Source organism: Caballeronia zhejiangensis, from assembly GCF_022879815.1.
Lineage (GTDB): Bacteria > Pseudomonadota > Gammaproteobacteria > Burkholderiales > Burkholderiaceae > Caballeronia > Caballeronia zhejiangensis.
Genome location: NZ_CP084283.1, coordinates 2,766,660 through 2,994,036, shown reverse-complemented (window position 1 = coordinate 2,994,036; position 227,377 = coordinate 2,766,660). Strand labels below are relative to the sequence as shown.

Here is a 227,377-nt window from a genome sequence, read left to right as displayed (position 1 = left end):
GGAAAACCTTCCAACCGGAAATCGAACTATAGCAATAATCGGCTTCTCCGCCCTTACCTGACGACGTGAACGCTTCCTTGAGCTTGGCCTCGTGATGGCCTTCACCCAAAGAAATCCATTTCTCACCAAAATAAGGACCATCGAAGAATAGGGACTCCTTGGCAAAGACGAAATCACCATCAACGGTCGGCTCCAGCACGAACTTGTATCCATTCAAGCCGAACTTAACAAACGATTCGAGCCGCTCGGTCTCCTTTACGCCGAAGGTCAATATGCGCTCGGCCGAGCCCTGCTGAGACACCCAACGCTGAAGGCGCAGCTCCACCATCTCGCTGAGCATTCGGAAGTATGAGACGAAGCTACTCTTCCCCGCACCGTTAGCGCCAATGAGCACGTTCAGGCTTCCTAGCCGAAGACGGTCTAAGCTCCGTATTGACTTGAATCCTTTGATCGTCAACTGATCAATGGGTTTTTTCTTACTCATGGCGCTTGCCTAGGGTATTTATCCAATTTAACGCACTTCCGACCCGAAACGGGTATTGTGGTTGCGGTATCGACGACCTGTGAGTCACCCCGGAGGCCAGTACGTCTCCGAAAGACCTTCTCGCTGCAACCATGTCCTTCCAGTTCTCTGTCATCTCGCATCTCACGCCTGCACGTCATGCGGCCGGAAGTACGGGTTTTTGTGTATCTGAGCGGCCTGAACTTTCTGCTTGAGGAAACCCGCGAGGTCATCCTGCCGCTCAAGCAGCTGCACGATCTCTTCCAGAGTCGAGAGGACAAGAACCTTGTGCTGCAAGAACTCACGCACAGTGTGAATCGCTGGTTCCGTGTATTCACTCGCGGAAATAAAGATGCCTCGAACCTCGGCACGCGACATGAGACGCACAAGATGCTCCGAAATCTCGGGCTTACCGACCGGATTGCGGTACCACTTCATCTCAACGAAATAGAGAACTCCGCCAAGTTCGATTACGCCATCGATTTGCTCGACGATTCCTTCCCCGGCTTCGCCGACCAGATGAAAGGCTTTATGAACAAGAACACCGTACGCTAGGAAGAGGTTATTGAGCGCTGTTTCCAGTTTTTTACCGCGCTCCTGCGCACTGGCAACCGCACCGAAGAGCGAGTAAAGATCGTGCCTGGCAGTCTCGATCTTCGAAGCGCGTTCTCGCTTCTCAGTGACAACACGTTGCATGTCGGCGAGACGGGCACGACGCTCCTCCTCTCGGGCATTGTTGATGCGCGTAAAGGCATCCTTTTGATTGACAACCTCCCTGATACTGGCAACGAGCCCTTTGGCCTTGAGTTGGTCGTCTGGCCAGCATGTATCGAAGTTGGTAAAGTCCACCACGCGCCGCAATACCTCGCGACGTTCGCGCAGAGTCGATTCGCCCTTTGCATTCAAGCGCTCAAGCACCGTGCGAACCATCTCATATTTGTTCACTTCCTTCGGTGCAGCTTTAAGGCGACCGGCAATATCCACAGTCATACCGTCAGGGACACCAGCACCACGAAAGAATATCAGCACATCCTTCTTTGAGCGGTTGAGGAGCGGCACTACGTCAACCAGCAAGCTAAACAGCTCTGGTGGATAGTGGAATGTGATGTCCGCCGATGACGCAATCATGCCCCCCCCTGCTAAACCCGCGCGACACCGAAGCTAATGCGCAGGAAAGTTACTTTCGATTCTGTCATGGTGCGTCCCTAGGCATCTTGCGCGTGATTGTTGGCCTTGCGGCTGCAATTGCACCTAGGAAGCGCCCTGATGGCCGATCCCGATTCTGCTTCAGCAAGCTCAAGGTCATATTGAGCCTGCAAGCCCATCCAGAAGTGCGGCTCGTTGCCGAACCAATGGGCAAGCCGAAGTGCGGAGTCGCCCGTGATTCCCCGCTTGCCCTTGACGATCTGGCTAATTCGGTTGGCCGGAACTCCCAATTGGCGTGCCAATTCAGTCGGAGTCACGCCTAAGGCAGCGAGCCGTTTCGCGAGAACTACGCCTGGGTGATGGGCCATAGCGGCCATATGAGCCTCGCAATTGGCAAGCCGCTTGCGTCCGCGCCGCCACTTCGTATCTCGGCACGTAGCCTAGACGTTGTACGTCAATCGTACATCGCTTTGGTCTGGCAGTCGAATGCCGTGGCAGACTTTTACTCGTCTGGCACAAGTCCCTGCGGCAACTCGGCCCGCGCTACGAATCAAGCCCATAGGCCAGGGACGCGCAGCCATCTCATCTCGGCCTGGGAAGCTGACTGGCACCGAACATGTGCCGGTAGCGATTGGTACGCGTCGCCGGGTAACTACAGGCCTTCGTCAAGTACTCGAGGTTTTTCCTCAGCGCATCTCGTCTGACCATGTCGTTACGGTCGATCTGGCCGACACCGATCCCATGTCCACGCTCTTCATAACGCTCCTTTCGATGGTTGCTATTCCAGCCATCGCCCATACCTCGCGTGATCCGCTCAGACCAGTAGTCGATCAAGCTACGAGCGATCAGGACATCCTGTCGGTACTTTCCGTCGTAAAAGAAAATCCAGTGAATATGTAAGCCACCGGAGATATCCCCCTCCTCTATTTTCCACGCATAACCGTTAATCTTTCCCAAGAGACCATTCATCTTCATGTTGCTGATGAATTTATCTCGATGATGACAAACATCATCAAACGTCATTCGATGCCGATATTCAGGCTTGTAGTTAAAAGTCACGCTGATGATGAGATGGCGTGAACGCCACTCAAACATCCCTTCCTCAAGCTCAAGCACCTTCTTTTTTTGTCGTTCGTTGTAGCGAATCTTCATGATCGATCCTGTTGAGTGGTTATCACCAATCGATCAACATGAACGATACTTTATTATCTCAGCCTATCGGCTTCTTGCTTATTACCTTTGCGATTAGTCACCACTTATGCCTTTTGTGTGTTTCGACATCTTATTATTCAATAGATCGACATTTTCTTTTATTAAACGCATACTTATTACAAAGAAAGCATCGGAAGGTTTCAATAAAAAAGAAAAAAAAAGCACACTTTTCCATGATACCCATCGAGTGACTACGACGAAAAATCCCTTGGCTACAATGGTTTTCTATGCATATACCGACTTATGCATAAAAGCGCCCTATTCTTTTCAACAACCGTAGATACGACTGGAAATGGGGGATTCCCCATCTCCAGCGAATTAGTGGCTGTTATCTCGGCGTGTCGATTGCGTCGCTTTTCCCCGGGGATTTACTCCTTGGTCTCCTGCCTCGCCAAAGTTATTACGTAGTCACCGTACGGGGACGGGCTCCGGGAAAGCTCTTTCAACGCCCGATTTATAGGCCGCGGATCGGCGCATGGTGTGGCGACGGCGGCAAGGCGCACGGATTTGCTCCTGACGACTGCACCAAGCCATCCCAAGCGCGATGACGGTCTACAGCGATCGAGGCTATGCCGAGTGTCACAGCGTAGATGCCAACGACACTCGGCGCGGAAGACAGCTATAAGTTTTTGTCTGTCGCACCCAACCGCCCTACACAACGGCATCTCAGCACCACGAACGAGCATATTTGCGATGTATTTCCATGCAATTTCTAGCATACTTCTCGTATAGTTCAGATGTATTTGCAATGTATTTCTGTTGCATTTCCTATGTGTATTTTCCCCGCGCGAAATAGCTGGGCCATCAATTAACATTGACTATCAAATATAAATGGCAATAGATTTTCGGAAACTCAGATGGCCGCAGCACATTGCGTGCTGTACTCCCGAAAACTCATTGGACGCTAGATGACCGGACGGTAGCCTGGCTGTGGATGTCCTTGCGCGACAGACGCAGCGTAGAGGATTTGAAATTAAACGGATTGAACATAGACCTGTACGGCACTGGAGCCATGTTTAGGGACATGACCCGCGTTATTCACGAACTCGACCTTGAGGGCGCACTTTACGATGAAAAGGAAAGGTTCGTTTTACCGATGGATGACCTTAGATGGTTTATAAAAGATTCCAGAAAGATTAATTGGATCTTTTTCATACTAAAGAGCAAGGATGGCTGGCGGAATATCATATATCCAGCAAAATTGAATCAGGAGGACGCCCTGATTGCGTTATTCGATTCGTGGCAAGCAGCTATTTCCGAAAAAAAACGGCTACTGGATCACTTGAAGGAAGATTGGATTCGGCACACTGACCTCGATCACTATTACTCATGGTTCGGAGAGCGCGACGAGAAGAAGCGCTGTGAGGCAGCGTGGGCGTGGTATCGAAAAGAACATGGGCGCCATTTGAAAGCGACATCAAAATTCGTAAATATCAATGATATTTTGTTTTTTCTTGACACATTAGATTTCAGCCTCGATGCAAAGCTGCTTCACATAGAGAAAATCAAGAAGGAGATCAAGCGACAGCAGGTAAGAGCAAATCTCAAAGGCAAGAAGCAAAGTAATTTCGCATTGCATGAAGAAGTTCGCGATCAATTGGAGGCGTTAGTCGAACGGTATGGCCTTACGAGGCGACAGATAATCGAACGATTAATCCGGAATGCTGTCATTAAAGGTCTCGATGGCGAGAACGCGCCGGTCGGTTCAGATTGAGCGAATTTGATGGCGTATTCGGACGCTGTGGGTATGCGACGCAGCGATCTCTGTGCGGACCCATTGTTGACCTCGACGGCGCAGAACGGGCCGGGAAGGGACGTTCGCGCTTTAAAAGACAGCGCAATTCGAAGGCCGCTTTCGTCACTGACACTGGACATCGGGACCTGCAATGCGTTGATCCAGTCGTCGCCCCTGCGTAAAACGAGGGCTGCTCGACCGCTCAATCGCCAAAATAGTTCGCGTGCGTTCCGAGACACCCCGGGCGCCCTTGTCCCTTATACTTATTGAGCTTCGCTTATTGCAATCTGGACCGACCCAATAGAACGATATGACGACTATTCTGAGCGACGACCAACTGCGGGAAATATGGCAGACCGGATTTAAGAGTTACGCTGCCCAGCAATGGGCCACAGAATGGCGTCATCGCTACACCGAGCAACTCCGCCTCGTAAAAGGCGCGTCCAGCGACACATGGCTAACACCAGACTTTCAAGCAAAGCTCTGGAATGACAATCCGATTGCCAACATCGGCTCTGGTAATTCTGTCACGGTGACTGGCGCGCTCACCGATATAGAACTTGCATCCGACCTGCTTAACGAGCGCGACGCTGTGCTGCCGGGCGATGCCGAGGCGCGTGGCGAGTATCTTGATGCTCTCTATAAGCGGATTCTTGCGTGGATCGCTACAAAACAATATGCGAAGCGCCGCCCCAAAGCACGACTGATCCGTCTTTTCGCCGCCATATTTCCAGACGACATGGTATGTCTGATGAATGCCCGTCGCATCTGGCAAGTGCAGCGACTTCTTGGACTGCGGCCGATTCACGGCGATTTCGTCGCTCAACATGCAGTTATCCGTGATCATCTGCGCCAAGTCCTTGGGCAACCCGCTACGGTAGAAGAATCTGTCGATCAATCGGTCCTGACATGGTACCTCTGGCAGACCTACATCGATCATCCAGATGAAGGTGCTGTCGAACAACCGAAGGTGACACGCGAAGCCGTCGACATTCCTGAAATCTCATTTTTGCCCGCGGAGGCTCAACGTAGGAGTCTTACGTGCGTAAGCGACAACGTCAGCCTCCTCGTGGCGGTGGTTCGTGAGACGGAGCAAGGGCTGAGCCGTGACGACCTTATCTCGGTCATCATGCAGGAGGCCCCGCAGTTGCAAAAGAGCACGAGCGCTGTCAACGTCATTTCGCAGGCGCAGGGAGGTCTCGGACTGATCACGTTGACGGATGGTGCGTATCGTCCTACCACACGCGGTATAGACATACTCACAGCGCCCGACCCAGCTGATGCCCTGCGCGGGCCGTTGATTGGTCGCGTCTTCGGCATGGGGCATTTGCTGCTTTGGCTGTCACAGACGCCGGATGGTATCGCACATCAAGAGCTCGCCAGCAGACTGCAGGAACTGGTGCCCACTTGGACAACCACTCAGCCGGGCTCATACATCATCGCCTGGGCCAGAATGGTGGGTCTAGTTCGCTCCGATAGCTCGACGGGGCACGTACGACTCGTACTGACCGAAGACGGGGAGGACTACGCGGCTGCACTCCCGGAGGATTTTGAGGCTCGCTGGCAAATCCACGCCAAGAAGGCTGAGACGGACGCCGAAACTTTCAGTGGTCCGCAGGTGGTGGGCGACAACGGGCTAATCGTCGCACCTAATTACAGCATACAGGCCATTGTCGACGATGGGTGCTTTGTTCCTGAGGACGAACTCAAGGCGATGCTTGAGTTGCTCAAGCGCAAGCACAATCTCATCCTTCAAGGTCCTCCGGGAACTGGCAAGACATGGCTGGCCAAGCGACTGGGCTATGCCCTGCTGGGTGCACGAAGCACCAGTCGATTGGTTTCCTTGCAGTTTCAACCATCATTGTCCTATGAAGACTTTGTTCGCGGCTGGCGCCCCGGTGCAGATGGCCGGCTGGACCTCATCGATGGCGTCTTTCTCGAAGCAATCAGTGAAGCACAAGCGGATCCCTCGCCATTCGTTGTGGTGATAGAGGAGATTAATCGCGGCAATCCTGCACAGGTTTTCGGTGAGATGCTAACCCTCCTCGAACATGACAAGCGACGTACGGATGAAGCGCTCAGGCCTGCTTACGCTCGCTCGCCGGATGAGCGGATTTACATCCCTCCGAATCTGTATGTAATCGGGACAATGAATATCGCAGACCGCTCGCTGGCGCTGATTGACTTGGCGCTGCGCCGTCGATTTGCGTTTGCGACTCTGAGACCGGCACTTGGCTCGCCGTGGCGTGACTGGTGTAGAACCCACGCCGGTTTTTCGGAGGCTGCAGTTGTCGATATTGCCGAACGTATGGAACGTCTGAATCAGCGTATTGCGAGCGACCAGTCGCTTGGCGACCAGTTCTGCATCGGGCACAGCTTCGTCACACCACCGAGGGACAAGCCGATTGAGGAAGTTGGCGCATGGTTTGGTGAAATCGTGAAGAGTGAGCTTGAGCCGCTTCTGCGGGAGTACTGGTACGACAATCCGCCAAAGGTCAAAGAGGCCATCGACGAGCTGCTAACCAATCTTTAATGGAATCGGGAGCACGGACATGTCGCACCCGATCCCCATTAAGAATCTCTGGTTTCTGCTCTCCTACGCGCACAACCTGGCCGAGTTCTCGAGCCAGCTCCCCGTAGCGATAGCCGATGAGGACGATATCCCCGAACTGCTCGGGCGCCTGCTGGTCTGGCTTGTGGAGCGTCGAATTAGACGTAATCTGACACGCGCCTATCAGACCCGTGAGGCACGACTAACACGAGTACGAGGGCGCATCGATCTCGTCCAGACCCTGTGCTCGGATGAGCTTCGACAGGGGCGAATTATTTGTCGCTTCGAAGAGCCAACAGCGGACACGCCGAGAAACCAACTGGTCCGCTATGCGCTCACTTACGCAGCATCAATCGTGGGGGAAACCAAGCTATCCCACCGTTGCGTCCAGTTGGCATCGGAGCTTGGTCGGCTCGGGGTCTCGTACCGCCGTCCAGCCAGGTCGGAAATGGCGCGAGAGCAAATCGGGAGAAATGATGCCGAGGACCGTGCATTGCTGGCGGTTTCGGGTTTGGTATTGGATCCCCGACTTCCTACCGAAGAGGCCGGAAACTCATACATTGCGCGCCTTCGCCGGGACGATCGCATGCTGCCTTACATATTTGAGAAAGCCGTCGCCGGTTTTTATGCTCATCAGCTCCCTGCACGAGAGTGGTGGGTCCGGCCGCAGAAGCAGCTGGACTGGCCAATCCATGCACCAACGTCAGGTTTGCGTCCCTTGCTTCCCGGCATGCAAGCTGATCTTGTAATCGATAGCCGGTTGACCGATCGACGTATTGTGATCGATACGAAGTTCAAAACGATTCTGCGCTCCAACCAATTTGGCAGCGAGAAGTTTCGTAGTGGTGACATCTATCAGGTCTTTACCTACCTGCGAAGCCAGACGGGCGGCGGCGACAGGCATGCCGAGCATGCTGAAGGGACGCTCCTTCATCCATCAGTGGGTGAGCACGTGGACGAATCATGCACCGTTCAGGGACACCGTCTCCGATTTACGACGGTTGATCTCGGTGGCGAGATCGCGACAATTTGCGCAACCCTAAGGTCGCTGGTAGAGCCCCAGCCAATTTAGGCATGTTGACGCGCAACGCTATACCCTCCCTCTTGCGTTGGAAGAGGCTTGCCTTAATCGGAATAGCGAACTCAGCGTCGCCAAGATTCACTTGGCCGGGATGGGTCGAAAAGGGCGGATGCCCGGGGTGTACAAGGCGCTTGATATTCGCAATGCAGCATAAAAGACGAATCCCCCTGCAGGGGACTATCCCTCGTCGACAACGCCGCCGTTGCGCAACTGCCTCACAGCTTCAACCGGCCACAGCACGCGACGGTTCGCCAGCTTGACGGGCCGAACTCCGTGATAGCTTCCATCGCTGGAGTAACGCTTGCGAATTGATTGTGGACCAACGGCCATCACCGCCGCAAACTCGTCGGTGGACAGGTAATCGCGATTCTCAGGAATCGGCATGGGTACACGTGGTGCCGCCTTTCGAGTGGTGGCAGACACCTCTGGCGAGCTTGAGGGCAACGCCCCCAGAGACGCCTCACTGAGCACCTGGCGCATCGAGTCGACTATCGCCATCGACTTTGCGGCGTATTCGGCAACCTGTGATGGAATATAGTCAATCTGCTCTGGCGCAGGTTTTCCAACAATGACATCGATGAACAATGCCAACCAGGGTGTATCGATCTCTTCGCGCTCAAACCAGTCGATGAACTGGTGCGGCGTCATCCTCGTTGGTACAGTCCCGTTCTCCTCCTCGCTAGCCCACTCATGCCATTCGCGCATGATTAGGCGCGCGCAGTGAAAGCGTCGATGGCCGCCGTTAGGGAGGTTCTCGCCATCAAGCCCTACCCCGCCATCCGGCATCTCTTCGCAGCCCTCTGGCGCGAGAACACCCGACATGATGAGTGCGCCTTCGACGGGTGTCCAAGTCTTACGGCCAAGACATCCTTTCAATGTCGCATAAAGCTGCAATGAAGCGGCAATGCGCTCGCGTGGTGAGTAAAGATCGCCCATAAACCCGTTGCAGCCCTTGCAATAGGTAGATCCTGTAAGCGCGCCGCAACACGTCGGGGGCTTTCCGATGCATCGTGAGCCACGCCCGTTCGCGCAGCACCCCATTCCAGTCGGCCAATTGAACCTGTTGATTTGCATGGAACGACTACGACGAAATCCGGTTACACCACGGTTACACAGACTCAGTAAAGAGAAAAGGGTTACAGGCAAAACGCCTGTAACCCTTTGATTTTATTGGTGGAGAGGAGGAGGATCGAACTCCCGACCTTCGCATTGCGAACGCGACGCTCTCCCAGCTGAGCTACCCCCCCAACGAATCAAAATTGTACCACAGCAAAATCGCCGTCAGGCAAGCCTTCAGACGACTTCAATCAACGCTCACTTCTGCGGCGCCCCCGCCAGAATCCAAGACACGACCGTCTTGATATCCGCGTCGTTCATCTTCGGGTGCGAAGGCATCGGAATCGAGCCCCACACCCCCGCGCCGCCGTTCTTCACCTTCTTTTCAAGCATCGTGCTCGCCTGCGGATCGCCCTTGTACTTCTCGGCGACCTGTTGAAACGACGGCCCCACAAGCTTGCGATCGATCGCATGACAACCCATGCACGCGTTGCTGCGCGCGATCGCCATCGCATTCGCGGATGAACCCGTCTGCTCCGCAGCAGACACACCAAAAGACGCGGCAACGATCACCGCGCCGACAATCGAACGCATCATGTTCATTTCACCGTCGAAGCCGGATTGGCATTCCCCGGACGCACATCCGAGTTCTTCACGGGCGCGGGCGATTGCGTATCGAGCGGACGCGACGTCACGCCCGAATCAGGCACCGTCCCAACCGTCGCCTCAGCCGGCGCGCTTGCCGCCGGCGCCACGCTCGTGCCCGACGCGGCCGCCGCTTCCAACGCTTGCGCCTCTTCAGGCTTGATGTACTGGAACACCTTCACGACCTGCTCGACGCCCGGCACGCGCGCGGCGACATCCGCGCCATGCGCGCCTTCGTCCGGCGTGACGAGCCCCATCAGATAAACGACACTGCGCTCGCACACCACCTTGTAGTCGTTCGCGTGCAAGTCCTTCTCGCCGACCATCGCAGTCTTCACGCGTCCTTCAAGGTAGGAATCGTTCGCGCGCGATGAGTACGAACTCGCGCCCTGCACCGACAGCTCGTTGACGATGCTGCCGACGTTATTGATGTCGCGCACCACCGCCTCGGCCTTCGCCTTCGATGCATCGTCCGGCACTTCGCCCGTCAGCAGCACGCGCCGGTTGAACACGGTCACGTTGACATGCGACGTATCGGGCACGTTCTCGTTGATTCGCGAAAGCGCCTTCACCTGAATCTCGCGATCTTCGGTCTGCGCGCCGAGCGTGCGGCGATCCGTGGCGATCAACGTGCCGCCGGCCGCCGCACCGACGACCGCGAGCGCGCAGCCCTGCAACGTCAATGCAACTCCCGACAACATGCCCACCATCAGCGTGGCCTGGGCCAGCGTCGCCTTGACGCGTGTCTTGTTCATCAACTCCGTTCCCCCTTTCAGTTTCAGTCGTCGCCGAGCAGCATCGCATCGATGCCGTCGCACAGACAATGAATGGTCAGCAGATGGACTTCCTTGATGCGCGCCGTTCGTTCGGCCGGCACGCAGATATGAATATCGGTTTCGGCGAGCACGTCGGACATCGCGCCGCCGCCCTTGCCCGACAACGCGATCACGATCATCTCGCGCTCGTGCGCTTCCTGAATCGCAGCGAGCACGTTCACCGAGTTGCCCGACGTGCTGATCGCAAGCAACACGTCGCCCGACTGGCCGAGCGCGCGGACCTGGTTCGAGAAGATCTGCTCGAACGCATAGTCGTTGCCGATGGCCGTGAGTATCGACGTGTCCGTGGTCAGCGCAATCGCCGGCAAGCCCGGACGCTCGCGTTCGAAGCGGCCGATGAGTTGCGCGGCGAAGCGCTGCGCATCGGCAGCCGAGCCGCCATTGCCGCAAACGAGAATCTTGTTGCCGTTCGCGAGCGCGCCAAAAAGCGTATCGACGGCGGCCGCGATCGGAACCGCCAGCGCGTCGAGTGCTTCGAGTTGAAGTGCCGCGCTGTCGCGGAATTGCTGTTGAATGCGTTCGACTGACATCGACTCTCGATCATCGGCCGCGACATGCGCGGTGTGTGGCTTGAACGCTCAAGGCGTCGGTTGTTGCGCAGTTTACCGCATGCATCATGCGATGAACCGCAGTCACGCCTCGTCGGCGCGAAACGCATCGGGCAGCCAATGGATGCGGCCCGCATCGAACGCGACGACGTCGAAACGGCACGCAGGCAACGCGCCGCGCCATGTCGTCAGGAAATGCTGCGCGGCATGTACGAGGCGCGCGCGCTTCTTCGCATCGACGCTTTCGACCGCATTCGCGTAACGCCTGCTTCTTCTCGCGCGGACTTCGACGAACACGAGCGCGCCGCGTTCATCGAGCATCACGAGATCGATCTCGCCGCCGCGACACGTCACGTTGCGCGCGACAAGACGCATGCGCTGCCGCTGCAGGAACGCGAGCGCGTGCGACTCGAAAGCGTCGCCGAGCGTTTTGGACACGGCTCCTCCGTAAAAGTTGTCGGCGGGCCACCGAATCGCGCATGGCAAAATGACGACCTTTCCTTCGACGCCCGCGCTCATGCTTCAGATCTCCGAACTCGCCGCTGGGCAGCACTATCCGACAGGCGCGCTGTATATCGTCGCAACGCCGATCGGCAACGCGGCGGACATCACCGTGCGCGCGCTCCACGTGCTCGGACTCGCGGATCGCATCGCCGCCGAAGACACGCGCAACACCGCGCAACTGCTCGCGCGCTATGGCATTTCGAAGCCGTCGATCGCCGTGCACGAGCACAACGAGCGCAGCGCCGCCGAACGCGTGATCGAGCATCTCAGGAACGGCGAGCGCATCGCGTGCGTATCCGACGCGGGCACGCCCGGTATCTCCGATCCCGGCGCGCGTCTCGTCGATGCCGTGCGCGAGGCCGGCCTGCCGGTCATCCCGCTGCCGGGCGCGAGCGCGCTCACGACCGCATTGAGCGCGGCGGGCGCGTTCGTCGGCGGCTTCTCGTTCATCGGCTTCCTGCCGACGAAGGCGAAGCAACGTGCGTCGGAGCTGAAGAAGCTCGCAAGTCATCCGATGGCGCTGGTGTTCTACGAGGCGCCGCATCGCATCGTCGAAACCGTGCGCGCGCTCGGCGACGCGTTCGGCGGCGAACGGCAACTGCTGATCGCCCGTGAGCTGACGAAGTTACATGAGAGCCTGCATCGCTGCACCCTGGCCGAAGGGCCAACGTGGCTCGAAGCCGATGCGAATCGTCAACGCGGGGAATTCGTCCTGGTCGTCGAAGGCGCGCCCGAAGCGCACGACGCCGACGACGCCCACGACGCGCTGCTGTCGACGCTGCTGGAAGAGTTGTCGGTGAAAAGCGCGGCGCGCATCGCGGCGACATTGACGGGCGCGTCGCGCAATGCGCTGTATGAACGCGCGCTGAAGCTCGCCAAACGCGACGAGAAATAAAAACGGGCCGTTGCGATAACGGCCCGTCGGGTTCTGCGAAGCTGTCGGCGAGATCAGTTCACGCTGTCGTCGGCCAGCGCCTGAGCCTGCTCTTCGCGCGCCGCACGCGCTTCCTGCTGCGTGAGACCTTCGATCTTCACCTTCTGCGTGCCGGCGCCGCGCATGCCGAGCACCGCCGCCGCTGCATACGACAGATCGATCACGCGTCCGTGCACATAAGGGCCGCGATCGTTGATCTTCACGACGACGGTCTTGTGATTCGCTTCGTTCGTCACGCGCACCCACGACGCGAGCGGCAGCGTGCGATGCGCTGCGGTCATCGCGTTCATGTTGAACTTCTCGCCGCTCGCGGTCTTGCGACCGTGGAACATGCGTCCGTACCACGACGCCTTGCCCTTCTGCTCGAAGTTGCTGGCGTCGGGACCGGTCGTGATCGGCTCGGCGTCGGAAAGCGACTGCGCCGGTTGCGCCGGCTTCTCGGCGGGCAGCGCGGAAAGGTGCGAATCGAAGGCGAGCGGCGCCGTCGAGCGGGCACTGCTCGTGCTGAAGGAGTTTGTGTTCTGAGGATTGGATGCGACATCGCCCGAACCCGGCGCGGCGCAACCCGCCAGCACGCCAACTGCTAGCAGGCTCCCGACATGTCGAATAAATCGAGCATTCATAGACGTGTTTTCAACGATAAAGGAGCGGCCGCGCTGCGCTGGTCGGCGCGCGCAAGGCTGCTCGAGGCTTTGCCGTGCAAAGCAGAACGCCGCTCGCTGAAGCGAACGGTGAACTGTGCTCGGATGCGGCGCACTCGTGCCGCAAACGCCCGGTTATTGTTCACGTCTGGCGCAACCTGTCCCCGGCAGCCTGACCAGACCCCACAAGCCGCCATCGAACGTGGCATCACGTTCGTGCGCTGGTGAAGCCAAGTGAGCGCAGGAACGGCGGCGTAGGCCCCATCCGGCGTGACGGCGGCAAAGGCCATCTGACAGACGCGCGGCGTCTGGCCGGACAAGACGTGTGCACCTACTGAAGGTGCGTGAGTTGCAATTGCGAGGCTTTTGGCCCCCAACAGCGTACTGACAGCGATTGTAAAAACGCACTAGCGTTTTGGCATTCGCCCAATGACGGCATGGTTCGATCCATGCACAAGTAGTGCCATTATACAAAAAAACCGTGGTCCGGCTCATCGGACCCATCGAATTGTCATTGATTTTCGCTATGAGCGTAAGAATTGCCGCTTTTTTGAGCAACGCCGCAGCGGCGCGCGCTGCCGTCGGACCCGTGGTCGCACCGGTACAATGAACGTTTTTACAGGCCCGCGCGCATCGACGTCAGTCATATGAAAGTCATTCTCGTTCCCGTAACGCCCTTTCAGCAGAACTGTTCGATCGTGATCTGCGAAGCGACCCAGCGCGCCGCCATCGTCGATCCGGGTGGCGACATCGAACGCATCATCGCGGAAGTCGAACGCCAGGGCGTGACCGTCGACAAGATTCTTCTCACGCACGGCCATCTCGATCATTGCGGCGGCGCCAAGGCGCTCGCGGACCATTACGGTATACAAATAGAGGGACCGCATCGCGAAGATGCGTTCTGGATCGATCAGTTGCCCGCGCAGACTCAGCGCTTCGGTTTTTCGAACGCCGAAGCCTTTACGCCGGAACGCTGGCTCGACGACGGCGACGCCGTGCAGTTCGGCAACGAGTCGATGGAAGTCTATTTCTGCCCAGGCCACACGCCGGGTCACGTCGTATTTTTCAGTCGGGAGCACAATCTGGCGTTCGTCGGCGACGTCCTGTTCGCCGGTTCGATCGGCCGGACCGATTTCCCGCGCGGCAATCAGGCGGAACTCATCCGCTCGATCCGCGAAAAGCTCTGGCCGCTCGGCGACGATGTCACCTTCGTTCCCGGACACGGCCCGGCATCGACGTTCGGCGAGGAACGGCGCAGCAATCCTTTCGTGCGCGACGGCGCGGCAACGGGTGCGACAGCGTGAACGCAATCCCCGAAATCTACGTCAGCACCGATGTCGAGGCCGATGGCCCGATTCCCGGACCGCATTCGATGCTGAGCTTCGCGTCCGCGGCCTACACCGCGGACAAGCAGCTCATCGGCACCTTCTCCGCGAATCTCGAAACGCTCGAAGGCGCGACGCCGCATCCGGTTCAGGCGGCTTGGTGGAAGACGCAGCCCGACGCGTGGGCCGCATGCCGCAAGGATCTGCAAAAGCCGGAAATCGCCTTGCCGGCCTATGTCGAATGGGTGGAAGCGCTGCCCGGCAAGCCCGTGTTCGTCGCGTATCCGGCGGGCTTCGACTTCACGCATATGTTCTGGTACATGATGCGCTTTGCCGAGCGCTGCCCGTTTTCGTGGTCGGCGCTCGACATCAAGACGCTCGCCTTTGCGATGACCGGCCTGCCGTATCGCAAGGCCATCAAGCCGCGTCTGCCGAAACACTGGTTCGACGAGCTGCCGCATACGCACGTCGCGCTGGACGACGCAATCGAGCAAGGCGCACTCTTTTGCAACATGCTGGCCGACCTGCGGATCTCGCAGGAGAAGCTGGCCAGGTTTGCGAAGGAATCCGGCGACGACACTGAAGGTAAAACCGCGCCCTGAGGCGGGGGAGTTAGGGAAACTCCCTCAGTGCGGGCGCGTTTGCATTGCGTTTCTTTTTCGACGCCTCTACTATGAGAGTCAAATCGCGACCGAACGGAGGCGCAGTTGACTCTCGATACATTCTCACAAAAAATCTTGCGTCTCCTGCAGCTGGACGCACGCCGCTCCGTTCAGGAAATCTCCGACCAGGTCGGCTTGTCGAGCACGCCGTGCTGGCGTCGCATCAAGGACATGGAGCAATCGGGCGTCATTCAGCGCTATACCGCGCTGCTCGATCGCGAAAAGCTCGGTCTGCATGTCTGCGCGCTCGCGCATATTCATTTGACACGGCATACGGAAGGCGGCGTCGAGCAATTCGAACGCGAAATCGCCACTTGCCCGGAAGTCACCGAGTGCTATAGCACGACCGGCGAATCCGATTACATCCTCAAGATCGTCGCGCCCGATATCAAGGCTTACGACGCCTTTCTCCACGATCGCATCTTCAAGATTCCTGCCGTCGCTCAGGTGCGAACGAGCGTTGTGCTCCGAGAGATCAAGTTCGACACGCAATTGCCGCTCTGACGGATTGCGTTTAGCGCCGCGTTTCTAATGCGCGCTTGGACCGTTGGTTCCAGCGCGCGGAATCGGTGCGTCCGTTGGAAGAGCCTTGTAATGCAATGGGCGAACGCGCATCCAATTCCCTTTCAGCCAGTCGATAAAAATCAAACTACCCAGCACGCCCGGCCTGATACGGGCGAAATATCCTGATGGTTGGCGATCCAGGTTCGCTCGCGAGCCAGCATTGCGGCGCGAACCGTGAACAGCAATCCGCCGAGGAAATTAATGCCGAAATTCGACGGCAGAACACGATGATCCGAGTTGCCGCAAGTCCGCTATCTGGCGCAATATTCCTTCAGGAGACGTCCCGGTTTTTCGGCCTGCGCGCTGTTGACGCAAGCGCGGTGTAATGTGTCTCCGGTCTTCGAACTTCGGCAAATGACGAAACACCGATCATCTGATCGCACAAATGAAAAAGCCGCGTCACGTAACGCGGCTCTTCGAATGCATCGTTTGATGCTTTGCAATTACTTGCCGATCAGAAAATTATCCCGATCCTGCCCGGCGATCCACTTCGGCGGCTTGCCGCGACCCGACCACGTGCTGCCACTTTCGGGATCGCGATATTTCGGCGCCACGCCCGAGCGGCTGCGTGCGGCCTTCGCGCCTTTTGCGCCACGGCCGCCAGCCAGTTCCTGAAGCGTGATGCCATAATCCGACATTTTCTGCTTGATCTCATTAAGCACTTCCGCGTATTCGCGCGACTTCGCTTCTTCAATCTGACGTTCGAGAGACTCGCGTTGTGCGAGGAGTTCCTTGTATGAAGGCATGGCAATTCCCTAAGTGGTTTGCTGACTTGCGAATCGGCGCGCTCGCTTTCAGTTATCAGTATAGCCTCGGACTGGCACGCAGATTAACACAGTTCCCAATAACGCGGCATGTGCGAATCGCCACTTATTAAAAGTTTAGCAATTTTCTTCGTAACAATTGCCGAAAGCTCAGAAGGTTCGCTTGTTCGCTCTTCGGACTTAAAAGCTCTGCCAGTCGCGACGACGACTCGACGATGGCATCGGATGAAAACAAAGAGAAACGAGTCAGTCGCAAAAGTTTCATGAGATGGCAACTTGCCACGAAAAAGCCGCTCTGCAGCGCGTTCCATGCGGTTGAAATCGGTCGCAACGTCTCGGATTTATCTCGTTCAAATATTACGTTGACGCTCAAAACAATCGATAACCGCGGCCTTCAAATCCTCGTTCGTCAGTTTCGGGTAATCGAATGTAAAACGATTGCGGATGTCGGCGAGCAGCAAATCGCAGCCGTACCGGTCTATCCCCAATAATCCGCGATTCTCCGGACGGCCGCTGTAAGCATCGAAATATTTGCATAACGACGATTCGTCGTCCGCCGAAAGCGGCGGCAGCGAATCCAGTTCTTCTCCGCCGAGCCATCCCATCGCGCCGAATCCGCCTATATAACGCATGCGCTCGAGCGACATCACCCAGAAGGAAAAATCGCCGAGTTCCAGATAGCGTGCCGCATCCGGGTGATAGCGCAAATAGCGCCGCGCGAGCTCTCCGCGATCTTCGGGCGCGGCGGGCGCGAAACTGCCGAGCATCGTCAGGCGCTGGCCTTCCAGCACGCCGCCATCCGCCGCGTGGGAAACCAGAAACCCCGCGCGCGCATCGGCCTGAAGATTGCGCGTATGCTCGGCGAGATGGCTGATGAGCACCATCGGCACATGGCGCTCGGTCGGCGCGAACGGCAGCGCCGTCGGATAGGGAAAGCCGCGCGGCTCGCGGGTAAGCGTGGCGAGCGTGCCTTCGGAGACGCGATGCAGCAGATGCAGCGGCGCTTGCGACGGGATGTTCATCCGGGCCTCGTGCGTGGGTGAATGGTCGGACGATGGTAATGCAGCAGGTCCGAGCGTGTCACCTGGCCGTTCGATAGAATCGAAAGCCTTCGCGTTCGATGGCAACATGTCCGGTTGTCATCGCATCCCGCGCAACTTCAAAGAACGATTTCATTCGTGTCCGATTCGACCACTGCCTCCGCCGCCTGCGAATCCAATCCGACGCTCGCGCTACATCGCACTCTTCCGCATGCCACACGCGTACGCGCGCGCTACGCGACGATGGCCGTCTTCTTCATCGCGGGCATGATGTACGCCTCCTGGGGCGTGCACGTTCCCACCGTGCGCGACAAGTTCGCACTCAGTCCCGGCATGCTCTCGTTCGCGTTGCTGGCGGTCGCGGGCGGCTCGATCTTCGCGATGCTCACCGCTGGATCGTGGATCGCGCGCGCCGGCACGCGCACCGCGTGCATGGCGGGCGGCATCACGATGATGATCTGCGGCTCGCTGATCCTCGTGACGCCTTCTTACTGGATGCTGCTCGTCGTGCTCGCGATTTTCGGCTTCGGCATGGCGACGCTCGATGTCGCGATGAACGCCGAGGCCAGCGCGGTCGAGCAGGCTCTGGCGCAGCCGATCATGTCGTCGCTGCATGGCATGTTCAGCATCGGCGGGATGGCGGGCGCGGCCGCGGGCGGCGCACTGCTCGCGCACGGACTCGCGCCGGCGGCGCATCTCGCGCTCGCTTCCGGTGTGAGCCTGCTCGTACTGCTCGTATCGATGCCCGCCGTGCTGCCGCACGTTCCGCATCACGACGAGCACGCGAAGGCGTCGTCATCGAATCGCTGGCGCTCGGGCGCGCTGTGGGCGCTCGGCGGCCTCGCGCTCGTCGCGCTGATCGCGGAAGGCGCGATGTACGACTGGGCCACTGTATATATGCGCGATGTCGTCGAAGCCACGCCGTCGGTGTCGAGCGCCGCTTACGCCGCGTTCTCGGGCGGCATGGCGGCAGGCCGCTTCGGCGGCGACGCGGTGCGCGCGCGTTTCGGCGCGCCGCAACTGATCTTCGGCAGCGCGGGGCTTGCGTTCATCGGCATGGTGATGGCGCTCTTGCTGCCGAACACCATCGTCACGATGACCGGCTTCACGCTGATGGGCTTGGGCCTCGCGAACATGATGCCGGTGCTGTTCGCAGCAGCGGCGCGCGTCGAGGGCGTGACGCCCGCGGAAGGGCTCGCGCAGGTCGCGGGCCTCGCGTATTTCGGGCTGCTGCTCGGGCCGGTGTTGATCGGCGGCGTTGCACAGATCAGCAATCTGCCGATCGGGCTGTGCGTCGTCGCGGCGTGCTGCTTCGTCATCACGCTCATCGGACCGCGCATTCTCAGGCGCTGGAAGATATGAAAAAGCGCGCGGTCCTTTCGGAACCGCGCGCTTCTCTGGACTTCGAGAAGTCCGAAGGAAATTACATCTTCACGACGTCGAGCAGCGTCTTCTTGCCGCCCTTGTAGTTGTACAGCGAGATCACGCCGTGCTTCAGATCGCCCTTCGAATCGAAGGTCGTCTCGCCGATCACGCCCTTGTAGTCCGTGTTCGGCATCGCGGCGACGATCTTCGCCGGATCGGTCGAGTTGGCGCGCTTCATCGCGTCGACGATGATGTACACCGCGTCATACGTGAACGGCGCGTAGATCTGGATCGGCTGGCCGAAGCGCTTCTGGAACTTCTCCGCGAACTGCTTGCCGCCGTCCATCTTCTCGAGCGCCATGCCCGCTTCCGAGCACACGACGTTGTCGGTCGCATCGCCTGCGAGATCCGACAGCTTTTCCGTGCAGACGCCGTCGCCCGCGAGAACCTTGGCGCGCAGGCCGAGCTGCTTGGCTTGCTTGGCGAACGGGCCGCCGGTTGCGTCCATGCCGCCGTACATCACGGCGTCGGGGTTCTCACCCTTGATCTTCGTCAGAATCGCGCGGAAGTCGACGGCCTTGTCGTTGGTCGCGTCGTGCGAGATCACCTTCAGGCCGAGCGACTTGGCGGTCTTTTCGAACTCGTTTGCGAGACCCTGGCCGTATGCCGTCGAGTCGTCCACCACGGCGACGCTCTTCACCTTCAGGTTCTTCGCGGCGTAGTTGGCGAGCGCCGGACCTTGCTGCGCATCGGTCGCGACGACGCGGTACGTCGTCTTGAAGCCTTGCTGCGTGTAGGTCGGGTTCGTCGCCGACGGGGAAATCTGCACGATGCCCGCGTCGCTATAAATCTTCGACGCCGGGATCGACGTGCCGGAGTTCAGGTGACCGACGACGCCCACGACCTTGTCGTCGACCAGCTTCTGCGCGACTTGCGTCGCCGTGCGCGGGTCGGCCGCGTCGTCTTGCGCGTCGAGTTCGAGCGTGACCTTCTGGCCGTTGATCGTCAGGCCCTTGGCGTTGATCTCTTCGACTGCGAGCCGCGCGCCGTTTTCGTTATCCTTGCCCAGGTGAGCAATGCCGCCGGTCAGCGGAGCGACGTGACCGATCTTGACGACCTGGTCGGCTGCTGCGGACGTTGCCAACGTCGCGAAGAGCACGGCTGCGGCGCTGATCGGCAACAGTTTGTGAAGCTTGGTGTTCATGTAAGTCTCCAGTTTCGGTCCCAAAAACAACGTAATCGCCCTGTGCCCCGTCTTTCATCACGATCGCTCAGTCCCGTGGACGACCACGCCGGATGCATCGTCATGCACTTGGCAAGTCCTTCCGGCAGGCCGTTCGTGGCAGCCGCCATCCGCACTGCGCGCAAGTGTAGGGTTGTCAAATTAATTTAGGGAAGTTTTTTAAGATAGTGGTGTCACTACCAATTAACGGCCAGTTGTGATGCGCCGCCGTTTGTGGTGGCGTTCGCGTGAAGAAGCCCTGTGCATGCGGGTTTGCGCGACATCGGCGCGCAAAGGTTTGGCCGTCATTCGAGTCCGGCAGACGCGCGCCGATAATCGCTGCCCATCGGCACCATTAGCCTGTTTTTTAATGACTGTTTTTAGCTGGCGTTTAGATCGGCGCCTCTAAAAACCGGCTGCGCGTCAAAGCGCGTGCCAGAGGGCGCGCGGACGTTCAGGGCGACTGAAAGGGAAAGCTGGCAAACTCACACGCCTGCATTCCCACACACAAGGAGTTTGACGTGACCGTTTCCACGACTTCACGCTGGATCGACATTCCGGCCGATGGCGGCAGCTTCCAAGGCTATCTCGCGCTGCCGAAGACAGGCACCGGACCCGCCGTGATCATCCTGCAGGAGATCTTCGGCGTGAACGGCCACATTCGCAGCGTCGCGGATCAATACGCCGCCGATGGCTACGTCGCCCTCGCACCCGATGTTTTCTGGCGCACGCAGCCGCGCGTCGAGCTGGGTTACGAAGGCGCGGATCGCGAAAAGGCGATGGAACTGCTGCAAAAGACCAAGCTCGATGCCGCTGTCGCGGACGTCGGCGCGGCTGCGAAAGCGCTGCGCGCGCTGCCCGAAGTGACGGGCAAGATTGCGGCGATCGGCTATTGCTTCGGCGGCCGGCTCGCGTATCTCGCGGCGGCCGAGGGTTCGGTGGATACGGCGGTGGCCTATTACGGCGGCGGCATTCAGAACGCGCTCGACAAGGCCGATCAGGTCAAGGTGCCGATGCAGTTCCATTACGGCGAACTCGACGCGCACATTCCCGCCGATGCCGTCGATGCCGTCCGTCAGAAGTTCGCGGGCCGCGAGGATTCGGAACTGTATGTCTACGCGCAAGCCGACCACGGCTTCAACTGCGGCGATCGCGCGTCGTATAACGGGAAGGCGTCGGCGCTCGCGCACGGACGCACGCTGACCTTCCTCGGCGCTCATCTGTAATAGAAGCACCTTTCGCAAGCGCGCCCTGAACGGCGCGCTTGCTATATCAGCGCGGGCAATCCTTCGACGAGCAGAAAGGCGGCGAGCACACCGAGCAATGCGCCGAACACGCGCAGTACGTTGTTTCTCAGATGCGTCGCGCAGGGAATGGCCCCGAGGAACAGCGCGCCAGCGAGCGCCATCGGGATGATCAGAATGAAGTCGCCGATCGTGAAATACGTCGTCATGGTGCGTCTCCCATCGTCCTGCTTCTGGCTTTATCGTCGCGTGTGAAAAGCTGCATCGACGATTCGAGTATAGGCCGCGCCAACGAAGGCGTTAGCCCAACTTCGTACGACGGCAAACCACGAAAACGTACGAAAGCCTTGCGCGACAAGGACTTGCAGGCACCTATTTTTAAGCGGACGCGGAAAAACCCTTAGCTTCGGCTTATTTCAATCGGCTTTCGATTGTTCAGACGACAGCGTGCTCGCGCCGGTTCAGATGCACCGCGCCCGCAATCCCGACGAGCAGCAGCGCGCCGATCAGCCCGGCGACGCCCTTCCATCCGAATGCGGTCCAGAAGTGCCCTCCGTACGATCCGATCAGACTCGACCCTATGTAATACGCGAGCAGATAGAGCGCGGCCGCCTGGCCTTTCGCTTGTATCGCGAGCCGTCCGACCCAGCCGCTCGCGACCGAGTGCCCTGCGAAGAAGCCGAACGTCAGGCACGCGATACCCGCAATGATCACCGGCAGCGCGTTCGACAAGGTCAACGCGATGCCGAGCATCATCAGCACCAGGCTTGCGATCAGCACGCGGCCGCGCCCGAAGACATCGGCCATCTTGCCGGACCACGGCGACGCGACCACGCCCGTCAAATACACGGTGAAGATCGCGCCGATCTGCGTCTGATTCAGGTCGAACGGCGCGCCCAGCAACCGATATCCGACGTAGTTGTAGAGCGTGACGAAACTGCCCATCAGCACGAAGCCGATGAGAAACAGAAACGGCAAACCGCGATGCCGCAGATGCCCGCCGAGCGAGCGCCGATGATGCGCGAACCCGACGCCGCGCCGCGGCTTGAAGCGTCGCGACGGCGGCAGCAGCGAGCGGAACGCGAGCGTGGCGAGCAGACCCAGCAGCCCGATTCCGCCGATAGCGACGCGCCAGCCGAAAAGATCCGCGAGGATGCCGCTGATCACGCGCCCGGCCATGCCGCCGATGGCCGTCCCGCCGACGTAGAGTCCCATCGCGAGACCGAGGCCTTCGGGATGCACTTCCTCCGCGAGATACGCCATCGCGACCGCGGGCACGCCGCCGAGCGCGAAGCCTTCGAGCGCGCGCACGACGAGCAGCGCGTGCCAGTCCGGTAGCACGGCGGCGATCACCGTCAGCACCGACGACGCGAGCAGCGAAAGCGTCATCAGCCGATGACGGCTCCAGCTTTCCGAGACGAATCCCGCGATGAAGATGGCGATCGCCAACGCCGCCGTGCTCACCGACACCGCGAGCGCGCTGACCGCCGGACTGACGCCGAACGCCTTCGTGAACTCGGGAAGCAACGGCTGCACGCAGTAGAGCAGCGAAAAAGTCGCGTAACCGGCGAACAGCAACGCGAGCGAAGCACGCCAATAGGCGCGCGAGCCGCGTTCGAGATACGGAGCGGCATCGGCGGCCCGGTTTGCGTTAGCATCCACGAATGAAGTCTCTGCTGAAAAAACTCTCGACGATACGCCGATCCTCAGGGTTTTGCCTGATAAGCAAGCCGCGATCCGGCCACGTAGCCCATTAATTGCTGCTATTCGTCTGCGATCGGCAACATAACGAAGCGAATGGCGTCGCGCCGACGCGCCGCCATGCGCTAAAGTTAGAGCACAATCGTTCATGAAAGCCGCGCGTGTCGCGCTTCCCGCAACAGCGACGCGGCGATTGTCTGGTGCACGAGCCGTGAAAAGCCTGTGCTTGGTGAAAACATATGACCGGCGCTTCAATCCCAGCCGGCGTTGAAACGGGGATTCATCATGCAAATCGGTTCGATTGTCCGCTCCGTGCATATTGCCGTGCCTCAGGGCGCGCGCGGCATCGTGATGCGCATTCTCGGCGACATGGCCATGGTCGCCTGGTACGCGGGCGAGCCTGGCGTAACCAAACTGCTCAATACCGAGCCGTTCTTTCTCGAAGACCTGATCGATACGGGCGATGTCGTGCGCCCGTCGAACACGGTCGTGCACTAAGAAGCGACGCGCCGCATTGCGGCACAATGCCGGGATGAACTCGATCCATCCCGACTCCCAGGGCGCGCCCGCCGACGACGCGCCGCCCTTCTCCGGCCTCACGCCCGATTGCGTACTCGATGCAGTCGACCGCGTGCTGATGCCCGCAGGCGCGCGCACCGATGGCCGCCTGTTGCCGCTCAACAGCTACGAAAACCGCGTCTATCAGGTGGGCGTCGAGGACGGCGCACCGATCGTCGCGAAGTTCTATCGGCCGAAACGATGGTCGAATGCGGCGATTCTCGAAGAGCACGCGTTCGTCGCGAGTCTCGTCGCGCGCGAGATTCCGGCCGTGCCCGCGCGCGCGCTCGATGGCACGACGCTGCACGAATTCGACGGCTTTCGCTTCTCCATCTTCGAGCGGCGCGGCGGACGCGCGCCCGACCTCGATCGCAGCGACACGCTCGAATGGCTCGGGCGCTTCATCGGGCGGATTCACGCGGTGGGCGCGGTCGAGCCGTATCGCGAGCGGCCGACGCTCGATATCGACACTTTCGGCTATGAACCGCGCGAGTTCCTGCTGACGCACGGCTTCGTTCCCGCCGATGTGCGCGAAGCGTGGGAAGCCGTCGTGTCGATGGCGCTCGAAGGCGTCGCGCGATGTTTCGAGCGCGCGGGCGATGTGCGGCACGTGCGTCTGCACGGCGACTGTCATCCGAGCAACGTGCTGTGGACCGACGCGGGCCCGCATTTCGTCGATTTCGACGACAGCCGCATGGGCCCGGCCATTCAGGACTTGTGGCTGCTCTTGCCCGCCGGACGCGCGGATGCATCGCGCGCGCTCACCGATCTGCTCGCCGGTTACGAAGATTTTTGCGAGTTCGATCCGCGCGAACTGCATCTGATCGAAGCGCTGCGCACGCTGCGGCTGATTCATTATTCGGCGTGGCTCGCGCGCCGCTGGAACGATCCGGCGTTCCCCGCCGCCTTCCCGTGGTTCAACACGCAACGTTACTGGGAAGACCGAATCCTCGAATTGCGCGAGCAAGTCGGCGCGATGCAGGAAGGCCCGCTTTGGCCCGTTTGAAATTTTTTGTGACATTCACGGACTGTCAGGCGATCGCAAAGCGTTGAAAAGCGCTTTTCGGCATGTAATGATAACAATTCTCATTTGCCCGCCTGACATCGATCGCCGCGCGCGCGTGCGCGTTTAGCCGATCGGGGCGCGGCTTTGCCTGCCAACGCCCGAATTCTGGAGAGACGCGTGAACGCGCCTGAAACCCTCAATACGCCGCCGTCCGCGACGGGCGGCTCGACGTATTACCGTCCGCATGGGCGTCTCATCGACGATGCCGAGCAGATCGTCCGCAAGAATCGCTCGCGCCGCTCGACCTTCCTGAAGTGGCTGCGCAAGGTGCATGGTTGGGTCGGCTTGTGGGGCGCGCTGCTGGGCCTGCTGTTCGGCGCGACGGGTTTTCTGCTGAATCACCGCGCGCCGCCGCTGCGCATTTCGACCGGCGAGCCGCAGGTTTCGCAGATGCAGATGCCGCTGCCCGCCGAAGGCTTCAAGTCGCCGCGCGACATGGGCGCGTGGCTGAAGAAGGAACTGGAGATCGACGGCAATCTCGGACGCGCGCGCAAGGAACCGGCGCATCCGGTCGGCTGGGGCGACAAGAGCACGATGCAGCCGGAACAATGGTCGGTGATGGTGGCATCGCCGGGCGGCAGCGTGATGGCGGAGTACTGGGTCGGCAACAATTTCGTGTCGGTGAAGCGCACCGAAAACACCTTCCTCGCGATGATGACCAACCTGCACAAGGGCGTTGGCCTAAGCGTGGGCTGGGTGCTGCTCATCGATACGTTCGCGGGCAGCATCATCCTGCTGTCGCTTACCGGCGTGCTGCTGTGGACCGAGCTGAACAAGAAGCGCACAGCGGGCGTGGTGATCGTGGCGGCGTCGCTGATTGCGGCGATTGTTTGCGGGTTGATTTGAGGGATTCGGGACGTCGACCACGCGGCCGACGTCCCCTTCCCCTTCCGCGGGTTATGCCGCGTCAGCCACAAATAAAGCCCGCTCCCGAGCACGACGATCGTCAGCACATCGAAGGCGGCCCAGAAAATCTTCAGCGGCATGCCGCCGAAATCGCCGAAATGCAGCGGCTGCGAGCCGAGCAGCACCTTCAGATACCACGGCAACTCGCGTGAATCGGTGAGCGCGCCCGTCGATGCATCGACGAGCACAGGTCGCATGATCCGCGTCGTCAGAATGCCGTCGCCGCGCATCCACACGGCATAGTGATGCGGGCTCGCGAAGCGCGTCCCCGGAAACGCGACGAACGACGGAATCATCTCGGGCGCGACGCGTTGCGCTGTCTTCACGGCATCGTCGATGGAAGCGCGCACGACGACCGGCGGCTTGTCACGATACGGCGCGACCATCTGCGCGAGCTGATCGTTGCGCCATGCTTCGAGCATGAGATCGGCGAGCGTGTTGATCGAACCCGTCGCGCCGACGAGCAACGCCCACCCGAGCGTCAACATGCCGATGGCGTTATGCCAGTCGAGCCACACGATCCGCCGCTTCTTCTTCAGGCGCACGCGCCCGAGCCCGACCTTTCGCCAGAACGGCAGATACACGACGATGCCCGACACGATCGCCGCGAGAAACACCACGCCCATCGCGCCGAGAAAGAGCTTGCCGAAGAGGCCGGCGAACATGTCGACGTGCAACTTCAGCAGCACGAACTTGAGCGAGCCTTTGCCGGGCGGCATGCCGAGGGGCTGGGCGGTGCGCGCATCGACGGTCGTACTGAGCGTATCGTCGGGCGGCGTGTCGGCTTTCGGCGCGGTGACGACGACCGGCAAAAGCGGATCGTCCGGCTCCCAGATCATGTATTGCGGCACATGGCCCGGATGCTCGCTCAGCGCCGCGCGCAACACCGCGTCGTAGCTCGCGCGCGCATTCGCCTGCGATGCAGGTAGCGCCGGCGCTTCGATCGCATCGCCGGTGAGGATGTCGAGTTCGTGGCCGAACACGAGCGGCAAGCCGGTCAGACACAGCAGCAACATGAACGCCGTGCAGACGAGACTCGTCCACCGATGCACGATCGACCATACGCGCAGCGCGCGCTGGCTGATGTGGCGCTTGTTCGCGGACGAGCGCGAGTCGGGCGATGCATCGGCGCGGGCGGGTGCGCGCTGGTCATCGCCGGTCAAAAACTTGCCGGGCATTCGACTAAATCGTTGAGCTGAAAGGGAAACGGCTGCGCGTCAGCCGAAGCTTGCCACGCAAATGAGAATGATTATTATATAGCCGTCGCGCCCGTCCGGGCCGCGTTTCGTCAGGATTTTGTAATAATCAGATGCCGCAGACTTCGCCTTTTCCGGCAACCTCGCGCGCCGCTTTCGCGCCTTCCACCTGCAACAGTTCGGGCAACGACACGCCGTTCTTCGCCGCCGTGACTTCCGCGAGAATCGACACCGCGATTTCCGGCGGCGTCCGGCTGCCGATATAAATGCCTACCGGCCCATGCAACCGCGCCAGTTCGGCCTCGCTGAGATCGAACTCCTTCAGACGCTCGCGCCGCGCCGCGTTGTTGCGCCGCGAACCGAGCGCGCCGACGTAGAACGCGGGCGTCTTCAGCGCTTCCATCAGCGCGAGATCGTCGAGCTTCGGATCGTGCGTGAGGGCGATGACCGCGCAGCGTTCGTCGAGCTTCATCTCCATGACCGTGTCGTCGGGCATGGTTCGCACGATCGTCGTGCCGGGCACATTCCACTCTTCCGTGTATTCCTCGCGCGGATCGCACACGGTCACCTGATAATCCAGCCCGACCGCGATACTGCACAGATAGCGCGACAACTGCCCCGCGCCGATCACGAGCATCCGGTAACGCGGGCCGTGAATCGTCAGCAGATGCGCGTCGTCGAAGAGCACGCCGTCGGTGGCCTGCGCCGGTTCGAGGCGCGCCGCGCCCGTGGCCATGTCGAGCGTGCGCGCGACGAGCCTGCCGCTTTCCACCGCCGCGCACAATTCCGAGATGCCGCTTTCCATCGTCAGCGGCTCCAGCACGAGCTGGATCGTGCCGCCGCACGGCAAGCCGAAGCGATGCGCCTCTTCCGCGCTGATGCCGTACTTCACCGCTTCCGGCTTCGTCTGCTCGATGCCCCGCTGCCGCACGCGATCGATGAGATCGTCCTCGATGCATCCTCCCGACACCGAACCGACGACGTGGCCATCGTCACGCACGGCGAGCATCGCGCCTTCGGGTCTCGGCGACGAGCCCCATGTCTTCACGACCGTCACGAGCAGCACGCGATGTCCCTCTTCGAGCCATCGCGCGCTGTTCTTCAGGACTTCGAGATCCACGCTGTCCATGATTTCTTTCCCTTTTCCTTCTCTTCTGCGCCGCTTTCGTCTTGGTCGGCGGCTGCATCTTGCGATTCCTGGCCGCCTTGCAGCTGCGCGCTGAATCGCTTGAAGAATTCTCCCGCGATCTTGCGCGCCGCGCCGTCGACGAGCCGCGAGCCGATCTGCGCAAGCTTGCCGCCGACCTGCGCGTTTGCACTGTAACTGAGCTTCGTCGTGTCGGCTTCGTCGCCGGGTTCGAGGTTCACGGTCGCGCTGCCCTTGCTGAAGCCGGCCGCGCCGCCCTGCCCTTCGAAGACGATCGTGTAAGTATGCGGGGCGTCGATATTCGTCAGCTCCATTCTTCCCTTGAAGCGCGCTTTCACCGGACCGACCGCCGCCGTCATCGCGACGTTGTAGGCGTTCTCGCCATCGGCGTCGATGCTGTCGCAGCCCGGAATGCAGACCTTCAGGATCGACGTGTCGTTCAGCGCTTCCCACGCGCGCGCCTGCGGCACCGGCAACGTGTGTGTTTCGGTCAGTTCCATCTCGTGTCTCCAGTGTGCCGTGACAGCGCGGCCAGTTCGGCTCCGACCGCGCCGAGGCTGTCGAGGTTATGTGCCGCGAGCATTGCATCGACGTGTGGCAGGATCGCGCGCACGCCTCGCGCGCGCGGCGTGAAATCGGCGAAACGCAGCAGCGGATTGAGCCACACCAGCCGATGCGCGAAACGCCTGAGTCTTTGCATCTCGGCATCGAGCACGTCGATGGCTTCGTGATCGAGGCCATCGGTGACGAGCAGCACCGTGGCCCGACCGGCCAGCACACGCCGCGCCCAGCGCCGATTGAACTCCGCGAGCGTCGCGCCGATGCGCGTGCCGCCGGACCAGTCCGCGACGTTCTGTCCGAGCGCGGCAATGGCGACATCGGGATCGCGTTCGCGCAAGGCGCGCGTGGCGTTCGTGAGCCGCGTGCCGAACAGGAACACTTGCAGACGCTCGCGCGATTGCAATAGCGCGTGACAGAAGTAGAGCACGGCGCGCGAATACGCGCTCATCGAGCCGGAAATGTCGAGCAGCAACACGAGCGGCGGTCTGCGCTCGACCGCCGCGCGATATTTCCACACGGTCCAGTCGCCGCCCGAGCGCACGGCGTGTCGCGCGCTCGCTTTGAGATCGGCATGCGTGCCGCGCGAGCCCGCCTTCAGCCTGCGCGTCGGTTCCGTCGCGAGCGGCATCCGATGCGCGCGAATCTGATGCCGCAGCGTGCGCCATTCGTCGGCGCTGAGCGTGTCGAAATCGCGATGGCTCAAGCGTTCCTGCGCGCTGAACGTGATGCGCGCGTGCGCCTCTTCCGGCTTCGATTCCGGCGGCGGCGTTGTCGACGATGCCGCCGCGCGCGTCGCCAACGCATCGGCGAGACGGTTGTTGCGCTTCGGCGGCGGCATGCCGCTCTTCACCTTCGGCAGCAACAGCGCGCGCAGCTTGCCTTCCCAGTCGGGATCGCGCCAGAAAAGATCGAACGCCGCATCGAAGATGTCGCGTTCGTCGCTCGCGTGGACGAGCAAACACGCGAGCGTCGCGCGCACATCGTCGCGGCGATTCAGATCGACGAAGCGCAACGCGTCGAGCGCATCGACCGCGTGCGCCGGCGACATGCCGAGCCCCGCGCCGCGCAGAAGCCTCACGAAATGGACGACATTGCGCGCGAACGGTTCCATCGTGGTCGTCATGGCGTGGCCGCGAGGCATTGCGCGAGCGTATCGGCGTCCATGCGCGCGAGATCGTCCTGATACTTCAGCAGCACGCCGAGCGTGTTCTGCACCGATTGCGGATCCAGTTCCGTCACCGACAACGCCGCGAGCGCGCGGCACCAGTCGATCGTTTCCGCGACGCCCGGCGCCTTGAAGAGATCGAGCGTGCGCAGCTCGTGCACGAACGCGACGGCGCGCTGCTGCAACGCCTGCCCCGCTTCGGGCGCGCGCGCCGCGACGATCGCCAGTTCGACATCGCGCTGCGGATAGCCGATCCACTGATAGAGGCATCGCCGCTTCAACGCATCGTGGACTTCGCGCGTGCGGTTCGACGTCATCACGACGAGCGGCGGTTGCGCCGCGCGCACCGTGCCGTACTCCGGAATCGACACCTGAAAGTCCGACAGCAATTCGAGCAGAAACGCTTCGAACGGCTCGTCGGCGCGGTCGATTTCATCGATGAGCAGAACGCGGCGCGCGTCGGGATTCGACGCATCGGGCAGCAAGGCCTGAAGCAGCGGACGCTTCAGCAGAAACTCGCTGCGATACAGCGAATCGTTCGACGGCGTTTCGCCCGACGCCTCCGCGAGCCGCAGCGCCATGATCTGCCGCGGATAGTCCCACTCGTATAGCGCGCTCGCGGTATCGAGCCCTTCGTAGCATTGCAGGCGCAGCAGCGTCGTGCCGCACAAGCCCGCCGCCGCCTTCGCGAGTTCGGTCTTGCCGACGCCCGGCTCGCCTTCGAGAAAGAGCGGCCGCTGCATCTTCAGCGCGAGAAAAAGCGCCGTCGCGAGCTCGCGGTTCGCGAAGTAGCGATGCTCGCGCAAGCGCGCGAGCGTCTCGTCGATGGATTGCGGCGCCTGTTCCGTCATCGCGGACTAGAACGACATCGCGCGCTCGATCGCGCGGCCCGCGAGCACCGGAATCAGATGCGCGCGATATTCGGCGCTCGCGTGCATGTCCGCGTTCAGCTCGTTGGGCGAGATCGTCACGCCGCGCGCCGATGCCACCGAAAAGTCCTTCGACAACGCCGCTTCCAGCTCCGCCGGACGAAACACCGAAGACGCCGCGCCCGTCACGCCGACGCGCACGCCGTCCTTGAACTTCGCGACGAACACGCCGACGAGCGCGAAGTGCGACGCGGGATTGCGAAACTTCTCGTAGCCCGCGCGCTCGGCCAGCGGAAACTCGACGGCCGTGATGAGCTCGTCGGGTTCGAGCGCGGTCGTGTACATGTCGATGAAGAAATCGTCCGCGGCGATGCGCCTTCTGTCGGTCACGACCGTCGCGTTTAGCGCGAGCACGGCTGACGGATAGCACGCCGCCGGATCGTCGTTGGCGAGCGAGCCGCCGATCGTGCCGCGCTCGCGAACCTGTCGATCACCGATGCGTCCCGCGAGATCCGCGAGCCCCGGCAGCGCGCGCTGCACATCCGCGTTCGATGCGACCGCCGCATGAGACACCGCGCCGCCGATCGTGAGCTTGTCGCCGTCGAGCGTGACGTTTTTCATCGACGCGATGCGCGTCACGTCGACGAGCGCCGAGGGCTGTGCGAGCCGCAGGCGCATCGTCGGCAAGAGGCTTTGGCCGCCCGCGAGGAACTTGGCGTCGCCGTTGGCGGAAAGCACCGCGACCGCCGCCTTCGCTTCGTCCGCTTTCTGATAGTCGAATGAGTACATTTGCCGGTCTCCTCAGGCGCGTTGAGCGTTATGCATCGCGGTCCACACGCGATGCGGCGTCGCGGGCATCTGCAAGTCCTTCACGCCGAGCGGCGCGAGCGCATCGAGAATCGCGTTGATGACCGCCGGCGGCGAACCGATTGCGCCCGCTTCGCCGCAGCCCTTCACGCCGAGCGGATTGTGCGTGCACGGCGTGCCCTTCGCGGTCTCGACGGTGAAGTTCGGCAGATCGCTAGCGTGCGGCATCGCGTAATCCATGAACGAGCCGGAGAGCAACTGGCCGGTGCTGTCATCGTAGACGCAGCGTTCGAGCATCGCCTGGCCGATGCCCTGCCCCAGCCCGCCATGCACTTGCCCTTCGACGATCATCGGATTGATGACGTTGCCGAAGTCATCGACGGCCGTGAACTGTTCGATGCGCGTTTCGCCGGTGTCCTGATCGACCTCGACTTCGCACACATACGCGCCCGACGGATACGTGAAGTTGGTCGGATCGTAGAACGCGTTTTCGTTGAGGCCCGGCTCCATGGTTTCGAGCGGGAAGTTGTGCGGCACGTACGCGGCGAGCGAGACGTCGACGAACGATTTCGTGCGATCGGTGCCCTTCACGCGGAACACGCCGTTGGTGAACTCGATATCTTCCGCCGACGCTTCCAGCAGATGCGCCGCGATCTTCTTCGCCTTCGCTTCGACTTTATCGAGCGCTTTCATGATCGCGGAGCCGCCCACCGAAATCGAACGCGAGCCGTACGTGCCCATGCCGAACGGGATGCGCCCCGTATCGCCGTGAATGATCTCGACGTTCTCGATCGCGATGCCGAGCCGGTCCGCGACCACTTGCGCGAACGTCGTTTCGTGGCCCTGTCCGTGACTGTGCGAACCGGTGAAGACGGTGACGGAGCCGGTCGGGTGCACGCGCACTTCGCCCGCTTCGAAGAGACCCGCACGCGCACCGAGCGCGCCCGCCACGTTCGACGGCGCGAGCCCGCACGCTTCGATGTAGCACGAATAGCCGATGCCGCGCAGCTTGCCCTTCTGCTTCGATTCGTCGCGCCGTTTTGCGAAACCCGCGACATCCGCGAGTTCCAGCGCGCGATTCAGGCACGCGTCGTAATCGCCGATGTCGTACGTGAGACCGACCGGCGTCGCGTACGGAAACTCGCGGATGAAATTGCGCCGCCTCAATTCGACGGGATCGATATTCAGCTCGCGCGCCGCCGTCTCGACGAGCCGCTCGACGACATACGTCGCTTCCGGCCGGCCCGCGCCGCGATAGGCATCGACGGGCACCGTGTTCGTGAAGACCGCTTTCACTTCGGCGTAGATCGCGGGCGTCGTGTACTGGCCCGCGAGCAGCGTCGCGTAAAGCACGGTCGGAATCGACGATGCGAACGTCGACAGGTACGCGCCCATGTTCGCCGTCGTATGCACGCGCATGCCGATGAACTTGTTGTCCTTGTCGAGCGCGAGTTCGGCCTTGGTCACATGATCGCGGCCGTGCGCGTCGGAGAGGAAGGCTTCGGAGCGCTCGGCCACCCACTTGATCGGACGCCCGACTTTCTTCGATGCCCACGTCAGCGCGACATCTTCCGGATACAGGAAAATCTTCGAGCCGAAGCCGCCGCCGACATCCGGCGCGATCACGCGCAGCTTCGATTCCGGCAGCGACAGCACGAACGCCGCCATCAGCAAGCGCTCGACGTGCGGGTTCTGATTCGCGACGTAGACCGTGTAGCTGTCGTCGTGCTTCGAATAGCTCGCGTTGACCGCGCGCGGCTCGATCGCGTTCGGCACGAGCCGCTGATTCACGATATCGAGCGTCGTGACGTGCGCGGCTTTCGCGAACGCGGCGTCGGTCGCGGCCTTGTCGCCGTGGCCCCAGTTGTAGCAGACGTTGTTCGGCACGCTGTCGTGCACGAGCGGCTGGCCCGCGTCCGATGCGCTCGCCGTATCGACCGTCGCGGGCAGTTCGTCGTAATCGACCTCGATGAGTTCGAGCGCGTCCTTCGCCTCCTTCACCGATTCGGCGACGACGAGCGCGACCTGATCGCCGACGTGCAACACCTTGTCGTGCGCGATGACGGGATGCGGCGGCTCGTGCATCGGCGAGCCGTCGGTGCTGTGGATGAGCCAGCCGCACGGCAGTCCGCCGACGTTTTCGCCCGCCATGTCCTTGCCGGTGAAGATGCCGATCACGCCCGGCGACTTCAGCGCCGCTTCGATATCGATGCGCGCGATCTTCGCGTGCGCGTGCGGCGAACGCAGGAACACGCCGTAGCTTTGCTGCGGCATGACGACGTCGTCGGTGTACTGGCCCGCGCCCGTCAGGAATCGATAGTCTTCCTTGCGCTTCACGCCAGCGCCGATCAGTTTCTGTTTCTCAGGGGCATTCATCGCGATCTCCTTGGTCAAAGGCGCGATACATCGTGTGAAATGTGGATTGACGCGGGATCAGGCGCCCGCTTTCATGTTTTGCGCGCCCTGCAAGACCGCCTTGACGATGTTGTGATAGCCCGTGCAGCGACACAGATTGCCGTCGAGCTGCTCGCGCACTTCTTCTTCGGAGAGATTCGGCGATTGCGCAGCCAGCGCGCTCGCGCTCATCACCATGCCCGGCGTGCAGAAGCCGCACTGAAGGCCGTGACATTCCCTGAACGCCGCCTGCATCGGATGAAGCTGGCCGTCTTTCGCCATGCCTTCGATGGTCGTGACTTCCATGCCGTCCGCCTGCGCGGCGAGGATGTTGCACGACTTGATCGCGCGGCCATCGAGATGGACGGTGCACGCGCCGCACTGCGCCGTGTCGCAGCCGATATGCGTGCCGGTGAGCCTGAGTTGATCGCGGAGAAACTGGACGAGCAGAACGTGCGGTTCGACGGTGGCGGTCACCGGTTTCCCATTGACCGTCAGGCTGATGCTGAGCGCCATTTTCACTGTCTCCTAAGTGAGGACGATCCAGCTTCACGCCACGCACCTGCCATCTGCCGCCGTGAGCGTTCAGCCGGAATTGGTGTTATGTGTTTGTGACAATGAGTAAAACACAAATCGGCGGGCGTCGCTATCGGCGCGAACGTCCGTCCCAAACTCAAGGTTTTGCCGCTGCAAATGCAAAGCGCCGCCTCGAGGGCGGCGCTTTTGTGTCGAGCAAAGACGCTCAGTGCGTCACGGTCTCTCGCTGCTCGTGCGTTCGACGTCCGAGCACCGAATGGCGTCGCGAGTACAGGAAATAGATCGCGAGGCCGATCACGAGCCACAGCACGAACGCGATCCACGTCATCGCCTGAAGATTGACCATCAGGAACAGACACGACGCCACCGCCAGAATCGGCACGACCGGCACGCCGGGGCAGCGGAACGCGCGCGGCAAGTCAGGATGCGTGCGGCGCAGGATCAGCACGGCGATGGAGACCATCGAGAACGCGGCGAGCGTGCCGATGTTGATGAGCTCGGCGAGCACGTTGAGCGGCACGAGCGCGCCGATCAGACCGAAGAAAATGCCGACGATCCACGTCGTGAGGAACGGCGTCGCGTAGCGCGGATGCACCTTCGAAAGCCGCGCGGGCAAGAGGCCGTCGCGCGACATCGCGTAGATGATGCGCGTCTGGCCGTAGCTCATCACGAGAATCACGGTGAGCATGCCGAGCACCGCGCCGAGATCGATGAAGCCCGCGACCCAGTTCTGACCCGCGACTTGCAGCGCGAACGACACCGGATGCGGATTGTTCGCGAACTGCGGCGCGGGCACGATGCCGGTCACGACGGCCGCGACCGCCACGTACAGCACGGCGCACACCGCGAGCGACGAGATGATGCCGATCGGCAGATCGCGCTTCGGATTCTTCACTTCCTCGGCCGCCGACGACACCGAATCGAAGCCGATGAACGCGAAGAACATGACGGCCGCCGCGCCGAACACGCCGGACCAGCCGTTCGGCATGAACGGCTGCCAGTTTGCCGGCTTCACATGGAACACGCCGACCGCGATCACGAGCAGCACGATGGTCACTTTGATCGCGACCATGATGTTGTTCAGGCGCGTCGATTCCTTCACGCCGACCGAAAGCAGCCAGGTGATCGCCATCATCACGAGGAACGCGGGCAGGTTGAAGAACGTGACCTCGCCGGGCAACGCGCCGGGCGCGGCGGTGAGGGCGGTCGGCAGCGAGATGCCGAAGCCGGCGAGCAGCGACTGCAAGTAGCCCGACCAGCCGACCGAAACGGCGGACGTCGCGAGCCCGTATTCGAGCATCAGATCCCAGCCGATGATCCACGCGGCGAGTTCGCCGAGCGTCGCATACGAATACGTGTAGATGGAACCGGCGACCGGAATCGTCGACGAAAATTCCGCGTAGGCGAGGGCGGCGAAGCAGCACGCGATCGCCGCGATGATGAACGAAATCATGAGCGCCGGGCCGGCCTGGACGGCGCCGGTGCCGGTCAGCACGAAAATGCCCGTGCCGATGATCGCGCCGATTCCGAGGAACGTCAGATCCAGGGCGCCGAGCGTCTTTTTGAGCGATGTGCTGTGCGCGCCGGCCAGCATGTGCTCGATGTTTTTCTTGCGGAACAACGACATTGCGATGAGTCTCCTTCTGGCGCGCGCGAGCGGCCGTTACCTCGGGAAAACCCGATATTTTATCGGAGACTCAGAGATTGCCTATCCATTGAGCATGCAACGCAGAATTGCGGCAATTTGTTACGATCCACCCGTTTTATCTAGCACGAGATAAAACCTACCCGGCGATGGCGGGATTCATGTCGACGAGACGGTTGCTCATCACATAGAACGTAAGCTCTGCATTGTTCGCGAGCTTCATTTTCTCCAGCAACCGCGCGCGATAAACACTTACGGTCTTAACCGAAAGCGATAAGGCGTTCGCGATATCAGTGAGCCGTTTTCCCGAAGCAAGCATGCACAGCGTCTGATATTCGCGGTCCGATAGTTTCTCGTGCGGCAACCGGTCCGTATCGAGCGAAACGTAGGTTGCGAGGGCTTCGGCCATTTCAGGGCTCACGTATTTTCGGCCTGCGGCGACTTGCTGAATCGCGCCGATCATCAGCGCGGGGTCCGCCGTCTTCGACAGATAGCCCGCCGCGCCCGCCTTCAACGCGCGCACCGCATATTGATCTTCGCGATACATCGAAAACATCAGCACCGGCAGACGCGGGCTTTCGCGCTTGAGACGCTTCAACACGTCGATGCCGTTGATGTCCGGCAGCGAGATGTCGAGCATCGCGACATCGAGCGGGCGACGCGCGGCGAGCGCGAGCGCCTGCATGCCGGTCTCGGCCTCCAGCACTTCGGATGCGACGCCGCGTTCCAGCAGCAATTGCGCGACGCCGCGGCGCACGATGCCGTGATCGTCGGCGAGCAGGATTCTGAGCATCGCGGCGGCCTCAGGCGTTGACCACGCTGAGCGTGAAGAGGCCCGGACCCGCCGCAGCCCACGGAAAACGCGCGCGCACGCAAGTGCCGGCAGGCTTCGCCGCCGCGACGCGCAGATTGCCGCCGAGCGCCTCGCAGCGCGCGCGCATCCCGGAAAGGCCGAAGCGTCCGCTCTTGCGACGCGCCGCCGCGCTGATGCCGACGCCATCGTCTTCGACGAGCAGGATCACGCCTTGTCCGTCGAGCGCGACGGACACGCGCGCATGCCCGGCGTGCGCGTGACGCGCGACGTTGCCGAGCGCTTCCTGCATCACGCGAAAGAGCGCGAGCGACATGTCGTGCGACATGCGATCGAGGCGCGCATCGTCGGGGCAGGAGAAATCGACGGCGATCGCCGTGCGCGCGCCGAAATCCGCGATCCAGCCGGCCAGCGTGGCGGCGAAGTTGGCATCGAAAGTCGGCGTCTGCAATCCCTCGACGATGCGATGACTCGTCTCGCAGACATCCGCGAGCGCTGCGCGCGCCTGATGCAGCGCGTCGTCGAGCGCGGCGGGCGCATCGGCGGGCAGCCAGTGCTCGGCGCGAGCGAGCGCGATATTCGCGACGGTGAGCGCGGCGCCGCTCGCGTCGTGCAGGTCTTGCGCGAGCGCCTGACGCGCGCGCTCTTCGGTGGCGGCGAGCAGCGCGGCGAGTTCCTGGACGCGGGCGGTGAGACGCTGAATCTGACGGTCGCCCTTGAGCTTGGCGTCGATCAGCGCGGAATAGGGTGAGGCAAACGACGCGCCGGAGCATTCCGGCGACGGTGATGGAACCGCGCGCAGCGGAGCGCGGCGAATCGGGCTCTCATCGAGCGTGATCGTGGCCGACGGGTTCATTCACTATCCTCGCTTCGAGCGCAACTGGAGCTACGTCCTCGGGTAACTCACGAGCGGCGTAACCGAATTTACACTCAGTAACATCGTTGACGGACTACGGGATGGCCTGCGCCGTCAAAAAGTAAACGCATCATATCTCAAAAAAATGATAAATCCATGTCGCGCAAGGCTCCGGCGGTCGAACTTCATGTCGTTTACCAAGTCCGCTGCGCATAATGCGTAGGAAAAAGACCTACCGACCGTGGTCAATTTGTAACAGCGACGCGCGTATGGTGATTTCGTCGAGGCGAAAAAAAACCGGAGCGCGAGGCTCCGGTTTGTGCAATCGCGACGTCGAGACAGCTTATCCGACGAACGCCTTTTCCACGACGTAGTGGCCAGGATGGTTGTTGCTGCCTTCCTGGAAGCCCATCGCGTCGAGCAGTTCGCGCGTGTCGCGCAGCATGTGCGGGCTGCCGCAGAGCATCACGCGGTCGTTTTCGACCGAGAACGGCTCGACCGAGAGATCGGCGAACAGCTTCTTGGTCTCGATCAGATCGGTGATGCGACCACGGTTCGCGAACTCCTCGCGCGTGACCGTCGGGTAATAGACGAGCTTTTCGGACACGATTTCGCCGATATGCTCATGCGCCGGCAAGTGCTCGGTGATGAAATCTTTGTACGCGAGTTCGTCGACGAAACGGCACGTGTGCGTCAGCACGATCTTCTCGTAGCGGTCGTAGACGTCCGGGTCCTTGATGATCGACATGAACGGCGCGAGGCCCGTGCCGGTCGACAGCAGCCACAGCGTCTTGCCGGGCAGCAGATTGTCGGCGACGAGCGTGCCCGTCGGCTTCTTGCCGATCAGCACGGAATCGCCCACTTTCAGATGTTGCAGGCGCGAGGTCAGGGGGCCGTCCGGAACCTTGATGCTCAGAAATTCGAGATGCTCTTCGTAGTTCGCGCTCGCGAGGCTGTACGCGCGCAGAAGCGGCTTGCCGTCGACTTCGAGACCCACCATCGTGAACTGGCCGTTCTCGAAGCGGAACGAGCTGTCGCGGGTGCAGGTGAAACTGAAAAGCGTGTCGGTCCAGTGATGGACGCTCAGAACGGTTTGAGAATTAAGGTTGCTCATGGCTTCTTGAACTGTGCTCTAACTGTGCGAAAGCGGTGACGCTCTGACGCTCGCGCCTGGCTGGCGGCGGATGCCACGCCGGGCCGATGTCGAAAACAAAGCGCGCTACGAGGGCGCAACGAGGGGCGCTGCGCTGTCCGAACGGGACGATCGAATGGTGAAGGTCGCCGATTGATCCGAAACCCGCGATGCGAGGACAGCGATTCACGCCGCGCCACGCGTGAACTTCGCGCAAAAAACTGACAGCCCGGCGCAATCGGCTATTTTAACCCGATAGTCGTTTCGCGGTCCGAACGTCGATACGGCGGCGGTGGCGCGCACGCGCGCCTCGTGGGCGAACGTACGTGCAGAAGAAATGCACTTTCGGCTGACTGCGCGGCCGGTGGCCGGCCTCGGCGGCAACTCTTATCGCTGCGCAAAAGCCGCCGAGTCCGCATGATAGCAACGGATGCCGCGCATATCTCGAAATACCCTTCTGGCGAAAGGCCGCACGCGTGTCAGATGCGCTGATCCGTCGACGGTTTTTCCCACAGGTTGATGCCGCCTTCCTTCGCGTGCTGATCGATTTCCGCGAGTTCTTCCTTCGAGAAATCGAGATTCTTCAGTGCGCCGACGTTCTCGACGACTTGCTCCGCGCGGCTCGCGCCGATCAGCACCGAGGTCACGCGCCCGCCTCGCAGCGCCCACGCGAGCGCCATCTGCGCGAGGCTCTGGCCGCGCTTCTGCGCGAGATCGTTGAGCTTGCGGACGTGCGCGAGGTTCGCATCGCTCAGATGTTCCTGCTTGAGCGAGCCGCCGCCCGGTTTGTTGACGCGCGCGTCCTGCGGCACGCCATTCAGATACTTGCTGGTCAGCAGACCTTGCGCGAGCGGCGTAAACGCGATGCTTCCCGCGCCGATGTCGTCGAGCGTGTCGAGCAGGTCTTCTTCGATCCAGCGGTTCAGCATGTTGTACGACGGCTGATGGATCAGCAGCGGCACCTTGTGCTCGGCAAGCAGCTTGGCCATCTCGCGTGTTTTGGACGCCGAGTACGACGAGATGCCAACGTAAAGCGCCTTGCCCGAATGCACGGCCGTCGCCAGCGCGCCAGCGGTTTCTTCGAGCGGCGTATCGGCGTCGAAACGGTGCGAATAGAAGATGTCGACGTAATCGAGGCCCATGCGCTTCAGGCTCTGGTCGAGGCTCGCCAGCACGTATTTGCGCGAGCCGCCGCCCTGGCCGTACGGACCGGGCCACATGTCCCAGCCGGCTTTCGAGGAGATCAACAGTTCGTCACGATAAGGGCGGAAGTCGTCCTTGAAGATGCGCCCGAAGTTCGTTTCGGCGCTGCCGTACGGCGGGCCGTAATTGTTCGCGAGATCGAAATGCGTGACGCCGAGATCGAACGCCGTGCGCAGAATTTCACGTTGCGTGGAGATCGGCGTCGTATCGCCGAAGTTGTGCCACAAACCGAGCGACAACGCAGGAAGTTTCAACCCGCTCCTGCCACAAGTGCGGTATTGCATTTGCGTGTAACGCTCGGAGGCTGCTTCGTAGGCCATGACGGATTTCCTATGCGGATGGCGAATTGAACGGACTGGAACGGACAACGTGCCTTTCACGCGGCACGCGCGGACACGCACGCTGTCGAGGGCGTCAATGGTAAGCCAATCGGGGCTGGGCGCGCACGGCACGCGATGCCGTCCCGCTATTCGGTATAGGCCGGATGGCCAGCAAGGGGAACGATCCAACGCGATCGCGGACAAAAGCAGATTCGTTTTGAAGGACCGCTACCCATGGATTCGATCGACAGACTTCGCCCCGCTTACGATTCGTTTAGTGCAATTGCCGTGACTTACGGCATCGATATTCTGCTGGCGCTGCTGATTCTCGCGGTCGGCTGGTGGATTTCGAACGCCGTCGCGAACACCCTGCGCCGCACGCTCGCTCGCACCAATGTCGATGCCACGCTCACCCCGGTGCTCGCCAGCCTCGCGTTGTGGGCGATCCGCGTCGTCGCGATCGTCGCCGCGCTCGGCAAGCTCGGCATTGCCGCCGCCAGCATCCTGACCGTGCTCGGCGCTGCCGGCCTCGCCATCGGCCTCGCGCTGCAGGGCACGCTGCAAAACATCGCGGCCGGCCTGATGCTCCTGCTGCTGCGCCCGTTTCGCGTCGGCGATTACATCGAAGGCGTCGGGACGACGGCGGGCACGGTCAACGAGATCGGACTTTTCACGACGCGCCTCACGAAAGCCGACGGCATCATCATGTTCGTGCCGAACAGCCTCATTTGGGCGAACGCCATCACGAACTACAGCGCGAACGATCGGCGTCGCGTCGTCATCAACTTTCAGGCACAGCATGGGCTGAAGGTCGAGCGTGTGCTCGAGGAACTGCGCAAGCTGATGAGCGACGATCCGCGCATCGTGCAGGACGGGCCGTCGGCGCCGTGGGTCGCCGTGACCGATTACACGGACACCGGCGTCAAATACAACCTCGGCGCGTGGACGAGCAGAAGCGATCATCAGTACGTGATGGCCGACCTCCTGCGCAAGATTCAGCCGTACACGCGCGAGCAGGCGCAGGCGGCGTGAGTGGACGCGCGAGCGCCGACCCGCTAACCTGACGCGCTTTTCCAGCCAAGAGACCACGCCATGACCCGAGCGATTTCCGTTGCGCTGCTAGTCGGCGGCGTCGTGCTGCTGTATTTCGGCGGCCAGTCGTTTCATTCGCTCTCCAGCGACGTCGCGCGCTTCTTCACCGGCTCGCCCACGAACAAGACCATCTGGCTGATCGCGGGCGGCATCGTCGCGTCGCTCGCCGGGCTGATCGGCCTCACGATTCCGTCGAAACGCTGAAACGATGCGACGTCAGACGAGCGGCACTTCCGGCTTCGACGCCGAGCGCGTGCCGGGCAGCGCCGCGTTGCTCGCGCCGCGATATGTGAACACGAGCGAGAACTTCACCTGATCGGTGAGGTTCTTGCCCGCCGAATGCAGCGTGTTGCAGTGGAAGAACACGACGTCGCCCGGTTCCAGCGCGGGCGACACCGCCGTGCGGATCAGCGCGGCATTCTCGGGCAAGTCGGAGCGGAAGAATTTCGCGTCGTCGAAGCGATCCGATGTGAACGGCAGCTTGTGCGACATCGGCACGAACCACAGCGCGCCGTTTTCCACCGTTTCGTTGCCGAGCGCGACCCACGCGGAAACGAGATCGTCGCGCTCGAACGCCCAGTAGCGCACGTCGCGATGCCAGCCGGTCAGGCTGCCGTACGCCGGGTGCTTCGTCATCATGCAGTTGTGATGCGCGCGCGACAAATACGGCGTCTCGCCGAAATACAACTCCATCCATCCGCGCACTTCCGGCGATGTCGCGAACTCCGCGTAAAGCGGATGCCGCGCGTAGGCGTCGAGCAGGCGGCGCACGGTGTGTCCGCCGGGCGCGTCCTTCGAATCCGGCGCGCCGGGATATTTCAGATCGGCCTCGAACTCGACCGGCGCGGCGGCCTCGGCGAGTTGCCGGCGCGCGACTTCGAGCATCGCGTCGCGGCGTTCCTGCGAAACCAGCCCTTTCACGATCACGTAGCCGTTTCGACGCAGCTCGTGCACCTGTTCCTTCTTCGATTTCAGCAGGTTTTGATCAGACATTTCAGTTCTTGGCTCCGGCGGCTTTCGAATTTATTCATGCCGTCGACGCTATATCCGGAATTGGGGCGAATACGGGGATTGTAAATCCGGCAGCGCAGGAAGGCCCATGCAAGAACGCTTCCGCCGATTTTTATAAGCAGCCGCTTCATGAAACGGCAGGGAAAACGCGGACTTACCCGGGTAATACGGGTCCTGTACATTGATCCGCATCAATTCGGTGCAACTTCGCAATTGCTGTTGAATCGAAGCGTTGAACTTCATTTTTGAGACGACTATCGTCGAGTCTGCTTCCACGCAAACCGACCTTTCCCGCCGACATGAACCACCGAATCGCTATCGGACTTACTCGCGTCGCATCGCGAGCCGCGCGTCCTGCGCGCCGCGGCATGATCCGCGCGCTGCGCCATCACTCCACCCGCACGCAATTGCTCGCCGAGCAACTGAAGAACGTGCATCCGGTCGACGGCATCCGGTCGTGGTTCCGCGGGTTCTTCTTCAATCTGCGCGTGCGCGCGGCCTCGCGCCGGGTGTCGTTGCGCGCGCTGTTGCGCCGTCCGGTGCAGTTGCGCGCGCCCGCGCCGAAGCCGAAAGCGGCTGCGCTGACGAGCCGTCGTCCGCGTCGCGTGTCGGCGACGAGCGCCGGCTGGTACGCGTTCGCGGCGCGCTGAATCGCGCAATCCCTCACTTGCGCTCGGCCTCGTCGAGCGTCGGATAGTCCGTGTAGCCTTTCTCTCCGCCGCCGTAGAACGTCGCCTCGTCGGGCGCGTTGAGCGGCGCGTTCATCCTGAAGCGCTCGACCAAATCCGGATTCGCGAGAAACGCGCGACCGAAAGCCACGGCGTCGGCTTCGCCTCGTTCGATGCGCGTATTGGCTTCTTCCGCGGTGTATTCGCCGCAGACGATGATCGCGCCGTCGTAAGCCTCGCGCAGCGCGTCTCGATAGCCGTCCGAAAGCGGCGCGCCGCCGGCCCAATCGCCTTCCGCCAGATGCAGATACGCGATGCCGATGCGCTTCAGCTCGCGCGCCAGATACAGCGATGACGCTTCGCCTTCATCGTCGTGCAGATCGAATCCCGTGAAGTTCGGCGATATCCGGATGCCGACGCGATTCGCGCCCATCACGCCCGCGACCGCCTCCAGCACATCGACGACCAGCCGCACGCGATTTTCGATGCCGCCGCCGTACTCGTCGGTGCGATGGTTGGTGCCCGTCGCCATGAACTGATGCAGCAGATAGCCGTTGGCCGCGTGGACTTCGATCATGTCGAAATCGGCGCGCTTGGCGCGATGCGCGGCATCGACGAACTGCAGCACGATGCCCGGCAACTCGCCGATCTCAAGCGCGCGCGGTGCGTCGGCGTCGGTCATGCCGTAGGTGCCGTCATCGTGTCTCACGAACACTTGCGTGTCGCGCGCGCGGATCGCGGACGGCGCGACGGGCGGCGCATCGCCCTCCTGCAGCGATCGATGCGACACGCGCCCCACATGCCACAACTGCGACGCGATGCGCCCGTGCCGCGCGTGAACCGCGCCCACGACGGCTCTCCATCCGGCTTCCTGCGCGTCGGAATAGATGCCGGGCGTCGCGACATAACCCTGACCTTGCCGCGAAACCTGCGTCGCCTCGGTCACGATGAGTCCCGCGCCCGCGCGCTGCGCGTAATAGTGCGCGTTCATTTCGCAAGGCACGTCGCCGGGCTGCGACGCGCGATTGCGCGTGAGCGGCGCCATCACCACGCGATTCGGCAGTTCGAGATTGCCGATTGTGACGGGAGAAAGAAGCGTTTCGAACGGCATGACGGCTCCGTGGATGATCGGTTTTGCCGTCCGGTTCGGTCGCAAGAAACGCGCCGCGCAGGCGAAAAAAAACCGGCAAGCGCGATGCTTGCCGGTTCTTGTCCCGCGCGTTCGGCGAATGGCGTTACGCCACGCTTGCGACCGGCTCCGTGCCCGCCGCTTCGGCCAGCATGAGCGCCTTGTCGGTGGCTTCCCACGAGAATTCAGGCTCTTCGCGGCCGAAGTGACCGTATGCCGCCGTCTTTTCGTAGATCGGGCGCAGCAGATCGAGCATCTGGATGATGCCCTTCGGACGCAGATCGAAATGCTCCAGAACGAGCTTCGTGATTTCGGCATCCGACACGCGGCCCGTGCCGAACGTGTTCACCATCACCGAAGTCGGACGTGCCACGCCGATTGCGTACGAAACCTGGATCAGCGCGCGCGATGCGAGACCGGCCGCGACGATGTTCTTCGCGACATAACGTCCCGCGTACGCCGCCGAGCGGTCGACCTTCGACGGATCCTTGCCCGAGAACGCGCCGCCGCCGTGCGGAGCCGCGCCGCCGTACGTGTCGACGATGATCTTGCGGCCCGTCAGACCGCAGTCGCCCTGCGGACCGCCGATGACGAAGCGGCCCGTCGGGTTCACCAGAAACTTGATGTCGCCCTTGATGAGTTCCTTCGGCAGCGTCGGCTTGATGACTTCCTCGATCACCGCTTCGCGCAGTTGCGGCAGGTCGATGTCCGGCGAATGTTGCGTCGACAGCACGACCGTATCGATGGAATGCGCGCGGCCATCGACATAACGCACGGTGACTTGCGACTTCGCGTCCGGACGCAGCCAGGGCAAACGGCCATCGCGACGAAGGTTTGCCTGACGCTCGACGAGGCGATGCGAAAGGTGGATCGGCAGCGGCATCAGTTCGGGCGTTTCGTCGCAGGCGTAGCCGAACATGAGGCCCTGGTCGCCCGCGCCCTGATCGAGATTGTCGTCGTGCGCCTTGTTCACGCCTTGCGCGATATCCGGCGATTGCTTGTCATACGCGACGAGAACCGCGCAGCCGCGATAGTCGATGCCGAAGTCGGTGTTGTCGTAACCGATGCGCTTGATGGTGTCGCGCGCGACCTGGATGTAATCGACGTTGGCGGTGGTCGTGATTTCGCCCGCGAGGACGACGAGACCGGTGTTGCACAGCGTTTCCGCGGCGACGCGCGAATATTTGTCCTGCGACAGAATGGCGTCGAGGATGGCGTCGGAGACTTGGTCGGCAACCTTGTCCGGGTGGCCTTCGGAAACGGATTCGGAAGTAAAGAGGTAGTCGTTCGACACGCTTCAGACTCCAATAAAAGTACGGTTGATATTCACGTAGCCGTCTTCTTTTGGAGTCTGAAGCGGCGACGCTTTAGCGGATGTGCTTCCAGGCCGGCGCTTCTCGAAAGTAAGAAGACTCCGACCCGCTTCGCCCCGCAAGTTGTCCATTAACTCGGCGAAGGTTTTATTATACCGGTTTCCTTAGTTTTCACAGAATTGACCCTTTTGACTTCCTCGGTCCCGCTCCACTCGTCCGCCCGCCGGAGCGAGTCATGCTAGGTCGTATCGGCGTGGCGCTCGCCATCGGTTTTCTCAAATTCCTCGCGGTGATTCCATACGGCATCACCGCGCGTTTCGGCGACGGCCTCGGCTGGCTGCTCTATCAGATTCCGAGCCGTCGCAAGCGCATCGTCCATACGAATCTGAAGCTGTGCTTCCCCGAGTGGTCCGACGAAAAACGCGAGGACATCGCGCAGAAGCACTTTCGGCACGCGATCCGCAGTTACGTCGAGCGCAGCGTGCAATGGTTCGGCTCCGCGAAGAAGCTCGAAAAGCTGATCGAAGTCGATAGCGCCATCGATCTCACCGATCCCGATCTTCCGCCCACGCTCTTTCTCGGACTGCATTTCGTCGGCATCGAGGCGGGCTCGATCTTTCTCAACTACTCGCTGCATCGGCGCTGCGGTTCGCTGTATCAGCCGTTTTCGAATCCGCAGATCGAGGAACTGGCGAAGAGACAGCGCGCCCGTTTCGGCGCCGACATGGCGAGCCGCGCCGACAGCGCGCGCATCGTGCTGCGCTGGCTGCGCGATCGCAAACCCGTGATGCTCGGCGCGGACATGGACTACGGCATGCGCAACTCCACGTTCGTGCCGTTCTTCGGCATCCCGACGTGCACGCTGACCGCCGTCGGCCGGCTCGCGAAGACGGGCAAGGCGCAGGTCGTGCCCTTCATCGGAGAAGTTTTGCCGAACTACAAGGGTTATCGGCTGAAAGTCTTCAAACCTTGGGAAAATTATCCGAGCGGCGACGACGAGGCCGACGCGCGCCGCATGAACGCGTTTCTGGAAGAGCAGATTCCGCGCATGCCCGAGCAATATTATTGGGTGCACAAGCGCTTCAAGACGCGCCCGCCGGGCGACCCGAGCTTTTATTGACGCCTGAATCGCGCGAAACGCGGCATCGCGGCTCACATACAATAGCGGCCATGAAACTGAAATTCACAAAAATGCAGGGCGCGGGCAATGACTTCGTCGTGCTCGACGGCTACACGCAGGCGCTCGATCTGTCCGCCGAACAGGTGCGCGCGCTCGCGAACCGTCATTTCGGCGTCGGCGCGGATCAGTTGCTGCTCGTGGAAAAGCCGACGATCGAAGGCGTCGACTTCAAGTACCGCATCTTCAATTGCGATGGCGGTGAAGTCGAGCATTGCGGCAACGGCGCGCGCTGCTTCGTGAAGTTCGTCCGCGACCGGCGTCTGACGGATGCATCGACGGTGCGCGTGCAGGTGCAAAACGGCGTCATCACGCTGACGATGCAGGAGAACGGCGAAGTCGTCGTCGATATGAGCACGCCGGTGTTCGATCCGCCGAAAGTGCCGTTCGACGCGCAAGGTCTCGAAGGCCGGAAGGAAGGCAACGACACGCTCTGGCCACTCGACGTGAACGGCTCGATCAACGACCGGCGCTGGATTTCCGTCGTGTCGATGGGCAATCCGCACGCGGTCCAGATCGTCGATGACGTCGAGGCGTATCCCGTTCTGACCGAAGGTCCGCTCGTCGAACGTCACGCGCGCTTTCCAAAGCGCGTCAATGCGGGCTTCATGGAGATCGTCGATCGGCATTCGGTGAAACTGCGCGTCTACGAGCGCGGCGCGGGCGAAACGCTCGCGTGCGGCACGGGCGCATGTGCGGCGGTGGCGGCCGGCATTCGCCGCGGCCGGCTCGATTCGCCCGTTCGCGTCGAGACGCACGGCGGCACGCTCACGATCAGCTGGGACGGCGCGAAGAACGAAACCGCCGCGCTCTTCATGGCCGGGCCCGCCGCAACGGTCTTCGAAGGCGAGATCGAGCTCGATCGCATCGTTTAACGCATACACGTCACCATGAATCCACGCGAAGTCGCCGACTATCTGCTCGACAACCCTGATTTCTTCGTCGAGCACGCGGAACTGCTCGGCACCATCCGGCTTTCGAATCCGCACGGCAAAGCGGCCGTGTCGCTGCAGGAACGCCAGATGGAAATGCTGCGCGACAAGAACAAGCAGCTCGAACGGCGTCTCGCCGAATTGCTGCGCTACGGCCACGAAAACGACAGCATCTCGACCAAGTTCAATCGCTGGACCGTGCGCGTAATCTCGCAGCGCGATCCGTACGCGCTGCCCGCGACCATCAGCAAGGGGCTGTGCGAAATCTTCGACGTGCCGCACGCCGCGCTGCGCGTGTGGGATATCGACGAAGCTTATCGCCAAGCCGATTTCGCCCGTCAGGTCGGCGAGGAAGTACGCCTTTTCACGACCGGTCTCGCCGCGCCGTACTGCGGCGTGAATACCGGCTTCGCCGCCGCGCAGTGGCTGGGCGCGGCGAACTCGGCATCGGCGACGGTCGCGCCGAGCGACGGCCCGTCCGACATCGACCGCAAGATCGAATCCGTGTCGCTCATCGCGCTGCGCGATCCGCAAGCCGGCCCGGATGCGCCGAGCTTCGGCCTGCTCGTCATGGGCTCGCCCGATCCGCGCCGCTTCCACGACGGCATGGCGACGGATTTCCTCACGCAGATCGGCGCGCTCGCGAGCGCCGCGCTGTCCCGCCTGCTGCCGCATTGACGATGAACGCCGCCGCCGACGTGATCGCCGACTATCTCGCGATGCTCGAGCATCAGCGGCATCTTTCCGAGCACACGCTGCGCGGCTATACGCACGAGTTGAGCGAGCTGCGCGCGCTCGCCAAGGATCGTCCACTGGAATCGCTCACATCCGCCGATATTCGCGGCGCGGTCGTGCGCGCGCACGCGAGCGGATTATCGTCGCGTTCGATCGCGCATCGGCTGTCGGCATGGCGCGCGTTCTATCGATGGCTCGCCGAGCGCGTCGAGATGCCCGCGAATCCGGTCGCGACGGTGCGCGCGCCCAAGCGCGAAAAGACGCTGCCGAAGGCGCTCTCCGTCGATGACGCCGCGAGGCTGATGGACGCGCCGCAAGCCGATACGACCGAAGCGCTGCGCGATCACGCGATACTCGAACTGTTCTACTCGTCGGGTCTGCGGCTCGCGGAACTGGTCGGACTGGACGTTCGCCACGTCGACACTGCCGAACACCGGTCCGAAGGCTGGATCGATCTGGAAGGCGCCGAAGTCACGGTGCTCGGCAAAGGTAAGCGGATGCGCAAAGTGCCGGTCGGCAGCAAGGCGGTCGAAGCGCTGCGCGCCTGGATCGCCGTGCGCGACGAATTCGTCAAGCTCGAACCGCACGCGCTCTTTCTCTCGGTGCGCGGCAACCGCATGTCGCCCGGCGTGGTGCGCGAACGCGTGAAGCGGCTCGCGCTGCTCGCGGGCATTCCGTCGAATGTGCATCCGCACGTGCTGCGGCATTCGTTCGCCACGCACGTCCTGCAATCGAGCGGCGACCTGCGCGCGGTGCAGGAACTGCTCGGGCATGCAAGCATCACGGCCACGCAGATTTATACATCGCTCGATTTTCAGCACCTCGCCCGCGTCTACGATGCGGCGCACCCGCGCGCGAAGAAGCGCGATTAACTCCGCGAGCGCCCTGCGCGCCGCCTCGGCTTGCAATGGACACCATCACGCTCAAACCGGCGAAGGACAAGTCGCTCGTCCGCCGCCATCCGTGGATTTATGCGAACGCCATCGCGCGCATCGACGGCAATCCCGCGCCGGGCGCGACGGTCGTCATTCGCGCGGCCGACGGACGCTTTCTCGCGCGCGCGTCGTACAGCCCGCAATCGCAGATTCGCGCGCGCGTCTGGACGTTCGATGAAAGCGAGCCCATCGATCACGCGTTCTTCAAGCGCCGCGTGCAGCGCGCGGTCGCGCATCGGCGCACGATGGTCAAGGACACCGGCGCGACGCGCCTCATATTCGGCGAAGCGGACGGCTTGCCGGGCCTGATCGTCGATTACTACGTCGCGGATACCGGCGATCACGCACAGCTCGTCTGCCAGTTCATGGCGACGGGCGTCGAGTCATGGAAAGCCGCGATCGTGCAGGCGCTCGTCGATGCGACCGGTTGCGCGAACGTCTACGAGCGCTCGGACGTGTCGATCCGCCAGAAGGAAGGTCTCGAACAGACGACCGGCGTGCTCGCCGGCGACGCGCCTCCGGCGACGCTCATCGCGAACGAATGCGGCGTGCGCTATCACGTCGACGTGCGCAATGGCCACAAGACGGGCTTTTACGTCGATCAGCGCGACAACCGCGTGCTCGTTGCGCAGAACGCGCAAGGCCGCGAAGTGCTCAACTGCTTCTGCTACACGGGCGGATTCTCGCTGGCCGCGCTGAAAGGCGGGGCGACGCGCGTGGTCTCCGTCGATTCATCGGGCGAAGCGCTCGCGCTCGCGCGGGAGAACGTGAAGGCCAACGGCTTCGACGCGGAGAAAGCCGAATGGCTAGACGCCGATGCGTTCAAGACGCTGCGCCGTCTCTACGACGAAGGCCGTCGCTTCGACCTGATCGTGCTCGATCCGCCGAAGTTCGCGCCGTCGAAGGAAACCGTCGATCGCGCCGCGCGCGCGTACAAGGACATCAATCTGAGCGGCTTCAAGTTGCTGCGTCCAGGCGGCCTGCTTTTCACGTACTCATGTTCCGGCGCGATCGATGCCGACTTGTTCCAGAAGATCGTCGCGAGCGCGGCGGCCGACGCACGCGCCGATGCGCGGATCCTCAAGCGGCTCGGCGCGGGCGTGGATCATCCGTTGCTGACGGCGTTTCCGGAAGGCGAGTATCTGAAAGGGCTGCTGTTGCAAATCGCGTGATCGGCCTCAGTTAAGGGCGATTCGCGAGCGAAGGGCGCACGAAGCGTCGGCTCCGCAAATATGTTCCAATATTCGATTCCGCGCGTTCCCCGAACTTAAAAGGCGACACCATGATTCCCGTAACCATCCTGACCGGCTTTTTGGGCAGCGGCAAAACCACGCTGCTCAAGCGCATCCTGAACGAGAAGCACGGCATGAAGATCGCCGTGATCGAGAACGAGTTCGGCGAAGAGAACATCGACAACGAGATCCTCGTGCAGGAGACGAACGAGCAGATCATCCAGATGAGCAACGGCTGCATCTGCTGCACGATCCGCGGCGACCTCGCGCGCGCGCTCGAAGACCTCGCGAACCGCAAGAAGGCGGGCACGCTCGATTTCGACCGCGTCGTGATCGAAACCACCGGCCTCGCGAATCCGGGTCCGGTCGCGCAGACGTTCTTCATGGACAACACCGTCGCCGACGAATTCCTGCTCGACGCGATCATCACGCTCGTCGACGCGAAGCACGCGAATGCGCAGCTCGACCAGCACGAAGTGGTGCAGCGTCAGGTCGGCTTCGCGGATCGCCTGTTCATCACGAAATCCGATCTCGTTTCCGCCGACGAACTCGAAGCGCTGAAGCATCGCCTGCTGCACATGAACCCGCGCGCGGCGATCAAGGTCGTGAATTTCGGCGACGCAGACATCAAGGAAATTTTCGATCTGCGCGGTTTCAATCTGAACTCGAAGCTCGAGATCGATCCGGATTTCCTCGCGGAAGACGATCACGATCATGACCACGCGCATGATCACGATCACGATCACGATCATTCGACCTGCGGTCACGACCACAGCCACGATCACGAGCACGGGCATCACCATCATCATCACGCGCATCACGACGACAAGATCAAGTCGTTCGTGTATCGCAGCGACAAGCCGTTCGATCCGAACCGCCTCGAAGACTTCCTCGGCGGCATTCTGCAGATTTATGGCGAGCGCCTGTTGCGCTACAAGGGCGTGCTCTATATGAAGGGCGTCGATCGCAAGGTCGTGTTCCAGGGCGTGCATCAGATGATGGGCAGCGATCTCGCCGGCAAGTGGATGCCGATCGAGAAGAAGAACAGCAAGATGGTGTTCATCGGCATCGAACTGCCGAAGGATCTGATCACCGACGGCCTCGACGCCTGCCTGGTGAAGTAATCCGGCATGCATCTCGCTTGGATTGCCGCGAATCACGCGGGGCGACAAAACGGGCACTGACACAGAACGCCGCCGCGAAGGGCTCGCGCGCGGCGTTTTTCATGTCCGACTTTCGGTGCGCGTATGTAGTCGCGCCCACCAAGCGTCATCGCTTTTTGCGCGTTCAGGCGTTATATTTTTGAAATTCCGGCGCAAATCGACAGGGTTTTCCGTAGGTTTAGTTGGAATTTGCGGTTCAGTTACAATACAGCCCCACTGGAGAAGGGCAGTTCCGCTGAATGCGCGTCTTCGAGGCGCTCGGCCAGCGGATCTTGGGAGAAGGGATGTCCCGTCGGGACGATGCCTCGATTTGCCGGGGGAAGGCAAATCAAGTCAAAGCACCGGGGCCGGAAATCCGGGGCCATGCGAATGCGCCCGGTCTTCCGGAGCATCATCCAATATCGGTTTCCAGAGGAGTTCGGCCCCGCATCGACGTGTCGCGTAGCCCCTAGCGTACGGATGCGCTGAATGCGGGTAACGCAAGTGCGGGCGTTGCGAAGACATCGCCCTACATTGAAGAAGCAAGCTGATGACAACGAAACTCTTGACCGAAGCCGAAATCCTGAAGATGAGCGAGAAGGACTACATGAACGAGGATCAACTCGCCTTCTTCAAGAACCGGCTCGAACAGTTGCAAGCGGACATTCTGAAGAATGCCGGCCAGACGACCGAGAACCTGCGGGAAACGGTGATCGTGCCGGACCCGGCGGACCGCGCGACCATCGAGGAAGAACATGCACTGGAACTGCGCACGCGCGATCGCGAACGCAAGCTTCTGAAGAAGGTGCAGCAGTCGCTCGCGCGCATCGAGTCCGGCGATTACGGCTGGTGCGAAGAGACCGGCGAGCCGATCGGCATTCCGCGCCTGCTCGCGCGTCCGACCGCCACGCTGTCGCTCGAAGCGCAGGAACGCCGCGAACTGCGTCAGAAGCTGTTCGGCGACTGAAATCGCTGTCGGCAGGCGAGCGTCGCGGGACCGCCCGCAACGGGGAAGACGCCGCCGCAAAAAAGTTGTGCAGAAGCAGTCGCATCGGCAAAAAGGCATCCAACGAAGGGATGCCTTTTTTGCTTTGTGCCCGGTAAAAACGGCGAGCGCCGATACCGTACGCCTTGATAAATCCGGCGTCGCCCTAAAATGAATCCGACGCGCGCCGCAAAAGCTTCATCGCGGCAAGCGCGAGCGCGGCGCCGTCCGCCTCGGGCCTCACGCCCGACGGAACCCCGCGCCGTGCACTCCATCGAATTCTCGACTGCGCGGCGGACTTTCATCGCCACGCATCGTCTGTTTATCCAAGGAACGCACATGGAACAATTTCACGGCACGACCATCGTCTCCGTGCGCCGCGACGGCAAGGTCGCGCTGGGCGGCGATGGTCAGGTGACGCTCGGCAATATCGTCATGAAAGGGGGCGCGAAGAAAGTGCGCCGCATCTATGGCGGCAAGGTGCTGGTCGGCTTCGCCGGCGGCACGGCCGACGCGTTCTCGCTGCTCGACCGCTTCGAAGCCAAACTCGAGAAGCATCAGGGCAATCTGACGCGCGCCGCCGTCGAACTGGCGAAAGACTGGCGCACCGATCGCATGCTGCGACGCCTCGAAGCCATGCTCATCACCGCCGACAAGGACAACACGCTCGTCATCACCGGCAACGGCGACGTGCTCGATCCGGAGCACGGCATCGCGGCGATCGGCTCGGGCGGCGCCTATGCGCAGGCTGCGGCGCAGGCGCTCATTGAGAACACCGATCTCTCGCCGCGCGACATCGTCGAGAAGGCGCTGACCATCGCCGGCGACATGTGCATCTACACCAACCACAATCGCGTCATCGAGACGATCGAATAAAGGACTTTTGCGATGACCACCATGACTCCCTCCGAAATCGTCTCCGAACTCGACAAGCACATCATCGGCCAGGGGCGCGCGAAGAAGGCGGTTGCCGTCGCGCTGCGCAACCGCTGGCGCCGTCAGCAGGTCGCCGAGCCGCTGCGTCAGGAGATCACGCCGAAGAACATTCTGATGATCGGGCCGACGGGCGTCGGCAAAACCGAAATCGCGCGGCGTCTCGCCAAGCTCGCGGACGCGCCGTTCATCAAGATCGAAGCGACCAAGTTCACCGAAGTGGGCTACGTGGGCCGCGACGTGGACAGCATCGTGCGCGATCTGATCGAGATTTCCGTGAAGCAGACGCGCGAATCCGAGATGAAGAAAGTCCGCACGAAGGCCGAAGATCGCGCGGAAGACCGCATCCTCGACATTCTTCTGCCGACGGCGCGGCCGGTCGGATTCGGCGCCACGAACGCGATCGAGTCGTCGGGCAGCGAAGGCGGCGACAACGCCACGCGTCAGACTTTCCGCAAGCGCCTGCGCGAAGGCGCGCTCGACGACAAGGAAATCGAGCTCGATGTGGAAATGCCGCAAGTCGGCATGGACATCATGGGGCCGCCGGGCATGGAAGACATGACCGAACAGATTCGCTCGATGTTCGCGAACATCGGCGGCGGCAAGAAGACGCGCCGCAAGGTGAAGGTCAAGGAAGCGCTCAAGCTGCTGACCGACGAAGAAGCCAGCAAGATGCTCAACGACGAAGAGGTCAAGAGCAAGGCGGTGCAGAATGTCGAGCAGAACGGCATCGTGTTTCTCGATGAGATCGACAAGATCGCGTCGCGCAGCGAGACGGGCGGCGCCGAAGTCTCGCGCGCGGGCGTGCAGCGCGACCTGCTGCCGCTCGTCGAAGGCACGACCATCAACACGAAGTACGGGATGATCAAGACCGATCACATCCTGTTCATCGCGAGCGGCGCGTTTCATCTCGCCAAACCGAGCGATCTGATTCCCGAACTGCAGGGGCGCTTTCCGATTCGCGTCGAGCTGGATTCGCTGTCCGTCGGCGATTTCGAATCGATCCTGAATTCGACCGATGCGAGTCTCGTCAAGCAGTACAAGGCGCTGCTGGCGACCGAAGGCGTCGAGCTCGACTTTGCGGAAGACGGCATCCGGCGTCTCGCGGAAATCGCGTTTTCGGTGAATGAGAAGACCGAGAATATCGGCGCGCGGCGGCTTTATACGGTGATCGAGAAGCTGCTCGAAGAAGTGTCGTTCGCGGCGGGCAATCATGCCGGCAAGCCTGTGCGAATCGACGCGCCGTATGTGGAACGAGCGCTCGGCGATGTGGCGCAAGACGAGGATTTGTCGCGCTACGTGCTGTAACGGCGGCGGAATCGTCTACGAGAAACCGGGCCACGCGCCCGGTTTTTTTCGCGCTGACGTTTCGAACACGCAAAAACCACGGACGAAAAAAAGCCCGCCTTAGTGGGCGGGCTGAATCCATATCAGGAGGAGACATGGAGGAGACAGTTCCAATCATACACAGCCACTTGATGCGACGCAATAGAAATTTCGGTAAAAACCCCTATGGCGTCCCTTTGTGGTATCTGAGCGTCACTTTTCGGATTTCGCGGACCGATGACAGAGCAAGAATCGGCGCGTAACCTCAGTTGGGCGGCTCTACAGTGGTCACGTACCCAAGAGCCATCGAGGTCGTCATGAAAACCGTCACGAACCCTGTTTTTTCCTCCGATGAAAGCCGCTGGCAAGCCGTCGTCGATCGCGACGAGCGCGCCGACGGTGCCTTCTTCTTCGCCGTTCGCACGACCGGCGTGTTTTGCCGACCATCGTGCGCGTCGCGTGCGCCGCGTCGCGAGAACGTCGAATTCTTTCCGACGACCGACTCCGCCGAACAAGCCGGATACCGCGCGTGCAAGCGCTGCCAGCCGACGAGCCTGCCGCGCGAACTCGCGATCGTCGAGCGCGCATGCAAGGTGCTCGACGCCGATCCGCAGCAACGCATGACGCTCGCGCAATTAAGCGACGCCGTGCACGTCAGCCCGTTTCACCTGCAGCGCCTGTTTTCGCGAATCGTCGGCATTTCGCCGCGTCAGTATCAGGCGGCGCAGCGTGCCGGCGTGCTGCGCGATGCGTTGCAGCGCGGCCGCGACGTCACACGCGCGACGCACGACGCCGGTTTCGGCTCGCCGTCGCGCATGTACGAGGCCGTGCCCGCGGAACTCGGCATGACGCCGTCCGCGTATAAGCGTCAGGGCGCTGGGCTGACCGTGCGTTACGCGACCGCCGCGACGCCGCTGGGTGCCGTGCTCATCGCCGCGACCGACAAGGGCGTCTGCAAGATCGCATTCGGCGACGACGCGCCCACGCTCGTCGATCAGCTCGCCGCCGATTTCGCGCAGGCCGAACGCGTCGAGGATGCCGCGAAACTGGAGCCGTTCATCGCGCAAATTCGCGCGTATCTGCAAGGCACGCGCGAGCGCTTCGATTTGCCGCTCGACATCGGCGCGACCGCATTTCAACGGCGCGTATGGGACGCGTTGCGGCGCATCCCGTATGGGCAGACGCGCAGTTACACCGAGATCGCCGAATCGCTCGGCGCGCCGCGCGCGGTGCGGGCGGTGGCGAATGCGTGCGCGTCGAATCCGGTGGCGCTCGCGATTCCGTGTCATCGCGTCATCGGCAAGGATGGCGCGATCGCCGGCTATCGCTGGGGCACGCCGCGCAAGGAAACGCTGCTCGAAACCGAACGCGCGCGCAACGAAACCAACAAGGTTGCATGAAGCAGGCGCGCTCGCCGTCGACATGACGCGCGAGCGCTTCGATGTCCTCGCGAGCCGCTCCAAGCGGCTCCAAAGCGCACCGCCGCGTATTCCGCGGATCTCCCGCGCGTCTCCCGCGAATCTCCCGAAAAACCCGCAATCCCTTGCCTGGTCTGGGCCCAAGCACGCCTTACACCGAGATGTTAAAGTGCCCGCTACCCTAAAAATACGACCGCGCGCACACGCGCTCGCGCTCCTCGCAGAACGCTTCAATGGCAAACAAGAATCCCGCTCACACCAAGGCCGGCGCTTTCGAGCGCAGGCTTGCCGCGCTCGCGTCCGGTCCGCATGCCGACGCGTTGCGCCAAGGCTTGCGCGGCATCGAAAAAGAAAGCTTGCGCGTGACGCCGCAGGGCAAGCTGGCGATGACGCCGCATCCGCGCTCGTTCGGCTCGGCGCTGACGCATCCGCTCATCACGACCGATTACTCCGAGGCGCTCGTCGAGCTCATCACGCCCGCCGAATCGGATGTGGCGATCACGCTCGATCGCCTCGACGCGCTGCATCGCTTCGCGTACGCGCACATGGGCGACGAGTTGCTGTGGAACAATTCGATGCCCAACTCGCTGCCGCCCGAGGACGAGATTCCGTTCGGCTATTACGGCACGTCGAACATCGGCATGTTGAAGACGGTGTACCGGCGCGGCCTCGCGCTGCGCTACGGCCGCACGATGCAATGCATCGCGGGCATCCACTACAACTATTCGCTCGATGAAAACGTATGGCGCGCCTGGCAGGCGCTCGATGCGACGAGCACGCTGTCCGCGAAAGACTTTCAGTCCGAGCGCTACTTCGCGCTGATCCGCAATTTCCGCCGCACGAGCTGGCTCCTGATGTATCTGTTCGGCGCGTCGCCGGCGCTGAACAAGCGCTTCGTCGCCGGCAAGAAGCATCATCTGGAAACGTTCGATGCCGACACGTTCTATCTGCCGCACGCGACCAGCCTGCGAATGAGCGATCTCGGATACACCAACAATCCCGCGCAGGCCGATCTGCTGCCGAGCTACGACAATCTCGACGCGTATCTCGACGTGCTCGCCAAAGCCGTGAGCCAGCCGTATGCGCCGTATGAAGCCATCGGCACGCAGCGCGACGGCGAATGGGTGCAGATCAACACGAACGTGCTGCAGATCGAAAACGAGTTCTACTCGACGATCCGCCCGAAGCGCGTCACGCATTCGGGCGAACGTCCGCTGCATGCGCTGGCCGAGCGCGGCGTGCAGTACATCGAAGTGCGCTGCCTCGACATCGATCCGTTCGTGCCGACGGGCATCTCGCTCGAAACCGCGCGCTTTCTCGATGCGTATCTGCTCTATTGCGCACTGGAAGACAGCCCGCTGTTGCCGCCCGGCGCGAGCATCGAAGCCAACGCGAATTTCATGACGGTGTCGAAGGAAGGGCGCAAGCCGGGTCTCGCGCTGCAACGCGACGGCGCAAGCGTGCCGATGCAGCAATGGGCCGAAGAACTCTTCGATGCAATCGAACCGGTCGCGAAGACGCTCGACACGCTAAACGGCAACGGCGATCACACGCGCGCGCTGGAAGCGCTGCGGCCGCGCATCGCCGATGCGTCGCTCACGCCGTCCGCGCGCGTGCTGCAAACGATGCGCGACAAGCAGCAAACCTTCGACGAGTTCGCGCTCGATCTCAGCGCGCGTCACGCGGAAAATTTTCGTGCGCGTCCGCTTTCCGTCGCAGAAGAGCGCGTGATGAACGAGCTTGCGGCAAAATCGCTTGTGGAACAGGCGGTCGTCGAAAGCAGCGACACGGAAACGTTCGACGCCTTCGTTGCGGCGTATCAGGTCTACAAGCTGAACCCCGCGAACGCGTGAGGCGATTTTTCCGCTGCGGTGTCAGCACGCGGCGGCAATTGTTTCCGGCTTATGCAACAGAGGGAAACGCGTCATCACATCATCCGATTTGAGGGGTCAAAATATGGCCGACTTTTCGACGATCGGGGGAGTAATGAAGAAGAAGTACTTCGCCGCCGCCGCGCTTGGGGCTGCATGGCTCGCCCTTTTTAGCGGCTGCGCCGTGCAGGACCAGGTCAGCAGCACGACGATGGAGCAGGCCACGCAACCGCTCACCTGCATGAGCAAGCCGGAATGCGACGCGTGGTGGGCGCGCGCCCAGGTCTGGGTGACGAACCATTCCGAATACAAGCTGCAGACCGTCACCGATTCGATCATCCAGACGGCGGGGCCGTCGAGCGGCAAGCGCGCGCTCGCGTATCAGATCACCAAGACGCCGACCAACGAAGGCACCGCGACGATCGGTTTCGCCGCGCATTGCGATAATCCGCTCGGCTGCCAGCCGAATCCGTGGCAGGCGGGCGCGGATTTCAAGCAGTTCATCAAGAATGGCCCCGGACTGCGCAAGACCGAAACGCCGCAAGCCACGCAGACCCCGCCTGCACCCGCGCCGAGCGGCGTGCAGGTCAGCCCGCTGGATCAGCCGGTCCCGCTCAATCTGGAAAACCAGCCGGGGCAGTCGGTCACGCCGCTCACGCCTCAGTAGTTCAGTGTCCCATCGAGGCTGACGCGCCCTTCTTCGGCCGCGTCAGCCAGACCATCGCGGCCAGCACGAGAAACGCATAGAACGAAATGCGGAAGAAGTCGTTGGTCGACATCATGTACGCCTGCGCCGACACCACGCGATCCAGTTGCGCGGTCAGCGCCTGTCCCGACAAGCCGAGTCCCGACAGCAGGTCCGAATACGCGTTCGTGCCCGCCGAATAAGGCGTGACCGATTCGGTCAGACGCGCGTGATGGCGGATCATGTCGTTTTCCCAGAACGTCGTGCTGACCGCCGTGCCGATCGCGCCCGACAGCGTGCGCAGGAAGTTCGACAGGCCCGCGGCGCCCGCGAGCCGTTCGTCGGAGACGCTGGAGAGCGTGATCGTCGTCATCGGCACGAAGAAGCACGCGACGCCGATGCCCTGAATCAAGCGCGGATAGATGATCTGGTCGAACGGCGTATCGAGCGTGAAGGTCGAGTTCCAGTGCGACACGAACGCGAACGTGAGGAACGCGAAGCTCGCGACCACGCGCAAATTCAGCCGATGCATGTTCTGCCCGATGATCGGCGACAGCACCAGCGCGAGAATCCCGACCGGCGCGGTGGCGAGACCCGCGAGCCACGGCGTGTAGCCGAGCACGGTCTGCAACCACAACGGCAACACGACGACCGAGCCGAAGAACGCGAGAAAGCCGAGCGACGTGATGAGCACGCCCATCGCAAAGTTGCGGTCGCGAAAGAGCGAAAGGTCGATCACCGGTTCCTTCTCGGTCAACTCCCACGCGAACATGAACGCTAGCGAGACCGCCGACACGATCGCCAGCGTCACGATGAAGTTCGAGTTGAACCAGTCGTGGTCCTTGCCGAGGTCGAGCATCATCTGCAGGCTCGCGACGCCGATCACGAGCAGCGCCAATCCGACACCGTCGATGCGCTGCTGCGTCGTCTTCGTCTCGTGGCCGCGCAGCAGGAAGTACGCGATCGCCGCCGAGAACACGCCGATCGGCACGTTGATATAGAAGATCCACGGCCAGGTGTAGTTGTCGGTGATATAGCCGCCCATCACCGGGCCGAAGATCGGCGCGACGATCACGGTCATCGCCCAGAGACCGAGCGCGAGGCCGCGCTTTTCGGGCGGATAGCTGCGCATGAGGATGGTTTGCGACAGCGGGACCATCGGGCCGGAGACGAGGCCTTGCAGCAGCCGGAACGCGATCAGCGATTCGAAGTTGTGAGCCAGCCCGCACAGCGCCGACGCGATCGAAAACAGCAGCACGGAAATCGTGAAGAGCTTCACCTCGCCGACGCGCCGCGCGAGCCAGCCGGTCAACGGCACCGCAATCGCCGAAGCGACCGAGTACGACGAAATGACCCACGTGCCTTCGCTCGTCGCGACGCCGAGGCTGCCCGAAATGGTCGGCACGGCGACGTTCGCAATCGACGTGTCGAGCACTTCCATGAAGGTGCCGAGCGCGAGGCCCATCGTCAAAAGGGCGAGGATGCCGCCCGTGAGCGGCACGGGCGTGGGCGGCGTGGCGGGCGTGCCCGCAGTGGATGTGGACATCGAAGGTTTCTCCGGCGCGCGGCGCTCGAAACGCGCATCGCACGCAAACTATTTCTTGTCGCGGCATTCTCTGCTCAGACAGTGAAATCGGCGCAGAAATGCAGGTTAATTCCGATGAATCAGTGCAAGTCGTCGTCGAGCATGCATGGCGCGCAGTCGCCCATCGGCGTATTGCCGACGATGCGCGCGAGCATCGCGATCAGCAGATCCAGCTCGGCGCGCGTAAAGCCGTGCAACTGCTCGTTGAGCACGGCCGCGCCGATCACCGGCAAACGCGCCGCCGCGTCACGTCCGCGCTCCGTCAGACTGAGTTCGACGATTCGCCGGTCCACTTCGCTACGCGCGCGGCTGACGAAACCCTTCTTCTCGAGCCGGTCGAGCATGCGCGTCATCGAGCCGCTGTCGTACGACAGCTCGCGCGACAGTTCCAGCGGCGTGCGCGCCCGCCCCGACGCGAGCAGCAGAATCACGCCGATCTGCGGCGACGTGAGTTCGAGCGGCTTCAACGCCTGATCGGTTCGCATGACGAGCACGTTGCGCGCCTTCGCGAGGTAGTAGCCGAGGCTCGTTTCGAGCTGGATCGTCGCGGGATCGTAAAGCGGTTCGCCGTTCATGCGACATCGGTCAAACCGCGGATGCAAAAGTGTGACACTGCGCCGCGTCTCCTAAAGGCAACAATTGCGAAAAGCAATCAGCAGTATCTTGAAAAGTAGTTGCACAGTCAATATTATTCTATGCAACGAGTTACGCGCTTCATGCGCCGCCCGAGACCATGTTCTGATCGCCCGCCGTCGCTCGCCGACGCCCGAAGGACCTTTCGATGACCCGCTTTGTCCGTACCGCCCGCCGACGCTTCGGCCCCATCAGCAGCAAGATCGCGGACGCCTCCCGTCACTTCGTCCCGCCGAAGCTGAGTTCGTGGAAACTCGCGTTGTATCTGATCGTGTTCCTGCTGCCGGGCGGATCGTTCGTCGTCTTGGGCATGGGATGGTTCGAGAACCGGCAGCGTCGCAAGGCGGCGGCCGCGCCCGCGAAAGCGCCGGCGCGACCGTTGCTCTCGGCGCCCTGCTCGCCGTGTCCCGGTAGCGGACGATAATCGTCACCGTAACGCGTCGTAACCGATTCCACCCGCTGCGTAACACCCGCCTTACGGCGAACCCGTTACGCTAACGTCTGCCTGACGCGCGCGCCGCACGAGCGCCCGTCGCGTTCCGTTACCATTTCGGCTTGCCGCGTGCGTCATATCGAACGGCGCGGCGCCGACAGGAATTCCGACAAGCAGATGCCGTATCGCCCCGCCTTTCCCGCTTCCGCCGCCGCGCGCCTGACCACGACGGCGCTCGCCGCCATGCTCGCGATGTTCATCGCCGGCTGTGCTGTCGGGCCCGATTATCAGCGCCCGACGGCGGCGGTCCCGGCCAGCTACAAGGAAGCGCCCGAAGGCTGGAAAGTCGCCCAGCCCGCCGACCAGGCCGATCGCGGCGCATGGTGGAGCATCTATCGCGACGAGCGCCTCGACGATCTCGAAGCGCGCCTGAATCAATCGAACCAGACCATCGCGCAATACGCGGCCGCGTATCGTCAGGCACGCGCGCTCGTCGGCGAGGCGCGCGCGGCGTATTTCCCGACGATCGGCGCATCGGCTTCGGCGGCGCGTTCGGGAACGGGCGCGGGCAACCGGTCGACCAGCAGCTCCAGCCTCGGGCAGACGGGTGCCGTCACCAACCAGTTCAGCCTTGCGCTCGACGCATCGTGGGAACCGGATCTGTGGGGCAGCGTGTCGCGCACGGTCTCCGCGCAAAAGGCCGGCCAGGAAGGCGCCGCCGCCGATCTCGCCAACGCGCGGCTGTCCGCGCAGGCCACGCTCGCGCAAACCTATTTCCAGTTGCGCTCGCTCGACGCGCAGCAAAGGCTCCTCGACGACACCGTCGCGGCCTACGAGCAATCGCTCAAGCTCACGCAGAATCAGTACGCGCAGGGCATCGTCGCGCGTTCGGACGTGATTCAGGCGCAGACGCAGTTGCAGTCGGCGCAGGCATCGGCCATCGATAACGGCGTCGCGCGCGCGCAGTACGAACATGCGATCGCGGTGCTCGTCGGCGAGGCCGCTTCCACGTTTTCGATTCCGCCGATTCCGCTCGACGCCACGCCGCCGACCGTTCCCGTGCAGATGCCATCCGCGATTCTCGAGCGCCGGCCCGACATCGCGTCGGCGGAACGCAAGGCCGCGGCGGCGAACGAGCAGATCGGCATCGAAATGGCCGCGTACTTCCCGACGCTCACGCTCTCCGCGCAAGGCGGCTTCGAAAGCTCGGTGCTGTCGCAATTGCTGCGCGCGCCGTCGCGCTTCTGGACGCTCGGGCCGGACATCGCCGCGACCATTTTCGACGGCGGCCTGCGCTCCGCGCGCACCGAAGCCGCGCGCGCGACTTACGACCAGAACGTCGCGACGTATCGGCAGACGGTGCTGACCGCGTTCCAGGACGTCGAAGACAATCTCGCGTCGCTGCGCATTCTGGAGAAGGAAATCGTCGTGCAGCAGCAGGCCGTGGAATCGGCGCAGCAGGCGCTCGCGATCATCAACAATCAGTACAAGGCGGGAACGGTCGCGTTCATCAGCGTGCTGACCGCGCAGACGACCGCATTCACCGCGCAGCAGAAGCTCGCGAACATCGCGGGACAGCGGATGGTGTCGTCGGTCGGACTGGTGAAGGCGCTCGGCGGCGGCTGGGATGTCGGGCAGATGGATCGCGAAACGGGCGCGGTTCAAGCGCCCGCGCCCGCGTCGAGTCCGGCGCAAACCGCCAGCCGCTGATCAACGCATGAAGGTCAGGGCGACCGTGTCCGGATCGGTGTGACGGCCGAGCAGGTTGAGCAGACCCGCGAGGTTTTCCCGCTGATCCGGCGCGGCCGTCGCCGTGCCTTGGAACGACGTCGATTCCGGTGAGATCGCGCCGTTGCCGGTGAGCATCAGCGGACCTTTGCTCGTCGAAAGATCGATGGTCGCGGACGCGCCCTGCGCCTGCAACGCGACGCGATACGAACCGAGCGGCTTCACGCGCGAGACGCGCGAAGCCATGTCATCGAGCGTGACGACCACTTGCCCGTACGCATTGCGGTTCAGTAGGCGGAACTCCGTCCACGAGAGCCGCACGCTGCCGTCGAAATCGAGCGTATTGAACGGCGCGCCGAGGCCCGAGAGCAACGTCGCGGGCACGGCGATCTGGCCGGCGGTGATGACCGCGCCGCGCGTGGTGGCGTCGACGATCACGGCATCGGGCATCGCTTCGGTCTGACGCATGGTCATGTGAACGCGGCCGGTGAAGAGCGGCAGAAACGCCGTCGTCCATTCGATGCGCCCCGGCAAGAGCGTCGCGCCCGCGCCGTCGCTGCCCGCGGCGAGCATCAGCGTGGCCGAGCCGCTCCACAGCGAGCCCGCCGGATCGACCAGATTCACATGGCCGCCCGTTGCCTTCGAGAACTGCGGCACGATCCACGCGGCGGGCATCATCGCGAGCAGCGTGCCGGCGACCGAAATCACGATCACGAAAAGCGCCGGCAACGCGAGCCGGATTCGTCGCGTCCAGTAACTCATTTCGTGCCGGCCGGTTGCAGCGATGCCGTCAGATCGACCTGGCCATCCGGCTTCAGCGCCGTGACGTGCGCCTCCGAGACCTGCACCTTGAACTGCTTGCGGGCGTCGTCGAGCCACGCCGTCCAGTTCGGAAAGGACGCGTTCTTCAACTGAATCTGCACCGCCGCGCCGATCACCTGAACCTGCGTCGGCTGCATGCCGTTGTCGGCGAGCGACTTCGCGAGCGCATCGCGCAACGCGGCGCCGGTCGGCATCACGCCTTCGGCGGCGGGCGCGAGCGAGCGCGCGTCGTTGGCCTGCGCGGTCATCGTCGCGAGCTGGCGCTGCATCGTCGGCAGCGATTCGCGCAGCCGCGCGCGGCCTTCATAGGCGGGCGCCCACAGCACGAGATAGACGAGCGCGAGCCCGACCGCGATGCCGCCCCACATGAGAATGGTCTTCTCGCGCGGCGTGCGCGCTTCCCAGAATTCCGACAGGGAACGTCCGATTTCCGCTTTCATTGGCCGCTCCTGATCGTCCATTTGCCTGTGTTCGTATCGATCGATCCGTTCAGGCCGTTCGCGGCGAGGCGCTTCGAAAGATCGGGATCGACCTTCGTCTCCGGCTTGAAGGTCACTTCCAGCCGACGCTCGCGATAATCGAGCCCCGCGACGCCGTTCACCGGCACCGGACCGAGCGAGCGCGCGAGGCCGTCGGCGAGCGACAGGAAATCCGACGGCGACAGCTCGCCCGATGCCACGCGCAGACGATCGAGATTGCGCGTCATCTGGTCGGGCGCATCGAGCACGGTCGTCGTCTTCGGGAAGGCGTTGAGCAGGAGCTCGGTTTCCTGCGCGCTGATCGCGTCGCGCTGACGCGCAAGCTGCAGCCATTGCACGTTGATGCCGATGATCGACACGACCACCGACGCCGCCACGAGCGCGATCGGCACGCGCAGACGCCGCATCGTCGCGCGGTCGAGCCGCCACGGTTGCGCGGCGAATTCGAACTGGCACAGGTCGAAGCGGCACGCGAGCGCGTTGCGCGCGAGCGCCTCGAACGTGATCGGATGCGCGCCGGCGATGGCCGCCGCAGCATTGCGCGAACCGGACAAGCGCGGTTCGTCGCCGGGCAGATCGGCGAGCGAATAAAGCGTCACGGGTTGATCGCCGGCGAGCGCGGCGAGCGTTGCCTCGATCGAATCGGCGGGCAGCGCGAGTCCTTCGCCGAGCGCCGCGCGTTCGCCGCGCGCAATCGCCACCTCGATGCGCGGCGCGCCGAGCGCGGCGGGCGAGGGCGCGGCCATTTCGCCGATCAGCGCGGGCGCGGTCGACACGACATGACCGAGCAGCCCCGCGATAAACGGCTGCGGCGGCGCTTCGATCTCTTCGGCTTCGCCGGTTTCATCGAATGGCACGGCGGCCGGAACCGGCAGGCAGCGCATCGCGGGCACGGCCTTCAGATTGCGATGCCCCGCGCCCGAAAACGCGCCGACCACGAAGCGGAACCAGCCGCGATCGATCACGCCGACGACGCGCTTGCCATCGGCGAGGGCGACCGGATCGACGGCGATGTGGCACGTCTGCGGATCCTGGATCAGCTGATCCTCGACGACGTTCGGCAGCGCCTGCCGCAAGCGCGGCCCCTTGAGTGGCGGCACGGCAGCGGCGAGCAGAAGCGTGTCGCGCGCAGCGACGATCAGCACGGTCGCACTCGCGCGCGGCAACAGCCCGATCGCCGCGCGGCCGATGCGTTGCGGCTCGCCGCGCTTGTCGAGCAGCAGAAACGGCAGATCCGGCAGATGCCACTCTTCCGAACGCACCGCGGGATCGCGCGGCGGTAACAAAACGATCAGTGTGCTCAAAGGCCACTTCCTCTCATCAATAACAGCGCATCGGTTCTACAGCGAATCACGCGTGTAGACGATGCGCGTCGTATGCGTCGTCGGATCGCGATACACGAGCGTCGTGCGCTCCAGTTGCGCGCGCTCGTGTTCGACGCGCCCGTGGATCACGAAATACTTCGTCGTGACGTCCATCTCGTTCGAATCGATCGAGACCGTCTTGACGCCCGCGCCGGTCAGCGCGAGTTGCACGTTGCCGATGTCGTGAAAGAACACCGTCTCGCGGCGCGCGACGAACGCTTGTCCCTGCGACAGATTCATGCCCGGGATCAGCGCGGCGATCACTTCGGCGGGCGCGGTATTCATGTTGACGGCGGTCGTCGTCGGCAGCACGGTGACGAACGGCCTCAGCTTCGCGACCGCTTCCGCGGAAAAACCCGGCACGTCGAGCAGCGAATCGACGGTGATCATCTGCAAGGGCGCGACCGGCGCGTTGCTGTCCGGGTCCTTCAGGCCGGGATCGTCGGTGAAATTGCCGCCGCCGGCCGCGCCGCCGCCCTGCGCGATCGCCGCGAGCGTCGTCGATTCGTTGTTCTGGCCGCTCGCCGTGGTCGCGCTGTTGCCCGTTTGCGTCTGGAAGCGCGTTGCGGAGCGCGCGAGGCCGGCGCGCATCTGCAGCGCGACCGTCTTCGCGAGCGAACCGTTGATGCCGAGCATCGTCAGCAGCCGCTGAAACGCCTGAATCTGCGCGACGTTGATCGTCAGCACGCCGGGCGTCGGCGTCGACACCAGATTGCGCAGGTTGAATTTCGCCTGCGCGTCCTCGATCGAGCCGGACAGATACGTCGACGCGCCTTGCTGCGCGCGCACTTCGCCGATCTGCCCGAGAAAATCCGACAGCTTCGTCCGCGCGATCGGCACGCCCCACACGCCGCCGAGATACGTGACCGTCGGCGAAGTATCGGCTTCCGAGCGCAGGATGAGACGCGTCCAGTCGAGCGCGCTGCGCGAAATCCATTGCGCCTGCGCGAGCAGCCGCTGATTCTCGATGCGCCGAATCTGCACCTGCTGACGCCACAGCATGCCCGAGACGAGAATCGCCGTGAGCGATACGACGAGGAGCGCGCTGATGATCGCGACGCCGCGCTGCTTCTTCCGGTTCGGAGCGCGCATGTTCATTCTCCGACCAGAAAGACGCGCGTGATCGGCGTCGCCAGCGTGCGCGCGCCGACCGCGACCTGAACGCCCGACACGGCGCGCGCCAGCGGCGCGTTGCCCAGTTGCGGCACTTTCAGGTTGTTGTCGTTCTGGTTGATCTGCGCGAACACGTCGCCCATGCGCGTCGTCCAGCCTTTTTCCGGAATGTAGACGCGCGTCGCGAGCGACGCCACGCCGCCCATCAGCGGAATCGATGTCCAGCCGTCGCCCGAATCGCCCGACTGCAACGCGCGCCGCACTTCGCCGACATTCGACAGCGGCGGCGATGCATAGCGCACGATCCGCCCGTTCGACAGCCTATAGCGCACCACTTGCAGACGCGGCGCCGTACCGGGCGCGAAGACGCCGCGCACGATCTGCAGCGAGCCATTGCCGATCTGCACGGCGGGCTGGCCGGCTTCGTCGTCGGTTGCGGCCTGGCGCGCGTCGATACGCATCTGGTCGAACAATTGCGCGACGATGCGCTCGTCCTGCATCGCGTTCTCGATGGTCGCACGGCCGCGAATCACCGAATCGAGCCCGCGCCACGACAGCACCGCGAGCACCGCGAGAATCGCGATGGCGATCAGCATTTCCAGCAGCGTGAAACCGCGCTGACTGGCGCGGCGGTCAGAGCGAGCGGTTCGTTTCATTCGCCACCACCGTGACCATTTGCGCCAGATAGCCGGAGCGGCCCGGCGTCGTGACCAGCATCTCGACGCGCCGGAAAATCGGATTGGGCGTCTGGCTCACGCGCTGCGTGCACGAGAGTTTCAGATTGCCCTGCGAGCAGTCGAACGTGCGCGAGCCGATCGCCGGAAACTGATGCGAGAGCCTGAGCTGCGCGAGTTCGTTGTCCGCGCTCCAGCCCGCGAGCAGCCGCCGATGCAGCTCCGCTTCGCCCGTCGCGAGCGAGCCGACCGCGCGCACCGAGGCGGCGAGCGCCACCGCGATGATCGCCAGCGCGACGAGCACTTCGATCATCGTGAAGCCGCGTTGATGACGACGCTGGCGCATCACTGCACCTGATAGCGGCCGTTGCCGCTGCCGACGATCGTCACGCGGCCTACCGCCGAGAACAAGGTGATTTCCATGGGCGAGTCGATGGCCTCCGTGCCGAACACGAGCCGGCCCGCCGTTTTGTCCGAATCGAGGAACTGGATGGATACGCCGGTCACGCCGCCTTCCCAGCGCCGCTGACGCAGGAGTTCGTCGCGCAACGGACGCCAGCCGTCCTCGGTGCGGATGTCGAAGCGATACCCGCCGTCGATGGGCTGCCACGCGATCGGCCGCGCGCGCACCTGCGCTTCGTCGCCCGCCGATTCGAACAGCAGCGCGAGACGCTGCGCTTCTTCCTTCAGATCGGTGCGCGGGTTGCGGGTGAGTTGCAGCGACGCGAGCGACACGAGCAGGCCCGCGATCACCAGCACGACGAGCATTTCGAGCAGCGTGAAGCCTGCCTGACGCCGCGCCGCCGAATGCCCGTTCACGATTCAAGCCGCCGATTTACTGCCAGGAGCCGACGTCGGCATCGTTGCCTTCGCCGCCGGCCTTGTTGTCCGCGCCGTAGCTGAACACGTCGACTTCGCCGTGCACGCCCGGATTCAGATATTGATACTGGCCGCCCCACGGATCGGCCGGCAGGCGCTCGAGATAGCCGCCGTCTTTCCAGTTGTTCGGCACCGGCTCGGTCGTCGGCTTTTCGATCAGCGCGCGCAGGCCTTGCTCTTGCGTCGGATAACGGCCGTTATCGAGGCGATACAGCTTCATCGCCTGCATGATGGTGCCGATGTCCTGCTTCGCGGCGACGCGGCGCGCCTCGTCCGGGCGGCTCATGATCTTCGGCACGATCAGCGCGGCGAGAATGCCGAGAATCGCGATCACGACCATGATTTCGATCAGCGTGAAGCCGCGCTGGCGGCGTCCTTGCGCCTGAGCTTGTTGAATTCGCATGCGGCGTTGGGTCCACAATTGCATGACTGCTACCTCTTGAATTGAAAATATTGTTTCCGGGTCTTGCCCGGTGATTACAAAAATCGCGCGGCTTTCCGCCTTGCCGAAGCCGCCGGTCATTCTATCGATCCGCTTTCGTCGCGTGATTCGGCCGCAAGCGAGGCATCGCGTCGCGTTCAGCGCACCCAGATCGTCGGGCCGGGCGGATTCTGCGGCAGGAAAATCTCCGACTTGACGCCGTTGCGCTCGATGATGATCGAGCGCGCGCGCACTTCCGAAAGCTTCACGCCTTGCGTGAGCGGACCGCCCAGCGACACGGCTTTCGCCGCCTCGCCGCCGTAGCTCACGATGGCCGCCGCGCCGCCCTGCAGCGCGAGAATGCCGAACAGATGCACGTCCGAATTGGCCTGACGCTCCAGCCGTCCGCCGAAAATGGTCGCAGCCTGCCCGACCGACGGCTGGCGCGTCGCCGCCGCGGCGGGCAGCGGCGCGGTTTGCCGCGAAGTCAGCGTGACGACCCAATACGTCACCGTCACGCAAAAGAGCGCGAGCGCGGCGAGCGTCAGTAAGCGAGTTTGAAGGGCGTTCATCACTGCACCAGATTATTCAGTTCGATGATCGGCAGCATCACCGCGAGCACGATCACGAGCACGACGCCGCCCATCGCAAGGATAAGCAGCGGTTCGAGCAGGCTCGTGAGGAACATCGTGCGGCGTTCGAGTTCGCGCGCTTCGCCTTCGGAAGCGCGGTCGAGCATCGTGGTGACGTCGCCGGTCGCTTCGCCCGAGCGGATCAGGTGAACCAGCACCGGCGGAAACGTCTTCGTGTTGCCGAGCGCGCGCGACAGCGACGAGCCTTCGCGCACGCGCACGATGGCGTCGTCGACGTTCTCGCGCATCGCCGTGTTGCTGAGCGTTTCGCCCGCGGCCTGCAGCGCGCGCAGGATCGGCACGCCGGCGGCGGTGAGGATCGCGAGCGTGCTGGCGAAGCGCACGGTGTTGTAGCCGCGCACCAGCTTGCCGATGAGCGGCGCGCCCAGCAGCCAGCGGTCGAACGACATGCGCGGCCCGGGCCGCGCGAGAATCGTCTTCACGAGCCACGCGAAAATCACGACGCCGATCAGCACGGCCCACCAGTAACTTCGGACGAAGGCGGAGAGCGCCATCATCATGACGGTCAGGAAGGGCAGCGCCTGCTTCGTGCTCGCGAACACGTTCACGACCTGCGGCACGACGTAACTCAGCAGGAACGTGACGATGCCGAACGCAATGATCGTCACGATGCCCGGATACGTGAACGCCAGAATGATCTTCTGCTTCAGCGCATTACGCTGTTCGATGTAGTCCGCGAGACGCGACAGCACGAGGCCGAGCTTGCCGGTATGCTCGCCCGCCGCGACGAGCGCGCGGTAAATCTCCGGAAAGTCCTTCGGATGCTGCGCGAGCGCGTTGGCGAACGAATGGCCGCCGAGCACTTCGGCGCGGATCGCGGCCATCAGTTCGCGGATGTAATCGCGCTCGGATTGCTCGGTCAGCACCGCGAGCGTCTCGCCGAGCGGCAAGCCCGCGATCAGAAGACTCGCGAGCTGACGCGTGAGAATCGCCTGTTCGCGCTGCGACAGCCGCCGCCCGAGCGACAGGCGCTGCTGGCGCTCGCCGCGCGTGCGCGAGCCCGCCGCCTCGACGACGAGCGGTGTCAGCCCTTGCGTGCGCAACTGGCTGCGCGCGGCGCGGGCGCTGTCGGCGTCGAGCACGCCTTTTTGCGTCTTGCCCGCGTGATCGATCGCCTCGAAACGGAATGCCGGCATCTGCTTATTCTCCGCCCGTCACGCGCAACACTTCTTCCAGCGACGTCACGCCGGCCGCGAGCCAGCGATCGCCGTCCTCGCGCAGCGTGCGCATGCCTTGCTTGCGGCCCGCTTCGAGAATCTCGGCATCGGCCGCATTGCGATGGATGAGCGGGCGGATCGCGTCGTCGATCAGCAGCAGCTCATAGACACCGCGACGGCCGACATAACCCGACTGGCCGCATCGGTCGCAGCCGACCGGATGGTAATGCTTCGTGCCGTCTTCCTCGACGCGCTCTTCCTTGCACACCGGACAGAGCTGGCGCACGAGCCGCTGCGCCAGAACGCCGAGCAGCGACGACGCGAGCAGATACGGCTCCACGCCCATGTCGGTGAGACGCGTGACGGCGGAAGCGGCATCGTTCGTGTGCAAAGTGGCGAGCACGAGGTGGCCGGTGAGCGAAGCCTGCACCGCGATCTGCGCGGTCTCGAGATCGCGGATTTCACCGATCATGATGATGTCCGGATCCTGACGCAGAATCGACCGCAACGCGCGCGCGAACGTCATGCCGATGCGTTCGTTCACCTGCGTCTGGCCGATGCCCGACAGGTCGTATTCGATCGGATCTTCCACCGTCATGATGTTGGTGGTCGTCGTCTCGAGGCGCGACATCGACGCGTACAGCGTGGTCGTCTTGCCGGAGCCGGTCGGGCCGGTCACGAGCACGATGCCGTGCGGGCGGCCGATCAGCTTGTCGAACTGGACGAGCGTGTCGCGCGCCATGCCGAGCGTTTCGAGATTCAGGCGTTGCGCGTCCTTTTCCAGGAGACGCAGCACCGCGCGCTCGCCGTGGCCGGTCGGCAGCGTGGACACGCGCACATCGACCGGACGGCCGCCGACACGCAACGTGATGCGCCCGTCCTGCGGCAAACGTTTTTCGGCGATATCGAGCTGCGCCATGATCTTGATACGCGAGATCAGCGCGCCGTGCAGCGCCTTCTTCGGCCGCACGACGTCGCGCAGCGTGCCGTCGACGCGAAAGCGCACGACCGACGCGTTCTCGAACGGCTCGATGTGAATATCCGATGCCTGTTCGCGCGCCGCCTGCGTGAGCAGCGCGTTGATCATGCGGATGATCGGCGCGTCGTCTTCCGATTCCAGCAAGTCTTCCACTTCCGGAATGTCCTGCATCAGGCGCGACAGATCGACTTCGCCTTCCACTTCGCCGACGACCTGCGCGGCGCTGCCGTCGTTGCGCGCGTAGGCCGAGTTGATTGCCGCGGCGAGCTCGTCGGCGGGCTTGCGGATGATCGACAGCGCGCCGAAATTACGCGCGACTTCCGCGAGCGCCGCGTCGGTCGTGCGCTCGCTTATCCAGACTTCGATGCTGTCCGCGTGCTGATGCGCGAGCAGAATCTGCCCGCTGCGCGCAAAGCCGTAAGGCACGAGCCGGGCCGCCAGCGGCGACGCCGCGGTGCTCGCGCTCTCGACTGCATCGTTGACCGTGCTCACGGATGGACTCCCGTTGCGGCATTGCCCGGCATGGCGTTGGTCGCGCCATTGGCCGGAATCGCGTTCGTCGCGCCGTTCGACGGCGCCGGATACGTGCTTTGCGGCGGCAGCGTCGATTGCGGCGCGGTCTGCGTCGGTTGCGGCGCGGGGCCGGCATCCGGATTCTGTGGCAGCGTCGTGCTCGGGCCGGGACCGCGCGTCGTATCGCTCCAGTCCAGCAGATTTTGGGCCGGCGGTCCACCGCCTTCGGAAGGACCGAGCGGTTTCGGCGGCATGACCGGCACGTTCTGATCCTTGATGATGCGGTTATCCGTCGTCGAGCCGTATTGCTGCTGACGCAGATAGTCGTAACGCGTGTTGGCGATCTGCGTGGCCGTCGCCTGGTCGCGCACGATCACCGGACGCAGGAACACCATCAGGTTGGTCTTCGTGCGCGTCTTGCCTTCGCTGCGGAACAGGCTGCCGATGAACGGAATGTCGCCGAGCAGCGGAATCTTGCTGTTGTTGTTGTTGTACTGATCCTGCATCAAACCGCCGAGCACGACGATTTCGCCGTCGTCCGCGAGAATCGTCGACTGCACCGAGCGCGTGTTGATCGTCACGCCGCCCGGATCGTTCTTCGTCGTGGAATCGACGCTCGAATCTTCCTGATAGATCTGCATCTTGAGCACGCCGCCGTCGGTGATCTGCGGCTTGACGTGCAGGGTCACGCCGACGTCGCGGCGGTCGAACGTGTTGAACGCCGTGACCGACGTGGCGGCATTGGCGGTCGGCGTCGCGTACGAACCCGTCACGACCGGCACGTTCTGGCCGACGACGATCTTCGCTTCCTCGTTGTCGAGCGTGATGAGGTTAGGCGTCGAGAGGATGTTCGCATCCGCCGATGTCGACAGCGCCTGCAAGAGTCCGCCGAGACCGAAGAGATTGCCGAAGCGGTGCAAAAGGCCGATGTTCAAGCCTTGCGCGAGCAGGCCGGACGTCGACGTGAGGGACGACGGATTCTGCGCGATCGCGTTGCCCTGCAAGGTCAGATCGACGATGTTCGTATTGCCGGCGCCGAAGCTCGAGCTGCCGTAGAGCGCGTTGTTGCCGCTGTTGGAAAGCAGCGCGCCCTGCCACTGAATGCCGAGATTCGAACCGCTCGTCGCGGAAAGTTCGACAATCAGCGCTTCGATGTACACCTGCGCGCGGCGCGCGTCGAGCTGGTCGATCACGGTGCGCAGGTTCCGATAAACCGGATCCGCCGCGGTGATGATCAGCGAATTCGTCGCGGCATCGGCCTGGATCATGCCGCCGCCCTGGTCGTTGCCGGAATCGTTGTCCTTGTTCGACGAGAAACTCGAGTCCTTGTTGCCGGTGCCGCCCGACATCGGATTGCTGCCGCTGCCCGAACTGCCGCTGAGTCCGCCCGGCAGCGGCGGCGTGCCGGACGTTCCGGTGGACATCGACGAATTGCCGAGACCGCCGCCGCTCTGACCGAACGTGTTCGAGCTGGTGTTCGACGTGTTGTCCGAGCTGTTGTTGCCCTTGCCGAGCATGCCTCGCAGCGTCTTGGCGAGACGCGTCGCGTCGGCGTTGCGCAGCGCCACGACGTGCATGTTGCCGGGCTGGGTCGTGGGCGCGTCGAGCTTCTGCGCCAGTTGCTTCGCCGCGGCGAGGCGCGAGCTGCTCGATGCGCGGAACATCAGCGAGTTGGTGCGGGCATCGGGCGTGACGGTGACTTTCAGCGTCGCGTCCGTGCTGCCGATCGCGCCGGGATCGAGCAGCTTGTTCATCTGCTCGGCGACGTCGATCGCATTGGCGTTCTTCAGCGTGACGATGTCGACGGAGCGGCCCGCCGCCGTATCGACGCCCGCGATGATGCCCGCGATGCGGCGCACGTTGTCCGCGTAATCGGTGACGACGAGCGTGTTGTTCGCCGGATACGCCGCGATCGTGTTGTTCGGCGAGATCAGCGGACGCAGCACCGGCAGAAGGTTGTTCGCCGATTCGTTGTGCAACTGAAAGACCTGCGTGATCACCTGATCGCCGCGCGCCGCCGGCGCATTGCCGACATACGTGGGCACGCCCTGCAGCTTGGCGTCGGCTTCGGGCACGACCTTCAGGACGCCGTGATCCTGCACGAGCGCGAAGCCCTGCATGCGCAGCGACGACTGGAGCGTCTTCAGCGCTTGGTCCTCGGGAACCGAATTCTCCGAAACCAGATTGAGTTGCCCCTTGACGCGGGGATCGACGATGATCGTTTTGCCGGTAGCGGCGCCGATCGCTTTCGCGACCTGGTCGATATCCGCGTTGACGAAATTCAACGTCACCTGCGCGTGCGCGGCTTGGGCGACGATAAGTCCCGCCGCCAGCATTGCCGTCGCCAGACGACGCAGTGCCATAGGTTGTCTTCTCATGGGTTTGATGTCAGAGCCGGGTCTTCGGAGCCGGCTGAGGCAGCCCCGCTCGTCAGCCGAGAGCGCCGCCAACCGCGGTGTGGAACGGGCGGGCCCGACCCCTCGCGGTTATTTTAAAAAATATGACGATAGCAGCTTTGTGTAACGGAATTGTGCCAATTCGTTCCGGATCACGTTGCCCTAGGCTGCCACGTGCGATACAAAATCCAGCGCTCTCAAGCTTTCGAATAACTTGCCGATAGACCGTATCTGAACGATTCCGAGACTCGGCCGATGTACGCGGGAGCCGAATTGTACAACGTCCAGAAGTCTTATTATTCAGACATTTAGAACAAGTCCGATCAATAGGCCGGTGCGCCTCGCGCGCATGCGGGTTTCGGAGGGCGAAACGGGCGTATGTCTGATAGCCAACTTTTGGGCGGATTCGTCAGCCGGTATGATACGGTCGGTTCCGCATTCCGGGCGGTTACAGAAAGGGTGGGTTTTCCCCATGCACGCCCGGCCGCGGACGTTGATTTGTTGGCGTTGGCGCCAAGGCGCCGCAACGGCGGCATGACGTTCCGCGTGTGCGGATGGAGCAGAAGGAAGATGAAGAGAATATTGCGATCACTGGCGATATGCGGGCCGCTCATGGCGGCCGCGGCCGCGCACGCAGACTGCTTCGACGAAGCGGCGAAGTATCAGAAGGTCAATCCGCTCATCCTGCGCGCGATCGCGTGGCAGGAATCGCACAACAAGCCCGACGCCATCAACAAGAACGCGAATGGTTCGACCGATTACGGGCTGATGCAGATCAACTCGATCCATCTCAACACGCTCGCCCAGTACGGCATCTCGAGCGGCACGCTGATGGAGCCGTGCAAGAGCGTCTATGTGGCCGCGTGGCATCTGCGTCAGAAGATGAACAAGTATGGCAATTCGTGGCAGGCGGTCGGTGCTTACCATTCCGAAACACCTGCGCTGCGCGACAAGTACTCGGCGCAGATCATCGAGATCCTGCGTCGCTGGAAGCTGCTTCAGGCTACGCGCTGACCTTCGCCCGCGCTTTTCCGCATGTGCGCCGCGCACGGCGTGCATTTGATGCAAAATCCCCTATTCGATCGCCCGCGCCGCCCGACCGGCAGCGCGGGTTCGCGCTCGTGCGCTCCGTTCCCTGTCACGCTCCATTGCGATGAATCAGATGCCATTGCCCATTACCGTGCTATCGGGATTCACCGGCGCGGGTAAGACCACGCTCGTCGATGCCTTGCTCGCGAACGCCGCAGGCGTGCGCATCGGCGCCGTGACGTGCAGCAAAGCCGCTTCCGGCGCCGATCGCGAAACCACCGAACTGCCCAACGGCTGCCTGCTTCTGACACTCGGCAGCCGGTCGATGCAAGCGCTCGAAAGCGCGATCAACTGGATCGCGGAGCAGCAGCGCTTCGATGCGATCGTCGTCGAAACGTCGGGCATCGCCGAGCCGATGACCATCGCCGAGCATCTCGCGTTCGGCGACGACGACGATGCGACGCTCGCGGGCCACGCGCATCTCGACACATTCGTCACCGTGATCGATGCCGCGAGTTTCCTGCGCGATTACGCGTCCGCGGATTCGCTCGCCGAGCGCGGTCTGTCGCCGGAAGGCCATGACGACGAAGACGATCGGACGGTCGTCGAGACGCTCATCGAACAGATCGAATTCTGCGATGTCATCGTCATCAACAAGATCGATCTCGCCAGCGCGGATGAAATCGAAAAGGTCGCGCGCATCCTGCATGGTCTCAATCCGCGCGCGCTCCAGGTCCGGGCGCAATCGGGCGACGTTCCCATCGGCGACGTGCTGAACACCGGCCGTTTCGATTTCGATGCGACCGCGAGCGCGCCCGGCTGGCTCGCGATCCTGAACGGCGAACATCCGTCGGCCGACGAACCCGATGCGTTCGGCGTGGGCCATTTCGTGTATCGCGCGCGCCGGCCGTTTCATCCCGAGCGTCTGTGGAATCTGTTGCATCAGGAATGGCCCGACGTGCTGCGCGCGAAGGGCTTCTTCTGGCTCGCGACGCGAAGCGATGTAGGCGGCTCGCTGTCGCAAGCGGGCGGAACGGTCCGGCATGGACCGGCGGGACTATGGTGGGCCGCGCAGGATCGCAGCGAATGGCCGACTGACGATCCCGAGCTCGAAGCCGAAATCGTCGCGGAATGGTATGGCGATCCGGATGACAACAGCATCGGCGATCGCCGGCAGGAGCTGGTACTGATCGGATTGAATCTCGATCCTGCCGTCTGGCAAGACCGCTTCGACGCATGTCTGCTCACCGACGACGAATGGGCGCGCGGTCCCGACGCCTGGCGAAGCTTCGCCGATCCGTTCCCCGCGTGGGAAGTCGAGGACCACGATCATGAGCATGACCACGACCACGGTCCCGACTGCGATTGCGACGATCATCGGCATTGATGCCGGACGAAAAAAAACCCGCCGAAGGGCGGGTCATGTACATCTGGCTACTTCGAGTAGCCGCACAATCGGCAAGATGCTTACCGCTTGTTCACTGCGTCCTTGAATGCCTTGCCAGCCGTAAACTTGACCGTCTTCGCGGCCGGAATCTTGATGGACTCGCCGGTCTTCGGATTGCGGCCGGTGCGCGCTGCGCGCTTTCCCGAGCCGAAGCTGCCGAAGCCGATCAACTGCACTGCGTCACCTTTCGAGACAGCCTTCTTGATCACTTCGAGCAACGTGTCCAGCGTTTCGCCGGTTTGAGCCTTGCTGGCGCCGGTCTGCGCGGCTACGGCGTCGATCAGTTCCTGTTTGTTCATTAAGGTTCCTTTATCAGTTTAGGTTGACACGAACAGCGCGAACGCGCCGATTATACGTGCGCAAACCGTGCAGTCGAGTAGGGACGGCCTTCTGGCGTGCCTCCCCGACGATTCGGCGTTCTTGCGCGGCATCTCACCGGCATTGCTTCACTTCGTCGCCTTCGCGCCGCCTCTATACGCGGCGCTTGGTATGATAGCGCAGCGCAAACCCAATCAGGATAAGGGTTTCAAAGATTTACCCTTATATTTTTGAGGCTCCCGGCCGCTTTTTTGGGCGTAGAACACCAGGGCGCGAACCATGCTACGCGAGCTGATCATCGAATACGGCCTGCCGTTGGTTTTTGCCAACGTTCTGCTCGAGTGCCTCGGCTTGCCGCTCCCAGCCTTGCCCACATTGGTTTTGACGGGAGCGATCGCGGTCTCCGCGAGCTTCGCTTCGGCGTCGGGTTCGGGGCTTGCAACGAGCTTTCCATCGGCGGTGTGGGAGGCGCTCGCGGCCATCGTAGCCACGGCCAGCATCGCGGCGCTCATCGGCGATGCGCTCTGGTTCTGGCTCGGGCGCCGCTACGGCAGCCGCGTGCTCGCCTTCATGTGCAAGCTTTCGATCTCGCGCGATACCTGCGTGAACCGCAGCCTCGACTTCTTCGGCCGCTTCGGCGTACGCATTCTCGCGGTCTCGAAGTTCATTCCCGGCTTGTCGACGTTGGCTATTCCCGTCGCGGGCGCGACCGGTATCGGCATCGGCAGCTTCCTTCTCTATGACGCGCTCGGCGCGCTCTTGTGGTCCGGCATCGGCGTCGCGTTCGGCGCGATGTTCGCCGATCTCGTCGATAGCGTGCTCGCCTGGCTCGACCTGTTCGGACGCGGCGTGATCGCGATCGCGGTCATCGCGCTCGCGCTTTATCTCGCCGTGCGCTGGTGGCAGCGCGTGTCGCTGTTGCGCAGGCTGCGCATGGCGCGCATCGATATAGCAATGCTCCGCACGCTGCTAGAAGGCGAGCCGCCGCCGCTCGTCATCGACGTGCGCCGACGCGAACGTCGCGCGATGGATCCGTTCGCGATTCCCGGCGCGCTGCTCTTGCACGACGACGCCGCATCGCAACTCGCCGGCATATCGCGCGATCGCAAGCTCGTGACCTACTGCGATTGCCCGAGCGAAGTATCGGCCGCGCTCGCCGCCAAAGAGCTGACGGCGCACGGCTTCACCGATGTCGCGCCGCTGCTCGGCGGCCTCGAAGCATGGCGCGCGGCGGGCTACGCGCTCGAACCGCTGATGATCGAAGACGCCGCGAACGGCATGGCGCCGGCCATCGCCAAGTCATCTTCGGCTTGATGTTTCCCAATCTTTCGCATGACCGAATCCCTGCTTTTCGCGCCGCACGATCTGCCCGTGCGCTGGCGGCATGAACGCATCTTCACTTTCGTCGATACGACGTTCAGCGCCTTCCTTCCGCTCTGGCAACGCTGGCGCGACGACGAAGCGCGTTGCGAGCGGCTGCATGTCGTCGCTATCGCGCAGCCGAATGCGCTGAACGAACCGCCTTCGGCCGACGATCCATCGCCGCTCGCCGCCGAACTCGCGCGCGCCTGGCCGGTGCGCGTGCCGGGCGTGCATCGCCTCGAGTTCGATGATGGGCGCGTCGTGCTGACGCTCGCCATCGGCGATGACGTCCACGAGATGCTCGCGAAACTCTGGCTGCGCGCCGACGCGTTTCATCTCGATGCGCCGGACGATCCGCGCAAGCTGTGCAAGACGCTCGCGCGCTTTGCCGGCGACGGCGCGACGGTTTGCGCGAACGCCTCTCCGGCGCATCGTCCGACGTTGCGGCGCGCGCTGGCATCGTCGGGTTTCGACTGCTCGCCCGACGCAACGGATGCGCCGCTCGTTGCGCGCTTCGCACCGCGCTGGCGTGTGCGTCGTCATGAACCGCCGCTGCCTTGCGACGCGGGCGCGCGCGAAGCCATCGTCATCGGCGCGGGGCTCGCGGGCTGCGCGGTGAGTTCGCGGCTCGCCGCGCGCGGCTGGCACATCACGCTGGTCGATCGTCATGCGGTCTCCGCGCGCGATGCATCGGGCAATCCGGCGGGCGTGTTTCATCCGATCGTCTGGCGCGACGACAGCGTCGCCGCACGCCTCACGCGCGCGGCATTTCTCTACGCGTTACGCCGATGGCGCGCGCTGGAAGACGCGAATCACGAGTTGCATCGCAGCGGCGCGGGTCTGCTTCAGATCGCCGATACGGCCGACGACGCCGATGCGCTCGCCGCCGCCATCGCGCGATTCGCGTATCCATCCGACTACGTGCAGGCTATGACGCGCGCGGATGCATCGCGCATCGCGGGCGTTGATGTCGCGCGCGGCGGCTGGTTCTTTCCACGCGGCGGTGCGATCTCGCCCGCGGCCGTGTGCGCGGCGCAAATCGATGACGCTTCGGCGCGGATCACAGCGCGCATGAATACCGAAGTGACGCGCATCGAACACGATGGCCGCATCTGGCGCGCGTTCGACGCGAGCGGCGGTGAGATCGCGAGCGCGCCGGTCATCGTGCTTGCGAACGCGCACGATGCGGCGCGGCTCGCTGGCCTGTACGGCGAACCGACGCGCAGCGTGCGCGGCCAACTCACCGTGCTCGATAGCTGCGCGCTCGATCCTCTGCGCATGCCGGTGATCGGCGAAGGCTACGCGGTGCCGCTCGGCGCGGGCGGCACGCTCGTCGGCGCGACGTATGACATCGACGATCCCGATCGCGCGATCCGCGAGGCCGGACATCGGGAGAACATCGGGCGCGTGGCGGGCATGTTGCCGGACCTCGCGCTGATGCCGGGCACAGTACGCGCGGGTCGCGTCGCGTTTCGCTGCGTGACGAGCGACCGCATGCCGATGATCGGCCAGCTCGCCGACGAACACGCCGCGCGCCGCGATGCGCGTGAACTGTCGGGCGCGTGGCCGCTCGATCTGCCGCGCATCCCGGGTCTCTATGGCGCGTTTGCGTTCGGCTCGCGCGGACTCGTCTGGGCGACGCTCGCGGCCGAGCTGATCGCTTCGCTCGTCGAAGGTGAACCCTGGCCCATCGAGCGCGAACTGGCCGAAGCCATCGATCCAGCCCGCTTTTTGCTAAAGGCGTTGAGGCACGGCGAGATATCCCCGGCAAGTTGTGGATAAGCCGTCGAATTGCGTGTGAAAGTCGTGTGAACGCGTTGTGCACGTAAACGGGACAACTGAGGCGTCCGGTTTACGCGGCCAAAAGTTGTTCCGCGTTCACCGCGCGGCGCCAACATGTTTACGGCCCGCTTCTGCTTTCTCCAAATGATTGAATAAAAAGACAAAACCCATGTTATCCACAGAAAAGGCGTTGCTTTGTTAACCACTACTACGTTTATATACAGTAAACCTGTAAACACCTGACGGCGAGTTCATCGGCCGGCCGTAAACGTGGAAGTCCGATCGCCGGGCAAGCCGGTAGCCGGTCAGGTTTGCCATTCGCGTCGAGCCTGGCAGTCGCTTTTACTTCATAAGAATCATGAGCTTGGACTTTCTGCCGGGCGACGCGAGGTATGGCACAATCGCGCTTCTTCCTGCGTTGCGCCCTCTCCAAGATGGCGTCCGCTTCAATGGAACGATGGTTGCGAGCCAAGAATCTGATCAACGAAGCCGCAACCGTCGTTTGCTGCGTTCGGCCCGGCATCCGAGCGGGCGCCGCATGCGCCACTCATGTCACACGGATCGGAGATGTCCGGTGCGACATTGAGGGCATGCAAGGCGTCTCGTGGTCAGCCGGACGCGTCGTCTAATTCGTGCACGGTTCCGCCGTGACGCCGTGTTCGTTCGCATTTCGATTCGCCTGAATGAACCAACGCTCGCGTAGCCGGGCGGATGCGCCTCGTCCGCGAGCGCGCGCCGCCGATGCGAGTCACGCAACGGAACGTGCACGCTCTGCTGCAGCACCGAAGGAGAATCCCATACGATGAATTCGGCATTTTCATTTTTGCCCGCCTGGCCGCTCGAACCCGACGCGATTCTCTGGGCCGGCCTCGCGCTCGTCACGGCGGGCCTCGCCGGCGAGTTGCTGTGGCGCGCGTGGCGCTTGCCGCGCATCACCGGTTTCGCGGTGATCGGGCTGATTGCCGGCAACGCGGGCCTCGGCGTCATCGACGCGAGCGCGGGCGGACTGTCGCGGCCGCTGCTCGATGTCGCGCTCGGGCTCTTGCTCTTCGAACTGGGCGGACGGCTCGACTTGCGCTGGATTCGCCGCAATCCGTATCTGATTCTGTCGAGCATCGCCGAATCGACGCTCACGTTCGGCCTCGTGCTGATCGCGCTGACGCTCCTCAACGTGCCGACGATGCCTTCGGTCGTGATCGCATCCATCGCGATGGCCACGTCGCCCGCGATGGTCATCCAGTTGAAGACCGAATTGCGCGCGGAAGGCCAGGTCACGCAGCGCCTCCTGACGCTGACGGCGCTGAACAGCATGTACGCGGTGGTCGTCGAGAAGCTCGCGGCCGGCGTGCTGCATCAGGAAATCTACGGCAATGCGTTTGCGACGATCCTGCAGCCGCTTTATCTGCTGATCGGTTCGCTCGTGCTCGCGTTCCTGCTCGCGCGCGCGTGCAACATGCTCGTGCGGCGCCTGCCCGCGAACGACGAGCATTCGTTCGTCGCGCTCTTCGGGCTCGTGCTGCTGGCGATCGCGATCGCGCACATCTTCAAGCTGTCGACGATTCTCGCGCTGCTCGCCGCGGGCATCATCGTGAAGAACGCCGATGAACGCCCGCAACTGTGGCCGTCGCATTTCGGTTCCGCCGGATGGCTGCTCACCGTGATCCTGTTCGCGCTGACGCTGACATCGTTTCACTGGCGCGACATCGCGCTCGGCGGCGTTGCGGCGGTCGGGCTGATCGTTGCGCGTTTCGTCGGCAAGCTGGTCGGCGTGCTGATTTTCGCGAAACCGAGCGGCCTCAACTGGAAGCAGGGCGCGGCGCTCGGCGTCGCGCTCACGCCGATGTCCGCGCTCGCGTATCTGCTCGTCGACGACATGTACGTGCTCTATCCGGACTACGACCCGACGTTGCGCGCGATCGTCATGTGCTCGATCGTCGTGTTGCAGATCGTCTCGCCTTTCGTCGTGTACCGTAGCCTGTCGGCGGTGGGCGAGCGGCGCGAGTAAGCGCCCGTACTCTTCAAGCATTGTTCATTCAAGAGGCGCCATGGCACTCGAACCTTTCATCAACTCCGAACCGTTCACGTTCGGCGTCGAGCTGGAGATCCAGGTCGTCAACACGCATGACTACGATCTGACGCGCGCCGCGTCGGACCTCATGCGTCTCATCAAGGACGAAAAGATTCCGGGCAACATCACGCCCGAAATAACCGAAAGCATGATCGAGCTGTCGACCGGCATCTGCACGACGCACGAGCAGGCCGTGACCGATCTGCGCAAGATCCGCGACGTGCTCGTCGCCGCGGCGGACCAGCTGAACGTCGGGCTTGCGGGCGGCGGCACGCATGCGTTCCAGCAATGGAGCGATCGCCAGATCTATGACGCGCCGCGCTTTCAGTACATTTCCGAGCTGTACGGATACCTTGCCAAACAGTTCACGGTGTTCGGGCAGCACGTACATATCGGCTGTCCCGATCCGAACAGCGCGCTCTTCCTGCTGCATGCGATGTCGCGCTACATCCCGCATTTCATCGCGCTTTCGGCGTCGTCGCCTTACATTCAGGGCGTCGATACGGGCTTTCACTCGGCGCGTCTGAACTCGGTATTCGCTTTTCCGCTGTCGGGACGCGCGCCCTTCGTGCTGACCTGGGACGGCTTCGAGGAATATTTCTCGAAGATGGTCAACACGGGCGTCGTCAATAGCATGAAGGACTTCTACTGGGACATCCGGCCGAAGCCCGGCTTCGGCACGATCGAAGTGCGCGTGATGGACACGCCGCTGTCCGTCGACCGTGCCGCGGCGATCGCCTGCTACATCCAGACGCTCTCGCGCTATCTGCTGCTGGACAAGCCGCTGACGCCGCGGGAGGACGACTATCTGGTCTACACGTTCAACCGCTTCGAGGCGTGCCGCTTCGGGCTGGAAGGCACCTGCATCCATCCGCAGACGGGCGAGCGGCAGACCATCGGCGAGGACATTCTGGCAACGCTCGACGTGCTCGCGCCGCACGCCGAAGCGCTCGGCTCGCAGGCCGCGCTGGCGGAAGTCGCGGACATCGCGCGCGGCGTGAACGACGCGACGTGGCTGCGCGGCGTGGTCGACAAGGAGAAGTCGCTGCACGAGGCAGTCAGACAGCAATGTCTGCAATGGCGTCGATAACGCAGCGCTTACGCTTACGCTGATGCAATTCAGCGAATCATGACGAAAGGCCGCTTCGAACTATTCCGAAGCGGCCTTTGTTTTTGAGCCGAATGAAACATGTGCTTGACGAGCAACGGGAATAACGCGCTCACGGCAACGTTTGAAAAAGAACCGATTCGACGTCGCTAAGGTTTACTTCGAAGAATCCGTATACATCCGTAATAGTAGTTAACAAGGCCTGCGCGTCGCTGTGGAAAACGTCAAAAAGAGGTTCAGAGTCAACGTGCTAGCGCGATGATAACCATGTGGATCATGCGCTCGTCGCGATACGAAATTCTGGACAACCGAAGGGCGTGCGACGCGCCGGCAGTGTTATCAAGAATACGTCCACAAACAAAGAAGACGTTTTTCCACGGGTTATCCACAGTTCTGCGTGGATAATTAAGGTGTACGTTTGTTCTAGGTCGCTTAGAATGGCGACTTTGCTGGCGTAGCGTTATAGTCGGCAGGAAAACAGCGCCACGAGCAGGACCATAAGAAGGCGCAAAACGAAGAGGGTTGCAATGTCCCCAATCAGGCACCGCTAATTGGCTTGGCACGCCTGAATTTTGAGACGGCGGGGACCGAGAACGAAGTGCAGTTCGCAAGGGGTTCGGAGTACTCTTCTGCGGACGGCGTTTCGGACGAGGTGTTCGCGGCGGTCGGCGCGAACGTGCCGTCAAACACATAAGCGGAACAACAAGCGAAAGACTATGAGTGAAGGCGTTTACGGAGAGCAGGCGACGGGGCGGGTGACCCACGGCCTGCTGAGGCTGAGCACCGCGATGCGCAGCCAGGCATGGGAATGGGCGGAAGGCGCGGGGCTGACGCCGACCCAGGGTGAAATTCTCGTTCTGCTGATGCAGCGCAAGGGGCCGATGCGCCTCGGCGAGATCGCGCGTGAAACGGCGTTGACCGCCGCCACGACGAGCGATGCGGTGAGCACGCTCGAAGGCAAGGGTCTCGTCGAAAAGCGCCGCGCGCTCGACGATGGCCGCGCGCTCGCGGTTCGTCTGACCGCGCGTGGCCGCACGGCCGCGAAGAAGGCGCTGCAATGGCCGGACTTCCTCGCGAAGGCGGTCGGCACGCTGCGCGAGGACGAGCAGGTTGCGTTCTACCGCACGCTGCTCAAGACCATCCGTCAGCTCGAATCGCAACAGCAGATTCCGGCGCACCGCATGTGTCTGTCCTGCTCGCACTTCGAAGCGAGCAAGAATCCGAAGAAGACGCCGCATCACTGCTCGCTTCTTCAGATCGACATGGCGGACACCGATCTGCGTCTCGACTGTTCGGTATACGAAGAAGCCGACGTTGCCACGCAGAAGAAAAGCTGGAAGGTCTTCGCCCAGGTCGCCTGATCCGGGCGGACGGCGTACAAGCCATTGGGCGTCATCCGGCGCTGTGGGGCCGCGGCGAGTCGGTTAGACTGTGCCCGTCGCGCCTCACCGCGAGGCGCGGCTCGTCACAACTTCGTTCCGGGCCACACGCGCTCGACCTACGGAAAGCCGCCGATGAAACATGAAGTCCTGGCGATTCGCCACGTCTATTTCGAAGATCTGGGCAGCCTCGAACTCGTGCTCGGCGATCGCGGCCTGCCGGTGCGGTATCTGGACGTCGGGCGCGGGCGCATCGATGCGCCCAATCCGCTCGATCCTTCCTTGCTCGTCGTTCTCGGCGGTCCGATCGGGGCTTTTGAAGACGCGCACTATCCGCATCTCGCGCCGCTGCTTTCGATGCTCGAAAAGCGCATCGCGGCGGGCTTGCCGACCATCGGCATCTGTCTCGGCTCGCAACTGATCGCGCGTGCGCTCGGCGCGCGGGTGTATCCGTCGGGGAAGCTGGAGCTCGGCTGGTCGCCGCTCACGCTGACCGACGCGGGACGCGCGTCCGCGCTGCGGCATCTCGAAGCCGAAGGCGCGTCCGTGCCCGTCTTTCACTGGCACGGCGATACCTTCGATCTCCCCGAGGACGCGACGCTGCTCGCATCGACAGATATGTGCGCGCATCAGGCGTTCACCTGGGGCGAGCACGTGCTCGCGCTGCAGTGTCATCCGGAAGTGCTCGTCGAGCGCTTCGAGAGCTGGCTCGTCGCCTATCCGGGCGATGTCGCGAAAAGTGGCACGACGGTCGCCGCGTTGCGCGAGGAAACCGCGCGTCACGGCGCGAAGCTCGAACGCGCCGCCCGCGCGATGTTCGGCGAGTGGCTCGATCGCTTCACCGTGGATGCGCGCTGAACGTGTGATGGTATGAGCCATCGGCGTTTCTGCGTGTCGTGAAGGGCGGTGCTATTCTCGATCGCTTCATTTCCATCGACGAGTCACCGCCATGAGCGCGTTGTTCACACCCACGACCCTACGCGGTCTCGAACTTCCGAACCGCATCTTCGTATCGCCGATGTGCCAGTACTCCGCCGAGCGCGGCGAGGCCACGGCATGGCACATGATCCATCTCGGCCAGCTCGCGTTGTCGGGCGCGGGCATGCTGTTCATCGAGGCGACGGCCGTCGAGCCGGACGGACGCATCACGGCGGGCGATCTCGGTCTCTGGGACGATGTCACCGAAGCCGCGCTGCGTCCCGTGCTCGCCGCCATCCGCCAGTATTCGAAGATCGCGGTGACGATGCAGTTGTCTCACGCGGGCCGCAAGGCATCGAGCCGCAAGCCGTGGGAAGGGGGAGCGCTGGTTTCCGTCGCCGATGGCGGGTGGATGACTTACGCGCCGTCGTCCGTTCCGCATAAGCCCGAAGAAACGCCGCCGCTCGCGCTCGACGCCGCCGGTCTCCTCCGCGTGAAGGAAGCGTTCGTCGCGTCGGCGAAGCGGGCTGCGCGCCTCGGCATCGACGGCATCGAAGTGCATTGCGCGCATGGTTATCTGCTGCATCAGTTTCTGTCGCCGATTGCCAATCAGCGCACCGACGAATACGGCGGCTCGCTCGAAAACCGCATGCGCTATCCGCTCGAAATCTTCGATGCCGTGCGCGCCGCGTTCCCGGCCGACAAACCCGTCGGCGTGCGCGTTTCGGCGACCGACTGGGTCGAAGGCGGTTGGAGCATCGAAGACACGATCGCGTTCGCAGCGGAGTTGAAGAAGCGCGGCGTCGACTGGGTCGATGTATCGTCGGGCGGCGTTTCGCCGTTGCAGAAGATTCCGTTGTCGTCGGGCTATCAGGTGCCGTTTGCGCAGGCCGTGAAGGAAGCGACGGGCGTGAACACTGTCGCCGTCGGACTGATTACGGAGGCGAAGGAAGCAGAAGAAATCGTGGCGAGCGGCAAGGCGGACTACGTCGCGATGGCGCGCGCGATGCTCTACGATCCGCGCTGGCCGTGGCACGCCGCCGCCGAGCTCGGCGCGACCGTCACGGCGCCGCCGCAGTACTGGCGCTCGCAGCCGCGCGACCAGAAGAACCTCTTTGGCGAGATCACAATCGGCCAGCGCTGAAACGTTGCGCGCATCGCCCGGACGGTTGAGCAGACGCGCGCCGGGAGTGTAGGATACCGGTGTGTTGGACGCGAGCGTTCAACGAGCGAACGCGGCGGCATCGAAGCCACCGCGTTTTTTTTGTCCCGATGTTCATCCCCGATCGCGCGGGAGCGAAGCGTTATTTAAGGATTCGTTCGATGAGTTCACGCAGGGTCACCGTTCGCCGCTCCGGTGTGCACGGTAAAGGCGTGTTTGCCGTGAAGCCGATCGCCGCCGGCGAGAAGGTGATGGAGTACAAGGGCGAGCGCATTTCGTGGAAGGAAGCGCTGCGCCGCCATCCGCACAATCCCGACGAGCCGAATCACACGTTCTACTTCGCACTCGACGATGGCCGCGTGATCGACGGCAAGATCGAAGGCAACAGCGCGAAGTACATCAATCATTCGTGCGCGCCGAATTGCGAGGCCGAGGAAGTCGAAGGGCGCGTGTTCATCCACGCGCTGCGCGACATCGAGGCGGATGAAGAGCTGAATTACGACTACGGTCTCGTCATCGACGGCCGCATCACCAAGAAGCTCAAGAAAGAATACGAATGCCGATGCGGCGCGAAGAAATGCCGCGGCACGATGCTCGCGCTGAAAGAAGAGAAGGCGAAAAAGAAGAAGTAAGCCGCGCTTAAGACCGGACAGAGCCACGGACCGAAACCCGTGGCTCTTTTTTATTCCGCCGCCGGTTTGTCTTCCTTCAGCGGCATGCGCACGATGAAGCGCGCGCCGCCTTCGGGCGCATCTTCGTAATGCACCGTGCCGCCGTGCAGCACCATGATGTCGTGAACGATCGCGAGTCCGAGGCCCGCGCCGCCTTCGACGTTTTGCCCGTCGCCGCGGAAAAAGCGCTTGAAGAGATCGCCTTGCTGATCCGGCGGCACGCCTGGTCCGTTGTCTTCCACGACGACTTCGCCGAAGCGCCGGCCGTTCGCGTCGCTCCATTCCGTGACCGACATCGTGATGCGCGCGCCTTCGATGCGAAACGGCGGAATGTACTTGAGCGCGTTGTCGATCAGATTCGCGAGCACCTCACGCGCGAGCACGACATTGCCGCGCACGATCAGCGGATGTTCGTTCTCGGGATCGTCGAGGCGCTGAAAACCGAGATCGACGTGTGCGGCGAGGGCGCGCGGCACCCATTCCGCGCCGGTATCGAACGCGAGCGCGGCCAGATCGAAATCGGAAAAGCGCGCCGCCTGTTCGCCCGGCTCGGCGCGCGCGAGCGAAAGCAATTGATTCGACAGCCGCACCGCGCGATCCGCCGATGCGCGCAATTCCTTCACCGCTTCGACGGCCTTCGCGGGATCGCGCGAACTGAGCGCCTGCTCGGCGTGCAGCTTGACCGCCGTCAGCGGCGTGCGCAGTTGATGCGCGGCATCGGCGATGAACTTGCGTTGCGCATCGAGCGCGCTTTGCAGGCGCACGAGCAGGCCGTTCATCGCGCTCGTGAGCGGGCGGATTTCGCTCGGCACGTAAGTCTCGTCGACAGGTTCGAGCGAGATGTGCGTCTGCTGATTGAGCGCGTCGGCGAGATCGGTGAGCGGGTTCAACTGCTGATTCACGACGCGCCACACGATCACCCATCCGGCGAGCAGCAGCAACAGCAGCGGCATCATGATCGCGATGAGAAATTCGACCGCGATCCGATATCGCGAACCCACGCGTTGCGCCACTTCGACGACGATCGGATTGCCCGTCGGCTGCGGCACGCGCACTTGCGCCGCGCGCACGGAGACGCCCTCGAAGTGCGTCTCGAAGACGTACGCGTAGTGAATGCGCCGCACGTTGGTGCCGGTGAGCGGCAGATCGGGTTCCCCGGCGATTTCCTCATCGCCCGTGCTGATGCGGTAGATGAGTTGCTCGACGGGGTCCGAGAACATCGCCTGCGCGAGCGGCGGCACGGTGACGGGCGCATCGACGCCGGCGAGCTGGATCTGCTTGGAGATGGCCGTCGCGAGATCCGCGAGCGAGCGGTCGACGACGTGCTGCGTGTATTGCCACGCGAGCCAGTAGGCCATGAGGCCGGACATCAGCGCGAGCAGGGACAGCGGCGCGGCGAGGCGGCGCAGGAGCGTGCGCCGCAGACTCGGCGGCGCCGGCGTCTCGGCGGCTTTCGACCGCGCCAGATCGAGCCAGTCTTCGCGGGCGAAACGCTGGTCGCCCGCGCGGCGAGTGGGAAATCGCAAGGCGTTTTACGGCAGAAGCGTTACGCCGCTTGCCGGATCTCCTGAAGCAGATAGCCGAAGCCGCGCACCGTCACGATTTCCACGCGCGTGTTCTCGAGTTTCTTGCGCACGCGATGCACATACACTTCGATGGCCGTATCGCCGAGATCGCCGCCGAAGTGCGTCAGATGATCCTGCAACTGCGCCTTGCTCACGACGCGGCCGTGACGCAGCAACAGCATTTCGAGCACGGCGAATTCGCGCGGCGAGAGTTCGAGCGGACGCTCGTCGTTGAAGATGCGGCGATCGACGCCCGACAGGCGCAAGCCGCCGAGCGACACTTCGGGGCGTGGCACGTCGCCGTGCGGGCCGCTGCGTCGCATCACCGCGCGGATACGCGCTTCGAGTTCCTGCGGCTCGAACGGCTTCAGCATGTAGTCGTCGGCGCCGCTGTTCAGGCCTTGCACGCGGTCGTGCAGTTCATCGCGCGCGGTGAGGATGATCACCGGCGTGTGACGATTGCCCTGGCGGAAACGCGAAAGCAGCGTCATGCCGTCGATGCCGGGCAGGCCGAGATCGAGAATGACGAGCTCGTGGCGGTTCTGCGCGAGCGCCTGTTCGGCGAAGATGCCGTCGTGCACCATGTCGACCGTGAAGCCGGATTGTTCGAGGCTGCTTTGAATGCCGCGCGCGATGGGGCGGTCGTCTTCGATCAGAAGGATTCGCATGGAGTCGCTCAAGTACAATGGGTTGAGCTCTAGCGGGCGGGGCGGTCGGCGGCATGGTCACATGCGCGGCGTGCGGCGCGGGCTCGAGCCGGTTCAAAACTCACATCTCATGCGGCGTGCGCGACCTGTTTTCCTGAAGCCGCGAGCGGCCGTACACCGAATGTATTTCTGCCCGGACATGGCTGTCATCCCGATCCACGAACTCGAAGCCGCGATCAACTACTGGCGCGGCCGCTCCCCGTCGAGCGGCGACGAACTCAGCCTCTGCAAGGAAGCGAGCGCGCTGTCCAGGCCCTATGCGCTGCTGATTGTACAGCGTCAATCCGGGCTGCCGCCCGAGCAACTGGACGACGAGGCTCGCGCCGCCTGGGAAGCTTACGAGCGCTTCAGGAATGGTAGTCGAGACTGAAAGGTAACTGACGATCGAGCTTTCTATTTGCTGTTCGAAGGCTTGCGTTTATGCCGAATTCGCGTCTTTCCGTATGAAATCCGGCCTTTCGCGGTGTCATGGTTGGTAACATGCGCGTTACCTTGTTTGCCGCTGCAAGGAATTCGTAAAACGCGCGCGAAACGGCCCCTTTGCGCAAAGGGTTTGTGAGGGCACCCGCTGCCATGCGATAAAGTCGCATTCATCACGGCTACCGCGCATATCCGCCTCATGCTCGAACTCGATCATTTCGACCTCGCCCTGCTCGACGTGCTTCAACGCTTCGGGCGCGCGACGCATCAGCAACTGGGCGAGCAGGTGCCGCTTTCGCCGTCGCAGATCGGGCGGCGCCTGCAGCGCCTCGAAGCGACGGGCGTGATCGAAGGATATCGGGTGGTGTTGCGGCCCGAAAAGCTCGGCCTGGGCGTGACGGCGTTCACGAGTTTGAAGCTGAAGCATCACGGCGATTCGATCATCGAGCAGTTTCAGCAGCAGATCGAAATGCTGCCCGAAGTGCTCGAATGTCACGCGACCGTCGGCGATGCGGATTACCTGCTGCGCATCGTCGCGCCCGATTTGAACGCGCTTTCAGGCTTCGTCATGAAGAAGCTGATGCGCGTACCGGGCGTCGACAGCGTGCGCTCGAACATCGTGCTGACGACGTTCAAGCGCAACGGTCCGCTGCCGCTTTCTCATCTCGCCGACGACGACGCCTCGGGACTGAGCAAATCGACGTAAGCGAGCGGCACCAGATCGGTCTGCGCCACGCCGAGACGCGCGAACATCGCGTGAGCTTCTTCTTCGCCGCCGGCTTCGTCGTCGTCCTGGCCGAGCACCACTTCCAGCTCGATGAAATCGCCGAGACCGTCCACGCGGTCCAGATGAATGCGCGTGCGCCCGACGAGAAACACATGCCGTTCCTTCGAGACAATGCCGCGCGTCGTCAGCGCCTGCGCGAGCAGCGCGTGCATCGCCTCGGGATTCGTCACCGGGCTGCGCGTGTAGTACGAGACTTTCGGGCCGTCGCGGTCGTCGCGCTGATAAAAGATCAGCTCGGATGGCGTGCCGTCGTCGAACTGGCGCAGCTTGAGGCGTCCGGTGGGCACGTCGTAGAAGAAGTCTTGCTGGCGGAAAACCAGCGGCGCGTCGGGGGCGAGCGCGGCCGCGCGTTCGCGCAGTGCGTCGAACTGATGCGCGCGCGCCTTGATTTCGATGTTGCGTGCCATGAAGACTCCTCGAACACGGTTGGATGTAAAAAAGCGAGCGCCCAGCCTAGCAGACGATCGATGAAGCGCGCTTGAAAGTCCTTGCCCGCGAAGTCGGGATTTGCCCTCAGACGGACCATTGCGCGTCGATCAACCGCAGCGCCGCCGCGATCGCCGGTTCATCGCGACGTTCCGCGAGCGCGACGAAGGACAACTGCGTCGGCACCGTGACGCCTTCGACGATCGTCAGCGCGTGTGCGTGCGCCTGCGCCAGCGCGATCGAATCGCGCGCGAGCGACAGACCGACGCCCGATTTCACGAGATCGAGCATCGACGGCTCCTGATCCACTTCCGCGACGACGAGCGGCATCGCGCCCGCCTCGCGGAAGAGGCGCGACAACAGCCGGTTATGCGCGGATTCCTGCGGCGTCCAGATCCACGGCAGCTTGGCGAGCGCGGCCCAGTTGCGCTTGCCCTTGTTGACGCGGTTGTGCCAGCCCGCCGGCGCAAGCACGCGATACAGAAATGGCGTCAGCCTGACGACGTGAAAGCGCTCGCCGTCGCGCGTGCCGTCGACGGCCGGATCGCCGATGTAATAGCCGACGTCCAGATCACGCGCCCTCACGCGCTCCAGCACCCAGCCCGACATGCCGTGCCGCAATGACGTCTCGATGCGCGGATGCGTCTCCACGAGCTGACGCAAAAATCCGCCGAGCCGCAGAAACTCGGGATCGAGAATCGTGCCGATGCGCAGCGTGCCGCTCACTTCGTGACGCAGCGCAGCAGCGGCGCGCTGCACGTCGGCGGCGGCTGCGAGCGCGCGTTCGGCGTGCGGCAGGAGCGCTTCGCCATCGCGCGTCAGCAAAAGTCCGTGCGACGTTCGCGAAAACAGGACGACGCCCAGCATCTCCTGCAGATTCTTGATCTGCAGGCTGACGGCCGGCTGCGTCAGATGCAGTTGCGCCGCCGCGCGCGTGAGGTTGCCTTCGCGTGCAACGGTGATGAAGGCGCGCAGAAGAATGTAGTCCATCGGCTGATATTAAAGCTTCTTATATCCCAGTTGAACATATCTGATTGGATTCGCAAGCGCATCCCGCAGTACGCTCGGTTGATCTGCAAGCCAAAGACGCCGCACAAGACGGCGCGCCACGGAGACAAGCGATGAAACAGAACGCGCGCAAGCTGGAAGGTGAATTCGACTACATCGTGGTCGGCGCGGGCACGGCCGGTTGCGTGCTCGCGAATCGCCTCACCGAGGATCCCGACGTGAACGTGCTGCTGCTCGAAGCGGGCGGCAAGGACGACTATCACTGGATTCATATTCCGGTCGGCTATCTGTATTGCATCGGCAATCCGCGCACGGACTGGCTTTACAAGACGCAGGCCGAACCGGGCCTGAACGGACGCGCGCTGTCGTATCCGCGCGGGCGCGTGCTCGGTGGATGCTCGTCGATCAACGGCATGATCTACATGCGCGGCCAGCGCGAGGACTACGACGACTGGGCGCATGTCAGCGGCGATCCGAACTGGTCGTGGGATTCCGTGCTGCCCATCTTCAAGCGCAGCGAGGATCATCACGGCGGCGGCAACCAATGGCACGGCGCGGGCGGGGAATGGCGCGTCGAGAAGCAGCGTCTGAAGTGGAAGATTCTCGAAACCTTCGCGAAGGCCGCGCAGCAGAGCGGCATTCCCGCGACCGATGACTTCAATCGCGGCGACAACACGGGCGTCGGTTATTTCGAAGTGAATCAGCGCGGCGGCATTCGCTGGAATGCGGCGAAGGCCTTTCTCCGTGAAGCGATGAAGCGTCCGAACCTCACGACGATCACCGGCGCGCACACGCAACGCCTCGTGTTCGAAGGCGCGCGCTGCGTCGGCGTGGAGTATCGCGGCGGCGATGTCGATTACATCGCGCGCGCGCGATGCGAAGTGATTCTCAGCGCGGGCGCGGTGAATTCGCCGCAGATTCTCGAACTCTCGGGCATCGGCAATGGCGCGCGTCTGCAGCGTCTCGGCATCGATGTCGTGAAGAGTCTGCGCGGCGTCGGCGAAAATCTGCAGGACCACTTGCAATTGCGCATGGCGTACAAGGTCAACGGCGTGCGCACGTTGAACACGTTGTCCGCGCATTGGTGGGGCAAGCTTTTCATCGGCATGCAATACGCGCTGTTGCGTAGCGGCCCGATGTCGATGGCGCCATCGCAGCTCGGCGCGTTCGCGAAGTCCAATCCCGACGATGCATCGATCAAGCGCCCCGACGTGCAGTATCACGTTCAGCCCTTGTCGCTCGAACGCTTCGGCGAACCGCTGCACGCGTTCAATGCGTTCACGGCATCCGTGTGCAATCTGCGGCCGACATCGCGCGGCAGCGTGCATATCGAATCGCCCGATGCCCATGCGGCGCCGCTGATCGCGCCGAATTATCTGTCGACGGACCGCGACCGCGAAGTCGCCGCGAATGCGTTGCGCCTCACGCGGCGCATCGCCGGCGCGCCCGCGCTCGCGCGTTATGCGCCGGAAGAGATCTTGCCCGGCATTCAGTTTCAGACGCAGGAAGAACTCGTCGAAGCGGCGGGCAAGGTCGGCACGACGATCTTTCATCCGGTCGGCACATGCCGCATGGGCACGGACAACGATCCGGGGGCGGTCGTCGACAGCCGCCTGCGCGTGATCGGCGTGCGCGGCCTGCGCGTCGTCGATGCATCGGTGATGCCGACGATCACATCGGGCAATACGAATTCGCCGACGCTGATGATCGCCGAGCGCGCGAGCGACATGATCCGCGAAGACCGGCGCAGCGTCGAAGCGCAGGAAGTGATCGCGACGGCGCTCGCGTGACGTGATGAATGACGTATGCATGACGCGCGCATGACGCTCGATCAGTCATCGCTTATTTGCGCCCTGCATAAGCATTCCCCATGCCCCCATAACGTGCATGCGGCGGGACTCCAAGCAAATCGTTAGTAAGTGCAAATCCCAATGATTGCGCTGCATCATTGGCGCGACAATGGCCCCGGAATTAGTGATGCTCGGCATGCCACGTGCACACTTTGTGCGGCCGCAACAGCGACGCGCGAAGCGAAGCAGTACCGGAATGGAGACAACGTTCGGGTGCGCGCGGAAAGAAAAAATAAGGCGCAGGCGAACAGAGTTTGCCCCAGCGTCTCACTTCGCATGGAAGGGGACATGATTCTCGGCGACACCATTCTTGAAACGCGAGGACTCACGAAGGAATTCAAAGGCTTCACGGCCGTGAATGGCGTGAACCTGCGCGTTCGCCGCGGTTCGATCCATGCGCTGATCGGACCGAACGGCGCAGGCAAGACAACCTGCTTCAACCTGCTCACCAAGTTCCTCGAACCCACTGCGGGCCAGATCGTTTTCAACGGCACGGACATCACGCGCGAGCGGCCGGCGCATATCGCGCGGCGCGGCATCATCCGCTCGTTTCAGATTTCCGCCGTGTTTCCGCATCTGACCGTGCTGCAGAACGTGCGTATCGGCTTGCAGCGGCAACTGGGTACGTCGTTTCATTTCTGGCGCAGCGAGCGTTCTCTCGACGCGCTAAACGACCGCGCGATGGATCTGCTCACGCAAGTCGGCCTCACCGATTTCGCCGATACCAAAACTGTCGAGCTTTCGTACGGCCGCAAGCGCGCGCTGGAGATCGCGACCACGCTGTCGATGGAGCCCGAACTCATGCTCCTCGACGAACCGACGCAAGGCATGGGCCACGAAGACGTCGACCGCGTGACGGCGCTCATCAAGAAAGTATCGGCGGGCCGCACCATCCTGATGGTCGAGCACAACATGAACGTCATCGCGGGCATCTCCGACACCATCACCGTGCTTCAGCGCGGCGAAGTGCTGGCCGAAGGCAGCTACGCGGAAGTGTCGAAGAATCCGCTCGTGATGGAAGCCTACATGGGCAGCGCCGATGCGGCGCTCACCGGAGCGCATGCATGAGTACGATCGTGGAGGAGCGCCGCTCGCGCGAGGCGAACGGCGCGGCGGGCAATGTGCCCGCGCTGGAAATCTCGGGATTGCAGGCGTGGTACGGGGAATCGCACATTCTGCATGGCGTGGACCTCAAGGTGAATCGCGGCGAAGTGGTCACGCTGCTCGGCCGCAACGGCGCGGGCCGCACGACGACGCTGCGCGCCATCATGGGCCTGACCGGGCGCAGGACGGGCTCGATTCGCGTCGCGGGACACGAAACCATCGGGCTCGCCACACACAAGATCGCGCATTACGGGGTCGGCTATTGTCCGGAGGAGCGCGGCATTTTTTCGAGCTTGTCGTGCGAGGAAAACCTGCTGTTGCCGCCGCTCATCGGCAAGCAGAAGGACGCGATGTCGCTCGACGAGATCTATTCGATGTTCCCGAACCTGAAAGAGCGCCGCGCGAGCCAGGGCACGCGTCTTTCGGGCGGCGAACAGCAGATGCTGGCCGTCGCGCGCATTCTGCGCACGGGCGCGAATCTGCTTCTGCTCGATGAAATCTCGGAAGGTCTCGCGCCGGTCATCGTGCAGACACTCGCGCGCATGATCCTCATGCTGAAGTCGCGCGGCTACACGATCGTCATGGTCGAACAGAATTTTCGTTTCGCGGCGCCGCTCGCGGACCGCTTTTACGTGATGGAGCACGGAAACATCGTCGAGCATTTCGGCGCGGGGGAACTCGAAGCGAAGATGCCGGTGCTGCACGAATTGCTCGGGGTGTAATCGATCCCGAACGCGGCACGCCGGAAAGAAGGGCAACACCAGTAACACCGCAACAAATCAAAACTCATGGAGACTGGAATGAAAAAGAAGACCCTCGCGCGCCTCTCTACTCTGTGCTTTGCGGCTGCGGCGGCGAGTGTGGCGGTGATGAGCACGAGCGCCAACGCCGCCGACGGCAACACCGTGAAGATCGGTTTCGTCACCGACATGTCGGGCCTCTACGCGGACATCGACGGCCAGGGCGGCCTCGAAGCCATTCGCATGGCGATCGCGGACTTCGGCGGCAAGGTGAACGGCAAGCCGATCGAACTCGTCTATGCGGATCACCAGAACAAGGCGGATATCGCGGCATCGCGCGCGCGTGAATGGATCGACCGCGACGGCGTGAACGCGATCATCGGCGGCACGAATTCGGCGACGGCGCTCTCGACCGCGCAAGTCGCGGCGGAGAAGAAGACGCCGTACATCAACATCGGCGCGGGCGCGGACAACCTGACCAACGAGCAATGCTCGCCGTACACGGTGCACTACGCGTACGACACGATGGCGCTCGCGAAAGGCACCGGTTCCGCGGTGACGAAGCAGGGCGGCAAGACGTGGTACTTCCTCACCGCCGACTATGCGTTCGGCAAGGCGCTCGAAAAGAATACGGCCGACGTCGTGAAGGCGAACGGCGGCCAGGTGCTCGGCGAAGTGCGTCATCCGCTGTCGGCGTCGGACTTCTCGTCGTTCCTGCTGCAGGCGCAGGGATCGAAGGCGCAGGTGCTCGGCCTCGCGAACGCGGGCGGCGACACGATCAACTCGATCAAGGCCGCGAAGGAATTCGGCATCACCAAGTCGATGAAGATCGCCGCGCTGCTCATCTTCATCAACGATATCCACAGCCTCGGGCTCGAAACGACGCAGGGTCTCGTCCTGACGGACAGCTGGTACTGGAACAAGGATGAGAACACGCGCAAATGGGCGCAGCGCTACTTCGGCAAGATGAAGAAGATGCCGTCGAGCCTGCAGGCAGCGGACTATTCCGCCGTGATGGCCTACCTGAACGCGGTGAAGGCGGCGGGCACGACCGACGGCGACAAGATCATGGCGCAGCTCAAGAAGACGAAGATCGACGACTTCTACGCGAAGGGCTACATCCGCGAAGACGGTTCGATGATTCACGACATGTATCTGATGGAAGTGAAGAAGCCGTCGGAATCGAAGGAGCCGTGGGACTACTACAAGATCACCGCGACGATTCCGGGCGATCAGGCGTTCGGCACGAAGGCGGAGTCGCGCTGCAAGCTCTGGAAGTAAGCGTTCGGCGGTGATTCAGCGCGTTCGCGAGGCGGGCGGCCAAGAGGGCCGCTCGGCCGCCGCAACCGCGTCAACACGTTTCTGACGGCAGGTTCAATGGAAATTTTCGGCATTCCACTCGCCGCGATGATGAGCCAGCTGCTGCTCGGGCTGGTGAACGGCTCGTTCTACGCGATCCTGAGCCTCGGGCTCGCGGTGATCTTCGGCTTGCTCAACGTCATCAACTTCGCGCACGGCGCGCTCTTCATGCTGGGCGCGATGCTCGCATGGATGGGCGCTTCCTACTTCAACGTCCCGTACTGGGCGATGCTCGTGCTCGCGCCCGTCATCGTCGGGCTGTTCGGCGTTTTCGTCGAGCGATCGATGCTGCGCTGGCTCTACAAGCTCGATCATCTCTACGGGCTGCTGCTCACGTTCGGCCTCACGCTCGTGATCGAAGGCGTGTTTCGCTCGATCTACGGTTCGTCGGGGCAGCCTTACGACGTGCCGTCGCTGCTGCAAGGCGCGACCAATCTCGGCTTCATGTTCCTGCCGAACTATCGCGCGTGGGTGGTCGTGGCGTCGCTCGTCGTGTGTTTCGCGACGTGGTTCGTGATCGAGAAGACGCGCGTCGGCGCTTATTTGCGCGCGGGCACGGAGAATCCGAAGCTCGTCGAGGCGTTCGGCGTCAACGTGCCGATGATGATCACGCTCACCTACGGCTTCGGCGTCGCGCTCGCGGCGTTCGCGGGCGTGCTTGCGGCGCCGGTGATTCAGGTGTCGCCGCTGATGGGCCAGTCGATGATCATCACGGTGTTCGCGGTGGTCGTGATCGGCGGCATGGGTTCGATCATGGGCTCGATCCTCACGGGTCTCTTGCTCGGCGTGATCGAAGGCTTGACGCGCGTGTTCTATCCGGAAGCGTCCGCGACGGTCGTCTTCGTCATCATGGCGATCGTGTTGATGATTCGCCCGGCAGGATTCTTCGGCAAGGAAAAATGATGCAGAGAAAAGCGCTCTACGGCCTGTTGCTGATCGGCCTGATCGTGGCGCCGTTCGTCGGCGTGTATCCGCTGTTCATGATGAAAGTGCTGTGCTTCGCGCTCTTCGCAGCCGCGTTCAATTTGCTGATCGGCTATACGGGGCTGCTGTCGTTCGGGCACGCGATGTTCCTCTCTTCCGCGGGCTACGTGGCCGGCTACGCGATCCAGACGCTCAACTTCACGCCGGAGCTCGGCGTGCTCGCGGGCACGGCGGCGGCGACGCTGCTCGGTCTCGTCGCCGGCCTGATCGCGATTCGGCGCCAGGGCATCTACTTCGCGATGGTCACGCTCGCGCTCGCGCAGATGGTGTACTTCGTCTTCCTCCAGGCGCCGTTCACGCATGGCGAAGACGGTCTGCAAGGCGTGCCGCGCGGCAAGCTGTTCAACGCGATCGATCTGGGCAACGACATCACGCTGTATTACGTCGTGCTCGTGGTGATGCTGCTCGCGTTCGCGCTGATCGTGCGCATCGTGCATTCGCCGTTCGGGCAAGTGCTGATCGCGATCAAGGAGAACGAGCCGCGCGCTATTTCGCTCGGCTACGACACGTCGCGCTACAAGCTGCTCGCGTTCGTGCTGTCGGCGGGGCTCGCGGGTTTCGCGGGCGCGACGAAGACGCTCGTGCTCGGCTTCGAAACCCTGGGCGACGCGCACTGGACGATGTCCGGCCTCGTCGTGCTGATGACCCTCGTCGGCGGCATGAGCACGATGTTCGGCCCGCTGCTCGGCGCGGCGATCATCGTCGCGCTGGAAGACCGGCTCGGCGATATCGGCAGCGGCATCGCGCGGCTCACGGGCGTAACGTGGTTCAACTCGCTGGGCGAATCGGTGACGATCGTGACGGGCGTCATCTTCATCGCGTGCGTGCTGGCGTTCCGTCGCGGAATTGTCGGGGAGATCGTTGCGCGGGTTCGGCCGCTGCAAGGCTGAAGCGATTTACTTTGAATTGCGAATTAATTGGGGCTTCGCGAGAAGCGCGCTGTATTGCAAGAAATACGCCCCGTTGAGGTGCTTTTGTGCACCACTAGGGTAAATGCTAGGTTGCCGGGCACTGTTGCGTTCTTTAACATGCGTCCTAGTTCTGTTGCACCCAGATTTTTGAGGTGGAGAACGAGGAGACATGAGGCACGAAGTGCCCGACCGAAAAGCGCTGTTGGATGAGTCCAACAGCGCTTTTTTATTTGCCCGTCGATAATACGAATTAATCCCTCGACGGATTTAAGGCGGGGTTTTCCCGAGGGTTTAGGGATGCGTGCGGCGTCGTCGGAAAAGCGCTGAAAAAACAACGTTCGAAGCCCGGGAAGACCCTTCAAAACGCTTGCTGCCCGGCGCTTTCGTCCGCTAAACTGCATTTCCCGACCCGTCGGTCGGCGATTCGAAGCGGCGCGAATCACGGACATATCCGCAGGCGATTCTTTACGCATAAGCACGATTTACGGGGCGCAAATCAATGAAGTTGGCATTACGCGGAAAGGCGGTCGCAATGGCCGTCGCGGCATTATCGGCGGTAATCAGCAATCAGGTTTTGGCGGACGTGAAAATCGGCGTGACGGTTTCGGCAACGGGCCCGGCGGCGTCGCTTGGCATTCCCGAGAAGAACACCGTTTCGTTGCTTCCGAAGGAGGTCGCCGGGCAGAAGGTGGAATACATCGTTCTCGACGACGCCACCGATTCCACGCAAGCCGTGAAAAACGCGCGCAAGCTGACGAGCGAAGATCATGTCGATGCGCTCGTCGGCTCGACCGTCGTTCCGAACTCGCTCGCGATGACCGACATCGCCGCTGAAACGCACACGCCGATGATCTCGATGGCCGCAGCCGCGAGCATCGTCGAACCGATGGACGCGAAAAAGGCGTGGGTCTTCAAGACGCCGCAGAACGACATTCTGATGGCCACCGCCATCGCGCAGCACATGTCGAATCATGGCGTGAAGACGGTCGCGTTCATCGGCTTCTCCGATGCCTACGGCGAGAGCTGGTTCAAGGAATTCTCGAAAGCGGCCGATCTCGCGAAGCTGAAGATCGTCGCGAACGAGCGCTTCGCGCGCAACGACGCATCGGTGACGGGCCAGGTGCTCAAGACGATGTCGCAGAACGCGGACGCGGTGCTGATCGCGGGCGCGGGCACGCCGGCCGCGCTGCCGCAGAAGACGCTCAAGGAGCGCGGCTACAAGGGCAAGATCTATCAGACGCACGGCGTCGCCAATAACGACTTCCTGCGCGTGTGCGGCAAGGATTGCGAAGGCACGTTCCTGCCCGCCGGACCGCTGCTCGTCGCGGAGCAGTTGCCCGACAGCAATCCCGTGAAGCAGGCCGCGCTCACGTACAAGAAAGCGTATGAAGGCGCCTACGGCGCGGGTTCGGTGTCGACCTTCGGCGGTCACGCTTGGGACGCGGGCCTCATTCTGCAGCGCGCGATTCCCATTGCGCTGAAGAAGGGCCAGCCCGGCACGCCGGCGTTCCGCGAAGCGCTGCGCGCGGCCATCGAAGAGACGAAGAATCTGCCGGCATCGCACGGCATCTTCAACATGAGCCCCAACGATCACTCCGGACTGGACCAGCGCGCGCGCGTGATGGTGGAGATCGTAGGCGGCAAGTGGAAGCTCTCGGGCAACTGACGCAATCGCATGTGAACTGATTCGAAGAACAAAGGCGCGTCGTTTCGAACGCGCCTTTTTTCTGCGCTGTGCAACGAAAGCCCCGACGAAGAAGAGGGCGCAACGGTCAGGGAAAACGAGCCTTGGCACGCAGTATCGCGGTAAATAGATTGGGGCGGCTCTTTGATTGGCCTCGAAAGTCGCATCGATAACAACTCGCAGCAACGCACCGCCAGTGTGCGCGTTTGGAGACAAGCAATGAAAACGAAGAAGGCATGGATCAAGACCGGCATCGCGCTCGCCATCGCGGGCAGCGTGTTCGCGGGCGCGGGCGCGGCGCTCGCGCAAGTGAAGATCGGCGTGACGCTCTCGGCGACGGGACCGGCGGCATCGCTCGGGATTCCCGAGAAAAATACCGTCGCGCTGTTGCCCAAGGAAATCGGCGGGAAGTCGGTCGAATGGATCGTGCTCGACGACGGTTCCGACACGAGCCGAGCCGTGCAGAACACGCGCAAGCTGATCGACGAAGATCACGTCGATGCGATCGTCGGCTCGACCGTGACGCCAAACTCGCTCGCGATGATCGACCCGGCCGCCGCGGGCAAGACGCCGATGATCTCGATGGCCGCCTCGGCCGCGATCATCTCGCCGATGGACGCGAAGAAAGCGTGGGTCTTCAAGACGCCGCAGAACGACGCGCTCATGGCCGACGCGATCGCGAGCTACATGGAGAAGCACGGCGTGAAGACCGTGGGCTTCATCGGCTTCGCCGATGCCTACGGCGACGGCTGGTACAACGTGTTCAACACGGCGGCCACGGCGCACAAGCTGAAGATCGTCACGAACGAGCGCTTCAACCGCACGGACACGTCCGTGACCGGCCAGGTGCTGAAGACGATGGGCGCGAACCCCGACGCGGTGCTGATCGCGGGTGCGGGCACGCCGTCCGCGCTGCCGGCGAAGGCGCTGAAGGAGCGCGGCTACAAGGGCAAGGTCTATCAGACGCACGGCGTCGCCAACAACGACTTCCTGCGCGTGTGTGGCAAGGATTGCGAGGGAGAGATCCTGCCCGCCGGTCCGGTGCTCGTCACCGAGCAATTGCCGGAGAGCAATCCGGTGAAGAAGTCGTCGGCGGCGTACAAGGACGCGTACGAGAAGGCCTACGGCGCGGGTTCGCTGTCGACGTTCGGCGGCCACGCTTGGGACGCCGGGCAGATGCTTCAGCGCGCGATTCCCGAAGCGCTGAAGAAGGGCCAGCCGGGCACGCCGGAGTTCCGCGAAGCGCTGCGCGCGGCGCTCGAAAACCTCAAGGATCTGCCGGTGTCGCACGGCATCATGAACATGACGCCGACCGATCACAACGGCTTCGACAATCGCGCGCGCGTGATGGTGCAGATCGTCGACGGCAAGTGGAAGCTGCTGAACGACTGATGTCGTGGAACGCGCCTACCCGCGCGTTCGTGTTTCTTAATTTCGAGATGATCTCGTAGAACAAGCGGCGCACCGGCAACGGCGCGCCGCTTGACCATGTTTCACAAGAAGCTCCAAAGAGGAAGTATGGACTTATCGATTGCGGCGATCCTCGCGCAGGACGGGATCACCACGGGCGCGATCTACGCGTTGCTCGCGCTCGCGCTGGTGCTCGTGTTCTCCGTGACACGCGTCATTTTCATTCCGCAGGGCGAGTTCGTCGCGTATGGCGCGCTCACGCTGGCCGCGCTGCAGACGCAGAAGCTGCCCGCCACCTGCTATTTGCTCATCGCGATGGGCGTCGGCTGCTTTATCGCCGAACTCGCTGGCATCGTTCGGCATCCTTCGCGATATCACCAGATCGGACGCTTGCTCACCGTCCTGGCCGGCAAGTATCTGCTGTTTCCCGTTGCGGTTTGGGGCATTACGCAAGCCGCTTTTGCGCAGCCTTTGCCGATGTTGGCCCAGATCGCGCTGACGCTTCTCATCGTCGTGCCGATGGGGCCGTTCGTCTATCGCCTCGCCTATGAGCCGATCGCGGAGGCGAGCACGCTGTTGCTGCTGATCGTCGCGGTCGCCGTGCACTTCGCGATGGTCGGCCTCGGGCTCGTGATGTTCGGCGCCGAAGGATCGCGCACGACGGCATTCTCCGACGCCAACTTCAATCTCGGCAGCGTATCGATCTCCGGGCAAAGCCTGTGGGTCGTGGGGACGGCTGTCGTGTTGATCGTCGCGCTGTACTTCTACTTCGATCGCTCGATTTCCGGCAAGGCGTTGCGCGCGACGTCGGTGAATCGTCTGGGCGCGCGGCTCGTGGGCATCGGCACGACACAGGCGGGGCGCCTCGCGTTCACGCTCGCGGCCGGGCTCGGCGCGCTCTGCGGCGTGCTCGTCGCGCCCATCACGACGATCTACTACGACTCGGGCTTTCTGATCGGCCTGAAGGGTTTCGTGGGCGCGATCGTCGGCGGTCTGGTGAGCTATCCGCTCGCGGCGGCGGGGTCGCTGCTCGTGGGTCTGCTCGAATCGTATTCGTCGTTCTGGGCGAGCGCGTACAAGGAGGTGATCGTCTTCACGCTGATTATTCCGGTGCTGCTGTGGCGAAGCCTGGCGAGCCCGCATTCGGATGAGGACGAGGAGTGAGCCGATGAAATTCCGTTCTTTCTGGATCTTTCTGCTGATCGTTTTCGCGTTGCCGATTCTGCCCGGGCCGGTCGCCGTGCCCGAGTACTGGATCACGCTGCTGAACTACATCGGCCTCTATTCGATCGTCGCGATCGGCCTCGTTCTGCTGACGGGCATCGGCGGGATGACGAGCTTCGGCCAGGCTGCGTTTGTCGGCGTGGGCGCATACGCGACGGCCTTCCTGACGACGCGCTATGGCGTCTCGCCGTGGCTCGCGCTCATCGCAGGCGTCGTGCTGACGGCATTTATCGCGCTGCTGCTCGGTCTTATCACCATGCGTCTGTCCGGGCACTTTCTGCCGCTCGGGACGATCGCGTGGGGCCTCTCGCTGTTCTATCTGTTCGGCAACATGGAACTGCTCGGCAAGTACGACGGCATCAATGGGATTCCGGTGCTCAACGTGTTCGGCTGGCAGCTCGAATCGGGGCGCAGCATCTACTACCTGATCTGGGTCGTCGTGCTGCTCGCGGTGATATCTGTTCAGAATCTGCTTAATAGTCGGCCCGGCCGCGCGATTCGCGCATTGCGCGGAGGCGGCACGATGGCCGAGGCGATGGGCGTCAATACTGCGTGGATGCGCGTGGTCATTTTCATCTATGCAGCAGTTCTGGCGGCCATTTCCGGCTTCCTGTACGCGCACTTGCAGCGCGCGGTGAATCCGACGCCGTTCGGGCTGAATCACGGCATCGAGTTCCTGTTCATGGCGGTGGTCGGCGGCGTGTCGCACGTCTGGGGTGCGATTCTCGGTGCGACGATCCTCACCGTTCTGCAGGATTATCTGCAGACGCTTCTGCCCAAGCTGATCGGCGCCAACGGCAACTTTGAGATCATCGTTTTCGGCGTCGTGATGGTTCTGCTGTTGCAATACGCGAGACAGGGCGTATGGCCGTTCGTCGCGCGCATCTTTCCTCGTGGTCCTCGCGCTCAGGTTCCAGATCACGGCGACGCCCTGCCGCAGCGCAGCAAACCCACGGCGGGCGAGCGCTTGCTGGTTGTCGACAAGGCGCGCAAGCAGTTCGGTGGGCTCGTCGCGGTGAATGATGTCAGTTTCGAGGTGAAGGCGGGCGAGATCATCGGTTTGATCGGACCAAACGGCGCAGGCAAATCCACGACGTTCAATCTCGTCACAGGCGTGCTTCAAGCGACGAGCGGCGCGATCAGTTTTCACGGCGAACGCATCGAGAAGCTGACTTCGCGCGAGATCGTCAAACGTGGCATCGGGCGGACGTTTCAACACGTCAAGATGCTGCCGGGGATGACGGTTCTGGAGAACGTCGCGATCGGAGCGCATTTGCGTGGCAATACGGGCGTCTGGCGCAGCGTCGTCCGTCTGAATGCGGCGGAGGAAGCGCGGCTGATGGCGGAGGCCGCGAAGCAGATCAAGCGCGTCGGGCTGGAGAAGCATATTTATAGCGAAGCGGGGAGTCTCGCGCTGGGTCAGCAGCGGATTCTGGAAATCGCCCGCGCGCTGTGCTGCGATCCGACTCTGTTGCTCTTGGACGAACCTGCCGCTGGCTTGCGGTATCAGGAAAAGCTACAACTGGCTGACTTGCTGCGAAAACTTCGCGCCGAAGGGATGAGCATTCTTCTGGTCGAACACGACATGGACTTCGTGATGAATCTGACGGATCGGCTTGTGGTGATGGAGTTCGGCACCAAGATCGCCGAAGGATTGCCGACAGAAGTCCAGAAGGATCCTGCGGTGCTCGAAGCATATTTGGGTGGGGTGGAGTGATGGCAGATCCGATTCTTCAAGTGGACGGCTTGTCGGTACGCTACGGCAAGGTCGAGGCGTTGCACGACGGCAAGCTCACCGTCGGCGCGGGGCAGATCGTTTCCGTCATCGGGCCGAACGGCGCAGGAAAGTCGACGCTGCTTAACGCGATCATGGGTGCGCTGCCGCAGACGGGGCATTCGAAGGGCGTTGTGCGATATCTTGGAGAAGATATCTCTGCGTTACCGATTGAGCGTCGTGTCGCACGTGGAATGTGCCTGGTGCCGGAAAAACGCGAGCTATTCGCGACGATGGCGGTAGAGGACAACCTCGTGCTCGGCGCTTATCGGCGTAAGAAGGCAGGCGAACGGAATTACCTTGATCAGCTCGATCATGTGTTTCAGCTTTTCCCGCGACTGAAGGAACGGCGGAAGCAAGCGGCCGGAACCTTGTCGGGTGGAGAGCGGCAGATGCTGGCGGTGGGTCGCGCGCTGATGGGTAAGCCGCAACTTCTCATGCTCGACGAGCCGAGCCTCGGGCTGGCGCCGCTGATCGTCAGGGAGATTTTCCATATCATCAGCGCTCTGCGTCAGACGGGCGTTGCCACGCTGCTGATTGAACAAAATGCACGCGCGGCGCTGCAAATCTCCGACTACGGCTATGTTCTCGAGACGGGTGAGTTTGCCCTCGAAGGGAACGCCGATGCGCTTCAACACAATCCCCAAGTTATCGAGACTTATCTTGGCCTGACGAAGAAGGTGGCTTAGACGCCACAACGGCGGTGCCCACCGATGGCGTGTTTCACGTGAAACACGCCATTTTTTTCGTCGCGGGCCGTTCGAGCGAATTCGAGGGCGGGAAGAAACCGTTATAATTCAAAGCTATTCTCTCTTCAGGTTCGTGTCGTTCGCACACGATATCCCAATGCTTTATCCCACAGAATTTGATGTGATCGTCGTCGGAGGCGGTCACGCGGGCACTGAGGCGGCGCTCGCCTCCGCGCGTATGGGCTGCAAAACGCTGCTTTTGACCCATAACATCGAGACGCTCGGTCAGATGAGCTGTAATCCGTCCATCGGCGGGATTGGCAAAGGCCATCTCGTCAAGGAGGTCGACGCGCTCGGCGGCGCCATGGCTGCGGCGACGGACGAGTCCGGCATTCAGTTCCGCATTCTCAATTCGTCGAAGGGGCCGGCGGTGCGGGCGACGCGCGCCCAAGCTGATCGCCTTCTGTACAAGCAGGCGATCCGCCATCGGCTGGAAAATCAACCGAATCTCTGGCTGTTCCAGCAAGCGGTCGATGATTTGATGGTCGAGGGCGATCGCGTCGTCGGTGCTGTGACCCAGGTGGGTCTGCGTTTTCGCGCGCGCGCCGTCGTACTGACCGCAGGGACGTTCCTCGATGGGAAGATCCACGTTGGTCTGAATAACTATGTCGGCGGTCGCGCGGGCGATCCCGCTGCGGTGTCGCTTTCCGCGCGTCTGAAGGAATTGAAGCTGCCTCAGGGCCGTCTCAAAACGGGCACGCCGCCGCGCATCGATGGCCGCACGATAGATTTCTCTCAGCTCGAAGAGCAACCGGGCGACCTCGATCCGATCCCGGTGTTCTCGTTTCTGGGTCGAGTAGAGCAGCATCCGCGTCAATTGCCGTGCTGGGTCACGCACACGAATGCGCGGACGCATGACATCATCCGCTCCGGACTCGATCGATCGCCGATGTATACGGGCGTTATTGAAGGCGTCGGACCGCGCTATTGCCCGTCGATCGAGGACAAGATCCACCGCTTCGCTTCGAAAGACGCGCACCAGATCTTCTTGGAGCCGGAAGGACTGACCACGAACGAGTTCTATCCCAACGGCATCTCCACGAGTCTGCCGTTCGACGTGCAACTCGAGCTCGTGCGCTCGATGCGGGGCCTGGAGCACGCGCACATCCTTCGTCCTGGCTATGCGATCGAATACGACTACTTCGATCCGCGGGCGCTGAAGGCGTCGTTGGAAACGAAGGCGATCAACGGCTTGTTCTTCGCCGGACAGATCAACGGTACGACCGGCTACGAAGAGGCCGCTGCGCAAGGCTTGCTTGCGGGAATCAACGCCGGACTCCAAGTCCAAGGTAAAGAGGCGTGGTCGCCGCGTCGAGATCAGGCGTATCTGGGCGTGCTCGTAGACGATCTCGTGACGCGGGGCGTATCTGAGCCGTACCGCATGTTCACGAGCCGCGCAGAGTACCGTCTGTCACTCCGCGAGGACAACGCGGATATGCGTCTCACGGAAATTGGCCGCGAGCTTGGTGTCATCGACGATATTCGCTGGGACGCGTTCAGCCGCAAGCGCGACGCTGTTTCACGTGAAACACAGCGTCTTCGCTCGACATGGGTCAACCCGAAGACGCTGCCGGCCGAAGAGGCGACCGCGTTGCTCGGCAAGCCGATCGACCATGAGTACAGCTTGGCGGATCTGCTGCGCCGGCCGGGTGTTTCGTACGACGGCATCTGCGCGCTGCGCGACGGAGCTTGTGGCCCGGACGCGCCGTTAGCGGAGGATTCGGTTCTTCTCAGCCAGATCAAGGAGCAAATCGAAATCGGCGTGAAGTATCAAGGTTACATCGACAGGCAAGCGGACGAGATCGTGCGGAACGGCGCGCAGGAAAATACGCGCCTGCCCGAAGGTCTCGACTACAACGAAGTCCGCGGCTTGTCGTTTGAAGCTCGCCAGAAACTGATTCAGCACCGGCCTGAGACCATCGGTCAGGCATCGCGAATCTCGGGCATTACGCCGGCCGCGATCTCGCTGCTGATGGTGCATCTGAAGCGCGGCGCGGGACGTCGCGGCCTCAACTCGCCTAGCGACGATTCGTCAAGCCGTAATACGACGGCGGTTCAATGACGGAGCGCAACCAAACTCTGGCGACGACGCTCGAAAAGGGCGTCTCCGCGCTCGGCCTCGCGCTGTCGTCTTCGCAAAGCCAGAAATTACTCGATTATGTCGCGCTGCTCGGCAAGTGGAACTCCGTCTATAACTTGACGGCAATCCGCGACCCGCAGCAGATGCTGATCCAGCACATTCTCGATTCGCTTGCGATCGTCCCGGCTGTATCCGCGCGAAATCCGTCGACCCTGCTGGACGTCGGTTCGGGCGGCGGTTTGCCCGGCGTCGTGCTGGCGATCGCGCAGCCCGATGTGCGTGTGACGTTGAATGACATCGTCCACAAGAAAACAGCTTTTCAGTCGCAGGCGAAGGCCCAGTTAGGTCTGAACAATCTGTCTGTCGTAACCGGGCGCGTCGAAAGTTTACGTCCGGGCATCGAAGTACCGGAAAAATTCGATGTAATCGTGTCGCGCGCATTCGCAGAGCTCTCCGATTTCGTTACACTTTCGCGTCATCTGGTTGCGGACAACGGGCGGATTCTGGCGATGAAAGGGGTGAAGCCAGATGCCGAAGCCGCGCGAGTGCCGGCGGGCGCCACGGTGCTCGGCATCGAGCGCTTGAATGTGCCGATGCTCGACGCCGAACGGCATCTCGTCGAGATTGCCGTCGAGCCGGTATGACGGTTCGTTGAAGGTTTTCATCCGCCATTCCAGGCACGCTGATCTTCTGACAGCGAAGAAACGAGGACACTAAACGATGGCAAAAATCTTCTGCGTCGCAAATCAGAAGGGCGGCGTTGGAAAGACCACGACAGCGGTCAATCTCGCGGCGAGCCTCGCGGGGCTGGGTCAGCGCGTGTTGCTGATCGACCTGGACCCGCAGGGCAACGCGACCATGGGTAGCGGCATCGACAAGGCCGCGTGCGAGAACACGGTTTACGAAGTGCTCGTCGATGGCGTCACGCTGCGCGAAGCGCGTACCCGTCCGGAGGCCGTTGGTTACGACGTGCTGCCGGCCAATCGCGAACTCGCTGGCGCGGAAGTCGAACTCGTGGACATGGAAAACCGCGAGCGCATTCTTCGCGTCGCGATCGAAGAAGTAGTCGATGACTATGACTTCGTGCTGATCGATTGCCCCCCGGCACTTTCGCTGCTGACGCTCAACGCGTTGTGCGCGGCGCACGGCGTGGTGATTCCGATGCAGTGCGAATACTTCGCGCTGGAGGGGCTGTCCGACCTCGTGAACACGATCAAGCAGGTTCACGCCAATCTGAACCGCGACCTGAAGGTCATCGGCTTGCTGCGCGTGATGTTCGATCCCCGGATCACGCTGCAACAACAAGTGTCGGATCAATTGAAAGAGCATTTCGGCAGCAAGCTGTTCGATGTCGTGATCCCGCGCAATGTGCGTCTTGCCGAGGCGCCGAGCTACGGGCTGCCGGGTGTCGTGTTCGACAAATCGTCGCGCGGCGCGCAGGCGTATATCCAGTTCGGCACGGAAATGATCGAGCGCGTGCGTGCGCTCGACCTCAACTAAGCAAACCCATTCGATGCGGCAGTCACGCCGATGGAGGAACCGAAATGAGCGCTGTGATGAAAAAGAAGGGTTTGGGCCGAGGCCTGGATGCATTGCTCGGCGGCAGCGTCGACATTACGGAAGCCGTGCGCGGTGAAGGCACGCCGTCGGTGTTGCCGCTCGACAAGCTGCAGGCCGGGAAGTATCAGCCGCGCACGCGCATGGACGAGGGCGCGCTGCAGGAGCTCGCGGCGAGTATCCGCGCGCAAGGGCTGATGCAACCGATCCTCGTGCGCTCGGTCGGCGACGATCACTATGAAATCATCGCAGGCGAGCGGCGTTTTCGCGCCGCGCGCCTGGCGGGGCTCGATGAAGTCCCCGTTCTCGTAAAAAACGTGCCAGATCAGGCTGCCGCAGCGATGGCGCTGATCGAAAACATCCAGCGCGAGGATTTGAATCCGCTGGAAGAGGCGCAGGGCATCCAGCGCCTGCTCGATGAGTTCAGCTTCACGCACGAACAGGCTGCCGAGTCGGTCGGCCGCTCGCGCAGCGCCGTCTCTAATCTGTTGCGTCTTTTGAACCTGGCGACGCCCGTTCAGACGATGCTCCTCGCCGGCGACCTCGACATGGGCCACGCGCGCGCGCTGCTCGCCGTCGACGCAGCGACGCAAATTCAACTTGCCAATCACGTTGTCAATCGCCGCTTGTCGGTGCGTGAAACGGAGCGCCTCGTCGCGGCGACGACCAAGGAAGCGCCTGCGACAAAAGCACGCGCCGCGAACGACGGCGGACGTGATACGCGTCGGCTCGAAGAAGAGTTGTCGGATCTGCTATCGGCCAACGTGAAGATCAAGCTGGGCGGAAGAGGGCGCGGAAAAGTCACGATCGATTTCGGCACGCTCGACTCGCTCGAAGGCATTCTGACGAAGCTGCGCGGCAGCATCGAAGCGACGACTCCCACAGCCTGACCCGCGCACATCTTGTCCGAATTCGACGTCAACCGTACACGTTCCGACTTTCTTGCGCGCATCTGGCGGGCCGTCTCGAAAGAGCCGGTTCTCGCCATTTTGGTATTCGCGCTCGTCGTGTTGCAGATCGCCCACCCACGTCCGTGGATGTCCCTGCCGGGTCTCGTCGACTGGCAGACGGTGCTTACACTCGCGGGCCTGCTGGTGCTGACCAAGGCCATCGAATTATCAGGATTCCTGATGTGGGCCGCGCATCGGCTCGTGCATCACATTCATGGCGAACGCACGTTGGCGCTGCTCCTCGTGGCGCTCGCCGCGGGCCTCTCCACGGTGCTGACCAACGACGTAGCGCTTTTCGCCGTCGTCCCGCTCGCCTTGTCGTTGCACAAGCTCGCGCCGCTGCCGATCAAACGGCTCGTCATCGTCATTGCGCTGTCGGTCAACGCAGGCTCGATTCTCACGCCACTCGGCAATCCCCAGAACCTTTTCCTGTGGCAGACGAGCGGCGTCGGCTTCCCGGCGTTCGTCTGGGCGATGCTGCCGCTGTGCGCCGCGTTGATGGCGCTGCTCGGCATCGTCACGTTCGCGATGTTCCGCGCGGAGCCGCTGGATCTTTCCGGCGATGTCGAGGAACATCGCGTCGATCGCGTGCTGTGCGGTGTCAGCGTGCTCGCGTTTGCGGCGTTCGTCGCGCTCGCCGATGCGCATCACGCCGGCCCGGCGCTGGCCGTTCTGGCGGCCGTCTTCCTGTTGTGGCGACGTGAAGTCGTGTTGAAGATCGACTGGCTGCTGCTCCTCATCTTCGTGATGATGTTCATCGTGCTGCGCAGCGCGGCCGCGTTGCCGTCGATTCACGCAGGCATCGCCCATATAGGCATCGATACGCCGATGCGCGCGTATGCGGCGGGCGCGGTGCTGTCGCAGGCCATCAGCAACGTGCCGGCGGCCATCGTGCTCGCGGAGTTCTCGAAGGACTGGCGCGCGCTCGCATTTGGCGTGAGCGTCGGTGGATTCGGTATCGCAATCGGTTCGCTCGCGAATCTCATCGCCGTGCGCTTGTCGGGTGAAAAAGGCATGTGGATGCCATTTCACATGGTGTCGATCCCGTTCTGGATCGTGGCAATCGTCATCGGCTGGGCGCTCGTTTGATGCTCGGCGCAGGCTCCTCCATCGAATGAAAATCTCCTTGCAATTGCAAGGAAAGTCTCGCTTTTGAGACCGTTTTTTAAGGTTCGTCTGCTTGGTTTTTGACGCGCCTAAACTATTGAATCCGTGACAACAATCGCTTACAATCGCCCGGATTTATCAGCTAGGCCACCTCGAAAGCGCAGCGAAAGCGCAGGGTGATTTTCCCGGACTTTTGGTTGAAGGTTGGAAGACGGTGCGAGAGGAAAATCGAGCGCCGGACGCTCACGCAACCGGCGATGAAAACGCCTCCGGAAATCAGCCGCGCAGTTCGTCGAGCGACTCGTGGGATGCCGAAGCGCAAGAAAATAATATCGTTCCGCTCACGCGGGATCAGGCACAGAAGCTGTTTGGGCCCGAGGTGAGTCGTCCATCGCGTGTCACGCCGTTTAAGGTCGTGGCAGCGCAAATGGTTTTGTCCCTGGGTGCGACGCTGTTGTGGTGGCTGTTCTACAAGCCGCCGGGCGATGCTGCGCTGTCCGCATTTCTGGGGGGAGCGATCTGCTGGGTGCCGAGCGCTCTGTTCGCCGCGCGCCTGCGGGCGAAGAGCGGCGCGGAGACGATCATGAGCTGGATGATCGGCGAAGCGCTCAAGATGGGAGCGACGATCGCCATGTTCGTGGCGGTCGCGTACTGGTACAAGAGCGCGTTGTGGTTGCCGCTGCTCGTTACGTACATCGTCGCTCTGAAGACTTACTGGGTTGCAATGGCGCTTCGGTGACGATTCTTGACGTCCCAGGTAAGTGCCCGCAGCACGGATTGTAAGTAGCATCACGTATGAACAAGTGCGGACGTTGTGCCGCACTCGGGCCTCTCGACCCGGAGCCGCGCCGCGAAGCGGCGGCTCGGAAGCGACAGGCGGCGAAAGATTTTTGACAATTTGGGTGGCTTTAACGATATGGCAGCTAGCGAAGGAACGCACGCTCTGGATCCGTCCGAGTACATTGCGCACCACTTGCAGAATCTTTCCACGCACGCACAGACGTCGATCTTCGACATCCACGTCTGGAATCTCGACACGCTGTTCTGGTCGATCGTGTGCGGTGTCATCACCATCGTCATTCTCGGTCTTGCTGCACGCAAGGCGACGTCCGGTGTTCCCGGCCGTTTCCAGTGCGCCATCGAGATGCTGGTCGAAATGGTCGAAGACCAGTCGAAGTCGATGATCCACGGCAGCCGCCGCTTCATCGCTCCGCTCGCGCTGACCGTGTTCGTCTGGGTCGCCCTGATGAACTCGCTCGACTTCATCCCCGTGGATCTGCCGCCGCGCATCATCGGCTGGCTCGGTCTCGAAAACGTCCTTCCGCATCATCGCATCGTTCCGACGGCTGACCTCAACGGCACCATCGGTATCGCGCTCGGCGTGTTCGTGCTGATGATCTACTACAACTTCAAGATCAAGGGCGCTGGCGGCTTCGTGCACGAACTGCTGTCCGCTCCGTTCGGCGCGCATCCGCTGCTGTGGATTCCGAACCTCGCGCTGAACATCATCGAGTTCGTCGCCAAGACGGTGTCGCTCGGCATGCGGCTGTTCGGCAACATGTACGCCGGCGAACTGCTGTTCCTGCTGATCGCCCTTCTGGGCAGCATGTGGACGTTCGGTGCGGACGCTTCCGTGCTCGGCTTCATCGGCCACGTGGTCGCGGGCACGGTTTGGGCGATCTTCCACATTCTGATCGTGCTGTTGCAGGCGTTCATTTTCATGATGCTGACGCTGGTGTACATCGGCCAGGCGCATGACTCACACTGACGCGTTGCGGCACGTTCCGGAATCGTTCAGGTTTTAGGTTTTCGTTTTTTATAAATCCAGTTCCAAAGTCTTTAATCAAAGGAGTGATCATGCAAGCTTTCATCGCCAACATCCAAGGTCTGACCGCCATCGGTATCGGCATCATCATCGGCCTGGGTGCAATCGGCGCCTGTATCGGTATCGGTCTGATGGGCGGCAAGTACATCGAAGCATGCGCCCGCCAGCCGGAACTGATGAACCCGCTGCAGACCAAGATGTTCCTGCTGGCTGGTCTGATCGACGCGGCGTTCCTGATCGGCGTTGGTGTGGCAATGCTGTTTGCGTTCGCGAACCCGCTGCTCTCGAAGCTCGCAGGCTGAGGTTCCTCGGAAGTGTGCGTCTGACTTTTTAAAGACGCTTAACGGAACGGGTGAGGCGCTGATCGAGCTCAACAAGCCGATGAGCGCCTTTTAACCGTTTCACCTCCGATCAAGCAACGTTTAAGGAAACACCGTGAATCTCAACGCAACCCTGTTTGCGCAAATGGTCGTGTTTCTGATCCTCGCGTGGTTCACGATGAAGTTCGTGTGGCCGCCGTTGATCAACGCCCTCGACGAGCGCTCGAAGAAGATTGCCGACGGCCTCGCCGCCGCCGACAAGGGCAAAGCGGAACTCGAAGCTGCGCACAAGCGCGTCGACCAGGAACTCGCGCAAGCGCGCAACGACGGCCAGCAACGCATCGCCGACGCTGAAAAGCGCGCTGCCGCAGTCGCAGAAGAAATCAAGGCCAACGCTCAAGCCGAAGCCGCGCGTATCGTTGCGCAAGCCAAGGCCGACGCCGACCAGCAAATCGTGAAGGCTCGCGAAGCGCTGCGTGGCGAAGTCGCTGCGCTGGCTGTGAAAGGCGCTGAGCAGATTCTGAAGCGCGAAGTCGATCAGAAGGCACACGCCGATCTGCTGAATCAACTCAAAACCGAGCTCTGATCATGGCCGAACTTGCAACCATCGCTCGTCCTTACGCAGAAGCGCTGTTCCGCGTGGCCGAAACCGGCGATCTCGCGGGCTGGTCCACCTTCGTTGAGGCGCTGGCACAGGTTGCGCGTCTGCCCGAAGTGGAAACGGTCGCTTCGAGCCCGAAGGTGAGCCGCCAGCAAATCGTCGATCTCCTGCTCGCCGCAGTGAAGTCGCCGTTGGCCCAAAGCCAGCCTCAAGCGAAGAACTTCGTCGGCATGCTGGTCGAGAACCATCGCCTGCCGCTGCTGCCGGAAATCGCCGTCCAGTTCGACGAGCTGAAGAACGCCCGTGAAGGTGCTGCCGATGCTCACATCGTGAGCGCGTTCCCCCTCGAAGGCGAACAGTTGAACGACCTCGTTGCAAGCCTCGAACGCAAGTTCCAGCGCAAGCTGAAACCGACCGTCGAAATCGATCAGTCGCTGATCGGCGGCGTTCGCGTGACGGTTGGCGACGAAGTGCTCGATACCTCGGTCCGCGCGCGCCTCGCCAGCATGCAGACGGCTCTGACCGCTTAATTTGCGAATTAATGCGATCAACCGAGTCTGATGACTGGCACGCAACAGAATTGACTATCAGGAGCGAATAATGCAACTCAATCCCTCTGAGATCAGCGAGCTGATCAAGAGCCGGATCCAGGGCCTTGAAGCGAGCGCGGACGTTCGCAACCAGGGCACCGTGATCTCCGTGACCGACGGTATCGTGCGTATCCACGGCCTGTCGGACGTGATGCAGGGCGAAATGCTCGAATTCCCGGGCAACACCTTCGGCCTCGCGCTGAACCTCGAACGTGACTCGGTCGGCGCCGTTATTCTCGGCGAGTACGAGCACATCTCGGAAGGCGACATCGTCAAGACGACGGGCCGCATTCTGGAAGTGCCGGTCGGTCCGGAACTCGTCGGCCGTGTGGTCGACGCGCTCGGCAACCCGATCGACGGTAAAGGCCCGATCAACGCGAAGGCAACGGACGCAATCGAAAAGATCGCCCCGGGCGTGATTTGGCGTAAGTCGGTGTCGCAGCCGGTGCAGACGGGTCTGAAATCGATCGACTCGATGGTGCCGATCGGCCGTGGCCAGCGCGAGCTGATCATCGGCGACCGTCAGTGCGGCAAGACCGCGGTGGCCGTCGACGCGATCATCAACCAGAAGGGCAAGGATCTCATCTGTATCTACGTCGCGATCGGCCAGAAGGCTTCGTCGATCATGAACGTGGTGCGCAAGCTCGAGGAAACCGGCGCGATGGCTTACACCATCGTCGTGGCGGCTTCGGCTTCGGAATCGGCCGCGATGCAGTACCTCGCGCCGTACGCCGGCTGCACGATGGGCGAATACTTCCGCGATCGCGGCCAAGATGCGCTGATCGTCTATGACGACTTGACCAAGCAGGCGTGGGCGTATCGCCAGATCTCGCTGCTGCTGCGCCGTCCGCCGGGCCGCGAAGCGTATCCGGGCGATGTGTTCTATCTGCACTCGCGTCTGCTCGAGCGTGCGGCTCGGGTCTCGGAAGAGTACGTCGAGAAGTTCACGAACGGCGAAGTGAAAGGCAAGAGCGGTTCGCTGACGGCACTGCCGGTCATCGAAACGCAAGCCGGCGACGTGACCGCATTCGTTCCGACGAACGTGATCTCGATTACCGACGGCCAGATCTTCCTGGAAACCGACCTGTTCAACGCCGGTATCCGCCCTGCTATCAACGCGGGCGTGTCGGTGTCGCGCGTCGGCGGTGCGGCTCAGACGAAGGTCATCAAGAAGCTGTCGGGCGGTATCCGTACCGACCTCGCGCAGTATCGTGAGCTCGCCGCGTTCGCGCAGTTCGCATCGGACCTCGACGAAGCCACCCGCAAGCAGCTCGAGCGCGGCCGCCGCGTGACGGAACTGCTGAAGCAGCCGCAGTATCAGCCGCTGCAAGTGTGGGAACTGGCCGTCGCGCTGTTCGCAGCCAACAACGGCTATCTGGACGATCTCGAAGTTTCGCAAGTGCTCGCATTCGAAAAGGGCATGCGCGAATTCCTGAAGACCAGCCACGGCGATCTGATTAAGCGCATCGAAGACAATAAAGACTTGTCGAAGGACGACGAAGGCGCACTGCATGCCGCGCTGAAGGACTTCAAGAAGTCGGGCGCTTATTGATCGGGATAGAGGAGCAACGCGCGATGTCACCGGACGTCGCGCGGCTTCGATCAAGGAGTAAGCAATGGCTGGAATGAAGGAAATTCGCGGCAAGATCAAGAGCGTGCAGAACACGCGCAAGATCACGAAAGCGATGGAAATGGTCGCCGCATCGAAGATGCGCCGCGCCCAGGAGCGCATGCGTTCCGCCCGTCCGTATGCCGACAAGGTCCGTTCGATCGCATCGCACATGAGCCGTGCGAACCCCGAGTATCGCCATCCGTTCATGGTCGAGAACAAGGGCGCAAAGACGGCCGGCCTGATCCTCGTCACGACCGACAAGGGTCTGTGCGGCGGCATGAACACGAACATCCTGCGTGCGTCGCTGAACAAGATCAAGGAACTCGATCAAAGCGGTGTCCAGATCGAAGCTTCGGCGATCGGCGGCAAGGGACTCGGCTTCCTGAATCGCCTGAAGGCGAAGGTCGTGTCGCAAGTCACGCAACTGGGCGACACGCCGCATCTGGAAAAGCTGATCGGCGCGATCAAGGTGCAGCTCGACCTGTATTCGGAAGGCAAGATCAACGCGGTGTACCTCGCGTACACGCGCTTCATCAACACGATGAAGCAGGAAGCGGTGATCGAGCAACTGCTGCCGTTGTCGGTGGACGACCTGGACGCGAAGGACGAAGGCGGCGTCACGCCGAAGACCTCGTGGGACTACATCTACGAGCCGGACGCGCAAACCGTGGTGGACGAGCTTCTCGTGCGCTACGTCGAAGCGCTCGTCTATCAGGCGGTCGCGGAAAACATGGCGTCGGAGCAATCCGCGCGCATGGTCGCGATGAAGGCCGCGTCGGACAACGCGAAGACCGTGATCAACGAACTGCAGCTCGTCTACAACAAGAGCCGCCAGGCCGCGATTACGAAAGAATTGTCGGAAATCGTCGGCGGCGCCGCAGCGGTCTGACGGCCGCGTGAAAGAACACAGTATCTAAAGGAAATGCGATGAGTACTACTGCTTTGGTAGAAGGCAAGATCGTACAGTGCATCGGCGCCGTTATCGACGTGGAATTTCCGCGTGCGCAAATGCCGAAGATTTACGACGCGCTCATTCTGGAAGGCACCGAACTGACGCTCGAAGTCCAGCAGCAGCTGGGCGACGGCGTGGTTCGCACCATCTGTCTGGGTGCATCCGACGGCCTGCGCCGCGGCACGATGGTCAAGAACACGGGCAAGCCCATCAGCGTGCCGGTCGGCAAGCCGACGCTCGGCCGCATCATGGACGTGCTCGGCCGTCCGATCGACGAAGCGGGTCCGATCGAATCGGAAACGACGCGTTCGATCCACCAGAACGCACCTTCGTTCGACGAGCTGTCGCCGTCGACGGAACTGCTCGAAACCGGCATCAAGGTTATCGACCTGATCTGCCCGTTCGCGAAGGGCGGCAAGGTCGGTCTGTTCGGCGGTGCAGGCGTGGGCAAGACCGTGAACATGATGGAACTCATCAACAACATCGCGAAGGAGCACGGCGGTTACTCCGTGTTCGCGGGCGTTGGCGAGCGTACCCGTGAAGGGAACGACTTCTATCACGAAATGAAGGACTCGAACGTTCTCGACAAGGTCGCGCTGGTCTACGGCCAGATGAACGAGCCGCCGGGCAACCGTCTGCGCGTCGCGCTGACCGGTCTGACGATGGCCGAGCACTTCCGTGACGAAGGCCTCGACGTGCTGTTCTTCGTCGACAACATCTATCGTTTCACGCTGGCGGGTACGGAAGTGTCCGCACTGCTCGGCCGTATGCCTTCGGCAGTGGGCTATCAGCCGACGCTGGCTGAAGAAATGGGCAAGCTGCAAGAGCGCATCACGTCGACGAAGACCGGCTCGATCACGTCCGTTCAGGCCGTGTATGTCCCTGCGGATGACTTGACCGACCCGTCGCCGGCTACGACCTTCGGCCACCTGGATGCAACCGTCGTGTTGTCGCGTGACATCGCTTCGCTGGGTATCTATCCGGCAGTGGACCCGCTCGATTCGACCTCGCGTCAGATCGACCCGAACGTGATTGGCGAAGAGCACTACACGATCACGCGCGGCGTGCAGCAGACGCTGCAGCGCTACAAGGAACTGCGCGACATCATCGCGATTCTGGGCATGGACGAACTGTCGCCGGAAGACAAGCTGTCGGTTGCGCGCGCTCGTAAGATCCAGCGTTTCCTGTCGCAGCCGTTCCACGTTGCTGAAGTGTTCACGGGCTCGCCGGGCAAGTACGTGCCGCTGAAGGAAACCATCCGCGGCTTCAAGATGATCGTCGAAGGTGAGTGCGATCATCTGCCGGAGCAGGCGTTCTACATGGTCGGCACGATCGACGAAGCCTTCGAAAAGGCCAAGAAGATCCAGTAAGAGTCGGGTGTTTTTCAGGCGGACGTCCGCGCAGCGCGGGCGTCCACTCATGACACCGACGACAGGAGTCGACATACATGGCAACCATCAAGGTAGACGTCGTCAGCGCGGAAGAGCAGATCTTCTCGGGCCAGGCGAAGTTCGTCGCGCTGCCGGGCGAAGCGGGTGAACTCGGCATTCTGCCGGGTCATACGCCGCTCATCACGCGCATTCGTCCCGGTGCGGTGCGTATCGAGGCGGAAGACGGTACGGAAGAGTTCGTGTTCGTTGCCGGCGGGATTCTCGAAATCCAGCCGGGCATCGTGACCGTGCTCGCCGATACAGCCATCCGCGGCGCGGATCTCGACGAAGCGAAGGCAGAGCAGGCGAAGAAGCGCGCCGAGGAAGCGATTCAAAACAACACCTCGGAGCTCGAGTACGCGACCGCGCAAGCGGAACTCGCTTACGCGACGGCTCAACTCGCGGCGATCCAACGTCTGCGCAAGGCGCACGCAAAGCACTAAGCGCACGACGCATCGAGCAGCAGCGATCAGCAGGTCAAGAAAGCAGCCTTCGGGCTGCTTTTTTTATGCTCCTAATCGGCAAATCGCGCACGCAAATCTGCATAACGGTTATGTGGCGCTCACTCCGATTCACGTAAGCGATTGATTCAGCGCATCTTTCGCCGATTGCACGAAAGCGGCATTGCGGGAAACACTCAATGCCCGCGCCCGTCCTCGCGATGCACAATGGCCTCCAATTAGCCTTCACCGGGCGGCGATTCACATTGGCGGAGACCATCGATGACAACTGAACCGACCCACGCCGGCGCGCAGATCGAACCGCGCGACGGCATTTCCTATGTTCGCGGCGCGACCGACATCCCATTGAGCGACGCGACCGTTGCGCGCTTCCTTCTCGAAACCGCTGGGAGATTCCCCGATCGCCCGGCCGTCGTGTTCCGCGAGCAGAACATCCGCTGGACGTGGCGCGAGTTCGCAAATCAGATCGACGTGCTCGCGAGCGGACTGCTCGCGCTCGGCATCGAGGCGGGTGATCGCGTCGGCATCTGGTCGCCCAACCGCATCGAATGGCTGCTCACGCAGTTCGCCACCGCGCGCATGGGCGCCACGCTCGTCAACATCAATCCGGCGTACCGGCTGGCCGAGCTCGAATATGCGCTGAACAAGGTCGGCTGCAAGGCGATCATCGCGGCCGAGCAGTTCAAGTCATCGAAATATCTGGAGATGCTGCAGACGCTCGCGCCCGAACTCGCGCATGCCGAGCCGAACGCGCTTCACGCCGCGAATCTGCCGGAATTGCGCGCCGTGATCCGCATGGGCGAGAGCAAGACGCCCGGCATGCTCAATTTCGAGGACGTGATGCGTACCGGTCGCGAACGGCTCGACGCGACGCCGCTCGACGCAGTCGAGGCGAAGCTGAAGCCGGACGACCCGATCAACATCCAGTTCACGAGCGGCACGACCGGCAATCCGAAGGGCGCGACGCTCACACATCGGAACATCGTCAACAACGCGCGCTATATCGCAATGGCGATGCGCCTGACCGAGCAGGATTCGCTGTGCATTCCGGTGCCGCTGTATCACTGCTTCGGCATGGTCCTGGCCGTGCTCGCGTGCGTATCGACGGGCTGCACGATGGTGTTTCCCGGCGAAGCCTTCGACCCCGCCGCGACGCTCGCTGCCGTGCACGAGGAAAAATGCACGGCGCTGCATGGCGTGCCGACGATGTTCATCGCCGAACTGGACCACCCGGACTTCGGGAAGTACGATCTGAGCCGGCTGCGCACGGGCATCATGGCGGGTTCGCCGTGTCCGATCGAGACGATGAAGCGCGTCGTGTCGAAGATGCATCTCAGCGAGATCACGATCGCGTACGGCATGACTGAGACAAGCCCCGTGTCCTTCCAGAGCTCGACGACCGATCCGCTCGACAAGCGCACCACGACCGTCGGACGCATTCAGCCGCATCTGGAAGTGAAGATCGTCGATCCGCTGGGCAATATCGTGCCGGTCGGCGAAACCGGCGAGCTGTGCACGCGCGGCTATTCGGTGATGAAAGGCTACTGGGGCGACGACGCCAAGACGCGCGAGGCGATCGTCGACGGATGGATGCACACCGGCGACCTCGCGACCATCGACGCGGAAGGTTACTGCAACATCGTCGGCCGCCTGAAGGACATGCTGATTCGGGGCGGCGAGAACGTCTATCCGCGCGAAATCGAGGAATTCCTGTTCCGTCATCCGAAGGTGCAGTCGGTGCAGGTCTTCGGCGTGCCCGATCAGAAATACGGCGAGGAAGTATGCGCGTGGATCGTCGTGCGTCCCGGCGAGCAGGCGAGCGAGGAGGAAATTCGCGAGTTTTGCCAAGGACAGATCGCGCACTACAAGATTCCGCGCTACATCCGCTTCGTCGACGAACTGCCGATGACCGTCACCGGAAAGGCGCAGAAATTCGTGATGCGCGCTCGCATGATCGACGAACTGAAGATCGCCGAGGCCAAAACGGCCTGAACTTCGGCGCCGCTTCGCGGTGAAAAGACAAAGGGAGCGCTGCGGCGCTCCCTTCTGTCATTGGACGAAACGTTCGGGTGTTGAAATCCCAAAACGCAAACGTTTGTCCGGGCGAAAAAAAAGCGGGCCTGGAGCCCGCTAAAAACCACACGCTACGGGGTTAGCGCGAGGAGACCAAACGTGGGATGTGTCGAATGCCTTGCATTCGAATAACGATCCCAACACCGATGCCCCAAATGTGAGTGCTTCGGCCACAGCCTGCCATCGGATCGCGTTGTTCTCGCACGACGCGACGCAATACATCCGTGTTGAAACCGTTTCAACAGATTGTGGGCGAATTGAATCCGAGTCGCCGTAACAAAGTGTTTCAGGTTGTAACCCGCGCCCGATAAGGCTCGGAGGAAATTTTCGAGCGCGATTGTCCAGATTTCGACCGATATATTGTCTGTTATTCGGACGATTAATCCGTTCGGGATGACTTGACGCGCGATTGCAGATTTTCGAACTCGTGCGATTATTCTATTTTTTTCGCGGAAATCGAACGCCCGAACGCATGAAATCGATGCGCAAAGTAGGCCGCGCGCGCATAACGACACAAAAACCTATGGAGATACGCATGAGCATTGATGCAGCCCTGCTTCGCTATTACCGCGCCGTCGAGGACGCTTTTCCGGCTTTGCCGCCCGACGCGGACGCGCTGGCGATCCGGGAGCGCTTCAGCAAGGTCGCTCGAGCTTACGCCGGAGAGCGCGACGATGCCGTAACGGCGGAAAATATTCAGCTCGATCTCGAAGGCCGCACGCTCGCCGCCCGCATCTACAAGCCGAAAGAGGCCCGCGGCCCGCTGCCGCTGATCGTGTACTTTCACGGCGGCGGCTGGGTCGTCGGCGATATCCACACGCACGATGGCCTCGTCGCACGGCTCTCGCGCGACTCGCAATGCGCGGTGGCGAGCGTCGACTACCGGCTCGCGCCCGAGCATCCGTTTCCCGCGCCGTGCGAAGACGCGCTCGACGCGCTGCTCTGGCTCGCGGAGCACCGGTCGCGGCTCGGCTTCGCGACCGACCGGCTGGCTGTCGGCGGCGACAGCGCGGGCGCGCATCTGGCGGTTGTTGCGGCACGCGGCGCGAACGAGCGCGTCGCGGGCATCGTCGGCTTGCAACTGCTGCTTTACCCGGTCATGCGTCGTCAGTTCGAGAGCCCGAGTTGCATCGCCAATGCGAACGGTCCCGGTCTCACGAACGATGAGATGAAGTGGTACTGGACCCAGTTCCTTTCGGGTGAAACACCGCAGGCGCACGATGTGCGCGCCTTTCCGCTCTCCGAGCCGTTCGAGCGCACGCCGGCGCCCGCGATCGTCGTCGCGGCGGCGTACGATCCGCTCTATGACGACGCCGTCGAACTCGAACGCTTCCTACAAGCGAACGGCGGCCGTGTCGAGCTGATCGACGCGCGCGACATGACGCACGGATTCGGCCGCATGCATTCACAGTCCGACGCGGCGCTCGGCTGGCTGCGCAAGATCGGCGAGCGCACCGGCGAACTCTTGCGCGCCGCGCGCTGACCGCTACTTCAGCCACTTGTCATAGACAGCCTGGAACTCGCCCGACGAACGGGCGAGATGCAGCCACTGATCGACATACTGCTGGAACGGCACGTCGCCGCGCGGCAGCAGATACGCCTTTTCGCCAAACTGGAACGGCTTGTCCGGATGCACCGAGCACAGCCCCGGATTGAGCTTCTGCTGAAGCAGCGTTTCGGATGCGTCCGTGACCATGACGTCGGCCTTGCCGTCGAGAATCTGCTTGAAGATGGTCACGTTGTCCGGATACTCGATCAGTTGCGAGTGCGCAAAGAACTGCTTCGCGAAGCGTTCGTTCGTACCGCCCGGATTCACGATCGTCCGCACGTTCGGCTGATCGATCTGCGCGACGGTCTGATACTTCTCGACATCGTCGCAACGCACGATCGGCGTCTTGCCGTCTTCCATGTACGGCGCGGTGAAAAACGCGCGCTTCTGCCGTTCGAGCGTCGTCGAGACGCCGCCCACGGCGATATCGCATTTCGCGATGAAGTCGTTCATCAGATTCGACCACGACGTCTTCACATACTCGGCCTTCGCGCCGAGCGACTTCGCGAGACTTTCCGCGAGATCGATGTCGATGCCCTCGAACTGCCCGTCCGGACGCAGGAACGAGTACGGTTTGTAATCGCCGGTCGTGCAGACGCGCAGCGTGTGGCGTGCGAGGATGTCGTCGAGGCGAGAGGGCGCGGCAACCGACGAAGGCGCGGGCGCGGCGGACTTTGCTCCGGCGACGGTGCCGGCCTGAATCGTCTGCGCGTGCGCGGCGTTCAAAAGCGAGAGCGACACCGCGAAGGCAGCGGCTGCGAGACTGACGGACGTGCGTTGCATCGATTCTCCTGGTTCTAGTTGTGTAAGCACACTGATCATAACGAGGGCTTCGCTTGCCCGAAATCCGGCCAAACGACATAGGCCGCGCGGCATGAGCCGTTCCGAATTGCCGGGCTCAGCCGGCGTAAACGTTCGACCGCTCCGGTAGAATGGACGATTCTCTGCCTTGAGCATCGAGCGACGTGGCACACACTCTTCTGAACGACACCTTCCTGCGCGCGCTCTTGCGCCAGCCGACCGACTACACGCCGATCTGGCTGATGCGCCAGGCAGGGCGCTATCTGCCGGAATACAACGCGACGCGTGCTCGGGCGGGCAGTTTTCTCGGTCTCGCGAAGAATCCGGATTACGCGACCGAAGTCACGCTTCAGCCGCTCGAACGCTTTCCGCTCGACGCCGCGATTCTCTTCTCGGACATCCTGACCGTCCCCGACGCAATGGGGCTCGGTCTGAACTTCGTGCAGGGCGAGGGGCCGCGTTTCGAGCGCACGGTGCGTACCGAAGACGATGTGAAGCGCCTTGCCGTGCCGGACATCGGCGCGACGCTTTCCTACGTCACCGACGCCGTAAGCCAGATTCGCCGCGCGCTCACCGACGCGCAAGGCCGCCAGAAGGTCCCGCTGATCGGCTTCTCCGGTAGTCCGTGGACGCTCGCGTGCTACATGGTCGAAGGCGGTGGCTCGGACGACCATCGCACGGTCAAGTCGATGGCGTATTCGCGGCCGGACCTGATGCATCGCATTCTCGAGGTCAACGCGCAAGCCGTCACCGCTTACCTGAACGCGCAGATCGAAGCGGGCGCGCAGGCCGTGATGATCTTCGATACATGGGGCGGCGCACTCGCGGATGGCGCGTATCAGCGCTTCTCGCTCGAATACATCGCGAAGGTGGTTGCCGGCCTGAAGCGCGAGCACGATGGCGCGCGCGTCCCGGTCATCACGTTCACGAAGGGCGGCGGACTCTGGATCGAGGAAATCGCGGCGACGGGCGTCGATGCGGTCGGTCTCGACTGGACCATGAATCTCGGCCGGGCGCGCGAAAAGGTCGGCTCGCGTGTAGCGCTGCAGGGGAACATCGATCCGAGCGTGTTGTTCGCGCCGCCCGCGTCGATCCGCACCGAAGCGCGCGCCGTGCTCGAAAGCTTCGGCAATTTTCCGGGCCACGTCTTCAACCTGGGCCACGGCATCTCGCAGTTCACGCCGCCGGAAAATGTCGCGGAGCTGGTCGACGAGGTTCATCGACATAGCCGCGCCATGCGCGCCGACCAAGCCGCCCGGTAAACGGCGTACGAAAGCCTGCGTTGCGGACGCGTGCTGCAGTGCAATATCGGTGATTCGGGGCAAGTGATCAGGAGCTGGAGGGTTCTGTCCGGATCGCCCGCCTCAGGCGGCGCTCCCCGATGTCAAGACTGAACTTATGCACAATTTGTTCGCTGCGGCGCGCCATCAGACGTATGGCTTACAGCAACCAATAAGATGTCGCTATATGTGCTTCAAGCCAATGATTCTTAACGCATTTCGACGGCTTCGCCCGAAATGTGGGTTAGCGCACATAAGGGATTCGTGACATTGTTTGCGGCGATCACGGACGCACTTCTCAACAAAGTTATCCACAGGGCTGTGGAAAGCATCGGAAATCCAAAAATAATCGGCGGTTTACAGACGATTCTGATGTTTCACTTTAACTTCTCCCGCCTCGGGCGCTTGGTTCTGTCGAACCGTCTTGCGCGGGGTCCCGCGCGGTGACTGATCTATTCGTCCGCGTCGCCGTCGATCAGCCCATGCCCGTGCTGTTCGACTACCGCTATGCGCTGCCGGCCGCGCCTGCCGTCGGCATGCTGGTGCAGGTGCCGTTCGGGCGACGCGAAGTCGTCGGGTTGATCTGCGAAATCGCCCATTCAAGCGACGTGCCCGCTGCCAAACTGCGCGACATCACTTCGATTTGCGAAGGCTGCGCGCCGCTGTCGGAAAAGTGGATCGCGCTTGTCAGCTTCGCCGCCGATTACTATCAGCGCGGGCTGGGCGAAGTCGCGCTGCCGGCGCTTCCGCAGGCGTTGCGCGACGCCTCGCGCTGGGATCGCCTTTTTGCCGTCGAGCCGCGCTTTCGGATTCTCCCCGAAGGGCGCGCGCAACTCCCCGATGCTTTGCCCGCCCGCGCCAGCGCCCTCCGGCGTCTCGCCGATGCGCTCGCGGAACAGCCGTCGCTGACGTTGTCCGACGCGCGTGCGTTGCATCCGAAAGCGGGCGCGACCTTCGACGACTGGATCGCGCGCGGATGGATCGAAGCGGTGACAGCGCAGATCGCCGAACCCGACGCGAGCGCGCCCATGCTGCCGACCGGCGCGGTGCCGCTGCCCTTGCTGACCGATGAACAACGCGAAGCCGTCGATGCAATTTCCGGCGCGCAAGGGTTCGCCCCGTTCCTGCTGCACGGCGTGACGGGCAGTGGCAAGACCGAGGTGTATCTGCACGCGCTCGCCGCGTTGCTCGCCGACCGGCCTGACGCGCAGGCGCTCGTCCTCGTTCCCGAAATCAATCTGACGCCGCAGTTCGAAGCGGCGTTTCGCGCGCGTTTCGCGGCGCTCGCGGACGGCTCGATCGTCACGATGCACAGCGGACTCGCCGAAGGCGAACGCGCGCGCAACTGGCTCGCGGCGCATACGGGCAGCGCGCGCATCGTGCTCGGCACGCGCCTCGCGATTCTCGCGTCGATGCCGAAGCTCGCGATCATCGTCGTCGATGAGGAACACGATCCCGCGTACAAGCAACAGGAAGGCTTGCGCTACTCCGCGCGCGATCTCGCCATCTATCGCGCGAAGCAACTGGATATTCCCGTCGTGCTCGGATCGGCGACGCCATCGCTCGAAACCTGGTGGCAGGCCGAGCAGGGCCGCTACACGCGACTCACGCTCACGCGCCGCGCCGTCGCCGAAGCGGTGCTGCCGAGCGTCCGGCTCATCGATCTGGAAGAGGAAAGACGGCGAGGCCGCGCCTCGGTCGAGGGGCTCGCGGGGCCGCTGATCGCGGCGCTGAAGACACGCGTCGAGCGCGGCGAGCAAAGCCTCGTATTCCTGAACCGGCGCGGCTATGCGCCGATCCTGTCCTGCGAAGCCTGCGGCTGGGTCGCCGGTTGTCCGCGTTGCAGCGCGTATGCCGTGCTGCATAAGCCTGAGCGCGCGCTGCGTTGTCATCACTGCGGCTGGGAATCGCGCATTCCGAAGTCGTGTCCGGAATGCGGCAACATCGATATCGCGCCGATGGGCCGCGGCACGCAGCGCGTCGAGGAAACGCTCGCGAGCGTGGTGCCGGGTGCTCGCGTGCTGCGCATCGACGCCGACAGCACGCGCCGCAAAGGCAGCGCGCAGGCGCTTTTCTCCGATGTCCACGCGGGCGAAGTCGACATTCTCGTTGGCACGCAGATGATCGCGAAGGGCCATGATTTCCGGCGCGTGACGCTCGTCGGCGTGCTGAACGCGGACACCGCGCTCTTCTCCCACGACTTTCGCGCGAGCGAGCGGCTCTTCGCGCAACTGACGCAGGTGAGCGGGCGCGCCGGACGCGCGGGCTTGCCCGGCGAAGTGATGATTCAGACGCGCTATCCGCGTCACGCGCTGTATCAGGCGCTTTCGCGACAAGACTACGTGGGTTTCGCCAATTCGACGCTCGCCGAACGCCGCGACGCGCGTCTGCCGCCGTTCGTCTATCAGGCGATGCTGCGCGCCGAAGGCCGCACGCTCGATGCGGCGCTGAAATTCCTCGAAGAAGCGGCGGCGGCGTTCGGACCTCTGCCCGGCGCTGAGCGCGTGACGGTCTACGACGCGGTTCCGCTCACCATCGTGAAAGTGTTCAATGTCCACCGTGCGCAACTGCTGCTCGAAAGCGCGTCGCGGGCCGCGCTGCAGGCGTCGCTGCGCGCGTGGCAGCCGGTGCTGCGCTCCCTCAAGGGCGTGCTGCGCTGGAACGTGGAAGTCGATCCGCTGGACGTCTGATTCAGATTTCGGCGCGTGGAACGTCGCTGACCGCGCGGTCGCCTTGGCCGGAAGCGTCATCGGACCGATGAACGTGCGGCGACGCGCCCCGCACGAACAACACGACGCAGACCGCGAACATCGCCCAAACGCCGGCCACCACCATCCAAGTGCTCATGCTCGTTGCTCTCCCCGAAATCGCGGAATATCGACCGCTGAAGGCGTCGCCATCGACGGCGCATGGCGTTTATAACGGCGGTGTCCGAGGATTTACTTAGGGGCCGTCTCAAAAATTCCGGATTAGGGAAACTACTAGGCACCGAGCGCCGCGCGCCATCCGGCGGTGCACCGCTCAAAGCCTTGTGCCACAAAGGTTTCATTGTGGTGCAACCCTAGCGAAAATCTCGGTTGCACCTTTTAAATCAGCGGGGTACGATTCGCCAACTTTTCAGGTCTCTGGCCGGCCGAGCACGACCGGCAAACGAAGGAAATATGGCGAGCACAACCCTAGGCGTCAAAGTCGACGATCTGCTGCGTTCCCGGCTCAAAGATGCCGCGACGCGCCTCGAACGCACTCCCCACTGGCTTATCAAGCAGGCGATCTTCGCTTATCTGGAGCGCATCGAGCATGGCCAGCTTCCGCCCGAACTGACGGGTGCGAACGGCTCGTCGGAAATGGCGGATGCACCTTCCGTCGATGGCGACGAAGACGGCGCGCCGCATCCGTTCCTCGATTTCGCGCAGAACGTGCAGCCGCAATCGGTGCTGCGCGCGGCGATCACGGCGGCGTATCGCCGGCCGGAGCCGGAGTGCGTGCCGTTCCTGATCGGTCAGGCGCGACTGCCTTCGAACGTCGCGGCCGAAACCGAAAAGCTCGCGACGAAGCTCGTCGAAGCGCTGCGCGCGAAAAGCTCGGGCGGCGGCGTCGAAGGTTTGATCCACGAATTCTCGCTGTCGAGCCAGGAAGGCGTCGCGCTGATGTGCCTCGCCGAAGCGCTCCTGCGCATTCCCGACCGCGCCACGCGCGACGCGCTGATTCGCGACAAGATCAGCAAGGGCGACTGGAAATCGCACATGGGCCAGGCGCCGTCGCTGTTCGTGAACGCGGCGACGTGGGGTTTGATGATCACCGGCAAGCTCGTCACGACGAACAGCGAAGCGGGCTTGTCGTCGGCGCTGACGCGTCTGATCGGCAAGGGCGGCGAGCCGCTGATCCGCAAGGGCGTCGACATGGCGATGCGCCTGATGGGCGAGCAGTTCGTCACCGGCGAGACGATTTCCGAAGCGCTCGCGAACAGCCGCAAGTACGAAGCGCGCGGGTTCCGCTACTCGTACGACATGCTCGGCGAGGCCGCGACGACGGAAGAAGACGCGCAGCGCTACTACGCGTCCTACGAGCAGGCGATCCACGCGATCGGCAAGGCGGCGGGCGGGCGCGGCATCTACGAAGGCCCGGGCATTTCGATCAAGCTCTCCGCGCTGCATCCGCGTTATTCGCGCTCGCAGCAGGAACGCACGATGAACGAGCTGCTGCCGCGCGTGCGCTCGCTCGCGCAACTGGCGCGCCGTTATGACATCGGCCTGAACATCGACGCCGAGGAAGCCGATCGTCTCGAAATCTCGCTCGATCTGCTCGAAGCGCTCTGTTTCGATCCGGAGCTCGCGGGCTGGAACGGCATCGGTTTCGTGGTGCAGGGTTATCAGAAGCGCTGCCCGTTCGTGATCGACTATCTGATCGATCTCGCGCGCCGCAGCCGTCATCGCCTGATGATTCGCCTCGTGAAGGGCGCGTACTGGGACACGGAAATCAAGCGCGCGCAAGTCGATGGACTCGAGGGCTATCCGGTCTATACGCGCAAGATCTACACGGACATCTCGTATCTCGCGTGCGCGAAGAAGCTGCTCGGCGCGCCGGATGCCGTCTATCCGCAATTCGCGACGCACAACGCGTTCACGCTCTCCGCGATCTATCACCTCGCCGGACAGAACTACTATCCCGGCCAGTACGAGTTCCAGTGCTTGCACGGCATGGGCGAGCCGCTCTACGAAGAAGTCACGGGCCGCGACAAGCTGAACCGTCCGTGCCGCGTGTATGCGCCGGTCGGCACGCACGAAACGCTGCTCGCGTATCTCGTGCGCCGTCTGCTGGAAAACGGCGCGAACACGTCGTTCGTGAACCGCATCGCCGATGAATCGATTCCGGTGAAGGAACTCGTGCGCGATCCGATCGACGAAGCGCAGGCGATCACGCCGCTCGGCGCGCCGCACGCGAAGATTCCGCTGCCGCGTCAGCTTTACGGCAACGAGCGCTCCAATTCGATGGGCCTCGATCTGTCGAACGAGCATCGGCTGGCTTCGCTGTCGTCGGCGTTGCTGGCGAGCGCGCATCATCCGTGGCGCGCGGAACCGATGCTCGAAGGCGGTGACATCGGCAACGGCGTCGCGCGCGATGTGCGCAATCCGTCGGATTTGCGCGATCTCGTCGGCACGGTCGTGGAAGCGTCGCCGGAACAGGTGAGCGCCGCGATCGCCAACGCGGTCGCCGCCGCGCCGATCTGGCAGGCGACGCCGGTCGAAGACCGCGCCGATTGCCTCGCGCGCGCCGCCGATCTGCTCGAAGCGCAAATGCACACGCTGATGGGCCTCGTCGTGCGCGAAGCGGGCAAGTCGCTGCCGAACGCGATCGCGGAGATTCGCGAAGCCATCGATTTCCTGCGCTACTACGCGTCGCAGATTCGCGCCGAGTTTTCGAACGATACGCATCGCCCGCTCGGTCCGGTCGTGTGTATCAGCCCGTGGAACTTCCCGCTCGCGATCTTCATGGGCCAGGTCGCCGCTGCGTTGGCCGCGGGCAACCCGGTGCTCGCGAAGCCCGCTGAACAGACGCCGCTGATCGCCGCGCAAGCCGTTCGCCTCCTGCGCGAAGCGGGCGTGCCGGCGGGCGCGGTGCAACTGCTGCCGGGCAATGGCGAGACGGTCGGCGCGGCGCTCGTCGCCGATCCGCGCACGCGCGCCGTCATGTTCACCGGTTCGACGGAAGTCGCGCGCCTCATCAACAAGACGCTGTCCGAGCGCCTCGATCCGGATGGCCGCCCAATTCCGCTGATCGCCGAAACCGGCGGCCAGAACGCGATGATCGTCGATTCGTCGGCTCTCGCGGAGCAGGTCGTCGCGGACGTGCTGCAGTCGTCGTTCGATTCGGCTGGCCAGCGCTGCTCGGCGCTGCGCGTGCTGTGCCTGCAGGACGACGTCGCGGATCGCACGCTCGAGATGCTGACCGGCGCGATGAACCAGCTCGCGGTCGGCAATCCGGATCGTCTGTCGACGGATGTCGGTCCCGTCATCGACGCCGACGCGAAACGCGGCATCGACGCGCATATCGCCGGGATGCGCGACAAGGGCCGCAACGTCACGCAACTGCCGCTGCCCGACACCTGCGCGCAAGGCACGTTCGTGCCGCCGACGCTGATCGAGCTCGATAGCATCGACGAACTCAAGCGCGAAGTATTCGGCCCGGTGCTGCATGTGGTGCGTTATCGCCGTTCGAACCTTGATAAACTCCTCGACCAAATTCGCTCGACGGGTTATGGCCTCACGCTCGGCATCCATACGCGTATCGACGAAACCATCGCGCACGTGATCTCGCGGGCGCATGTCGGCAACATCTATGTGAACCGCAATGTGATCGGCGCCGTGGTCGGCGTGCAGCCGTTCGGCGGCGAAGGGCTGTCGGGCACGGGTCCGAAGGCGGGCGGCGCGCTGTATCTGCAGCGTCTGCTCGCGAAGCGCCCGACCGGTCTGCCGAAATCGCTGGCGAGCACGCTCGTCGTCGATCAGGTGGCGTCGAAGGACACGCCGACGGCCGCGCTCACCGCATTGCGCGACTGGGCGATCGGCGAACGCGATCCGCAGACGGCCGCGCGTTGCGACGGTTATCTGCAGCATGTGATGGCGGGCGCGACGGCCGTGTTGAGCGGACCGACCGGCGAACGCAACACGTACACGCTCGGCGCGCGCGGCACGGTGCTGTGCGTGGCGGCGACGGCGAGCGGCGCGCGCGCGCAACTAGCCGCCGTGCTGGCGACGGGCAACAAGGCGTTGTTCTCCGGCTCGGCGGGCGAGCAACTGGCGGCGTCGTTGCCTTCTGCGCTCAAGCCGTTCGCGATGGTCAGGAAAGCGGCGGAAGACTTCGACGCCGTCTTGTTCGAAGGCGACAGCGATGAACTGCTGTCGCTCGTGAAGGAAGTCGCGAAGCGTCCGGGACCGATCGTATCGGTGCAGGGCGTGGCTGCAGGAGCGTTCGCCGACGCTGGCCACGACGGTGAAGACTACGCGCTCGAACGTCTGCTGACGGAACGCTCGGTGAGCGTGAACACGGCGGCGGCGGGTGGCAATGCGAATTTGATGACGATCGGTTGAGACACCCCTCGAACGCTCGGTTCAAACGAATTCAAACAATCGGCAGCAGGCACGGCGTAACGGAGACACGCGCGGCACAGGCTGCCATCCACACTGGAACACAGGAGAAGCTATGAAGCACACGATGACCAAGCTGGCGGCAGCCATGACGCTCGCCGGCCTGTTCGCGGGGACCGCAGCTGCACAGCAGGCAGAAGACGTGAAGGTTGGCTACGCCGGCCCGCTGACCGGTGCGCAGGCGCACTACGGCAAGGACATGCAGAACGGCATCACGCTCGCCGTCGAAGACTTCAACGCCACGAAGCCGGTGATCGGCGGCAAGCCGGTTCGCATCGTGCTGAACTCGGCGGACGACCAGGCCGACCCGCGCACGGGCACGACCGTGGCGCAACGCCTCGTCGACGATGGCATCAAGGGCATGCTCGGCCACTTCAATTCGGGCACGACGATCCCGGCATCGCGCATCTACGCGAACGCGGGCATCCCCGAAATCGCGATGGCGACGGCGCCCGAGTACACGACGCAAGGCTTCAAGACCGCCTTCCGCATGATGACCTCCGACACGCAGCAAGGCTCGGTCGCGGGCGAGTTCGCGGTGAAGACGCTGAAGGTCAAGAAGATCGCGATCGTCGATGACCGCACGGCATATGGCCAGGGTCTTGCCGACCAGTTCGAGAAGGCGGCGAAGGCGGCGGGCGGCACGATCGTCGACCGTGAATTCACGAACGACAAGGCTGTCGACTTCAAGGCGATTCTGACGAAGATCAAGTCGACGAATCCGGACCTCGTGTACTACGGCGGCGCGGATTCGCAAGCCGGCCCGATGGTCAAGCAGATGAAGACGCTCGGCTTCCGCGCGCCGCTGATGGCGGGCGAAATGGTGAAGACCGACACGTTCCTGAAGATCGCGGGCGACGCGGCTGACGGCACGGTGGCATCGCTCGCCGGCCTGCCGATGGACGAAATGCCGGGCGGCGCGGACTACTCGGCGAAGTACAAGAAGCGCTTCAACGAAGACGTGCAGACGTACTCGCCGTATGCCTACGACGGGGCGATGGCCATGTTCACCGCGATGAAGGCTGCGAACTCGACGGATCCGGCAAAGTACCTGCCGTTCCTCGCGAAGACCGACATGCAGGGCGTGACGGCGAAGCACCTGTCGTACGACTCGAAGGGCGATTTGAAGAACGGCGGGATTACGCTGTATAAGGTCGTCGGCGGGAAGTGGACGACGTTGCAGAGCGTGGGCGGGAAGTAAGCGTTCCTCGCATTGAGTCGAGAGAAAGCCTCGTGATTCGCGTCACGGGGCTTTTTTGTTGCCCGTCACCATCGCCCGAACCAAATTCTCCCGCGTCCACACGCTCATCAGCACGGCCGCGGCGACGTGCACGCAGACACAAACCTCGACCGCGATGGCGAGCCACGCATGAATCTCCTGCGGCCAGTCCTCGCCCCAGAACGCATCGAGCCGCATGATCCACCCGGACAGCGCGAGCGCGAGAATCAGGAACCAGAGAAGGAGCGCCATCAACCCGCCAAGCGGATTGTGCGAAACGTGATGGATCGGCCTGGCCCTGGCAAGCGACCTCAGATAGTCGACGAGATGCGAGCGCGTCGGCCACCACGCCGAAAACCGCGCATGACGCGAGCCGACGAAACCCCAAACGATACGCGCAACGACAAGCCCGGCCGCGACATACCCGAGCACGCGATGCGTGGAATCCGTCGGTCCGAACAGATTCCACAAGACGATGCCCGCGACGGCCCAATGCGTCAGCCGGACGAAGCCGTCCCAGACTTTCACGGCGCGAGCGTCACTCGACTTCCGACTTCACGACCGCCAGCGTCTTCGTGTCGTAATAGATCTCTACCTTCTTGCCGTTCTTGTCGTGACCGTAGATTTCGTAGCAGTTGCCATCGACCTTGAACTTGCGGATCTTGTAGCCTTGCGCTTCAAGCTGCGCCTTGGCATCCGATTCCTTCATCCATTCGCTCTTCGGATGCGCCGTGCAATCCGCCTTCGCGAATGCCGCACCCGAAAAGCCCAACGCCAACGACAAAGCCAGAACCTTAAGCATCGCTAACTCCCGGTGTTTTCGAACTGGCTACTCTACTGCCACCGGAAGCGCGCTGCAAGCAGCTTGAAAGTTTGTCCGCTAGCGCTTGCCTTGCTGGCGAATTTGTTCGAGTGTCGCGCCCGGCGTGCTCTGGTCCCGCGGAATGCGAATCTCGATCACCGCGGGCAAGCCGGATTCCCGCGCGCGCTCGAACGCGGGCATGAACTGCTCCGTCGATTCGACCAGCTCGCCATGCGCGCCGAACGCGCGCGCATACGCCGCGAAATCCGGATTCGTGAGCTCCGTCCCGTGCACGCGATTCGGATAATGCCGCTCCTGATGCATGCGGATCGTGCCGTACTGCGCGTTGTTCACGACGATGAAAATCACCGGCAGCCGATACTGCATCGCCGTCGCGAGTTCGTTGCTCGACATCATGAAGCAGCCGTCGCCCGCAAACGCGATCACCGTGCGGTCCGGATACAGCGACTTCGCGGCGATCGCGGCGGGCACGCCGTAGCCCATCGCACCGCTCGTCGGCGCGCACTGCGACCGGAAATGCCGATACGAATAATGCCGATGGAGCCACGTCGCGTAATTGCCCGCGCCGTTCGTCAGGATCGAATCGGCGGGAATCGTCTCGGCGAGCTGACGCATGATTTCGCCGAGCTGCACATCGCCCAACATCGGGCGCGGCTTGCGCCACTCGAGATACGCGGCGTGCGCGGCTTCGGCGCTGCCATCCCATGCAACGCTGGCGGGCGCTTCCAGCGAAGCCAGAAGAGACGCGATCTCCGGCATGCCCGACACGATGGGCAATTCCGCGCTATACACGCGCCCGAGTTCCTCCGCGCCCTGATGCACGTGGATGAGCGTCTGCTTCGTCTTCGGGATATCGAGCAGCGTGTAGCCGCCCGTCGTCGATTCGCCCATGCGCGGGCCGAGCACGAAGAGCACGTCGGCATCGCGCACGCGCGCGGCGAGCGCCGGATTGATCCCGAGGCCGACATCGCCCGCGTAGTTCGGATGGTCGTTGGAGAGCGTGTCCTGAAAGCGGAACGCGCAGCCGACCGGCAGTTTCCACGCTTCCACGAAGCGCGCGAAGTCCTGCGTCGCCTCGGCGGTCCAGCCGCTTCCGCCCGCGATCACGAACGGCTTCTTCGCGTTCGCGAGCAGTTCGCGCAGGCGCTCCATCTGCGCCTTCGACGGCGACGCCGCCACGCGCTGATATCGCGGCGAGGGCGGCACGGCATCGACGGTTTCGGTCAGCATGTCTTCCGGCAGCGCGAGCACGACCGGACCCGGACGGCCGGACATCGCCGTGTGAAACGCGTGGCTCATGTATTCAGGCACGCGGCGCGGATCGTCGATCTGCGCGACCCACTTCGCCATCTGCCCGAACATGCGCCGATAGTCGATTTCCTGAAACGCCTCGCGATCCATGTGATCGCGAGCGCATTGGCCGATGAGCAGGATCATCGGCGTCGAGTCCTGAAACGCGGTGTGCACGCCGATCGACGCGTGCGTCGCGCCCGGCCCGCGCGTCACGATCGCGACGCCCGGCTTGCCGGTGAGCTTGCCGACCGCCTCGGCCATGTTCGCCGCCCCCGCCTCGTGGCGGCAGACGATCGTCTGAATCTGCTCGGTCTCGTCGTGCAGGGAATCGAGCACGGCGAGAAAGCTCTCGCCGGGCACGCAGAACACGCGCTCGACGCCGTGATGGACGAGCGCATCGACGAGCAATCGCGCGCCGGTGGTTTGATCCTGTGAGGAAGGGACAGCGGACGTCATGCGAAGAAGTCTCCTTTGATTGTCCGGCGCGGCTTCGATGCGCGCGGAGCCTAAAGCTTACGCCGCCGCGCCCGCGCGCGGAAACGGGCGAAGCGGAATCTTTTTCCGCGCAAACGCCCGCCCTTGCGATGCACGGCGCGCTTCCATCAGCCGAAATACCCCTTTTTCTCACCCCTTATCCAGCGATGGACAAAGACTCAAGTTCGCAATAATGGCTTCACTGAAAAGCGGACACGGCAACGAGCCAAGTGGGTCCGCTTGCTAAAGATCGCAGTTTCACCTCATCGGGGGCAAGTTTGAACATTCGTAAATTCATCGGCGCGAACAGCCGCGACGCACTGCGCCAGGTTCGTGAAGCGCTCGGCCCCGATGCCATCGTGTTGTCCAATCGCACGCTCGATGACGGCTCGGTCGAGATCGTCGGCGTCGCGGACAGCGACATCGCGTCGATCTCGCCCGCCGCGAAGGAACAGGCAGCACGTTCGGCGGGCACGTCGCGCGCCGCGCTGGCCGCCGCTGCAGCCGCGATGCCGGCGAAGCAGCCGGCCGCGAATCCGTACGCGAGCGGCGATGTGTTCTCGTCCGTCTTCGGCGCGAACACCGATGCGGACGATGAATTTCACGCCGAGCCGGAAGCTCGCGCAGAAGACGACACGCCGCCGACGATGGCCGATTCCAATCCGTGGCTGATCGAGCATGCGAAGCGCATCGCGCAGCAGGCGTCGATGCCGTCGAACCGTCCGCTGACCGCGTCGGCTGCGATCGCACGCGGCATGGGCGTGCCGGTCCCGGTGACTGCGCAAGAGACGCGCGTCGAAAAGACGGCGGACTCGGCCCGCTACGCCATGCGTCAGCAAACGAAGCGCGCGGAAGCCGCCGTCGAGCCGAAGGTCCAAACGCCCGACTGGGCACGCGAAGCCGCGCAAATCGCCGCGCGCCGCGCCGCGCAGAAGATCAACGCGAGCGCGCCGCACGCCGAAGCAGCCGAGGCGAACGCCGCGCCGGCATCGAAGGAACACGCATTCGATGGCTTGCCCGCGAACGCGGCGGCCGTCGTTACCGAAGCGATCCGCACGCGCATGGAGCAGGTCGTCAACGAAACGGTGATGAACGAGCTTTCGTCGATGCGCTCGATGATGGAAGAGCACTTCTCCGGTCTCATGTGGGGCGAGCGCCAGCGCCGCAACCCGACGGGTGGCGCGCTCACGAAGCGTTTGTTCGCCGCCGGTTTCTCGGCGCAGCTCGTCCGCATGATGGTGGACAACATGCCGGAACTCGAGAGCGTCGAAGGCGCGCTCGAGTGGGTGCAGCAGGTGCTCGAATCGAACATTCCGGTGATGGACAGCGAAGACGCGCTGATGGAACGCGGCGGCGTGTTCGCACTGATGGGCCCGACTGGCGTCGGCAAGACGACCACGACGGCCAAGCTCGCCGCGCGCTGCGTGATGCGCTTCGGCGCAAGCAAGGTCGCGCTGCTCACGACCGACAGCTACCGTATCGGCGCGCACGAGCAACTGCGCATTTTCGGCAAGATTCTCGGTGTGTCGGTTCACGCGGTGAAAGACGGCGCGGACCTGCAACTCGCGCTTTCGGAACTCCGCAACAAACATATCGTGCTGATCGACACGATCGGCATGAGCCAGCGCGATCGCATGGTCTCGGATCAGATCGCGATGCTGTGCGGCGCGGGTCATCCGGTGCAGCGCATCCTGCTGCTCAACGCGACGAGCCACGGCGACACGCTCAACGAAGTCGTGCAGGCCTACAAGAGCGCGGCGGACCAGCCGCCGCTCGCGGGCTGCATCCTGACCAAGCTCGACGAAGCGACGAATCTCGGCGGCGTGCTCGATACGGTCATCCGCTACAAGCTGCCGGTGCATTACGTGTCGACCGGTCAGAAAGTGCCGGAGAACCTGTACGTCGCGACCAAGCGGTTTCTCATCAAGAGCGCGTTCTGCATCCCGCGCGACAACTCGCCCTTCGTGCCGCAAGACGAAGAAACGCCTGCGCTGCTGTCCGCGTTGTCCGCGCGCGCCACGACCGAACTGCATGAGGTGCACTTTGGATAAGTTCGTGCTCGACCAGGCGGAAGGCCTGCGACGGCTCCTTACGCGCGCCGGTTCGCGCGTGGTGGCGGTCGCGGGCGGACCGGCGGGCATCGGATGCACGTCGGCGGTGGTGAATCTCGGCGCGGCGCTTTCCATCCACGGCAAGGACGTGCTCGTGATCGACGAGCACCGCAACGCGGGATCGGTGAGCCGTCTCGTGGGCACCGAAGACGCGGGCGCGCTCGCCTCGGTGATGTCGGGCCGGCGCATGCTCGGCGATGCCGTCGAGCGCACGCCGTTCGGCTTCTCGCTGATGGCCGCGCCGCGCGACGAACGCATCGTTCACGATGCCGCGCAATGCCGCGCGCTGCTCGACGGTCCGGCGGACATCGTGCTGATCGATGCGCAACTCGATCGCCACGGCGCGCTGTCGACGCTCGCGGCGCAGGCGCATGACTTTCTTATTGTGACGCGGGTAGCCGCGTCGGCGATCACCGAGGCGTATGCGTGCATGAAACGACTGCACTACGCCCATGCGATCGGCCAGTTCCGCGTGCTCGTCAATCACGTGCAGAACCCGGCCGACGCGGCGGTCGCGTTCGACAACCTGTCGGGCGTCGCGAGCCGGTATCTGGCCGTGTCGCTCGTGCAGGCGGGATATGTGTCCGAGGATGCGCGCGTCGCTCGGGCGATGGAACTCTCACGCTGCGCAGTCGAAGCGTTCCCGGCCACGGCCGCGGCGCGCGACTACCGCGCAATCGCGGCGGAGCTCCTGCACTGGCCGATGCGCCCCGCGCCTTATATGCGCGATGCGGGCGGCCAGGCCGACGCGCGAAATCCGGTTAGCGACTCTGTACAGGGCGCGCGGGAGGCGTCGCATCGTGCGGCTGCGCTTCACGACTTTGCATTGAGCAGCACGGCGTCGATGTGATCAAGATAGGTGACCAAGATGTATAACGCCCAAGGCAAACTCTCACAGTCGGAAGTGCTGACGAAATACGCACCGCTCGTTCGACGGCTGGGGCTCCAACTCGTCGCCAAGATGCCGGCGAGCGTCGATCTCGACGATCTCATTCAGGCCGGCATGATCGGCCTGCTGGACGCGGCGAGCCGCTACAAGGAAGATCAGGGCGCGCAGTTCGAAACATATGCGAGCCAGCGCATCCGCGGCGCGATGCTGGATGAGCTCCGCGCGAACGACTGGCTGCCGCGCAGCATGCGCAAGACGTCGCGCGAAGTGGAATCGGCGGTGCACAAGGTCGAGCAGAACCTCGGCCGCGCGGCGAGCGAGCAGGAAATCGCCGAGCACATGAAGATGCCGCTCGACGAATATCAGTCGATGCTTCAGGACTTGCACGGCAGCCAGTTGATCTATTACGAAGACTTCGATCGCTCCGCCGACGACGAGCCGTTCCTCGACCGCTATTGCGTCGATCGTTCGGATCCGCTGTCCGCGCTGCTCGACGACAGCCTTCGCGGCGCGCTGATCGAAGCCATCGACAAGCTGCCCGAGCGCGAGAAGCTCCTGATGAGCCTCTATTACGAACGCGGCCTGAACCTGCGCGAAATCGGCGCGGTGATGGAAGTGAGCGAGTCGCGCGTGTGTCAGTTGCACAGCCAAGCGGTCGCGCGTCTGCGCACGAAGCTGCGCGAGCAGGCGTGGACGAGCGTCGAGGCCTGACGTTCCCTAGCTGATCTCGAAGTCCCGCGTCTCGGCGAAGACCGTTTTCCCTTCGCCGAGACTTTTCGCGCGGTACATCGCGCGGTCGGCGGCGCGCAGCACGGCGGTCATGCCGGTTTGATGCGCGGACGCCGCGCTCGAAAGCAGGCATGCGCCGATGCTCGCCGATACCGACACCGGCCGCTCCTGCACCGACGTAATTTCGCCGAGCGCCGAATGGATGTTGTCGGCCACCGACAACACGGCGTCGCGGTCGCGCATCTGATGCGCGAGCACGACGAACTCGTCGCCGCCCAGACGCGCGATGGTGTCCGACTTGCGCATGCGCTTCGCGAGCGAGTCCGCGAAGGCTTGCAGCAGCAGATCGCCGACGGCGTGACCGTAGGTATCGTTCACTTCCTTGAAGCCGTCGAGATCGATCAGAAGGAGCGCGGTGGCGTGATCGCCATTGGCTTCGGGCGCGTTCATCGCGCGATCGACGACTCTTTCCAGCGCGTACCGGTTCGACAGACCCGTGAGCGGATCGGTCGATGCCTGACGCGCTAGATCGCGATTCGCGTTGCCGAGCCGATCGACGAGCACGCTCAGATACACCGATGCGCCGAGTACGCTCAGCGCGAGCCCGATCGCGGCGGGAAGATTCTCGTGCCACCACGGCTGCCAGACGGCCATCGCCGTGACGATGATGAGCGCCGTCGCGCACGATACGGCGAGCGTGCGCTTGCCGTATCGGCATCCCGAACCGATCAGAAACCAGAACATCACCCAGAGAAGCGGCAGCGCCGTTGCGCCGCCCGCGGCGAGCGCGAGCCCGAGGATCGTCTGATCGGCGATGGTCGTGACGGTCAGGCGCGCAACAGAAGGCGCGCTCATGCGGCTGACGATCAGAAGCGTGATCGCCCCATAAGACACATAGAGCGCGACGAGGCGCGTGGTCAGGAAGGCATCGTGTGAAGGGCGGAGCCACGCGAAAACGCCGTAAGCCAGAAGAACCACCGCTCCCATCCAGACCCGCAGCGTGGCCTGCTCGCGTTCCGGATTCCGGTGTTCGGACCATGCGAAGGCATAAGTCCGGCGTGCCGGTTGATGCGCCTGCTCCATACTGAACCCCTGGATGGTGATTTCTTTCTTTTATCTTGCTGCCAAGTACTGCGGCCCCGTCGCATGGCATCGGCTGAATGGAGTGGTATCGAGTTGCACCGAGCGAGCGATCCGCTATTTTGCAACGTTTTGCGAAGACGCTGTGTTTCGTGTAAGAACAGCTTAAGAACGTCCATTTCTCATTCACGGCGATGCGCGACGAATCCATTTCTTTGGCTGCCGAATGGCTGCCCGTTTGCAATAGCGAAGACGTACCGGAAGGCGGCGCGCGCGGATTCATCGTGGCCGATGAGCGGATCGTCGTGTGGCGGGACAGCATCGGCGCGGCGCATGCGTGGCGCGATTACTGTCCGCATCGGGGCGCGCAGTTGTCGCTCGGGCATGTGATGCGCGATCAGATCGTGTGTCCGTATCACGGCTGGAGTTACGACATCGAAGGACAGTGTTTGCGGATTCCGTCGAATCCTTCATTGCGTCCGTCGAAGCGCGCGTGCGCGACGACTTTCGTTTGCGAAGAGAAGTACGGCGTTATCTGGATGTGTTTCGGCGAGCCTGCGTATGCGCTCGATTTCTTTCCCGAAGCCGCGATTCCCGGTGGCCGGCGCATCAATCTCGCGCCGCAGACGGTGAGGTCGTCGGCGCCGCGCGTCGTCGAGAATTTTCTGGACATGGCGCATTTCTCGTTCGTGCATGCGGGGATTCTGGGCGAGGACACGCATACGGAAGTGCCCGATTACGAAGTCGTCGCGAGCGATGAAGGTCTGGAAGCGCGGCAATGCCGATACTGGCAACCGGCGGGAATGCCGGGGCAGGGCGGCGGCGCGATGATCGATTATGTGTATCGCGTGAAGCGGCCTTTGATCGCGAAGCTGACGAAGATGGCGTCGGGCGGGCAGGGCGCGCTGCATATCATGCTGGCGGCGTCGCCGGTGACGCAGACAGAGACGCGCGCGTGGCTCGTCTCGATTCACGAGGATGATTCGACGCATTCCGATCGCGAGTTATACGACTTCAATATGGAGATTTTGATGCAGGACACGCCGGTGGTGGAGTCGCAATGGCCGCAGCGCTTGCCGCTCGATCTCGATGCGGAGTTGCATCAGAAGTGCGATCGGATGGCGGTGGCTTATAGGAGGTGGTTGGCGGGGATGGGGTTTGGTTGGGGGACGACGACGGCGAATCGCGACGGCGGACTCGAGTAGTTTCGACTGCGACGGCTGTCGAGTGGAAACGCTTGGCGCGCCCGGCTGGGATCGAACCAGCAACCCCTGCCTTCGGAGGGCAGTACTCTATCCATTGAGCTACGGGCGCATCGGAGAAGGGCTTGCGGAAGAACTACACACGCCGTAAGACGGCTGCAAGGCCCATGCGAATCCGAGAGGATACCTGTTTTCCGTGACGCCGTCCATCGTGCGGGACCGGACGCCCTGCGCGGAACGAGTCACAAAGCATCACACGATTCGGGTAAACGCCCGCTTCACCGCCCCGGCCACCCCGCGCCGACAGTTAAGCGTTCCGTCTATAATCGACCGTGCCTTCCCCAAGGCGCGCCTAGCGCACTGCCGTAGCTGTCACGCTGTCACTGAACCGACTCACACCAAAAAACGGGAGACGAGACAAGCATGAGCGAAGCACCCCACGGAGCCCCGATCAAGACACCCGGCCAACTCATCGCCGCGGTCATCGCGGGATTCGGCATCCCGGTCGCCATCATCATCCTGCTCGCGGTGTACGTGAACAATTCCACGCGCACCGGCGCCGGCACGGACATCGAGCAGTCGGTCAACGCGCGCATCGCGCCCGCCGCACAAGTCGATGTCCGCGACGCCAACGCGCCGCGCGTCTACAAGTCCGGCGAGGAAGTCTTCAAGGCCGTGTGCTCGGCCTGTCACGCGACAGGCACCGCCGGCGCGCCCAAGTTCGGCGATGCCGGCGCATGGGCCCCGCGCATCGGCGAAGGTTACGACACGCTGCTGCACAACGCGCTCAACGGCAAGGGCGGCATGCCCGCGCGCGGCGGCACCAGCCCCGACGATTACTCCGACTTCGAAATCGCGCGCGCGGTCGTCTATATGGCGAACGGCAGCGGCGGCAAGCTCGCGGAACCGGCGCAACCGGCATCGGGCGCCGCGGCTGCATCGAGCGCGGCAGCGCCCGCCGCAGCCAGTTCGAACGAAAATGCTCAGGCCGCCGCAGCGGTCGCGGCGCTCGCATCGGTGCCGGCGGTTGCATCGGCGGCGCCGGCCGCGGGCGCGCAAAGCGCCGACGCCGCTCAGGCGGGCAAGGCGCTCTACGAGCAGGTCTGTCAGGCGTGTCACGCGGCGGGCGTGCTCGGCGCGCCGAAGTTCGGCGACAAGGCCGCGTGGGCGCCGCGCCTGAAAGAGCCGATGGACACCGTCTACAACTACGCGCTGCACGGCAAGGGCGCGATGCCGCCAAAGGGCGGATCGAACGCATCGGATGCAGATGTGAAAGCCGCCGTCGATTACATGGCGAACGCGGCGAAGTAAGCGAAAACCCTGCGCGAGCGGCCGCGCGAGCGGTAATGCCGTTCAGTTAAGGTCTTTTCTTAGATAGCGAACGGTGTACCGTTTAGGGCGGGATTTGACGACCCGGTCGCATGTGCGTCCGGGTCGTTTTTCGTTGCGCATAGACTTGAGCCTTTCGCGCAGACGCTGAAGGCAGGCGGGTAATTTTGCAAACGCCGGCGTGAGGGCCGCCCACATCATCTCGTGCTGGATCGTGTGAAGCGCTCGCACGAAGCTGATATCAGTCGGAGCAAGTTTCGCTTCTCGCGCGGCGCTCGCGATCTCACGTCGAATCAGGTTGTAGGCGATCAACGCGCCCCATATCTCCTGATAGACCCCTGCGACGGTGCGGCTGCGCAAGGTCAATTCCGAACCCAGCATCGATTGTTTGAGCTCGGCGTAACTGGTTTCGATCTGCCAGCGGCGCTCATAACAGGCGACGATATCAGCGGGCTTGAAGCGTCGGCGATCGATCAGCGAAGTCAGCAGCACGCGTTCGCGTCCGCGCGCGTCGATGGCACGGATCGCCCGCGCGCTCCAGAATTCGGGCAAAGCCGGACATTTCTGGCGCGCCTGCGGCGACACACGCATGCGCACCATCGCATCGTCAGCGCTACCCGAGACGACTTCCCAGCAGGTGTTGGCTTTGGCTGGAATCAGGAAGTGGCGATTGCGCGCGTTCATCGTCAGGCCACACAGGATTTCCGCGGCCAGAAAGCCTTTGTCGAACACCGTCAGTGAGTCTTCCGGGATCTGCGCCAGCAGGCTTTTGGCGTACACCATGCATGGACGCCCCCGGCTTGCCAAGCTCTCATTTGTGACGGAAGGCAGGTAATGATTGCAGCCATGCATCCGGACTTCGCTGTCCGGCGCACGAGCCGGCGGTCCCTAATGGAATGCGCTGGCCGGACTCTCATCATTTCGGCGTGCTCTTGCGCACGCTGGTGTACCCAGAATTTCCCGGCCACGGTCTGACCTGTCTTGCCATCACGTCATGATTGCCTGAGCAATCGGCTGTAGTGTCTTGCTGGTAGTTACGCGTTAAGCATGGTTACGCAGTCGCTAAGGGCGCGTGGTAATCAGGGTGAAACTCGCGGCCGTGGACCAGTAGCGCCCAGACGATCCTCGCGTTCTTGTTCGCGAGCGCGACCACCGCGACATTCGCGTTTCGCCGCTGTAGCAGGCCATTCAGCCACCCGTTCTTGCACTCCTTGCGTTTGGCAATCTGCAGCAGAGAACGCGCGCCGTGAATCAGCAAAGTTCGCAGGTAGGTGTCACCGCGCTTACTGATACCCAGCAGCACGTTCTTGCCGCCGCTGGAGTTTTGTCGGGGTACCAGACCGAGCCACGCTGCAAGTTGCCGGGCACTCCTGAAGCTCTTTGCGTCGCCGACGGACGCGACGAGCGCGCTCGCGGTAAGTGGCCCGATGCCGGGGACACGCGCGAGCCGTCGACTCGTTTCGTCACTGCGGTGCCAGGTCTGAATCTGCGCCTCGAGCTCCCGGACTTGCCGGCCAAGCTCATTCAGGTGGTCCATCAGGCGCTGGATGAGCAATCGAAACGAGCCAGTTAGTTCGTTCTCGGCATCTTCGATCAGCTCGGGTACTTGACGCTCGATATGCCCGATTCCCGTAGGAATAACGATCCCGAATTCCGCGAGCAGTCCGCGAATCTGGTTGGCCTGCGCGGTGCGCGCCCGCACAAAACCCTGGCGTACGCGATGCAGCGACAACACCGATTGCTGCTCGATGCTCTTGACCGGCACGAAACGCATGTTCGGGCGCGCGACCGCCTCGCAGATTGCTTCAGCATCCGCCGCGTCATTCTTGTTCGTCTTGACGTAAGGTTTGACAAACTGAGGTGCGATCAGTCGTACCGTATGACCCATGGCCTGCAGCTTGCGAGCCCAGTAGTGCGCGCCGGCGCATGCCTCCAATCCGATCACGCAGGCAGGGAGGTTGGCGAAGAACTCCGCGACATGATTTCGCTTGAGCACTTTCTTCAACACGGTTCGGCCATGCTCATTTACACCATGAACGGCAAAAACGTTCTTCGCCAGATCGATGCCAACTGTCGTAATCTTCATGATGGGCGCTCCCCTCGGTCAGGTGGTTGCTTCGACACTTCCACTTTGGCACATTGATGCCGTTTCGAGTGGGGGCGTCCATCCCATTATTTCGTTGGTGTCGTAGCGACCGAAATTGATATCGGCGATCAGGTGCGTCGGAATGGCGGTGAGCGTCACGGCGCGCACCTGCGGATAACTCGCCACCTTGCCGCTGGCATAGCCCTGCGCGCCAAAGTGCTCGCGGTTGGCCGCGCTGTCCGGGGTGCGCAGTGTGGTGCCATCCATTGCCCACAGACTTAAGCCCTTGAACGCATGGTGGGCCGCGTCCTGAGTCGTCCACGCTCGCGCGGTCTGTTCAAACAGCCACGCCATCGGCGCTTCGCCAACGCGTTGGCGCGCCTGCGCCGCAGCGCTCTTGCTGACAAACGGGGCGGCCTCGTTGGGCAAGGCCAGATCGAGGCTGTCAAGGACCTCGCTGATCGACCAGTGACGGTACATCGCCAGCGCAATGACCAGCCACACCACCTGCTCGGCCGGAAGGCGACGGCGCCGGATGCTCGCCGTGCCGGTCGCCTGGACTGCGCGTTCGATCCACTCGAAGGGCAGATGCTCGGCCAACCGTCGCAGATCGGCCGGCTCCTGTGCTTCGATCAGGTACGTGAGGTGGTTGGCAAGCATCGCACCGAGAAGTTAACAGCCCGGCGCTCCGTTTACAACCACTTCTCGCTCCACAAACAAAAATGCCGTTCAGCGCTAACTGAACGGCATTACCGCGCGAGCGGGGTTTTTCATCAGCAAGACGGCAAACCGTTCACGTCTTCTGCAACATCGCCTTGAGCATCGCCATGCGATCTTTCGGCGACAAAGGCGCTTCTTCGGCCGTCGGCGGCGGCGCATCGTCGAGCAGCATCTCTGGGATGAACCGCGACGGCTCGCACACCACCGTCTCCCGCGCGCGCTTTCTCTTCTTGCACCAGTTCAGATGCAGACTGCGCTGCGCCCGCGTGATCGCGACATACATCAGCCGGCGCTCTTCCTCGATGCGCGAATCGTCGACGGGCGCGTCGTCGTCCGAACTGCCGCGATGCGGCATGATGCCTTCCTCGACGCCCACCAGAAAGACGTGTGGATACTCCAGCCCCTTCGACGCATGCACCGTCGACAGGCGCACTGCATCCGGGTCTTCTTCCTTGCCTTCGAGCATCGACATCAGCGCGACGGTCTGGATCAGGCCGAGCAGGTTCTTGCCTTCATCGGCGAAACCGTCGGCGGTGTCGAAACCGGTCTGCTCCGCGCCCGGCGCGGCTTCCGGCTTCGTGCCCTTGCGCTTCAGCCATTCGAGAAATTCGAGCACGTTCTGCCATTTCGACTGCGCCTGGCGCTCGTCGTACGCGTCATAGAGATACGACTCGTAGTGGATGGCTTCCATCATGTCGTCGAGAACTTCGGTCGCGGGATCGCGCGCGGCGCGGTCCGACAGACGCCGGATCCATTCGCAGAACGTGCGCAGCGGCTCGACCTGCCGCGCCGACAGACGCGCCTCGATGCCGCCCATGAACACCGCCTCGAACAGCGACACCTTCGCCGCGCCCGCGAATGCGCCGAGCGCTTCGAGCGTCGTGTTGCCGACACCGCGTCGCGGCGTGGTGATCGCGCGGATGAAAGCGGGATCGTCGTCGGGATTGGCGATCAGCCGCAGATACGCGATCAGATCCTTGATCTCGGCCTTGTCGAAGAACGATTGCCCGCCCGAGAGCACATAAGGAATGCGCTCCCGCCGCAACACCTGTTCGAAGATGCGCGCCTGAAAGTTGCCGCGATAGAGAATCGCGTAATCGCGAAATTGCGTGCGCCGCTCGAACTTGTGCGCCGACAAGCGAAACACGACGGATTCCGCCTCGTGCTCTTCGTCGTTGCAGCCGGTGACGGTGATCGTGTCGCCCATGCCGTGCTCGGACCAGAGCTTCTTCTCGAACAGCTTCGGATTGTTGGCGATGACGTTGTTCGCCGCCGTCAGAATCCGCACCGTCGAGCGATAGTTCTGCTCCAGCTTGATGACATGCAGCTTCGGGAAATCCTTGCCGAGCTGCGCGAGATTTTCGATGGTCGCGCCGCGCCAGCCGTAGATCGCCTGGTCATCGTCGCCGACGGCCGTGAACGCGGCGCGCGGACCGGCCAGCAGCTTCACGAGTTCATACTGGCACGCGTTCGTGTCCTGATATTCGTCGATCAGCAGATAGCGCAGGCGGTTCTGCCACTTGTCGCGCACCTGCTCGTTCTCCGCGAAAAGCTGCGCGGGACGCAGGATCAGATCGTCGAAATCGAGCGCCTGATACGCGTGCAGCGTCGCGGCGTAACTCCGATAGACGATCGCCGCCTGATGCTCGTCCTCGTTGCTCGCGAGCACGGACGCCTGATCGGGCGAAACCATCGCGTTCTTCCACAGCGAGATGATCGACTGGATCTTGCGGATCAGGCCTTTGTCCGTCGTGCCGAGCTGTTCCTGAACCATGCCGAAGCAATCGTCGGAATCCATGATCGAGAACTGCGGCTTGAGTCCGACGTGTTCCGCTTCCTGCCGCATGATCTGCACGCCGAGCGAGTGGAACGTGCAAATCGTCAACTGATTGACGGGAATCTTGCGGCCTTCCTTGCCGGGCGTCGTGAGCGTCTTGCCTTCGAGGAGCTTGGCCGTGCGCTCCCGCATTTCGAGCGCGGCCTTGTTCGTGAAGGTGAGCGCGGCGATGTGCTTCGGCTCGAAGCCGCGCCCTTCGATCAGATGCGCGATCTTCTGCGTGATGACGCGCGTCTTGCCGCTGCCCGCGCCGGCGAGCACGAGACAGGGACCATCGAGATAGCGCACGGCTTCGCTTTGCGCGGCGTTCAGACCAGCGGACATCGTTTTGGCTTTGGAGTTTGGGCGCGCCTGGCTGTGACTTGCGCGAAGGAGAGCGCGATGTTAACACGATAGAGGCGACGATAGAGGCGGCGCGGTTCCGGCCCCTGTTCGTGCCACAATATCCGGTCAATTCAACGACAGGACGATGCCCGCATGGACACAGCACTCAAAGTCGGCGTAATGGGCTACGGCCTCGCCGGCGCGACGTTTCACGCGCCCGTCATCGAGCACTGCGGCCGCGCCGAAGTCACGGCCATCGCCACGTCGCAGGCCGAGCGCGCGCAGGCCGATTATCCGAACGCGCGGATCGTCGCGGATTTCGACGCGCTGCTCGCCATCGACGAACTCCAGTGCGTCGTCGTCGCGACGCCGAACGACACGCACTTCGATCTCGCGCATCGGGCGCTGTCGGCGGGCAAACACGTGGTCGTCGACAAACCGGTGACGCTTTCGTCGCGCGACGCCCGCACGCTCGCCGATCTCGCGCAGCAGAAAGGGCTCGTGTTCGCGCCGTTTCACAACCGTCGCTGGGACGGCGATTTCATGACGGTGCGCGCGCTCATCGAAAGCGGACGGCTCGGGCGCATCACGCATTACGAATCGCATTTCGACCGTTTCCGCCCGAAAGTGCCGCAGCGCTGGCGCGAGGAAGCGGAGCGCGGCGGCGGCCTGCTGTTCGATCTGGGGCCGCATCTGATCGATCAGGCGCTGACGCTCTTCGGCGCGCCGCAAACGGTGACGGCGTTCGTGAAGGCGCATCGCGACCACGCGCACGCGCCGGACTACGTGCATCTCGTGCTCGGTTACGCCGACAAGGAAGTAATCCTGCACGCGAGCGCGCTCGCGGCGCTGGAGCCGCCGCGTTTCGCGATCCACGGCACGCGCGGCAGTTATGTGAAGAACGGGCTCGATACGCAGGAAGATCAGTTGCGTTCGGGGATGCGCCCGGGCAATCCGGAGTTCGCGAAGAATCCGCCGGGCACGTTGCGCGAGGTCGATGGCGATCTCGATCTGCGTCACGAATTCGCCACGAGAGATGGCGCGTACGTCGAGTTTTATCGTGCGCTGGCGGCGGCGATTCTGGATGGCAAGCCGTTTCCGGTTTCGCCGCAGGACGCAGTCGACACGATGACGATCATCGAACTCGCGATGCAGAGCGAGCAAGAAGGGCGGCGCGTGCCCTTCGCGCGCGGCTGACGCCTAGCGGCGGCTGACGCTGCCGCACGTCGTCCGCACTTCGCCGGCGATGTCGCCGCAGTTCACGTTGCCCGACACCGTCGACACCGCGCCGCCGACATCGCCGCAAGTCACGTTGCCCGACACGGTCGACACGACGCCGACCGCGCCGTGAACCGCGACCGTATCGCAGTTGTCCGCCTGAAACGCCTGAAGGTCGCCGTGCACTTCGAGCGTGATGCGCGTCGCTTCGCCGGCGCTCACGTTCTTGCCGTCGACGAGCACGCGGCCGCCGCGAACCGACACATGGTTGCCTGTATAAGTAACGCCGTTGATGGTGATCGTGGCCATGATCGTCGAAGAGGAATCAACGCGATCCGAACAGTGTACGCATAATTTCATTGCGAAAAAGCGCTGCTTCTGAAACAAACTACGACGGATTTGTCGATACACGCTCGCGCGTTTGCATCGGTTTCGAATCTGCGGAAAAGCGCAATCGCGCAAGTCCGAATCCGTTTGACAACCCCAATTCGGTCGCGTAAATTCTGCCGCACGCGTCGGGAGAGCGCGTGGCCTTTCATCGCAACGAGAAAGACCGCGCCGCCGAAGGGGCATACCCGCAAACTCTCAGGCAAAAGGACCGACCGCGTCGAGGAACGAGTTTCCTCGCACTCTGGAGAGCGGCAGCGGCTTCGTCATTGAGCCAGTTGCCCACCGAAGGGGCGCGCGATGGACCGCGGCACAGCCGTGCACGGTTCGCGCAATCTCTCAGGTACCGAGGACAGAGGGGTCACGCATCGCAACCGCTCGCGGCATGGGCCTTGCGCGCTGCTTCCCGCAGCACGAAAGGCGCATCCGGCAGGCGAATAGTGCGCTGCGTGGCCTTTTTTGTTTCGCGAACCGAGGCCCCGATGACTTCTCTTCAACACACGCCGCTGCACGCCGCTCACCTCGCGCTCAACGCGCGCATGGTCGATTTCGGCGGCTGGGACATGCCCGTCAACTACGGTTCGCAGATCGACGAGCACCGCGCGGTGCGTACCGACGCCGGCATGTTCGACGTCTCGCACATGCGCGTCGTCGATTTCGAAGGCGAGGCCGTCCGCGAATTCTTCAAGTACGCGATCGCCAATAACGTCGACAAGCTGACGACGCCCGGAAAAGCGCTCTATTCCTGCCTGCTCGACGGCGACGGCGGCGTCATCGACGATCTGATCGTCTACTACTTCTCCGAAACGAGTTTTCGCGTCGTCGTGAATGCGGGCACGGCGGAGAAGGACATCGCCTGGTTCGGTCAATTGAATGCCGAAGGCGAATTCAACCTTTCCATCACGCCGCGTCGCGACCTCGCGATCATCGCCGTGCAAGGTCCGAACGCGCGCGAAAAAGCCTGGCAAGTGCTGCCGGACACGCGCGCGCAGACGCAGGACATCAAGCCGTTCAACGCGGTCGTTTTCCCGTCGACGCAATTCGGCGAACTGATGCTCGCGCGCACCGGCTACACCGGCGAGGACGGTTTCGAGATCGTCGTGCCAGCGACGCATGTGGAAGCGCTCTGGAACGCTTTGCGCGACGCAGGCGTGAAGCCCGCCGGCCTCGGCGCGCGCGACACGCTGCGCCTCGAAGCCGGCATGAACCTCTACGGCCAGGACATGGACGAGAACGTCTCGCCCCTCGACGCCGGCCTCGCGTGGACCGTCGATCTGAAGACGCCGCGCGATTTCGTCGGCCGCAGCGCGCTCGAAGCGCACGGCTCGAAGGCGAACTTCGTCGGGCTCGTGCTCATCAAGGAAAACGGCAAGGCGGGCGGCGTGCTGCGCGCGCATCAGAAAGTCGTCACGGAACGCGGCGACGGCGAAATCACGAGCGGCACGTTTTCGCCGTCGATGCAGGAGTCGATCGCGTTCGCGCGCGTGCCCACGGGTGTTGCCGTCGGCGACACGGTGCAGGTCGTCATCCGCGACAAGCAACTGCCGGCGCGCGTGGTAAAACTTCCGTTCGTGCGCAACGGCAAGGTTCTGGTTGAGCTTTCCTGAAGCCGTCGCGCCCGTTTCCTCCGATCAAGAACCTCACGAAAGAACCACGCAAGGAGCATCCAATGAGCATCCCGGCCGATCTGAAATACACCGAATCGCACGAATGGGTCCGCACCGAATCCGATGGCACGCTGACCGTCGGCATCACCGATCACGCGCAGGAAGCGCTCGGTGACATCGTGTTCGTCGAACTGCCCGCGGCGGGCAAGACCGTTGCGGCGGGCGACGCGATCGCGGTGATCGAATCGGTGAAGGCCGCTTCCGATATTTACGCGCCGGTGTCGGGCGAGATCGTCGCATCGAACGACGCGCTGACTTCGGCGCCCGATCAGGTCAACGGCGCGCCGTACGAAAGCTGGCTCTTCAAGATCAAGCCGGCCGGCGACGCCACGCTCGACAAGCTGCTCGACGCCGAAGGCTACGGCAAGTCGATCGGCGAATAACCCATCTCAATGACGATGGCGGCTCGCGCAGACAAGAGCGAGCCGCGTCGCAGGAATTCACATGAAGCTCGAACACCCGGATCGCCTGATGAACCGCACATCCCTGTCACTCGCCGCGCTCGAATGCCACGACGCATTCGCCGAGCGGCACATCGGCCCCGATGATGCCGACCAGCGCGCGATGCTCGACGCGCTCGGTTTCGCGTCGCGCGCGGCGTTCATCGACGCGGTGATTCCTGAATCGATCCGCCGCAAGGACACGCTGCCGCTCGGCGCGTTCACGCAGCCGAAAAGCGAGGCGGAAGCGCTCGCGTATCTGCGCAAGCTGGCGGACGAGAATCTGGTGTTCCGGACTTACATCGGCCAGGGTTACTACGGCACGCACACGCCGGCGGTGATCCTGCGCAACGTGCTCGAAAATCCGGCGTGGTACACGGCATACACGCCCTATCAGCCGGAAATTTCGCAAGGGCGCCTCGAAGCGCTGCTCAATTTCCAGCAGATGGTCATGGACCTGACTGGCCTCGCGATGGCCAACGCCTCGCTGCTCGACGAATCCACCGCCGCCGCCGAAGCGATGACGCTGCTGCAACGCATCGGCAAGCCGAAGTCGAACGTGTTCTACGTTGCCGACGACGTGCTGCCGCAGACGATCGAAGTCGTGAAGACGCGCGCGAAGCCGGCGGGCATCGACGTGAAGGTCGGTCCCGCCGCCGATGCCGCCAGCGCGAATGCATTCGGCGTGCTGCTGCAATATCCGGGCGCGAACGGCGATGTGCGCGACTATCGCGCGCTCGCCGAAGCGATCCACGCGGCGGGCGGCCATGTCGTCGCCGCGGCGGATCTGCTCGCGCTGACGCTCATCACGCCGCCGGGCGAATGGGGCGCGGATGTCGCGATCGGCAATACGCAGCGTTTCGGCGTGCCGGTCGGCTTCGGCGGGCCGCACGCGGCATACATGGCCGTGCGCGATGAATTCAAGCGCCAGATGCCGGGCCGTCTCGTTGGCGTGACCGTCGATGCGCAGGGCAATCCGGCGCTGCGTCTCGCGCTCCAGACGCGCGAGCAGCACATCCGTCGCGAGAAGGCGACGTCGAATGTCTGCACGGCGCAGGCGCTGCTCGCGATCATGGCGAGCATGTACGCGGTCTATCACGGCCCGCGCGGTCTCAAGACGATCGCGCTGCGCGTGAATCGCGTGGCGTCGATCTTTGCGGCGGGCGTAAAGAAGCTCGGCTACACGATCGCGAACGACACGTTCTTCGATACCGTCACGATCGAAAGCGGCGCGAGCACGACCGCGCTGCATCAGGCCGCGTACGCCGCGCACATCAATCTGCGTCATGTGAGCGCGAGCCAGGTCGGCGTTTCGCTCGATGAAACCACCACGCGCGACGACTTGCAGAAGCTCTTCGCGCTCTTTGCGGAGGTCGCGGGCAAGACCGAAACGTTCGATATCGACGCGCTCGATCAATCGGTGACGGATTCGCTGCCGCAGGCACTGCATCGCACGAGCGAGTATCTGACGCATCCGGTTTTCAATCGCCACCACTCCGAGCACGAAATGCTGCGCTATCTGCGCAGTCTCGCGGATAAAGACCTCGCGCTCGACCGCACGATGATCCCGCTCGGTTCCTGCACGATGAAGCTCAACGCGACCTCGGAAATGCTGCCGGTCACGTGGCCCGAGTTCGCGGCGATTCATCCGTTCGCGCCCGCCGAGCAGACGGTCGGCTATCGCACGATGATCGATCAGCTCGAACAGATGCTCGTCGCGTGCACGGGTTACGCGGCGGTGTCGTTGCAGCCGAACGCCGGTTCGCAAGGCGAGTACGCGGGCTTGCTCATCATTCACGCGTATCACGAGTCGCGCGGCGAAGGGCATCGCAACGTGTGTCTGATTCCGGCGTCCGCGCACGGCACGAATCCGGCGTCGGCGCAGATGGCGGGCATGCAGGTCGTCGTCGTCGCGTGCGATGCGAACGGCAACGTCGATATCGACGATCTGAAGGCGAAGGCCGAAAAGCATTCGGCGAATCTCGCGGCGATCATGATCACGTATCCGTCGACGCACGGCGTGTTCGAGCGCAACGTCCGCGAAATCTGCGACATCGTGCACGCGCACGGCGGCCAGGTGTATGTCGACGGCGCGAACATGAACGCGATGGTCGGTCTCTGCGCGCCCGGCCAGTTCGGCGGCGACGTATCGCACTTGAATCTGCACAAGACGTTCTGCATTCCGCACGGCGGCGGCGGACCGGGCGTCGGTCCGGTCGCGGTCGGCGCGCATCTGGCGAAGTTCCTGCCGAATCAGACGTCCACTGGCTACAAGCGCGATGAAGCAGGCATCGGCGCGGTGTCGTCGGCGCCGTACGGCTCGGCCGCGATTCTGCCGATCTCGTGGATGTACATCGCGATGATGGGCGCGAGCGGCCTCACCGCCGCCACCGAAAGCGCGATTCTCGCGGCGAACTATGTCGCGAAGCGTCTCGCGCCGCACTATCCGGTGCTGTACAGCGGCGCGGGCGGACTGGTCGCGCACGAATGCATTCTCGATGTGCGTCCGATCAAGGAATCGAGCGGCATCTCGGTGGAAGACGTCGCGAAGCGCCTGATCGACTACGGCTTCCACGCGCCGACGATGAGCTTCCCGGTTCCGGGCACGCTGATGGTCGAGCCGACGGAATCGGAATCGAAGGAGGAGCTCGACCGCTTCATCGACGCGATGATCGCGATCCGCGAGGAAATCCGCGCGGTCGAAGAAGGCCGCGCCGATCGCGAGGACAACGTGCTGAAGAACGCGCCGCACACGGCGGCGGTCGTCGCATCGGATGCGTGGGAGCACAAGTACACGCGCGAAGCGGCCGCGTATCCGCTGAAGTCGCTGATCGCGCGCAAGTACTGGTCGCCGGTCGGCCGTGCGGACAACGCTTATGGCGACCGCAATCTGATGTGCTCGTGCGTGCCGGTATCGGAATACGCGGACGAGTAAGGCTACGCGCACGAACCTGAGAGAGCGCCGCCCGAAAGCGTAAAGCTTCGTCGGGCGGTTTTGCGGCGCGTTCCAGAACGGCTAACATCTCACCCCGGACCAAAAGCCAAAACAGGGAGTTCACATGGCGCTCAAGGTGCGAGAGGTGAAAGGGACGAACCGCGCGTGCGCGGCGCTGGCGATGCTCGGGGTGATGTCGCTTGCCGCATCGTCCGCGCACGCCGCGATGAATTTCTGCGCCGCGCCCGCGATGCAGACGAGCGAGCGCACCAACGCCGATCCCGGTGTGAAGGCCCTCGTGAAAATGGTGCAGTCGCGCGTGAACGATCAGCCGAAGCCGCGCGCGAAGCTGCATACGGAAGGCACGCTGCCGCACGAAGGCATCTACGACGAAAGCGTCGAAGCGGAGAAAGACCTCGGCCTGATGCGCGACGCCGCGCTCGCGTGGCGCGCGACCGGCGACGAACGTTACCTGCGTCTCGTCGACCGCTTCCTGTTCGCGTGGACGACCACGTATCAGCCGAGCTTCAATCCGATCGACGAAACGAATTTCGAATCGCTGATTCTCGCGTACGACCTCACGGCGAGCGCGCTGCCGGTCAAGACGCGCAACGCGGCGAACGCGTTCATCACGAAGATGGTGAGCGGTTATATCGACGATATGGACAAGCAGCCGCGCCCGCTGACCGGCAGCTATCGCAACAACTGGCAGAGCCATCGCGTGAAGCTGGTGGCGATGGGCGCGTTCACCATCGACGACCGCAAGCTCATCAACGCGGCGCAGCGTCTTTTTATCGAACATATCGGCGACAACATCGCGCCGGACGGATCCACGGTCGATTTCGCCGAACGCGATGCGCTGCGCTACGTCACCTACGATCTTCAGCCGCTCGTGACGGCGGCGCTCGCCGCGCGCAGGCACAACCGCAACTGGCTGCCGGAGCGCGCGCAGTCGGGTGCGACACTGGCCGTGGCGCTCAACTGGCTCACGCCGTATGCGCTCGGCACGAAGACGCACGACGAATTCGTGAAGTCGTCCGTGCCTTTCGACGCCAAGCGGCGCGAAGCAGGATTGCCGGGTTACTCGGGTCAGTGGGATCCGAGGAACGCGGCGGAACTCTTTCATCTCGCGGCGCGTCTCGACGGCCGCTACGCGCCGGTGGCGCTGCGGCTCGCGCCCGCGCCGCCCGCGTGGCTCGCGGTGTGTCTGCCGCTGCCGGCGCGTTAATTCTTTCAGTCAGGTGATGTCATGGCAGTCAGCGTATTCGACCTCTTCAAGATCGGCATCGGACCTTCGAGCTCGCACACCGTCGGACCGATGCGCGCCGCGTTGATGTTCGCGCAGGGGCTCGAGCGCGACGAACTGCTGGAATCGACGGCATCGGTGAAATGCGAGCTGTACGGCTCCCTCGGCGCGACGGGCAAGGGCCACGGCACCGATCGCGGCGTGATGCTCGGCCTGATGGGCGACGCGCCCGATACCGTCGATGCTTCGAGCATCGTGCCGCGTCTGGAGCAAGTGCGGACATCGAAAACGCTCGCGCTGCTCGGCGCGCGCAAGATTCCGTTCACGATCAAGGAGAACATCGCGTTCTACCGGCAGGCGCTGCCGGAGCATCCGAACGGCATGAAGCTCTACGCGTTCGATGCGAACGGCGCGTTGCTGCGCGAGGCGACGTATCTGTCTGTTGGCGGCGGATTCGTCGTGACGGCGGGCGCGGCGAATACGGCGGTGCTGACGGCGCACGAGCAGTTGCCGTATCCGTTCCAGACCGGCGACGAGCTGATGAAGATGTGCGCGGACTCGGGCAAATCGATCGCGCAACTGATGTGGGAAAACGAGCGCGTGTGGCGTTCGGAAGACGAGATTCGCAGCGGGCTGCTGCGCATCTGGGACGTGATGCAGGATTGCGTCGCGCGCGGGTGCGGCATCGGCAATCCGGAAGCGGAAGGGCATCTGCCGGGGCCGTTTCAGGTGAAGCGGCGCGCGCCGCAGCTTTATCGCGCGCTGGCTGAAAAGCCCGAGCAGGCGTTGCGCGATCCGTTGTCGATGATCGACTGGATCAATCTCTACGCGATTGCCGTGAACGAGGAGAACGCGATCGGCGGACGCGTCGTGACGGCGCCGACCAACGGCGCGGCGGGCATCATTCCGGCGGTGTTGCATTACTACGATCGCTTCGTGCCGGGATCGAATACGCAAGGCGTGATCGATTTTTTGCTGACGGCTGCGGCCATCGGCATTCTGTACAAGATGAATGCGTCGATTTCCGGCGCGGAAGTCGGATGTCAGGGCGAAGTCGGCGTCGCGTGTTCGATGGCGGCGGGCGCGCTGGCCGCGGTGCTCGGCGGCACGCCGGCGCAAGTCGAGAATGCGGCGGAAATCGGCATGGAGCATAACCTCGGGCTGACGTGCGATCCGGTCGGCGGAATGGTGCAGATTCCGTGCATCGAGCGTAACGCGATGGGTTCGGTCAAGGCGGTCAACGCGGCGCGCATGGCGATGCGCGGGGACGGATCGCACTACGTTTCGCTCGATTCGGTAATCAAGACCATGAGGGAGACGGGCGCGGATATGAAGACCAAATATAAAGAGACTTCGCGCGGCGGATTGGCGGTGAATATCGTGGAGTGTTGAGCGCTAGGAGTTGCCTGCGGATAAGCCGCTTTATCGATGACTGAAACATTCGTTGTACGAGATAAATTTGCGGTGCGGACGCGGTTAGCATCAGCGGAATCCAAGACAGATTTTGCCGATTGCAGACCGAGAGAGCAGCATTGGAATCCGATCAATTGCTTGCCCACAAGCAGGCGTTCAAGACGCTGACTGCGTCGCCCAAGTTCAGGCAGATGAACAAGAGCAAGTGGCCGAAGCCATTCAGCAGAATGGCGCGTCCGCGTGTCCAGGCCACCGATCTGATTCCCGTTTCGGATGCGCACTGCGTGCTGTTCATGTGGCGCGATGGCGAAGAGCTAATGGATCAATCGTTCTACGGACACCTGCTCTGGACTTTGCCTCAAGGCGATTTGTATCCGCTGTTGGAGTTTCACTATCATCCGAGCCATAAAGGCGTGCATTGCAAGATGCCCTGCGAAACGACCATCGATTATCGGAATCGCTTGCTGCCGGGCGCGCCGGAGCTTAACCTCAAGTCATCTCGAATTTTCGATCCGCGCGTCACAGATGATCGCTCGGCGCTCATCGTCCTATTTTGCCGAGCGACAGGCATCACGATCTCTAACGAGCAAAACGGTCAAGGCGATTTATTGTGTTAGCCGAATTCCTGAAGCGAACGGTATGCGCGCTCTTCGAAGTTCACGAAGATCCGCGTGACGTGTTTCGCATCGTCACTCCGCTCGAGTATCCGGGCACCGGAGATCGCGTGGTGGTTCGAGTGCGCGTTCGCGATGGCGCGTTTTCGATCGACGAGAACGGTGAGGCTTGCCTTTGCGCCAGCATGATCGGCGGGGACGTCGAGTCCGGCGCCGTCGAGCAGTGGTCGCAGAGCCTTTTGCAGTACAGTCCGGCGCGTCTTTGCAACGACGAAGTCATTCGCGCCACGACAATGGACGAGCGGCTGGTGGTCCCCTACGTGTTTCGCGTGGCCGAGGCGGCGCAGCAGCTTTACGGTGTGGCGACGTCGCGCGTCGAACGCCGATCGGGAAGTGATTTCAAGGGACGCTTGTCACGCACGATTGCCGACATAGCCCAAGAATTCGACTTGAAGCACTATGCCGAGGTCGAACTGCCCATCTCAGGGAAATTCATCGCGGACCACGTGATCGAGACGCCGACGCCGTCGATCGTCATTGCAGCCATGAGCGATACGCGACTCCTGGAAGGGGAATTGATTCACATGCAGTATCGCGAGGCAAAGAAGTCGGGGCACATACTGGCGATCGCCGAGAGTCAGTTAGCCGTCGGCAAGGCACAGTTCGAACGCGCCAACTACTACACCTGGAAGACCGTCGTCTTCGATGCGCGAAACCTTCGAAGTCTGATCGGTTCGGTCCTTCATTGAAGCGGAACATCACGCCCCAATCAAATTCACCACCTTCACATTCCTCGTATCCGGCACTTCGGCATACGAGATCACCTTCAACTGCGGCAAGCTCCGGCGCAGGAACCGCGCCAGCATCGCGCGCAGCGAATGCTGCACGAGCAGCACCGGCGGCAAGCCCAGGTTCTGCTGACGCATGATCGCGTTTTGCGTCGAGTTCATCAGCGTCTGCGCGAGTCCCGGTTCCAGTCCCGGATTCGGACCCGTCGACAATGCCTGCGACAGCACGCGCTCCAGCGTCGGATCGAGGCCCATCACCTGCAGATCGTCGTTGCCCGGATACCACTGCTGCGTGATCGCGCGGCCCAGCGCGAGACGTACCGCCGCCGTGAGATCGTGTGCATCCGAAACACGCGGCGCGTGTTCCTGCAACGCGTCGAGAATCGTACGCATGTCGCGGATCGGCACGCTTTCGTCCAGCAGGTTCTGCAACACCTTCTGCAGCGTCGTAAGCGAAATGACCTTCGGCACGAGATCTTCCGTCAGCGAAGGCGTGTCCTTGCCGATGCGCTCCAGCAGCGCCTGCACTTCCTGACGGCCGAGCAATTCGGCAGCATGCGTCACGACGAGGTGATTCAAATGCGTCGCGACGACCGTGCTCGCATCGACGACCGTGTAGCCGTAGACCTGAGCCTGTTCGCGCAGATTCGTATCGATCCACACCGCCGGCAGACCGAACGCCGGATCCTGCGTCTGCGCGCCCGGCAGCGCGGCCGAGACCTGTCCCGGATTGATCGCGAGCCACTGACCCGGAAACGCCTCGCCGACGCCCACTTCCACGCCCTTCAGCGCAATGCGATAACCGTTCGGCCGCAGTTCGAGATTGTCGCGAATGTGGATGACCGGCGGCAAAAAGCCGATTTCCTGCGCGAATTTCTTGCGGATGCCCTTGATCCGCTTGAGCAATTCGCCGTCGCTGTTGCGATCGACGAGCGGAATCAGGCGATAACCCACCTCGAGCCCGAGCGGATCGATGAGCGACACGTCCTCCCAACTGGCCTCGGCATTTTCGGCGGAAGCAGCAGCCGCGCTCGCCTGGAGCGGCGTGACATCGGTGACGGCGCTTTTCTTCTTCGCTTCGGCGCGCTTGTTCATCGTGCGCGCGGCGTAGATGAGGCCGCCGCCGAGCAGCATGAACGCGAAGTGCGGCATGCCCGGAATCAGGCCCATCACGCCGATGATCACGCCTGTAATCATCAAGACGCGCGGGTTCTGGAACAGCTGGCCGGTCAGCTGCGTGCCGATGTCTTCCTCGGTCGCGACGCGCGACACGATCACGCCTGCCGCCGTCGAGATGATGAGCGACGGAATCTGCGCGACGAGGCCGTCGCCGATCGTGAGCAGCGTGTAGTTGGTCGCCGCGTGCCCGAAGTCCATGTCGTGCTGGAGCATGCCGACGATCAGCCCGCCCACCACGTTGATGACCATGATGAGCAAGCCCGCGATCGCGTCGCCGCGCACGAACTTCGACGCACCGTCCATCGAACCGTAGAACTCGGCTTCCTGCGCGACCGCCTGACGGCGCTTCTTCGCCGTTTCCTCGTTGATGAGACCGGCGTTCAGATCGGCGTCGATGGCCATCTGCTTGCCGGGCATCGCATCGAGCGTGAAGCGCGCGCCGACTTCGGCGATACGTCCCGCGCCCTTCGTGATCACCATGAAGTTGATGATCATCAGAATCACGAACACGACGATACCGACCGCGAAATTCCCGCCGACGAGAAAGTGCCCGAACGATTCGATCACCTGACCGGCCGCGTCCGGGCCGGTGTGACCCTCGAGCAGCACGATACGCGTCGACGCGACGTTCAGCGACAGGCGCAGCAGCGTCGAGAACAGCAGCACGCTCGGGAACGCCGCGAAATCGAGCGGCTTTTGCGTGTACATGCTGACGAGCAGCACCATCACCGACAGCGCGATGTTGAAGGTGAACAACAGATCCAGCAGGAACGCCGGCAAGGGCAGAATCATCATGCCCAAGATCATGCAGATCAGGATCGGGCCGGCTAAGGCGCGAAGGTTCTGCGTGCCCAGCGCGTCGGGCCGTTTGGCGAAAAATCCAGCGCGCGCGTTCATGCTGCGGCTCCATTGTCAGTGTTGTCGCCAGCCAGGGCTTCGGCAGCTTCCTGATCGGCGTCGGCGTCGGAAACGCCGCCTTTGTCCAGTTCCTTCGGCACCTCGAGATCGGACGGTTCGTCCGGCTTGATGCCGCCATCTTCCTTGTAGCGCTTGAGCTGGTAGACCCACGCCAGCACTTGCGCGACCGCGCCGTACAACGCGCCCGGAATCTCGCGGTTGATCTCGACGTTGTGATACAGCGCACGCGCGAGCGGCGGCGCTTCGAGCAGCGGCACGTTGTGCTCGCGGCCCAGTTCGCGGATGCGCGCCGCGACCAGATTCACGCCCTTCGCGACCACCTTCGGCGCGCGCATCTCGCCGTCGGCGTACTTCAGCGCGACGGCGAAGTGCGTCGGGTTCGTGACGATGACATCGGCGGTCGGAATCGCCTGCATCATCCGGCGACGCGCGGCCGCGCGCTGCTGCTGGCGGATCTTGCCCTTGATGTGCGGATCGCCTTCGTTTTCCTTGTGCTCGCGCTTCACTTCTTCCTTGCTCATGCGCAGCTTCTTCGCGTGCGAGTAAAGCTGATACGGCACGTCGACGGCCGCGACGAGAAACAGTCCGCCGATCGCCATCGCGCAGCACACGAAAATCATGTGCATCGCGTCGGCGAGCGCGAGATCGAGCGGCTTCGTCAAAAGGCCGAGCACTTCGGCCTTGCGGCTCCACATCGCCCAGCCCGCCATGCCACCGACCACCGCCGTCTTCAAGAGCGACATGCCGAGCTGCACCGGGCCTTGCATCGAGAAAATCTTGCCGAGACCGCTGATCGGATTCAGACGCCCGAAGTTCGGCGCGAGCGGTTTCGTCGTGATGAGCCAGCCGCCGAGAGCCATCGGCGCGACGAGCGCGGCGAATCCGGTCAGCAGCAGCACGGGCAAAACGGCGAAGAGACCTTCCCGGCCCGCGTTTGCCGCGCCGATCATCATCTGGTGCGTGTCGAGCACCGTCGCGTGATCGAACGTGAACGCGCCGCGAAGAATCGTCTGCAAATGCTGGTTGATCGGCCCCGACAACGCCCACACGCCGAAAAAACCCGCCGCCAGCAGCGCGAACGACGCGAGCTCGCGCGAACGCGCAACCTGACCGTCCTCCCGCGCCTTTTCCAGGCGCTTGGGAGTCGCTGATTCGGTTTTTTCGAGATCGCTTTCTTCTGCCACCGGGCCTTACTCCATCGCTTCCATCGGTTTCACATGCGAGCGGCAGGAAGCCGCTTTTTGATGAAAGCGATTATTGCGGAAGGCGTCGAGCAGCCATCGGCGGATAAAGCCGGGGAAAAGGGGGTTATTCGGCCGATGAAAGCGCGGGAAACAAAAGCGGCGCGCGCCTCGCGAGAAGCGCGCGCCGTTCGAGAGGCGAGAAACGGCAATGACAGGCGATCAGGCGCCGGGCACGCGGCCGTCCGGACCGTAGAAGCCGCCCTTCGACGGAGCGACCTGCAACGCGGCGAGCGCCTTGCGGTTGTATTCCATGCGGGTGCGGATCAGCACGCCGTTGTTGTTGTTGCCCTGTTTCGCGCGGCGGGCCGCGGCGGTGAGCAGCGCCCATTGCTCGGCGATCTTGCTGTCGCCCGCAGCGGCCGCTTCCATGCCGACGAAGCCGCCGGGAAAACCGAGCGCGTTCAATTGTTCGTCGCGCGCCTTTTCGAGAGCGGAGATGCGTTCGGTGAGCGCGGTCTTGTTCTCGATGATCGTCGGCAGCGCCGGAAGCGGCTGCGCGGCGATCAGCGCTTTTTCCTCGACCTCGAGGAGGGATTCGAAGGCCAGAACAGCGGCGACTTCTTCGGTGACAGTGGCAAGCAGGGCGTCTCTCATTGCATCGCTCGAAAAGCGGTTTGAAAAGCCGCCCGGTGTCGCCAACGCTCGCCGTCACGCGCAAGGCGCTACGGAAGCGTTCAGCCGCCGGTCGGCGGGGTTCTCGTTTGCAGCAGGTCGCGAGCGGTGCTCAAAATGCCGTCGGCGATCTTGCTGGTGTCCATCTTCAGGCTGCCGTCGCGGATTGCGGCCTTGATCGACTCGACTTTCGCCGTGTCGATGTCCGAGCCGCTCGATGCGCGCAAGTCGCTCGAAACCGACGACAGACTCACCGTCGAATTCTTCGCCGGGCTCGCGCCCGCTTGCGATTGCTGCACGGTGCCCGCGGCACCTTTCGCGTCGTTTTGCGACGCGCGCGGCAGATTGTCTTGAAGGCCAGCCAGATTGGTGTTGCTATTCGATTCGATCTTCACGATGTCCATTCCCGAACGTGTTGAGTCCTTTAACGGCGACGGGTCTTGAAAACTTTACCCTGACGCCGGACTGCCAACTGCCGTTCGCTCTGCCTATCGCGCTCAGAGCCTTATGTGGCGGGCATCGAGCGCATTTGCAACAAAATGAAACAAGTGTGGGGGACCGAACACATCCCGTTTTACAGGGCCACTTCCACCGTCTGACTGTCCTTCACGATGCCGGTGATGATCTGGCCACCGGCGGTTTTGACGCGTACTTGCTGGCCGGGCGCCGCGTTGTTCATCACGGTGCCGTCGGCGGAAATCGAGAATCCGGAGCCGCCGGCGACGACGTGCACGGTCTGGCCGATCGACACCGACGTCGACGCGCGCAGCATGTCGGTGCGCAGCGGCAGGCCGGCCGGCACGCGCGACAGTGCGACTGCGCCGACGGCCTGAGCCGGATCGGTGACGATGGCCTGCGGCATCACGGTGAGATCGCCGTCGCGGGCGACGAGATCGGCGTTGTTCAGTACTTCGCCCGGCGCGATTGCGCGCGCGGCGGTGTAGTAAGTGGCGTTGATCGATACGCGCGCCTGCACGTAAAGCGTCCACGGACGCTCGCCGACGCAGCGCACGCCGACCGTCAGTCGACCCCAGAGGCGCGCGCCCGTCGGCATGAACGGATCGAGCGCCGAGCACGCCGCGAGACCGCGCGGAAAGACCGGCGTCACGGTGATGTCGACCTTGCCCGGCAAGCCGGCGGCCTGCTGCTGAAGAAAGTTGAGCGCGGTGAGGCGGATCGATTCGCCGTCTTGCATGGTGGCGGCTACCGCTGCGGCCGGCGTTGCTGCTGCCGCCGACGGATTGAAGCTCACGCGCTTCATCGGCGAAGCGGTGGCGGCGACGGGCGTCGCGGGGCTGGCCGCGACGGGCTTGACGCTCGCGCCGCGGACGACGCCATCGTCGCGCGTCACGACGACGGGCATCACCTCGCGCGAAGCGGATGCGGCCGGCGCTTTCTGAAGCGCAGGCGCCGCAACCGCAACCGCGCGCGCAGGCTTCGCTTCGCCCGGTCCGGGAATCACGATCATGCCGCTCGCGTCGTTCATCGCGCTGTTCATCGCGCTGTTCATCGAATCGTCGGCGGCGTCGGCGCGGGCGTCGAGTTCGAGCGCGGCGTTGCGCATCGCGGCGTCGGCGGCTTTGGTCGCGGCGCGATAGCCGCTCGGGCCCGGACGCGTCATTTCAGGCGGGGGCGCCGCGGCAACGGGCGTCGCGGCGCGTGCCGTCAGCTTTTGGGCCATGTCGGCGGCGGCGGCCGGATTGGTTTCGGCGTTGCCCGGAATGACGATCGGGCCGTCGGCCTGCTGCGCCTGTGCGAGCGCAGCCACGCCCATCCATAGAGACACGCCGGCCAGACCGCGCAGCGTGCGGCGCGCGAACGTCGCTGCGGCGCGAGCCGTAGGGTTCGATGCACGTTTCGCGGACCTGCTCATCGACTTTCTCCGTACCTGATTCGATCGGGCCGCAAACGATGCGGCGACTGCATTGATCCGTTTGCGGCGGGAAAAAGACCCGCAATCGGCAACGAGACGAATTCTAGATATCGGCCGGATAACGCAAGCGTCGAATAGAGGCCCCGTTTCCCGGTTATTCGTCGGATTAGTTATTGCGCGCCGCTCCTAAGATGCGTGTCATGCAAAAAGGCCCCGGCGCTGCCGACAGGAGAAACCGCAATGCTTGACAGACTCGACAAGGAATTCGCATTTGGCCGCGAGGCGCTCGACGTGCGCGCGTATCGGCAGGAATTGCTGTCGTCGAATATCGCCAACGCCGACACTCCCGGCTACAAGGCGCGCGACGTCGACTTTTCGAGCGCGCTCGCGGGCGCGCTCAAGCAGGGCGGCAGCGCATCGAACGGCTCGACGCTGAAGATGGCGCAACCCGTCCGCGTCAGCACGAGCGGCGGCATGGCGACGACGGCCAAGGGCCACATGAGCGGCACGTCGACGCTGTCCGCGTCGGGCGGCCCGAGCGACGACTACGGCAAGCTCGCCTATCGCGTGCCGAGCCAGCCGTCGCTCGACGGCAACACGGTCGATCTCGACTCGGAACGCGTGCAGTTCGCGGACAACGCGCTGCACTTCGAGGCGGGCATGACGGTGCTGTCGTCGCAAATCAAATCGATGTTGTCGGCGATTACGTCGAACAGTTGAGCGCAGTAGGAGAAACACATGCCTTCCTTGATGAACATCTTCAACGTCGCCGGCTCGGCGATGTCAGCCCAGGCGCAGCGCCTGAACGTCACCGCGTCCAACCTCGCGAACGCGGACAGCACGACCGGCCCCGACGGCAAGCCGTACAAGGCCAAGCAGGTCGTGTTCGCGGTCGATCCGCTCGGCGGCGCGAAGACCGCGTCGGGCCAGCAGGTCGGCGGCGTGCAGGTGACGGGCGTCGTCGACGATCCGAGCCCGATGAAGACCAGCTACGACCCGAGCAACCCGGCGGCGAACGCGGACGGCTATGTGACGCTGCCCAACGTCGATCCGGTGCAGGAGATGGTCAACATGATTTCCGCGTCGCGTTCCTATCAGGCGAACGTCGAGACGCTCAACACCGCCAAGCAACTGATGCTCAAGACCCTGACCATCGGAACCTGACAGAGACACTCAAGGAACACAACGTGACGACCAGCACAACCATCGGCAGCAACGGCACCACGGTGTCGCAGACGCTGCTCGACACCATGAACGGCGCATCGTCGAGCTCGTCGACGTCGTCGACCTCGGCGACCGGCGCGCAATCGGCGTCGGATCTGCAGAACACATTCCTGACGCTGCTCGTGACGCAGCTCAAGAACCAGGATCCGACGAATCCCGCCGACAGCTCGCAGATGACCTCGCAGCTCGCGCAGATCAACACGGTGACGGGCATCGGCCAGCTGAACACGTCGCTGTCCTCGCTCGCGACGCAGCTTTCCGCCGGCCAGCAGACGCAGGCGGCGCTGCTCATCGGCTCGAACGTGCTCGCCGCGGGCAACAACATGACGGTGTCGAGCGGCAAGTCGTCGAGCTTCGGCGTGCAACTGGCCAACGACGTGAGCGACCTGCAGATCGTCGTGAAGAACTCGTCGGGCCAGATCGTCAACACGCTCGACCTCGGCGCGCAAGGCGCGGGCGTCGTGCCGGTGACGGGCTGGACGCCGGTCGATTCGAAGGGCGCCACGCTCGCCGACGGCACGTACACGATCACCGCGCAAGGCACGATCAACGGCCAGCAGGCGACCGCGACGACGCTGTCGGCTTCGCAAGTGCAAAGCGTCGTGCAGATGTCCGGCGGTGCGCCGGGCCTCAAGCTGTCGAACGGCTCCACGGTCGCGCTGTCGGGCGTCGCGTCGATCCTCTAAATCCAATTTCAGGACGGGCGCGGGCTCGTTACGGAGAAACATCAAATGAGTTACCAACAAGCACTGAGCGGTCTGGGCGCTGCATCGAGCGATCTCGACGTCATCGGCAACAACATCGCCAACGCGAACACGGTCGGCTTCAAGCAGGGCTCCGCGCAATTCGCCGACATGTACGCGAATTCGATGGCCACGGCCGTGAACAACCAGATCGGCATCGGCACGAAGCTCGCCGAAGTGCAGCAGCAGTTCTCGCAAGGCACGATCACGACGACCAACCAGGCGCTCGATGTCGCGATCAACGGCAACGGTTTCTATCAGTTGTCGAACAACGGCTCGATCGTGTATTCGCGCAACGGCGTGTTCCATCTCGACAACCAGGGCCGCATCGTCAACTCGGCGGGCCTGCAACTGATGGGTTACGCCGCGAACTCGGACGGCGTCGTCAACAGCGCGAGCACCGTGCCGCTGACCGTGCCGACGTCGAACGTCGCGCCGACCGCGACCAAGAACATCACGGCCGCGTTCAACCTGAACTCGCAGGACACCGCGCCGACCGGCGCCTTCGATCCGACCGATTCGACGACCTTCAACCAGTCGACGTCCGTCGACGTGTACGACTCGCTCGGCGGCACGCAGAAAGTGTCCGTGTACTTCCAGAAGAGCGCGACGACGAATACGTGGCAAGCCTACGCGACCTACGGCGACCCGGTCAGCGCGCCGATTTCGCTCGGCACGATGGCGTTCAATTCGTCGGGCACGTTGACCTCGACCACCGATTCGAGCGGCGCGGCGACGGCGGCAACCGGCAAGTTCACGTTCTCGATTCCGAACGGCGGGGACGGCGGCGCGACGCAGCAAGCGCTGACGATCGACCTCAACGGCACCACGCAGTACGGCGCGAAAGACGGCGTGACCAACATCGCGCAGGACGGCAACAGCACGGGCGAGCTGACGGGCTTCACGGTCAGCACCGACGGCACGCTGACGGGCAACTACTCGAACGGCCAAACGAAAGCGCTCGGGCAGATCGCCATCGCCAACTTCAACAACCAGAACGGCCTGCAGGATCTCGGCGGCAACGTCTACGCGCAGACCTCGGCGTCGGGCGCACCGCAAGTCGGCGTGCCGGGCTCGACCAACCACGGCACGCTGCAGGGCGGCGCGGTGGAGAACTCCAACGTCGACCTGACGAGCGAGCTCGTGAATCTGATCACCGCGCAGCGCAACTATCAGGCGAACGCGCAGACGATCAAGACGCAGCAGACCGTCGACCAGACGCTGATCAATCTGTAACCGTCGTCTGCACGCGAATTTGACGCATTAGGAAGAAGGAAAGCGATTCATGGACCGTCTGATCTACACCGCGATGACCGGCGCGAGCCAGGCGCTCGAGCAGCAGGCCGTCGTGGCGAACAACCTCGCGAACACGTCGACCACGGGTTTCAAGGCGCAGCTCGCGGCGTTCCGCCAGGTGCCGATGTCGTTCGAAGACCAGTCCGCCGATGGCACGACGCGCACTTTCGTGCTTTCGTCGACGCCGAACGCGGACTACTCGGCAGGCCCGATCCAGCAGACGGGCAATCCGCTCGATGTCGCCGTTCAGGGACAGGGCTGGTTGTCCGTGCAGGCCGCCGACGGCAGCGAGGCTTACACGCGCGCCGGCAATCTGCATGTGGATCAGAACGGCCAGCTCGTCACGGCGAACAATCTGCCGGTGCTGGGCAACAGCGGCCCGCTGTCGATTCCGCCGGGCGCGGAAGTCACCATCGGCAAGGACGGCACGATCTCCGCGCTGATTCCCGGCGACCCGCCGACGGCGATCGCGGTCGTCGATCAGCTCAAGCTCGTGAATCCCGATCCGGCGACGCTCACGCGCGGCGATGACGGGCTCTTTCGCACCGCCGGCGGCGACCCCGCCGACGCGGATCCGAACGTGGTCGTGGCCGGCGGCGCGCTCGAAGGCAGCAACGTGAATCCGGTTGCCGCGATGGTCTCGATGATCACCAACGCGCGGCAATTCCAGATGCAGACGAAGCTGATGGAATCGGCGGACCAGAACGAACAGTCGGCCAACAAGCTGCTCAACTTCTCTTAAGCGGCAAACAGGCTGTAAACACGCGGCAAACGCCGGCTACACAGGATACGAAACAAGATGAATCGCTCTCTCTACATCGCCGCGACCGGCATGAATGCGCAGCAAGCGCAGATGGACACCATCTCGAACAACCTCGCCAACGTGAGCACGAACGGCTTCAAGGGCTCGCGCGCGGTGTTCGAGGATCTGCTGTATCAGACGACGCGCCAGCCGGGCGCGAATTCGACGCAGCAGACCGAACTCGCATCGGGCGTGCAGCTCGGCACCGGCGTGCAACAGGTCGCGACCGAGCGCCTCTACACGCAGGGCAACCTGCAGCAGACCGGCAATTCGAAGGACGTCGCGATCAACGGCCAGGGCTTCTTCCAGGTGACGATGCCCGACGGCTCGACCGCCTACACCCGCGACGGCTCGTTCCAGACGAACTCGCAAGGCCAGCTCGTCACGTCGAGCGGGTATCAGCTGAATCCGGCGATCACGATTCCGCAGAACGCGACGGGGATCACCATCGGTTCGGACGGCACGGTGTCGGTGACGACCGCGAACACGTCGACCAGCACGACGGTCGGCCAGGTCACGCTCGCGACCTTCATCAACCCGGCCGGCCTCGATGCGCGCGGCGAAAACCTGTTCTCGGAAACGAGCAGCTCGGGCGCGCCGAACGTGTCGCAGCCGGGACTGAACGGCGCGGGCTCGCTGCAACAGGGTTATGTGGAAGCGTCGAACGTCAACGTGGTGCAGGAATTGGTCAACATGATCCAGACCCAGCGCGCGTACGAAATCAACAGCAAGGCCGTGACCACGTCCGACCAGATGTTGCAGACGCTTTCGCAAATGCAGGTTTAATCCCCTCTATTCGACGGATGGGAATCGCGGCGATGGCGTCACACTGATGCCTGAATCCGCTTCAGAAGAGTTATCACGATGTCGCTCACTCACATTCTTTCGCGCGCGTCGATCGGCGCGCTCATCGCATCGCTGGCCGCGTGCGGCCTCGTGCCGAAAGAGCCGATCATCCAGCAGCCGATGACCGCGCGTCCGCCGCAGCCGCCCGTCGGCACGCGTTCGCCCGGCGCGATCTACAACGCGGGCTACGCGGGCCGGCCGCTGTTCGAAGACCAGCGTCCGCGCAACGTGGGCGACATCCTGACCATCGTGATCTCGGAAAACGTCAACGCGACGAAGTCGTCGGCGGCGAACACCAACCGCGGCGGCAACGCGTCGTTCGCCGTGCCGACCACGCCGGGCCTCTTCGGCGGCCTCTTCAACAACACGAACCTTTCGGCCACCGGCGCGAACAAGTTCACCGCGACGGGCGGCGCGAGCGCGGCCAACACGTTCAGCGGCACGCTGACCGTGACCGTCACGGACGTCTTGCCCAACGGCAACCTGCAGGTGAGCGGCGAAAAGCAGATGCTCATCAACCAGGGCAACGAGTACGTGCGCTTCTCGGGCGTCGTCAACCCGACGACCATCTCGGGTAGCAACACCGTCTATTCCACGCAGGTCGCCGACGCGAAGATCGAATACTCGGCGAAGGGTTACATCGACGAAGCGCAGAACATGGGCTGGCTCCAGCGCTTCTTCCTCAACGTCGCGCCGTTCTGATCATGAATCCGTTTCTCCGTTTCGTTTCGTTCTCGCTCGCAGCCGCGCTCGTCGCCATCGGTTCGGCGCATCAGGCGCACGCCGAGCGTCTCAAGGATCTCGTGCAGTTTCAGGGCGTGCGTGACAATCCGCTGATCGGCTACGGTCTCGTCGTCGGTCTCGACGGCACCGGCGACCAGACGATGCAGACGCCGTTCACGACGCAATCGCTCACCAACATGCTCGGCAACCTCGGCATCACGGTGAACCCGTCGACGTCGTCGAACATGCAATTGAAGAACGTGGCCGCCGTGATGGTGACGGCCACGCTGCCGCCGTTCGCGCGTCCCGGCGAGGCGATCGACGTGACGGTTTCGTCGCTCGGCAACGCGAAGAGCCTGCGCGGCGGCACGCTCCTGATGGCGCCGCTGAAAGGCGCCGATGGCCAGGTGTACGCGATGGCGCAGGGCAATCTCGTCGTCGGCGGCGCGGGCGCGAGCGCGAACGGCAGCAAGGTGCAGGTGAACCAGCTCGCGGTCGGCCGCATCTCGGCGGGCGCGATCGTCGAACGCGCGGTGCCGTCGGCGTTGCAGCAGCAGGGCGGCGTCATGCAGATGGAACTGCGCGAAATGGATTTCGACACGACGCAGCGCATCGTCGCGGCCGTGAACAATCAGTTCGGCATGGGCACCGCGCTCGCGCTCGACGGCCGCACGATCCAGTTGCGCGCGCCGCAGGAGCCGAGCGAGCAGGTGTCGTTCATGGCGCAGCTGCAGAACATCGACGTGCGTCCGGCGCAGGCCGCCGCGAAGGTGATCCTGAACGCGCGCACGGGTTCCATCGTGATGAATCAGATGGTCACGCTGCAGAACTGCGCGGTCGCGCACGGGAATCTGTCGGTCGTCATCAACACGAAGACGGCGGTGAGCCAGCCGAACGCGTTCTCGAACGGCCAGACGGTTGCGGCGAAGGAATCGTCGATTCAGTTGAAGCAGGACAGCGGCGCGCTCAAGATGCTGTCGGCGGGCGCGAATCTCGCGGATGTCGTGAAGGCGCTCAATGCGCTCGGCGCGACGCCGGCCGATCTCATCTCGATCCTTCAGTCGATGAAGGCCGCGGGCGCGCTGCGCGCAGACCTCGAAATCATCTAAAACGAATAAGAACCTATGAACTCGAACACGAACGGCATCGCCGGCACCGCGCTGGCATCGACCGATACGAGCAGCGGATTCTCGAATCTCTCGAACCGTTTCGCGCTCGACACGCAGGGCTTCGACGCATTGCGCGCGCAGGCCGGCGCGAACCCGCAGCAGGGCCTGAAGGAAGCGGCCAAGCAGTTCGACGCCGTCTTCACGCAGATGATGTTGAAGAGCATGCGCGACGCGACGCCTTCGGACAGCCCGTTCGAATCGAACGATTCGAAGACCTTCACGTCGATGCTCGATCAGCAATTGTCGCAGCAGATGTCGTCGAAGGGCATCGGCGTCGCGGACATGATGCTCAAGCAGCTCATGCGCAACTCGGGCGCGCAGACCGGCGCGGACGGCAAGGGCGGCGCCATGAACACGATGAACGCGATGCAGACGCTCGGCGGCATGTCGGGCGGCGGCGGCGATCTCGACGCGAACGCGGGCAATCTCGCCGCGATGAACGCGATGGCGAAAGCTTACGCTGCGGCGCAGGGCAACAGGAACAACGCGTCGCTCGCCGGCAAGGGCTACACGGCGGCGGATTCGGTGGAAGCGCCGGCGCGCGGCAACGGGTCTGACAAGGTGAACGCGTTCGTCGACCGGCTCGCCGTGCCGGCGCAGGCCGCGAGCGCGGCGACGGGCATTCCGGCGCGCTTCATCATCGGTCAGGCGGCGCTCGAATCGGGCTGGGGCAAGCGCGAGATCAAGCATCCGAACGGCGCGACGAGCCACAACATCTTCGGCGTCAAGGCGACGAAAGACTGGAACGGCAAGACTGTCAGCTCGGTGACGACGGAATACATCAACGGCCGTCCGCAGAAGGTCGTCGAGAAATTCCGCGCTTACGATTCGTACGAGGACGCGCTTACCGATTACGCGAGCGTCATCAAGAACAATCCGCGTTATGCGCCGGTGATTCAGGCTTCGCGCGACGTCGCGGGCTTCGCGCACGGCATGCAGAAGGCGGGCTACGCGACCGATCCGCAGTACGCGAAGAAGCTCATCTCGATCATGCGTCAGATCGTCTGACGCCCGTTCGACCGCGTAGTTCGATATTGAAGCGCGGGCCACGCCGCGCATTCAGCCGATGTATGCGGCCGCTTTATTGCTTCGGGGAAGCAAACGTTTTACGTCCGTAGGGACGGCGCACCACATACATTTTTCGGCGGGCGACCCTAAACTTTTGAAGAGGTATGCCGCTAACCTGAATAATCGAAGTGCCGGACCTATTCGGTTCGGATCGTCGCGCGATGTTCGGGGGTCGGGCAGCGCGCGAGCACAATGAACACGGCTAGCACCATGAACACCAATCAAAAGCATGACGTTGCCGACGAGGATATCGCGCCGATCGTGGATTTCGGCAGGCGTAATCCGCTGGAAATCGGCGTGGCGCTGCGCAATCTCGCCAATCGCGGGGACTTTCTGACGGCGCAATACGGCGACGGTCAGATCGTCACGCGCGTGCTCGACGTCGATGTGACCGCGCATCGCTTCACGTTCGACTGGGGCGGTCTCGACGAGCAGAATCGCGGCGTGCTTGCGTCGCAGAAGCTGATTTTCAGTGCGGCGCCGGATGGCGTGCGCGTCGAGTTCACGACGCCGGGTGCGCGCGAAACGATGTTCGACGGGCGTCCGGCGTTCGAAGTCGATTTTCCGACGGTGCTGTACTACATGCAGCGGCGCGAGTATTTCCGTGTCGATACGCCGGTTCTCGATCCTTACATCTGCACGGGTTCGTTGCCGGATGGCGAGCGATTCCGCTTCGAGGTGCATGATCTGTCGCTGGGCGGCGTGGCGCTGCGCACGACGGATGATCGCATCGCGGATCTGGAGATGGGCATCGTGTTTCAGGATGCCGAGCTGCATTTCAGCGCGAATGGACGTGTGACGGTGGATATGATGCTGGTTTCGCATCGGGAATCGACGACGGCGAAAGGGGATCGGCGATATACCATCGGGTTCAAGTTTGTTTCGATGCCGGGGTCGGCGGAGAATACTCTTCAGCGGCTGATCACTCAGCTTGAGATGAAGCGGCGGTCTTTGGCGAAGTAGGGGTTTTGCTTTTGCTTTTGCTTTTGCTTTTGCTTTTGCTTCTGCTTTTGCTTTCGTTTTCGCCGGATCCCGTTTTCGTGTCGGTCTATTAGCACTGCCCCTGTGCGGGGCGGCAGTCACTTTCTTTGCTGCTGCAAAGAAAGTAACCAAAGAAAGCAGCTACTGACACGCCCGCGGTCACACGCAATTTGGGTAGTCCTCTCGTCCATCGTGGGCTGCCTAAAGAGTGCCCTCATAGGCCCCATCGGGCTTGGCTCGCGCACGGTCCGCCATCACTCGCCACACAACAAACCGGTTCAGCACGAAATGGCTCCGGCCCGCTTCGCGGCCGACCGGCCAATCGGGGAAGCATGCGCTTCTTCACTAACGCCTCCATCTCGCCGCGCGTGCATCACGCCGGTTTCCCTCGCATACCCGGCGGCAGCGCGTAGCGCTGTGCCGAAGCTCTTTCGTGCTGAACCAGCGCGCTCAACGTTTTCGGGCGGCGGACCGTGCGCGATCCAAGCCCCGTTATTGTGATGAGGGCACTCTTTAGGCGAGTGCCGCCTGGGACGAGAGAACTACCCAAATTGCGTGTGACCGCGGGCCTGAAAAGCTGCTTTCTTTGCTTACTTTCTTTGCAGCAGCAAAGAAAGTGAGTGCCGCCCCGCACAGGGGCAACGCTATTAGACCGACACGAACACGGGATCCGGCGAAACCGGAAGCAAAAGCAAAAGCAAAAGCGAAAAACCAAGGCCAACGAAACAAAATCGAAGAATTAGCCCCAAAAAGGCATGCTCTTCGCGCAATAGCCATTGCGCCACCTCTCCGATAATGGCCCCATCGCAAAAACCGCCCGGGCTTCGGTAAAAGCCAAAACCCAACCCGCAAACGCTCAACTTCCCCGGCAATCGGCCGATATACAAATCAGCCATGCGGCAGCGCTCGATCCAACGCCGCTTCACCAGGATTCACGCATGTCCAATAACATCTTCAGCATTGGTCTTTCCGGTTTGAACGCGGCCCAATGGGGCCTCACGACGACGGGACAGAACATCAGCAACGCCGCGACGCCGGGCTATACGCTCGAGAAAGTCCAGTATCAGGAGTCGCCCGGTCAGTTCACCGGCTCGGGCTATCTCGGCAGCGGCGTTCAGGCCGTCACCGTCACGCGCCAGTACAGCCAGTACCTGACGACGCAAGTCAACAACACGCAAGCGTCCAGCAGCGCCGCCAGCACGTATTACTCGCTGATCTCGCAGCTGAACAACCTCGTCGGCGATCCGACTTCCGGCATCTCGAAAGGCATCTCGAATTACTTCTCCGGCCTGCAGTCGGTGGCGAATTCGGCGAACAGTTCCTCCGCGCGCCAGTCGCTGATGAGCAGCGCGCAAACGCTCGCCGATCAGATCAACACGGCAGGCCAGCAATACGACCAACTGCGTCAGAGCGTCAACACGCAACTGACGAGCGCGGTCTCGCAGATCAACAGCTACTCGCAACAGATCGCCGATCTCAACAAGCAGATCAACATCGCCAGCGCGGGCGGCCAGCAGCCGAACCAGTTGCTCGATCAGCGCGATCAGCTCGTCACGAACCTGTCGTCGATGATCGGCGTGCAGGTCGTGCAGTCCGACGGCAACTACAACGTGTTCATCGGCAACGGGCAGCCGCTCGTCGTCGGAGGTACGCAGTACGGGCTGCAAGCCGTGCCGTCGCCGTCCGATCCGAGCGAGCTCACGATCGCCTACCAGAGCAGCAACGGCGCGACGCAGACGGCCGCGAACATGCAGTACCTCGACAACTCGGCGCTGACGGGCGGCACGGTCGGCGGTCTCATCGACTTCCGCACGCAGACGCTCGATCCGGCGCAGGCGCAACTCGGCGCGATCGCGACGAGCTTCGCCAATCAGTTGAACGATCAGAACGCGCTCGGTCTCGACCTCAACGGCCAGGCCGGCGGCAAGCTGTTTTCGACGAGCGATCCGACCGTCATCTCGAACGCGCGCAACAAGGGCACCGGCGTGCCGACGGCGACGATCGCCGATGGCGCACAGCCGCCGACGAACGACTTCACGGTCACGTACGACGGCAGCAAGTACACGGTGACGGACCCGGCAAGCGGCAATACACTCGGCACGATCGATCCGGCGACGGAGACGAACAAGACGATCAACGGCCTGAACATCGACGTGTCGACGCTCAGCGGCGTGCAGAAGGGCGACTCGTTCACGATCCAGCCGACGCGCGGCGCGCTCGACAACTTCAAGCTCACGACGAGCAACGGCGCGGCGATCGCGGCGGCGTCGCCCGCGGTGACGTCGGCGGCGACCACGAACACCGGCACGGCATCGATTTCGTCGGCGACGGTGACGAGCAACACGATGACGTCGGGCATCAACCTGACGTACAGCGCGTCGGCGAACGGCTTTACATCGGATGTCGATGTCACCGTCGGCACGACGACGTACACCGCGGGCACGACGATTCCGTACGACGCGAACAACGGTCTCACGGTCTCGGCGATGGGCGTTTCGGCGACCATCAGCGGCACGCCGAAGGACGGCGACGCGTTCGCGATCGCGCAGAACAAGGGCGGCACGAGCGACGGCAGCAATGCGCTCGCGATGTCGAACCTGGTGTCGGCGAAGTCGCTCAACGGCGGCACGGACACGCTGACGAGTTCGTACTCGAGCTATATCAACAACATCGGCAACCAGACGAATCAGCTCAAGGCGACGAGCACGGCGCAGACCTCGCTCCTCAACCAGGCGACGTCGGCGCAGCAATCGGTGCAGGGCGTGAACCTGAACGAAGAGGCGGCCAACCTGATTCAGTACCAGCAGCTCTATCAAGCGAACAGCAAGGTGATTCAGACCGCCGCGACGCTGTTCCAGTCGCTGCTCGGCATGTTCAACTGAGGCTAAACGCGATGCGTATTTCCAGTTCCCAGTACTTCAACCTGAACGTCGCTTCGATGAGCGACCAGCAAAGTACGCTTTCGTCGATGTATCAGCAGATCTCGTCGGGCAAGCGCCTTCTCACCGCGTCGGACGATCCGCTCGGCGCGGCGCAGGCGGTGCAGCTCACGATGAAAAGCGGCGCGCTCACGCAGTACGGCACGAATCAGACGACGGCGTTGTCCGCGCTGCAGCAGGAAGACGCGACGCTGAGCAGCGTGAGCAGCGCGCTGACGAGCGTGCAGACGCAGATCGTGCATGCGGGCGACGGTTCGCTCACCGATTCGGACCGCACGGCCATCGCGAACACGATTCAGGGTTTGCGCGATCAGCTCTTCAGCCTCGCGAACACCACGGACAGCAACGGCAACTATATTTTCTCGGGACTCAAGGGCGGCACGCAGCCGTACACGAACGACCCGTCGGGCGTCGGCGCGCAGTATTCGGGCGATTACGGCCAGCGCACGGTGCAGATCAGCGAAGGACGGACGATCCCGGTGGGTGACACGGGCGCGTCGATCTTCGGCAGCGTATTGCCGACGGAAAGCGATCCGGTGTCGAGCGCGGCGAGCACGAACACGGGCACCGGGACGATCAGCGGCGTGAGCGTCAACGATACGAGCAACGCGGCCAATGCGAGCACGTACACGATCAAGTTCTTGGTCTCGGCGACGGATGGCTCGACGACCTACTCGGTCACGTCGAACCCGGCGGATTCATCGTTGCCGACGAACGTGGCCTACACGGGCAGCACGGACATCGCGCTTGGCGGCCAGAAGGTGACGATCGACGGCACGCCCGCCGATGGCGACACGTTCTCCGTGGAGCCGGCGGCCTCGGGCAACAACGACATCTTCGCGACGCTCGACAGCCTCGTGAACGCGCTCAAGCAGCCGACGGGATCGCCGGGCGCGCAGGCGGCGCTGACCAACACGCTGACGACGATCGGCACGAAGGTAAGCAACACGTTCAACAACGTGCTGGCGGCGCAGACTGTGGTGGGCGGACGCGAGCAGCAAGTGCAGTCGACGCAGAGCGCAATGCAGACGAGTCAGACGCAGACGGCGAGTGACATCGCGAATCTGACGAGCATCGACCTCGTTTCGTCGATCAGTCAGTACGAGTTGACGCAGAGTTCGCTGCAGGCCGCGCAGATGGCGTTTTCGCAGATTCAGAAGATGTCGTTGTTTGATTACATTCAGGGTTGAAGGCGGCTTTTTTTGCTTTCTGCGTTCTCCCTTCTGCTTTCGCCGGATCCCGTATTCGCGTCGGTCTATTAACGTTGCCCCTGTGCGGGGCGGCACCTACTTTTCTTTGCTGCTGCAAAGAAAGTAGGCGAAGAAAGCAGCTTTTCAAGCCCGCGGTCACACGCAATTTGGGTAGTCCTCTCGTCCTCGGTGGCACTCGCCTAAAGAGTGCCCTCATAGAACCAATCGGGCTTGGCTCGCGCACGGTCCGACAAACCATTCCCTTTAACGCGCTGGTTCAGCACGAAACAGCTTCGGCGCAGCGCTACGCGCTGCCGTTGGGTATGCAAAGGAAGCCAACTCAGATCGAGGTGCGGTAGAAGAGCACGCGAAATGGGACGTTTCGTGTATCTCTATCGTGCGCGCTCAGACATGATGTTGCCGCTCGGCATCGTGAAATGACTCATCCTTGACGAGTCCCGTTGTCGCGTAGTTTCCGCCCCTCGGGCGGCCCTATCGCATGTATGGCGGTGCCCGCCACGGCCCGCTATTCGAGGAGGCTGCGTGGTAACATCCGGTCGACCTGCCAGCCCGCGCGGCAGCGAATCCCAGTATTCCGAACATCACAACGACATGAGCAACCACGAGCGGTTCAACGTCGTATATGACGGCCCTGCACTCGCGGAACATCGAATGGATGTGCGGGACCTTGCGCCCGCGCTCGTGGCCATCGCCGATTTGTTCACGGCAGCGAACAAGGAACTGAACGGCGATTCAGCCGATGTCCGGGTCGAAGTCAAAGGCAGTTTCAAAGCCGGTTCGTTCGAACTCGATCTCATCTTCGTGCAACAACTGCTGGCCCAGATCCGGGATATGTTCGCCGGGTCCAATGCCACGGCAATTTCCAATGCTTATACGATCCTCACCATCCTCGGCCTCATCGGCGGCGGTGGCGGCGTCGTCGGGCTGGCACGCAAGCTGCGCGGACGCCGGCCGCACCGAATCGAACAGGTCGGTGAAGTCTCGCATGTGTGGATCACAGAAACGGAGTCCGTCGAGGTCGAGGCCAATGTCGTGCGCCTCTGGCGAAATACCACCGTGCGCTCGAGTCTTAGCAAGACCCTGTCGCCTCTCGAGCGCGAAGGCATATCGAACTTCGGTATCGTGCGCGGCGAGAAAGTGGAACTCATCATCGAAGACGATGAGCTTGCGTCATTTGCATCATCCGACAATGACAGCGGCGAAGTGGTCTCGGACTTCGTTGCGAGAAAAGTCCTGCTGGTGGAATCCGTCGTATTCAAGGACGGAAACAAATGGCGCGTTCACGACGGCCAATATCCTTTTTTCGCCGCATTGGACGACGAAGTATTTCTGAGCAAAGTGAATAGCGGCGAACGCTTTGGAAAAGGCGACGTCCTCGTCGTCGATCTACGCCAAATTCAATCGATCGAAGCTGGCGCGTTGAAAAACGAGTATCGAATCATCAAAGTGCATGAGCATCGGGCGCCCTTGCAGCAGGCGCTTCTTTAGCGACTAAAGCGCCCCCGCAACCCGCCCAATCTGCGCAATCCCCACATCGAAAACCCGCTGAAAAAACGGCATCAGATTCGGCACCATGAGCTGCAACAAAAGCAGCCCGACGAGCATCGTCACCGGAAACCCGACCTGAAATATCCCGATCTGCGGCGCAGCGCGATTCAAAACGCCGAGCGCCAGATTGGCGATAAGCAGCGCCGCCACGATCGGCAACGCCAGCAGCAAGCCCGTCGAAAACACGCTCGCGCCATACCCGACCAACACGCGCCATCCCTGCGCATGCGAAGCCGACGCCACCACATTCGCCTCGATCGGCACGCTCTGAAAAGTCGCCACGAGCGCGCTCATCAACTGCAGATGGCCATCGAAGACGAGAAACGCGAGCATCGCCAGCGTGTTCAGATAGCGCGACACGACCACCGCATTGCCACCCGCGCGCGGATCGTAAAGCGTCGCGAAACCGAGGCCCATCTGCTGCCCGATGAACTCGCCGGCTGCATCGACGGTCGCGAACGCGATCTGCATCACCATGCCGATCGCCGCGCCGATCAGAAACTGATTCACGATGATCCACACGCCCGCCGCCGAAAACACCGTCGCCTGCGGCATCGCGGGCAGCGTCGGCGCGACGATCAGCGAGATGAAGGCCGCAAGCGCGATCTTCACGCGCATCGGAATCGCCATGTGGCTCAGCACGGGCGCGGTGGCGATCAGCGCGAGAATTCGCACGAACGGCCACAGAAACGCCGTGAGCCAGCCGTTCAGCTGCGCATAGGTGACGGAGAACATCGAACGAAACTCAGCCCGTGATCGCAGGCGTGATCGTGAAAACGTGGCGCATGTAGTCGAGCAGCGTCGAGAGCATCCACGGACCGGCGATCACGAGCGTCACCGCCACCGCGATCAGCTTCGGAATGAACGAGAGCGTCGATTCGTTGATCTGGGTGGCCGCCTGGAACAGGCTCACCACGAGACCGACGACGAGCGCGACCAGCAACAAGGGCGCGGCGAGCAACAAGGCGACGTACATCGCCTGATGCGCCATCGTCATGACGGATTCTGGCGTCATTTCAAAGTCTCACGAAATCAGGAAACGAAGCTCTGCGCGAGCGAGCCGATCAGCAACTGCCAGCCATCGACGAGCACGAACAGCATCAGCTTGAACGGCAGCGCGATCGTCGAAGGCGAAACCATCATCATGCCCATCGACATCAGCACGCTCGCCACCACCATGTCGATGATGAGAAACGGAATGAAGATCGTGAAGCCGATCTGGAAACCCGTCTTCAATTCGCTCGTGACGAACGACGGCACGAGCAGCGAAAGCGGCACGTCTTCCGGTCCGTTCATCGGCGCGGCGTGCGAGATGCGCGCAAACAGCGCGAGATCCGATTCGCGCGTCTGCTTCAGCATGAACTGCTTGAAGGGCGCGACGCCGCGCGTCATCGCCTGATCCATCGCGATCTGGCCTTCGGAGAAGGGCTTGTATGCGTCGGTGTAAGCCTTGTCGAGAACCGGCGACATCACGAAGAACGACAGAAACAGCGCGAGGCCGACGAGCACCTGGTTCGGCGGCGTGCTCGTGGTGCCGAGCGCCTGCCGCAACAGCGACAGCACGATGATGATGCGCGTGAAGCTCGTCATCATCAGGACCATCGCGGGCAGGAACGAGAGCATCGTCAGCAGCAGCATCGTCTGCACGCTGAGCGAGTACGTCGTGCCGCCGTTCGGGCCGGGACTCGTGTTGAAGGCGGGCAGCCCCGCCGTGCTTTGCGCGAACGCCAGATACGGCGCGAGGCCGATTGCGACGGGCAGCGCGAGCTTCACGCCGCGCACGATGTTACGACTCACCTGCATTACTTGCTCCCGCCGACGATGCTTGCGAGGGCATCGAGAATGCGCTGACCTTGATGAACGACGAACGTGATGACCATGGAATCCTGCCTCTTTCGATAGCGTGAATTCTCGGCTATCGCGGCATGGGACGATGGGGCGAAAAGAGGGGGAAACCCGCGCCAACTCGTTCTATTGCGAACGTGCGCCGTAAACGCACATCGGGCGCGGTCCTCGCGAACCGCGCCCGATGCATCGGCAAGACTGACTTATTTGCCGGGAGAAACGAACTTCTGGAGCCGCTTGTTCGCTTCGCCGGCGAGGGCGTCGCGAAAGCGCTGCCCGAAGTTGCCCGCCGGCGGCGATGATTGCGCGGGAACGCCGACGCCTTCCACTTCCGCCGAGCCTGCGGGCATCGTGTGCAACAGACGCACGTTGCCAGGACCGGCGCCGAGCACGAGCCACGTATCGCCCACTTCGACGACCGCGACGCGTTCCTTGTTGCCGAGCGATGCGCCGCCCACGACCTTCACGAGACCGCTGCGCTTGCCGCCCTGATAGCCGAACTTGCGCGCGAGCCATGCGCAGCCGAACACGAAGCCGATCACGATCACGAGTCCGAGCAGCGTCTGCAACACCGCGCCGAAACCGAGCGATGGCACCGCGGTGCCCGCGCCGACGCCCGAGGCGATCTGCGCGGCGTGGTTCACCGCGTTCATGTCGGCGGCATGGGCGAAAAGAGGCGCGGCGAAGAGCAGCGCAACGGCCAGGCGTTTCATCGATTCAACTTCCGGATGCGTTCGGACGGCGTGATGATGTCGGTCAGGCGAATGCCGAACTTGTCGTTGACGACGACCACTTCGCCCTGCGCGATGAGGCAGCCGTTCACGAGCACGTCCATCGGTTCGCCGGCGAGGCCGTCCAGTTCCACGACCGAGCCTTGCGCGAGTTGCAGCAGGTTGCGGATCGCGATCTTCGTGCGCCCGAGTTCCACCGTCATCTGCACGGGGATGTCGAGAATCATGTCGATGTCGTTGCGCGTCGACGGCGCCGCGGCCTTCGACAGCGGCTGGAACACGCCCGCGCTCGCGGCCACCGGCGCTTCGTTGCCGTTCTGCTCGGCGAGCGCGCTCGCCCAGTCGTCCAGCATCAGCTCTTCACCTTTTTCCGGCGCGCCGGGCGCGTCGTTCTGCATCAGGTCACTCATATCCACCTTCCTTCATCGTATCGCTCGCGCTGATCATCTTTTGCACGCGCAGCGCGTATTGACCATTAAACATTCCGTAGCCGCATTCCATCACCGGCACGCCGTCCACCTTCGCGACGACCTGCTCCGGAATGTCGATCGGCAGCACATCGCCTACGCGCATGTTCAGAATCTGCTCGAACGACGAGCGGATCTCGGCGAGATCCACCGTCAGTTCCACTTCCGCCGACTGCACTTGCTGCGACAGCACGCGCACCCAGCGGCGGTCCACTTCGAGCGCTTCGCCCTGAATCGGCGAGGAAAGCACGTCGCGGATCGGCTCGATCATCGAGTACGGCATGCAGATGTGCAGCGTGCCGCCCGTCGAGCCGAACTCGATCGTGAACTGCGTCACGATGACGATTTCGTTCGGCGTCGCCACGTTGGCGAACTGCGTGTGCATCTCCGAGCGCATGTATTCGAACTGCAGCGGCTTCACGCTGCGCCACGACGTCGCGTAATGCTCGAACACGAGATTCAGCAGTTTCGCGATGATGCGCTGCTCGGTTTGCGTGAACTCGCGGCCTTCGACGCGCGTATGAAAACGCCCGTCGCCGCCGAAAAGGTTATCGACCACGAAGAACACGAGATTCGGGTCGAACACGAACAGCGACGTGCCGCGCAAGGGCTTCACATGGACCAGGTTCAGATTGGTCGGGATCGGCAGATTGCGCGTGAATTCGCTGTATTTCTGCACCTTCACCGGACCGACGGAAATTTCCGCCGAGCGCCGCATGAAGTTGAAGATGCCCACGCGCATGAGGCGCGCGAAGCGGTCGTTGATGATTTCGAGGCCGGGCATCCGGCCGCGGACGATGCGTTCCTGCGTCGCAATGTTGTACGGACGTACGCCGGCGGGCTTTTTCTCGTCAGCTTCCTGATCGATCTCGCCGGTGACGCCCTTGAGGAGGGCATCGACCTCCTCCTGCGACATGAACTCTTCGTGGCCCATGACTCTTTACTCGCTGATGCGGCGTTACTGAACGACGAATTCGGTGAACAGCACTTCCTCGACGCGCACCGGTTTCTCCGCCGTGCTCGCCGCGGTTTCGACCGACGCGCGCAGTTCGTTGGCAAGCTGCTTCTTGCCGTCGACGGTCGCGAGATCGTCCGGGCGCTTGCCGGAAAGCAGAAGCAGCACATGGCTGCGGACTTCCGGCATGTGCTCGGTGACGAGCAACTGGACCTTTTCGTCCTTCAGCTTGAGCGTGAGGCCGGCGCGGAGATAGTGCATGGCGCCGTCGTCCGACTGGAGATTCACCGTCAGCGATTCGAGCGGGAAGAACACGGGCGGCGGCTCCGGCGCCGGCTTGGCCGGACCATGATTCTTCCCGACGAAGAAGTACGCGCCACCGGCGCCCGCGCCGAGCAGCACGATCGCGCCGACGGCGATGATCAGGATCTTTTTGAGCTTCCCGGCTTTCGCGGGAACGATGGGTTGCTGGTTTGCGGTCGTGGTAGCCATGAAAATGCGTGCCTCTTTCGATAGGGTGAATTGTTGGCTATCGCGGTGTAAAGCGATGGGTCGAACAGAGGGGGGTTTTCTGGCTATTCCGTTCGATTGCTCCGGGCCTGCGCGGACCCGCTCTTCGATACCTATCTCGGCTTTTCGGACGGAAAACTTGAGGCCGGCGCGGGCATTGCGCCCGCGCGGGGAAAGAAAAGAGAAGGGAGAGCCCGGCGCAGTGGCGCGCCGGGGAACCGCTCAGAAGCGGTAATTCAGCGCGGCGAAAGCCGATCGAAGCCTTCCACGGCGATTCGGCCGGCGCGCTCGCGCTTCCTGCGTTTGCGGCGTTAGCGGCGGCGCGTCGTCGGCGCGGGCATGGCGTGCGAGCGCCAGCATGGCCACCGCCGCAACCTCTTTCATCGAAACGAATTGCTTCACGTCTTTCTTCCTTCCGCGCTCACGCGGTTCCATCGCGCAGTTCCCTGCGCAAAACCTTTCCGATATTGCTCTTGGGCAGACTCTCGCGGAACTCGACTGCCTTGGGCCGCTTGTAGCCCGTCAGGCGCTCCTTGCAATGCGCGATCAGATCGGCCTCGGTGAGGGCCGGGTCGCGCCGCACGACGAAAATCTTCACGGACTCGCCGGAATGACGGTCGGGCACGCCGACCGCCGCCGCCTCGAACACGCCGGGATGCGCGGCGACCACGTCCTCGATCTCGTTCGGATAGACGTTGAAGCCCGAGACCAGGATCATGTCTTTCTTGCGATCGACGATCTTCAGGAAGCCGTGTTCATCCATCACGGCGATATCGCCCGACTTGAAGAAGCCGTCGGCCGTCATGACGTGCGCCGTCTCGTCCGGACGATTCCAGTAGCCCGCCATGACCTGTGGCCCGCGAATGCACAACTCGCCGGGTTCGCCGGGCGCGGCTTCGTTGCCTGCGTCATCGCGGATCGAAACTTCCGTCGACGGCAGCGGCAAGCCGATCGTGCCGCCACGCTGCGTCGAGTCCGCCGGGTTGCAAGTCACGCACGCGGTCGTCTCGGTCAGGCCGTAGCCTTCGATGATCGGCACGCCCGTCTTTTCGAGCCAGCGCTGCGCCACGGCCTGCTGCACCGGCGCACCGCCGCCGACAGCCGCGAAGAGCCGCGAGCAATCGAGCTGCGCGAAATCCGGGTGATCGAGCATCGCGTTGTAGAGCGTGTTCACCGCCGGGAACATCGTGATGCGATAGCGCCGCAGCGTCCGGATCATGCCGCCGATGTCGCGCGGATTCGGGATCAGCACGCCCAATGCGCCGGTCTGGATCGTCAGCAGTCCGCACGCCGTCAGCGCGAAGACGTGATAGAGCGGCAACGCGATGGCCGTCGTGAGTTGTCCGGACGTGGGCCGCTGCGCGCGGGCCGGTTCGAGCCACGCCTGCGTCTGCAGCATGTTGGCGATCAGACTGCGATGCGGCAGCACGGCGCCCTTCGCCACGCCCGTCGTGCCGCCCGTGTACTGCAGAAGGGCGATGTCGTCCGGCTGCTGCTCGACCGGCGTGAACGCCATGTGCCTGCCGCGGGCGAGCGCCGCGTTGAACGCCGTGTGGCCGGGCAGGTTCCATGCGGGCACCAGATTTTTGACATGCCGCGCGACGAAGTTCACGAGGCATCCTTTCGCGCCGAGCAAGTCGCCCAGCGTCGCGACGACTACGTGTCTGATGGTCGTCTCGTGCACGACCGCTTGCAGCGTCGCCGCGAAGTTGTCGAGCAGGATGATCGCTTCGGCGCCGCTGTCCTTCAGCTGATGTTCGAGCTCACGCGGCGTGTAGAGCGGATTCACGTTCACGACGACGTAGCCCGCGCGCAGGATCGCCGCGAGCGCGACCGGATATTGCAGCACGTTGGGCATCATGATCGCGACGCGCGCGCCTTTGCGCAGGCCGGTCGACTGCAGCCACGCGGCGAGGTCGCGCGAAAGCGCGTCGAGCTTCGCGTAACTGATGGACGCTCCCATGCACGCGAACGCCGGTTTCCCGGCGTAAAGGCGGAAGCTCTGCTCGAGCAGGTCGGTGACGGAGTGGTATCGGTCGGATTCGATCTCGGCAGGCACGCCGGATGGATACGATGCAAGCCAGGTTTTGTTCATGAAGTCATGTGGTTGTTGTTGTAAGAAATGCGCGCGCGGGCCACGTCGGCCTCAGAACTTCGCGCCGAACTGGAGATAGACGCTTGGAATGCCGCCCGGCGCGATCGCGTAGCCGTGATAGGCCGGGCCGAGCGGTCGTCGCCCCGACGAACACGCTGAGGCTCTTCTTCAGATCGCCCATGCGAAGTGCGCTGCGCTCGAACGTTGCGTTGCCGGCTTCGGCCATCGTGCCGAGATACACGTCGTTCACCGCCGTTCCGTTCGGCGACGCCACGCGAAACTGGTACGTCAGCTGGCTGTAGAACACGTAGTTCCCGGAGAACTGATTGACGCCATACGCCGCCAGATGTCGGAGGCCGCCGAGCGAGAACAGCAGGAAGTTGGATCCCCAGCTCTTTTCCGCCGGGTTCACGCGCGGGCGGTTCACGCCGTCCTCGCGGACGAATTCGTGCGAGACGCTCTTGAAGTAGCCGCTCGTTTCGAGGCGCGCGAGGCGTTCGTTGATTTCGTGCGCGTCGTAGGCATCGCCTTCGTTGAGATCCAGCGCGCGCCGGACATAGTCGCAAAACCAGCGCGATCCGCGGCCGGGACTTGGGCGCGGCGTCGATTACGGGCGATGACGAACCTTGGGCGAAGGCGTCGGAAAAAGGGACGTGCAGGCAGAAAGCCAGCAGCAGTGAAACGAATGCGCGCATGACAAAGCGTCGCGCATGTTGCTGCGCGGCGGCAAAGGAGACGAGTCGCGCAGATTCTAGGAGCGCCCTTCAGACCGCCATCAGAGGAATACTAAATGTTGCACTCATGCTGTGTTCTGTCTCAGGACGATGCCGAGACTTTGAGAAAAGTCCGCCAATTGGGAGAACGCTGATCGTCGTTTGAGTCGCGATTGACTGGCCTCGGCCGGTTTCCATCTGGCGAGCGCCGCGTCGATCTGGCCGCCTTCGGGCGTCGCGATGGCGGCTCTCATGCTGACGCGCCGTGCGGCTGGCCTGCGGTCATCGGCGGACTCGCCGGCGCGTAGACGCTCGTCGGCGTGCTGCATCAGAGGAGCGTGCTGCACGCGCTTTTCGCCGCGCTTCTGCTCATCGCCGCACCCGCGATCGCGCTCGGCATCGTCGTGCGTTTCACGCACGTCCCGCTGCGCGGCCTCTATCTCCTGCGCGCGCTGCTTTTTGCGGCGCTCGTCTCCAGCGTGCTCGCGTGCGGCATCGACATCACGTCGGCGTCGTCGCATGTGCTCGACTTCCCGATGAACGCGCCGCTGCGCGGCGTCGCGCATTTCGTCGGCATGCTCGTCACTACGCCGGTGGCCTTTCAACGGACGATGCCCCCCGGCATTACATCGTCGTCGTCGAGCGCCTGCGCGCCGAATGTGCGGCGTGAGGCGCTGAGAAGGATCAGGCGAACGTATCGACGAGTCCGACCGTGCGTCGCACGGGCACGTTGATACTCGCCGCAACGGAATCGTCGGCGCTCACGCCGCCCAGACCACCGATTCCGCCCGACGCACGGCCGCCGCCGCCCGATCCCGAGCGGCCGTCACCGCTTTGTTGCTGCGACTGGCGCGTGAAGCCATCGGCGACGGACGCGCTTCCGAGACTGATGCCGTTCGCTTCCATCGCTTCGCGCAGCTTCGGCATCGCGGCTTCGATCGCTTCGCGCACCTGCGCATGCTGCGACACGAACAGCGCGTGCGCGTGGTTATCGGAGACCTGCAGCGTCACCTGCAACGGCCCGAGATCTTTCGGATTCAGCGTCAATTCCGCGCTTTGCTGATCCGCCTTCGACAGAAACACGACCTTCTGACTGAACGCGTCGTCCCAGCCGGAGCCGCCAACGTGCGGTGCGATCGCGGCGCTGGTCGCCGATGCCATCGCGCCCTGCGGACTCGACACCGCCGAACCCGCCGATGCCGTCTGCATTGCGACCGCGTGCGCGGCCGCGTCGGCGGCTTGCTTGTAGGCGGCGGTCGCGGCGTCGGCGGATATCGCCGGCGCGGTTTGCGCGGATGCGAGCGCGGCTGCGTCGACAGCCTTGTCGCCGGCCTTCGCATTCGCCGTCAGCCCGGGCAGGCTCGCGCCCTTTCCGCCTTTCGCGAAGAGGCCGCCCTGATCGTCGCCTTTCCCGCCCTCGCGCGCCGTCCCGACCGAACCGTTCGCCGTGGCATTCGCGGGCTGCGTGTTGTTCATCGAGGCGAGCGCGGCGGCCAGCGCGTCCTGCGCCGACTTCGCATCGCTGCTCTTGTGCGTCGTGTCCGTCGCTTTGTCGTCGTCGGTCGATGCGGTCGTCGTGACGAGCGATGCAGCGTCGGCCGCATCGGCGAGCGCGGACTCGGTATCGTCCGAGTCGGCGTCGGCTTCGTTCGCGGCGTCCGCGCGGGCTTTCGCTTGCGCAGCGGCGGCCGCATCCGATGACGATCCCGACGCCGGCTTCGACGCGTCGGCCGTATTCGTCTTGTCCGCAGGCTTCGATGCCTCTTTCGGCGCGTCCGTCTCGTCGGGCTTCGCGGCGGCCTGAGCATCGGATGCGTCGTCGCTCTTCGATGCGTCGTCGGAAGGCTTCGGCGCGTCGTGCACGCTCGATGTGTCGGCGGACGAATCCGCGAACGCCTGAGCCGCTTGCGCATCGGCGTTGGCGCGGTCGGTGATGCCCTGGAGCGTCTTGCCGAACGACGCGCCGGCGCTCGCCGCGCGCTGCGCCGCGGAGTTGCCCGATGACGTGGCGCCGGAAAGCGCGCCGAGAAGAGAAACGGAGGACATGCTGAGCCTCTGGAAATATCGATGAATGGGTTACGACGAAGCCCGCTCGGCGCGCATGCGCAGCACCTTGGCGGCGTGTTCGTCGGATTCGCGCTGCTCGACGCGCGCGGCCTTCTTCGCGAGGATCGCCTCGCCGCGTGCGGCCAGCACTTCGTAGCTGCCGAGCTTCTGTTTCTTGAGACGCCAGTCGGGTTTCGCCGCCTCGATGCGCTGATCGGCCATCAGGAGCAGCGTGCGCTGCTGCGCGATGGCGCTGTCGAGCGTATCGACGAAAGCCTGGAAATTGCGCAGCGTCTGCGCCGTCGTGCCTTGCTGCGCCGACGCCGTGAAACGCGCGTGATACTCGTCGCGATACGTCACGAGCGCGTTCAGTTGCGTTTCGATCTCGTTGCGTTCCTGCTGAAGCTTGCCGAGCTTCTTCGTGGCGTTATCGAGTTCCTCTTCGGCGAGTTCGATGAGGGTGTTGATCGGCAGATTCTTCGACATGGCGTGGCGGTCCCGTAAGGTCTTTGTGCTTTCTTATGACGAATGCTTCGGATACTAGTCGAAAACTATTCGAACAGTTGATTCAACATCGCGATGCTCGGCTCGAACGGCGCCTCTTCGCGAAAGCCTTGCTGCAAAAACGACTCCATGCGCGGATACAGCGCGATGGCGCGGTCGAGCAACTGGTCGCGTCCGCTCGAATACGCGCCCACGTTGATGAGATCCTTGTTGCGCTGATAGCGCGACAGCATCTGCTTGAAGAGACGCACGCGTTCGAGATGCTTGTCGTCGATGATCGACGTCATCACGCGGCTGATCGACTGCTCGATGTCGATCGCCGGATAGTGCCCGGCTTCCGCGAGCGAGCGGTTCAGCACGATATGGCCGTCCAGAATCGCGCGCGCCGAGTCGGCGATCGGATCCTGCTGATCGTCGCCTTCGGTGAGCACGGTGTAGAACGCCGTGATCGAGCCGCCGCCTTCGGGACCATTGCCGGTGCGCTCGACGAGCGCCGGCAGCTTCGCGAACACCGACGGCGGATAGCCTTTGGTCGCGGGCGGCTCGCCGATGGCGAGCGCGATCTCGCGCTGGGCCATCGCGTAACGCGTGAGCGAATCCATCAGCATCAGGACGTGCTTGCCCTGATCGCGGAAATATTCGGCGAGCGAGGTCGTGTACGCGGCGGCCTGCATCCGCAGCACCGGCGACACGTCGGCAGGCGCGGCCACGACGACCGAGCGCGCGAGTCCGTCCTCGCCCAGAATCTGCTCGATGAATTCCTTCACTTCGCGGCCACGTTCGCCGATCAGCCCGATCACGATGACTTCCGCGCTCGTGTAGCGCGCCATCGTGCCGAGCAGAACCGACTTGCCGACGCCCGAACCCGCGAACAGGCCCATGCGCTGGCCGCGTCCGACCGTCAGCAGCGAGTTGATCGCGCGCACGCCGACGTCGAGCACCTTGTGGATCGGCTCGCGATTCAGCGGATTGATGACCGGACCCGCCAGCGGCGCATCGACCTTGGCGCCGAGCGGGCCGAGCCCGTCGAGCGGACGGCCGGACGCGTCGACCACGCGGCCGAGCATTTCCCAGCCGACCGGCAGACGCTTCGCGCCCGCCATCGGATCGTTGATCGGCGCGCTTTCCAGCGGATAGACGCGCGCGCCCGGCAACAGGCCGGCGACTTCGGTCGTCGGCATGAGAAAGAGCTTGTCGCCCGCGAAACCGACGACTTCGGCTTCGGCGGTCGGAATCGCGCTGCCCGGCGGCAGCTCGATGATGCATTCGGAGCCGACGCCCATCTTCAGGCCGACCGCTTCGAGCACGAGACCGGCGGCCCGCGTGAGACGTCCGCACGGACGCAGCGGCTTCGCGATCGCATTGCGCGAGCGCAGCGCGTCGAGCTTGTCGCGCCACGTGTCGATGTGCGGATTGCCCGCGATACCGGCCAGTTCGGCGATGGTGCGCGCGGCGAGTTCGTCGGGCGATTCGTCTTCCGCGCGCTCTTCGGCGAGCGGGCCGAACGACGCGCGCGCGAGTTCCTGTTCGAGTTCGCTCAGACCATCCTGCGTGATCCGTTGATTTACCACGGCTTGCTTCTCCCCAACGCGGCCACCACGCGCTCCCAGCGCGACACGTTGGTCGCATCGATTTCACCGGTTGCGGCGTGCGCCTTGCAGCCGCCGCGCTCGACTTCCGGATCGGGCCGCACGGTCCAGCCGGCGGCTTCGAGTTCGTCCTTGAGATACGCATCGACGATAGCCATGTCGGCCGGATTGACGATGAGCGTCGGCGCGCCGCACAGCTCCGGCTCGGACGCGATGACTTCGCGCGCCACGGCGACGAGCGCCGTCGGATCGAGTGCGAGATGCTGGCGCACGACCTGCTGCGCGATATCGACCGCGAGTTCCGCGAGCGATTCCGCGATGGCCGCATCGGCGGCTTGCAGGGCGGTCTTGAACGCATCGGCGATCTCGGCGAGACGCGCGGCCTGCGCGAGCGCTTCCTTGCGGCCGTCCTCGAAACCCTTCGCCTGACCTTGCTCGTAACCCGCCTGATACCCAAGCGCCTGCCCCGCGACGTGCCCCTTCGCGAGACCTTGCTGATACGCGTCGTCCTCGACGCGGCGCAGGTGCGCTTCGAGCGCGGCCTGTTCCGCCGCGCTGTTGTCGACCTTGATCTCGACGGGATCGAACGACGCCATTTCCCAGCGCTGATACGCCGAGACCGGAGCCTTTTGCGCGCGGGTGTTAGACATATGCGTCCTCGGCCTTGCCGCCTAACTGGATCTGACCGTTTTCCGCGAGATTGCGGACGATCTGCAGAATCTTGCGCTGCTGCTGCTCGACTTCCGACACGCGCACCGGACCGCGCGAATCGAGGTCTTCGGCGAGCAGTTCGGCCGCGCGCTGCGACATGTTCGACAGGAACTTCTGGCGCAGCGCCGGCTGCGCGCCCTTGAGCGACACGATCAGCGTTTCCGATTCCACTTCCTTCAGCAGAAGCTGGATCGCGCGGTCTTCCAGATCGAGCAGGTTCTCGAACACGAACATCTGGTCGATGATCTTCTGCGCGAGCTCGGCGTCGTATTCGCGCACGTTCGCGATGACGCCTTCTTCGTGATTGCTCGACATGAAGTTGAGAATCTCGGCCGCCGTGCGGATGCCGCCCATCGGCGCGCGCTTCAGGTTGTCGCTGCCGGAGAGCAGCGTCGTCAGCACGTCGTCGAGTTCGCGCAGCGCGGCGGGCTGGATGCCGTCGAGCGTCGCGATGCGCAGGAGCACGTCGTTGCGCAGGCGGTCGGACAACAGCGACACGATTTCCGACGCCTGATCGCGGTCCAGGTGAACGAGGATCGTCGCGATGATCTGCGGATGCTCGTTCTTGATGAGTTCCGCGACCGCGCCCGAGTCCATCCACTTCAGGCCTTCGATGCCGCTCGTATCGCTGCCCTGCAGGATACGGTCGATCAGCGCGCCGGCCTTGGTTTCGCCGAGCGCCTTCGTCAGCACGGAGCGGATGTACTCGCTCGAATCCAGCGAAAGCGCCGTGTGCTGCTCGGCTTCGCTCACGAATTCGGTCAGCACGTTGTCGAGCTGCTCGCGCGTCACGTTTTTCAGGGCCGCCATCGTCGCGCCGATCTTCTGCACCTCGCGCGGGGCGAGATACTTGAAAACTTCGGCGGCTTCTTCCTCGCCGATCGACATCAGGAGGAGAGCGGCTTTATTCAGGCCTTCAGCGTTCATCGGACACCCAGTTCTTTACGACCGTCGCAACGATTCTCGGATCCTGACGCGCGACCATGCGCGCGTAGTCGAGATTGCGGTCGAATTTGGCTTTCTTGCTTTCATGACCGAGGAGACTCACCTCGGCATCCTTGTCTTCGTCTTCCAGCTTCGCCGTGCCGCCGCCGTCGAGCGACGGGCCGTCGAGCAGCGAGAGTTCGTCCGGTACGGCGAGCGTCGGCGCGGCTTCGGGCGGCGGCGGGAAGGCGCGCTTCATCGCCGGCTTCACCATGCTGAAGTACAGGAACAGACCGACGATGCCGATGCCCAGATACTTCGCCGCCTGAATGCCCATGCCGATCGATTCCGGCGTCTTCCACCACGGCACGTCGGGCGTCGCGTTCAGATCGGCGGAGAACGCGCTGTTCACGACGTTCACCGAGTCGCCGCGCTTGTCGTCGAAGCCCATCGCGTCCTTCACGAGCTGCTGGACCTGCGCGAGCTTGTCGGCGGCAAGCGGCGTCATCGTGACGTTGCCCTTCGCATCGACCTTCTTCTCGTAGTTCACGACCACCGCCACCGACAGACGCTTGATGCCGCCCGTCGCCTGCTCGTAGTGACGCACGGTGCGATCGACTTCGTAGTTCGTCGTCGTGTCCTTGCGCTGATTCTGCGGACCCGTTTTCGCCGATGCGCCCGCCGCGCCCGATGCCGCTGCGTCGACCGGCGCGGATGCCGGCTGCGGCGGCTGGTTCGACAGCGCGCCCGGCACGCCGCCGATGCTGCTGCCGCCGGATTCGCTCGACTCGCTCGACTGCTGGCTGCGGATCGCCGTGTTCTGCGGGTTGCCGTTCGGGCCGTAGCTTTCGGCGGTTTGCTCGAGCTTCGAGAAGTCGATGTCGGCGCTGACCTGCGAACGCGCGTTACCGGCGCCGAAGAGCGGCGCGAGGATCGCGTCGATGCGCTTTTGCGTGTTGTGCTCGATCTGCTGCACGTACTTCAGTTGCGATGCGTCGAGGCCGTTCGCGGCGTTCTGGCTCGTCAGCAGGTTGCCGTCCTGATCGACGATGTTCACGTTCTTGACCGGCATGTCCGCGACGCCGGACGCCACCATGTGCGTGATCGCCACCACCTGGCCTTCGTCGAGCACGCGGCCGGGGTACAGATTGACCATCACGGAGGCGGTCGGCAGTTCCTTGTCGCGCACGAAGACGGAAGGCTTCGGAATCGCCAGATGCACGCGCGCCGACTTCACCGACGAAATCGAGCCGATCGTGCGCTCCAGCTCGCCTTCCAGCGCGCGCTGATAGTTGACCTGCTCGGCGAACTGGCTGATGCCGAACTTCTGGTTGTCCATCAGCTCGAAGCCGACCGAGCCGGCCTTCGGCAAGCCCTGGCTCGCGAGACGCAGACGCGTTTCGTGCACCTGCTCGGCCGGCACGAGAATGGCGCCGCCGCCGTCGGAGAGCTTGTACGGAATGTTGCCCTGCTGGAGCGCGGCAACGATTGCGCCGCCGTCCCGGTCGGACAGATTGGAAAAGAGCACGCGATAGTCCGGCTGGCGCGACCACATGACGAGGCCCGCGACCACCATCACCAGAATCGCGACGGCCACGATGAGCGGCACGCGCGGATTCGAGCGGAACTGGTTGAGCATCGGCATGCGCTGCGCGAAGCCGCCGAAGTCGGCTCCCGCGCCGCCCGCGAGGCTCGCGCCGGCGGTGGCCGTTCCGGCTGCGCCCGGCTGTGCGCCCGCCAGGCCCATTCTGGCGTCGGGCGTGATGAGTGAGTTGTTGGGCGTTTCCATTTAGCGTCGAAGCTCCGAATCCTGAGGTTCCCCTCCGCCGCTTCCCGCTTCCATGTAAGCGGCGGTGGAGGACTTTTCACGATGGGGATTATCCGCAGAAGATTGCAAGTCGATTCGGCGAATAGAGCGGGGTTTTCCCCGTTCTTCCCGCGCTTTGAAAAGCCGCCGGCTGCTAATCTTTTTCGTACTCGGCGAACCTCCGCAAATGCGGGCCGGGCATCGGGTCTCCGCCACGAGCGGCACCCGTTATTTCCTGTCATCCGGAGTCAACATGAACTTTCCGATCAATCCGCTTTCCTCGGCTATGTCGGCCATTCAGTCGATGGCGTCGCAAGCCGCCGGCGGCACCGGCGCCGCAAACGCCGCGTCCGTCGCGTCGGGCGCCGTCATGGGGCAGAGCGGGACATCGGGCGCGGCGAGCGCCGGCAGCTTCGCCGACGCGCTGAAATCGTCCATCGACAAGATCAGCGACAACCAGAACAAGGCACTCGGCGAGGCGCACGCATTCGAAATCGGCGCGCCGAACGTGTCGCTCAACGACGTGATGGTCGACATGCAGAAGGCGAACGTCGGCCTGCAGTTCGGCCTGCAGGTGCGCAACAAGCTCGTGTCGGCCTACAACGACATCATGCAGATCTCCGTCTGACGGTCTTCACACGATCCGTCCCTCGATCCTCGCGATTGCTCTAGAGCCTTGAGTCCTAAAGCTTTGCCGCGTTTTTCCGATAACCCCGGTAACGGCACGGCGAACGATGGTTCGCCCGCTTGAGGCGGGCGGCACGCTCGTCTCTCACCGGTTTTACCGGACCCACACGGATCAGGACGAGCGGCACGGCGTCCGCTTGAAGCCCGCGCACGCTGCGGCATCGCATAAGGAGAACCCGAGAGATGTATTCCCCAGGACACGCAGGAGCCAGCGCCTACGCACGCGTGGGCGTTCAGACAGGGGTGATCGGAGCGAGCCCGCACAGGCTGATCGTGATGCTGTATCAAGGCGCACGTCAGGCGATCGCGCAGGCGCGCATGCATCTGCAGCAGAACAACGTCGGCGCGCGCGGCGCGGCGATCGGCAAGGCCATCAGCATCATCGAGAGCGGATTGCAGCAGGCGCTCAACAAGGATGCGGGCGGCGAGATCGCGCAACGGCTGGACGCGCTGTACACGTATATGACGCGCCGGCTGCTCGAGGCGAACATCAAGCAGAACGAGTCGATGCTCGTCGAAGTCGACGGCCTGCTCGCGACGCTGGAAGAAGCCTGGGTCGGAATTGGACAGGAAGTGGCGCAAATGACCGCCGTGCCCGCATGACGGGTATGAGCGTCGACTGCCTCGAAAGAATGAAGACGACACAAGAATATTTCGCCCACTACGAGGCCATTGCGGCGGTTTCCGGTCAGATGCTGGTGGCCGCGCGCGGTGGCGAATGGAGCGAGCTGAAGGCGTTGCAGGGCACCTATCGCGAGCTGGTCGACCGCCTGAAGGAAGTCGATACCGGTTCGGATCTCGACGAAACCGCCCGCGCACGCAAGCTGGACCTCGTGAAGAAGATTCTCGCCGACGACGCCGCGATCCGCGATCTGACCTCGCCGAGTCTCGCGCGCCTGTCCGCGCTCTTCACGGTCAACAGCCCGGCCCGCGTACTGAAGAAAATGATCGGACTGCGCTAGCCGCAGTTCCGCGCCAGCCGGACGATCCGGCCGGCGCTTACGAGGATGTGGGCATGACTGGACTCGATTCTGCGATCGCATCGTTGCTCGCCAGCCGCACCGAGCTCCTGATGTCCGCGATTCGCGCGCCGGGCGGCGTGAGCGGCAGCGGCGTGACGGGCACGAGCGTCGGGCAGACGACGCAGCCGGACATGCCGCAGACCGTCGGCGCGCCCGCCGTGGCGGCGGGACCGGCGGCGTCGGCGCAAACCGAGCTTTCCAGCGTCGCGCGCACGCTCGACGTGATTTCGCGCTTCGGCGGCGCGACGCCCGCGCTGACCGGCGACGCCCCGCTCTGGCCGACGCCGCCGCGCCCCGCGAGCGCCTTCGCCGCGCTCACGACCGGCCTCTTCGATACCGCTTTCTCCTCCAATGCCGCCGCCGTGGCGGCCGCGCGCGCCGCGACGCAGAATCTGCCGCCGCTGCCCGCCGCCGCGCTGGCGACGGCGCTCGCAAGGACCGTCGGCGAAAGCGGGCTTTTCTACGAATCGCATCTGGTGCAATGGCTCGCGGGCCAGCGCAGCGCGGCGTCGCTCGGCAACGAACCGCAGGCGCGCGTCGATGCCCGTTCGATGTCCCTGCCGTTCGAGCTCGCCAACGCCGTCACGCCGGCCGACACCGGCCTCGACGATGCCCGCGCGCCGCAGCTCGCGCCCGATCTGCCCGATTTCCACGGCCGCCCGATCGCGACGCCGCAGACGCCGCAGCAGGCGGCCGCGCTCGCGGCGTCGGTGCGGGATGCGTCGCCGTCCGAGCTCTCGAATTCGCAGAACGGAACCGCGAACGGCGCCAACGCGCAGACGGCGCAACCGAGCCGGCACGAATCGGCGCTGCAGGCGTCGCTCGCGGCGGGCATCCATCCGGCGACGCTCAATGTCGTGCGTCAGCAACTCGACGTGCTCGCGAACGAGCAATTCCGCTGGCAGGGCGAGGCGTGGCCCGGCACGCGCTTCGAGTGGGAAGTCGCCCGCGAACCGCGCGATCAGCGCGCTTCCGACGACGCGGCCGACGAACGCGCCTGGCGCACGCGCATCACGCTGTCGCTGCCCGCGCTCGGCACCGTCGACGCCGAACTGGTGCTGTCGGGCGACAAGCTCGTCACGCGCATCAAGGCGGGCGACGCGGGCGCGCGCCGTCTCGCCGCCGACGGCGCCGCGTTCGCGCGTCAGCTTGAAGCGGCGGGCATTGCGCTCGCGTCGCTGTCCGTGCGTTCGATGGACGGCACGACCGATCTCGCGCTTTCCGGCGACAAGACCGCCGCGAAAAAGCCGGTGCGCTCGCCGCTCGAACATCTGTTCCACCCGCCGCACGGCGATGGGAGTGAAACGTGAGCGGCCAGGATCATCCGCCGTACACGCGCAGGCAGGCGACGGCGCTCGCCTACGACGCGGGCAATCGCGAGGCGACGCCGCGCGTCGTCGCGAAGGGCTACGGCATCGTCGCGGACATGATCGTGCAGCGCGCGAAGGAAGCGGGGCTGTACGTGCACGAATCGCCGGAAATGGTGTCGCTGCTGATGCAGGTCGATCTCGACGCGCACATTCCGCCCGCCTTGTATCAGGCGGTCGCGGAATTGCTGTCGTGGGTGTATCGGCTGGAGAACGAGGAGCCGTTGAGGGAAGCGGGGCGGGCGATCCGCTGACGCTTTCTCAGGCGGCGAACGCCCGCGTGACGATCGCCGCGTGATCGAAGCGTCCGGGCAGCGTGCCGTACACGCGCCCGTTTTCGCCGCGCGCGTCGCCAAGACGCGATTCGACGAACGCATCGGCGACATCCTGCGGCGCGTGCCGCGCGAGCAGCACGCCCTGCGCGCACAACGTCAATTGCTGCGCGATGCGCCGGGCCGACGCTTCCCGGATCGACGGATCGTCCGTCAGCATCGCAATCAGCGACGACAGCGCGCCCGCCAGCGCCGGATGCGCGCCCGCCGTCGTCTTCCAGTCGTCGATGAGCGCGTGCGCGGCGTCCTGCTCGCGCTCGAACGCGCGCAGGACGTCGAGGCACATCACGTTGCCCGAGCCTTCCCAGATCGAATTGACCGGCGCCTCGCGATAGAAACGCGCCATCGGCCCGGTTTCGACATAGCCGTTGCCGCCCCAGACTTCCATCGCTTCGCCGGTGAATTCGAGCGCACGCTTGCAGACCCAGAATTTCGCGGCGGGCGTGACGATGCGCCGCCACGCGCGTTCGGCGAGCGCTCCGCCTGGCGCGGCGCTCTGCTCGAACGCGCCCGCGAGCCGCATGAACAGCACCGTCGCGGCTTCGGATTCGAGCGCGAGATCGGCGAGCACGTTGCGCATCAGCGGCTGATCGACGAGATGCGCGCCGAACGCGCTGCGCTGCCGCGCGTGATGAATCGCCTGGACGAGCGCCGCGCGCATCAGCGCCGCACTGCCGATCACGCAATCGAGCCGCGTGAAATTCGCCATCTCGATGATGGTCGGCACGCCGCGTCCCTCGTCGCCGATCATCACGCCGTAAGCATCGAGAAACTCCACTTCGCTGCTCGCGTTCGAGCGGTTGCCGAGCTTGTCCTTCAGGCGCTGGATCTGGACCGCGTTCTTGCGGCCGTCCGGCGCGAAACGCGGCACGTAGAAGCACGACAGGCCGCCTTCGTCGGCGGTGCGCGCGAGCACGAGATGCGCGTCGCATTGCGGCGCGGAGAAGAACCACTTGTGACCGACCAGCCGATAAGCGCCTCCGCGTCCCATCGCGCCGTTTCTGTCGATGGCGTGCGCGCGCGTGCGGTTGCTGCGCACGTCGGAGCCGCCCTGTTTCTCGGTCATGCCCATGCCGATCATCATCGAATGCTTGCCCGCTTCGAGCGGAATGTCGCGCGGATCGTGTTCGCGCGAAAGCAGCGCATGCGAAACGCGCGCGAACAGGTCGGGTTCGTTGCGCAGAACGGGGATGCTCGCGAAGGTCATCGTGATCGGGCACAGCGAGCCCGATTCGAGCTGGCCGTGCAGATAGTAGCCGGCGCAGCGCGCGGCCATCGATCCGGCGCGCGCGGACGGCTCGAACGGCATCGCGTGCAATCCCTCATGGCGCAGTCGCCGCAGCAGTTCATGCCACGCCGGATGAAACTCGATGGCGTCGATGCGCTCGCCGCGCGGACTGTGCGTCGCGAGTTCGGGCTCGTGGCGGTTGGCGAGCTCGGCCAGCGCGACGACGTCCGGCTGCGTCAGCGCCATCCCGTCGCGCGAAAGCGTCTGCACATGCCAATGCGCGCCTTCGCGTCCGACGGCGGCGACGAGCGCCGGATCGAAGGCGAACGCGTCATAGCCGACGAGCGGCGACGCCTGATTCGTGACGTCGTGGGTTTGCCCGAACGGGCGATCGGCGGGATCGGACATCGTCGCTCTCCTTCTGCGGTGATTCGTCGCTGTCGGACGCGCGCAACAGCGCTTTCGGCGGATCGGCCGTCCGGGCGTCATCTCGAATTCAGGAATCATAGGCCGCGCACGGATCGGCCGTGTAGAGGCACCGTTCTTTTCGGGATCGATCGGGAACTTTTGATGCGCGCTCCTAAAGCGCCGCTCACTGAGATAAATCCGATTGTTAATCCCGCCCCGATGACGCGCCGGAACCCGAACCTATAATCGGCACGCCTGATTCCGGCGATTGCAGTAACGCCTTTCACGGAAGCATTCTCAATGAGCATCAACCTCAATCAACTTGTCCAGGGCGCTTTGACCGAAAGCGTGTTGCAGCATGTCGCCGGGCGCATCGGCTGCGCGCCGGAATCCGCGCGGCGCGTCGTGTCGCTGTGCGGGCCGGCGCTGATCGGCGCGATGATGAACAAGGCGTCGTCGCTCGAAGGCGCGCGTCATCTGTTCGCGGCGATCATGTCGCCGGCGACCAACGCGCTGATCGCCGAAGAACTGCCGCACTTCGTCGTGCAGGACGAGGGTTTCAAGACGCTCGTCGACAGCAGCGAAAAAGCCGATGCCGAAATCGCCTCGCGCGACAATCTCAATCTGCTCGCCGAGCGCATCGCCGAATACACGGGCGTCGCGGCGAGCGCCACGCGCACGCTGACCGGCGTGGTCGGCGCGACGCTCTTCGGCGTGCTCAAGCGCTATCTCACGCAGCACAACGGCAATCCCAGCCAGCTTCCGACGCTGCTCGGCCATCAGTTGCCGGTCGTGCGCGCGAACATGACCGACGCGTTTGCCAACGCGCTCGGTCTCGGTTCGGTCGGCGCGTTTCTCGCGGGTGTCGCATCGCGGCTGAAGGCGGTGTCGGCGCATCTGGAACATCCGGCGACGCAGGAAGCCGCCGTGTTCGCGCAGCCGCAGGAAGCGCCCGCCGCCGCCGATCACGCCGTGAAGGAAGACGCGGGCCGGAAGAAATGGTGGTGGATCGCATCCGCTGCCGCGCTCGCGATGTTCGCGGTTCTGGCCGGTCGCGGCTGCTCGACGGACAACAAGCCGGAAGACGCCGCGCCCGTCGCGAAGCCGGACGCCGCTTCCGACGCGAGCGCCGAGACGGCAACGGGCGCGACGGCCGCCGCGGCCGATCAAGCGTCTGCGCCGGCCGCGCTGCCTTCCAAGGACGCAACGATGTCCTTCGTCGTCGACGCATCCGGCGTTCCGACGCTGACCGCTACCGTCCACGACGAGCACGAACGCCGCGAACTGCTCGACACGCTCGCCGCGAAGCTCGGCGCGGACAAGTTCAAGGCGGACATCGCGGTCGATCCGGACACGAAGCCCGCCGCGTGGATCGCGAAACTCGACGGCCTGCTCCCGGTCATGACGCTGCCGGGCGCGCAAGTGCGCGTGGTTGGCGACAAGATCGACCTGAGCGGCCGCGCGGGCGATTCGAAGCTCGGCTGGCTGGACAAGCTGAAGGCGTTCTTCGGCGACGGCTGGACGATCGGCGCAACCGACACGACCGCCGCCGCAAAAACGCTCGCCGCGTCGGACGCTGTCGCGAATTGCAGTGCCGCCGACGTCGCGAAGAATCTGAATCTGCGTCCGATCAAGTTCGGCTTCGCGTCAAACGAGTTGCCGCGCGGCGCTGAACGAACTCGCCGAATCCGCGAAGGGGCTGAAGGATTGCGACGCGAACGGCAAGCCGATCAAGCTGCAGATCGGCGGCTACACGGACAGTTCGGGCAATCCGGCGGTGAATCTCCACTTGTCGGAAAAGCGCGCGCGGTCCGTGCGTTCGTATCTGATCCAGCGTGGCGTGCCGGCCGACACGCTGACGGCGGAAGGTTTCGGCGACGCGCATCCGATCGGCGACAACGCCACGCGCGAAGGCCGCGCGGCGAATCGGCGAATCGAATTCAAGGAACTGAACTGATTCGGGAATCGCGCGAGCCGCTGTAAATGACGCGCCGGTCCGCTCATCGCGGGCCGGCGCGTTTTTTTGCGTGGATGTCATCGGTTTCGCGGAAAGCCATCGGCCATGAAATCCTGATCCAGATTCGCGGGCAGCATTTCCCGCGCGACCTCGATCCACGCGCGCGCCGCGTGCGACAGATAACCGTTGCGCCGCCAGCCGAGCGCCATGTCCCAGTGAATCTCGGGCGCGACGACCGGACGGCAGGTGAACGCGTTCGCGTCGAGACGCCGGCAGTACGGCGCGGGCAGCAGCGCGATGCCGATGCCTGCCTGCACGAGCGCCGCCATGAAATCCCAATGCCCGCTGCGGCCGACGATCGTCGGCGCGAAACCCGCCTCACGGCACGCGTTGAGCACGACGTCGTTGAGCGCGAGGCTCTCGCCGTAGAACACGAACGGTTCGGCGGCGAGATCGGTGAGCGCGACTTCGCGGGCGTCGTCCCAGCGCGAACCCTTCGGCGCGACGAGCCAGAGAATCTGCCGGCTCACGGGTAGGACGTCGAACATCGCGGTGTCGACCGGCTGCAAGACGCCGCCCAATTCGAGCTCCCCGTCTATGAGCGCCGCCTCGATCGCCTTCGAGCCGCGCTCGAACAGCTTCAGCTCAACTTTCGGATAACGGCGACGGAACGCGGCGATGGCCGGCGTGAAGAGCGATCCGCCCATCGGCGGAATGCCGATCGTCAGCGTGCCGCGCCCGAACGTGCCGAGATCGTTCAGCTCCGCTTCCAGACGCGCGTGCGCCGCCAGCACCTCGACGCCGCGCTGATAGACGATCTGGCCGGCGTCGGTCAGCACCATCTGACGCCCCTCGCGCAGAAGCAGCGGCGAGCCGACCTCGTCCTCCAGCGCCTTCACCATCTTGCTGATGGTCGGCTGCGTCACGAACATGTGTTCGGCGGCAGCGGTGAAGCTCTTCTGTTTCACCACTTCGATGAAGTACCGCAAGGCGCGCAATTCCATCGTCGGCTCCGAATTCCAGTTTGGAATGATTCGAATAAGGTTAAGTCATTTTTATTATGCAAGGTGCGCCCATATACTCAGCCTACGGGATAACCCTAATCAGTCGCCTTCAGCCCACGAGAGCCGCCATGTCCACCGCCCTGCCGATCAAAACGCCGTCCGCCTTCGCCCGCTTCCTGCGCGTCGCGGTGCAGTCCGCCGCGCTCGCGGGGATCTGGGTCGCAGCGGATTTCGTCGCGCGCAAGCTGTCGCTGCCCGTGCCGGGCGGCGTGATCGGCCTCGTCGCGCTGCTCGCGCTGCTGTTCTGCGGCGGCGTCGCGCCGCGCTGGGTCAAGGCGGGCGCGGACTGGCTGCTGTCCGACATGCTGCTCTTCTTCATCCCGGCGGCGGTCGCGGCGGTCCAGTACGGCGGCCTGTTCATGGAAGACGGCTGGCGGCTCGCGCTCGTGGTCGTCGGCGGAACGTTGATGGTGATGGTGGCCGTGGCGTTCGCCGTCGACCGTGCGGCGCGCCTGGAACGCCGTCTCGCCCTGCGCCGTGTGCTCGTCGCGCGACACGCGGCCCGCGCCTGAGCGAGCGGACATGAACCACTTCTTTGCCTCGCTTCTCGAAGACGACGCCGCGCGCCTCATCGCGGCCGGTTGCTTCGTGCTGACCGTCGCGCTGTACTTCGCGGCCAAGCATCTGTACGCGCGCTTCCGGCGGCCGTGGCTCACGCCGCTTCTGGCCGTGCCGGCGGTGCTCGCGGTCATCGTCGTGATTGCGCGCATTCCGTACTCGGTCTATTACACCGACACGCGCTGGCTCATGTGGCTGCTCGGACCGGCGACGGTCGCGTTCGCGGTGCCGATCTATGAGTACCGCGAACTCATCAAGCGGCACTGGATTTCGCTGACCGTCGGCGTGACGGTCGGCATTCTGGTGGCGGTCGGCGGTTCGCTCGCGCTCGCGAAGCTGCTGCATCTGTCGCCGGAATTGCAGCGCAGCCTCGCGACGCGTTCCGTGTCGACGCCGTTCGCGCTCGCCGTCTCCGACAAGATCCACGCGCCCAAAGACCTCACCGCGCTCTTCGTGATCGCGACGGGCGTCTGCGGCATGCTCTTCGGCGAAATCGTGCTCGCGCTCGTGCCGCTGCGCACGCGGCTCGCGCGCGGCGCGTTGTTCGGCGCGGCGGCGCACGGCGTCGGCACGGCGAAGGCGCGCGAACTGGGGAGCGAAGAGGGCGTCGTCGCGAGTCTCACGATGATGATCGCCGGTGTCGTGATGGTGCTGCTCGCGCCAGTGCTTTCCGTACTGCCTTTCTGAGCGCTTGCGCGCGCCGCGAAAGTCCCTCTTCGGCGTCTCGAAAACGCATTCGCCACACGAGACTTTGCTACAATCGACGCTCGTTTCCGAGGAGCGTTGCGACGGGCGATTCATCGAATCCGCCCGCCAGGCTCGGAAGCATTCAATCCGGACGGTTCGAAAGCGCCAGGCAGTCAAGGCGCCCGCTGAGCCACCGCATCGAACGGCGCTCACGTCAACATTTCTAGTCTTTTTAGAAAAGGAGGGCGTGATGAACGCCGCAGTTCTCGATTCCAACGGTTCCAAGGATTACATCGTTGCCGACATGTCGCTTGCCGCATGGGGCCGCAAAGAGCTCGACATCGCCGAAACGGAAATGCCGGGTCTCATCCAGACGCGCGAAGAGTACAAGGCGCAGCAACCGCTGAAGGGCGCGCGCATCGCCGGCTCGCTGCACATGACGATTCAAACGGGCGTGCTGATCGAAACGCTCACGGCGCTGGGCGCGGACGTGCGCTGGGCATCGTGCAACATCTTCTCGACGCAGGATCACGCAGCTGCAGCGATCGCCGCGGGCGGCACGCCGGTGTTCGCGTTCAAGGGCGAATCGCTCGACGAATACTGGGAATTCTCGCATCGCATTTTCGAATGGCCGAACGGCGAATTCGCCAACATGATTCTCGATGACGGCGGCGATGCAACGCTGCTGCTCATCCTCGGCGCGAAGGCGGAAAAGGACCGTTCGGTCATCGCCAAGCCGACGAACGAAGAAGAAATCGCGCTCTACAAGTCGATCGCGAAGCACCTCGACGCCGATCCGACGTGGTACTCCACGCGCCTTTCGCACATTCAGGGCGTGACGGAAGAAACCACGACGGGCGTGCATCGCCTGTATCAGATGGAAAAGGAAGGACGCCTGCCGTTCCCCGCCATCAACGTGAACGATTCGGTCACGAAGTCGAAGTTCGACAATCTGTACGGCTGCCGCGAATCGCTCGTCGACGGCATCAAGCGCGCGACCGACGTGATGATCGCCGGCAAGATCGCGGTCGTCGCGGGTTACGGCGACGTGGGCAAGGGCTGCGCGCAATCGCTGCGCGGTCTGGGCGCGACGGTGTGGGTCACGGAAATCGATCCGATCTGCGCGCTGCAAGCCGCAATGGAAGGCTACCGCGTCGTGACGATGGAATACGCCGCGAGCCGCGCCGACATCTTCGTCACCGCGACGGGCAACTATCACGTCATCAACCACGATCACATGAAGGCGATGCGCAACAACGCGATCGTCTGCAACATCGGCCACTTCGATTCGGAAATCGATATCGCGTCGACGCGTCAATACACTTGGGACAACATCAAGCCGCAGGTGGATCACATCGTCTTCCCGGACGGCAAGAAGATCATCATTCTGGCTGAAGGGCGTCTCGTGAACCTCGGCTGCGCGACGGGCCATCCGTCCTTCGTGATGTCGAACTCGTTCACGAACCAGACGCTCGCGCAGATCGAACTGTTCACGCAGGGCAAGAAGTACGAGAACAAAGTCTACGTGCTGCCGAAGCATCTCGACGAAAAGGTCGCGCGCCTGCACCTCGGCCGTATCGGCGCGGAACTGACCGTGCTGTCGGACGAGCAGGCCGGCTACATCGGCGTCGACAAGAACGGCCCGTTCAAGCCGAACCACTACCGCTATTAAACGCTGACGGCAGCCGTAACAGGCGCGGGCGTGACGACCACGCCCGCGCGATTCAACGCATCAACCGGAGATTTCTCGATGACCGTGCTGCTGACATGGCTGATCAACGCGCTCGCGCTGCTGATCATCACCTACCTCGTGCCTTCGATTCATATCCGCAGTTTCGGCACGGCGCTCATCATCGCGGTGGTGCTGGGTCTCATCAACGCGATCATCCGGCCTGTTCTCATCATCCTCACGTTGCCGGTGACCATCGTCACGCTCGGGTTCTTCATACTCGTCGTGAATGCGCTGTGCTTCTGGCTGTGCTCGTCGCTGTTGAAGGGCTTCGAAGTATCGGGCTTCTGGTCCGCGTTCTTCGGCTCGATTCTCTACAGCATCGTGTCGTGGCTGCTGTCGGCGCTGATCTTCGGGAATCGCAACTTCGGTTGACGTTGGACCGCGCGCTGCCGTGCGTCAAAAAACATCATGAAACCGATCGAACTCTCATTCGAGTTTTTCCCGCCGAAGACGCAGGAAGGCGTGGACAAGCTGCGCGCGTCCCGCGCCGAGTTGAAGAAGCTCTCGCCCAAGTTCGTCTCCGTGACGTTCGGCGCGGGCGGCTCCACGCAGCAAGGCACGCTCGACACCGTGCTCGAAATGGCCGCGGAAGGCTTCGAGGCCGCGCCGCATCTCTCGTGCATCGGCTCGTCGAAGGACAGTCTGCGCGCCATTCTCTTGCAGTACCGCGAGCACGGTATTCGCCACATCGTCGCGCTGCGCGGCGATCTGCCTTCGGGCATGGGCGAAGTCGGCGAGTTGCGCTATGCGTCGGAACTGGTGGCGTTCATCCGTCAGGAGCACGGCGACTGGTTCAACATCGAAGTGGCCGCGTATCCGGAGTTTCATCCGCAATCGAGGTCGCCGAAAGCCGATCTCGAAAACTTCGCGCGCAAGGTGAAGGCGGGTGCGAACTCGGCGATCACGCAGTACTTCTTCAACGCCGATTCCTACTTCAAGTTCGTCGAGGAAGCGCGCAAGCTCGGCGTCGACGTGCCGATCGTGCCGGGCATCATGCCGATCACGAACTTCTCGCAACTGATGCGCTTCTCCGACATGTGCGGCGCCGAAGTGCCGAAGTGGATCGCGCGCCGGCTTGAAAGCTTCGGCGACGATCGCGAGTCGATCCGCGCGTTCGGCGTCGACGTGGTGACGGGCCTGTGCCGCCGTCTCATCGATGATGGCGCGCCGGGTCTGCACTTCTACACGCTTAACGGCGCGTGGGCGTCGAAGACGGTTTGCGAACGTCTCGGCTTCAAGAGCGTCTGATCAGCATCAATGTTTCACCCGCGCGGCGCTCGCCGCGCGGTTCTTTCTCTGAATCCCCTTACCGTCGTCTTTTTTGCGTTAGCGCGCGCCTGTTCGAGCAATATTTCGTCGCCCGATGTATCAGGTGCGGACATGCCCGATAACCTACCCTTATCGGAGCGCCACCGACGACAAACTCTAGTGGGGAAAACCAAGTACACGTGTCACTTTTGTTCGTGCTAGGGTAGCGCCCACTTTGCGCGTGTGCTTCGAAAAAAGCGGGGCGGCGCGATCAAGTACACTCGCGCTACGTCGGCCAGAAGCCGGCATCGACTTGGAGGAAACATGAACAAAAACAGCCTGTTGCGAGCCATCCGCGGATCGGCGCTCGCAGGCGCCGTCGCCACCGCGACGCTCTTTGCAGCAACCGCGGCACACGCCGCGGGAATCCCGAACAAGACGCTCGTGTATTGCTCGGAAGGCAGCCCGGCCGGCTTCGATCCGGCGCAATACACCACAGGCACGGATTTCACCGCGAATACCTTCACCGTCTATAACCGTCTTGTCGAATTCGAGCGCGGCGGTACGAAGGTCGAGCCGGGTCTCGCCGAAAAGTGGGACGTGTCGTCGGATGGCCTCAGCTACACGTTCCATCTGCGTCACGGCGTGAAGTTCCAGACGACGTCGTTCTTCAAGCCGACGCGCGAATTCAACGCGGATGACGTGATCTTCACGTTCAACCGCATGCTCGATCCGAACAATCCGTTCCGCAAGGCGTACAACGTCCAGTTTCCGTACTTCACGGACCTCGGCATGGACAAGCTGATCTCGAAGATCGAGAAGGTCGATCCGTACACCGTGAAGTTCACGCTGAAGGAAGTGAGCGCGCCGTTCATCCAGAACATGGCGATGGAATACGCGTCGATCCTGTCCGCCGAGTACACGGACAAGCTGCTGAAAGACGGCAAGGCCGCCGACATCAACCAGCAGCCGGTCGGCACGGGTCCGTTCATCTTCCGCAGCTACACGAAGGACGCGACCATCCGCTTCGACGGCAATCCTGATTACTGGAAGCCGAACGCCGTGCAGATCAGCAAGCTGATCTTCTCGATCACGCCGGACGCGGCCGTGCGCGTGCAGAAGCTGAAGAACAACGAATGCCAGGTGATGAGCTATCCGCGTCCGGGCGATATCGCCGCGCTGAAGTCGGCATCGAATGTCGATACGCCGTCACAGGCGGGCTTCAACGAAGGCTATGTCGCGTACAACGTGACGAAGAAGGGCCTCGACAACACCGACGTGCGCCGCGCGCTCGACATGGCGATCAACAAGAAGGCGATCATCGATTCCGTGTATCAGGGCGCGGGCCAGCCGGCCACCGCACCGATGCCGCCGACGCAGTGGTCCTACGACAAGAATCTGAAGGGCCAGACATACGACACCGCGAAGGCGAAGGAACTGCTCTCGAAGGCGGGCTTCCCGAACGGCTTCGAAATCACGCTCTGGGCGATGCCGGTTCAACGCGCGTACAACCCTAACGCGCGGCTGATGGCGGAAATGATCCAGGCCGACTGGGCGAAGATCGGCGTGAAGGCGAACATCGTTTCGTACGAGTGGGGCGAGTATCTGAAGCGCGCGCACGCGGGCGAACACGATGCGCTCCTGATCGGCTGGACCGGCGACAACGGCGACCCCGACAACTGGCTCGGCACGCTGCTCGGCTGCGACGCCGTGAAGGGCAGCAACTTCTCGAAGTGGTGCTACAAGCCGTTCGACGAACTCGTCGTGAAGGGCCGTTCGACGACCGATGTCGCCGCGCGCACGAAGGCTTACACCGATGCGCAGCAGATCTTCGCGCAGCAACTGCCGTTCTCGCCGATCGCGCACTCGACGGTGTATCAGCCGGTGAGCAAGAAGGTGACGAACATGAAGATCGAGCCGCTCGGCTACGTTCGCTTCGATGGCGTCGGCATGCAATAAAGTTTGTCTACGGAACGCTTTTTGCACTAAACCATAGTTAATCGAACAGGTCCGGCGGCGCGGGTCCACAAGATCCAAGCCGCCGGTCACGTTTTGAGTCCTCCCAATACCGAAAAGGACGATCCATGTTCCGATTCGTTTTGCGACGCATAGGAATGGTGATACCGACGTTCATCGGCATTACGATTCTCGCGTTCGCGCTCATCCACCTGATTCCCGGCGACCCCATCGAAGTGATGATGGGCGAGCGTGGCGTCGATCCCGCGATGCACGCCGAAGCCATGAAGCGCCTCGGTCTCGACCAGCCGCTGCCGGTCCAATACCTCACCTACGTCGGGCACGCGCTGAAAGGCGATCTCGGCACGTCGATCATCACGAATACCAGCGTGATGGGCGAGTTCCTCGCGCGCTTTCCGGCGACCGTCGAACTCTCCATCTGCGCGATGATCTTCGCGCTCGTCGTCGGCTTGCCGGCGGGCGTCGCGGCGGCGCTCAGGCGCGGCACGGTCGTCGATCATGGCGTGATGGGCACCGCGCTCACGGGCTATTCGATGCCGATTTTCTGGTGGGGCTTGATCCTCATCATGTTCTTCTCGGCGAAGCTCGGTTGGACGCCGGTGTCGGGCCGCATCGCGGTCGAATACGACATTCCGCACGTCACCGGCTTCATGTTGATCGACGCGCTCTTCTCCAGCGACGAAGGCGCGTTCACGTCGGCGGTGTCGCATCTGATTCTGCCGACCATCGTGCTCGGCACGATTCCGCTCGCGGTCGTCGCGCGCATGACGCGCTCGTCGATGCTCGAAGTGCTGCGCGAGGACTACATCCGCACGGCGCGCGCGAAGGGTTTGTCGCCGCTGCGCGTGGTCGTCGTGCATGCGCTGCGCAACGCGCTGATTCCTGTCGTGACCGTGATCGGCCTGCAGGTCGGCACGCTGCTCGCGGGCGCGGTGCTGACCGAGACGCTGTTCTCGTGGCCGGGTGTCGGCAAGTGGCTCATCGACGCCATTTCGCGCCGCGATTATCCGGTCGTGCAAGGCGGCATTCTGATGATCGCGACGCTCGTGATCGTCGTGAACCTGGTCGTCGATTTGTTGTACGGCGTGTTGAATCCGCGCATTCGCCATACTCGCTGAGGAAAACATGTACCCCCACGCTCACACTTGTTCGCTGCCCCCCAAGGGGGCGCATGCCTCGCTTGAGGCCGCTCGGCGCGAGGCATAACGAATGGCTGACGTTCAAAACAATCTCCCGCCGGGCGCGCTCACGCCGCCGTCCGGGCGCATGGTCGCGGCGCGCGAATTCTGGGCGAATTTCTCGCGCAATCGCGGCGCCGTCGTCGCGGGCGTGATCGTGCTCGTGCTGATTCTCGTCGCGCTGCTCGCGCCGCTGATCGCACCGCATAGCCCGATCGAGCAATATCGCGATTACGTGAAAATTCCGCCCGCGTGGCTCGAAGGCGGCAACCGCATGTTCCTGCTCGGCACCGATGAAGCCGGCCGCGACATTCTCTCGCGTCTCATGTACGGCGCGCGGCTGTCGTTCTGGATCGGCTTCGTGTCGGTCGTGCTCGCGCTGATTCCGGGCGTCGTGCTCGGTCTGATGGCCGCGTTCTTCCACTGGCTCGATACGCCGATCATGCGCGTGATGGACGTGCTGCTCGCGTTGCCTTCGCTGCTGCTCGCGGTCGCGGTCGTCGCGATCATCGGGCCGGGGCTCGTCAACACGATGCTCGCCATCGCCATCGTCGCGCTGCCCGGTTACGTGCGTCTCACGCGCGCGTCGGCGCTCGGCGAATTGCAGAAGGAATACGTGACGGCATCGCGCGTCGCGGGCGCGGGCACCGTGCGCCTGATGTTCTCGCAAGTGCTGCCGAACTGCGCCGCGCCGCTGATCGTGCAGGCGACGCTCGGTTTCTCGTCCGCGATTCTCGATGCTGCCGCGCTCGGCTTTCTCGGCCTCGGCGTGCAGCCGCCGGCGGCGGAGTGGGGCGCGATGCTCGCATCGGCGCGCGATTACATCGAAAGCGCATGGTGGATCGTGACGATGCCAGGCCTGTCGATCCTGATCTCGGTGCTCGTCATCAATCTGCTCGGCGACGGTCTGCGCGATGCGCTCGATCCGAAACTCAAACGGATGGGCTGACATGAACGATCTTCTGACTATCCGCAATTTGCAGGTGACGTTCGGGGGCACGCAGGCCGTCGATCGCATCGATCTGTCCGTGAAGCCGGGCGAAGTCGTCGGCGTCGTCGGCGAATCCGGCTCGGGCAAGAGCGTCACGATGATGGCGCTGATGGGCCTCATCGACGCACCGGGCAAAGTAACCGCCGATCAGGTCACGTTCGACGGGAAGGACTTGCTGAAGGCGTCGGCGCGCGCGCGTCGCAGGATCATCGGCAAGGACATCGCGATGGTGTTTCAGGACGCGCTGACGAGCCTGAACCCGAGCTACACCGTCGGCTATCAGATCAAGGAAGTACTGAAGCTGCACGAAGGTCTGCGCGGCGATGCGCTTGACAAACGCGCGCTCGAACTGCTCGATCAGGTCGGCATTCCGGACGCGAAGAACCGCATCAATTCGTTTCCGCATCAGTTGTCGGGCGGCATGAATCAGCGCGTGATGATCGCGATGGCGGTCGCATGCAATCCGAAGCTTCTGATCGCCGACGAGCCCACCACCGCGCTCGACGTGACGATCCAGGCGCAGATCATGGAACTGCTCGTGAAGCTGCAGAAGGAACGCGGCATGGCGCTTGTGCTGATTTCGCACGATCTCGCGGTCGTGTCCGAAGTGGCGCAGCGCGTCGCGGTGATGTACGCGGGCGAGATCATCGAAACGAATCATGTGCCGACGATCTTCAGCGAGCCGCATCATCCGTACACGGAAGCGCTGCTCGCGGCGATTCCCGAGCATTCGCGCGGCGCGGAACGTCTCGCGGCGCTGCCGGGCATGGTGCCGGGCAAGGACGATCGCCCGAGCGGATGTCTCTTCGCGCCGCGCTGCAAATATGTCGTCGACGATTGCCGGAAGGCGCGGCCGAATCTGTATCAACTCGACAAGAACGATCCGGCCGTGCGGGCGCGCTGCATCAAGCCGTTGAACATCGATGTGGTCGTGGAAGGAGGCGCGCGATGAACGCCGTACCGAAGGAATCGAATCAGGACATCGTGCTCGCCGCCGACAAGCTCACGAAGCATTACGACGTGAAGCGCAGCGCGTTCAAGCACGGCACGGTGAAGGCGTTGAACGGCGTGTCGTTCGAATTGAAGCGCGGGCGCACGCTTGCGGTCGTCGGCGAATCGGGATGCGGCAAGTCCACGCTCGCGCGTCAATTGACGATGATCGAAGCGCCCACGTCGGGCCGTCTGCTGATCGAAGGCGACGATGTCGCGGGCGCGAACCGTGCGAAGATCGCCGAGTTGCGTCAGCGCGTGCAGATGGTGTTCCAGAATCCGTTCGCGTCGCTGAATCCGCGCAAGACCGTCGAGCAGACGCTCGGCGAACCGCTCGCGATCAACACGAAGCTCTCGTCGACGGAGCGCGCCGAGCGCATCGCGAAGATGATGCGTACCGTGGGCTTGCGGCCGGAGCATGCGTCGCGTTATCCACACATGTTTTCGGGCGGGCAGCGTCAGCGCGTGGCGATCGCGCGGGCGATGATTCTCGATCCGCAGATCGTCGTCGCCGACGAGCCGGTGTCCGCGCTCGACGTGTCGATTCAGGCGCAGATCCTGAATCTGTTCATGGATCTCCAGGCGCAGTTCGGCACGAGCTACGTGTTCATCTCGCACAATTTGTCGGTGGTGGAGCATATCGCCGACGACGTGATGGTGATGTACTTCGGCGGCGTCGCGGAAGTCGGCGACAAGAAGACGATCTTCGCGAAGCCGCGCCATCCGTACACGCGCGCGCTCATGTCCGCGACGCCCGCGATCTTCGAGGAAGACCGGCGCATCAAGATCAAGCTGCAGGGCGAGATGCCGTCGCCGCTCAATCCGCCATCGGGCTGCACGTTCCATCAGCGCTGCCCGTATGCGATCGAGCGATGCCGCGTCGAAGAGCCGAAACTGCGCGTGGTCGATGGACGTCAGGTGTCGTGCCATCGCGCCGAAGAGGTCGGCGAAGCCGAAGTCTGAGTCTCGCCGGAAGGCTGCACGACGCGTCACGCGAATGTTTTAAGATGTCGATCGTGCAGGATTCAACCGTCAAGCCGCGCTTTTCGCGCGCGGCGTTCGCCAAAACGACAGCCCTCGTGCTGTCGTTCTTGCTATTTACGGCGGGTGTCTCGGTGTCGCCTTCGGGCTTCGCGGTGGTCGGATCGCGCACGTCGCAGGCCGCGGGCGATGCGGCGTCCGCCGCCGCGCCCGCCAATCCCGCTCCGCCGCCGCGCACGGACCGCTCGACCGGCACGACCGCGAGCGGCCCGGTGCGCGCGCAGCCGCCGCGCATGCCGTTCTACGTCGCGACCAAGGGCACGACGACCATCTATCTGCTCGGCACGCTCCATGTGGGTTTCGCGAGCGACTATCCGCCCGAGCAACCGTTTCGCAAATCGATACTCGCGGCGCTCGATGCATCGCCTACGCTCGCGCTCGAGATTTCCCCCGACGATCTCCTGCTCTCTCAAGACGATGTGAATCGTTATGGCATGTGCCGCAGCGCGTGTCTGATCGACTATTTGCCTGACTCGATGTGGAAGAAGGTCGAGGCGCGCATGCGCAGCAATCCGGCGGCGCTGAAGGAGATCCGGCATACGCGGCCATGGCTCGCATCGATGCTGATCGAAACCTACGACACGTTGAAGGCCGGGTTTCAAAGCGAGTACGGAACCGAGGCGCAGTTGCAGAACGTGTATCTTCGTGCGCGCGGGAAGATCGTCGGACTGGAAACGCTGAACGAGCAGATTTCGACATTCACGCGGCTTTCGTCGGCGCAGCAACGCGAAATGCTCGCGCAGGATCTCGTGCAGACGCCGGCGGAGAACGTCGCCGATGTGAAGGAATTGCACCGGCTGTGGCGCATCGGCGACGCGGATGCGCTCAAGGCCTGGGACGACGCCAAGTCGAGCAAGCTGGCGCGGAACAAGGCGCTCGCGGCGCAGGTCGACAATCGCGTGGTGTATCAGCGGAATCAGCGGTTCGTGCAGCGGATCGTCGCCATCGCCGCGCCGGATAAACCGGTGTTCGTGGCGATCGGCGCGTTGCATCTCGGCGGGCCGCGGGGCGTGCTCGAGCTTCTGAGAAAGCGAGGGTTCGTGGTGGAAGCGGGGTAGGCGCGGAACTGACGCCACCCGCGCGTTTAATATCAAATAAACATCAGCCAGTTCAACAAGAATATATTCGCGACCAGCAACGTCACCGCCGTCGGCACCTGCACCTTGATGACCGCGTTCTTGTCGGGCAACTCCAGCAGCGCCGCAGGCACGATGTTGAAGTTCGCGGCCATCGGCGTCATTAGCGTGCCGCAGTAGCCGGAGAACATGCCGATCGCGGCCATCGTCGCGGGATTGCCGTGGAATACGCCGACGAGAATCGGTACGCCGACGCCGCCCGTCATGACCGGAAACGCGGCGAAGCCGTTGCCCATGACCATCGTGAAAAGCGCCATGCCGAGGACATACACCGCCACCGCGACGAGCCGGTAATCCATGTTGACGTAAGCCGTCGTCACATGCGCGACCGCCTTGCCTACGCCCGCATCCGAGAACACGAGGCCGAGCATGCCGAGCATCTGCGGCAGCACGGCAGCCCACGACAGCGCATCGATGAGACGGCGCGTTTCGCGCATCGACTGGCCGACCGTGTCGCGCGTCATCACGCAGGCAATGGCCAGCGCGATCACGCAGCCGATGCCGAAGCCGATCAGCGTCACGTTCTTCAGCTCGATCAGCGGCACGCCGCCGAACACGAGGTATTTCGCGCCGAGCGTGAGGATCACGGTGACGACGGGAATCGTCAGCGCGGGCACGAAGAGCTTGTTGCCGAGCCGCGCGGCGCTCCGGCGGCGCGTGTCTTCGGAAAGCATCTTCGGCTTCGCGCCGGTGACGCCGCCGAAACCCGCGATCAGCGCCATCGCCACGACGAGCACGCCGACGACCGTCACCGGAAGCCAGTCGCCGACGAGAAAGATCAGCGCGTAGATCAGCCAGAATCCGCCAGCGGTCAGACGCCGCGGATGCGATCTGTCCGTGAGGATCATCCCGCCGACGACCAGCAGAATGATGCCGACGAGATAGAACAGATAGTTGATCGTGAGCGTCATGCTTTTTCTCCCGCGACGTTGCGCGTGAGCGCGTCGAGTTCGCGCGCGAGCCTGCGGTCCAGCAGCCACAGACGGAAACCGTGAATCAGGAACGCGCAGATTGCCGTCGGAATGCCCCACACGGCGACGTGCATCGGCTCCACGACGATGCCCGCTTCCTTCAGGAACGTGACCATCAGCACGATCGCGCCGAACGCCACGAAAATGTCCTCGCCGAAGAACAGGCCGACGTTGTCGGTCGCCGCCGAGTACGCGCGCAGCTTGAAGCGCGTCGCATCCGAGAGCTTGCCGTAGCGCGCTTCGGTGGCGCCTTCGGCCATCGGCGCGAGCAGCGGGCGCACCATCTGCGGATGGCCGCCGAGCCCCGTCAGGCCGACCGCCGCCGTGAGTTCACGCACGAACAGATAGACGATCAGCAGACGCCCGGCTGTCGCGGCCTTGATGCTCGAAATCCACATTTGCGCGCGCTCGCGCAGGCCGTGCCGTTCGAGCAGACCGATCACCGCCAGCGGCAACAGGATGATGAGCGGAATGTTGCGCGTCTTGAGAAAGCCGGTGCCGATCGCGGTCAGGATTTTCTCGATGGGAAAATGCGCCGCGAAGCCGGTGATGATCGCCGCGGCCGCGACGATCAGCATCGGATTGAAGCGCAGCACGAAGCCCGCGATGATGACGGCCACACCGATGAGCGGCCATAGATTGACAGGGGTTGCCATGAGTTCTCCAAACAATATTGACGTCACGCCTCGTACCGGGCGCGTGGATTCACTACTTCCTTGCTAAAACGCCCCGGCGTTGCGGGGCGTTCGAACCTTCGTTGACCGCGTCAGGCGTCGGCGTGCGCGGCGCGGACTTCGATGCCCGCATCCGCCAGCGCGCCACGAATGCGCCGCGCGAATTCGAGCGCGTGCGCGCCGTCGCCGTGCAGGCAGATCGTCTGCGCGTTGAGCGGCACCCATTCGCCGGACACGGCCTGCACCCGCTGATCGCGCACCATCGCGAGCGTGCGGTCGAGCACGACGTTTTCGTCATCGAGCAGCGCGCCCGGCTCCTTGCGCGGCACGAGCGAGCCGTCCGCGCGATAACCGCGATCGGCGAACACTTCTTCGATGGCGATCAAGCCCGCGCGCCGCGCCGCTTCGATGAACCCGCTGTTCGCGAGACCGAAGACGAGCAGCGACGGATCGAAATCGTGCACGGCGGAGACGATGGCATCGGCGATTTCCGCGCTTCTCGCCGCCTGGTTGTACAGCGCGCCGTGCGGCTTGACGTGCGCGATGCGTCCGCCTTCGGCCTGCGCGATCGCCGAAAGCGCGCCGAGCTGATACAGCACGCCCGCGTAGATTTCCTCCGGCGGCAGGTCCATTTCCTTGCGGCCGAAGTTCTCGGGATCGTTGAAGCTCGGGTGCGCGCCGATGGCGACGCCTTTCTCGACGGCCCAGCGCACGCAATCGCGCATCGCCGTGGCGCCGCCCGCATGCCAGCCGCACGCGATGTTCGCGGAACTCACGAGATCGAGCAGCGCCTCATCGGTGCCGCAACCTTCGCCGAGATCGGCATTGAGATCGATTTCCATGATGTTTTCGCACTCGTTCCGTTGGATGTTGGATGTATGCGCCGCGTCGTTCGCGCGGCTTTCGCCCCGCTGCTAAGAGCCGGCGCGCGCGATGCGTTCCTCGTGCATCGCGATCGCCGTTTCCACCTGGCTTACGTATTGCCGTTCGTCGGCGAGCGCGTGACGCGCCTCTTCCGCCGACGTCTCGATAAAGCGCACGCCGCCGTTCAACCTCACCTGCGCGAGCTTCCACAAATCAGCCTTGATGACCGCGCCGATCTTCGGATAGCCGCCCGTGGTCTGCGCGTCGCCCATCAGGATGATCGGCTGGCCGTTCGGCGGCACCTGGATCGTGCCGGGCAACACCGCGTGCGACAGCAGCTCGATCTTTTCGCGCCGCTCCAGCGCCGTGCCCGCGAGGCGAAAGCCCATGCGATTGCTGTTCGGCGTGATCGTCCATTCCTCGTTCCAGAAAACCTGTTGCGCGGCGTCGCTGAAACTCGCGTATTCCGGGCCGCGCAGCACGCGAATCGGGGCGGCCCACGCGAGGCTCGGCGAATGGCGTCCGCGGCGCACGGGTTCGTCGACGAGCACGAACTTGCACCACGCGGGCGCTTTCACGCCGAACGCGGGTTCTTCCGGCGAAAACGCGATGCCCTTGTGCGGCTGCGGCACGCCGACCGGCAGGCGATCGCCGTCGCGCAGCGCGCGTCCGCCGAGGCCGCCGAAGCACGCGCCGAGATCGGTCGAGCGCGAGCCGAGCATCGGCAGAACGTCGATGCCGCCTGCGATCGCCACATAACAACGCATGCCGCGCTTCGCCGCGCGCAGCGTCAGCTCCTGGCCCGCGCGCACCGGCAGGCTCCACCACGAATACACCGGTTCGTCGTCGAGCGTCGCGCCGAAATCGGTTCCAGTGATGGCAATGCGCGTCGCATGCTTGAAGCGCAGCACGGTCGGCCCGAACGTGATCTCGATGCCCGCCGCATCCGCCTTGTTACCGACGATGCGATTGCCGATTTCCAGCGACAGCGCGTCGAGCGCGCCACCGGAACTCACGCCGAGATGCCGGTAGCCGCGCCGGCCGAGATCCTGGACGGAAGTGAGCACGCCCGCGCGAATCACGTCGATCATGCGCGTACCTCCAGCGCCTTGAAGCGCACGCGGTCGCCGGGCTGCATGAGCGTCGGCGGATTTCTGGCCGGATCGAAGAGCTTCAGCTCGGTGCGCCCGAGCAATTGCCAGCCGCCCGGCGACGCCGCCGGATAGATGCCCGTCTGCGCCCCGCCGATGCCGACCGATCCCGCCGGCACTTCGAGACGCGGTTCGGCGCGGCGCGGCATCGCGAGCGCGGGATCGAGCCCGCCGAGATACGCGAAGCCCGGCTGGAAGCCGAGGAAGAACACGACGTACTCGGTTTGCGTATGACGCTTCACCACGTCATCGACGGACAAGCCCGTGTGCTGCGCGAGCGCGGCGAGATCGGGGCCGTCGGCGCCGCCGTAGCGCACCGGAATCTCGATTTCGGCGCTGTCCATGTCGGGCGTCTCGGCCGCGTCCCAGCCGCTTTCGAGTTGCGCGGCGAGCGTTTCGTAGTCCGCTTCGAGCGGATCGAACACGATCGTCAGATTGTTCATGCCCGGCACCACTTCGACGACGTGCGGCATCAGGCGCGCGTGCTCCGCCAGCGCCCAGATGCGGCGCTGGCAGTCGAGCGTGGCGGGCGGCGCGGCTTCGCACACGAGCGCGGAGTCGCCCAGCGAATGAATACGTGGTCTTGTCATGCCTCAATTTGCCTTTGCGATGCGCGAAATTCGTCGATTCGATGAACGCCGCACCGTCGCAGAATGTTACATTGTCAATAAATTATCAAGAAATTATCAATACAGGTTTTCGCCGAGGCGCGCCGTCGCTCGCAAAATCGACGTTGCGCTACACTCCAACGCACTTCAATTCGGTCACCGCCATGCCGCGCCATCCCACCAAGATCGTTTCGTCCGAGCATCTCGTCTCCGAAGCCAGCGCGGAATTGTCGGAGTTCGAGTACGGCCTCATCATGGCGGGCAACGCGTTCAATCGCTGGATGGTGCGCTGCATGTCCGCGGCGGGCGCGAAGGACATGACGGCGGTGGAAGTGTCGCTGCTGCACCACGTGAGCCATCGCGACCGCAAGAAGAAGCTCGCCGACATCTGCTTCGTGCTGAACATCGAGGACACGCACGTTGCCACGTATGCGCTGAAAAAACTCGTCGCTCGCGGCTATGTGCAGAGCGAGAAATCCGGTAAGGAAGTGTTCTTTTCCGCGACGCCGGCGGGCCGCGAGCTGTGCGGCAAGTATCGCGAAGTGCGCGAAGCCTGCCTGATCGAGACGCTGCGCGAAAGCGGCCTCACCAACGAGCAGATCGGCGAGGCCGCGCAACTGATGCGCAACGCCTCCGGCCTTTACGATACGGCCGCGCGCGCGGCGGCCTCGCTCTAATAGACAGCGGATTCGGTGACGATCGCGTCGAGCGGCATGTCGTGCGTCTCGCGCGGCAAGGTCGCGCACAGACCCGATTCGTACGCGACGCCGATCGTCACCGGCCGCGCGCCGTTCGGCCACGCGGCGAGCGTGCGGTCGTAATAGCCGCCGCCGTAGCCCAGCCGATACCGGTCCGCATCGAAACCGACGCACGGAATCAGCAGCAGTTCGGGCACCACGGCTTTCTCTTCAGCGGGCACCGGAATACGGTAGCGGCCTTCTTTCATCGGCGAGTCGGCGCGCCAGGCGTGGAAGACCATCGGCGCGTGCGGTTTCACGACGACCGGCAGCGCGGCGCTGCGCGTGGCGTCGGCGGCGAGCCAGCGCGTGAGCGCGTCGCGCGCGTCGAATTCGCCCGCGACCGGCCAGTAAAACCCGACGCAGCGCGCTTCGTGCCGCGCGAGCACTTCCTGAAGACGGATCGCGAGCGCCTCGTTTCGTGCGTCCTGGCCGGCTTGCTCCTGTTGCGCCTCGCGCTTCGCGAGAAGGGTCGCGCGCAAGGCGCTTTTCGGCTCACGCTTGGGTTCGTCGCAAACGTTGCGTGCTATGCTTTCCTCCGATCTCAGGACCCGGTTCAAGACCATTCGCGCTCCAGAAATAAAGATGTCAAAACGCCTCAACCGAGTATATCTCGCGGTCGGCGCAGCCCTTGCCGCCGCGACGCTCGTCGCCTGCGGCACGGCCTCCGCCGTCCGTCCCGATGCAGATTTCTCCCCCACGTCCGACGACCGCGTCTTCCTGCAGCTGCGCGATGCCGCGCGCGCGAACGATGCGGGCAAGGCCGCGATGCTCGCCGCCCAGATTCCGAATTACCCGGCGCCGAGCTACATCGAATACTTCACGATCAAGCCGCAGCTTTTCGATTCGCAGGGCCACGCGCGCCTCGACGCGCCCGACGCGCCGGTGCTCTCGTTCCTGCAGCGCTACGACGGCCAGGCGATTGCGGACCGCCTGCGCAACGACTATCTCGTCGTGCTCGGCGGCCGTCACGACTGGAAGAACTTCGAGCAGCAGTATTCCCGTTTCGTTCTCAACGACGACACGCAGGTCAAGTGCTATGCGCTCGAAGCGCGTTTGTCGCGCGGCGAGAACGTCGCGGATGCGGCGCGCGCGCTGCTCGTCGAGCCGAAATGGTATGGCGACGGTTGCGTCGATCTGATCGGCGCGCTCGCGGCGTCCGGCCAGTTCACGAGCGACGATGTCTGGCAGCAGATCCGCCTTGCCTACGAGCAGAACTACACGTCGACGGGTTCGAATATCGTCGACGCGCTCGGCCAGGAAAAGCCGAAGGATTCGCTCTTCGACGACGCCGTCAACAAGCCGCCGCTCTATCTCGCGCGCGGCGTGATGCCCAACACGCCGGCGCATCAGCTGACGCTGCTCGCGGTCACGCGCCTCGCCCGCAACGATCCGGCGATGGCCGCCGCCACGTTCAGTTCCGTCGCGCCGAGTCTCACGCCCGCGGAGCGCGCGACCGGCTGGGGCACGATCGGCTATCAGGCGGCGATCAAGCGCATGCCGTCGGCGGCCGACTGGTATCGGCTGTCGGCGAACGCGCAATTGTCCAACCCGGCGTACGAATGGCGCACGCGCAGCGCGCTCCTCATCGGCGACTGGAACATGGTGCGTTGGTCCATCGAACAGATGCCGCCCACACTGCGCGCCCAGCCGTCGTGGGTCTACTGGCATGCGCGCGCCGTGAAGCAGGCCGGCGATACGGCCACGGCGAATCAGGAATTCCAGAGCATCGCCGATCAATACAACTTCTACGGCCAGCTCGCGCTCGAAGAGCTCGGTCAGAAGATCACGGTGCCGCCGCGCACCACGGTGTCCGACGCCGAGATCGAGCAGATGCAATCGGTGCCGGGCTTCGCGCTGTCGCAGCGTTTCTACGCGCTGAACATGCGGCTCGAAGGCAACCGCGAATGGAACTGGCCGCTGCGCACGATGACGGATCGTCAACTGCTCGCCGCCGCGCAGTATGCGAAGCGCATCGAGATGTTCGACCGCACGGTCAACACCGCCGACAAGACGAAAGCCGAGCACGATTTCACGCTGCGCTATCTGTCGCCGTTCCGCGATATCGTCGAGCGCGACGCGAAGGACACCAATCTCGACATCGAATGGGCGTACGGGCTGATCCGTCAGGAATCGCGTTTCATCATCAATGCGCGGTCGGAAGTCGGCGCGGGCGGCCTGATGCAACTGATGCCGGGCACGGCGCAACTCGTCGCGAAGAAGATCGGTCTTGGCACGGTGTCGCGCGCGCAGATGAACGACATCAACACCAATATCCTGCTCGGCACGAATTACCTGTCGATGATCTACAATCAATTCGATAACTCGCCCGTGCTCGCGACCGCTGGCTACAACGCGGGGCCGGGCCGGCCGAAGCAGTGGCGTCAGGACTTGCGCGCACCCGTCGAGGGCGCGGTTTTTGCTGAAACGATCCCTTTCACCGAGACTCGCGATTACGTGAAGAACGTGCTGTCGAACACCGTCTATTACGCGGCGCTGTTCGAAGGCCGTCCGCAGTCGTTGAAGGCGCGTCTGGGCTACATCGCACCCTGACCGTCTGAAACGAAGCTTCACGCCCGCGCGTCGAACGACAGGACGCGCGGGCGTTTTCATTTCTGCGCCGGCGTTCTGAACTGAAGCCGCATTCGTCAGGCCGCGACCCAAGAGGCGAACTATGCGACACCAACATATAGCGTTGATCGGCGGTTCGGGATTCATCGGCAGCCATCTCGTCAATGCGCTCGTCGATCTCGGCAAGAACGTGCGCGTCGCGACGCGACGGCGCTCGAACGCCGCGCATCTCACGCTGTTGCCCGTCGACGTCATCGAGACCGATGTGCACGATCCCGTGCAACTCGCCGCGTTCATCGATCAGAGCGATGCCGTGATCAATCTCGTCGGCATTCTTCAGGGACGGCGCGACGATCCGTACGGGCCGGAGTTCGCGAAAGCGCATGTCGAACTGCCGCGGAAGATCGCCGCCGCGTGCGAGGCGAAGGGCGTGCGGCGTCTGTTGCATATGAGCGCGATCGGCGCCGATCCGGCGGGCCCGAGCATGTATCTGCGTTCGAAGGGCGACGGCGAAAAGATCGTCCGAGAATCCGGACTCGACTGGACGGTCTTTCGCAGTTCCGTCGTGTTCGGTCCGGAGGACAATCTGCTGAATCAGTTTGCGTTTCTGGAACGCATGTTCCCGGTGATTCCGCTCGCTTGTGCCGATGCGCAGTTTCAGCCGGTCTTCGTCGGCGACGTGGCGAAGGCGATGGTCAACGTGCTCGATCTCGACGCCGCCAATGGCCATGTCTACGAGCTCGCCGGGCCGAGCGTCTACACGCTCGCGGAACTGGTGCGTTTCGCGGGCGCGACCATCGGCAAGCATTCGCGCATCATCAAGCTGCCGGAGAGCCTCGGCCGCCTGCAGGCGATGACGATGGAAATGGCGCCCGGCCAGCCCGTCATCTCGCGCGACAATCTCGATTCGATGAAGACGCCGAGCATCGCGAGCGGGCCGCTTGCGCCGGAACTGGGCATCGACGAGCCGGCGAGCATCGAGACCATCGCGCCGCTGTATCTGAGCGGCAACTCGCCGCGCTCGCGCTTCAACGGATATCGCGCAACCGCGCATCGTTAATCTTCTTTTTGTGATCGCATGAAACTCGTTATCGGTGACAAGTTCAATTCTTCCTGGTCGATGCGCCCGTGGGTGCTGCTCAAACATTTCGGCATCCCGTTCGAAGAGACGCTGATCCGCCTCGGCCAGCCCGACACGAAAGCGAAGATTCTCGAAGTGTCGCCGTCCGGCAAGGTGCCGTGCCTCATCACCGATGCGGGCGATTCCGTGTGGGAGTCGCTCGCGATCGTCGAAACGATCGCCGAGGCGCATCCCGAACACGCGATGTGGCCACGCGATGCGGCTCTCCGCGCGCGCGCCCGCAGCATCAGCGCGGAAATGCACGCGGGTTTCGCGGACTTGCGCGAGAACATGCCGATGGAAATCACGACGCGCGCGCCGGGCGCGGGCGCGACGCCGGGCGCGCTCGCGAACATCGCGCGCATCGAGGCGATCTGGGCGGAGTGCCTGGCGAAATCGGGCGGGCCGTTTTTGTTCGGCGAGTTCGGTATCGCGGACGCGATGTTCGCCCCGGTCGTCATGCGCTTCAACACCTACGCGCCTGAACTGAGCGCGACGTCGCTCGATTATGCGAAGCGCGTGACGGCGCTGCCCGCGGTCGCGGCGTGGATCGACGGCGCGCGCGAGGAAGCGCGATGAACATCTACGCAGTCGGCGGCGCGATCCGCGACGAATTGCTCGGCGTGCCGGTGGTGGATCGCGATTACGTCGTCGTCGGCGCGACGCCGGAGCAGATGGTGGCGCAGGGTTATCGGCCGGTCGGCAAGGACTTTCCGGTGTTTTTGCATCCGCAGACGCACGAGGAATACGCGCTCGCGCGCACGGAGCGCAAGACGGCGGCGGGTTATCACGGCTTCCAGTTCTACTATTCGCCGGATGTGACGCTCGAGGAAGATCTCGCGCGCCGCGATCTCACGATCAACGCGATGGCGCGCGAAGTCACGCCGGCGGGCGAGCTGACCGGTCCGGTGATCGATCCGTTCGACGGGCAGAGCGATCTGAAGAACAAGTTGTTCAGGCATGTCGGCGATGCGTTCATCGAGGATCCGGTGCGTATTCTGCGACTCGCGCGTTTTGCGGCGCGTTTCGCGGATTTCGATGTCGCGCCCGAAACCGCCGAGCTGATGAAGCGGATGGTCGCGGCGGGCGAAGTCGATGCGCTCGTCGCCGAGCGTGTGTGGCAGGAAGTGTCGCGCGGGCTGATGGAAAAGAAGCCGTCGCGCATGTTCGACGTGCTGCGCGGATGCGGCGCGCTCGCGCGGATTCTGCCGGAGGTGGATGCGTTGTGGGGCGTGCCGCAGCGCGCGGACTATCACCCGGAAGTGGATACCGGCGTGCACGTGATGATGGTGCTCGACTACGCGGCGTCGCAGGGATTCGCGTTGCCGGTGCGCTTCGCGGCGCTGACGCACGATCTTGGCAAGGCGACGACGCCGGAGCATGTTTTGCCGCGGCATATCGGCCATGAGGGACGCAGCGTCGACCTCTTGCGGCCTTTGTGCGAGCGCTTGCGCGTGCCGAACGAATGCCGCGATCTGGCGATGCTCGTCGCGCGTGAGCACGGGAATATTCATCGCGTGATGGAGATGGGCGCGGCGGCGCTCGTCAGGCTGTTCGAGCGATCGGATGCGATACGCAAGCCTGCGCGGTTTGCTGAAGCGCTACAGGCTTGTGTCGCGGATGCGCGTGGGCGGCTTGGGTTGGAGCAGCAGGCTTATCCGCAGGCTGAGCGTTTGCGGGAGGCGTTGGTTGCGGCTCGTGCGGTCGATGCCGGGGCCGTTGCGCAGGCGTTTGCTTCTAATCCTTCCAAGATCAAGGATGCCGTGCATGATGCGCGGGTCGCGGCGGTGAAAGGCGCTCTGGGGGTTTGACGGCTTCTTGTTTTGCTTTGTTTTGCTTTGTCCTGCGGTTCGTTTGTTTTTTGTTTTCGCCGGATCCCGTGTTCGTGTCGGTCGATTAGCGTTGCCCCTGTGCGGGGCGGCACCTACTTTCTTTGCTGCTGCAAAGAAAGTAGGCAAAGAAAGCAGCTTTTCAGGCCCGCGGTCACACGCAATTTGGGTAGTTCTCTCGTCCTCGATGGCACTCGCCTAAAGAGTGCCCTCATCACAATAACCGGGCTTGGATCGCGCACGGTCCGCCGCCCGAAACCGTTGAGAACGCCGGTTCAGCACGAAAGAGCTTCGGCACAGCGCTACGCGCTGCCGCCGGGTTTGCAAAGGAAGCCATCGGTTTGCGCGCGCAGTGCGATAAAGATGTTAGTAGCGAAGCACGCGCGGACCCGATTGACCGGTCGGCCGCGAAGCGGGCTGGAGCTATTTGGTGCTGAACCGGTTTGTTGTGTGGTGCGATGTGGCAGACCGTGCGCGAGCCAAGCCCAATTGGGCCTATGAGGGCACTCTTTAGGCAGCCCACGAAGGACGAGAGGACTACCCAAATTGCGTGTGACCGCGGGCGTATCAGGAGCTGCTTTCTTTGCTTACTTTCTTTGCAGCAGCAAAGAAAGTGAGTGCCGCCCCGCACAGGGGCAATGCTAATAGACCGACACGAATACGGGATCCGGCGAAAACGAAAGCAAAAGCAAAAGCAAAGCCAGGACCCAAAACCCTCAAAGCGCCCGCGCAATCAACGACAACAAAACCGACAACAGCAGCGTCGACATAAAGGGAAACGAATATTCCCGCCCAAATATCCGCAGCGTGAAATCTCCGGGAAGCCTCCCGATGCCGATCTTCTTGAGCCACGGCAGCGACCCCGAAAGAATCGCGAGCGCGATAAACGTAGTGAGCAGCCAGCGGATCATGATCGCTTACTCATAGCGTATGAGACCGATCGCCGGCCGAAAACGCATCCAGCATTCCGGGAATGCCGCGCGAAAACGCGACCACCTTGAACAACTCGCCCATTTCCGCCTCCGAAAGCAGCTTCTGCACGGCATTCGCAGCAGGCAAAAAGCGCTTCACATCAGCGGGATCGAGACCGCTGAGCACATCGGTGATGCCGGCATTCATCAGAAACCGCGCCTGCGACGTAAATCCGAGCAAATCCGCACCCGCTTCGACGCCTGCTTCCGCGATGCCCGTAAACTCGACATGCGCCGTGATGTCCTGCAATCCCGGATACAGAAACGGATCCGAATGCGCGCGATGCCGGTAGTGACACATCAGCGTGCCCGCCGCGCGCTGCGCGTGATAGAACTCGCGTCGCGGAAAACCATAGTCGATGAAAAATGCCGCACCGCGCACAAGCATCGTGCAGACGGTCTTCGTGAACGCGAGCGCGGCCTCGTGCGTCTCCGTCACATATTCGGCAAAAGGCTCGTCGTTGGCTTCATCGATGGCGGCATCGATCAGTTCGACCTGCGCGTCCGGCGCGATCGGCCGGTCATCGAAGGCAAAGCGGTCGTTCAGCGCCACGACGCCACGCTCGTGCCACGCGCCGAGCTTGCGCACGACCAGACGCACAGGCATCGCGTCGAGCACTTCGTTGCCGATCACGACGCCCTCGAACGCATCGGGCAGCGCGTCGAGCCATTTCACCTTCGCGGCGAGCGCCGGCGCGTCCTTCTCGATGGTCTCGCGCTGACGTTCGCGCAACTCGCCCGAAAGATCGACGATCGTGTAGCTGTCGAAGGCGACATCGAGTTCGGCGAGCGCGTTCACCAAGCCCGCCGCGAGCCTGCCGGTGCCCGCGCCGAATTCCATCAACTGCTTCGTGTCGCTTTGTTGCAACGCCTGCGCGACAGGCCGCGCGAGCGTCGTCGCGAAAAGCGGGGACAGTTCCGGCGCGGTGACGAAATCGCTGCCGTCTTCCGCGCGGCGGCCGAATTTCATTGCTCCGCCGCCGTAATAGCCGAGGCCGGGCGCGTACAGCGCGAGGTCCATATAGCGGTCGAACGGCA

Annotated in this window: 212 protein-coding genes, 2 tRNA genes, 3 pseudogenes and 3 riboswitches (2 of these 220 only partly in view); of the genes and pseudogenes, 122 read left to right on the top strand and 95 right to left on the bottom strand. The window is 63.2% G+C overall.

All coding sequences use genetic code 11. The annotated features are described in order from the left end of the window. From LDZ23_RS14375 to LDZ23_RS14365, 4 genes are all read right to left on the bottom strand, one after another. Window positions 1–484 carry the 5' portion of an AAA family ATPase gene (locus LDZ23_RS14375; protein WP_008352270.1) on the bottom strand. It extends 629 nt beyond the left edge of the window, so only the first 484 of its 1,113 coding nucleotides appear in the window; its start codon is at window positions 482–484; its stop codon lies off the left edge, out of view. A 162-nt stretch (window positions 485–646) separates the two neighbouring features. After that, window positions 647–1,630, bottom strand: coding sequence for a restriction endonuclease (locus LDZ23_RS14370; RefSeq protein WP_008352271.1), 984 nt, complete (start codon window positions 1,628–1,630; stop codon window positions 647–649). 77 nt (window positions 1,631–1,707) lie between these two features. Next, a complete protein-coding gene (locus LDZ23_RS34995) occupies window positions 1,708–2,016 on the bottom strand; it encodes a HigA family addiction module antitoxin (protein WP_412135180.1) in 309 nt (102 codons plus the stop codon). A gap of 214 nt (window positions 2,017–2,230) precedes the next feature. Further along, window positions 2,231–2,800: an inovirus-type Gp2 protein gene (locus LDZ23_RS14365; RefSeq protein ID WP_008352275.1), complete on the bottom strand. Its 570-nt coding sequence runs from the start codon at window positions 2,798–2,800 to the stop codon at window positions 2,231–2,233. 994 nt (window positions 2,801–3,794) lie between these two features. Here LDZ23_RS14365 and LDZ23_RS14360 point away from each other — a divergent pair. The 3 genes from LDZ23_RS14360 to mcrC all read left to right on the top strand — a co-directional run bounded on the left by LDZ23_RS14360 (window position 3,795) and on the right by mcrC (window position 8,218). Next, a complete protein-coding gene (locus LDZ23_RS14360; protein ID WP_244807673.1) occupies window positions 3,795–4,574 on the top strand; it encodes a hypothetical protein in 780 nt (259 codons plus the stop codon). A gap of 331 nt (window positions 4,575–4,905) precedes the next feature. Further along, a complete protein-coding gene (locus LDZ23_RS14355; RefSeq protein WP_008352279.1) occupies window positions 4,906–7,128 on the top strand; it encodes an McrB family protein in 2,223 nt (740 codons plus the stop codon). A 19-nt stretch (window positions 7,129–7,147) separates the two neighbouring features. After that, on the top strand, window positions 7,148–8,218 hold the full coding sequence (gene mcrC, locus LDZ23_RS14350) for a 5-methylcytosine-specific restriction endonuclease system specificity protein McrC (protein WP_008352280.1): 1,071 nt from the start codon (window positions 7,148–7,150) through the stop codon (window positions 8,216–8,218). Between the two features lie 186 nt (window positions 8,219–8,404). Here the strand turns inward: mcrC and LDZ23_RS14345 are convergent, their stop codons facing one another. The 6 genes from LDZ23_RS14345 to LDZ23_RS14320 all read right to left on the bottom strand — a co-directional run bounded on the left by LDZ23_RS14345 (window position 8,405) and on the right by LDZ23_RS14320 (window position 11,831). Continuing rightward, window positions 8,405–9,163, bottom strand: a complete 759-nt coding sequence (locus LDZ23_RS14345) for a hypothetical protein (protein ID WP_033536465.1) — start codon at window positions 9,161–9,163, stop codon at window positions 8,405–8,407. Window positions 9,164–9,398: 235 nt separating this feature from the next. Beyond that, window positions 9,399–9,474 (bottom strand) — tRNA-Ala (locus tag LDZ23_RS14340). A gap of 67 nt (window positions 9,475–9,541) precedes the next feature. After that, on the bottom strand, window positions 9,542–9,886 hold the full coding sequence (locus tag LDZ23_RS14335; protein ID WP_008352285.1) for a c-type cytochrome: 345 nt from the start codon (window positions 9,884–9,886) through the stop codon (window positions 9,542–9,544). Continuing rightward, a complete protein-coding gene (locus LDZ23_RS14330) occupies window positions 9,883–10,683 on the bottom strand; it encodes a BON domain-containing protein (protein WP_008352287.1) in 801 nt (266 codons plus the stop codon). The genes LDZ23_RS14335 and LDZ23_RS14330 overlap by 4 nt, the downstream gene beginning before the upstream one ends. Window positions 10,684–10,706: 23 nt before the next feature. Next, on the bottom strand, window positions 10,707–11,294 hold the full coding sequence (locus tag LDZ23_RS14325; protein ID WP_008352289.1) for a phosphoheptose isomerase: 588 nt from the start codon (window positions 11,292–11,294) through the stop codon (window positions 10,707–10,709). Between the two features lie 102 nt (window positions 11,295–11,396). Then, entirely contained in the window at window positions 11,397–11,831 is a 435-nt protein-coding gene (locus LDZ23_RS14320) for a YraN family protein (protein ID WP_008352290.1), read from the bottom strand. Here LDZ23_RS14320 and rsmI point away from each other — a divergent pair. Beyond that, window positions 11,830–12,711 carry a 16S rRNA (cytidine(1402)-2'-O)-methyltransferase gene (rsmI, locus tag LDZ23_RS14315; protein ID WP_008352292.1) on the top strand — a complete coding sequence of 294 codons (882 nt, stop codon included), beginning with the start codon at window positions 11,830–11,832 and terminating at the stop codon, window positions 12,709–12,711. The two genes, LDZ23_RS14320 and rsmI, sit on opposite strands and share 2 nt — an antisense overlap. 53 nt (window positions 12,712–12,764) lie before the next feature. Here rsmI and LDZ23_RS14310 read toward each other — a convergent pair whose 3' ends face one another. Beyond that, window positions 12,765–13,373 (bottom strand): septal ring lytic transglycosylase RlpA family protein, encoded by a 609-nt coding sequence (locus LDZ23_RS14310; protein ID WP_033536464.1) that lies wholly within the window; start codon window positions 13,371–13,373, stop codon window positions 12,765–12,767. Here LDZ23_RS14310 and LDZ23_RS14305 point away from each other — a divergent pair. The 4 genes from LDZ23_RS14305 (at window position 13,350) to LDZ23_RS14290 (ending at window position 15,882) form a co-directional block, all read left to right on the top strand. After that, window positions 13,350–13,619: a hypothetical protein gene (locus LDZ23_RS14305; RefSeq protein ID WP_162483414.1), complete on the top strand. Its 270-nt coding sequence runs from the start codon at window positions 13,350–13,352 to the stop codon at window positions 13,617–13,619. The two genes, LDZ23_RS14310 and LDZ23_RS14305, sit on opposite strands and share 24 nt — an antisense overlap. 419 nt (window positions 13,620–14,038) lie before the next feature. Further along, window positions 14,039–14,695 (top strand): MBL fold metallo-hydrolase, encoded by a 657-nt coding sequence (locus tag LDZ23_RS14300; protein ID WP_008352295.1) that lies wholly within the window; start codon window positions 14,039–14,041, stop codon window positions 14,693–14,695. Then, window positions 14,692–15,318 carry a 3'-5' exonuclease family protein gene (locus LDZ23_RS14295; protein ID WP_008352297.1) on the top strand — a complete coding sequence of 209 codons (627 nt, stop codon included), beginning with the start codon at window positions 14,692–14,694 and terminating at the stop codon, window positions 15,316–15,318. The genes LDZ23_RS14300 and LDZ23_RS14295 overlap by 4 nt, the downstream gene beginning before the upstream one ends. Window positions 15,319–15,423: 105 nt before the next feature. Continuing rightward, the gene (locus LDZ23_RS14290; protein WP_008352298.1) at window positions 15,424–15,882 is read left to right on the top strand and encodes an Lrp/AsnC family transcriptional regulator; all 459 of its coding nucleotides are present in this window, start codon (window positions 15,424–15,426) and stop codon (window positions 15,880–15,882) included. A gap of 503 nt (window positions 15,883–16,385) precedes the next feature. Here the strand turns inward: LDZ23_RS14290 and LDZ23_RS14285 are convergent. Beyond that, window positions 16,386–16,688 (bottom strand): H-NS histone family protein, encoded by a 303-nt coding sequence (locus LDZ23_RS14285; protein ID WP_008352299.1) that lies wholly within the window; start codon window positions 16,686–16,688, stop codon window positions 16,386–16,388. Window positions 16,689–17,056: 368 nt separating this feature from the next. Next, window positions 17,057–17,728, bottom strand: a complete 672-nt coding sequence (locus LDZ23_RS14280; protein WP_008352300.1) for a HugZ family pyridoxamine 5'-phosphate oxidase — start codon at window positions 17,726–17,728, stop codon at window positions 17,057–17,059. 156 nt (window positions 17,729–17,884) lie between these two features. On the opposite strand from LDZ23_RS14280, the gene LDZ23_RS14275 reads away from it, so the two are divergent. Beyond that, complete coding sequence (locus LDZ23_RS14275) at window positions 17,885–19,108, top strand: MFS transporter (protein WP_033536476.1); 1,224 nt, start codon at window positions 17,885–17,887, stop codon at window positions 19,106–19,108. 61 nt (window positions 19,109–19,169) lie between these two features. On the opposite strand, the gene LDZ23_RS14270 is transcribed toward LDZ23_RS14275, so the two are convergent. Next, window positions 19,170–20,315, bottom strand: a complete 1,146-nt coding sequence (locus LDZ23_RS14270) for a branched-chain amino acid ABC transporter substrate-binding protein (protein WP_008352302.1) — start codon at window positions 20,313–20,315, stop codon at window positions 19,170–19,172. A 539-nt stretch (window positions 20,316–20,854) separates the two neighbouring features. Here LDZ23_RS14270 and LDZ23_RS14265 point away from each other — a divergent pair. After that, window positions 20,855–21,559 (top strand): dienelactone hydrolase family protein, encoded by a 705-nt coding sequence (locus LDZ23_RS14265; protein WP_008352303.1) that lies wholly within the window; start codon window positions 20,855–20,857, stop codon window positions 21,557–21,559. A 41-nt stretch (window positions 21,560–21,600) separates the two neighbouring features. Here the strand turns inward: LDZ23_RS14265 and LDZ23_RS14260 are convergent, their stop codons facing one another. Together LDZ23_RS14260 and LDZ23_RS14255 are read right to left on the bottom strand one after the other, a co-directional pair. Next, window positions 21,601–21,786: a hypothetical protein gene (locus LDZ23_RS14260; RefSeq protein WP_008352305.1), complete on the bottom strand. Its 186-nt coding sequence runs from the start codon at window positions 21,784–21,786 to the stop codon at window positions 21,601–21,603. Window positions 21,787–22,012: 226 nt separating this feature from the next. Beyond that, window positions 22,013–23,239, bottom strand: coding sequence for an MFS transporter (locus LDZ23_RS14255; RefSeq protein ID WP_008352306.1), 1,227 nt, complete (start codon window positions 23,237–23,239; stop codon window positions 22,013–22,015). Between the two features lie 324 nt (window positions 23,240–23,563). On the opposite strand from LDZ23_RS14255, the gene LDZ23_RS14250 reads away from it, so the two are divergent. From LDZ23_RS14250 to LDZ23_RS14240, 3 genes are all read left to right on the top strand, one after another. Then, complete coding sequence (locus LDZ23_RS14250) at window positions 23,564–23,776, top strand: hypothetical protein (RefSeq protein WP_008352308.1); 213 nt, start codon at window positions 23,564–23,566, stop codon at window positions 23,774–23,776. Window positions 23,777–23,810: 34 nt separating this feature from the next. After that, the gene (locus LDZ23_RS14245; RefSeq protein ID WP_008352310.1) at window positions 23,811–24,842 is read left to right on the top strand and encodes a serine/threonine protein kinase; all 1,032 of its coding nucleotides are present in this window, start codon (window positions 23,811–23,813) and stop codon (window positions 24,840–24,842) included. 177 nt (window positions 24,843–25,019) lie between these two features. After that, a complete protein-coding gene (locus LDZ23_RS14240; RefSeq protein ID WP_008352312.1) occupies window positions 25,020–25,748 on the top strand; it encodes a PepSY-associated TM helix domain-containing protein in 729 nt (242 codons plus the stop codon). 68 nt (window positions 25,749–25,816) lie between these two features. Here LDZ23_RS14240 and LDZ23_RS14235 read toward each other — a convergent pair. The 13 genes and pseudogenes from LDZ23_RS14235 to mgrA all read right to left on the bottom strand — a co-directional run. After that, window positions 25,817–26,986, bottom strand: a pseudogene (locus LDZ23_RS14235) (PepSY-associated TM helix domain-containing protein); the annotation flags it as partial. A gap of 127 nt (window positions 26,987–27,113) precedes the next feature. Next, window positions 27,114–28,133, bottom strand: a complete 1,020-nt coding sequence (locus LDZ23_RS14230; RefSeq protein WP_008352326.1) for an XdhC family protein — start codon at window positions 28,131–28,133, stop codon at window positions 27,114–27,116. Further along, window positions 28,106–28,651 carry an SRPBCC family protein gene (locus LDZ23_RS14225; RefSeq protein WP_008352328.1) on the bottom strand — a complete coding sequence of 182 codons (546 nt, stop codon included), beginning with the start codon at window positions 28,649–28,651 and terminating at the stop codon, window positions 28,106–28,108. Before LDZ23_RS14225 ends, LDZ23_RS14230 begins: the two co-directional genes overlap by 28 nt. Then, window positions 28,642–29,835, bottom strand: coding sequence for a vWA domain-containing protein (locus LDZ23_RS14220; protein WP_033536462.1), 1,194 nt, complete (start codon window positions 29,833–29,835; stop codon window positions 28,642–28,644). Before LDZ23_RS14220 ends, LDZ23_RS14225 begins: the two co-directional genes overlap by 10 nt. Beyond that, a complete protein-coding gene (locus LDZ23_RS14215; RefSeq protein WP_008352332.1) occupies window positions 29,832–30,728 on the bottom strand; it encodes an AAA family ATPase in 897 nt (298 codons plus the stop codon). Before LDZ23_RS14215 ends, LDZ23_RS14220 begins: the two co-directional genes overlap by 4 nt. Window positions 30,729–30,734: 6 nt before the next feature. Next, window positions 30,735–31,535 (bottom strand): FAD binding domain-containing protein, encoded by an 801-nt coding sequence (locus LDZ23_RS14210; RefSeq protein ID WP_008352333.1) that lies wholly within the window; start codon window positions 31,533–31,535, stop codon window positions 30,735–30,737. 12 nt (window positions 31,536–31,547) lie between these two features. After that, window positions 31,548–33,929, bottom strand: coding sequence for a xanthine dehydrogenase family protein molybdopterin-binding subunit (locus tag LDZ23_RS14205; RefSeq protein ID WP_008352335.1), 2,382 nt, complete (start codon window positions 33,927–33,929; stop codon window positions 31,548–31,550). Between the two features lie 57 nt (window positions 33,930–33,986). After that, complete coding sequence (locus LDZ23_RS14200) at window positions 33,987–34,463, bottom strand: (2Fe-2S)-binding protein (protein ID WP_008352336.1); 477 nt, start codon at window positions 34,461–34,463, stop codon at window positions 33,987–33,989. A 226-nt stretch (window positions 34,464–34,689) separates the two neighbouring features. Continuing rightward, window positions 34,690–36,111, bottom strand: a complete 1,422-nt coding sequence (bcaP, locus tag LDZ23_RS14195; protein WP_008352338.1) for a branched-chain amino acid transporter BcaP — start codon at window positions 36,109–36,111, stop codon at window positions 34,690–34,692. Between the two features lie 157 nt (window positions 36,112–36,268). Continuing rightward, window positions 36,269–36,922: a response regulator transcription factor RqpR gene (rqpR, locus tag LDZ23_RS14190; RefSeq protein WP_008352341.1), complete on the bottom strand. Its 654-nt coding sequence runs from the start codon at window positions 36,920–36,922 to the stop codon at window positions 36,269–36,271. A gap of 10 nt (window positions 36,923–36,932) precedes the next feature. Next, window positions 36,933–37,796: a sensor histidine kinase gene (locus tag LDZ23_RS14185; protein WP_008352343.1), complete on the bottom strand. Its 864-nt coding sequence runs from the start codon at window positions 37,794–37,796 to the stop codon at window positions 36,933–36,935. 343 nt (window positions 37,797–38,139) lie between these two features. Continuing rightward, window positions 38,140–38,910 carry a ferredoxin--NADP reductase gene (locus LDZ23_RS14180; RefSeq protein ID WP_008352345.1) on the bottom strand — a complete coding sequence of 257 codons (771 nt, stop codon included), beginning with the start codon at window positions 38,908–38,910 and terminating at the stop codon, window positions 38,140–38,142. Between the two features lie 497 nt (window positions 38,911–39,407). Continuing rightward, window positions 39,408–40,451, bottom strand: coding sequence for an L-glyceraldehyde 3-phosphate reductase (gene mgrA, locus LDZ23_RS14175; protein ID WP_008352347.1), 1,044 nt, complete (start codon window positions 40,449–40,451; stop codon window positions 39,408–39,410). 234 nt (window positions 40,452–40,685) lie between these two features. Between mgrA and LDZ23_RS14170 the strand changes: the two genes are divergently transcribed. Continuing rightward, on the top strand, window positions 40,686–41,483 hold the full coding sequence (locus tag LDZ23_RS14170) for a mechanosensitive ion channel family protein (protein WP_008352348.1): 798 nt from the start codon (window positions 40,686–40,688) through the stop codon (window positions 41,481–41,483). Window positions 41,484–41,543: 60 nt separating this feature from the next. After that, window positions 41,544–41,747, top strand: coding sequence for a DUF3185 family protein (locus tag LDZ23_RS14165; protein ID WP_008352349.1), 204 nt, complete (start codon window positions 41,544–41,546; stop codon window positions 41,745–41,747). Between the two features lie 12 nt (window positions 41,748–41,759). Here the strand turns inward: LDZ23_RS14165 and LDZ23_RS14160 are convergent, their stop codons facing one another. Then, a complete protein-coding gene (locus LDZ23_RS14160) occupies window positions 41,760–42,536 on the bottom strand; it encodes a phytanoyl-CoA dioxygenase family protein (protein ID WP_008352350.1) in 777 nt (258 codons plus the stop codon). 317 nt (window positions 42,537–42,853) lie between these two features. Here LDZ23_RS14160 and LDZ23_RS14155 point away from each other — a divergent pair, with 317 nt between their 5' ends. Next, the gene (locus LDZ23_RS14155) at window positions 42,854–43,204 is read left to right on the top strand and encodes a hypothetical protein (protein ID WP_174447735.1); all 351 of its coding nucleotides are present in this window, start codon (window positions 42,854–42,856) and stop codon (window positions 43,202–43,204) included. Between the two features lie 13 nt (window positions 43,205–43,217). Here LDZ23_RS14155 and LDZ23_RS14150 read toward each other — a convergent pair whose 3' ends face one another. After that, a complete protein-coding gene (locus LDZ23_RS14150) occupies window positions 43,218–44,333 on the bottom strand; it encodes an alkene reductase (protein WP_008352352.1) in 1,116 nt (371 codons plus the stop codon). Between the two features lie 124 nt (window positions 44,334–44,457). After that, the gene (metK, locus tag LDZ23_RS14145) at window positions 44,458–45,645 is read right to left on the bottom strand and encodes a methionine adenosyltransferase (protein WP_008352353.1); all 1,188 of its coding nucleotides are present in this window, start codon (window positions 45,643–45,645) and stop codon (window positions 44,458–44,460) included. A gap of 254 nt (window positions 45,646–45,899) precedes the next feature. Here metK and LDZ23_RS14140 point away from each other — a divergent pair, with 254 nt between their 5' ends. The 12 genes from LDZ23_RS14140 to LDZ23_RS14085 all read left to right on the top strand — a co-directional run bounded on the left by LDZ23_RS14140 (window position 45,900) and on the right by LDZ23_RS14085 (window position 59,017). Next, window positions 45,900–46,784, top strand: coding sequence for a lipid A biosynthesis lauroyl acyltransferase (locus LDZ23_RS14140; protein ID WP_008352354.1), 885 nt, complete (start codon window positions 45,900–45,902; stop codon window positions 46,782–46,784). Window positions 46,785–46,834: 50 nt separating this feature from the next. Further along, window positions 46,835–47,716, top strand: coding sequence for a diaminopimelate epimerase (gene dapF, locus LDZ23_RS14135; RefSeq protein WP_008352356.1), 882 nt, complete (start codon window positions 46,835–46,837; stop codon window positions 47,714–47,716). Between the two features lie 15 nt (window positions 47,717–47,731). Further along, entirely contained in the window at window positions 47,732–48,451 is a 720-nt protein-coding gene (locus LDZ23_RS14130; RefSeq protein ID WP_008352358.1) for a DUF484 family protein, read from the top strand. Window positions 48,452–48,453: 2 nt separating this feature from the next. Beyond that, window positions 48,454–49,380, top strand: a complete 927-nt coding sequence (xerC, locus tag LDZ23_RS14125; protein ID WP_008352360.1) for a tyrosine recombinase XerC — start codon at window positions 48,454–48,456, stop codon at window positions 49,378–49,380. A gap of 35 nt (window positions 49,381–49,415) precedes the next feature. Continuing rightward, complete coding sequence (locus LDZ23_RS14120) at window positions 49,416–50,615, top strand: class I SAM-dependent rRNA methyltransferase (RefSeq protein WP_008352362.1); 1,200 nt, start codon at window positions 49,416–49,418, stop codon at window positions 50,613–50,615. A 110-nt stretch (window positions 50,616–50,725) separates the two neighbouring features. Further along, window positions 50,726–51,799: a CobW family GTP-binding protein gene (locus LDZ23_RS14115; protein ID WP_008352364.1), complete on the top strand. Its 1,074-nt coding sequence runs from the start codon at window positions 50,726–50,728 to the stop codon at window positions 51,797–51,799. Window positions 51,800–52,367: 568 nt separating this feature from the next. After that, window positions 52,368–52,784 carry an RNA polymerase-binding protein DksA gene (dksA, locus tag LDZ23_RS14110; protein ID WP_008352366.1) on the top strand — a complete coding sequence of 139 codons (417 nt, stop codon included), beginning with the start codon at window positions 52,368–52,370 and terminating at the stop codon, window positions 52,782–52,784. Window positions 52,785–53,141: 357 nt separating this feature from the next. Next, window positions 53,142–53,678: an ATP-dependent protease subunit HslV gene (gene hslV, locus LDZ23_RS14105; protein WP_008352368.1), complete on the top strand. Its 537-nt coding sequence runs from the start codon at window positions 53,142–53,144 to the stop codon at window positions 53,676–53,678. Window positions 53,679–53,690: 12 nt separating this feature from the next. Beyond that, complete coding sequence (gene hslU / locus LDZ23_RS14100; RefSeq protein WP_008352370.1) at window positions 53,691–55,043, top strand: ATP-dependent protease ATPase subunit HslU; 1,353 nt, start codon at window positions 53,691–53,693, stop codon at window positions 55,041–55,043. Window positions 55,044–55,378: 335 nt separating this feature from the next. Beyond that, window positions 55,379–56,461 carry a bifunctional DNA-binding transcriptional regulator/O6-methylguanine-DNA methyltransferase Ada gene (gene ada, locus LDZ23_RS14095; protein ID WP_008352371.1) on the top strand — a complete coding sequence of 361 codons (1,083 nt, stop codon included), beginning with the start codon at window positions 55,379–55,381 and terminating at the stop codon, window positions 56,459–56,461. Window positions 56,462–56,712: 251 nt separating this feature from the next. Further along, the gene (gshA, locus tag LDZ23_RS14090; RefSeq protein WP_008352373.1) at window positions 56,713–58,332 is read left to right on the top strand and encodes a glutamate--cysteine ligase; all 1,620 of its coding nucleotides are present in this window, start codon (window positions 56,713–56,715) and stop codon (window positions 58,330–58,332) included. Between the two features lie 133 nt (window positions 58,333–58,465). Continuing rightward, the gene (locus LDZ23_RS14085; RefSeq protein ID WP_008352375.1) at window positions 58,466–59,017 is read left to right on the top strand and encodes a hypothetical protein; all 552 of its coding nucleotides are present in this window, start codon (window positions 58,466–58,468) and stop codon (window positions 59,015–59,017) included. Between the two features lies 1 nt (window position 59,018). On the opposite strand, the gene LDZ23_RS14080 is transcribed toward LDZ23_RS14085, so the two are convergent. Both LDZ23_RS14080 and LDZ23_RS14075 read right to left on the bottom strand, forming a co-directional pair. After that, a complete protein-coding gene (locus LDZ23_RS14080) occupies window positions 59,019–60,581 on the bottom strand; it encodes a DHA2 family efflux MFS transporter permease subunit (protein WP_033536461.1) in 1,563 nt (520 codons plus the stop codon). 119 nt (window positions 60,582–60,700) lie between these two features. Then, the gene (locus LDZ23_RS14075) at window positions 60,701–61,195 is read right to left on the bottom strand and encodes a MarR family winged helix-turn-helix transcriptional regulator (RefSeq protein WP_244807672.1); all 495 of its coding nucleotides are present in this window, start codon (window positions 61,193–61,195) and stop codon (window positions 60,701–60,703) included. A 206-nt stretch (window positions 61,196–61,401) separates the two neighbouring features. Here LDZ23_RS14075 and LDZ23_RS14070 point away from each other — a divergent pair, with 206 nt between their 5' ends. Together LDZ23_RS14070 and LDZ23_RS14065 are read left to right on the top strand one after the other, a co-directional pair. Further along, complete coding sequence (locus LDZ23_RS14070) at window positions 61,402–61,677, top strand: hypothetical protein (RefSeq protein ID WP_008352380.1); 276 nt, start codon at window positions 61,402–61,404, stop codon at window positions 61,675–61,677. A gap of 186 nt (window positions 61,678–61,863) precedes the next feature. Continuing rightward, complete coding sequence (locus LDZ23_RS14065) at window positions 61,864–63,396, top strand: efflux transporter outer membrane subunit (RefSeq protein WP_033536473.1); 1,533 nt, start codon at window positions 61,864–61,866, stop codon at window positions 63,394–63,396. On the opposite strand, the gene LDZ23_RS14060 is transcribed toward LDZ23_RS14065, so the two are convergent. From LDZ23_RS14060 to gspD, 12 genes are all read right to left on the bottom strand, one after another. Beyond that, window positions 63,397–64,176, bottom strand: coding sequence for a type II secretion system protein N (locus LDZ23_RS14060; RefSeq protein WP_008352383.1), 780 nt, complete (start codon window positions 64,174–64,176; stop codon window positions 63,397–63,399). It abuts the gene before it with no gap. Further along, complete coding sequence (gspM, locus tag LDZ23_RS14055) at window positions 64,173–64,676, bottom strand: type II secretion system protein M (RefSeq protein ID WP_008352384.1); 504 nt, start codon at window positions 64,674–64,676, stop codon at window positions 64,173–64,175. Before gspM ends, LDZ23_RS14060 begins: the two co-directional genes overlap by 4 nt. Further along, on the bottom strand, window positions 64,673–66,019 hold the full coding sequence (gene gspL / locus LDZ23_RS14050; RefSeq protein WP_008352385.1) for a type II secretion system protein GspL: 1,347 nt from the start codon (window positions 66,017–66,019) through the stop codon (window positions 64,673–64,675). The genes gspM and gspL overlap by 4 nt, the downstream gene beginning before the upstream one ends. A 36-nt stretch (window positions 66,020–66,055) precedes the next feature. Continuing rightward, on the bottom strand, window positions 66,056–67,177 hold the full coding sequence (gene gspK / locus LDZ23_RS14045) for a type II secretion system minor pseudopilin GspK (RefSeq protein WP_008352386.1): 1,122 nt from the start codon (window positions 67,175–67,177) through the stop codon (window positions 66,056–66,058). Next, the gene (locus tag LDZ23_RS14040; RefSeq protein ID WP_075583517.1) at window positions 67,174–67,848 is read right to left on the bottom strand and encodes a PulJ/GspJ family protein; all 675 of its coding nucleotides are present in this window, start codon (window positions 67,846–67,848) and stop codon (window positions 67,174–67,176) included. Before LDZ23_RS14040 ends, gspK begins: the two co-directional genes overlap by 4 nt. Beyond that, a complete protein-coding gene (gene gspI / locus LDZ23_RS14035; protein ID WP_008352388.1) occupies window positions 67,826–68,212 on the bottom strand; it encodes a type II secretion system minor pseudopilin GspI in 387 nt (128 codons plus the stop codon). The genes LDZ23_RS14040 and gspI overlap by 23 nt, the downstream gene beginning before the upstream one ends. Continuing rightward, window positions 68,212–68,685, bottom strand: coding sequence for a GspH/FimT family pseudopilin (locus LDZ23_RS14030; RefSeq protein WP_008352389.1), 474 nt, complete (start codon window positions 68,683–68,685; stop codon window positions 68,212–68,214). The genes gspI and LDZ23_RS14030 overlap by 1 nt, the downstream gene beginning before the upstream one ends. Window positions 68,686–68,701: 16 nt before the next feature. After that, complete coding sequence (gene gspG, locus LDZ23_RS14025; protein ID WP_008352390.1) at window positions 68,702–69,172, bottom strand: type II secretion system major pseudopilin GspG; 471 nt, start codon at window positions 69,170–69,172, stop codon at window positions 68,702–68,704. 152 nt (window positions 69,173–69,324) lie between these two features. Beyond that, window positions 69,325–69,738, bottom strand: coding sequence for a general secretion pathway protein GspC (locus LDZ23_RS14020; RefSeq protein ID WP_008352391.1), 414 nt, complete (start codon window positions 69,736–69,738; stop codon window positions 69,325–69,327). Next, entirely contained in the window at window positions 69,738–70,955 is a 1,218-nt protein-coding gene (gspF, locus tag LDZ23_RS14015) for a type II secretion system inner membrane protein GspF (protein ID WP_008352392.1), read from the bottom strand. The genes LDZ23_RS14020 and gspF overlap by 1 nt, the downstream gene beginning before the upstream one ends. Before the next feature lie 4 nt (window positions 70,956–70,959). After that, complete coding sequence (gspE, locus tag LDZ23_RS14010) at window positions 70,960–72,447, bottom strand: type II secretion system ATPase GspE (RefSeq protein WP_008352395.1); 1,488 nt, start codon at window positions 72,445–72,447, stop codon at window positions 70,960–70,962. Then, window positions 72,444–74,831 (bottom strand): type II secretion system secretin GspD, encoded by a 2,388-nt coding sequence (gspD, locus tag LDZ23_RS14005; protein ID WP_008352397.1) that lies wholly within the window; start codon window positions 74,829–74,831, stop codon window positions 72,444–72,446. The genes gspE and gspD overlap by 4 nt, the downstream gene beginning before the upstream one ends. A gap of 603 nt (window positions 74,832–75,434) precedes the next feature. Here gspD and LDZ23_RS14000 point away from each other — a divergent pair. Together LDZ23_RS14000 and LDZ23_RS13995 are read left to right on the top strand one after the other, a co-directional pair. After that, a complete protein-coding gene (locus LDZ23_RS14000; RefSeq protein WP_033536472.1) occupies window positions 75,435–75,878 on the top strand; it encodes a lytic transglycosylase domain-containing protein in 444 nt (147 codons plus the stop codon). Window positions 75,879–76,017: 139 nt separating this feature from the next. Beyond that, on the top strand, window positions 76,018–77,280 hold the full coding sequence (locus tag LDZ23_RS13995) for a GTP-binding protein (protein WP_008352402.1): 1,263 nt from the start codon (window positions 76,018–76,020) through the stop codon (window positions 77,278–77,280). An 80-nt stretch (window positions 77,281–77,360) separates the two neighbouring features. On the opposite strand, the gene LDZ23_RS13990 is transcribed toward LDZ23_RS13995, so the two are convergent. Continuing rightward, on the bottom strand, window positions 77,361–77,639 hold the full coding sequence (locus tag LDZ23_RS13990) for an HU family DNA-binding protein (RefSeq protein ID WP_008352404.1): 279 nt from the start codon (window positions 77,637–77,639) through the stop codon (window positions 77,361–77,363). A 298-nt stretch (window positions 77,640–77,937) separates the two neighbouring features. Between LDZ23_RS13990 and LDZ23_RS13985 the strand changes: the two genes are divergently transcribed. The 8 genes from LDZ23_RS13985 to LDZ23_RS13950 all read left to right on the top strand — a co-directional run bounded on the left by LDZ23_RS13985 (window position 77,938) and on the right by LDZ23_RS13950 (window position 88,069). Continuing rightward, complete coding sequence (locus LDZ23_RS13985; RefSeq protein ID WP_008352407.1) at window positions 77,938–78,972, top strand: VTT domain-containing protein; 1,035 nt, start codon at window positions 77,938–77,940, stop codon at window positions 78,970–78,972. A gap of 18 nt (window positions 78,973–78,990) precedes the next feature. Continuing rightward, window positions 78,991–80,802 carry a bifunctional tRNA (5-methylaminomethyl-2-thiouridine)(34)-methyltransferase MnmC2/FAD-dependent 5-carboxymethylaminomethyl-2-thiouridine(34) oxidoreductase MnmC1 gene (gene mnmC / locus LDZ23_RS13980; protein WP_008352410.1) on the top strand — a complete coding sequence of 604 codons (1,812 nt, stop codon included), beginning with the start codon at window positions 78,991–78,993 and terminating at the stop codon, window positions 80,800–80,802. Between the two features lie 802 nt (window positions 80,803–81,604). Then, a complete protein-coding gene (locus LDZ23_RS13975; RefSeq protein ID WP_008352411.1) occupies window positions 81,605–82,807 on the top strand; it encodes a cation:proton antiporter in 1,203 nt (400 codons plus the stop codon). Between the two features lie 40 nt (window positions 82,808–82,847). Further along, window positions 82,848–83,960, top strand: coding sequence for a YbdK family carboxylate-amine ligase (locus LDZ23_RS13970; protein ID WP_008352412.1), 1,113 nt, complete (start codon window positions 82,848–82,850; stop codon window positions 83,958–83,960). Window positions 83,961–84,694: 734 nt separating this feature from the next. Further along, window positions 84,695–85,339 (top strand): MarR family winged helix-turn-helix transcriptional regulator, encoded by a 645-nt coding sequence (locus LDZ23_RS13965; protein ID WP_008352413.1) that lies wholly within the window; start codon window positions 84,695–84,697, stop codon window positions 85,337–85,339. 153 nt (window positions 85,340–85,492) lie between these two features. Beyond that, window positions 85,493–86,215, top strand: coding sequence for a glutamine amidotransferase (locus tag LDZ23_RS13960; protein ID WP_008352414.1), 723 nt, complete (start codon window positions 85,493–85,495; stop codon window positions 86,213–86,215). A 91-nt stretch (window positions 86,216–86,306) separates the two neighbouring features. Continuing rightward, window positions 86,307–87,419 (top strand): NADH:flavin oxidoreductase/NADH oxidase, encoded by a 1,113-nt coding sequence (locus LDZ23_RS13955; RefSeq protein WP_008352415.1) that lies wholly within the window; start codon window positions 86,307–86,309, stop codon window positions 87,417–87,419. A 128-nt stretch (window positions 87,420–87,547) separates the two neighbouring features. After that, window positions 87,548–88,069: an SET domain-containing protein gene (locus LDZ23_RS13950; protein ID WP_075583516.1), complete on the top strand. Its 522-nt coding sequence runs from the start codon at window positions 87,548–87,550 to the stop codon at window positions 88,067–88,069. Window positions 88,070–88,119: 50 nt separating this feature from the next. On the opposite strand, the gene LDZ23_RS13945 is transcribed toward LDZ23_RS13950, so the two are convergent. Both LDZ23_RS13945 and LDZ23_RS13940 read right to left on the bottom strand, forming a co-directional pair. Further along, the gene (locus LDZ23_RS13945; RefSeq protein ID WP_033536470.1) at window positions 88,120–89,574 is read right to left on the bottom strand and encodes a sensor histidine kinase; all 1,455 of its coding nucleotides are present in this window, start codon (window positions 89,572–89,574) and stop codon (window positions 88,120–88,122) included. Between the two features lie 80 nt (window positions 89,575–89,654). Next, window positions 89,655–90,341 carry a response regulator transcription factor gene (locus LDZ23_RS13940; RefSeq protein WP_008352418.1) on the bottom strand — a complete coding sequence of 229 codons (687 nt, stop codon included), beginning with the start codon at window positions 90,339–90,341 and terminating at the stop codon, window positions 89,655–89,657. Between the two features lie 178 nt (window positions 90,342–90,519). Between LDZ23_RS13940 and LDZ23_RS13935 the strand changes: the two genes are divergently transcribed. Both LDZ23_RS13935 and LDZ23_RS13930 read left to right on the top strand, forming a co-directional pair. After that, window positions 90,520–90,750, top strand: a complete 231-nt coding sequence (locus LDZ23_RS13935; protein WP_008352420.1) for a DUF3717 domain-containing protein — start codon at window positions 90,520–90,522, stop codon at window positions 90,748–90,750. A gap of 249 nt (window positions 90,751–90,999) precedes the next feature. Next, the gene (locus LDZ23_RS13930; RefSeq protein WP_008352422.1) at window positions 91,000–91,506 is read left to right on the top strand and encodes an Lrp/AsnC family transcriptional regulator; all 507 of its coding nucleotides are present in this window, start codon (window positions 91,000–91,002) and stop codon (window positions 91,504–91,506) included. On the opposite strand, the gene LDZ23_RS13925 is transcribed toward LDZ23_RS13930, so the two are convergent. Continuing rightward, the gene (locus tag LDZ23_RS13925; protein ID WP_008352423.1) at window positions 91,461–91,994 is read right to left on the bottom strand and encodes a class IV adenylate cyclase; all 534 of its coding nucleotides are present in this window, start codon (window positions 91,992–91,994) and stop codon (window positions 91,461–91,463) included. The two genes, LDZ23_RS13930 and LDZ23_RS13925, sit on opposite strands and share 46 nt — an antisense overlap. A gap of 106 nt (window positions 91,995–92,100) precedes the next feature. Beyond that, complete coding sequence (locus LDZ23_RS13920) at window positions 92,101–93,003, bottom strand: LysR family transcriptional regulator (RefSeq protein WP_008352425.1); 903 nt, start codon at window positions 93,001–93,003, stop codon at window positions 92,101–92,103. A gap of 131 nt (window positions 93,004–93,134) precedes the next feature. Between LDZ23_RS13920 and LDZ23_RS13915 the strand changes: the two genes are divergently transcribed. The 27 genes from LDZ23_RS13915 to LDZ23_RS13785 all read left to right on the top strand — a co-directional run bounded on the left by LDZ23_RS13915 (window position 93,135) and on the right by LDZ23_RS13785 (window position 123,851). Then, window positions 93,135–94,811 carry a GMC family oxidoreductase gene (locus tag LDZ23_RS13915; RefSeq protein ID WP_008352427.1) on the top strand — a complete coding sequence of 559 codons (1,677 nt, stop codon included), beginning with the start codon at window positions 93,135–93,137 and terminating at the stop codon, window positions 94,809–94,811. A gap of 348 nt (window positions 94,812–95,159) precedes the next feature. Continuing rightward, window positions 95,160–95,939, top strand: coding sequence for an ABC transporter ATP-binding protein (locus tag LDZ23_RS13910; protein WP_008352429.1), 780 nt, complete (start codon window positions 95,160–95,162; stop codon window positions 95,937–95,939). Continuing rightward, entirely contained in the window at window positions 95,936–96,697 is a 762-nt protein-coding gene (locus LDZ23_RS13905; RefSeq protein ID WP_008352430.1) for an ABC transporter ATP-binding protein, read from the top strand. The genes LDZ23_RS13910 and LDZ23_RS13905 overlap by 4 nt, the downstream gene beginning before the upstream one ends. 78 nt (window positions 96,698–96,775) lie before the next feature. After that, a complete protein-coding gene (locus LDZ23_RS13900) occupies window positions 96,776–97,996 on the top strand; it encodes an ABC transporter substrate-binding protein (RefSeq protein WP_008352431.1) in 1,221 nt (406 codons plus the stop codon). 96 nt (window positions 97,997–98,092) lie between these two features. Further along, complete coding sequence (locus LDZ23_RS13895; protein WP_008352432.1) at window positions 98,093–98,977, top strand: branched-chain amino acid ABC transporter permease; 885 nt, start codon at window positions 98,093–98,095, stop codon at window positions 98,975–98,977. Then, on the top strand, window positions 98,977–99,948 hold the full coding sequence (locus LDZ23_RS13890) for a branched-chain amino acid ABC transporter permease (protein WP_008352433.1): 972 nt from the start codon (window positions 98,977–98,979) through the stop codon (window positions 99,946–99,948). Before LDZ23_RS13895 ends, LDZ23_RS13890 begins: the two co-directional genes overlap by 1 nt. A gap of 520 nt (window positions 99,949–100,468) precedes the next feature. Beyond that, on the top strand, window positions 100,469–101,635 hold the full coding sequence (locus tag LDZ23_RS13885; RefSeq protein ID WP_033536459.1) for an ABC transporter substrate-binding protein: 1,167 nt from the start codon (window positions 100,469–100,471) through the stop codon (window positions 101,633–101,635). A gap of 237 nt (window positions 101,636–101,872) precedes the next feature. After that, on the top strand, window positions 101,873–103,045 hold the full coding sequence (locus tag LDZ23_RS13880; RefSeq protein WP_008352435.1) for an ABC transporter substrate-binding protein: 1,173 nt from the start codon (window positions 101,873–101,875) through the stop codon (window positions 103,043–103,045). Window positions 103,046–103,171: 126 nt separating this feature from the next. Next, a complete protein-coding gene (locus tag LDZ23_RS13875; protein ID WP_008352437.1) occupies window positions 103,172–104,227 on the top strand; it encodes a branched-chain amino acid ABC transporter permease in 1,056 nt (351 codons plus the stop codon). 4 nt (window positions 104,228–104,231) lie between these two features. Further along, window positions 104,232–106,004 (top strand): branched-chain amino acid ABC transporter ATP-binding protein/permease, encoded by a 1,773-nt coding sequence (locus tag LDZ23_RS13870; protein ID WP_008352439.1) that lies wholly within the window; start codon window positions 104,232–104,234, stop codon window positions 106,002–106,004. Next, window positions 106,004–106,750 carry an ABC transporter ATP-binding protein gene (locus LDZ23_RS13865; protein WP_008352441.1) on the top strand — a complete coding sequence of 249 codons (747 nt, stop codon included), beginning with the start codon at window positions 106,004–106,006 and terminating at the stop codon, window positions 106,748–106,750. Before LDZ23_RS13870 ends, LDZ23_RS13865 begins: the two co-directional genes overlap by 1 nt. Window positions 106,751–106,907: 157 nt before the next feature. Then, on the top strand, window positions 106,908–108,872 hold the full coding sequence (gene mnmG / locus LDZ23_RS13860; protein ID WP_008352442.1) for a tRNA uridine-5-carboxymethylaminomethyl(34) synthesis enzyme MnmG: 1,965 nt from the start codon (window positions 106,908–106,910) through the stop codon (window positions 108,870–108,872). Next, complete coding sequence (gene rsmG / locus LDZ23_RS13855; protein WP_008352445.1) at window positions 108,869–109,534, top strand: 16S rRNA (guanine(527)-N(7))-methyltransferase RsmG; 666 nt, start codon at window positions 108,869–108,871, stop codon at window positions 109,532–109,534. Before mnmG ends, rsmG begins: the two co-directional genes overlap by 4 nt. Before the next feature lie 76 nt (window positions 109,535–109,610). After that, window positions 109,611–110,390, top strand: coding sequence for a ParA family protein (locus tag LDZ23_RS13850; protein WP_008352447.1), 780 nt, complete (start codon window positions 109,611–109,613; stop codon window positions 110,388–110,390). A 44-nt stretch (window positions 110,391–110,434) separates the two neighbouring features. Beyond that, entirely contained in the window at window positions 110,435–111,337 is a 903-nt protein-coding gene (locus LDZ23_RS13845) for a ParB/RepB/Spo0J family partition protein (protein ID WP_008352449.1), read from the top strand. Window positions 111,338–111,349: 12 nt separating this feature from the next. Beyond that, on the top strand, window positions 111,350–112,486 hold the full coding sequence (locus LDZ23_RS13840) for an SLC13 family permease (protein ID WP_008352451.1): 1,137 nt from the start codon (window positions 111,350–111,352) through the stop codon (window positions 112,484–112,486). Between the two features lie 232 nt (window positions 112,487–112,718). Further along, window positions 112,719–113,243 carry an ATP synthase subunit I gene (locus tag LDZ23_RS13835; protein ID WP_033536468.1) on the top strand — a complete coding sequence of 175 codons (525 nt, stop codon included), beginning with the start codon at window positions 112,719–112,721 and terminating at the stop codon, window positions 113,241–113,243. Between the two features lie 177 nt (window positions 113,244–113,420). Beyond that, entirely contained in the window at window positions 113,421–114,272 is an 852-nt protein-coding gene (gene atpB, locus LDZ23_RS13830) for a F0F1 ATP synthase subunit A (protein WP_008352455.1), read from the top strand. Between the two features lie 89 nt (window positions 114,273–114,361). Then, the gene (atpE, locus tag LDZ23_RS13825; protein ID WP_007180033.1) at window positions 114,362–114,631 is read left to right on the top strand and encodes a F0F1 ATP synthase subunit C; all 270 of its coding nucleotides are present in this window, start codon (window positions 114,362–114,364) and stop codon (window positions 114,629–114,631) included. A gap of 133 nt (window positions 114,632–114,764) precedes the next feature. Continuing rightward, window positions 114,765–115,235, top strand: coding sequence for a F0F1 ATP synthase subunit B (locus LDZ23_RS13820; RefSeq protein WP_008352476.1), 471 nt, complete (start codon window positions 114,765–114,767; stop codon window positions 115,233–115,235). Between the two features lie 2 nt (window positions 115,236–115,237). Beyond that, complete coding sequence (locus LDZ23_RS13815) at window positions 115,238–115,780, top strand: F0F1 ATP synthase subunit delta (protein WP_008352477.1); 543 nt, start codon at window positions 115,238–115,240, stop codon at window positions 115,778–115,780. A gap of 70 nt (window positions 115,781–115,850) precedes the next feature. Further along, window positions 115,851–117,392 carry a F0F1 ATP synthase subunit alpha gene (gene atpA, locus LDZ23_RS13810; protein ID WP_008352478.1) on the top strand — a complete coding sequence of 514 codons (1,542 nt, stop codon included), beginning with the start codon at window positions 115,851–115,853 and terminating at the stop codon, window positions 117,390–117,392. A gap of 64 nt (window positions 117,393–117,456) precedes the next feature. Continuing rightward, entirely contained in the window at window positions 117,457–118,341 is an 885-nt protein-coding gene (gene atpG / locus LDZ23_RS13805) for a F0F1 ATP synthase subunit gamma (protein WP_008352479.1), read from the top strand. A gap of 38 nt (window positions 118,342–118,379) precedes the next feature. Further along, on the top strand, window positions 118,380–119,774 hold the full coding sequence (gene atpD, locus LDZ23_RS13800) for a F0F1 ATP synthase subunit beta (RefSeq protein WP_033536458.1): 1,395 nt from the start codon (window positions 118,380–118,382) through the stop codon (window positions 119,772–119,774). 77 nt (window positions 119,775–119,851) lie between these two features. Beyond that, window positions 119,852–120,277 carry a F0F1 ATP synthase subunit epsilon gene (locus tag LDZ23_RS13795; protein ID WP_008352481.1) on the top strand — a complete coding sequence of 142 codons (426 nt, stop codon included), beginning with the start codon at window positions 119,852–119,854 and terminating at the stop codon, window positions 120,275–120,277. Between the two features lie 279 nt (window positions 120,278–120,556). Continuing rightward, window positions 120,557–122,287, top strand: a complete 1,731-nt coding sequence (locus LDZ23_RS13790) for an AMP-binding protein (protein ID WP_008352482.1) — start codon at window positions 120,557–120,559, stop codon at window positions 122,285–122,287. A gap of 616 nt (window positions 122,288–122,903) precedes the next feature. Further along, window positions 122,904–123,851, top strand: coding sequence for an alpha/beta hydrolase (locus LDZ23_RS13785; RefSeq protein WP_008352483.1), 948 nt, complete (start codon window positions 122,904–122,906; stop codon window positions 123,849–123,851). Between the two features lie 3 nt (window positions 123,852–123,854). Here the strand turns inward: LDZ23_RS13785 and LDZ23_RS13780 are convergent, their stop codons facing one another. Then, the gene (locus LDZ23_RS13780) at window positions 123,855–124,700 is read right to left on the bottom strand and encodes a transporter substrate-binding domain-containing protein (RefSeq protein WP_008352486.1); all 846 of its coding nucleotides are present in this window, start codon (window positions 124,698–124,700) and stop codon (window positions 123,855–123,857) included. 182 nt (window positions 124,701–124,882) lie between these two features. Here LDZ23_RS13780 and hemE point away from each other — a divergent pair, with 182 nt between their 5' ends. Both hemE and LDZ23_RS13770 read left to right on the top strand, forming a co-directional pair. Further along, a complete protein-coding gene (gene hemE, locus LDZ23_RS13775; RefSeq protein WP_008352487.1) occupies window positions 124,883–125,980 on the top strand; it encodes a uroporphyrinogen decarboxylase in 1,098 nt (365 codons plus the stop codon). 461 nt (window positions 125,981–126,441) lie between these two features. After that, the gene (locus tag LDZ23_RS13770) at window positions 126,442–128,688 is read left to right on the top strand and encodes a primosomal protein N' (RefSeq protein WP_008352491.1); all 2,247 of its coding nucleotides are present in this window, start codon (window positions 126,442–126,444) and stop codon (window positions 128,686–128,688) included. A 1-nt stretch (window position 128,689) separates the two neighbouring features. Here LDZ23_RS13770 and LDZ23_RS13765 read toward each other — a convergent pair whose 3' ends face one another. Continuing rightward, on the bottom strand, window positions 128,690–128,845 hold the full coding sequence (locus LDZ23_RS13765) for a hypothetical protein (protein ID WP_160172900.1): 156 nt from the start codon (window positions 128,843–128,845) through the stop codon (window positions 128,690–128,692). 314 nt (window positions 128,846–129,159) lie between these two features. Here LDZ23_RS13765 and putA point away from each other — a divergent pair, with 314 nt between their 5' ends. Both putA and LDZ23_RS13755 read left to right on the top strand, forming a co-directional pair. Then, window positions 129,160–133,086: a trifunctional transcriptional regulator/proline dehydrogenase/L-glutamate gamma-semialdehyde dehydrogenase gene (gene putA, locus LDZ23_RS13760; protein ID WP_008352493.1), complete on the top strand. Its 3,927-nt coding sequence runs from the start codon at window positions 129,160–129,162 to the stop codon at window positions 133,084–133,086. Window positions 133,087–133,198: 112 nt separating this feature from the next. Next, a complete protein-coding gene (locus tag LDZ23_RS13755) occupies window positions 133,199–134,344 on the top strand; it encodes a branched-chain amino acid ABC transporter substrate-binding protein (RefSeq protein ID WP_008352495.1) in 1,146 nt (381 codons plus the stop codon). A 42-nt stretch (window positions 134,345–134,386) separates the two neighbouring features. Here LDZ23_RS13755 and LDZ23_RS13750 read toward each other — a convergent pair whose 3' ends face one another. From LDZ23_RS13750 to LDZ23_RS13740, 3 genes are all read right to left on the bottom strand, one after another. After that, entirely contained in the window at window positions 134,387–134,890 is a 504-nt protein-coding gene (locus LDZ23_RS13750; protein WP_008352497.1) for a cytochrome b/b6 domain-containing protein, read from the bottom strand. Between the two features lie 10 nt (window positions 134,891–134,900). Next, window positions 134,901–135,164: a PepSY domain-containing protein gene (locus LDZ23_RS13745; RefSeq protein WP_008352500.1), complete on the bottom strand. Its 264-nt coding sequence runs from the start codon at window positions 135,162–135,164 to the stop codon at window positions 134,901–134,903. A gap of 78 nt (window positions 135,165–135,242) precedes the next feature. After that, a complete protein-coding gene (locus LDZ23_RS13740) occupies window positions 135,243–136,934 on the bottom strand; it encodes a thiamine pyrophosphate-binding protein (protein WP_008352502.1) in 1,692 nt (563 codons plus the stop codon). Between the two features lie 296 nt (window positions 136,935–137,230). Between LDZ23_RS13740 and flhF the strand changes: the two genes are divergently transcribed. The 3 genes from flhF to LDZ23_RS13725 are packed head-to-tail and all read left to right on the top strand — an operon-like array spanning window position 137,231 to window position 140,663. Beyond that, entirely contained in the window at window positions 137,231–139,003 is a 1,773-nt protein-coding gene (flhF, locus tag LDZ23_RS13735) for a flagellar biosynthesis GTPase FlhF (protein WP_008352504.1), read from the top strand. Then, on the top strand, window positions 138,996–139,913 hold the full coding sequence (locus LDZ23_RS13730; RefSeq protein WP_008352506.1) for a MinD/ParA family ATP-binding protein: 918 nt from the start codon (window positions 138,996–138,998) through the stop codon (window positions 139,911–139,913). Before flhF ends, LDZ23_RS13730 begins: the two co-directional genes overlap by 8 nt. An 18-nt stretch (window positions 139,914–139,931) precedes the next feature. After that, on the top strand, window positions 139,932–140,663 hold the full coding sequence (locus LDZ23_RS13725; RefSeq protein WP_008352509.1) for an RNA polymerase sigma factor FliA: 732 nt from the start codon (window positions 139,932–139,934) through the stop codon (window positions 140,661–140,663). Window positions 140,664–140,669: 6 nt separating this feature from the next. Here LDZ23_RS13725 and LDZ23_RS13720 read toward each other — a convergent pair whose 3' ends face one another. Then, a complete protein-coding gene (locus LDZ23_RS13720; RefSeq protein ID WP_008352510.1) occupies window positions 140,670–141,764 on the bottom strand; it encodes a GGDEF domain-containing protein in 1,095 nt (364 codons plus the stop codon). A gap of 212 nt (window positions 141,765–141,976) precedes the next feature. Here LDZ23_RS13720 and LDZ23_RS13715 point away from each other — a divergent pair, with 212 nt between their 5' ends. Beyond that, complete coding sequence (locus LDZ23_RS13715; protein WP_235366256.1) at window positions 141,977–142,966, top strand: Rieske 2Fe-2S domain-containing protein; 990 nt, start codon at window positions 141,977–141,979, stop codon at window positions 142,964–142,966. Window positions 142,967–142,999: 33 nt separating this feature from the next. Here LDZ23_RS13715 and LDZ23_RS13710 read toward each other — a convergent pair. Next, window positions 143,000–143,075, bottom strand: a tRNA-Arg gene (locus tag LDZ23_RS13710). Between the two features lie 311 nt (window positions 143,076–143,386). Between LDZ23_RS13710 and LDZ23_RS13705 the strand changes: the two genes are divergently transcribed. Then, window positions 143,387–144,274, top strand: coding sequence for a c-type cytochrome (locus LDZ23_RS13705; protein ID WP_008352512.1), 888 nt, complete (start codon window positions 143,387–143,389; stop codon window positions 144,272–144,274). Between the two features lie 42 nt (window positions 144,275–144,316). On the opposite strand, the pseudogene LDZ23_RS13700 reads toward LDZ23_RS13705, so the two are convergent. The 4 genes and pseudogenes from LDZ23_RS13700 to LDZ23_RS13685 all read right to left on the bottom strand — a co-directional run. Further along, a pseudogene (locus LDZ23_RS13700) lies at window positions 144,317–145,075 on the bottom strand (IS4 family transposase); the annotation flags it as partial. A 268-nt stretch (window positions 145,076–145,343) separates the two neighbouring features. Continuing rightward, window positions 145,344–146,378, bottom strand: coding sequence for an IS110 family RNA-guided transposase (locus LDZ23_RS13695; RefSeq protein ID WP_008352514.1), 1,035 nt, complete (start codon window positions 146,376–146,378; stop codon window positions 145,344–145,346). Between the two features lie 84 nt (window positions 146,379–146,462). After that, window positions 146,463–147,038: pseudogene (locus LDZ23_RS13690) on the bottom strand (transposase domain-containing protein); the annotation flags it as partial. A gap of 133 nt (window positions 147,039–147,171) precedes the next feature. Beyond that, a complete protein-coding gene (locus LDZ23_RS13685; protein ID WP_008352515.1) occupies window positions 147,172–149,259 on the bottom strand; it encodes a UvrD-helicase domain-containing protein in 2,088 nt (695 codons plus the stop codon). A gap of 153 nt (window positions 149,260–149,412) precedes the next feature. Here LDZ23_RS13685 and LDZ23_RS13680 point away from each other — a divergent pair, with 153 nt between their 5' ends. Next, entirely contained in the window at window positions 149,413–150,456 is a 1,044-nt protein-coding gene (locus tag LDZ23_RS13680) for an oxidoreductase (protein WP_008352516.1), read from the top strand. Window positions 150,457–150,459: 3 nt separating this feature from the next. Here LDZ23_RS13680 and LDZ23_RS13675 read toward each other — a convergent pair whose 3' ends face one another. Further along, complete coding sequence (locus LDZ23_RS13675; RefSeq protein WP_008352517.1) at window positions 150,460–150,786, bottom strand: hypothetical protein; 327 nt, start codon at window positions 150,784–150,786, stop codon at window positions 150,460–150,462. A 197-nt stretch (window positions 150,787–150,983) separates the two neighbouring features. Continuing rightward, window positions 150,984–151,089: riboswitch (glycine riboswitch) on the top strand. Between the two features lie 9 nt (window positions 151,090–151,098). Continuing rightward, window positions 151,099–151,230: riboswitch (glycine riboswitch) on the top strand. A gap of 116 nt (window positions 151,231–151,346) precedes the next feature. On the opposite strand from LDZ23_RS13675, the gene gcvT reads away from it, so the two are divergent. The 7 genes from gcvT (at window position 151,347) to LDZ23_RS13640 (ending at window position 159,928) form a co-directional block, all read left to right on the top strand. After that, complete coding sequence (gcvT, locus tag LDZ23_RS13670; protein WP_008352518.1) at window positions 151,347–152,471, top strand: glycine cleavage system aminomethyltransferase GcvT; 1,125 nt, start codon at window positions 151,347–151,349, stop codon at window positions 152,469–152,471. A 62-nt stretch (window positions 152,472–152,533) separates the two neighbouring features. Further along, window positions 152,534–152,914: a glycine cleavage system protein GcvH gene (gene gcvH / locus LDZ23_RS13665; RefSeq protein WP_008352521.1), complete on the top strand. Its 381-nt coding sequence runs from the start codon at window positions 152,534–152,536 to the stop codon at window positions 152,912–152,914. A 61-nt stretch (window positions 152,915–152,975) separates the two neighbouring features. Next, window positions 152,976–155,906, top strand: a complete 2,931-nt coding sequence (gene gcvP, locus LDZ23_RS13660; RefSeq protein WP_008352522.1) for an aminomethyl-transferring glycine dehydrogenase — start codon at window positions 152,976–152,978, stop codon at window positions 155,904–155,906. Window positions 155,907–156,030: 124 nt separating this feature from the next. Continuing rightward, complete coding sequence (locus tag LDZ23_RS13655) at window positions 156,031–157,134, top strand: alginate lyase family protein (protein WP_008352523.1); 1,104 nt, start codon at window positions 156,031–156,033, stop codon at window positions 157,132–157,134. Window positions 157,135–157,155: 21 nt separating this feature from the next. Further along, the gene (locus LDZ23_RS13650; protein ID WP_008352525.1) at window positions 157,156–158,544 is read left to right on the top strand and encodes an L-serine ammonia-lyase; all 1,389 of its coding nucleotides are present in this window, start codon (window positions 157,156–157,158) and stop codon (window positions 158,542–158,544) included. A gap of 140 nt (window positions 158,545–158,684) precedes the next feature. Further along, window positions 158,685–159,182 (top strand): hypothetical protein, encoded by a 498-nt coding sequence (locus tag LDZ23_RS13645; RefSeq protein ID WP_008352527.1) that lies wholly within the window; start codon window positions 158,685–158,687, stop codon window positions 159,180–159,182. Then, window positions 159,176–159,928, top strand: coding sequence for a hypothetical protein (locus LDZ23_RS13640; protein WP_008352529.1), 753 nt, complete (start codon window positions 159,176–159,178; stop codon window positions 159,926–159,928). Before LDZ23_RS13645 ends, LDZ23_RS13640 begins: the two co-directional genes overlap by 7 nt. A 9-nt stretch (window positions 159,929–159,937) precedes the next feature. On the opposite strand, the gene flhA is transcribed toward LDZ23_RS13640, so the two are convergent. From flhA to flgA, 5 genes are all read right to left on the bottom strand, one after another. Next, entirely contained in the window at window positions 159,938–162,043 is a 2,106-nt protein-coding gene (gene flhA / locus LDZ23_RS13635; protein WP_008352531.1) for a flagellar biosynthesis protein FlhA, read from the bottom strand. Then, window positions 162,040–163,248: a flagellar biosynthesis protein FlhB gene (gene flhB / locus LDZ23_RS13630; RefSeq protein ID WP_008352533.1), complete on the bottom strand. Its 1,209-nt coding sequence runs from the start codon at window positions 163,246–163,248 to the stop codon at window positions 162,040–162,042. Before flhB ends, flhA begins: the two co-directional genes overlap by 4 nt. Window positions 163,249–163,467: 219 nt before the next feature. Then, entirely contained in the window at window positions 163,468–163,902 is a 435-nt protein-coding gene (locus LDZ23_RS13625; RefSeq protein WP_008352534.1) for a flagellar protein FlgN, read from the bottom strand. An 80-nt stretch (window positions 163,903–163,982) separates the two neighbouring features. Then, a complete protein-coding gene (gene flgM / locus LDZ23_RS13620; protein WP_008352536.1) occupies window positions 163,983–164,324 on the bottom strand; it encodes a flagellar biosynthesis anti-sigma factor FlgM in 342 nt (113 codons plus the stop codon). Between the two features lie 170 nt (window positions 164,325–164,494). Next, window positions 164,495–165,793: a flagellar basal body P-ring formation chaperone FlgA gene (gene flgA / locus LDZ23_RS13615; protein ID WP_008352538.1), complete on the bottom strand. Its 1,299-nt coding sequence runs from the start codon at window positions 165,791–165,793 to the stop codon at window positions 164,495–164,497. Between the two features lie 240 nt (window positions 165,794–166,033). Between flgA and flgB the strand changes: the two genes are divergently transcribed. The 10 genes from flgB (at window position 166,034) to LDZ23_RS13565 (ending at window position 174,627) form a co-directional block, all read left to right on the top strand. Continuing rightward, complete coding sequence (gene flgB / locus LDZ23_RS13610; RefSeq protein ID WP_008352539.1) at window positions 166,034–166,513, top strand: flagellar basal body rod protein FlgB; 480 nt, start codon at window positions 166,034–166,036, stop codon at window positions 166,511–166,513. Between the two features lie 18 nt (window positions 166,514–166,531). Further along, window positions 166,532–166,957 (top strand): flagellar basal body rod protein FlgC, encoded by a 426-nt coding sequence (gene flgC, locus LDZ23_RS13605; RefSeq protein WP_008352540.1) that lies wholly within the window; start codon window positions 166,532–166,534, stop codon window positions 166,955–166,957. A gap of 23 nt (window positions 166,958–166,980) precedes the next feature. Beyond that, window positions 166,981–167,703: a flagellar hook assembly protein FlgD gene (locus LDZ23_RS13600; protein ID WP_008352541.1), complete on the top strand. Its 723-nt coding sequence runs from the start codon at window positions 166,981–166,983 to the stop codon at window positions 167,701–167,703. Between the two features lie 45 nt (window positions 167,704–167,748). Beyond that, entirely contained in the window at window positions 167,749–168,996 is a 1,248-nt protein-coding gene (gene flgE, locus LDZ23_RS13595; protein WP_008352542.1) for a flagellar hook protein FlgE, read from the top strand. A 49-nt stretch (window positions 168,997–169,045) separates the two neighbouring features. Beyond that, window positions 169,046–169,798 carry a flagellar basal-body rod protein FlgF gene (gene flgF, locus LDZ23_RS13590; protein WP_008352543.1) on the top strand — a complete coding sequence of 251 codons (753 nt, stop codon included), beginning with the start codon at window positions 169,046–169,048 and terminating at the stop codon, window positions 169,796–169,798. Between the two features lie 57 nt (window positions 169,799–169,855). Next, window positions 169,856–170,644 (top strand): flagellar basal-body rod protein FlgG, encoded by a 789-nt coding sequence (flgG, locus tag LDZ23_RS13585; RefSeq protein WP_008352544.1) that lies wholly within the window; start codon window positions 169,856–169,858, stop codon window positions 170,642–170,644. A 78-nt stretch (window positions 170,645–170,722) separates the two neighbouring features. Continuing rightward, window positions 170,723–171,406 carry a flagellar basal body L-ring protein FlgH gene (locus tag LDZ23_RS13580; RefSeq protein WP_008352545.1) on the top strand — a complete coding sequence of 228 codons (684 nt, stop codon included), beginning with the start codon at window positions 170,723–170,725 and terminating at the stop codon, window positions 171,404–171,406. A gap of 2 nt (window positions 171,407–171,408) precedes the next feature. Further along, a complete protein-coding gene (locus LDZ23_RS13575) occupies window positions 171,409–172,536 on the top strand; it encodes a flagellar basal body P-ring protein FlgI (protein WP_008352546.1) in 1,128 nt (375 codons plus the stop codon). A gap of 15 nt (window positions 172,537–172,551) precedes the next feature. Continuing rightward, window positions 172,552–173,604 (top strand): flagellar assembly peptidoglycan hydrolase FlgJ, encoded by a 1,053-nt coding sequence (gene flgJ / locus LDZ23_RS13570; RefSeq protein ID WP_008352547.1) that lies wholly within the window; start codon window positions 172,552–172,554, stop codon window positions 173,602–173,604. Window positions 173,605–173,874: 270 nt separating this feature from the next. Further along, complete coding sequence (locus LDZ23_RS13565; protein ID WP_008352549.1) at window positions 173,875–174,627, top strand: flagellar brake protein; 753 nt, start codon at window positions 173,875–173,877, stop codon at window positions 174,625–174,627. 665 nt (window positions 174,628–175,292) lie between these two features. Here LDZ23_RS13565 and LDZ23_RS13560 read toward each other — a convergent pair. Continuing rightward, on the bottom strand, window positions 175,293–175,541 hold the full coding sequence (locus LDZ23_RS13560; protein WP_008352551.1) for a hypothetical protein: 249 nt from the start codon (window positions 175,539–175,541) through the stop codon (window positions 175,293–175,295). A gap of 42 nt (window positions 175,542–175,583) precedes the next feature. On the opposite strand from LDZ23_RS13560, the gene flgK reads away from it, so the two are divergent. The 3 genes from flgK (at window position 175,584) to LDZ23_RS13545 (ending at window position 180,283) form a co-directional block, all read left to right on the top strand. Further along, complete coding sequence (gene flgK / locus LDZ23_RS13555) at window positions 175,584–177,527, top strand: flagellar hook-associated protein FlgK (protein ID WP_008352554.1); 1,944 nt, start codon at window positions 175,584–175,586, stop codon at window positions 177,525–177,527. A gap of 11 nt (window positions 177,528–177,538) precedes the next feature. Then, window positions 177,539–178,774, top strand: coding sequence for a flagellar hook-associated protein FlgL (gene flgL / locus LDZ23_RS13550; RefSeq protein ID WP_244807671.1), 1,236 nt, complete (start codon window positions 177,539–177,541; stop codon window positions 178,772–178,774). 543 nt (window positions 178,775–179,317) lie between these two features. Next, on the top strand, window positions 179,318–180,283 hold the full coding sequence (locus LDZ23_RS13545) for an LAPAL motif-containing putative phage structural protein (RefSeq protein WP_235366282.1): 966 nt from the start codon (window positions 179,318–179,320) through the stop codon (window positions 180,281–180,283). 3 nt (window positions 180,284–180,286) lie between these two features. Here LDZ23_RS13545 and fliR read toward each other — a convergent pair whose 3' ends face one another. The 10 genes from fliR to LDZ23_RS13495 all read right to left on the bottom strand — a co-directional run bounded on the left by fliR (window position 180,287) and on the right by LDZ23_RS13495 (window position 187,913). Then, a complete protein-coding gene (gene fliR / locus LDZ23_RS13540; protein ID WP_008352560.1) occupies window positions 180,287–181,078 on the bottom strand; it encodes a flagellar biosynthetic protein FliR in 792 nt (263 codons plus the stop codon). Between the two features lie 10 nt (window positions 181,079–181,088). Further along, on the bottom strand, window positions 181,089–181,358 hold the full coding sequence (gene fliQ / locus LDZ23_RS13535; RefSeq protein ID WP_008352562.1) for a flagellar biosynthesis protein FliQ: 270 nt from the start codon (window positions 181,356–181,358) through the stop codon (window positions 181,089–181,091). Between the two features lie 17 nt (window positions 181,359–181,375). Continuing rightward, complete coding sequence (fliP, locus tag LDZ23_RS13530; RefSeq protein ID WP_033536657.1) at window positions 181,376–182,146, bottom strand: flagellar type III secretion system pore protein FliP; 771 nt, start codon at window positions 182,144–182,146, stop codon at window positions 181,376–181,378. Window positions 182,147–182,391: 245 nt separating this feature from the next. After that, the gene (fliO, locus tag LDZ23_RS13525; RefSeq protein WP_008352567.1) at window positions 182,392–182,901 is read right to left on the bottom strand and encodes a flagellar biosynthetic protein FliO; all 510 of its coding nucleotides are present in this window, start codon (window positions 182,899–182,901) and stop codon (window positions 182,392–182,394) included. Continuing rightward, complete coding sequence (gene fliN, locus LDZ23_RS13520; protein ID WP_008352569.1) at window positions 182,898–183,329, bottom strand: flagellar motor switch protein FliN; 432 nt, start codon at window positions 183,327–183,329, stop codon at window positions 182,898–182,900. The genes fliO and fliN overlap by 4 nt, the downstream gene beginning before the upstream one ends. Further along, window positions 183,322–184,320, bottom strand: coding sequence for a flagellar motor switch protein FliM (gene fliM / locus LDZ23_RS13515; protein ID WP_008352571.1), 999 nt, complete (start codon window positions 184,318–184,320; stop codon window positions 183,322–183,324). Before fliM ends, fliN begins: the two co-directional genes overlap by 8 nt. 24 nt (window positions 184,321–184,344) lie before the next feature. Next, window positions 184,345–184,833 (bottom strand): flagellar basal body-associated protein FliL, encoded by a 489-nt coding sequence (gene fliL, locus LDZ23_RS13510; RefSeq protein ID WP_008352572.1) that lies wholly within the window; start codon window positions 184,831–184,833, stop codon window positions 184,345–184,347. Between the two features lie 439 nt (window positions 184,834–185,272). Continuing rightward, complete coding sequence (locus LDZ23_RS13505; RefSeq protein ID WP_008352574.1) at window positions 185,273–186,946, bottom strand: long-chain-fatty-acid--CoA ligase; 1,674 nt, start codon at window positions 186,944–186,946, stop codon at window positions 185,273–185,275. A 4-nt stretch (window positions 186,947–186,950) separates the two neighbouring features. Next, window positions 186,951–187,373, bottom strand: a complete 423-nt coding sequence (locus LDZ23_RS13500) for a hypothetical protein (RefSeq protein ID WP_008352575.1) — start codon at window positions 187,371–187,373, stop codon at window positions 186,951–186,953. Window positions 187,374–187,745: 372 nt separating this feature from the next. Next, window positions 187,746–187,913, bottom strand: coding sequence for a hypothetical protein (locus tag LDZ23_RS13495; RefSeq protein WP_160297405.1), 168 nt, complete (start codon window positions 187,911–187,913; stop codon window positions 187,746–187,748). Between the two features lie 66 nt (window positions 187,914–187,979). Here LDZ23_RS13495 and LDZ23_RS13490 point away from each other — a divergent pair, with 66 nt between their 5' ends. Next, a complete protein-coding gene (locus LDZ23_RS13490) occupies window positions 187,980–188,393 on the top strand; it encodes a hypothetical protein (RefSeq protein WP_033536659.1) in 414 nt (137 codons plus the stop codon). Here the strand turns inward: LDZ23_RS13490 and LDZ23_RS13485 are convergent. From LDZ23_RS13485 to fliF, 6 genes are all read right to left on the bottom strand, one after another. Beyond that, window positions 188,344–189,705 carry a flagellar hook-length control protein FliK gene (locus LDZ23_RS13485; protein ID WP_008352577.1) on the bottom strand — a complete coding sequence of 454 codons (1,362 nt, stop codon included), beginning with the start codon at window positions 189,703–189,705 and terminating at the stop codon, window positions 188,344–188,346. The two genes, LDZ23_RS13490 and LDZ23_RS13485, sit on opposite strands and share 50 nt — an antisense overlap. Before the next feature lie 30 nt (window positions 189,706–189,735). Further along, window positions 189,736–190,191, bottom strand: coding sequence for a flagellar export protein FliJ (fliJ, locus tag LDZ23_RS13480; RefSeq protein WP_008352578.1), 456 nt, complete (start codon window positions 190,189–190,191; stop codon window positions 189,736–189,738). A 65-nt stretch (window positions 190,192–190,256) separates the two neighbouring features. Then, window positions 190,257–191,780, bottom strand: coding sequence for a flagellar protein export ATPase FliI (gene fliI, locus LDZ23_RS13475; protein ID WP_008352580.1), 1,524 nt, complete (start codon window positions 191,778–191,780; stop codon window positions 190,257–190,259). Then, entirely contained in the window at window positions 191,774–192,448 is a 675-nt protein-coding gene (gene fliH / locus LDZ23_RS13470) for a flagellar assembly protein FliH (RefSeq protein WP_008352582.1), read from the bottom strand. Before fliH ends, fliI begins: the two co-directional genes overlap by 7 nt. Then, window positions 192,441–193,436 carry a flagellar motor switch protein FliG gene (gene fliG, locus LDZ23_RS13465; RefSeq protein WP_008352584.1) on the bottom strand — a complete coding sequence of 332 codons (996 nt, stop codon included), beginning with the start codon at window positions 193,434–193,436 and terminating at the stop codon, window positions 192,441–192,443. The genes fliH and fliG overlap by 8 nt, the downstream gene beginning before the upstream one ends. Beyond that, the gene (gene fliF / locus LDZ23_RS13460) at window positions 193,426–195,222 is read right to left on the bottom strand and encodes a flagellar basal-body MS-ring/collar protein FliF (RefSeq protein ID WP_008352586.1); all 1,797 of its coding nucleotides are present in this window, start codon (window positions 195,220–195,222) and stop codon (window positions 193,426–193,428) included. Before fliF ends, fliG begins: the two co-directional genes overlap by 11 nt. A gap of 271 nt (window positions 195,223–195,493) precedes the next feature. Here fliF and fliE point away from each other — a divergent pair, with 271 nt between their 5' ends. From fliE to LDZ23_RS13435, 5 genes are all read left to right on the top strand, one after another. Continuing rightward, a complete protein-coding gene (gene fliE / locus LDZ23_RS13455; RefSeq protein WP_008352588.1) occupies window positions 195,494–195,868 on the top strand; it encodes a flagellar hook-basal body complex protein FliE in 375 nt (124 codons plus the stop codon). 242 nt (window positions 195,869–196,110) lie between these two features. After that, the gene (gene fliS / locus LDZ23_RS13450; protein ID WP_033536660.1) at window positions 196,111–196,530 is read left to right on the top strand and encodes a flagellar export chaperone FliS; all 420 of its coding nucleotides are present in this window, start codon (window positions 196,111–196,113) and stop codon (window positions 196,528–196,530) included. A gap of 29 nt (window positions 196,531–196,559) precedes the next feature. Continuing rightward, window positions 196,560–196,889, top strand: coding sequence for a flagellar protein FliT (locus tag LDZ23_RS13445; protein ID WP_033536661.1), 330 nt, complete (start codon window positions 196,560–196,562; stop codon window positions 196,887–196,889). Between the two features lie 53 nt (window positions 196,890–196,942). Then, entirely contained in the window at window positions 196,943–198,259 is a 1,317-nt protein-coding gene (fliK, locus tag LDZ23_RS13440; protein WP_008352594.1) for a flagellar hook-length control protein FliK, read from the top strand. Beyond that, a complete protein-coding gene (locus LDZ23_RS13435) occupies window positions 198,256–198,570 on the top strand; it encodes an EscU/YscU/HrcU family type III secretion system export apparatus switch protein (RefSeq protein WP_008352596.1) in 315 nt (104 codons plus the stop codon). The genes fliK and LDZ23_RS13435 overlap by 4 nt, the downstream gene beginning before the upstream one ends. 7 nt (window positions 198,571–198,577) lie before the next feature. On the opposite strand, the gene LDZ23_RS13430 is transcribed toward LDZ23_RS13435, so the two are convergent. Beyond that, the gene (locus LDZ23_RS13430; protein ID WP_008352599.1) at window positions 198,578–200,284 is read right to left on the bottom strand and encodes an isovaleryl-CoA dehydrogenase; all 1,707 of its coding nucleotides are present in this window, start codon (window positions 200,282–200,284) and stop codon (window positions 198,578–198,580) included. Window positions 200,285–200,584: 300 nt separating this feature from the next. Between LDZ23_RS13430 and LDZ23_RS13425 the strand changes: the two genes are divergently transcribed. After that, on the top strand, window positions 200,585–202,267 hold the full coding sequence (locus tag LDZ23_RS13425) for a DUF937 domain-containing protein (protein WP_008352601.1): 1,683 nt from the start codon (window positions 200,585–200,587) through the stop codon (window positions 202,265–202,267). 51 nt (window positions 202,268–202,318) lie between these two features. On the opposite strand, the gene LDZ23_RS13420 is transcribed toward LDZ23_RS13425, so the two are convergent. Then, window positions 202,319–203,245, bottom strand: coding sequence for a LysR family transcriptional regulator (locus LDZ23_RS13420; RefSeq protein WP_008352602.1), 927 nt, complete (start codon window positions 203,243–203,245; stop codon window positions 202,319–202,321). A 128-nt stretch (window positions 203,246–203,373) separates the two neighbouring features. On the opposite strand from LDZ23_RS13420, the gene LDZ23_RS13415 reads away from it, so the two are divergent. From LDZ23_RS13415 to LDZ23_RS13365, 11 genes are all read left to right on the top strand, one after another. After that, on the top strand, window positions 203,374–203,817 hold the full coding sequence (locus LDZ23_RS13415; RefSeq protein WP_008352603.1) for a CidA/LrgA family protein: 444 nt from the start codon (window positions 203,374–203,376) through the stop codon (window positions 203,815–203,817). Window positions 203,818–203,827: 10 nt separating this feature from the next. After that, a complete protein-coding gene (locus tag LDZ23_RS13410) occupies window positions 203,828–204,550 on the top strand; it encodes an LrgB family protein (protein ID WP_008352604.1) in 723 nt (240 codons plus the stop codon). 82 nt (window positions 204,551–204,632) lie between these two features. Next, window positions 204,633–204,768: riboswitch (S-adenosyl-L-homocysteine riboswitch) on the top strand. A gap of 32 nt (window positions 204,769–204,800) precedes the next feature. Then, a complete protein-coding gene (gene ahcY / locus LDZ23_RS13405) occupies window positions 204,801–206,222 on the top strand; it encodes an adenosylhomocysteinase (RefSeq protein WP_008352605.1) in 1,422 nt (473 codons plus the stop codon). A 78-nt stretch (window positions 206,223–206,300) separates the two neighbouring features. Further along, entirely contained in the window at window positions 206,301–206,654 is a 354-nt protein-coding gene (locus LDZ23_RS13400) for a phage holin family protein (protein WP_008352606.1), read from the top strand. A gap of 36 nt (window positions 206,655–206,690) precedes the next feature. Continuing rightward, the gene (gene metF / locus LDZ23_RS13395) at window positions 206,691–207,530 is read left to right on the top strand and encodes a methylenetetrahydrofolate reductase [NAD(P)H] (RefSeq protein WP_008352607.1); all 840 of its coding nucleotides are present in this window, start codon (window positions 206,691–206,693) and stop codon (window positions 207,528–207,530) included. A gap of 324 nt (window positions 207,531–207,854) precedes the next feature. Continuing rightward, a complete protein-coding gene (locus LDZ23_RS13390) occupies window positions 207,855–209,489 on the top strand; it encodes an ABC transporter substrate-binding protein (protein ID WP_008352609.1) in 1,635 nt (544 codons plus the stop codon). Between the two features lie 125 nt (window positions 209,490–209,614). Next, window positions 209,615–210,625 (top strand): ABC transporter permease subunit, encoded by a 1,011-nt coding sequence (locus LDZ23_RS13385; RefSeq protein ID WP_008352611.1) that lies wholly within the window; start codon window positions 209,615–209,617, stop codon window positions 210,623–210,625. A 91-nt stretch (window positions 210,626–210,716) separates the two neighbouring features. Next, window positions 210,717–211,634 carry an ABC transporter permease subunit gene (locus LDZ23_RS13380; RefSeq protein WP_008352613.1) on the top strand — a complete coding sequence of 306 codons (918 nt, stop codon included), beginning with the start codon at window positions 210,717–210,719 and terminating at the stop codon, window positions 211,632–211,634. Window position 211,635: 1 nt separating this feature from the next. Then, the gene (locus LDZ23_RS13375; RefSeq protein WP_008352615.1) at window positions 211,636–212,628 is read left to right on the top strand and encodes an ABC transporter ATP-binding protein; all 993 of its coding nucleotides are present in this window, start codon (window positions 211,636–211,638) and stop codon (window positions 212,626–212,628) included. Beyond that, the gene (locus LDZ23_RS13370; RefSeq protein WP_008352617.1) at window positions 212,625–213,629 is read left to right on the top strand and encodes a peptide ABC transporter ATP-binding protein; all 1,005 of its coding nucleotides are present in this window, start codon (window positions 212,625–212,627) and stop codon (window positions 213,627–213,629) included. The genes LDZ23_RS13375 and LDZ23_RS13370 overlap by 4 nt, the downstream gene beginning before the upstream one ends. Window positions 213,630–213,673: 44 nt before the next feature. Beyond that, complete coding sequence (locus tag LDZ23_RS13365; protein ID WP_008352620.1) at window positions 213,674–214,765, top strand: TraB/GumN family protein; 1,092 nt, start codon at window positions 213,674–213,676, stop codon at window positions 214,763–214,765. A 32-nt stretch (window positions 214,766–214,797) separates the two neighbouring features. Here the strand turns inward: LDZ23_RS13365 and LDZ23_RS13360 are convergent, their stop codons facing one another. The 5 genes from LDZ23_RS13360 to pxpB all read right to left on the bottom strand — a co-directional run bounded on the left by LDZ23_RS13360 (window position 214,798) and on the right by pxpB (window position 219,093). Continuing rightward, window positions 214,798–215,754 (bottom strand): DUF979 domain-containing protein, encoded by a 957-nt coding sequence (locus LDZ23_RS13360; RefSeq protein WP_008352621.1) that lies wholly within the window; start codon window positions 215,752–215,754, stop codon window positions 214,798–214,800. Continuing rightward, the gene (locus tag LDZ23_RS13355) at window positions 215,751–216,470 is read right to left on the bottom strand and encodes a DUF969 domain-containing protein (RefSeq protein ID WP_008352624.1); all 720 of its coding nucleotides are present in this window, start codon (window positions 216,468–216,470) and stop codon (window positions 215,751–215,753) included. The genes LDZ23_RS13360 and LDZ23_RS13355 overlap by 4 nt, the downstream gene beginning before the upstream one ends. Window positions 216,471–216,580: 110 nt before the next feature. After that, window positions 216,581–217,330 carry a 5-oxoprolinase subunit PxpA gene (pxpA, locus tag LDZ23_RS13350; RefSeq protein WP_008352625.1) on the bottom strand — a complete coding sequence of 250 codons (750 nt, stop codon included), beginning with the start codon at window positions 217,328–217,330 and terminating at the stop codon, window positions 216,581–216,583. A gap of 72 nt (window positions 217,331–217,402) precedes the next feature. Then, entirely contained in the window at window positions 217,403–218,443 is a 1,041-nt protein-coding gene (locus LDZ23_RS13345) for a 5-oxoprolinase subunit C family protein (protein WP_008352628.1), read from the bottom strand. Continuing rightward, window positions 218,440–219,093, bottom strand: a complete 654-nt coding sequence (gene pxpB, locus LDZ23_RS13340) for a 5-oxoprolinase subunit PxpB (protein WP_008352630.1) — start codon at window positions 219,091–219,093, stop codon at window positions 218,440–218,442. The genes LDZ23_RS13345 and pxpB overlap by 4 nt, the downstream gene beginning before the upstream one ends. A 182-nt stretch (window positions 219,094–219,275) precedes the next feature. Between pxpB and LDZ23_RS13335 the strand changes: the two genes are divergently transcribed. Further along, window positions 219,276–219,788, top strand: coding sequence for a winged helix DNA-binding protein (locus LDZ23_RS13335; RefSeq protein WP_008352632.1), 513 nt, complete (start codon window positions 219,276–219,278; stop codon window positions 219,786–219,788). Here LDZ23_RS13335 and LDZ23_RS13330 read toward each other — a convergent pair. Beyond that, window positions 219,785–220,414: a 5-formyltetrahydrofolate cyclo-ligase gene (locus LDZ23_RS13330; protein ID WP_008352633.1), complete on the bottom strand. Its 630-nt coding sequence runs from the start codon at window positions 220,412–220,414 to the stop codon at window positions 219,785–219,787. The genes LDZ23_RS13335 and LDZ23_RS13330 overlap by 4 nt on opposite strands. Before the next feature lie 19 nt (window positions 220,415–220,433). On the opposite strand from LDZ23_RS13330, the gene LDZ23_RS13325 reads away from it, so the two are divergent. The 4 genes from LDZ23_RS13325 to LDZ23_RS13310 all read left to right on the top strand — a co-directional run bounded on the left by LDZ23_RS13325 (window position 220,434) and on the right by LDZ23_RS13310 (window position 225,350). Further along, complete coding sequence (locus LDZ23_RS13325) at window positions 220,434–222,401, top strand: lytic transglycosylase domain-containing protein (RefSeq protein ID WP_008352634.1); 1,968 nt, start codon at window positions 220,434–220,436, stop codon at window positions 222,399–222,401. Between the two features lie 121 nt (window positions 222,402–222,522). Beyond that, entirely contained in the window at window positions 222,523–223,479 is a 957-nt protein-coding gene (locus tag LDZ23_RS13320) for a complex I NDUFA9 subunit family protein (RefSeq protein WP_008352635.1), read from the top strand. Window positions 223,480–223,497: 18 nt separating this feature from the next. Beyond that, entirely contained in the window at window positions 223,498–224,118 is a 621-nt protein-coding gene (locus LDZ23_RS13315; RefSeq protein WP_008352636.1) for a glutathione S-transferase family protein, read from the top strand. Further along, window positions 224,115–225,350, top strand: a complete 1,236-nt coding sequence (locus LDZ23_RS13310) for a multifunctional CCA addition/repair protein (protein ID WP_008352637.1) — start codon at window positions 224,115–224,117, stop codon at window positions 225,348–225,350. Before LDZ23_RS13315 ends, LDZ23_RS13310 begins: the two co-directional genes overlap by 4 nt. Window positions 225,351–226,084: 734 nt before the next feature. Here the strand turns inward: LDZ23_RS13310 and LDZ23_RS13305 are convergent. Together LDZ23_RS13305 and LDZ23_RS13300 are read right to left on the bottom strand one after the other, a co-directional pair. After that, on the bottom strand, window positions 226,085–226,279 hold the full coding sequence (locus LDZ23_RS13305) for a DUF2905 domain-containing protein (protein WP_008352638.1): 195 nt from the start codon (window positions 226,277–226,279) through the stop codon (window positions 226,085–226,087). A gap of 10 nt (window positions 226,280–226,289) precedes the next feature. After that, window positions 226,290–227,377 carry the 3' portion of a class I SAM-dependent methyltransferase gene (locus LDZ23_RS13300; RefSeq protein ID WP_244807670.1) on the bottom strand. Its footprint extends 118 nt past the window's final position, so only the last 1,088 of its 1,206 coding nucleotides appear in the window; its start codon lies off the right edge, out of view — the gene reads right to left on this strand; its stop codon occupies window positions 226,290–226,292.

Excerpts from the sequence above, each read along its gene's own strand:
- LDZ23_RS14370 (WP_008352271.1), bottom strand. The coding sequence starts at position 1,630 with ATGATTGCGTCATCGGCGGACATCACATTCCACTATCCACCAGAGCTG.
- LDZ23_RS34995 (WP_412135180.1), bottom strand. The coding sequence starts at position 2,016 with ATGGCCCATCACCCAGGCGTAGTTCTCGCGAAACGGCTCGCTGCCTTA.
- LDZ23_RS14365 (WP_008352275.1), bottom strand. The coding sequence starts at position 2,800 with ATGAAGATTCGCTACAACGAACGACAAAAAAAGAAGGTGCTTGAGCTT.
- LDZ23_RS14360 (WP_244807673.1), top strand. The coding sequence starts at position 3,795 with ATGTCCTTGCGCGACAGACGCAGCGTAGAGGATTTGAAATTAAACGGA.
- LDZ23_RS14355 (WP_008352279.1), top strand. The coding sequence starts at position 4,906 with ATGACGACTATTCTGAGCGACGACCAACTGCGGGAAATATGGCAGACC.
- mcrC (WP_008352280.1), top strand. The coding sequence starts at position 7,148 with ATGTCGCACCCGATCCCCATTAAGAATCTCTGGTTTCTGCTCTCCTAC.
- LDZ23_RS14345 (WP_033536465.1), bottom strand. The coding sequence starts at position 9,163 with ATGGGCGATCTTTACTCACCACGCGAGCGCATTGCCGCTTCATTGCAG.
- LDZ23_RS14335 (WP_008352285.1), bottom strand. The coding sequence starts at position 9,886 with ATGAACATGATGCGTTCGATTGTCGGCGCGGTGATCGTTGCCGCGTCT.
- LDZ23_RS14330 (WP_008352287.1), bottom strand. The coding sequence starts at position 10,683 with ATGAACAAGACACGCGTCAAGGCGACGCTGGCCCAGGCCACGCTGATG.
- LDZ23_RS14325 (WP_008352289.1), bottom strand. The coding sequence starts at position 11,294 with ATGTCAGTCGAACGCATTCAACAGCAATTCCGCGACAGCGCGGCACTT.
- rsmI (WP_008352292.1), top strand. The coding sequence starts at position 11,830 with ATGCTTCAGATCTCCGAACTCGCCGCTGGGCAGCACTATCCGACAGGC.
- LDZ23_RS14320 (WP_008352290.1), bottom strand. The coding sequence starts at position 11,831 with ATGAGCGCGGGCGTCGAAGGAAAGGTCGTCATTTTGCCATGCGCGATT.
- LDZ23_RS14305 (WP_162483414.1), top strand. The coding sequence starts at position 13,350 with ATGTCGAATAAATCGAGCATTCATAGACGTGTTTTCAACGATAAAGGA.
- LDZ23_RS14310 (WP_033536464.1), bottom strand. The coding sequence starts at position 13,373 with ATGAATGCTCGATTTATTCGACATGTCGGGAGCCTGCTAGCAGTTGGC.
- LDZ23_RS14300 (WP_008352295.1), top strand. The coding sequence starts at position 14,039 with ATGAAAGTCATTCTCGTTCCCGTAACGCCCTTTCAGCAGAACTGTTCG.
- LDZ23_RS14285 (WP_008352299.1), bottom strand. The coding sequence starts at position 16,688 with ATGCCTTCATACAAGGAACTCCTCGCACAACGCGAGTCTCTCGAACGT.
- LDZ23_RS14280 (WP_008352300.1), bottom strand. The coding sequence starts at position 17,728 with ATGAACATCCCGTCGCAAGCGCCGCTGCATCTGCTGCATCGCGTCTCC.
- LDZ23_RS14270 (WP_008352302.1), bottom strand. The coding sequence starts at position 20,315 with ATGAACACCAAGCTTCACAAACTGTTGCCGATCAGCGCCGCAGCCGTG.
- LDZ23_RS14260 (WP_008352305.1), bottom strand. The coding sequence starts at position 21,786 with ATGACGACGTATTTCACGATCGGCGACTTCATTCTGATCATCCCGATG.
- LDZ23_RS14250 (WP_008352308.1), top strand. The coding sequence starts at position 23,564 with ATGCAAATCGGTTCGATTGTCCGCTCCGTGCATATTGCCGTGCCTCAG.
- LDZ23_RS14245 (WP_008352310.1), top strand. The coding sequence starts at position 23,811 with ATGAACTCGATCCATCCCGACTCCCAGGGCGCGCCCGCCGACGACGCG.
- LDZ23_RS14230 (WP_008352326.1), bottom strand. The coding sequence starts at position 28,133 with ATGGACAGCGTGGATCTCGAAGTCCTGAAGAACAGCGCGCGATGGCTC.
- LDZ23_RS14225 (WP_008352328.1), bottom strand. The coding sequence starts at position 28,651 with ATGGAACTGACCGAAACACACACGTTGCCGGTGCCGCAGGCGCGCGCG.
- LDZ23_RS14220 (WP_033536462.1), bottom strand. The coding sequence starts at position 29,835 with ATGACGACCACGATGGAACCGTTCGCGCGCAATGTCGTCCATTTCGTG.
- LDZ23_RS14215 (WP_008352332.1), bottom strand. The coding sequence starts at position 30,728 with ATGACGGAACAGGCGCCGCAATCCATCGACGAGACGCTCGCGCGCTTG.
- LDZ23_RS14210 (WP_008352333.1), bottom strand. The coding sequence starts at position 31,535 with ATGTACTCATTCGACTATCAGAAAGCGGACGAAGCGAAGGCGGCGGTC.
- LDZ23_RS14205 (WP_008352335.1), bottom strand. The coding sequence starts at position 33,929 with ATGAATGCCCCTGAGAAACAGAAACTGATCGGCGCTGGCGTGAAGCGC.
- LDZ23_RS14200 (WP_008352336.1), bottom strand. The coding sequence starts at position 34,463 with ATGGCGCTCAGCATCAGCCTGACGGTCAATGGGAAACCGGTGACCGCC.
- bcaP (WP_008352338.1), bottom strand. The coding sequence starts at position 36,111 with ATGTCGTTGTTCCGCAAGAAAAACATCGAGCACATGCTGGCCGGCGCG.
- rqpR (WP_008352341.1), bottom strand. The coding sequence starts at position 36,922 with ATGCTCAGAATCCTGCTCGCCGACGATCACGGCATCGTGCGCCGCGGC.
- LDZ23_RS14185 (WP_008352343.1), bottom strand. The coding sequence starts at position 37,796 with ATGAACCCGTCGGCCACGATCACGCTCGATGAGAGCCCGATTCGCCGC.
- LDZ23_RS14180 (WP_008352345.1), bottom strand. The coding sequence starts at position 38,910 with ATGAGCAACCTTAATTCTCAAACCGTTCTGAGCGTCCATCACTGGACC.
- mgrA (WP_008352347.1), bottom strand. The coding sequence starts at position 40,451 with ATGGCCTACGAAGCAGCCTCCGAGCGTTACACGCAAATGCAATACCGC.
- LDZ23_RS14170 (WP_008352348.1), top strand. The coding sequence starts at position 40,686 with ATGGATTCGATCGACAGACTTCGCCCCGCTTACGATTCGTTTAGTGCA.
- LDZ23_RS14165 (WP_008352349.1), top strand. The coding sequence starts at position 41,544 with ATGACCCGAGCGATTTCCGTTGCGCTGCTAGTCGGCGGCGTCGTGCTG.
- LDZ23_RS14160 (WP_008352350.1), bottom strand. The coding sequence starts at position 42,536 with ATGTCTGATCAAAACCTGCTGAAATCGAAGAAGGAACAGGTGCACGAG.
- LDZ23_RS14155 (WP_174447735.1), top strand. The coding sequence starts at position 42,854 with ATGAACCACCGAATCGCTATCGGACTTACTCGCGTCGCATCGCGAGCC.
- LDZ23_RS14150 (WP_008352352.1), bottom strand. The coding sequence starts at position 44,333 with ATGCCGTTCGAAACGCTTCTTTCTCCCGTCACAATCGGCAATCTCGAA.
- LDZ23_RS14140 (WP_008352354.1), top strand. The coding sequence starts at position 45,900 with ATGCTAGGTCGTATCGGCGTGGCGCTCGCCATCGGTTTTCTCAAATTC.
- dapF (WP_008352356.1), top strand. The coding sequence starts at position 46,835 with ATGAAACTGAAATTCACAAAAATGCAGGGCGCGGGCAATGACTTCGTC.
- LDZ23_RS14130 (WP_008352358.1), top strand. The coding sequence starts at position 47,732 with ATGAATCCACGCGAAGTCGCCGACTATCTGCTCGACAACCCTGATTTC.
- xerC (WP_008352360.1), top strand. The coding sequence starts at position 48,454 with ATGAACGCCGCCGCCGACGTGATCGCCGACTATCTCGCGATGCTCGAG.
- LDZ23_RS14120 (WP_008352362.1), top strand. The coding sequence starts at position 49,416 with ATGGACACCATCACGCTCAAACCGGCGAAGGACAAGTCGCTCGTCCGC.
- LDZ23_RS14115 (WP_008352364.1), top strand. The coding sequence starts at position 50,726 with ATGATTCCCGTAACCATCCTGACCGGCTTTTTGGGCAGCGGCAAAACC.
- dksA (WP_008352366.1), top strand. The coding sequence starts at position 52,368 with ATGACAACGAAACTCTTGACCGAAGCCGAAATCCTGAAGATGAGCGAG.
- hslV (WP_008352368.1), top strand. The coding sequence starts at position 53,142 with ATGGAACAATTTCACGGCACGACCATCGTCTCCGTGCGCCGCGACGGC.
- hslU (WP_008352370.1), top strand. The coding sequence starts at position 53,691 with ATGACCACCATGACTCCCTCCGAAATCGTCTCCGAACTCGACAAGCAC.
- ada (WP_008352371.1), top strand. The coding sequence starts at position 55,379 with ATGAAAACCGTCACGAACCCTGTTTTTTCCTCCGATGAAAGCCGCTGG.
- gshA (WP_008352373.1), top strand. The coding sequence starts at position 56,713 with ATGGCAAACAAGAATCCCGCTCACACCAAGGCCGGCGCTTTCGAGCGC.
- LDZ23_RS14085 (WP_008352375.1), top strand. The coding sequence starts at position 58,466 with ATGAAGAAGAAGTACTTCGCCGCCGCCGCGCTTGGGGCTGCATGGCTC.
- LDZ23_RS14080 (WP_033536461.1), bottom strand. The coding sequence starts at position 60,581 with ATGTCCACATCCACTGCGGGCACGCCCGCCACGCCGCCCACGCCCGTG.
- LDZ23_RS14075 (WP_244807672.1), bottom strand. The coding sequence starts at position 61,195 with ATGAACGGCGAACCGCTTTACGATCCCGCGACGATCCAGCTCGAAACG.
- LDZ23_RS14070 (WP_008352380.1), top strand. The coding sequence starts at position 61,402 with ATGACCCGCTTTGTCCGTACCGCCCGCCGACGCTTCGGCCCCATCAGC.
- LDZ23_RS14065 (WP_033536473.1), top strand. The coding sequence starts at position 61,864 with ATGCCGTATCGCCCCGCCTTTCCCGCTTCCGCCGCCGCGCGCCTGACC.
- LDZ23_RS14060 (WP_008352383.1), bottom strand. The coding sequence starts at position 64,176 with ATGAGTTACTGGACGCGACGAATCCGGCTCGCGTTGCCGGCGCTTTTC.
- gspM (WP_008352384.1), bottom strand. The coding sequence starts at position 64,676 with ATGAAAGCGGAAATCGGACGTTCCCTGTCGGAATTCTGGGAAGCGCGC.
- gspK (WP_008352386.1), bottom strand. The coding sequence starts at position 67,177 with ATGAACATGCGCGCTCCGAACCGGAAGAAGCAGCGCGGCGTCGCGATC.
- LDZ23_RS14040 (WP_075583517.1), bottom strand. The coding sequence starts at position 67,848 with ATGAAACGAACCGCTCGCTCTGACCGCCGCGCCAGTCAGCGCGGTTTC.
- gspI (WP_008352388.1), bottom strand. The coding sequence starts at position 68,212 with ATGCGCCAGCGTCGTCATCAACGCGGCTTCACGATGATCGAAGTGCTC.
- gspG (WP_008352390.1), bottom strand. The coding sequence starts at position 69,172 with ATGCAATTGTGGACCCAACGCCGCATGCGAATTCAACAAGCTCAGGCG.
- LDZ23_RS14020 (WP_008352391.1), bottom strand. The coding sequence starts at position 69,738 with ATGAACGCCCTTCAAACTCGCTTACTGACGCTCGCCGCGCTCGCGCTC.
- gspF (WP_008352392.1), bottom strand. The coding sequence starts at position 70,955 with ATGCCGGCATTCCGTTTCGAGGCGATCGATCACGCGGGCAAGACGCAA.
- gspD (WP_008352397.1), bottom strand. The coding sequence starts at position 74,831 with ATGGCACTGCGTCGTCTGGCGACGGCAATGCTGGCGGCGGGACTTATC.
- LDZ23_RS14000 (WP_033536472.1), top strand. The coding sequence starts at position 75,435 with ATGAAGAGAATATTGCGATCACTGGCGATATGCGGGCCGCTCATGGCG.
- LDZ23_RS13995 (WP_008352402.1), top strand. The coding sequence starts at position 76,018 with ATGAATCAGATGCCATTGCCCATTACCGTGCTATCGGGATTCACCGGC.
- LDZ23_RS13990 (WP_008352404.1), bottom strand. The coding sequence starts at position 77,639 with ATGAACAAACAGGAACTGATCGACGCCGTAGCCGCGCAGACCGGCGCC.
- LDZ23_RS13985 (WP_008352407.1), top strand. The coding sequence starts at position 77,938 with ATGCTACGCGAGCTGATCATCGAATACGGCCTGCCGTTGGTTTTTGCC.
- mnmC (WP_008352410.1), top strand. The coding sequence starts at position 78,991 with ATGACCGAATCCCTGCTTTTCGCGCCGCACGATCTGCCCGTGCGCTGG.
- LDZ23_RS13975 (WP_008352411.1), top strand. The coding sequence starts at position 81,605 with ATGAATTCGGCATTTTCATTTTTGCCCGCCTGGCCGCTCGAACCCGAC.
- LDZ23_RS13970 (WP_008352412.1), top strand. The coding sequence starts at position 82,848 with ATGGCACTCGAACCTTTCATCAACTCCGAACCGTTCACGTTCGGCGTC.
- LDZ23_RS13965 (WP_008352413.1), top strand. The coding sequence starts at position 84,695 with ATGAGTGAAGGCGTTTACGGAGAGCAGGCGACGGGGCGGGTGACCCAC.
- LDZ23_RS13960 (WP_008352414.1), top strand. The coding sequence starts at position 85,493 with ATGAAACATGAAGTCCTGGCGATTCGCCACGTCTATTTCGAAGATCTG.
- LDZ23_RS13955 (WP_008352415.1), top strand. The coding sequence starts at position 86,307 with ATGAGCGCGTTGTTCACACCCACGACCCTACGCGGTCTCGAACTTCCG.
- LDZ23_RS13950 (WP_075583516.1), top strand. The coding sequence starts at position 87,548 with ATGTTCATCCCCGATCGCGCGGGAGCGAAGCGTTATTTAAGGATTCGT.
- LDZ23_RS13940 (WP_008352418.1), bottom strand. The coding sequence starts at position 90,341 with ATGCGAATCCTTCTGATCGAAGACGACCGCCCCATCGCGCGCGGCATT.
- LDZ23_RS13935 (WP_008352420.1), top strand. The coding sequence starts at position 90,520 with ATGGCTGTCATCCCGATCCACGAACTCGAAGCCGCGATCAACTACTGG.
- LDZ23_RS13930 (WP_008352422.1), top strand. The coding sequence starts at position 91,000 with ATGCTCGAACTCGATCATTTCGACCTCGCCCTGCTCGACGTGCTTCAA.
- LDZ23_RS13925 (WP_008352423.1), bottom strand. The coding sequence starts at position 91,994 with ATGGCACGCAACATCGAAATCAAGGCGCGCGCGCATCAGTTCGACGCA.
- LDZ23_RS13920 (WP_008352425.1), bottom strand. The coding sequence starts at position 93,003 with ATGGACTACATTCTTCTGCGCGCCTTCATCACCGTTGCACGCGAAGGC.
- LDZ23_RS13915 (WP_008352427.1), top strand. The coding sequence starts at position 93,135 with ATGAAACAGAACGCGCGCAAGCTGGAAGGTGAATTCGACTACATCGTG.
- LDZ23_RS13910 (WP_008352429.1), top strand. The coding sequence starts at position 95,160 with ATGATTCTCGGCGACACCATTCTTGAAACGCGAGGACTCACGAAGGAA.
- LDZ23_RS13905 (WP_008352430.1), top strand. The coding sequence starts at position 95,936 with ATGAGTACGATCGTGGAGGAGCGCCGCTCGCGCGAGGCGAACGGCGCG.
- LDZ23_RS13900 (WP_008352431.1), top strand. The coding sequence starts at position 96,776 with ATGAAAAAGAAGACCCTCGCGCGCCTCTCTACTCTGTGCTTTGCGGCT.
- LDZ23_RS13895 (WP_008352432.1), top strand. The coding sequence starts at position 98,093 with ATGGAAATTTTCGGCATTCCACTCGCCGCGATGATGAGCCAGCTGCTG.
- LDZ23_RS13890 (WP_008352433.1), top strand. The coding sequence starts at position 98,977 with ATGCAGAGAAAAGCGCTCTACGGCCTGTTGCTGATCGGCCTGATCGTG.
- LDZ23_RS13885 (WP_033536459.1), top strand. The coding sequence starts at position 100,469 with ATGAAGTTGGCATTACGCGGAAAGGCGGTCGCAATGGCCGTCGCGGCA.
- LDZ23_RS13880 (WP_008352435.1), top strand. The coding sequence starts at position 101,873 with ATGAAAACGAAGAAGGCATGGATCAAGACCGGCATCGCGCTCGCCATC.
- LDZ23_RS13875 (WP_008352437.1), top strand. The coding sequence starts at position 103,172 with ATGGACTTATCGATTGCGGCGATCCTCGCGCAGGACGGGATCACCACG.
- LDZ23_RS13870 (WP_008352439.1), top strand. The coding sequence starts at position 104,232 with ATGAAATTCCGTTCTTTCTGGATCTTTCTGCTGATCGTTTTCGCGTTG.
- LDZ23_RS13865 (WP_008352441.1), top strand. The coding sequence starts at position 106,004 with ATGGCAGATCCGATTCTTCAAGTGGACGGCTTGTCGGTACGCTACGGC.
- mnmG (WP_008352442.1), top strand. The coding sequence starts at position 106,908 with ATGCTTTATCCCACAGAATTTGATGTGATCGTCGTCGGAGGCGGTCAC.
- rsmG (WP_008352445.1), top strand. The coding sequence starts at position 108,869 with ATGACGGAGCGCAACCAAACTCTGGCGACGACGCTCGAAAAGGGCGTC.
- LDZ23_RS13850 (WP_008352447.1), top strand. The coding sequence starts at position 109,611 with ATGGCAAAAATCTTCTGCGTCGCAAATCAGAAGGGCGGCGTTGGAAAG.
- LDZ23_RS13845 (WP_008352449.1), top strand. The coding sequence starts at position 110,435 with ATGAGCGCTGTGATGAAAAAGAAGGGTTTGGGCCGAGGCCTGGATGCA.
- atpB (WP_008352455.1), top strand. The coding sequence starts at position 113,421 with ATGGCAGCTAGCGAAGGAACGCACGCTCTGGATCCGTCCGAGTACATT.
- atpE (WP_007180033.1), top strand. The coding sequence starts at position 114,362 with ATGCAAGCTTTCATCGCCAACATCCAAGGTCTGACCGCCATCGGTATC.
- LDZ23_RS13815 (WP_008352477.1), top strand. The coding sequence starts at position 115,238 with ATGGCCGAACTTGCAACCATCGCTCGTCCTTACGCAGAAGCGCTGTTC.
- atpA (WP_008352478.1), top strand. The coding sequence starts at position 115,851 with ATGCAACTCAATCCCTCTGAGATCAGCGAGCTGATCAAGAGCCGGATC.
- atpG (WP_008352479.1), top strand. The coding sequence starts at position 117,457 with ATGGCTGGAATGAAGGAAATTCGCGGCAAGATCAAGAGCGTGCAGAAC.
- atpD (WP_033536458.1), top strand. The coding sequence starts at position 118,380 with ATGAGTACTACTGCTTTGGTAGAAGGCAAGATCGTACAGTGCATCGGC.
- LDZ23_RS13795 (WP_008352481.1), top strand. The coding sequence starts at position 119,852 with ATGGCAACCATCAAGGTAGACGTCGTCAGCGCGGAAGAGCAGATCTTC.
- LDZ23_RS13790 (WP_008352482.1), top strand. The coding sequence starts at position 120,557 with ATGACAACTGAACCGACCCACGCCGGCGCGCAGATCGAACCGCGCGAC.
- LDZ23_RS13785 (WP_008352483.1), top strand. The coding sequence starts at position 122,904 with ATGAGCATTGATGCAGCCCTGCTTCGCTATTACCGCGCCGTCGAGGAC.
- LDZ23_RS13780 (WP_008352486.1), bottom strand. The coding sequence starts at position 124,700 with ATGCAACGCACGTCCGTCAGTCTCGCAGCCGCTGCCTTCGCGGTGTCG.
- LDZ23_RS13765 (WP_160172900.1), bottom strand. The coding sequence starts at position 128,845 with ATGAGCACTTGGATGGTGGTGGCCGGCGTTTGGGCGATGTTCGCGGTC.
- putA (WP_008352493.1), top strand. The coding sequence starts at position 129,160 with ATGGCGAGCACAACCCTAGGCGTCAAAGTCGACGATCTGCTGCGTTCC.
- LDZ23_RS13755 (WP_008352495.1), top strand. The coding sequence starts at position 133,199 with ATGAAGCACACGATGACCAAGCTGGCGGCAGCCATGACGCTCGCCGGC.
- LDZ23_RS13745 (WP_008352500.1), bottom strand. The coding sequence starts at position 135,164 with ATGCTTAAGGTTCTGGCTTTGTCGTTGGCGTTGGGCTTTTCGGGTGCG.
- LDZ23_RS13740 (WP_008352502.1), bottom strand. The coding sequence starts at position 136,934 with ATGACGTCCGCTGTCCCTTCCTCACAGGATCAAACCACCGGCGCGCGA.
- LDZ23_RS13725 (WP_008352509.1), top strand. The coding sequence starts at position 139,932 with ATGTATAACGCCCAAGGCAAACTCTCACAGTCGGAAGTGCTGACGAAA.
- LDZ23_RS13720 (WP_008352510.1), bottom strand. The coding sequence starts at position 141,764 with ATGGAGCAGGCGCATCAACCGGCACGCCGGACTTATGCCTTCGCATGG.
- LDZ23_RS13705 (WP_008352512.1), top strand. The coding sequence starts at position 143,387 with ATGAGCGAAGCACCCCACGGAGCCCCGATCAAGACACCCGGCCAACTC.
- LDZ23_RS13695 (WP_008352514.1), bottom strand. The coding sequence starts at position 146,378 with ATGAAGATTACGACAGTTGGCATCGATCTGGCGAAGAACGTTTTTGCC.
- LDZ23_RS13685 (WP_008352515.1), bottom strand. The coding sequence starts at position 149,259 with ATGTCCGCTGGTCTGAACGCCGCGCAAAGCGAAGCCGTGCGCTATCTC.
- LDZ23_RS13680 (WP_008352516.1), top strand. The coding sequence starts at position 149,413 with ATGGACACAGCACTCAAAGTCGGCGTAATGGGCTACGGCCTCGCCGGC.
- LDZ23_RS13675 (WP_008352517.1), bottom strand. The coding sequence starts at position 150,786 with ATGGCCACGATCACCATCAACGGCGTTACTTATACAGGCAACCATGTG.
- gcvT (WP_008352518.1), top strand. The coding sequence starts at position 151,347 with ATGACTTCTCTTCAACACACGCCGCTGCACGCCGCTCACCTCGCGCTC.
- gcvH (WP_008352521.1), top strand. The coding sequence starts at position 152,534 with ATGAGCATCCCGGCCGATCTGAAATACACCGAATCGCACGAATGGGTC.
- gcvP (WP_008352522.1), top strand. The coding sequence starts at position 152,976 with ATGAAGCTCGAACACCCGGATCGCCTGATGAACCGCACATCCCTGTCA.
- LDZ23_RS13655 (WP_008352523.1), top strand. The coding sequence starts at position 156,031 with ATGGCGCTCAAGGTGCGAGAGGTGAAAGGGACGAACCGCGCGTGCGCG.
- LDZ23_RS13650 (WP_008352525.1), top strand. The coding sequence starts at position 157,156 with ATGGCAGTCAGCGTATTCGACCTCTTCAAGATCGGCATCGGACCTTCG.
- flhA (WP_008352531.1), bottom strand. The coding sequence starts at position 162,043 with ATGAACGCGCGCGCTGGATTTTTCGCCAAACGGCCCGACGCGCTGGGC.
- LDZ23_RS13625 (WP_008352534.1), bottom strand. The coding sequence starts at position 163,902 with ATGAGAGACGCCCTGCTTGCCACTGTCACCGAAGAAGTCGCCGCTGTT.
- flgM (WP_008352536.1), bottom strand. The coding sequence starts at position 164,324 with ATGGACATCGTGAAGATCGAATCGAATAGCAACACCAATCTGGCTGGC.
- flgA (WP_008352538.1), bottom strand. The coding sequence starts at position 165,793 with ATGAGCAGGTCCGCGAAACGTGCATCGAACCCTACGGCTCGCGCCGCA.
- flgB (WP_008352539.1), top strand. The coding sequence starts at position 166,034 with ATGCTTGACAGACTCGACAAGGAATTCGCATTTGGCCGCGAGGCGCTC.
- flgC (WP_008352540.1), top strand. The coding sequence starts at position 166,532 with ATGCCTTCCTTGATGAACATCTTCAACGTCGCCGGCTCGGCGATGTCA.
- flgE (WP_008352542.1), top strand. The coding sequence starts at position 167,749 with ATGAGTTACCAACAAGCACTGAGCGGTCTGGGCGCTGCATCGAGCGAT.
- flgF (WP_008352543.1), top strand. The coding sequence starts at position 169,046 with ATGGACCGTCTGATCTACACCGCGATGACCGGCGCGAGCCAGGCGCTC.
- flgG (WP_008352544.1), top strand. The coding sequence starts at position 169,856 with ATGAATCGCTCTCTCTACATCGCCGCGACCGGCATGAATGCGCAGCAA.
- LDZ23_RS13580 (WP_008352545.1), top strand. The coding sequence starts at position 170,723 with ATGTCGCTCACTCACATTCTTTCGCGCGCGTCGATCGGCGCGCTCATC.
- LDZ23_RS13575 (WP_008352546.1), top strand. The coding sequence starts at position 171,409 with ATGAATCCGTTTCTCCGTTTCGTTTCGTTCTCGCTCGCAGCCGCGCTC.
- flgJ (WP_008352547.1), top strand. The coding sequence starts at position 172,552 with ATGAACTCGAACACGAACGGCATCGCCGGCACCGCGCTGGCATCGACC.
- LDZ23_RS13565 (WP_008352549.1), top strand. The coding sequence starts at position 173,875 with ATGAACACCAATCAAAAGCATGACGTTGCCGACGAGGATATCGCGCCG.
- LDZ23_RS13560 (WP_008352551.1), bottom strand. The coding sequence starts at position 175,541 with ATGGCTGATTTGTATATCGGCCGATTGCCGGGGAAGTTGAGCGTTTGC.
- flgK (WP_008352554.1), top strand. The coding sequence starts at position 175,584 with ATGTCCAATAACATCTTCAGCATTGGTCTTTCCGGTTTGAACGCGGCC.
- flgL (WP_244807671.1), top strand. The coding sequence starts at position 177,539 with ATGCGTATTTCCAGTTCCCAGTACTTCAACCTGAACGTCGCTTCGATG.
- fliR (WP_008352560.1), bottom strand. The coding sequence starts at position 181,078 with ATGTTCTCCGTCACCTATGCGCAGCTGAACGGCTGGCTCACGGCGTTT.
- fliQ (WP_008352562.1), bottom strand. The coding sequence starts at position 181,358 with ATGACGCCAGAATCCGTCATGACGATGGCGCATCAGGCGATGTACGTC.
- fliP (WP_033536657.1), bottom strand. The coding sequence starts at position 182,146 with ATGCAGGTGAGTCGTAACATCGTGCGCGGCGTGAAGCTCGCGCTGCCC.
- fliO (WP_008352567.1), bottom strand. The coding sequence starts at position 182,901 with ATGAAACGCCTGGCCGTTGCGCTGCTCTTCGCCGCGCCTCTTTTCGCC.
- fliN (WP_008352569.1), bottom strand. The coding sequence starts at position 183,329 with ATGAGTGACCTGATGCAGAACGACGCGCCCGGCGCGCCGGAAAAAGGT.
- fliM (WP_008352571.1), bottom strand. The coding sequence starts at position 184,320 with ATGGGCCACGAAGAGTTCATGTCGCAGGAGGAGGTCGATGCCCTCCTC.
- fliL (WP_008352572.1), bottom strand. The coding sequence starts at position 184,833 with ATGGCTACCACGACCGCAAACCAGCAACCCATCGTTCCCGCGAAAGCC.
- LDZ23_RS13505 (WP_008352574.1), bottom strand. The coding sequence starts at position 186,946 with ATGAACAAAACCTGGCTTGCATCGTATCCATCCGGCGTGCCTGCCGAG.
- LDZ23_RS13495 (WP_160297405.1), bottom strand. The coding sequence starts at position 187,913 with ATGAGAGCCGCCATCGCGACGCCCGAAGGCGGCCAGATCGACGCGGCG.
- LDZ23_RS13485 (WP_008352577.1), bottom strand. The coding sequence starts at position 189,705 with ATGTCCTCCGTTTCTCTTCTCGGCGCGCTTTCCGGCGCCACGTCATCG.
- fliJ (WP_008352578.1), bottom strand. The coding sequence starts at position 190,191 with ATGTCGAAGAATCTGCCGATCAACACCCTCATCGAACTCGCCGAAGAG.
- fliH (WP_008352582.1), bottom strand. The coding sequence starts at position 192,448 with ATGTCTAACACCCGCGCGCAAAAGGCTCCGGTCTCGGCGTATCAGCGC.
- fliG (WP_008352584.1), bottom strand. The coding sequence starts at position 193,436 with ATGAACGCTGAAGGCCTGAATAAAGCCGCTCTCCTCCTGATGTCGATC.
- fliF (WP_008352586.1), bottom strand. The coding sequence starts at position 195,222 with ATGGAAACGCCCAACAACTCACTCATCACGCCCGACGCCAGAATGGGC.
- fliE (WP_008352588.1), top strand. The coding sequence starts at position 195,494 with ATGAACTTTCCGATCAATCCGCTTTCCTCGGCTATGTCGGCCATTCAG.
- fliS (WP_033536660.1), top strand. The coding sequence starts at position 196,111 with ATGTATTCCCCAGGACACGCAGGAGCCAGCGCCTACGCACGCGTGGGC.
- LDZ23_RS13445 (WP_033536661.1), top strand. The coding sequence starts at position 196,560 with ATGAAGACGACACAAGAATATTTCGCCCACTACGAGGCCATTGCGGCG.
- fliK (WP_008352594.1), top strand. The coding sequence starts at position 196,943 with ATGACTGGACTCGATTCTGCGATCGCATCGTTGCTCGCCAGCCGCACC.
- LDZ23_RS13430 (WP_008352599.1), bottom strand. The coding sequence starts at position 200,284 with ATGTCCGATCCCGCCGATCGCCCGTTCGGGCAAACCCACGACGTCACG.
- LDZ23_RS13425 (WP_008352601.1), top strand. The coding sequence starts at position 200,585 with ATGAGCATCAACCTCAATCAACTTGTCCAGGGCGCTTTGACCGAAAGC.
- LDZ23_RS13420 (WP_008352602.1), bottom strand. The coding sequence starts at position 203,245 with ATGGAATTGCGCGCCTTGCGGTACTTCATCGAAGTGGTGAAACAGAAG.
- LDZ23_RS13415 (WP_008352603.1), top strand. The coding sequence starts at position 203,374 with ATGTCCACCGCCCTGCCGATCAAAACGCCGTCCGCCTTCGCCCGCTTC.
- LDZ23_RS13410 (WP_008352604.1), top strand. The coding sequence starts at position 203,828 with ATGAACCACTTCTTTGCCTCGCTTCTCGAAGACGACGCCGCGCGCCTC.
- ahcY (WP_008352605.1), top strand. The coding sequence starts at position 204,801 with ATGAACGCCGCAGTTCTCGATTCCAACGGTTCCAAGGATTACATCGTT.
- LDZ23_RS13400 (WP_008352606.1), top strand. The coding sequence starts at position 206,301 with ATGACCGTGCTGCTGACATGGCTGATCAACGCGCTCGCGCTGCTGATC.
- metF (WP_008352607.1), top strand. The coding sequence starts at position 206,691 with ATGAAACCGATCGAACTCTCATTCGAGTTTTTCCCGCCGAAGACGCAG.
- LDZ23_RS13390 (WP_008352609.1), top strand. The coding sequence starts at position 207,855 with ATGAACAAAAACAGCCTGTTGCGAGCCATCCGCGGATCGGCGCTCGCA.
- LDZ23_RS13385 (WP_008352611.1), top strand. The coding sequence starts at position 209,615 with ATGTTCCGATTCGTTTTGCGACGCATAGGAATGGTGATACCGACGTTC.
- LDZ23_RS13380 (WP_008352613.1), top strand. The coding sequence starts at position 210,717 with ATGGCTGACGTTCAAAACAATCTCCCGCCGGGCGCGCTCACGCCGCCG.
- LDZ23_RS13375 (WP_008352615.1), top strand. The coding sequence starts at position 211,636 with ATGAACGATCTTCTGACTATCCGCAATTTGCAGGTGACGTTCGGGGGC.
- LDZ23_RS13370 (WP_008352617.1), top strand. The coding sequence starts at position 212,625 with ATGAACGCCGTACCGAAGGAATCGAATCAGGACATCGTGCTCGCCGCC.
- LDZ23_RS13365 (WP_008352620.1), top strand. The coding sequence starts at position 213,674 with ATGTCGATCGTGCAGGATTCAACCGTCAAGCCGCGCTTTTCGCGCGCG.
- LDZ23_RS13360 (WP_008352621.1), bottom strand. The coding sequence starts at position 215,754 with ATGACGCTCACGATCAACTATCTGTTCTATCTCGTCGGCATCATTCTG.
- LDZ23_RS13355 (WP_008352624.1), bottom strand. The coding sequence starts at position 216,470 with ATGGCAACCCCTGTCAATCTATGGCCGCTCATCGGTGTGGCCGTCATC.
- pxpA (WP_008352625.1), bottom strand. The coding sequence starts at position 217,330 with ATGGAAATCGATCTCAATGCCGATCTCGGCGAAGGTTGCGGCACCGAT.
- LDZ23_RS13345 (WP_008352628.1), bottom strand. The coding sequence starts at position 218,443 with ATGATCGACGTGATTCGCGCGGGCGTGCTCACTTCCGTCCAGGATCTC.
- pxpB (WP_008352630.1), bottom strand. The coding sequence starts at position 219,093 with ATGACAAGACCACGTATTCATTCGCTGGGCGACTCCGCGCTCGTGTGC.
- LDZ23_RS13335 (WP_008352632.1), top strand. The coding sequence starts at position 219,276 with ATGCCGCGCCATCCCACCAAGATCGTTTCGTCCGAGCATCTCGTCTCC.
- LDZ23_RS13330 (WP_008352633.1), bottom strand. The coding sequence starts at position 220,414 with ATGGTCTTGAACCGGGTCCTGAGATCGGAGGAAAGCATAGCACGCAAC.
- LDZ23_RS13325 (WP_008352634.1), top strand. The coding sequence starts at position 220,434 with ATGTCAAAACGCCTCAACCGAGTATATCTCGCGGTCGGCGCAGCCCTT.
- LDZ23_RS13320 (WP_008352635.1), top strand. The coding sequence starts at position 222,523 with ATGCGACACCAACATATAGCGTTGATCGGCGGTTCGGGATTCATCGGC.
- LDZ23_RS13315 (WP_008352636.1), top strand. The coding sequence starts at position 223,498 with ATGAAACTCGTTATCGGTGACAAGTTCAATTCTTCCTGGTCGATGCGC.
- LDZ23_RS13310 (WP_008352637.1), top strand. The coding sequence starts at position 224,115 with ATGAACATCTACGCAGTCGGCGGCGCGATCCGCGACGAATTGCTCGGC.
- LDZ23_RS13305 (WP_008352638.1), bottom strand. The coding sequence starts at position 226,279 with ATGATCCGCTGGCTGCTCACTACGTTTATCGCGCTCGCGATTCTTTCG.